This is a genomic window from Sphingobacterium siyangense, assembly GCF_023277505.1.
GTDB classification, from domain to species: Bacteria; Bacteroidota; Bacteroidia; order Sphingobacteriales; family Sphingobacteriaceae; genus Sphingobacterium; species Sphingobacterium siyangense.
Genome location: NZ_CP080574.1, coordinates 518,863 through 749,548 on the forward strand (window position 1 = coordinate 518,863; position 230,686 = coordinate 749,548).

A 230,686-nucleotide genomic window follows, 5' to 3' on the forward strand; every position below is an offset into this window, starting at 1 on the left:
CGCAGTTCAGTCGACTGGATGATAAACATGCTAAAGTTGAACTCGAGCTGGCTCAAGGGAAAACGACGACTTTTGAAGGGATTGCGGATCTGCAAGATTGGTGGATCGATCCAGATTTCTTTACCAAAGCGGCCGATGGAACCCTATCGTTTAAAGGATCAACTGGAAAATACCGTGTTACCGCAGACTTTAACTTAAAATACTTTGTAGTTGAGGCGATGACAGGCAATGATTTGGCAAAACTCCAAGATGATGGATCTGGGGCTGTCTGGATTATTGGTGAGGGAATTGGAAAGCCTAAAGTATCCAGTAACCAAGTGGGCTGGAATACGGATAAAGCACTTTGTTTGGTGCCGCTAGGTAACAAGAAATACCAGATAACTGTTAAGGCAGGAGAGTCCATAAATTCTGATAACATCAACTTCAAATTTTTCCATCAAAAAGGATGGGGCGGTGAATTTGGGGGTACAGATGTGACAACCTCAAATGATATCGTCTTTGTGGGGGATGGCAAGAATGGTCGTGATTCAGGCAATCTGGGTATCAAAACGGGCAAAGTTTTAGAGGCAGGTAAAACCTATGTTTTTACATTGGATTTAACTGCCGGCAATAAGAAAGCTGTTTTGACAATTGCATCAAAATAATTAAAATTGAGTTTTATAAGTCCTAGGTAGTAGTCTGCCTAGGACTTTTTCTTTTAAATAGCATTTGTTTATTCCAAGATTCATTTGTTATATTTGCCCAAACTCAAAACGAATTAGCATGAGCTCGATTTGGTAAGTTTACAAGATAAAGAAGTAATCTTAAGGATGTAAGCTGCTATTGAGAATAAAATATTCGAATGAAAATCAGACTGTTTATATGGATTCTATTACCCTTGATGCTCCTGCAGAGCTTCTCAACGGTATGGCTATGGACCGTCTTCGAGTTGAATCGAGATTATATCGCACGTTACGAATGTATCAATCGTTTTAACGATAATGCGCTTGCCTGTCGAGGCCAGTGTATTTTGATGAAGAAAATGCGCGAGCATGAGGAAAAGGAACAAAAAAATCTTGAATTACGTATTATTGATGTTGTTTTTATAAATAATACGCAAGATTTTACTTTTAAAAACACGGCTCTTTATGAAGACACTGTGGAGCGCCTGCTTCCAGTATATAAAGAAGATTATTCCTATAATCCCATCTTTACAATATTTCACCCCCCTTTGGTTTAAATCCAGTTAATATTTTATTTGATTAAGTAGTCGATCACTTAAGATGGATTACAAGGTATGCTAAGATTTCCTTCGCGTTATAATTTCGCTGTGAAACTGCTTTTAGTGATGCTTTGTCCATAAAATCGATCTTTCGGTTAAGCTATTTATTCAATAACGATTTATTTCAATGAAACCTTCTTAATTATTTGGGCTACATCGCGGTGTGGATCCGAATCATTTGAATATTGATAATAGCTAATAATCTGTTTAATATCAGTATGATGGTTTCATTTCGCTAGAAGTTGAATGGAGCGCATCTATTACGATGAAATATATCCGTTCGTCACAATAGGATATCATTTTGATTTATTGCCTGAGTTCCGGAGCTCACGCAATAAATCGGATAGCTTCCTAACAAATGAAAAATTATAGATGAGAGATTTATTTATAAAAAAAGTGGTTTTTTATAGCGCGATTATATCCTTTCTCCTAATCGCTTGTACAAAGGAGAAAACAGACTATGAGGCAGAACGTGGAAATACTGTAGCGGAGAATACGGAGTTTAAAGAGGTTACAAGCCTTGTTTCGTCAGGGTATAGTATTCGTATTGAGGCTCTAGGTGGGGTATTGTATCGCGGTTATAATGATATCCGCGTAATAATCAATAAGCAGCAAAATAACGAACCTGTCGCCGTTTCCTCAGTCAAATTGCTTCCAGTCCAAACCAATGTGCAAGGAATGAAAATTGTTTGTCCGCACCAGTCCGAAATGGACTACACGTTGGATGGTCGCTACTTTTCGGGTTACAGTGTGTTTACAGATGAAAGTTCTGCAGCAGTAAACTGGAGTTTGGAAATCGATTTTACAATTGGTGGTCAGACCTTCACCGCTACACAACATGTAACTGTGAAGCCGCAGGTAAATAAAAATCGTAACCTAACCACTTTCACTGGGAAAGATGGCGAACAGTATTTAATCGCCTTGATTGCTCCTTGGAAACCAACTGTTTCTGAAAATAAACTGGTCGCCGGGATTTATAAGTTGGACGCTGCACAATTGTCTTATACGGCGGTCAATGAATATACCTTACAATTGGATCCGCGTATGCCAGAACCTTCGATGGGGAACCATTCTTCGCCCAATAATAAGGACTTGGTACAACAGGCCGACGGATTGTACCATGGTGTTGTGAATTACACAATGACAGGTAACTGGACATTGAATTTTATTTTGGTCAACCAAAATGGAAGGGTAATAGCAGGAACAGAGGTGCCCAAGGACTTTACACCGGGTGTAGAAGGTCGTAAAAGTGAGTTATACATTGATATTCTATTCTAGAGGCTATGAGGAAGATAAGTATTATTCTCTTTATGTTGTCTTTGGGATGGAACGTACACGGACAAAACAATCCTGTTACCCGCGATACAACGAGACGTCTAGCCGAGGTTACAGTCAATGCAGCTGCCAAAAAGAGGATTGAAAACGATCTGAAGATGACAGTTTCTGTGGATGAATATTTGGCTTCTGCAAGTAATATCAGCTTCATAAAACGTGGTGCCTATGCTTGGGAACCCCTGCTCAATAATATGAGTAGCGAGCGTTCGACAATTACGATCGATGGGATGCATGTCTTTGGAGCATGTACGGATAAAATGGACCCGATAACCTCGTATGTAGAAAGTAATAACCTTGCTGCAATAGATATTAAATCGGGGCAGGAAGGTAATCTGCATGGTGCTACGGTCGCTGGCAGTATAGATCTGAAAAGAAGGAATACTGCGTTTGGTCTGCAGAAAAAAATTGGCGGAGCCTATCAGACAGGTTTTGAATTCAATAATAAGCAGACTTTCAATCTTGGGAATTTATATTACTCAAGTGACAAATTTGTGGCAGATGGAAGTATTGCCTTTCGGAAGGCTGGAAATTATTATGATGGAAATGACGATGAAGTACGGCATTCGCAATATAATAAATTCAATGCGTCGTTGGGTTTGGCCTATAAAACGAGTCCGCTTTCTGCTGTTCGGGTAGATGCTATTTTTGATCGTGCAAAAGATGTGGGATTTCCTGCTTTGCCAATGGACTTATCCTTATCTAGAGCGATTATCACTTCCGCTGCATACAAACAGTTGTTTGAAGAGGGTTTGGTAAAGGTATGGGACACCAAAGTTTATTTTAATGCAGTTGAGCACTATATGGATGATACGACCCGTCCGGAAAATTTGGTCCATATGGATATGCCGGGCTGGAGTACGACCTACGGTCTTTTATCTAAAATTAATCTGCAGAAAGATCGCTATTCTTCGGAGATACAGGTAAATGCTTACGATAATCTCTCGATAGCTGAGATGCGGATGTACCCGCAGGATCGATCCAAACAGACCATGTTTGCCTATAGCTGGCCATGGGTGACCACCCGTTTCGCGAGTGTAGCCATGAATAACGCGTTAGATCTTTCTGATATCAGTAGACTTGTCTTTGGAGGTTCATTGGGTTTGAACTATAACTATTCGAAATACGTTGAATTCAACTGGATCTTCCATCCTGGTTCTCCACAGAAGAAAAATAGATTTCTGCCGAGCCTACATGCTAGCTATCAGTTAAATATTGGTCAGTTTGACTTTTCCTTAGGAACAGGGTTTGGGCATCGTGCTCCCTCTGTTTCGGAGGCTTATGGTTATTACATTTACAACAGTTTCGATCGTTATGACTATATCGGAAATCCGGATTTAAAAAATGAAGTTTCTTATGAAGCCAATGCCAGTGCCGGGTTTAAGACCGGAAGGTTAAGCATTGGGGCCAAGGCCAATTATTTCTTTATCCAAGACTACATTATTGGCCGGATTTTGAGTTTGGGTAGCCCGATGAACTATCAATCGGTAGGCGTGAAAGGCTATACCTCTTTAGATCATGCGACTCTGTTTAATCTGGCACTCAATGCGCAATATCAAATTTTGCCAGGTCTAGATTGGAAAGCCGTACTTACCTACGCCAGAGGGCAAGACAATATGGGCGGAAACCTGCCTTTTATACGTCCCTTAAGTTATCAAACATCATTGCATTACCGATACAAAATGATCGGTGTGCAAACTTCAATGAACGGGGACTTTAGCCAGGTCAATTTTAGCCCTGAATACGGAGAGGACCAAACCGCATCCTATAAGATATGGAATGTTTCGGCAGACTATACCTTCACTATTGGAAAATTAAATGCCGTGTTTCAGGTCGGTGCGGAGAACCTCTTCAATGAATACTATAGTACCTATGCAGATTGGGGAAATATACCTCGCATGGGTAGGAATATTTTTACATCCTTAAAAATCAATTTTTAAATACCTTAAAACTTAGAATAAAATGAAAAAAAATGCAATTAAACTCCTGATGATTTCTTTGGTTATGGTTTCTTGTAGCAAAAGTGAAGATGTCGCCAACAGTGTTAACTTACATTTCAACAATACATTTAAAAATACAACAATTGTGCTGGGTAATGCAGATTCACCAGCTGCCTCGACAAATACATCAGCCAGTGGACAACTGCATCAGTTTTCTGAACTGAAGTATGTAATTAGCAATATCAGGCTTATTAAAGCCGATGGATCTGAAATCCCTTATAATGTAAATGATCTGGATAAAGGGGCTGCAGTGATTGATCAGGCGAAAGCGGCAACTTTAAATTATGTGCTGAGTAATATACCTGTTGGAGATTATAAACAGATCAAATTCGGTTTGGGGGTAAAACAGGAAATAAATACGTTGGATCAACTGAGATTCCCAGTTTTCTATGCAACAGCAGGGGCTAATGACACCAAAATGCACTGGGAATGGGGGACAGGTTACCGATTTACGAAATTGGAAGGCTTTTATGGTGCTGATCATAAAGAGTTGTCTATTCACACAGGAAGTACGATCAACGGAACAAATGGTGATGAATCCACTTATAAACAGGGGGTAGATGCTTATCGGGATATTACGTTGAATTTACCTTCCTTAGTTACTGTTGGAAAAAGTGTACCACAGATTAATATCAAGGCGGATTTCGATAAGCTCTTAAGCGGGAAAACGAATACCATTACATTGGGTGCCAACAATGCTGTGCCTAGTATTCATTCTGCAGTGGAAATGGTGAAGTTTGTTGATAATCTCGGTGGTAACGGTAGCAGTGATACAGCTGGGATGTTCACTGTTGAGAGTGTTTCTAACTAAATTTTACGTAAATGGCTATGATCTTGAATGAGGTTGTAGCCATTTGCTGAAAATACGTTGTGCATAAAAAAAAGAACGCCGTCTGATTGTACCATGATTTTCGAATGTGCATTCTGAATATTCATCAGCCATTGATAAAAATAAAAGGATGAAAAAAGTCATCTTAATCCTGACAGTTATAGTGATTGCTTTATCCTGTAGTAGGGATGATATCGTTGAATCTACGCAGGAAGACAACCCAACAGTCACGTTCAGTATTCCTGCGGATTTTCCGAGTCTGAATAATACATTTAATAGCAATAAGCCAACAAAGTATGGTGTTGAATTGGGTGAAAAGCTATTTCATGAAAAAAGATTCAGTGGAAATAATACGATATCATGTGCCAGTTGCCATAATCCCTCATTGGCTTTTTCCGATGGAAAGATGCAGGCAGTGGGTATAGATGATCGTGTCGGATTTCGGAACACTCCACCTTTGCAGAATTTGGCTTTTATGAAATTTTATAATTGGGATGGCAATATACTCGAACTGGAAAAGCAACCTTTAGTGCCAATTATCACGCATGAGGAGATGAACTCCTCTATTCTGGAGGTTATCGGTAAAATTAATGGGGATTTTGACTACAAAGTATTGTTCAAGAAGGCTTTTGGCGATGAGAATATTACACCTGAACGAATTTATAAAAGTATTGCGCAATATGAGTATACCTTAATTTCGGCCGACAGTAAATATGATAAGGTAAAACGAGGTGAAGGGGAGCAATTCACGATTGAGGAAGAACGGGGGTATCAGCTGTTTAAGTTGAAATGTGAAAGCTGCCATGCAACAGAATTATTTACCGATCAGAGTTTTAGAAATGTAGGGTTTCCTTTAAATAAACATCCAGATGAGGCCGGGCGAGCACGTATCACAGGTATTGAAACGGACTATATGGCTTTTCGGGTACCTTCTTTAAGAAATGCGGAATATACAGCGTCTTATGGAAGTTTTGGGCAGTTCCCAACGTTGAAATCTGTCCTGGATTATTTTGACAAAGGTGTTTTGGATGCAGCTAACCTTGATCCGATTCTTAAAGAAAATGGCAAAAGAATTCCGATGACAGAAGACGAAAAAGAAGCTATCATAGCTTTTATTAAAACATTAAGTGATCCCAAATTTGTAGGCAAATAATGCTGATTTATGAATAGAAGAGATCAAGCAATTGTTTCGCTTCTTTCACATCATGTACGCGGAGAATTTGTACCCCTCTTTCGAGAAGTAAGGTATTTAAAGCGGTGGTGCCATTTAAAGCTTCTTGGGCGGTGATTCCGATTTTTTTATAAATCATAGATTTACGGGATATTCCGCCCAAAATTGGTAATTCGAAGTAGTGAAGTTCATTGACACGATAGAGCAACTCATAGTTCTGTTCGACTGTCTTTGCAAAACCAAATCCTGGATCAAGAATAATGTCTTTCACCCCCATACTTCTTAGTGTCGCAATGCGGTCACCTAAAAAGGTGGCTACGTCAGTTACAATATCTGTATAATCTGTTTTTTCCTGCATATTTTCGGGAATACCGCGCATATGCATGAGAATATAAGGAACTTGATATTTTGCTACCGTGGCGAACATGTTATCATCGAGTGTACCTCCCGAAACATCATTTATGATGTGCACTCCCGCATCGATTGCAGCAGCAGCAACGTCTGCCCTAAAGGTATCTATTGATAAAATAGCGTCAGGAAATGCAGTTTTAATTGCTCGAATAGCGGGAAGAGCTCGATCCATTTCCTCCTGAGATGAAATTAATGGAGCGCCCGGACGTGAGGAATATGCGCCAATATCAAGAATTTGAGCACCTTCAAGCAATAGCTTCTTTGCTTTCTCTACCGCAAGTTCGACGGTTGTATTGTCACCTCCGTCATAAAAAGAATCTGGAGTCACATTGAGTATCCCCATAATAATGGGCTTTTCGAAGGTCATTAAGGTACCATCGACCAGTATGGAGTGACAGGGTGAAATGTGGAATCTTTTCATCAGAACAATGCTAGGTTTGGTGTGAGAACGCCTTATTTGACAACCAAAACACCGTCAGCAATAATGCTAATATCTTTTTTAGGTTGTGTAATCTGGTCTATTTCAGACTGTGATTTACCAAGATCCTTTGCCGCATGTTGTAACGATGCTACAGAAACTTCCTTTTTCTTTGCGATACCCTCGACAACAACCGTTTTGCCGACAATGTCTGCTGGCATGAAGAAACCATAGTCTTTAAAACGGACGGTAATCGGCTCTTCGCCTTCCCGTTGCAGGGTCATGAAACAGCCTTTTTTCTTACATACCTCAACGACCTTGCCTGTCACCTTTCCGTTGAATGCGTTCTTTTGCGTGAGTTCTTTTTCAAGCTTTGCCACTGAAATCGCATTGGATGCAGAGATTTCTTTGCCATATTTTACACCAGGCTTGGCGGCGGGAATATCCTTTTGCTGTGCGAAAGATAAATTGGTAACAGCAAATGCTAATGCAAAAAATAAAACGATCTTTTTCATGCTATTTTCTAATAAATTCAAATTTACCACTTGGGTCCAGCTTCATGACAGTAGATGATTTCCCATCTGTTGTTACGTCTCTGTCATAGGCGACAATATAATCTACCCCATCTTTGATGGCATCAGCTATTTCATCAAAATCTTTCGCCGTTGGTTCACCACTGATATTTGCTGAAGTTGAAATTATCGGTTTGCGAAACCGTTGTAAAAGTTGTTCACAAAAAGGGTGCTTGACAATTCGAATGCCAATTGAACCGTCCTCAGCAATCGCATTGGGCGCAAGATTTTTGGCATTCGAATAGACAATTGTCAAGGGTTTTTCGGTGTATTCAATAAGTTGATAAGCCACATCCGGGATTTCATTTACATAACTTGCCAATTGATTGTCGTTGTGTAAAAGGACGATCAGACTTTTGGATTTATCTCTTCCTTTCAGCTGGAAAACTTTCTCCACGGCATCAGGATTGGTGGCATCACAACCGATCCCCCAAATGGTGTCGGTGGGGTATAGAATTAATCCGCCGTTTTTTAACGTCTCCAAGGCCTTATTCAAATCCTCACGATCTACGAATGCACTCATCTTATCTTTATACTAGTTTTAACTTTATACAGCTACATTATGATCACGTAGTGCATCATTTAATGAAGTCTTTTTGTCTGTAGACTCTTTACGTTGACCAATGATCAAAGCGCAAGGAACTTGATATTCCCCTGCCGCAAATTTTTTGGTGTAAGAACCCGGGATAACAACAGAGCGGGCAGGTACATAACCTTTATATTCTACTGGTTGAGGTCCCGTAACGTCGATAATTTTTGTTGACGCTGTCAATACCACATTAGCACCCAATACAGCTTCTTTCTCTACACGAATACCTTCTACTACAATCGCTCTTGAACCAATAAAAACATTGTCCTCAATAATCACTGGAGCTGCTTGTACAGGCTCTAATACGCCACCAATTCCGACACCGCCACTTAAATGTACATGTTTACCAATTTGTGCACAAGATCCAACAGTTGCCCAAGTATCCACCATGGTACCTTCGTCTACATAAGCACCGATGTTAACGTAAGAAGGCATCATAATCACTCCTTTAGCCAAATATGCACCTAAACGAGCAGAAGCCCCTGGCACAACACGTACTCCAGTGTGTTTGTAGTCTGTCTTTAATTTCATTTTATCATGAAATACAAAAGGACCTGCAGTCATTTCGCGCATATCATTGATTGGAAAATATAAAATAACAGCTTTCTTGATCCAGTCATTGACGTGCCATCTTGTACCGATCATTTCAGCGACGCGGATTTCACCGCTATCTAATTTCATGATAACAGCGCGGATGGCTTCTGTATATTCTTTATATTCTAATAATTGCCTATCTTCCCAAGCTTCCTCAATCAGTTTTTTAAGTGGCTCTACCATATTATTTATTTTCTTATTTGAATTAGTTTATTTTGATGTACAAACTTAGATAAAGTTGGACTTAAAAACAACTTTATCCATTGTTCCTTGCAATAGACTTTCCTGATAACAACAGCCTACCAAATTATGATCAACTTCTGACTCCAACCACAGTGTGTGCACAGTGAGTCCACGTTGAGTCCACCTTTTTAAGGTGCATTCACGCTACAGACATTGTTTTCACAACCCGCTTGCAGTCAGGAGTTGGTATGGATTTGATGACAACTTGTCCGCAATTAGCTATTAGACTCTTCCGGCGAACGGATGAAAGACGTTTTAAGTAAGTGAACTCAGTTTAATCGGAATTTTCCATAATTGCTTTTGGTTATAATGGTTCTAAAAATATAATTATTTTTGTATTATGGCTGGAACATCAGAAAAATTGAGAATTGATAAATATTTGTGGTCAATTCGCTTATTTAAGACAAGAACTTTGGCAACAGAGGCCTGTAAGGCAGGTCGGGTGAAACTAAAAGGCCAAAATATAAAACCCTCTTATGAAGTTAAGATCGGAGATGTATACCATGTCCAAAAGGGAATTGAGAAAAAAGTGGTGATGGTGACAGGTCTTTTGGAACGTCGTGTTGACGCCAAGACTGCTGTTCAATTCTACGAGGATCAAACACCTGTTGAAGAAACTGTAGGGTTTAAATCCGTATTTCATGCTCCTGTCCTAAAACGCGACCGCGGTACAGGGCGCCCTACTAAAAAAGACCGTCGTGAGATAGATGATTTACAATCTTCAGAATGGTGGGAGAAGGAAGATGAATAACCTCAAGATATGCGCCATGATAATTGTGGGAAGCCTGTTGGCAATTTCCTGTAAATCGTATCAAAAACCTGTGGCCATGACGGAGGGTGAATTTGTTTTGGCGATCCATGGTGGAGCGGGGACGATCTTGAAAAAGAATATGACAGATTCGATGGAGCAAGCTTATAGGATCGTCTTGGAGCAAGCGCTTCGTATCGGCTATCAAAAGTTGCAAGAAGGTAAATCCAGTTTGGAAGCCGTCGAATCTGCTATCCATGTTATGGAAGACTCACCCCTGTTTAATGCAGGGAAAGGAGCGGTTTTTACACATGACGGACGCAACGAACTGGATGCCTCCATCATGGAAGGTAAATCCTTGGCCGCAGGCGCCGTTGCAGGAGTGACGACGATCAGAAATCCAATCTCGGCAGCCAAGGCGGTGATGGAAAAATCTGAGCATGTTATGATGGTGGGTAAAGGTGCCGAAGAGTTTGCGAAGCAAGTGGGATTGACCATTGTAGACCCTTCTTATTTTTGGACGGAAGCACGTTGGGAAGCTCTGCAGAAAGTGAGCAAGGATGACAGTACACGAACACAACTAGATCACGATCAAAAACAAAGCTCACGCTTAGGCATCATCAATAAAGATGCTAAATTCGGTACAGTAGGGGGTGTTGCATTAGATAAGGCAGGTAACTTGGCAGCGGGCACGTCCACGGGAGGGATGACAAACAAGAAGTTTGGGCGGGTCGGAGATTCGCCAATTATTGGAGCTGGAACGTATGCGAACAATAATACCTGTGCTGTTTCCTGCACTGGATGGGGTGAATATTACATCCGCACCGTGGCGGCATATTCGGTGTCGGCTTTAATGGAATATAAAGGTGAACGTGTTGATCAAGCGAGCAGGCAAGTAATCGATCGGATTGGTGAAATGGGCGGTAATGGCGGCATGATCGCATTGGATAAAAATGGACATGTTGCTATGCCTTTTAATACCGCCGGCATGTATCGGGGTACGGTGACTAAAGACGGTAAAATAACAGTAGAAATTTATAAGTAGCCAATTCAGCTGTTTTCAGCTTCATAAAATATCCCAAGTGATCAATACAATACATGTTGAAGATCGCTTGGGATATTTTATGCTAACTATTTTTATTGAATAGCAGTTATGGCCTATTATGTCAAATTGCCGTTAGGTATTGTTCTATCTCATCAAATTGGATATCACCATGTGAAGCGTCATATAAACTGTCTTTTCCTTCAACAATCAGTATTTGAGGTGATTGATGTTCTACATTCCAACGTTGGGCAATCTCATTCGATAGTGGGCGGTAACGCAAAAGGTCTAAAAGATAAATCGCATAATCATGGTCTGAAGTAGCAGACATACGCTCAAGACTACGCTTAGCCATATTGCTAATACCACAAGTCGTGCTATGTTTAAAGATGGCTACAACTTTATCGGATTGATAAAGCTCCTGTAGCTGTTCTTCTGTATTTAATTCTATCCAATTAATCATATTATAGTTCTGTAAATTTTTTCTGTTCTACCTGTACAAAAGATGAAATAGAGGAGAATATACAACTCTTTTGGTCATTGCTTGTGGAATTGAAGAAACTGGGTAAACGTATCCCGTCGCCAATCTCCTTATATTTGCTCACTTCATAAGTGTTTTTTTCGCCCTTATCTGTGTATTCGTAACGCACAATCTCACCAGTATTTTGATCAATATAAAGCAAACCATCAATCTTTGAACCAAAGATAGGGGCTGACGAGCTGATATTTGCTATCGTTAATTTCTGTCCAGCACTGAAACTTTCCTTCTGGCTTTTCAGCTGCACATTCTTCTGTCCGATCAAGGTAGGCAAAAGTAGCAGATTGAGATCCGAAAATAGCTGATTTTTAATTGATTTCTTTAGCTCTGGCCCATCTGTAGATAAATTCCCTCCAATAAAGAGTTTGTCTGACCCTGGGTTTTTAAAATTAAACAGGTAGGTCACCTGATCCGTTCCCTTATAGCCATCAAATCGACATGCTCCAGTTGTTCTATTGAACAGGAACTTTCGTTCGTCGTTTGACAACTGGTCTGAGATGGTATTTCCCTTTGCTGAGAAAGCCAAAAACTGCAAAGAATCCCATTTTTCCTGGCCACCGATACTTTGCCAAATCTGCTTGTTTAGACTATCGTCTTGTGCCACTAGATCCAACTGACAAAATAACGTCAGTATAACGACCAAGAGTACATTCGATAATGTTTTCATAATCCTATTTTTTAAAGAAACAATCATCAAGTAATTCGTATCAAAATTGATCCTATGCAACTTCATCATTGCGTCATTGTCTATAAAACTACCGACTGTTGTATAACTGATTTACACTACAATCAAGACAATTCAATAACAATTTATTCTAGTGAAAAAATAAAAATCGATTAATAAGATAACTGAATATTTTATTAATCGATTTGTTTAAAATATAAGTACCTGAGTAATAAATCGTGCTCAGTAATACTTTTCATCATTGAATGGTAGGCAAAATTAATACCAAACTAGAATTTTTTGGCAATATGAGCCATTTGTATTGCTGTAATAGCAGCTTCTTCACCTTTATTACCATGTTTCCCTCCGGCACGATCCAATGCTTGCTGAAGGTTGTCCGTTGTTAATACGCCAAAAACAGCTGGTTTATTATATTTGAGCCCTACATTGGCAATACCATTTGCAACTGCATCGCAGATAAAATCGAAGTGTCTGGTCTCCCCCTGAATGACGCAACCTAAACAGATAACAGCGTCAAAACCCTGGTTTCTGAATGCGAGGTCTGCTCCTGAAATTAATTCGAAACTTCCAGGAACCTCTATGACTTGGATGTTGTTTTCCTTAGCGCCATGCTCTTCCAAGCCCTTTATTGCACCATTCAATAATGCACCTGTAATTTCTGCATTCCATTGTGCAACAACGATTGCAAATTTGAATGGACTTGCATCCGCAACCTGGATGTGCGAAAAGTCGGATAAATTTTTAATGCTACTTGCCATAATAGTAACAAAGATAGTGATTTTAGATGGTCACAAAAAAAGAGGCTATCAAATGGCCTCTTTTTATTATACTTTTACAATTATTCTCTTATAAATGTGCTTGTACACGACCCAATAAACCATCAATTGTTGAAGCTTCTTGGCTCTCTGGAAAATCTGTTTTAATCTTCTTGTAAGCAGTCTCTGCACTTTTATAGTCATTTTGTGCTTCATATACAAGTCCTAGTTTTTTCAAAAAGAGTGGAGTTGTATACGAGTTACTTGATTTTTCAGAAGCTTGCTTGTAATAGTCAGCTGCTTTTTTGTAGTCTTTTAGCTCTGAATAAGCATCACCTGTTAAACCAATTACGAGTGGGTCTAGAATTTGGCTTCCTGTTGGAGCATATTTTTCAAGCGCTTTCGCAGCTTCATCGAATTTACCTTGACGCAAATATAAACCTCCTAAATAGGCGTTTGCAATATTTGCAGATTTTGTATTGGAATACTCGTCCGCAATTTGTTTAAATCCAAGAAACGCACCATCGCCCATGATTGCTTTACTTTGTAAAGAATCAATTGTAGCAAGCTGTTCTGCTTTGTACATACGGTTCGAAGCTTCTTCTGCTCTTGGATCTAGATAAAGCTTTTGATATCCAAAATAAAGTAAGATCAATACAACGATACCACCTAAAATGAACACTACACTTTTTTGGTTATCTTGAAAAAAAGATCCTTTTGAAGGTTTGAAACCTTGATTTGTATTATTTGTGTTTTTAGACATTACTAATCAGTAAAATATGGATTGCAAAAATACACTTTTCGAGCAAATTTGCAAGTGTTTTGCAAATTTTAAAGTGAATTAACTTTGGTTTTCCGACTCATTCGATAGTTCAATTTCCTTGTCTAGCTGTTCGTAGATGGAATTTTTACTTTTGAATTCAGGTACAATAATTTTCATTTGATACACCACTTCGTTTTTGTTTTGTGTCGCTAAACGCTGTTGTAATTCTTCGATTTTTATACTTACAATATCATAATTATTTTCTCTGACTTTGGCGATCATGATCTTTTCGTGGTGCGTCGGCAAGGTATTCTCCAAATCATTTAATAACTCCTCATATAGTTTTTCACCAGGTCTTAATCCAGTGAATTTTATTTCAATATCTTCATTCGGTTTAAATCCTGAAAGACGAATCATTTTTTTAGCTAACTCAACTATTTTTACAGATTTACCCATATCAAATACAAAAATTTCGCCACCTTGTCCCATTGTTCCAGCTTCAAGGACTAGTCGACATGCTTCGGGAATGGTCATAAAATACCGCGTAATTTCTGGATGCGTAACTGTTACAGGACCACCTTTTTGAATCTGATCTCTGAATCGAGGGATAACTGATCCATTGGAGCCTAAGACATTGCCAAAGCGGGTTGTGATAAATTTGGTGTGCACAGTTGCCCCTAAGGAATTTTCCAAATGATTGTTTAACGATTGTACATAGATTTCTGCGATACGCTTTGTCGCTCCCATGATATTAGTGGGGTTGACAGCTTTATCGGTAGAGACAAAAACAAATTTTTCAACTTGAAATTCCACGGCTAAATCAGCTAGATTCTTAGTCCCCATGACATTGGTCTGTACCGCTTCCAAAGGATGGTTTTCCATCATTGGCACATGTTTGTATGCTGCCGCATGATATACATAATGCGGCTTGAAAGTATCAAAAAGTAATTGCATCCTTTTTGTACTTCGGACGTCTGCTATATAAGTATGATAAACTTGATTTGGAAATTCATCTTGAAGGTCAAGTTGGAGATTGTGTAACGGGGACTCCGCTTGGTCACAAAGGATAATCATCTGAGGCTCGTATTTTCCCAATTGGGATGCAATCTCACTACCTATGGAGCCTGCTGCCCCAGTAACTAAGATTCTTTTACCTCTCGTTTGGCTTAGGATGTGATCGTCGTTAATCTTAATCGGCTCCCTTTCTAGTAAATCTTCAATTTTTATTTTTTGGATCTGATTGGGGTTAAGATCACCATTCATGATCTTTTTAACAGGAGGGAGCGTTAATATGTTGACATTTTTTTCGAGCGCAACATCTGTAATTTCATTTTTACGGTCCGAAGGAATGTTGTGCGAAGCGATGATAACCTCCTCAACATTTAATGTATTGATCAGATGGCTGAACTTCTGCGAGGAATATATTTTGGTCCCATCAATTACCTTGTTGATTTTTTGTTCATTATCATCTAAGAATCCAACAATAGCATTTTTGGATCGTACATCATGGTCTAAAGTTCTTTTTACAGCAATTCCCAAGTCACCGGCACCGTAGATCAGTGTCTTTTTTCTGGATCCATTGACTTTTTTGGTGTATAGAAAGAAAATTTTAATAATTGTTCTATATACGGTTAAAATAAGAAAGGAGAAGAGTGCAAAGAAGATAATGAGTGCAGTTGGAATGTTTCGCTCTATCTCGTTTGCTTGGATCACTAATTTTATAACCAGGAGAACGAAAACACTAAATGTTATCGTTGATAATATACGTATTGAATCGATAGCGCTCGTGTAACGAACTATCCCAGTATACATCTTGAAGAGATAGAATGATAAAGAACATATGGCTATAAATAAAATGTAACGAATGCTAAAATCAATGTCGAGCAGAAAATCGAAGTTAAAATCATAGTAAATAACATTTGCGAGGAGATAAGCGATGGAAACACTAAAGATGTCCAATAAAAAAATGATCCACCGTGGCACTATATTGACTTTACTGAGCATGGTACTATATCTGATTAGTTTAAACAAATGTAGATAAATTTGTTTCATTCCAAAGCCGTGCCAAACCAAATTTATCTTCGTTTGATAAGATTGATTTTTTATTGTAATTTTAGCTAACTATCAATTTTACAAGATGAATGAGTTAGGAAAGCTTGCGAGTCAGGCTATGATTTCTCCAAAAGAGATGCTGTTTGAGAAGAAAAAGAATGCAAAAAGTTTATTTATAGGCATTCCAAAGGAAATCTCGCTTCAGGAAAAGCGGATCTGCTTGACGCCATTAGCGGTTGCATTATTGGTAGAAAATGGACACGAAGTCATCATTGAGACTGGAGCAGGTGCTGGAGCCAATTTTTTAGATCATCATTATAGTGAGCAGGGGGCTCGTATCGTTTCATCTCGGGAAGAGGTGTACCAAGCAGATCTGATCATTAAAGTTGGTAGCCCCATCCTTAGTGAAGTGAAGTTGATGAAAGAAAGGCAGCTTTTATTATCTTCTCAACAACCTTCACTCATGAACCTGGATGTACTAAAGGCGTTAATGCATAAAAAAATCACTGCAATTTCTTATGAATATTTAAGAGATGAGGGCGGTTGCCTAGCAGTGGTGCGTGCGATGAGCGAAATCGTAGGGGCAACGGCAACCTTAATTGCGGGAGAGTATCTGAGCAATGCATTTGGAGGGAAGGGACTGATGCTCGGTGGTGTGACAGGCGTAGCTTCCACAGAAGTCGTTATTATTGGCGCGGGCACCGTTGGTGAACAGGCTGCCCGAACGGCTTTGGCGTTAGGAGCAGAGGTAAAGGTGTTTGATAATTCGATTTATAAACTTAGACGCCTACAAAATAATCTTGGTAGTCGTGTTTTTACCTCCGTTATACAACCGATTATTTTAAACAAGGCCGTGATCAGTTCGGATGTTGTTATTGGTGCTTTACGAGCGCGTAATGGACGTTCCGCTTGTGTGATTTCGGAAGAAACTGTTTCTAAAATGAAACCCAATTCCGTTATTATAGATGTAAGCATTGATCAAGGAGGTAATTTTGAAACATCGGAGGTGACCTCTCACGATAAACCTATCTTTCGTAAATTTGATGTTATTCACTATTGTGTTCCCAATATAGCGTCTCGGGTAGCGCGAACAGCTACTTATGCAATGAGCAATATCTTCACTTCTATTTTGCTTGATTTTGCTGAACTTGGGGGACTGAAAAATGCAATTTGGAAGAATCCCGGTATTCGGAGTTCAATTTATTTATACCAAGGAAACCTTACAAATGTTGACATGGCCTCAAGATTTAATATGACGGCGAAAGATTTAGATCTTTTAGTTGTTTCTTCCTTATAAACCATGGATATCCAGCTCATGTTTGATTCGTTTTTTCTAGTATATGTAGTCTGGAGCTATCTTTTAAAATATCATTTTAATGAAAAGAATTTTTATGATTTTATGTTCGTTGATTTCTCTCGTTAAGGCGCAGGAAACAATCAACCTTTATGCTGATTCCATTCCAAACTCGACTGATAAGGGGCAAGTAAATTTAGAAAAAAATGTACCGAAGTTATTTGCATATATGGCAGATAAAAGTATTGATAAAAATATCGCCGTACTGGTTATTCCGGGAGGTGGGTATTCTCATATAGCAATGGATCATGAAGGTCATGCTGTTGCTAAAGAGTTGATAAAAAATGGTTATTCAGCATTTGTTTTACAATACCGATTGCCTTCGCCGAACATTATGCGTGACAAATCAATAGGACCTCTTCAAGATGCCCAGCGAGCAATGCAATTGATCCGAACCTTGCATCCTGAACTTCGAAAAGTTGGGGTGATAGGGTTTTCCGCTGGCGGGCACCTGGCTTCCACTTTAATTACGAAGTTTAAGAAAGATTACATAGCGAATCCTTCCCATGTATCCCTAAGACCTGATTTTGCAGGATTGATTTATCCAGTAATCTCTATGGAAAACGATATAACACATAAAGGTTCGCGTATAAATCTCATTGGAGAAAACCCTTCGGAAGACCAAATCAAGCTGTTTTCTTCCAATTTGCAGGTATCTTCTGAGGTTTGTCCGGTTTTCTTTGTGCATGCCAAAGACGATATGGCTGTGCCAATAGAAAATAGCTATAGAATGATGGCAGCTTTGGACAAGTCAAAAGTGCCCAACAAGCTTTATACCTTTGAGCAAGGGGGGCACGGCTTTGGGTTAATTAACAAAACCTCAGACAAGTTATGGTTTGACGCATTTTTATCTTGGCTAGACACACAAGACTAGGATATACAATTAATGGTCAAAATGTATCCAGTGAGATATTGTTAGATCGACAGCCTGTAGTTTCTGTGGAATTATCTGCGATGTTATAATCGCATGTAAGTTAATCTCATTATTACTGACGACGATTTCATAATAAAAACCTCTGAATCGCACATCTTTTACAAAAAAAGTAGACTGCTCAGAAGGACTTATTGAAATCCATTCTTGATGTATCGCGACTGGTTTTTCGCTTGTTATGCCTAAATTTTGAGCTTGCTCAACTTGTAATATATTGCTTTTTGCCAGTAATTGCGCCGTATAAGGGTGCGATGGATTGCTATACAATACATGTGGATTGTTTTGATCTAGGATTTTACCAGATTTCATCACGATGAGGTTATCTGCTAAAGCAAGTACTTCCGTAGGATCGTGTGAAACTAAAATGACGGTCAGCCCAGTTTCTTTAACAATATCTTTTATGTCCTGTTGCAAGGTATCCCTAAAAGAGGCATCAACCTGATTGAAGGGTTCATCCATTAGTAAAACTTCAGGCTCGTTGATCAAAGCACGACAGATGGCGACACGTTGTTTTTCTCCGCCACTGATGTCTGCTACTCTTTTTTTAGCGAGGTGATCTATCCGTAGACGTTGTAATATTTCCGCAGTTTTGTCTTGTTTGCGTTTGATATCTGTGTTTGGCAACTGCGAAGCAACATTATCCCATACATTGGCATAAGTATTCAAATCGTCAAAGCCTTGCGAGACTAATTTCATGGCATCATGTCCGGGGATTAACTTGTCCTTGCGCGTTGGAACCTGCCAACCTTTATAGCGCACAATGCCCCCAGTTGGTTCCAAAAGACCGTAGATAAGTCGCAGTAATGTACTTTTTCCACTGCCAGATTCACCAATGATTGCTGTTATTTTTCCTTCATCGATATCGAAAGAACTATTTTCAACAGCAAACTGCATATTGTTCTCATGAAAGGAAAAGCTAAGGTGCTCGGCGTGTATAGCCGCTAGTCCAGGAACATGGATATCAGATGGAATATATTGACAAGATGATAAATGAGCCATAGTAAGGAGTCGAAAAAAGGAGGTTAACGAATAGAAATTTTACGTGTTGTTGCATCTATGATGCTAATATGTATCTCTTTTGCTTCTTCAGGAAGTAAATTGGGGATTTTCTCCGGCCATTCAACAAAGCAATATGCACCTGAATAGAAATATTCCTCATAGCCAAAATCGAAAGCCTCCTGCTCATCTTTAATGCGATAAAAATCAAAGTGATATATGGGGCCAGCGGCAGACTCATATTCATTAACAATGGAGAATGTTGGACTAGAGGTACTATCTTGTACGTTCAATTGTTTACACAGGTATTTTACAAAAGTTGTCTTTCCTGCTCCCATTGAACCATATAATAGAAAAATCCGGTCCTTTGGAAAACTATTTAAAAGTGTCTGAGCCGCTTGAGATAGATCTGCTGTCGTATTTACAATAATTTCCATGTTGCAAAATTACTATTTCGGTAAGTATGTCGCAAAGGGGATAATCATTTCTTCCAAAGAGATTCCACCATGTTGGAATGTTCCATTAAAGTAATTGACAAATTGATTGTAGTTGTTGGGGTAAACAAAATACGAATCTTCTTTGGCAAAGACGTATGTTGAACTAACATGAAGTTTAGGCAACTGTGCCTCGTGGGGATTTTTGATAGCAAAAACATCTTTGTCAATATAGTTCAGATTTTTCCCTTGCTTATATCTCAAATTTGTATTTGTATTTCGATCACCAACAATTTTACTTGGCTTTTTTACACGGATCGTGCCATGGTCGGTTGTAATAATCACACGAACTTTCTTTTGTGAGAGCCATTTTAAAGCCTCCAATAGAGGTGAGTGTTCAAACCATGACAAAGTGAGGGAGCGATAAGCCGCTTCATCGTTTGCTAATTCACGAATCATAGAGCTGTCCGTACGTGCGTGCGAAAGCATGTCAACAAAGTTATACACCAATACATTCAGTTGATTGTGCATCAAATTGCCGAGATTGTCTAATACGTCTTTTCCTTGTTCCAGGGTCAAAATTTTCGTGTAGGAATGTTTTATGGACTTGCGATAAAGTCGCTTGATCTGATCTTCCAAAAATTTATCCTCATATAAATTCTTGCCGCCTTCATCTTCATCGTTTTGCCATAATTTCGGGAAGCGTTTTTCCATTTCCAGTGGAGTTAATCCACTAAAGATGGCATTTCTAGCATATTGTGTTGCTGTTGGTAAAATACTGTAATAGTTTATCTCCTCCTCAAGTCTAAAATAGTCGGTGATTACCTCATTGATAATTTTCCATTGATCGAAACGCAAATTGTCTATTAAAAAGAAAAATGTCGGTATATCATCTTCTATGGTCGGAAATACCTTCTTCTTAAATAGCTGGTGTGATAGAATGGGCGCGTTTTCGGGGCGATTAATCCACTGGATATAGTTGTTTTCTATAAATTTGGAGAATTGCATGTTTGCTTCGGATTTTTGCATCGTCAGAATTTCATGCATATTGTTATCTTCAAGCTTTTCGAGGGACAATTCCCAGTAGACAAGTTTTTTGTAAACTTCTGACCATTGGTTGAAATCCAGATTGTCATTCAGGATCATCCCCAAATTGCGGAAGTCTTGTTGATAAGCCATGGATGTTTTCTCATTGACAAGACGTTTGTTTTCCGTTAATTTTTTTATTGTCATCAAGATCTGCTTGGGGTTGACCGGCTTGATAAGATAATCATCTATTTTGGAGCCGATGGCATCTTCCATGACATGTTCTTCTTCATTTTTTGTGACCAGAACAACGGGGACAGTAGGGTTGATCGATTTGAGTATGGCAAGTGTTTCGAGCCCGGTTAGCCCAGGCATATTTTCGTCTAAGAAAACGAGGTGGAAAAAACCATTTTTAAAGGCTTCAACGGCATCATTTCCATTGTTGACTGTGTCAACTTTGTAACCTTTGCTTTCTAAAAATAAAATGTGTGGTTTTAGAAAGTCAATTTCATCGTCAGCCCAAAGAATATGTGTTTTTTGCATCTTGTTATTATATGTCTATTAGTAGTAGAGGGGAGGATCGGATTTGCGATCTCATGCTAACATAAGCAAATATCGTGCTTCAGATTTTATTTTTAACATTTCTTAACGATGAACTAACTATCTTTGTTTTAAGTTTATACTAGTGTTAACCAGGAGTTCACGATTAAAGGGCTCGGTTTCATATTTATAGTGTTGATGATCGTATTAATTTGTCTCCACATTGAACAAAAATAAAATTATTAATGATCCGGTATATGGATTTGTCGCTATTCCTACAGGATTGGTCTTTGACCTAGTGCAACATCCTTATTTCCAAAGGCTCCGCTATATCAAGCAGGTGAGCATGACACATCTCGTCTATCCCGGAGCTTTGCATACTCGTTTTCAGCATGCCATAGGAGCGATGCATTTGATGTCGATGGCATTGGAAACTTTGAGGAGTAAAGGTGTTATAATTTCAGGGGATGAAGAGGAGGCTGTTCTGTCGGCAATATTGTTGCATGATATAGGTCACGGCCCTTTTTCACATTCCTTGGAGCATAGTTTGATTGAGGGTGTTTCTCATGAGCTATTGTCTTCCCTTTTAATGGATCGAATCAACAATGATCTGGGTGGAAGACTAAGTCTTGCAATTACAATCTTTAATAATAAATACGAACGTAAATTTCTTCATCAATTGGTGTCGAGCCAATTGGATGTTGATCGAATGGACTACCTCAATAGAGATAGTTTTTTTACAGGCGTATCGGAAGGCGTCATCTCATTTGACCGGATTATAAAAATGCTCAATGTGGTGGAGGATGAAATAGTGGTGGAGTATAAAGCACTTTATTCTGTAGAGAAATTTCTGATTGCGCGGCGGTTGATGTATTGGCAAGTCTATTTACACAAGACCGTTATCGGTGCGGAACAGTTATTGATTAAAATTCTGCAGCGGGCAAAATATTTGACGGCTGCTGGCCATAAGCTCTTTTCTACTCCGGCGTTTCATTGGTTTTTAAGCCAGCAGGTCAACAAAACTAACTTTTTGGATGACCCGTTACATTTGGATTGGTTTACTCGTTTAGATGATACGGATATTATGTCTGCCATAAAAACATGGGAACGTCATGAGGATCCTATTTTAAGTACAATGTGCCAACGTGTTATGAAACGTAATTTATATCGATCTGTCATGAGTGATAAGCCATTCTTGCCAGAATATGTTGATTTAGTAAAGGCGAAAGTACAAGCTGAGATGGGGGTGGCTCAAGAGGATATCCATTATTATGTATTTATGCAAGAAATTCAAAACCGGGCCTATAATTCTTCCAGGGATCAAATTAAAATACTATTGAAATCGGGCGAGCTCGTCGATATAACGGAGGCTTCTGATCTAGGTAATTTGGAAGCACTGTCGAAAAATGTAGCTAAATACGCCTTATGTTATCCAAAAGAGGTGGGATATGTTGCAATTACTTCCATCAAGTAGTTATTTTTTAATAAAAAAACATAGATTTGTACCATGCAATTTACTGCGCAACAAATAGGGACATTATTAGAAGGACGGATTGAAGGAAATCCAGAAGTTACTGTAGGTAACCTTGCCAAAATTGAGGAAGGTAAAAAAGGCGATCTTTCTTTTTTGTCAAATCCAAAATATGAGCATTTTATTTATACTACTGATGCCTCGATTGTAATTGTTAATGAAGATTTACAATTGACGCAGGCAACTAAGCCAACATTGACGATCATAAGGGTTAAGAATGCATATGCTGCTTTCTCTACTATTTTGAATATGTATAATGAGTTTCGTCTTGACAAAAGCGGACGTGAGGAACCACATTTTATACATGCTGAAGCGGAGATCGGCCAAGGAGGTTATATTGGTGCATTCGTATATATTGGGCGTGGGGCTTCCATTGGAGATAACGTGAAAATCTACCCACAAGTCTATATTGGCGATAAAGTTACGATTGGCGATAATACAACACTCTACCCGGGCGTAAAGATTTATCATGATTGTAAGATTGGGAAAAATGTGGTAGTACATTCTGGTGTTGTGATTGGATCGGATGGATTTGGATTTGCTCCACAAGAAGACGGAACATATAAAAAAGTACCTCAGATTGGTTATGTGCAAGTGGAGGATAATGTCGAGATTGGCGCCAATACTGTAATCGATAGGGCAACAATGGGCGCTACAATAGTGCGCGATGGTGTTAAGTTGGATAATTTGATTCAAATTGCACATAATGTTGATATTGGAAAGAATACCGTAATCGCAGCGCAAACAGGTATTTCTGGTAGTTCAAAAATTGGAGAACATGTGGTTTTAGGAGGTCAGGTTGGTGTCGTTGGACATATTGTTGTTGCAAAGGGATCTCAAATCCAAGCCCAATCAGGAGTGAATAGATCGATTAAAGAAGAAGGTAAAAAGTGGGGCGGTACGCCAGTGATGCCTTACCAGCCGCAGTTGCGCTCCAATGTAATTTTTGCACGTCTTCCTGAGTTGGAAAAACGAATCCAAGAGTTAGAAAAGTTAGTAGAAAAAAAATTGAAATAATTATTTTTCATTGAAAATAAACTGTTCTTTAATTGTGATGAAATAATCATTCCTAGCAAGGCGATGGCGAACATCGATATAGCTTAAAGGATAAATGTTTTGTCAAAAGAAGTTTTGATTTAAAAATATGTTATTAGAAATGAATGTAAAACAGAGAACCATCAAAAACGAGGTTGAAATTTCGGGGGTAGGTCTTCATACAGGAAAAATTGTATCGATGACTATTAAACCCGCTCCGGAAAATCACTGGTTTAAGTTCAGACGTGTAGATTTAGAGGGGCAACCAGAAATTTTGGTTGATGCGGATAATGTTACGGATACCTCCAGGGGGACGACAATAACGCAGAATGGAGCAAGTGTGAGTACAATTGAACATTTGATGGCATCGTTAATTGGTTTACAAATTGATAATGTGCTGATTGATATTGATGGTCCTGAAATACCAATTCTAGACGGTAGTTCAGCTATTTTTGTGAAGTTGTTAGAGGAAGCGGGATTTGAAGAACAAGATGCTGATCGGGATTATTATGAGATTTCGAATAATATTCATTATGCAGAGCCAGATCGCAAAGTCGAGATACTGGGCATGCCAATGGATGGTTATCGTTTGACTTGTATGATCGATTTTAATTCGCCTGTGTTGGGAAGTCAACATGCAGCAATAACATCGATTGAGGATTTTAAATCTGAAATAGCCTCTTCGCGTACGTTTTGTTTTTTACACGAATTGGAAATGTTGGTTGATCATGGCCTTATTAAAGGTGGTGATTTAAGTAATGCAATCGTTATTGTGGACAAGGAGACTTCTCCTGAGGAATTGCAAAAATTAGCGCATCTTTTTCATAAAGAAACCGTTGCAGTTGCTAAGGAAGGAATATTAAACAATAATCAATTGCGTTACCAAAATGAACCTGCTCGACATAAATTGTTGGACATGGTTGGAGATTTAGCGCTAGTCGGAAGACCTTTGAAAGGGCATATTATGGCTGCACGGCCTGGTCATGCAGCGAATGTGGCTTTTGCAAAAAAGATAAAGGAGCAGATCAAGAAAGATAAAACACGTAAAAAAATTAAAGTTTACGATCCCAATATGCCGGCATTATACGATACGGTAGAAATCATGAAGATTTTACCTCATCGTCAACCCATGCTTATGGTCGATAAAATTCTTGAGTTGACAGAAACACATGTTGTGGGTTTGAAGAATGTTACCATGAACGAAGATTTATTTATGGGACATTTTCCTGGTGCACCATTATTCCCTGGTGTTTTGCAAGTAGAGGCTATGGCACAAACAGGGGGAATTTTAGTACTGAAGACGGTCCCTGATCCAGAGAATTGGTTGACCTTATTCCTTAAAATTGAAAATGCACGTTTTAAAGCGCAGGTAACTCCAGGGGATTCTGTTATTTTTAGATGTGACTTGATGGAGCCGATCCGAAGAGGTATCGCAAAAATGAAAGGTGTGGCTATGGTAGGAGAGAAAATCGTGTGTGAAGCGGAGCTTATGGCACAGATCGTAAGAGTAAATAACAACTAAAGTAGTATAGATGATACAGCCATTAGCTTATATTCATCCGGAGGCAAAAATTGCTAAAAATGTGGTCATCGAGCCATTTGTAACCATTTATAAAGATGTCGTCATTGGTGAAGGCACTTGGATAGGATCAAATGTGACGATCATGGATGGAGCTCGAATTGGAAAAAACTGTAAAATATATCCCGGTGCAGTAATCTCTGGGGAACCTCAAGATTTAAAATTTGATGGTGAGATTACCACAGCTGAAATTGGAGACAATACAACCATTCGTGAGTGTGTAACAATCAATAGAGGAACCAAGGATAGGTATAAAACGGTCATTGGAAAAAACTGTTTGATCCAAGCTTATAGTCATGTTGCACATGATTGTGAAGTAGGTGATAATTGTGTTTTTTCGAACAACAGTACACTTGCTGGACATATTACAGTAGGTGATTATGTTGTACTTGCTGGAATGGTTGCTGTTCACCAATTTGTCAAAATTGGTTCGCATGCATTTGTTACCGGTGGTTCATTGGTGCGTAAGGATATTCCTCCTTTTGTTAAGGCCGCACGTGAACCGATTTCTTATGCTGGTATTAATTCTGTTGGATTGAGAAGAAGAGGATTTTCGGAAGAGCAAATTGCCGAGATTCAGAATCTTTATCGAATTCTTTTTGTCCAAAACAGAAACCTGGCTAAAGCAATAGAAATTATAGAAGCTGAATATCAGGCAACGGAAATCCGTGATGAAATTTTGGATTTTATTCGGAACTCCGGCCGGGGTATCATGAAAGGATTCAATAATAGAGCGATGTAGTCGCGTTGTCGATTCTAGTGAATTTGAAAATTACATTAAAAGATATTGGTAGGAGGTATAACAATGAATGGATTTTTAGGCATATAAACTATACCTTCGAGTCCGGCAAGAGTTATGCCATCCTTGGCCATAATGGTTCTGGGAAGTCCACTTTCCTAAAAGTGCTTTCAAGTAGTTTGACACCCTCATCGGGTGAATTGATCTACACGCATGGAGACCAAGTCCTAGGTGTGGAAACTATATATCAGCAGCTGTCTCTCGCAGCTCCTTATGTTGAACTGATCGAGGAGTTTACCTTAAACGAGCTGATTGATTTTCATTTTAAATTTAAAAATTATCTTCCTTCTTTTGATAAAGAAACTGTTGTAAACGTATTGGGATTGGAACATGCGCTTGACAGAGAGATCCGGTTTTTTTCATCAGGCATGCGTCAACGTGTAAAGCTAGCGCTAGCTTGTTGTTCTGCATCTGCCTTGGTTTTGTTGGATGAGCCTACAAGTAATTTGGATAGTGCGGGTGAACAATGGTATCTTCGTTTAATTGAGCGCACAAAAGTGGAATCTAGATTGTTTATCGTCTGTTCCAACCAAAAAAAAGAGTATGAATTCTGCGATGAAAGTATTTCTATCGTCGATTTCAAGTCTTAGGGGATCAACAATTGTTTCTGCCCTATTAAAAATAGGAGAAAAGTTTTTTGTCCTGTATCAAAAATGATTATTTCCCATAAACCATCAAGATTGCATAACCATTAACAGCTACGAAAGTGAACTGAAGGTTCTCTCCGGCCAATAAAAACAAACACTTTCAGAAAAAAAAGTAGCGAATGAAATTTTAATAACACAATTAGTTTTTGTACTTTTGACGACTCAATAATGAGATAACCGTTTAAAGTTCAATTCAAAGAATGGCTAAGGCATCAGAGGTAAAATCAGGAAATATCTTAAGATTTAATGGAGAATTAGTATCCGTAGAAGAATATATACACCGTACACCAGGCAATTTACGTGCGTTTTATCAAGCGAGAATGCGTAATGTTAAAACTGGTAAGTTAGTTGAATACCGTTTTAGAGTTGACGAATCTGTAGAAATTGCACGTGTAGAAACTAGCGATTATCAGTATTTGTATGAGGATGGAGATTTCTTCGTGGTAATGGATAACAATACATACGAGCAATTCAATATTCCTAAATTTTTGTTCGGTGATTCAGCTCGTTTCTTGAAAGAGGGAATGACTGTAATTATTGCTTTTGAAAGTGATGAGCCTATCATGGCAGAAGCTCCAAAAAGTGTTGAGTTAGAAATTACATATACTGAACCAGCTGTAAAAGGAGATACTTCTACAAATGCGTTGAAAAAAGCAACTGTAGAGACTGGTGTTGAAATTATGGTACCGTTGTTCATTAATCAAGGTGAGAAAGTAAGAGTCGATACGCAAACAGGTAATTATATCGAGCGCGTAAAATAATAGAAAGATTTTAGGTTTAGGTTGATTATTCGGTCTTGTTAGCGCTCGCTACAAGGCCGTTTTTTTTATGACTAGACTGCGTTTAACACCTGGTTTTTCTATTCTGAACCAGAATTTCTATTTGCTTTTGAAGCTTAAATAAAAATTGAATTGGAAGGAATGCTATTTTTGATTGATCTTGGCATAAGTGATGGAATTTAATGGGGATTTTGGTAAGAAAGGGAAATAAATTTTAGGAATAACTATTCTACAAATGAAATCGAAACAAGAATTACGACTTGAATATAAAACTAAGCGATGTCAATTGTCTTTAGAGAGAGAAACTGCGCTCAATGAACGATTACTTTCGCAATTTACAAAGCTTGATCTCTCAAGGGTCGAATTTTTGCATATTTTCCTTCCCATAGGGAAATACCACGAACCCAATACATATTTAATAATAAATTATATTCAAGCGTTTTTTCCACAGATAAAGATCGTTGTTTCGCGATCTAATTTTGATGATTACTCGATGCAACATTTCATATTGGATGAACATACACTATTTGAGACGAACAACTGGGGTATTCCAGAGCCAATATCCGGCATTAAGGTCGCTTCATCGGTTATTGATATGATTATAGTGCCGTTGTTAATTTTTGATCTTTCCGGATACAGGGTAGGTTATGGGAAGGGGTTTTATGACCGTTTTTTCTCGTCCTGTAAAGTTGGTGTACAGCGTGTCGGACTATCTTTTTTTAATCCAATTGATGTTATTGCAGATAAAAATGAATATGATGTCCAATTAACGAAAGCTATTACACCAGATCATATTTATCATTTTTTTGATGACAAGTAATACTATTGGTCAGAAAAAGAATCTCACCGCTTTTTGTGAATAGTCACAAGGCTTTTTAAAAAGTGGCTGCTTTGTTTAATTCGCGAACAATAGTAGCGTATTATTTAATACACTATTGTTATTTTTAATTGAAGAATGTAAGGCATGATTACGGTCTAAATCTTAACTGTGTTTGTGGTTGGTTGATTTTGTCTCATGATGATTTAATTAAAATTATTTTTTATTTTTATTGCGAAATTCAATGCCTGTGCCGATATGTTTCGATGTTTTCTATTTTTTCTTTTCCTAACAATCATACCTTGTCGTGTTGTCTATGGGATGGATTTAATGGATTCCAATTCCTCGATAGAAGAGAAGAACTTTTACGAAACAATTATAAAAGAATCAGCGCAATATCATTCCTCTAGTATGTCGTTGAGCAGGTATCTTGCGCCATATTTTAGCCAAGCGGTACGAAAAAATGATAAGGCACTTTTGGCAATCTATTATTGTTTACTGGCGGATCAGTCGTTTAATGACGAGGGTGCAAGAAATAACTTTAGTGATAAATACTATTTAAAAGCGCTGGACCTTGAAGAAGGTTATAGCTATCAAAACGTACGCGTTTGGGTAAAGGTAATGTATGGCTTTTACCTATATCGATGTCTGAAAGCCTCTGAGGCATTACCTTTTATCTTGGAAGGAGAGAAAGGGCTCGAAGATATACCGAAAGAACTTGTTTTAGACCTAACACAAACTTACAAGAAGCTTGGCTATTTTTTTGGAACTTTAGGTGATTACACTTCTGGAATTAAATATCTGGATTTAGGGCAACGACAACAACAAATTTCACCGAAATTGAAAGCTGAAATCTTGGACAATTTAGGTTTACTGACATTGAAAAGTGGTGGTGATACCTTGCAGGCAATGAAAATTTTTGAATTGGCTCAAACTTTAGCCCTTTCAGAAAATGACTCATTACGTTACGCGAAGATTTTAGGGAATCAGGCGGCTGTGTTCGAAGGTATGAAGGATTACCATAAGGCTTTATTGCTCCTCGATAAAGATCTTGAGATTTCCAGATCTCTTGGGAATGACCGAAATACAATCTTTGCCTTAATGATGCGGATTCGACTAGATATAGCGAATAGGGAAACGAAGAATGTTCGTCATATGATTGCGGAAGCTGAATCCCTTTTGTTGGGCTCGGATGATAAGAAGACAATACTTGAACTTGAGATTCACAAGCTGAATTTGGCGATGCAAAGTAACGATATAGGTCGTGAGCTGAATGCACGAAGAAGAATAGAACGTCTCCAAGACTCACTACGCTTTTTAGATGGTGATCCGGTATTGTCCCAGTTGAAGTTTATGGCCGACAAGCAAAAGTATGCCGATAAATTATCGCTGGCACAAGCTGTTATTAAGAAAAAGCAAGCTGAGAGGCGATTATGGCTAATATTAAGCTTATTGGTATTGGTGTTATTCTTTTTTATTTATAATGCTGTTCGATCCCGTGCTAGAAAACGGATACGTGACTATGAATATCAGCTTCTTAATTTAAAGTATACAAAAGCAGAATTAGACAGGGAACTGGTGAGCTCTAAAAGCCAAGTGGAAGAGTACGTCGCTTATCTTAAGCGCAATAATGAACAGATAAATGTACTTTCTGCGATGCTTGAAGAAAAAGGAAATGTTGTTGAAAAAGATCGCGAGGAGCTAAAAATATTGTTGCAGTCACATCTCATCACTGAAGAGAAATGGCAGGAATTTAAATTATTGATTGTAAAAGAGTTTCCCAATTTACTCCAGGATATACAATCTAGATTTCCCGATATAACGGAATCTAATCTGAGGGTAATTGTGCTTATGAAACTGGGGCTAAATAATAAGGAAGTAGCCAACGTATTGGGGGTTACTCCAGACGCGATAAAAAAATCTATGCAGCGCTTGAAAAAGAAGCTCGGAGATCAGGCCGGGATGCTCATGGAATATATTTCCGACAAGGAGTTTGTTTAATGTCGACCTTCAGTTGGCAGAAGGACACTTTGGGCCTAGTTCTGGCCAAATATACTCAACGAAAAGGATTTTAATCCAGTTTCGATTCTAACTGCTTTTCAGCTTGAATGATAAGTGGGAAGTAATTTGATGGGAATTATTGGAAAGAAAGGACGTGGAAGGACTCGTACAGCTAAAAGTATGACCGCCTCAGTTTTTAAGACGGTCATATACAGTTAAGCTAAATACAATGCGTTGTTGCTGCCGCAGAGGCTACTGTTTAATCCAATGGATTTTCCTTCAGATTTTTTTCCCATGCCCAGGCAGAAGCCATCATTTCATCAATACCAAGTGCTGCTTTCCAATGCAACTGATTGGCCGATTTAGTGACGTCCCCGTAAACCTTGATGATATCTCCGTCGCGACGTGGACCAAATTCGTAATTTAGTTTTTGTCCTGAAGCTTTCTCAAAAGCCTTGATCGCTTCAAGGACAGAATATCCATTTCCTGTTCCCACATTAAAGACATCGTATTTTCCGTTCGGGTTGCCTTTTTCCAATAATCTGATTGCTGCAACGTGAGCTTTTGCTAAATCAACAACGTGGATATAGTCACGGATGCAAGATCCGTCCGGTGTGTCGTAATCAGAGCCAAATACCGTTAATTTTTCTCTTTTTCCAATGGCTGTTTGTGTGATAAAAGGAAGCAGGTTCTGTGGAACACCGTTTGGTAATTCACCGATCAATGCCGACTCATGTGCACCTACAGGGTTGAAATAACGGAGCGCAATAATATTGTAGTTGTCATATGCAGCAGCAGTTTCCTGCAGAATTTCTTCAGCAATTTGTTTTGTATTTCCATAAGGAGAGGTTGCCTTTTTTACGGGAGCACTCTCGTCTACAGGTAAGTAGTCTGGCTCACCATATACAGTACAGCTTGAAGAAAAGACAAAATTAATAGGCTTATTTTGATATGCCTCTAATAAGTTAATTAACGAGAAGAAATTGTTGTGGTAATATTTCAAAGGCTTCTGTACAGATTCACCTACAGCTTTAGAGGCCGCAAAATGGATAATTCCTGAGATATCGGTATTGTTTTTTACAAATTCATTCACGCGTTCTGTGTCACAAAGGTCAAATTGGTGAAATTCAGGTCTAACGCCGATGATCTTTTCAACCTGATCCAAAATTTTGATGTTTGAATTGGACAGATCATCCACGATGACAGGTACATATCCTGCTTTATGTAGTTCGACTACTGTGTGCGAACCGATATAACCTGTTCCTCCTGTGACTAGTATTTTTTTGTTCATTATTGTTGATTATAGTAAGTAAAGTCTTTATGTGATAAGTTATCCAAAGGGATCTTTTTGTAAAATGCTATGGTTTTTTTCAATCCTGTTTTTCGGTCTATTTGAGGTTCCCAGGCTAATTTTGATTTGGCCAAGCCAATATCGGGTTTTCGTTGTTTGGGATCATCAACCGGTAATGGTTCGTAGACGATTTTACTCGAGCTGTCTGTCAATTCGACGATTTCATGGGCCAATTGTAGCAAGCTGATTTCGTCTGGATTACCAATATTTATAGGTGTTGCACATGCCGAATGCAACAAGCGAAAGATGCCTTCGACCTGGTCGTCAATATAACAGAATGATCGTGTTTGTGAACCATCCCCAAAAATCGTGATGTCTTCGCCACGTATCGCTTGTGCGATAAAGGTGGGAATAGCTCGGCCGTCATTGAGACGCATTCTGGAACCAAAGGTGTTAAATATCCTGACAATACGGGTCTCCAGACCATGTGCATTGTGATAGGCCATCGTTATCGCCTCTTGGAAGCGCTTCGCTTCATCGTATACACCACGAGGTCCCACGGGATTTACATTGCCCCAGTAGTCCTCGGATTGTGGTGAAACCAGTGGGTCACCATAAACCTCAGAGGTGGAGGCTACCAAAATGCGTGCTTGTTTAGCACGCGCTAGGCCCAAGAGATTATGCGTGCCCAAAGATCCTACCTTCAATGTTTGTATCGGAATTTTAAGGTAGTCAACGGGACTGGCTGGTGAAGCGAAATGCAGGATATAATCCAAGTGCCCGGGAACGTGGACAAATTTTGAGACATCGTGATGATAGAAGTCAAAATTTTCCAACTTAAATAAATGTGCTATATTCTGTAGATCTCCGGTTATCAGGTTGTCCATTCCAATGACATCGTAATCTTCCGCAATAAAGCGATCGCAAAGGTGAGAACCGAGGAAGCCAGCTGCTCCTGTTATCAAAATCCGTTTACGATGTTTATTTTCCACTCAATGGTTCCGTTTAATGAAATGGGTTTAATATCTTTGACTAAGATAAACATTATTTTAAAAACATGCGTTTGCTTTATTCAATTGGAATCTTTCTTTATGGACTCTTACTGCGTATTTTGGCTCCTTTTCATGCCAAAGCCAAGCTCATGGTAGCGGGACGAAAAGACTGGTATTCGAGGATGAAACAAACGGTTGATTCTTCCCAAAAACATATTTGGTTTCACTTTGCTTCATTGGGGGAATTTGAGCAAGGAAGACCTGTCCTGGAAGCGGTGAAAAATAATTATTTGGATCATAAAATAATTGTAACATTTTACTCTCCCTCTGGCTATGAAATCAGAAAAAACACTGCTTTGGCCGATTATGTTTTTTATCTCCCCTACGATACTGCGCAGCACGCACGGCTTTTTCTCGACTTGATCAATCCAAGTTTCGCTGTGTTTACGAAATATGAATATTGGTATTATTTTTTTGAGGGCCTGCATAGACGGGGTATTCCCTTGTTTTTGATCTCAGCAATATTTAGACCCGATCAGATTTTCTTTCAGGCCTATGGTACTTTTTTTCTGAAAATTTTAAGTTATGTGACTTACTTCTTTGTGCAAAATGAAGAAAGTGTACGTCTTTTGAAAGAATTTGGGATACGGAATGCAGGGTTAGCCGGAGATACACGTTTTGATCGTGTAGTAGACATTCCTAAAAGCAGAAAAATGATTCCCGAGATCAGCCAATTTATTGGTGAAAATCCGGCCTTGGTTGCAGGAAGTACCTGGCCCGAGGATGAGCAGGCGCTACAGGAATTGCTTCTGGATAATACAGACTATAAGCTGATCTTGGCTCCGCATGAAATTAATGAATCACATTTAGCGAGCATTTTTAACCTTTGGCCGAAGGCACTCCGCTTTTCGGACATGACTACCTACGATGCCGCAATAATAGCGGATTCAAAGGTACTGGTTATCGATAACATTGGTATGCTTTCGTCTTTGTATGGGTATGGCCAACTGGCCTATATTGGTGGTGGTTTTGGCATGGGGATACATAACACACTCGAAGCCGCAACTTATGGCATACCGGTTCTATTTGGACCAAATTTCAAGAAGTTTCAGGAGGCGAAAGATCTTGTGAAAAATGGATCAGGTTTCGCCATTGCCAGTGCTAAAGAATTAAAGAAAGTCTTTGCTGTTTTGCAAGATCAGACTGTCCGTCAAAAGGCCGGAAAACTGGCCCGTGAATATGTTCTGCAGAAAGCAGGAGCAACACCGATCATTATGAAATACCTCAAAAGCAATCCTGTAAAAATATAAGCGGTAGCTGTACTGCCGCCGCCTATATTCCACCGGTTCCGCGTGATTTATTTATTCTTGTTCTTCTTGATGCTTTATACTGGTACCTAATAATAGGTATACCTTCTTACGCCGGTAATATGACGAGATAAACGCATTACCTGATGGGAATATCCGTATTCATTGTCGTACCAGACATATAGAATGACATTCCTGCCATCTGCCGAGACTATCGTCGCTGGAGCATCCACGATCGCAGCGGCAGTGGAGCCTATGATATCTGAAGAAACGAGTTCATTGTCTTTAGAAAATTTAATCTGTTCGACAAGGTCACCCTGTAGTGATGCCTCTTTTAAAAGTGCATTGATTTCTTCGACGGTAGTTTTAGATTTAATTTCGAGATTTAAAATTGCCAATGATCCATTTGGTACGGGAACGCGAATGGCATTGGAGGTCAGTTTGCCCTTCAGTGAAGGCAATACTTTTGAAACGGCAGCCCCCGCTCCAGTTTCTGTGATCACCATATTGAGCGCTGCGGCACGGCCCCGTCTGGACTTCTTGTGCATATTGTCGACAAGATTCTGGTCGTTAGTATAGGAATGTATGGTTTCGATATGCCCTTTTTCAATGCCTATGCTATTTTCAAGGACCGCCAAAATAGGAGAGATTGCGTTGGTCGTACAGGAAGCAGCGGAAAATATCGCATGCTGTTGCACGTCAATATCATTTTCGTTGACTGCATATACGATATTTGGAACACCTTTTCCGGGTGCTGTTAATAAAACTTGGGCGGTACCTCTGGATTTCAGGTGGCGACTCAGTTCGTGCTCATCTCGAAAAGCACCCGTATTGTCGACGACTAAAGCATGCTGTATTCCATAATAGGTATAATCGATGTCCTCTGGCTGTTTGGCAGAGATAAGGTGGACAGTGATGCCGTTGATAATAAGTGCCTGATTTGGAATGTCGACCTGTACGTCGCCTTCGAACGCACCATGTATGGAATCTGTTTTTAATAGTGTCGCTCTTTTCAATATGGACTTGCTATCATTGGCGTCTCGCGTTACAATGGCACGAAGGCGAAGCTGCTGTCCAGCACCGGCTTTATGCATAAGTTCTCGGGCGAGTAAACGGCCGATACGGCCAAATCCATAAAGCACAACATCGCGTGGTTTTAATTCCGCTTGTTGATTGATATCTTTTAATTCATTTGTAATAAAACTAGGCAGATCGTTGTTGTCAATAGTCTGTTTCTTGACCTGTAAGGTAAGTTTTCCGATATCGATACGCGCAGGTGATAGCGTGAGTTTTTCCAATGCCTGTGCCACGTGGAGGGTGTCAAAAATATGGAATGGCTCGTCGGTAAGGAGGACGCTTTCCTTGATCAGGTTGAGAATTGAACTCGATTTTACATCAATGAGTTGATTTCGAAAAAAGACAAGTTCAATAGCGTGGTTATACCACAGGTTACTGACAATTTGAATTAAGCTTACGGCAGCGTTTTGTTGCTCTCTGTAACTTTTGATCTCTAAATCAAAAGATGGCTTGTGTGACATCATAATTTTATAATAGATTATGTTGCAAACATAGTACAAACCGCCTAGAAAATAGATTTATATTTTTATTTTCGTAATTTTTTAAATGTAAACACTCTTAATATTATTATTTTAATAAAATATTAGTGATTTATTTGTTAATCCTCTATTATGAATAATTCAGACATGATATGATCAGCCATTAATTTACCGGGATCCGTCAAGCGTAATTTGTTTTCTTCCAAAACGAGATTTTTCTCTCCTAAAAATGGTTCAGCATCCTTTAGGACTCGGTTTTTGACAGATTGCCCGAATTTGCTTTCCAGCGCAATCAAATCCAGTCCCCACATGGTTCTTAGCGAAGTCATGATACTTTCGTTGATCTGGTCCAGCGTAGAAAGCTCCTCAATTTCCAGGGGAAGTTGGTTTGAATTGATTGAGGTCATATATTTCGCGTTGTTGGAAACATTCCAAGCTCTGGAAGTTCCATTGAACGAATGTGCTGAAGGGCCTATGCCAAGGTAATGTTTGCCTTTCCAATAATTTGTGTTATGACGGGCATATAGGCCATTTTTTGCAAAATTGGAAATTTCATATTGTTCATATCCCGCGGCTTTCAATGTATGGATAAGAAGACTCATCTGATCCGCCGCCTGATCAGAATCTATAGCTGGACTTAAGCCTTTTTTAATGAAGTGATCCAATGCTGTCTTATTTTCTACAGTCATGGAATACGAAGAAATATGGGGAATTTCAAAGTCAATCAGCTGTTGCATATTGTGGCGCCATTTCTCATCAGTCAACAGTGGGTAGCCATAAATAAGATCACAGGTAATATTTTCAAAGCCCGCGTCTTGCACCCGCATGATAGAAGCCAGTGCTTCCTGCTGATTATGTGCTCTGTTCATCCATTTAAGATCCTCTTCAAAGAAAGACTGTATGCCTATGCTGAATCGATTGATTGCTGTATTCCGCAGACTGTTTACTTTGGCCGCATTTAGATCGTCGGGGTTTGCTTCCAGCGTAATTTCAGCGTGATTTACGATGTCAAAATGCATTGCTATCGTATCGATGATCCGCGCGATCTCTTCAGCTTCCAATAAGGATGGCGTGCCACCACCAAAATAGATCGATTCGACCTTTTTGTCTTCCAAATAGGCTGCTCTGAGTTCGATTTCCCGTCGTATGGCATTGATCATCTCACTTTTGTATTGAAGTGACGTGCTAAAATGGAAGTCACAGTAATGACAAGCCTGTTTACAGAAGGGGATATGGACATAAATCATGGGGACAAATATACCAAGACCTGACCAACTTCGCTTCTTATTCGTATTATTTCTTCTTTCTCGACGATGTATCTAGAAATATTCGTCGGACTCTTCCGCCCGCACACGAAGTGATTTAAAAAGAAAGTGTTATAGGATGAAAGAATTATCTAAAAGAAGATTGACAACAAGCTAGTTATTCTTTATCTTGTTGTCAATATTTGTTAGTAGAAAGCACCAATATACCACCTAATGTCAGATGAAGGAGGAGTGAATTCAAAAGTCTCCTTCTAAAAATAAAAAAGCTATCGGTACGAGTCGTGTGTAAATTATTTCATGGGAGCCTATCAAATAGATTAAAAAACGAATTATTTTCTTCTAATAAATGTAAAACGTATGACAACCTCTCGTCGAGACTTTCTGAAAAATGTAGCTGGTGTTTCTGGCTTCTTCCTGTTTTCAAACCATGGATATGCTTTGGGGGACAGTCTTGAAGACTCCTTTATAGATAAGTTATTACCGGCGCCAAAAGGGGGAGGATTTGCGATGAAAGATTATTGGATTTGGGATCCATCGGTCATAAAAGGAGAAGATGGACGATATCATATGTTTGCTTCGCGTTGGAGCAAACAATATGGGTTTGGTAATTGGGTGACAAATTCCGAAGTCGTCAGGGCTATTTCAGATACCGCTGAAGGGCCATACGAATTTGTTGAAGTTGTACTGCCTGCTCGGGGGAAGCAATATTTTGATGGCTGTACGACACACAATCCTCGAATTGTAAAAAATGGTGACTATTATGTGCTTTATTACTTTGGCAATAATTATGATGAACCAAATCCCTCTTTTACAGAAAATGTATGGGAGTCGGGCTTAGGTCAGAAAGCCTGGATGCATAAACGTATTGGGATGGCCTATTCCAAGTCAATTGCAGGGCCATGGAAAAGAGTTAATCAACCGATTTTGAATCCCCGAAAAGGGGAATGGGATGCCTCCATTACATCAAATCCTTCGCCAGTTGTCTTACCGAACGGAAAGGTTTATTTAGTTTATAAATCTTCCCCAGTAAATTATAATCCACCACTTTTATTGGGAGCCGCGCAAGCGGATTCTTTCCTCGGACCTTATCGCCGTTTATCGGACAAGCCCATTTTTTCATTTCATACAGACCAAAATCATGAAAACGATGTAGAAGATCCATTTGTCTGGTATAACGGTCAGCAGTTTGAACTTATTATGAAGGACCGTTACGGAAAGATCTGCGGTGAAGAGGGGGGCGGGATACATGCTTATTCGAAGGATGGCATAGATTGGCATCTTTCGAAGTCTGTAAAAGCTTATTCTAAAACAATTCAATGGGATGATTGCACGACGAGTCATCAGGCCAATTTTGAACGACCATTTTTACTATTTGAAAATGGGAAGCCTACTCATTTGTTTGCTGCTACGGGAGATGGTTCAGAGCCCTATCAATTTGAACGTACATGGAATATGGTTATTCCGCTTAAGGGTATCTAATCCATGGAATTAAAAAAACAGCTTCCACACCGCGTCGTATATATTGGGTTTGGAAGCTGCCTTGATTTTCCCATCTATTCGGATAATGGGAAGTATATGTAGTTACTTACTAAAACTGTTGTTTGCCGATTCTACATCCGCTAATCGCAATGAAGGATCAATTGTTACCGTTTTTGGTGTTTTCGACACATGGATAGTATAGTCGGGTTTGGTCCAGAACCAATCCTCAAGCACGGTTCTTTTAACACCTTTGTAAATGTCAAAATGCTCTTCCGGTTTTTCTCCACGCATTTCACGCAAAGGGATATAAAATAATTCTTTGCTTCCATCGGTGTATTCTACCAGAACATCCAGTGGCATGGCAAAATTGGACTTATTGGCCAATAGGATTTCTGTATCTGTTACTTTTTCAATGGCGTAATCGATTTGACGTGTCGTATTGATAAACAGGTTGAAATACCATTTTAAGTTGATACCGGAAACATCTTCAGCCACGCGTTTGAAATCATTTGGTGTCGGATGTTTAAACTTCCAGATATCATAGAATTTCAAGAAGGTTTTTTCTAAATTTTCCTGACCAATAATATAACCCAACTGTTCTGCAAGCACGGCACCTTTGTTGTATGCTTCGTTGCTGTAGCCATAGTTGGTGTTATAATAATCTGCCAGTAAACTCATCGGTTCTTCTTTACCTGAAAGGGCCAATTTATAATATCCACGGTAGGCTGCAATTTGCGGGTTAGATGCTATGGCACCTCTTTTTTCAAAGATATGCTGCATAGCCAACTCTTCGACATAGGATGTGAAGCCTTCATCAAACCATTCATCTACGGTTTCGTTGATCCCAAACAATTGTTGGTACCAAGAGTGCGCCGATTCATGGAATATTACACCGACAAGGCTCTTTAAATTGCGACCACCAGTGATAAGCGTAGCTGTACCATATTCCATTCCGCCATCTCCACCTTGAATGATGGTATAAGTTGGCCATGGATATTTACCAAACTTCGCACTACAGAAGTCAAAGAATTCGGTAGAAAGGCCTATTGCTGTTTTCCAATTCGAGATCACTTCTTTGTCTGTTGGCAAGAACACGGTATACACTCTTATGCCATTTTTACTTGAGGCGGAATCCACGACAAACTTGGGGTCTGCAGCCCATACAAAATCGTGGATATTTTGGGCCTTATAGTGCCAGGTTGCTTTATTGTCGACGGCTTTTACTTTTGCTTTTGGTTGATAGCCTTTAACATCTGATGGATTTTGGAGAACACCTGAGGCACCAACGACATAATTTTTATTGAGGTGTATGGTAACGTCAAAGTTGCCAAAAGGGGCAATAAATTCACGGCCCGTATATTCATCCAAATGCCAGCCGAATTCATCGAATTGAGCCATCTTCGGATACCATTGCGCCATAGATAGTGCTACACCTTCGGCTGAATTTCGACCAGTTCTTCTGATTTGTTCCGGAACTTGTGCGGTCCATTCCATATCAAAACGCGCTGTTTCGCCATCTTGGATTGCAACTGGTAAAGTTACCTCCAAAATAGTTCCATCAATTTTAAATGTTGTGTTGGCACCATTGACTGTTAGGGTTTTAATTTTCTGATAACCAGTTTGATCGGCTTTCAGCTCTCCGATACGGCTTTGATATATCGGTTTTTCTTTTGTACCCAAGTTAGTGACCATTCGCTTGTCGGGATCACTGATGTTTTTTAAGCGGTAATCCATCATCGATCCTGGTTGAAACGCATTAAAATATAAATGGAAATATACCTTTTTTAGTGACTGCCCTGAATTATTGCTGTACTTCAAGGTCATTTTTCCATCGTACTGATATGCTTTTTCATCCACGTTGACATCCATGTTGTAGTCAACTTTCTGTTGCCAGAATCCTTTTCTTTGGGCCTTCGCTACTGCCCCCCAAATATTTAATACACATGCAAGTGTAAAAAAGGATATTATTTTGATTTTCATGCCCCAAACTTACAAAATTGTCTCAATAAATGGCACTTAAACGAATGTAACGAAGTTAATGTCATCAAATCTTGACGAAAATTGACTGGTCTTTGGAGAATTGGCTTGGTTTTGGTTAGGGGATTTATCTGTTAAGTTAAAAATCAATTTTACTGTTTTTATGGAAAATCTATATTATAAGCCCTCGGGAAAGGCTCCTGCTTTGGCATTAATTGGCTCTCTTGTGCTAGGTACAGTGGGTGCCGTTGTCCTGGCAATTGTTTACATCGCTTTGCAGTGGTTTATTCCTATTATTTATTTTAATGTATTTATTACATTGGGATTTGGTGCTGGAATATTCTATGTTCTTAACTTCTGTTTCAAACAATGGAAATTAAGAAATAGGGGCATTGCAATATTGATTACTTTGCTGATTGCAATTTTAGGTTTTTATGCCCAGTGGGCTCTTTTTGTGTCGCTGATGTACAATGCGGAGGGGACAATGGGCGGAGATACCTGGGTAAAATCGTCTTTTAATCTAGAGGGATTCAAGGCATTTTTCTTACACCCTTCATTTATTTGGGAAGCGATGCAGGGTTTAAATGAAGTCGGCACTTTTACCTTGAAAAAGAGTCCGGTTTCGGGCGGTATGTTGTGGGCCGTGTGGGCCATTGAAATGGGTATTATTCTGATTACCCCAATTATTATGGCATTCCGGGGTATTACTATTTATCCTTTTTCTGAAAAAGACGAAACATGGATGAATAAACGGACATTACCCGGAAGGTTAAAATTCGTGGCGGATAAAGATGCTGTAGTAAGCTCCTTGGGTAATCATGATTTTGCCTATGTGTATGACCATCTTTCGGATGAAGAAGAGCATTTCTCTTTTGCCACTGCCGAAGTATATGAATCTGAAACGGACGACCATCAGTACCTGACCATCTATAATCACCAATTTACGGAAAAGAAAGGCAAGTTGGAAGAGAAGAAGGACGAGGTTATCGAATTTCTGCGGATCAATAGAAATAGTCTATAAACGCATACTGACGAGTTGAATTGCTCTTTATTGTATGTAATGGCAGCTAAAGTTCGATCGTATAGCTTGGTTCTTTAAAAAAAGATCCCAGGATAAATATCCCGGGATCTTTTTTACATGTTATTGTACCAATGTTCCACCCTTTAATTTCCATTCATTGATGGAAGGACTATAAATTTTGACGTCCTTAATACCGTTTTTCGCCAATATGGATGCCGCTATGGTTGCGCGGTCTCCAGACTGACAATGCAGGTACAGCTGTTTACTTCGATCAATTTGGTTAAGATTGTCTGCAATTGTACCAACAAAGATATGAGTCGCATGCGGTAAATGGCCCTCTGAAAACTCAGCGGCATTACGCACATCAAGTATTTGGATGTCGGATTTGCCCAATACACTATTCATCTCTTCGAAACCGATGAGTTGCTGATGCTCCAATGGAATCCCCAAATGAGGAATCGTATCAGACGTAATATATCCAGCGACATGATCCAATCCAATGCGCATAAGCTTGCGGGCAATGTCGTCCAATTGGCTTTCCTCTACAATGAGTATAAAAGGATCCGTGTAATTAAGTATCCAACCAGCCCAGGTATTAAACGTTTTGTTATTCTGAATATTGATGCTATTGGGGAGATATCCTTTGGCAAACTCAAACTTATGGCGTGTATCAATGACAGTTGTTCCTTTGTGGTATAAACTCAGAAAAGCTTCGTTCGTTAACTTGTTATACTGAGGAACTGCTGTTTGCAAAGGCCGTGCTATTTTGTTGAGTTTTTTCATCATGGCAAAATAGCGTGGCGGTTCAGGCTGTCCTGATAATAGCTCTTCCACGAAGGCTGTTTCGTTCTTTTGGTATTGAAGCGCCCAGTTTCGTATTTTTTCATAACCAACTGTTGAACTCGGAACGGCGCCTAGGGCCTTTCCACACGCGGATCCGGCCCCATGTGCGGGCCATACTTGAATATGATCAGGTAGAGCCAAGAAATGTTGCAACGATCGGTACATTTGGTGGGCTCCAATTTCCTTGGTTCCGATCATTCCCGCCGCATTTTCTAACAGATCTGGGCGTCCGATATCTCCAACAAATACAAAATCACCTGTAAATATCATGACTGGCTCCATGGTTGCAGGCGTATCAATCAATATAAAACTGATACTCTCGGGCGTATGTCCAGGGGTATGGATAACTTGGAAAATCAGATTTCCAACTTGAAATTGATCTCCATGTTTTAATCCAATATGTGGAAATTCATATTGCCAATCTTCTCCACCTTCATCGGAAAGATAAGGTTGGGCGCCTGTCAATGCGGCTAATTCTAGCGTACCTGAAAGGTAGTCGGCATGTATATGCGTTTCCGCAATATGGGTTATGGTCAGATTATTCTTTTGTGCAATCTCAAGATAGCTGTCTACATCTCTTTTAGGGTCAATGACTAGCGCTACACCCTTGGCTTGACAACCAATGATATAACTCGAATGTGCTAAAGATGACTCAAAAATGTGTTGAAAAAACATAACGTGTGATTTTAATAATTTACAAATTGAATGAATTCGAAAGCAAAGATTAGTATGCCGATACTAATTAAAAAGTACCCAAAAATACCTTTCAATTTTGCCGCATCTAATTTGTCTTTCCATTTGGAACCAATTTGGAGGCCTATTAAAGTGATTAACGTAAAGGTAACCAATATAAACCAATTCATATGTTCCAGGAACTGATAATTCGCGATCAAACCGAATGAGGCGTTTAAACCGATGATAAACAACGAAGTTGCAATGGCCTGCTTAAGTGGAATTCCTAAGAGTAATACGAGGGCCGGCACAATGATAAAGCCTCCTCCTGCCCCCACCAGGCCGGTCATGATACCGACGAGCAATCCGACGAGGACAACGTTGAAAATCTGGCCAATTCCACCCCTGAATCGATCGTGCTGAACCTGTTTACGTCTTCGTACCATTGCTGTCGCAGAAATCAAAATCACAATCGAGAAAAGCAGCATGATGATATGGTTTCTGGAGATTGCTATTTCGCCCAGGTGGAATGACTCTGGTATGGCTACAAGGAGATAACGCTTGGTCAAATAGACCGAAATTAGCGATGGAAAGAGAAAAATGGCCGTAGTTTTCAGGTCAATTTCTCTTTTTTTCAACGGAGAAATTGATCCGACCAAGGCTAATATTCCTATAGAAAACAACGAATAGTCCAATGCATATTGAGGTTCTATATGAAAAATATAAACAAATATTGGCAATGTTAGAATGCTTCCGCCACTACCCATCAAACCCATTGACAGGCCGACCAGAACAGCTAATATAAAACCAGCTATAAATATTAATTCCATTTTCTCTTTCTAAAATTTTAACCCGTGGTACAGGCGTCAGATTGCGCGTATCGGTATAAAGTAGTTTGTTAAAACTAATGCGGCAACTTATTGCGCAAGACACCATAAAGCCAAGTACCCAACAAAGCGAAAAGCAAGACGATCCCTATAGTCCAATAACCAGCACCGATTAGGGCAAACATTGGTCCCGGACAAGCGCCTGTCAATGCCCAGCCTAAGCCAAAGATTGTTCCCCCGAGCAGGTATCGTGTAATACTTTTGTCTTTATCATGGAATGCTATTTGCATCCCGTTACTATCTTTGATTTGCTTTCTCTTGATGATTTGTACGATTATAATTGCTGTGGTCAGTGCTGTACCGATAATCCCATACATATGAAAGGAACGAAATTGAAACATTTCGTAGATTCTATACCATGATGCGGCTTCTGATTTGTATAAGATGATTCCAAACAATATACCGATGAAAATAAATTTTAGTGCTTTCATTTATGCGAAAATTAGCGGGAATAAAAAATGAACCATGATGATCCCACCTAGGAAGAAACCTATAACGGCGATCAAAGAAGGAAGCTGAAAATTGCTAAGTCCAGAAATAGCATGGCCAGATGAACATCCACCAGCATAGCGGGTTCCAAACCCAATCAATAGACCGCCAATACTTAAAAGTAGAAACTGAAACAAAGATCCGTCGAAAATGAAAATGGATTCAGGAAGGTAGCCTTGTAGATGGTCGATAATACCCAGCTCTTTTAAGTCGGCAACACTTTTGGAATTAATCTGGCTTGCAGTGCCGTCGCTCAGAAAATGATGTGCAATAAAACCGCCAATAGCTGTCCCGAGTACCATCAATAAATTCCATGACTGGGTCTTCCAATCAAATCTGAAAAAAGAGGAAGTTTTTCCGGCCCCCAATACAGTACACATGGTGCGCAGATTATTGGACATGCCAAAATCCTTTCCCTGTTTGAGCAGCAGGTACATGACCAGTGCAATTAAAGGTCCTGAAATATACCAGGGCCATGGTTGTTTGATGTATTCCAATAGCATAACATTGTTCTTAAGTGATGTTACAAAGGTACATACTGCCTTTGCAAAAGCCTGTAACAAATGTTACCGAAGGAAGAAAGAATTTATAGGTCGTAATATTCGATGTCGGCGTCCTTTAGGGCTTCCGTTAGCAGGGGAAGATCATCTTCCTTTTGAAATAATTTGTTGCGCCAGGTACGGAAGGCTGGCCCTTTGTTTTGGTTGATAATGATCAGGTTGCCGCCGGAACGTTTGAGATTCCTGATATGAGAAATATTATTCAAAGGGAAAACGATTGTTTTTTTAGCGTTGCTTATCTGAAGTGTATTTTCATCCAAGACCCAAGTCGATGACAAAGTCGAAGACTTTATGGCCAGATACAGTGCTAAAGGAATCATTAAAAGAGCAATAATAATCTTGAGAATTTCCTGTATGGGAACTTTAGACATTCCCATTCCGATCAAAAAGATTGAAATCAGCAAGATTAACATGTATTTTCCACGATGCAATGTCGACAAGTGGAACGTCTGTGGATTACTCTTCATATTTCTTGATAAACTTCCCTTTTGCGTCAATATAGTAAAAATTCTCTAGATCCTCCGTTACAAGCGCCAGCCCGTTTTCAAAAGCTTGGGCATTTTGTAATTTAAATGGAACAACGACTTTTCCTGTGTAATCAATGTACCCATATTTATTGTCATTAAATGCCAGTAGAAGTCTTTCACCCGCAAAAGATAGAAACTCATAATCCGTTTTAAGTTGATTATGCCCCGTTTTATTAATAAGCTGGTAAGATTGGTTGACTAGAATTAACGCGAGATTATCGCGATAATCCGAAATGGTTTCATATTTGGCAGGAAGTAAAACAGCGCCTTTTTGATCCATGATACCCGTATGTTCTCCTTCCGTAAAAAGTGCATATTCTGGGCTAGGAACTGAAATAAAGTCATATTTGGGCTGCAGCAATATTTTACCGTTTGTATCCAACAGTCCATACTTAAGATCTCTCATATAAACTACTGGACCGCCTTCGGTTTCTAAACTGAGCGATTCATATTGACATGGAATAACTTCTTTGCCGTGTATGTCTATTAAGCCAAACATTTGTGCTGCATCATTTACGATGGCATAGTCTCCTACATAGCTATATATTGCCGTATACTTTGCTGGTGTTAATTTGTTTCCTAAGCTGTCCTGTACACCAAAATATGCTGTATTGGAATCTTGATACCAAGATAGCTGATCGTTTAGCGTGGAATCTATAGCTTCCTCAATAGGTTCACCTTCTTCATAATCCGCTGGAATTTCAAAGAGTGATTTGTCGAATGTTATTTCTTCCACATTGGTCGCTTGAATTCCGAGCCCGGCCGATCCGATATAGAGCGCTGCCCCGGGCACTTTTTCGAGATAATCGTAAGTGCCCCAGTATAACTTTGGCAATTTTGGTGCATACCAAACGGTAATTTCCGTTTGTGGATCTTGGCTACCTGTTAGATTGAATGTTGCTTTTTCGCAGGTGATTCCTGCAATTATCTTCTTTTGATCGGGAACTAAGCTGATCTCAAAATCTCCCGAATAGGCATAATTATCACCCTCGTTTACGGCAGTCTCAATGAGTTTGCCGGTGGCCAGCTCTGTTGCAGTATAGGTTTTATTTATTTCATCCAGTAGAAAAGAGCTGCCTTCGTGGATATTGCTGATCTGTATCGATTTTCCGAATAATAAACTTTCAATTCGCATCTGGTCTTTGGTGATGAAGGCCTGCATTAATGCTTCATTATTTCCAGCCAATATTTTGATGAATTCTGAAGATGCAGTATCGGTTCCCGTTTCAGGATCAGCAAATTGATATGAAATTTTATATAGCTTTTGCTGGGCGTGTCCTTGTCCGATAAGGAGAAAAAACGCCAGCTGTAAACAAAGGATAAATTGTTTCATTGTGTGATTTTAAGCTGCAAAAATATTGAAATTCGATTGATTTTTGAAATAATCTTTCGTTGTTTGTGGAAATTCTTTCAAAAATAGATATTATTGTATTTGGTTGTTTAAAACCGATTTTTGGTCTGTACTTAGGGTTCAGGTGCTAGCGTCTTATTTTTTGAGTAAAGATCTTGCGTTGTGGACTATTTTTATGCCAAGTGAAATAAATGGTTGTAAGGGCGGCGGTTAAGATAGCGGTCTTGCGGGAGTGTATGTGTTTTTTACTTGTTTTATAGGTTATTATCATATAATCGTCAAGAAAAAGCGAAAATAATTAAGGAATGTAGCTTTTTGGAAAAAGGTGAAATGTTAATTTTGTATTTTACAAACCTCGAATTTTTTACTGTTTAAAAAAGATACCTGTGGAACTATTACTAATAGAGGATGAACCATCCGTCATATCATTGATCGAAAGAGGCTTAAAAGAAGAAGGCTATCATATTAGTATTGCTATGGATGGTTATACTGGTCTAAAAATGGCGGGATTGAACCGTTATGACTTGATCCTATTGGATGTGATGTTGCCTGGTATGAATGGCTTAGATGTCTGTAAAAACATTCGGATGTCTAACAACGAAGTCCCAATTATTATCTTAACAGCTTTAAATCAAACAGAGGACATTGTTGAGGCCTTTGACAGGGATGCGGATGATTACTTGACGAAGCCGTTCCGTTTAGAGGAATTAAAGGCTCGAATCAGTCGCTACAGCCGCAAATCCAAAACAGTTACCGAGCAGAAAAATATATTGGTATTTGACGATCTTCAATTGGATAGAGACAGTAAGTCGGTTCAACGTGCCAATTCTCCTATTATTCTCACGGCTACTGAATTTCGTTTACTTGAATTTTTAATGCTCAACCGAAATAAGGTATTGAGCCGGATCGATATCCTGGAAGAAGTATGGGGTATGGATGTTGACTTAAGTACTAATGTTGTTGATGTGTATGTAAACTACTTGCGGAAAAAGATCGATAAACAATTTTCACGTAAACTTATCCATACAGTGATCGGTATGGGCTATGTAATCCGTCATGAAAATTAGGACCAAAATAGTTCTCCTATTTTCTATCATCAGCACCCTGCTGCTTGTTGTTTTTGCCATTTATGTGTCTTATTTTACGTACGACAGTCTACAGACCAAATTTTTTCATCGGTTAGAAGAGAACGCCGTGATTGTCGGAGATCATATCGTTCATCAGAAGGATGAAAACAGGGCACTCTATATTCAGGTAAAACGTAAATACCTGAAACAATTATCTGAAGGAACAGACCATCTCATTCGTGTAGTTAAGGGAAGTGATCGAATTCAATTGAGGCCTGAGCTGCCCATGCCACAAACATTCTATGCCGATGTAATTCGTCATGGAAAGGGAAGATACATGCATGGTAAGACTGCCTTTGTAGCGGTATTCTTTCAGGATCATCTTCACCAGGAAAATTTGATTGTTGTATCGGAAGGGATTGATGATTACGGTCATGATGAGCAGCGTCAATTGGATCGTACCCTGATCACAGGTGGGATTTTGGCGATTTTTTTAATCGTACTGATGTCTTTTTATTTTGCTGACCGATTATTGAAACCCATTAAGGATATCAACAATGATTTAGACAAAGTTGATATCGCACATTTAGACCATCGCCTGTTTAGTAAATTTAGCAATAGCAAAGATGAATTGGGTGTTTTGATTGCGAACTTAAATTCAATGCTTAGCCGATTGGATATTTCGGTTCAGTCGCAACAGAGTTTTATCGGAAATGCCTCTCATTCGCTAAAGACCCCGCTTACAATTATCGGGGGAGAAGCCGAATTGGCACAACAGCTCCTGTCTAAAGAGCATGAAGCTTATTATTCACTGGAGACGATCGCGAAATATGCGGATAAAATGGAGTTGATTATCAACAATCTTTTGCAACTATCTCGCATGGGCTTCAAGGGGGAAGTGGACAATAAAGAAATTATTCGAATTGACGAATTACTCTATGAAATTTATAAAGCGGAAAAAAGTATTCATAAGGACCTCAAGCTTTCTTTTGATCTAACAGAAATTCCAGAAGATAGTGATGAGCTTACGGTTTTGGCTAACCCGGATCTGTTTTTTATTGCCTTTAGCAATATTATTTCAAATGCATTTAAATACGGCAATGGACTGCAGGTTGGCGTAGCCATAAGTAGCGATAGCAAAAATATTACGATAAAAGTGTTTGACCAAGGGATAGGTATTCCTAAAAAAGACCAGCCACATATTTTTACCTCTTTTTACCGCGCTTCTAATGTCGGTGATATCTATGGCAATGGTTTGGGGCTTGTTTTAGCCAAAAATATCTTTGACCTTCATGGTGCTGAATTGTTCCTCAATTCAACGGAAGGTCAAGGCACTCTGGTCGTTGTTACAATCCCAAAAACTCCTTTCTAATTTCATTTTAATCTCATCCTTATTCCATTTTTAGGTGGCTGTGATATACTTGTACCAGAGATAAGTATAACTCATGGATCTATCTTGTTGTTTCGAATCGGATTATGTTTTGAAACCGCGGGATTGCTTCGTTACCATAAAGGAACAAAATATAAGGATGAAAAAAACACTTTCACTTTTTACAACACTGGGGATTAGTATAGCATCATTGCATGCGCAGGAGCAGATCCAAACGGACTCTGTTCAGGCGCAAAGAAGCAGCTTGTTACTGAAAGAACCCGCGCGAGCAAAATCATTTCAATTGGATGTCCTGTTAAGAGCAGGTCTGCAAACGGACAATGGGGAGGGGGAGTCTCAAGCAAAAGCAAACCTTGATGATGCCCGTATTTTGATGAGCGGGGAATACAATGATAGACTGTCGTATAAAGTGCGTTTTCGCTTGAATAGGTCATTTGCTCCAACGAGTCAGGATAATGGCTCGCGTGCATTGGACATGGCATTGATCAAGTACAAGTTTGGAAAGGATCTCAAATGGTCCGTTACGGCCGGTAAGCAAAGTGCGATGGTCGGGAGTTATGAATTTGAAAATAACCCAATTTACGAATATAAGTTCACAGACTATGTCGACCGTATACTGAATCTCTTTGTTGTCGGTGGAATGTTATCTTATGAAGTCAACCCGAATCATTCGTTACATGCCCAAGTTTACAACACGACCAATGATAGTTTTATGGAGCTTCATGCAAAAAATGGTTTTGCTGTAGGTGATTTGGAACGCTCTAGTGTACCAATGGGCGCCTATTTCACTTGGGTGGGTGCATTTATGGATAAGCGTTTTAATACGAAATGGTCTTACAACATCGCTCAGTTTGCAAAGGGACATACTAATCATGCCGTTTCATTAGCGAATAAATTCAAAACAGCAAAACAGATGCTATATCTTGATTTACAGTACTCTTATCTTGCTGTCGATCATGCGATGATTGCATCTTCGGCGATCAACGAATTTTATGGTAGAACTGGCGAGAACCGTGTATTGGCCAAAGATGTGAACTACAGCTCTGCCATATTGCGCTATGATCAATTTTTGAGTAAAAAATGGGAGGTGGCTTTGAAAGGTGGGTATGAGATCGCGGGATCGAGAGATGATAACCAACTCGGTAAGAATTTTCGCCAAAACTGGACCTATTTTGCGGCTTTGCAACATAAGCCGTTTCACAACCAGGATCTTCGGTTTTATTTAGGTTACGTTGGTAACACCGTAAACTATAAGGGCTATATGGATATGGCCGAGAGTCAGTACAACCGCTTAGCCTTTGGGGCATATTTTACCATTCCAGTTTTATAATAATTCCTTTAACAAATTAACAAATAATTATTTTTTTATGCGTTTAACACCGAGAGAAACAGAAAAGCTGTTGTTGCATTTGGCCGGCGAATTGGCGGCTAAGCGATTGAAACGCGGGGTAAAATTAAATTATCCAGAGTGTATCGCTTACATCAGTGCCCAGATTATGGAGGAGGCTAGGGACGGAAGGTCTGTGGCGGACTTAATGTCTTATGGTACTACCTTATTGAAAAGGAGCCAAGTCATGGAAGGAGTCCCCGAGATGATCCATGATGTACAGATCGAAGTTACTTTTCCGGACGGAACTAAATTGGTGACTGTCCATGATCCTATTCGTTAATAAATATTGAATGATATGATTCCAGGAGAATACATTTTAAAAAAAGAGGAAATCAAAGCTAATGTTGGGCACAGAACCACAAGCATTGTTGTGAAAAATGAAGGTGATCGACCGATTCAGGTAGGTTCACACTATCATTTCTTTGAAGCGAACAAGTTGCTTTCCTTCGACAGGGAGAAAGCGTTTGGGATGCGCTTGAATATTCCAGCCAGTACCGCTGTTCGTTTTGAACCAGGGGAACAAAAATCAGTTGTTCTGGTTGAATTTGGCGGAAGTAAGGAAATCCACGGTTTTAATGGATTGACAAATGGGAAGTATACAGATCAATCGGTGAAGACCAAAGCCATTGATAAAATGAAAAAATTGAAATTCAGACAATCTAAATAAATATGGGAGGATGGAATAGACGCGAATGGATTAAAGTTGTAGGGCTCACTACTTTGGGTACTACTGTTGGTCTACATGCGCTTGGTTTAGATAAACTAGGTTTAGATAAATCATCTGTAAAATATGTTGATGGGGAACTTTATATCCCGAGAGACAAATATGCGGCTCTTTTTGGACCGACCACTGGAGATAAGGTTCGTCTGGCAGATACAGAGCTTTTTATTGAAATTGAAAAAGATTTCAATGTTTATGGAGAAGAGAACAAATTTGGTGGCGGTAAAACTATTCGCGATGGTATGGGGCAATCGGCTCGTGCCTTGCGTGATGAGGGGGTGTTGGATTTTTGCATCACTAATGTCATTATCATTGACCACTGGGGTATTGTAAAAGGCGATATCGGTATTAAGGATGGTAAAATTGTAGGTATTGGTAAAGCTGGAAACCCAGATGTACAGGATGGTGTAACCGAGGGCATGATCATCGGTGCTTCTACGGAAGTGCATGGGGGAGCGGGCTATATCCTAACTGCAGGCGGTATTGATACGCATATTCACTTTATCTCGCCGCAACAGATTGAAACAGCGCTATATTCTGGTGTAACTACTTTTATTGGTGGCGGTGCGGGACCAGCAGATGGAACACTGGCAACGACAGTGACCTCAGGAAAGTGGTATATCGAGCGTATGTTTGAAGCTTTTGAAAACCTTCCTATCAATGTTGGTTTTTTCGGAAAAGGTAACGTGTCGACCACTAAACCTATCGAAGAACAAATTGAAGCTGGTGCACTGGGCGTGAAAATCCATGAAGATTGGGGAGCGACTCCGGCAACAATTGATGCGGCATTGAAAGTTGCTGATAAATACGATGTACAAGTTGCGATCCATACCGACACACTGAATGAGGCCGGTTTCTTGGAAGATACTGTTGCTGCGATAGATGGTCGTGTAATCCATACTTTTCACACGGAAGGAGCCGGAGGTGGACACGCTCCGGATATTATTAAGATCGCCATGTATCCCAATATCCTCCCTGCATCTACCAATCCAACAAAACCTTTTACGGTAAATACTGCTGAAGAACACTTGGACATGCTGATGGTCTGCCATCACTTGGATAAAAATGTGAAAGAAGATGTGGCATTTGCTGATTCACGTATCCGTCCACAGACAATCGCTGCCGAGGATATTTTGCAAGACATGGGCGTATTTTCAATTATGAGTTCGGATAGCCAAGCGATGGGGCGTGTCGGAGAGGTCATTTCCCGTACATTCCAAACGGCCCATAAGATGAAAATCCAACGCGGCCCTTTAGCTGAAGATCAAGGCAAAGAAAATGATAACTTCCGTGTCAAACGTTACGTGTCTAAATTTACAATCAACCCTGCTAAAGCACATGGTATTGACCAATATATTGGTTCGATTGAAAAAGGAAAGTATGCAGATTTGATCCTTTGGAAACCAGAATTATTTGGTGTAAAACCCGAGTTGATCATCAAAGGCGGTATGATTTTGGGCGCTAAAATGGGGGATGCCAATGCGTCAATTCCGACACCACAACCAATCATTTATAGGCCAATGTTTGGGAATTATGGTAAAGCGGTTTCAAAACTATGCTTCAATTTCGTTTCGAAAATTTCTTTGGAGAACGGAAATATTCAAAAATTGAATTTGTCGCGTAAATGTCTGCCTGTGGAGGGATGTCGTACGGTGATGAAAAAAGATATGGTCCATAATCATGCAACACCAAATATCGTCGTTAATCCAGAAACCTATGAAGTAACAGTCGATGGTGTGTTGGCGACCTGTGAACCATTGAAGGAACTTCCAATGGCCCAACGGTACTTCTTATTCTAATTGGTTATTTATGTTGTTAGCAAGAGACATTAAGGGGAATATTTGGGCCGATAGCACAGATCAGAACAGTGTTGAACTTGATTTTTTGGAACTCGAATGGTTTGATACGGAAAGACGTATTATCCGAGGGTTCACTGTTGAAGGCCGAGAAATAGGCTTTAAAAATTTAGGAACGGAATCCTTGTTTGACGGTGATATTTTGTTCGAAACAAAGGAACTGCGCATTGTTGTTCGAATATTACCCTGTCCTTGCCTTGTCGTACGTCCTAAAAACCGCTTGGATATGGCTCGGATATGTCTCGAAATTGGCAACAAACATATCCCTGTTTTCATCAACGCTGCACATGAAATTATTGCAGCCTATGAAAATCCCCTTTGGGAAACCTTAGAAAGGGCGGGTTTTACACCGACGAAAGAACTACGGGTGATTGAAAGAACCCATACGTTACGCATACATCAGTATGCCGTAGTCCAGCACAAAATTACCTTGGCCAATGGGCTCTAATACTTAATTAATAACGATTACATATGAATCCATTGTTGACATTAATGCAGATTAACGACTCTGTATTTCCGATTGGAGGCTTCACACATTCCTATGGCTTGGAAACTTATATCAATAAAGATATTGTACATGATGCTAAAACTGCAAAAGAATATGCCCAAACTTTATTGGAGCATAGTTTCTATTACAACGATGCCGCTTTTTTTCATAAAGCTTGGCAATTATGTGAATCAAGGGCAACCAGGAAAAAGATCGCTGAACTGGATGCATTGATAACCGCTTTCAAAGCTCCTTATGAGATTCGGGATGCCAGTAAGAAATTGGGAATACGGTTTTTAAAATTGACAGAAAAGTTAAAACCGGTCAAGCGTTGTTCGGCTTATCTAAAGGCGATAAATGCGCAAGAACTGCATGGTCACTATGCGATGGCATTTGCCATGTTTGCCCATGCGCAGGAAATTAGTTATGCAGACGCACTGAGTGCTTTTTATTATAATTCTTTGAATGGTATTATGACGAATTGTGCCAAACTGGTTCCAATTAGCCAAATGGATGCACAGCAGATTTTGTTTAAACTACAGCCCTTGATTAATAAATTGGTCGGATTACAGCCCGAACTGGATGATGATCTGGTCGGAAATTGTTGTATCGCTCAGGATATTCGATGCATGCAACATGAAAAATTATACACGAGAATTTACATTTCGTAAAAATAACTGAAATAAAAGATGTCTAAGAGAAATTACGTGAAAATTGGTGTTGCTGGTCCTGTAGGCTCTGGCAAGACGGCACTTATTGAACGGTTGACACGTTCGATGTCGGCAGATTATAGTATCTGTGTTGTAACAAATGATATTTATACGCGTGAGGACGCTATGTATCTACAACAGAATTCGGCCCTGCCCGCTGAACGTATTATTGGTGTTGAAACTGGAGGCTGTCCGCATACGGCAATCCGTGAAGATGCTTCGATGAATATTGAAGCTGTAGAAGAATTAGCGAATCGTTTTGCGGATGTGGAACTGATTTTTGTTGAAAGTGGAGGTGATAACCTGACGGCGACTTTTAGTCCGGATCTAGCCGATTTGACCATATTTGTTCTCGATGTTGCTGAAGGCGAGAAAATGCCACGTAAGGGTGGGCCAGGTATTACGCGCTCGGATTTGTTGTTGATCAATAAAATAGACCTTGCCCCTTATGTAAATGCCGACTTGGAAGTTATGCGCCAGGATACAATCCGCATGCGCGGTGAAAGACCATTTATTTTTACAAACTTAATGACTTTAGAAGGTTTAGAAGATGTGAAATCATGGATCAAAAAGTATGCTTTGTTGGAGCCCGTAGGTTAAAATTTATCGTATATGGATAGCAAAATCGTATTAAATGTTGCCAAAGAGGACGGCAGAAGTAGATTGAAGGAGAGTTATCATAATGCACCTTATAAACTAACGCATTATGGCGCGGCAGGATTGACCAATCATTTGGAAATGATCATCATGAGTGCATCGCCTGGTATTATGGATACGGATTATTTGCACATTGATGTTCATGTGAAAAAAGATGCACAATTGAAACTTTTTACACAGTCCTTCAATAAGCTTCATCCTATGAAAACCGGCGCAAGACAACATACGGACGTGCATGTGGGTGCCGGTGGCTTGTTTCATTACATTCCACATCCGGTAACGCCGTTTAAGGATTCTATTTTTAAGGCAAGCAATCATATTCACTTGGCTGACGATGCAGTTTTGATGTGGGGTGACATTATTAGTGTTGGAAGAATTCACATGAAAGAAGCATTTGAGTTTGATAGTCTCCATACGCAAACCAAGATTTTTAGACAAGGTAAACTATCCTTTATTGACAATCAGCTTTTGCGCCCCAAAAGTCAACCGATACAGAAGATGTTATTTTTTGAGGGATATACCCATCAGGCAACTTTTGTGTTCTCGGCTCTTTTTGCGCAAGAATTAAAATATGAATTGGATGAAATCTTAACTGTTGAATACAATGATATCTCTTATGGCTTTACGCAGGCTTCAAAAGATGTGGTTATCCTACGTGCTTTGGGTACTGATGGAGAGTTGCTTTACGACTTTTTACATATGTTGGGGCAATTGTGTTGGGATTTTACACAACATAAGCTTTCTGAAAGGAAGGAAGATACAGTCGTTGAAGCGATAACGGAAGATGAGAAATCGAAGGCGGGGGAAATTACCGTCATTGAACACAGAAAACCTCTTCGAAAAGGTAAGCGGGAGTTGGTGGATGCTGTAGTGGTGGAAGGAACTAACTATGCATAAGGGGAGCCAGCATGACGAGATATGGATTGATGTTATCCCTGATTTTGACAAATTGAAGCTGGGCCGCGATTCAGATATTTTGGATCTTTCCTATTATGAAGTAAATAAGCGCGTTATCCAGCGGAAAACAAGAAAGGGTAATCTGGTGCGCATACAGCGTGATGATGGCAGCGCACTGCGTTCAGGACAGTGTATTTATCATTGTGGTGATTTATTCATCCAGGTCAACATTTTACCTTGTCTTTGTGTATTGTTGGATAGTCAGAATCTATCTGTTGTGGGCGAGTTCTGCTTCGACGTGGGCAATCGACATTTGCCGGTTTATCTCAAAGCAGATGGGCGATTTGCTGTTTCTTATGATGGACGTCTCTATCAGGCGCTAAAAGAAAAATATAAAGGCTTTATCACATTGGAAAATACGATTTTAGAACCTGATGAACAGATTACCTACATTCGTAGACCTATCCTCGAATGATGGAATGCTGGTATTAGCGAAAAATTGCGCATTTTTGTCGCTATGAAATTTGGCGAGGAATTGCAAGCATGGTATCGACAGCATAAGCGAGATCTACCATGGCGAGAAACAAAAGATGCCTACAAAATATGGCTTTCTGAAATTATTCTGCAACAGACTCGTGTCGAACAAGGCTTGCCCTATTATGTACGTTTTGTCGAGCGATTTAAGAATGTTGTGGAATTTGCGAATGCAGAAGAAGATGATATTCTCCATCTTTGGCAAGGTCTGGGTTACTATTCTAGAGGACGGAATATGCATAAGGCCGCGCGAATAGTTCGCGATCGGTATCAGGGTGTTTTTCCGGTAGATTATCAAACATTAATAACGCTTCCTGGAATAGGAGAGTATACTGCTGCGGCGATATCCTCTTTTGCGAACGATGAAGCCCAGGCAGTATTGGATGGAAATGTGTTTCGTGTACTAGCGCGATACTATGGCATAGAAACACCTATCAATTCTACGGAAGGAAAGAAGATTTTTACAGCTATAGCCAAAGAAAATCTTGATCATAAACACCCGGCATTGTATAATCAGGCGATTATGGATTTTGGTGCTACCCATTGTAAGCCCAAGCTGCCTTTATGTGAATTCTGTATGTTTCGTCCTTCCTGTTATGCGTTATCTAAAGGCCAGGTAGATCAATTGCCCGTAAAGCTTAAAGCCAAGGCAAGCAAAAATAGATACTTTAATTATTTTATCTTGAAGGACAACGATCGGATACTGATGTCTAAACGCGGTGAAGGTGACGTTTGGCAGAATCTATATGAGTTTCCACTTTTGGAGTCTAATTACAGCTTGTCAATTCCGGATGTTGTTAGCGATGAGTGGTTTATTTCCTGTTTCGGTTCCGATGCAGAACTACATGTTTTACAGCAGCAGACAAAACATATCTTGAGTCATCAAAATATTTATGCGACATTTTTTGAGGTGCGGTTAAAAGGCGATCTAATTCAAAAAAAATCCAATTGGGATTATGTATTTCTAAAAGATTTAGATAAATTAGCTAAACACAAGTTGATCTTTACCTTTTTGGAAAGATCAAATTTTTAACCATTTATGCTTTTAAATTATGTCAGGAGTTAACAAAGTCATTTTAGTGGGACATCTTGGAAAAGATCCCGAAATTCGCTATTTAGAAGGCAATGTCTCTGTTGCCAGTTTTCCATTGGCAACATCAGAAACGTATAACAAAGACGGAAAAAGAGTAGAACAAACCGAATGGCACAATATTGTTATGTGGCGAGGTCTTGCTGACGTGGCTGTAAAATATCTAACAAAGGGGAAGTTAGTTTATATTGAAGGTCGACTGCGGACTCGTACTTATGAGGATAAGGAAGGTATTAGACGATATGCTACCGAGGTTGTCGCTGAAACCTTTACGCTTTTAGGCCGTAAATCGGATTTTGAGCCGAATGCAGGTGCAAGTGCTGGTAATACAGCAAACACGCAGGCGCAAAAAGTCGAAGATAAGGAAGTGGAGGTCGATTTTACGGAGAATGATCAGGAGGATAACCCATTACCATTTTAAGCTGAAGAATTTGAGATTATGTAAAAACTTTACATGTATAGTAAATATAGTAAAATCATCGAAAAACAAAAGAGCAGGCAACTAAGCCTGCTCTTTTGTTTTATTCGTGTTTTGGGGGGAAATTCTGATTGCCTTCTCCTAAGCGAGGACGCTGTTTCTGTTATGTGTTCTTTTATGATGCTCAGTCGAAGTTCAAAATTTCTTTTTAGCGGAAATTTTGGCTATGTTTGCTCTAATTATGTTGCAAGATAGAATTACGCAGTATACTGAAGAGATTAAGGCATTTGCGCCAACTTCTTCAGCCGATGTAGAAAATTTCAGATTGAAGTTTTTGGTTTCCAAAGGGATTGTGAAAAATCTTTTTGATGAATTCAAAACAGTTACGCCTGAAGAGAAACGTACTTTGGGGAAAGTGTTGAATGAATTTAAGCAGTTAGCAGAGAATACATTCAAAGAAGCACAAGAAAAGTTCGGGTCTGGTGAGAAGCAAAAATCCCAGGAATTTGCGAGTGATTTAACATTGCCTGGTCAAGGTTTTCAGCTGGGGTCTAGACATCCAATCTCTTTAGTTCGTAAAGAAATTGTTGAAATTTTCAAGAAATTAGGCTTTATTGTGTCAGAGGGACCGGAAATTGAAGATGACTGGCATAATTTTTCTGCGTTGAATTTTCCGCCGGAACATCCTGCGCGTGATATGCAAGATACTTTCTTTATCAAAAAACAGGAAGGTAATGACATTACATTGAGAACGCATACCTCTTCGGTTCAGGTGCGTTTAATGGAAGCCGGTAAACCACCGTTTCGTGCGATAATGCCTGGACGTGTTTATAGAAATGAAGCTATATCAGCCCGTGCACACTGTTTCTTTCATCAAGTAGAAGGTTTATATGTAGATGAGAATGTTTCTTTTGCCGATTTGAAACAAACTTTATATCATTTTGTTCAAGAGATGTATGGCGAAGGTACCAAAGTACGTTTCCGCCCATCCTATTTTCCTTTCACTGAACCTTCGGCAGAAATGGATATCTCCTGTACAATCTGTAAAGGGGCGGGGTGTAACTTGTGTAAGTACTCTGGCTGGGTAGAGATTTTAGGTTGCGGTATGGTCGATCCAAATGTGCTTGATAACTGTGGTATCGATAGTAAAAAATACTCAGGTTTTGCTTTTGGTATGGGAATAGAACGTATCACAAACCTTAAATATGTGATTAAAGACCTACGTCTTTTCTCAGAAAATGACACACGTTTCTTGTCTCAATTTGAGACTGAATTAATATAAATTAATCATTGTAAAGATTGTGGCATCACATTATTCTCTACGATAACTAGGCAAGAGAACAATGTGATGCTTTTTGGTCTTTAAGCTTTGTAGATGACTTTCAACATTCGTACGATCTAACGTATATGGAACCAGATTATATTATTGAATCCATAAAAAGAACAGCACGTGAGCTCTTTCGTCAAAATGGCTACCATAAAACCAGTGTAAACACATTGGCAAAAAAAGCTAGGATTGCGAAGGCGACGGTGTACAAGTATTTTGATAGTAAAGAGATGATCTTGCATGCCATTCTCATGGATTATCTTCGTGCGAGTCTGCAGGATATTTTGAAAACAACCAAATATGAAGATGATATGGCTTCGTTTTTGGCTTCAACAATTTTGCGGGTAAGCCGACTGACTTATACGGCTTGCAATGAATTGATCGGTTGGGAGTTTATCCGGGAATCTGCGAATGCACAAGAATATTTAAAAACGCTTTCTGAAGATTTGGAGTTTCTGCTCCTAAGCACATTCATTCAGAATGAAAAAATAAATGAAGCGATTAGCGAAGAAAAGCTGACCTTTTTGATCAAGTCCAGTAAAAGTATTGTGTTTTCTTTTGCTTTTACGGCCGTCTCAGATGCCGATGTGCGAAAAAACTTTATTTCGTTTCAGAAAGAGATCCTTCCTTATCTTGTTCAGGCAACAGTTCAGTAACATTATTATAACGCGCTCATCCCTTTCTAATTCACGACGTTATCTTTTTTTGCATGTTCACTTTTTTATGATGCTCAGCAACGTTAATGGTATTGTCGGGTTGTCTTCGTATTATGTTCGTACCACCTTCGGAGATGAACAGTCTTGCAACTATTATTGACCAGACCCTGAACAGATAATTCCTGTTCAGCGTTTGGTCGGAATCTGATCAGCAACGGTACACGATCTGTATCGCATCCGAACAAGGTACGAACAATGTCCGAATCTGATCCCGGTATTCTATTCGTTCGAAACTTATCATACCTGTCAGGTACTCGTTTATGCCAGTGATAATCAATGGCTATAAATCATTTATGCAGATGAAAAATCGGTATAAATTTGTATTTTTGCACCCTATGAGTAGAAGAATTCCGCAAGAGAAAAAGTTCTTGAAAGATATTGCCATCATTGATATTGCCGAAGAGGGTAGAGGTGTTGGAAAAACCGAAGATTTGGTTTTGTTTGTAGAAAAAGCTGTTCCTGGTGATGTTGTTGACGTGGAGCTTATGCGCAAGAAAAAGAATTTTGCGGAGGCTCGGGTGACCAGTTTAAAAGAGGCTTCATCTTATCGTGTAGATCCGTTTTGTGAACATTTCGGAGTGTGTGGCGGATGTAAGTGGCAGCATATGACCTATGATGCTCAGCTAAAATTTAAGCAACAATCTGTCGATAATGCCCTTTCGCGTATTGGGAAAGTAGATACTTCGGCGATAGAAAGTATTTTAGGCTCTGCGCAAACAGAATATTACAGAAATAAATTAGAATATACTTTTTCAAACAAAAAATGGTTGACTTCTGTTGATGAAGATTCGTCCCAATTAGAAATGAATGCACTGGGTTTTCACGTGCCTGGACGTTTTGATAAGATTTTAGATATCGATCATTGTTTTTTGCAAGAAGATCCTTCAAATGAAGTTCGTAATAGTATCCGTGATTTTGCTCTTAGTCAAGGTATGACGTTCTACGATTTGCGTGAACACACAGGTGTATTGCGTAATTTGATTATCCGCATTTCTTCAACCGGGGAGATGATGGTGATCGTTGTGTTTGCATATCCGGAAGAAGGACAGGTTGAGTTGTTGATGGAATTTGTGAAAGAAAAGTTTCCTCAAGTCGCTTCCCTGTTATATATCGTAAACCAGAAACGCAATGATACAATCTTCGACCAGGATATTCATGTATATGCCGGTCGTGATTTTATCTATGAGGAGATGGAGGGATTGCGTTACAAAGTTGGGCCTAAGTCGTTCTATCAAACAAACTCTGCACAAGCGTATGAGCTGTATAAAATCACACGTGACTTTGCCGATTTAAAGGGGGATGAGTTGGTGTATGACTTGTATACAGGAGCGGGTACAATTGCAAACTTTGTCGCTAAGAGGGCGAGAGAAGTTGTTGGTGTAGAGTATGTTCCTACTGCCATTGAGGACGCTAAAGTCAATTCGTCGATCAATGATATTACGAATACAAAGTTCTACGCTGGAGATATGAAAGATGTGTTGACCCCTTCCTTCATAGCTGAACACGGAAAACCAGATGTGGTGATTACAGATCCACCACGTGCAGGAATGCACGCTGACGTTGTAGCTCGTTTGTTAGAAATGGAATCACCGCGTATTGTATATGTCAGTTGTAATGCTGCTACACAGGCACGCGATTTGGTGTTGTTGGGCGAAAAATATGAGGTGAAGCGGATCAAGCCAGTAGATATGTTTCCGCATACCCAACACGTTGAGAATGTGGTTTTATTGGAATTAAAGAAGTAATAGCATACAGTATGGAAGTAGAAGATTTATTTGCAGGATCTGCAAGAGAAGAAAATACACCGTCTACAGAGCAAAGTCCATTAAAAAGTCTGCAGGTAGATCTCGATTTTTATAGTGAATCAATCCGCGAAGTAGCGCTTGAGATTGTTGAAGAAGGTTATTCTGACTACCCAATTTTTGTCGCACATCAGCATGAAGTTTCTGTTGGCGAAGTGATATTAGATCGTAAGGAACTGGAGACGAAATGGAGCATAAACGCCTCGACACTGGAAGAGTTTGTAGAAATGGATATTATTCAAGAAGATCGTAAAGCGTCTTTTATTCAGAACTACAAGCCTGCGAAAGACTATATGTGTTTGTTTGTTGTAGTGACTGAAGGGGCTAATTTTGTTTTTTATCCATACAAGTGATAAACAAAGAATATTTAAACTTTTTTAACAGTACAAGTGTCAAACTATTACTACTTTTAGCAAAGTAGGTTAGGTGCAACAGGGAATTAATAAGATCGAAATAAATTATAAACTGTTCCTTACGGAAATGAATGTTTGGCCCAATGAAAATGGTGAGAATTACAATCGCACTGAAACCAATTGGGGTAATTGAAGAGAGATAATAGGATGAAAATAATACATATACATATATTAGGGCTTTTTTTGCTGTTATTCACCTATTTTGGAGCTACTGCGCAACAACAGCAGAAGGTTTCGGGAATGGTGCTGCAAAAGGGGAACGGTAATCGCATTGGAGATGCTGTGGTGCTTAATATGCGCACGCACAGATCAACGTTGAGTAACTCTTTTGGTGTTTTTACGATTGATGCATCGGTAGGAGATTCCCTGTCTTTTACCAAAGTCGGGTATTCACCTGTTAAAACCGTGCTGACCAACCTGAATGAGTTTTATGTGGAATTGCAAGAAGGGATACGATTGGAGACCGTCATCGTTGAGCGAAAAACGAAAGAGGCCGAATTAAATGATGCCATGAATAATTACGCTAAAAAGGGTGTTTATAATGGGGGTAAAAATAAGTTCGGAACCTATTTGGGTAGTCCTGCCACCGCTCTTTATAATCTTTTTGGAAGGGAAGCCAAAAATGCGAAACGCTTTGGGCGATTTATGGATAGGGAGAAGGAAGAGTTACAAGTTGATCGTATTTTCTCTCGTGAAGCTGTTAAAAATCTGACGAAGCTGGATAGTACAGAATTAGATGCTTTTATGATACGTTACCGTCCATCTTTTGATCTGGCTGAGCATTGGGGACAGTATGATTTAATGCATTACGTACAACAATCTATGGACGACTTTAATGCAAAGGGAAGGCCTAAAGGAGCTCTTTTACCTGATATTGAAGTAAAGACCCAAGAAAAATAAAAACATTTTGCTTTTGTTACTGTTAGCTGTTTGTACGAGTAGGAAAAGGTGATTTAAAATTATGTAGCGTATCGACGTCATTTTTGGAAGTTTTAACGGCCTTTTTCAGTGTTTTGTAACAAAAAAGTTGATAAAAATGTCTTTTGGCACTTTGTTTGATTTTAGTAGAACGGTATTTAATTTGAATATTAAAAGTCTTAGATAGCATACATATGAAAATGAATAGAAAATTAGCTGTATTAGGTTTGACAGTTGCAACCTCAGCTATGTTATTTGGAAGTTGTTCTACCATCCAAAATACAAATAATACGACTAAAGGTGGCGTAATCGGTGGTGTTGCTGGAGGTGCTTTAGGTGCATTGATCGGTGGCAAAGCTGGTAATACGGCTATCGGTACATTAGCAGGTGCTGCAATTGGTGGAGCTGCCGGTGTATTGATTGGTAAAAAAATGGATAAACAAGCTGCTGAGATTTCTAAAACTGTTGAAGGAGCTGAAGTTACGCAATCTGCGGAAGGTATCGTGGTTAAGTTTGATTCAGGTATTTTATTTGATTTCAATAAATCAGATTTGAAAGCGTCCGCTAAAGATAATATCGCAAATTTGGTAACAACCTTGAACAAAGAACAAGGTACTGAAATCTTAGTTATCGGACATACGGATAATGTAGGTACGTTGGCTGCGAATGAAAAAGTATCTTTAGACCGCGCAAATTCTGTACGTGCATTTGCGGTATCTAAAGGCTTAGCGTCTTCGCGTATTAGAACTGAAGGTAGAAACTTCTCTGAACCAATTGCAAGTAACGATACGGAAGCAGGACGTGCTCAAAATCGTCGTGTTGAAATCGTTATTGTTGCAGGTGATCAAATGAAGAAAGAAGCGAAACAACAAGCAGGTCAGTAAGCATTCTCAGGAATATTCTCCTGAAACAAATCTATTGATCTTGAATTATAAGAAAGCGTTGATTTAATCAACGCTTTTTTTGTGAAATACAGCGTGTCAGAATTTTATATAGTCCATTTGCTCCTAAAATTTGACAAAGGATAAACCATATTTCTGTCTGACAAACTGTCATTATATGGATTTAAATTTCTAACTTTGTAGTCTTTGAAATAACTAAGGGCATAAAATCAGATCAGCAAAAGATCGGTCATTGCATTGGTTATGTCATCGAAAATAATAAAAATTATATTCTATTGAATATCGAGCTATGCTAGATTTAACACATACCACTAAGGAACACGACGAATCTCGTCAGGGTGAGGCATTATTATTAGAAAAGGATCCGACGTTAAGTAATGGACGCAAACTGTATATTGAAAGTTACGGTTGCCAGATGAATTTTTCGGATAGTGAGATTGTTGCTTCTATTTTGTTGGATAAGGGATTTGAAACAACCAAGAATTATCAGGAAGCGGATGTGGTTTTTATTAATACCTGTTCAATCCGCGAAAATGCAGAACAGCGTGTGCGCAATCGTCTAAAGGAATTTGAAGCTGCTAAAGCAAAAAATCCTGGAATGATCGTTGGTGTGCTGGGGTGTATGGCGGAGCGTTTGAAATCGAAATTCTTAGAGGAAGAGAAGTTGGTTGATGTCGTTGTAGGGCCAGATGCTTATCGCGATCTACCAAATTTGATTGATAAGGTTGACGATGGAGCTAAAGCTGTAAACGTTTTGTTATCTAGAGAGGAAACGTATGCCGATATTAATCCAGTCCGTTTGAATTCAAATGGTGTAACAGCTTTTATTTCGATTATGCGTGGCTGCGACAACATGTGTTCTTTCTGTGTTGTTCCTTTTACACGTGGACGTGAACGTAGCCGTGATCCACAATCTATCGTGAAGGAGGCCCAAGATCTCTTTAATGCAGGTTATAAGGAGGTTACGTTGTTGGGACAAAATGTGGATTCCTACAAATATACTGCTCCAGTAGCTGAAGGGGAGGAACCGGGTGAAACTATAACATTTGCTCGTTTGCTTACGATGGTTGCTGAAATCAGCCCGCTTTTACGTATTCGCTTCTCTACTTCCCATCCAAAAGATATTACAGATGAAGTTTTATATGCAATAGCTTCGCATGAAAACATCTGTAATTATATTCACTTGCCAGTTCAATCTGGAAATTCCCGGGTATTGGAATTGATGAATCGTACCTATGACCGTGAATGGTATATGGAACGTGTGGATGCCATCCGCCGTATTATTCCTGAATGTGCTATTTCTACCGATGTTATTACAGGTTTCTGTACTGAAACAGAAGAGGAGCATCAGGAAACATTATCTATGATGGATTATGTCAAATACGATTTCGCCTATATGTTTGCTTACTCGGAAAGGCCAGGTACTTTGGCTGCAAAAAGATACGCAGATGATATTCCAGAGGATGTAAAAAAACGTCGTTTAACAGAAGTTATCAATAAACAGCGCGATCATAGCTTATATCGTTATCAACATTTTGTTGGCAAAGTATGTAAAGTGCTTGTCGAGGGATTTTCAAAAAGGTCTGAGTTCGATTTTTGCGGTCGTAATGATCAAAATGCATTGGTGGTATTTCCAATTGATCCTCGATTTAAACAAGGTGATTATGTGAATGTACTTATCGAGTCATGTACTTCTGCGACATTATTGGGAAAGATTGTTGATTAAGAAAACTTAGATTGTTTTATTTCCAACTGGAAATTTATGGATAACCAAGATATAAAGAATAGATTTGGAATTATCGGTAATTCGCCTTTGTTGAACCGTGCTATCGATATTGCACGACAAGTGGCTCCAACTGATATCTCCGTATTAATACAGGGTGAAAGTGGGAGTGGTAAAGAAGTTTTTTCGCATATTATCCATCAATTAAGCTCCCGTAAGCATGGCCCTTTTATTGCGGTCAATTGTGGAGCTATACCAGAGGGGACCATTGACTCCGAGTTGTTTGGTCACGAAAAAGGTTCTTTTACGGGTGCCCATGAAGCCAGGAAGGGATATTTTGAAGTTGTTGATGGTGGAACAATCTTTCTGGATGAAGTGGGTGAGTTGCCTTTGGGGACACAAGCGAGATTATTACGCGTATTGGAATCAGGGGAATATATACGGGTAGGGTCATCCAAGGTACAGAAGACAAATGTGCGGGTGGTTGCTGCGACAAATGTGAATGTGTTTGAAGCCGTACAAAAAGGTAAATTTCGTGAAGATCTTTATTATCGCTTAAATACTGTGCCCTTGCGTGTGCCGTCTTTACGTGAAAGACCTGAAGATATCAACTTATTATTTCGCAAGTTTATTGTGGACTTTTCTGAGAAATACCGTACACCTGGCGTTCAATTGACAGAAGATGCACAGAATATGCTACGCAACTATAGCTGGCCCGGAAACGTGCGTCAACTGAAAAATGTTGCGGAACAAATCGCTGTTTTGGAGAAAGAACGCATTGTTGATGCATATACACTTCAAAATTATCTACCCAATGAATCCCGAACGAGTTTGCCAGCGGTCGTTCCTTCAAATAATGGTGGAAAAGAGGATTTTTCAGAAAGAGATTTGCTGTATAAAGTCTTATTTGATATGAAGAAGGATATGGTTGATCTGAAAAAACTGGTGGTTGAATTAATTCAGAAAGGTGTCGATTCTAACACATTTGATCAAAATTCTCCCTACATTAATCAATTGTATCAGGAGATTGAACCACAATTGAAAGCAGATCCAGAAAATTATAATACAACCCCAACGCTAACGATACATTCTCCGGCAAATCCGACCAATGTATTAAAAAATCCTGTTGCACAGGATGAATATCTTCAGGATGCTCAAGAAGTTGAGGAATCTTTATCGCTTGTCGATAAAGAGTCTGATCTGATCAAGAAAGCACTGAAAAAGCACCGTGGTAAACGTAAAGCTGCTGCGCAGGAGTTGGGAATTTCTGAAAGAACTTTGTACAGAAAAATTAAAGACTTAAATTTAGATTAAGGTTTACAGATGTTGTCAAGAAAAATTTTATATGCTTTTCTCACCACAATCTTTTTGTTTGTAATGAATAGTTGTGGGGTAAAATATGGATTTACTGGTGGATCCATTCCTGAGGGAATGAAAACAGTCAATATTCAATATTTCGAAAATATAGCTCCTTTGGTTTATCCGACGTTAAGTCAGAATTTTACGGAGGCACTGAAAGAGCGTATCCGTAACCAATCTCGATTGAGTCAGGTGAATCAAGACGGTGATGCTACCTTTGAAGGATTTATTACAGAGTATTCGATAAGTCCGGCAGCTGTTGAAGCCGGGACAGATCGTGCAGCTATGAATAGATTGACTATTACAATCAAGGTTGCCTATCATAATAAAATTAATCCGAAGGATGATTTTGAACAGCCTTTTACGCGATTTAAAGAGTTTGCAGGAAATCTTCAAAGTGCACAAGAAGAGACCTTGGGTAAAGAAATTATTCAAATGTTAACTGAGGATATATACAATAAAGCGTTTGCTAATTGGTAATTCTATTTCCAAGATGAATCTTAATATATCATTATCCAATAACGAGCTTTTTTTTCAAGCAATCAATCATCCGGACACTGTGGCGGAAGATGTTGTTTTAGCATTGATTGAGAAATATCCGTACGCCCAAAGCCTGCGATTTGTTTATGAACGTAAAGTTTTTGGCAAGCATAGTTCAGTTCAGAATTTATCGTCTACTCTGCTCTATGCATCTTCTCCGAGTTGGTTGTATGAATTTATGCATTGTAAATCGGCGGCAGAGCCTGATGCAATAATGCCTTCAGATGAATTTCTAGTGGATGGAGCACTTCGCGACGATGATGGGATTGTCGAAATTGAAGCTGAAAGCGAAATTGTTGCTGAACCAGTTTTATCCAAGGTGGAAGTTGATGAATTGGATCGTTTGATTCAAGCGGGGGTTGCAAAAGATTATTTTCGGTCAAGCGATCAGCAGCAAGAAATTATTGCCGATTCAGAGGAGTCTGCACTAGTAGCACCTGTTCTATCGGAATCTGTTGCCGAAATAATGGATGATGGTCAAGAACGTGTTTCGGTCTATGATGATGATACCATGCCATACAGTTTCTTATGGTGGTTGCATAAGACGAGATTAGAATATGCTGATACCTATCAGCCCTATGTTAAATCCCCATTAGGGCCAATGAAGCCCTCCAATGACGATATTGCTAAAATTCATGAGAAACTAGAAACTCAGCTACTCGATCAACAGATCCGGGAGAATATTTTTCATTTACAATCGCCTGAAGCAAAGTTGAGTGATGAGGTTAAAACGACAATCTCTTTTCAAATACCGCGTAAAACTGATGAGGTGATCGAAAAGTTTATTCGTGAGGAGCCTATGATTCAGCCTTTACAAGCGGAAAAATTAGACTTGGAGAATAAAGCTAGGAAAAGTTCGGAAGATCAACATACACTTGTTACCGAAACGCTCGCAAAGATCTATGTGGAACAAGGCTTATATCCAAAAGCAATAGAGGTTTACAAAAAATTAGTTTTGAAATATCCAGAAAAAAATGCTTACTTTGCGGCACGCATAACAGAATTAGAAAAGAAATTAAATTAATAACATAAAGAGATGCAAGGATTATTAATCGGTCTAATCATATTAGCTAGTATTATTTTAGCGTTTTTGGTTTTAATCCAAAATCCAAAAGGAGGTGGTTTGTCATCTGGTTTTTCAGGTGGAACAAATCTTATGGGAGTAAAACGTACAGGTGACTTTTTGGAAAAAGGTACTTGGATCATGGTTATTGCCATTATGGTATTTAGCTTAGGTGTAAATATTATTGGCACATCACCAAGTACATCTAAAGGTGGATTGGGCGGTCAAATTGAAGCGCCTAAACAACAAGGTCCATTGAATTTGGGTACTGGACAACAACCTACTGGTACTCCTGCGGGACAAGGGCAAGCTGCTCCGGCTCAATCGCAAGAAAAGGCCCCAGTGACTACACCGGCAACAAAACCAGCAGAAGAAGCTAAGAAATAGTTATCAATAAAGAATTATGAGCCCCGTTTGTTTCACAGACGGGGCTTTTTTATGTTGTGTATTTTGTCTAACGCCGACCTGTACCGTTAAATTTATCTGGATGTCGGTCGACGGAAGTAAGACTGGCAGGCCAGGAATGACAGTGTGACAGCAAAATGAATTTTTGTCGATGGGGATATTAACTTTTCTGTGAAAAATTGTCTTATAAGCTGCTTTATTTACAATTGGCATAAAAGATGATGGGTTTATAACGATTATAACATAAAAATAAATTCAATAACAGATAAAAAGTAAATTAATTATGGCATTAAGTATCAAACCTATCGGAGACAGAGTAGTAGTAGAAGCTGCTCCAGCAGAAGAAAAAACAGCTTCAGGGTTGTATATCCCCGATACAGCAAAAGAAAAACCATCTCAAGGTACAGTAGTTGCTGTAGGTACAGGTAAAGTTGACGAACCGTTAACTGTGAAAGTTGGTGACAAAGTATTATACGGAAAATACGCAGGTACTGAAATTACTTACGAAGGAAAAGAGTACTTAATTATGCGTGAGTCTGATATTTACGCGGTTATCTAATTAATAAGAAGAGATTATTTAAAAAGAGCTTACTGGCTCAATTAAGAATTCAATAGGTTATTTTAATGAAGCTTTAAAATTAGACGGATTAAAGATAGAATTTATTTGCAGTTCAATACTAACGTCTGATTATGCTTCTTGGAAATACTAAATACTCATAAAAAAATGGCAAAACAAGTAAAATATAACGTTGAGGCTCGCGAGGCCCTTAAAAAAGGTGTAGATACTTTAGCGAATGCAGTTAAAGTAACATTAGGTCCTAAAGGACGTAACGTAATTATTGAGAAAAAATTTGGTGCTCCAGTAATTACTAAAGATGGTGTTTCGGTAGCGAAAGAAATCGAATTGAAAGACGCTTTAGAAAATATGGGTGCACAAATGGTAAAAGAAGTAGCTTCCAAAACGGCTGATCAAGCTGGTGATGGTACTACAACTGCTACTGTATTAGCACAAGCAATCGTTGCTCCAGGTATCAAATCTGTTGCGGCTGGAGCTAATCCAATGGATCTAAAACGTGGTATTGACAAAGCTGTTGCAACTGTTGTTGCTAACTTGAAATCTCAATCTCAAGAAGTTGGTCAAGACAATAATAAAATTAAACAAGTTGCTACTATTTCAGCGAACAATGACGAAGTAATTGGTGCTTTGATCGCTCAAGCAATGGAAAAAGTAGGTAACGACGGTGTTATCACTGTTGAAGAGGCAAAAGGTACTGAAACAGAAGTAAAAACTGTGGAAGGTATGCAATTTGACCGTGGTTATTTATCGCCATATTTTGTGACAAATTCTGACAAAATGGAAGCGGAACTAGATAACCCATACATCTTGATCTACGACAAGAAAATCAGTAACATGAAAGAATTGTTGCCTATCTTGGAGAAACAAGTTCAAACTGGTAAACCATTATTGATCATTGCTGAAGACTTAGATGGTGAGGCACTTGCAACATTAGTTGTTAATAAAATCCGTGGTTCGTTGAAAGTTGCAGCTGTTAAAGCTCCAGGTTTCGGTGACCGTCGTAAAGCAATGTTAGAAGATATCGCTATCTTAACTGGTGGTACTGTTATCTCTGAAGAAAGAGGTTTCAAATTAGAGAATGCTGAGTTATCTTACTTGGGTCAAGCTGAAAAAGTTCAAGTTGACAAAGATAACACAACTATTATCAATGGTTCTGGTAATGTAGAGGATATCAAAGCACGCGTTGCTCAAATCCGTTCACAAATCGAAACAACAACTTCTGATTACGATCGTGAAAAACTACAAGAACGTCTGGCAAAATTGTCAGGTGGTGTAGCTGTGTTATATGTAGGTGCGACTACTGAGGTTGAAATGAAAGAGAAAAAAGACCGTGTTGATGATGCTTTACATGCAACTCGTGCAGCTGTTGAAGAAGGTATTATCGCTGGTGGTGGTGTTGCATTCATTCGCTCAACTGAAGCCTTGGTAAACCTTAAAGGTGACAACGAAGATGAGCAAATCGGTATTGACATCATTAAACGCGCTATCGAAGAGCCATTACGTCAGATCTGTAATAACGCTGGTATTGAAGGTGCAGTAATCGTTCAAAAAGTGAAAGAAGGAACTGCAGATTTCGGTTACAACGCACGTACAGACCGTTACGAGAACTTAATCGCTGCTGGTGTAATTGATCCAACTAAAGTATCTCGTGTAGCATTGGAAAATGCAGCTTCAGTTGCTTCAATGTTATTGACTACCGAGTGTGTCTTAGCTGACGAAGCTGAAGAAAACCCTGTAGGTGCTGGTGCTCCTCCAATGGGTGGCGGTATGGGTGGAATGATGTAAGATTCATCCTTATAAAAAAAACCTGTTATCTTAGATAACAGGTTTTTTTATGCCTTGTACTTAATGACGCCTTCTGTATTTCTCGTAATAATGATCGTATTCTCGAGGTGAATAATTACGTTTAGTACCCCATTCCTGCAGCTCGTCATTAAAAAAATGTAACCAATATTGACGAAATCCTGAGGCTGAATCTACTGGATTTTCAAGTTGAGGAGTATTATATTCGTATATTTCTAAGATGCCTTCCTGATACTTCTTAGCAGCCACAATAGCGTCTGGTTTTCCAAGTTTTTGAATAACTTGTGCTTTGGTCATACCAACTTGTATCTTTGTAAGATCAGGCCCTTGAAGTATTTTGCAGTTTGAAAATAAAATCAACGTAAATATGGTCGCTAATGTTGCTCTGAAAATCCTGTTGTAGTTCCTTTGAATCATAATATGTTGTTTCTTGTAAGATAGGGATTGCATCAAATAGTTTAATCATTTTTAATCTAATAACCTTTCGCTGTATCGTCTCCACGTGGGTCGGCTCCTGTCTGTAATTTACCATTTGGTAATACAAGTATATTCTCCACACGGCCGATTGCCCCTCTCGGATTTATCGTATAGCCATCTTTTGTCAATTGGCCACGTAAATTGGAATTGATAGCGTTATTTTCGACATCAATGCGATCAGGAAGCCATTGATGATGAAATCTTGGCAGGCTCACAGCAGATTGTGCATTTTGTCGGAAGTCAATAACGTTGAGGATAGTCTGAAAAACAGAGGTAATGATGGTTGATCCCCCCGGGGTTCCCACAACCATGAATAGTTTGCCATCTTTTTCTACAATAGTGGGTGTCATTGAGCTGAGCATTCTTTTGCCGGGCTGAATCTCGTTCGCTTTTTCCCCTGTAAGCCCATACATGTTTGGGACACCGGTCTTCACAGAGAAATCATCCATTTCATTGTTTAGGAGAAAACCTGCGCCGGCCACAAATACTCCCGAGCCATAAGAATCATTGAGTGTTGTTGTAATGGATACTGCATTCCCTTGCTCGTCTACGATATTGAAATGTGTCGTTTGTTCACTTTCATAGCCAGGAATGACATCTGCATTGACATCTTTGCTTAATGTCGCTTTACGGAAATTGAATGAATTGAGTTTATGTGCATTTGAGCTGGAGTCAATAAGCTGTTGGACGGGTACCCTAATAAAATCAGGATCTCCTAAATATTTGGCCCGATTGGCATATACATAGCGTTCAGCTTCGACCATGACACGAATGGTTGAATCGGTTTGAAAGCCCCAGCGTTGAAGTGGAAACTGTTCGACTGATTTGAGCAAGGCCAAAAGAGATGTTCCCCCACTCGAAGGCGGCGGCATGGAAATAACTTTGTGCCCCCTGTAATTTGTGGAAATTGGGGTACGCCAAATTGCCTGATAATCCAGTAAATCTTGATGATTGATAATGCCTTTCCCTTTGTCCATTTCGGCAACAATTAAGTCGGCCGTTTTACCTTTATAGAAGCCGTCTCGCCCTTCTATTGCGATTCTTTCCAGCGTTTTCGCGAGTTCCTCCTGGATAAATGGGTCAGCTGTTTTCCAAGCTGTGGTTTTGATAATTGCAGCACCAGAGGGATTCAGCTTGACAAAACGATCTTTATGGCTTTCAAACTCATTGGCTTGTCGTTGACTGATTTTAAAACCTGTTCTGGCGAGCTGTATTGCTGGGAGTACGAGATCTTTCCATTGCAACTTGCCATACTTTCTGTGTGCTTCCCACATACCGGCAACAGACCCAGGGATGCCTGAGGCCAATTGACTGTAAAGACTCAACTCAGGAATAACATTACCTTGGGCATCGAGATACATATCCCGGGATGCTTTTTGAGGAGCTTTCTCACGAAAATCTAGGGCATCTAAATTACCCCGATGATCGCGATAGAGCATAAAGCCGCCGCCGCCAATATTTCCTGCATTTGGATAAACAACTGCCAAAGCAAATTGCACGGCAACTGCAGCATCTATTGCATTTCCACCTTGTTTTAAAATCTTTACGCCGACTTCTGAAGCCAAAGGATACGCTGTGACTACGGCAGCCTTATTAAAAGTACTGGCCTGCTCGACCTTAGAATTTAGCTGTTGTTTTGTCGCACAAGAGGCAAGGCATATGCTCGCTATGAGCGAATAGGTTATGAATTTATACATCGTATTCGATTTAAAACTTTAAATATTATCTCAAAGAGTTGTACAAACAATACTATCTCCAATTATTTAAGTTTTTCGTTGTTTTTATGGCGGTCGGCATCCCGAATTGATTTCTTTTGAAGATTTTGTTCCAGAGCTTCTGTTAGATCAATTCCCGTTTGATTGGCAAGACACATCAAAACGAATAATACATCGGCCATTTCATCTGCTAAATTGACTTCTTTGTCTGATTTTTTGAAAGATTGCTCTCCGTATTGTCGAGCCATTATTCGGGCAACCTCACCGACTTCTTCCATGAGTATGGCGGTGTTTGTCAGTTCGTTGAAATAACGTACTCCGGTACTATTGATCCATTTGTCAATAACCTCTTGTGCTTCTTTAATTGTCATCTTTTTCAATAAAAAATTAAAAGTTGTCCTTATCTTTTGTATCCATGACGATGGTAACTGGACCATCATTCAGTAGGTCGATTTTCATATCTGCTCCGAATATGCCAAGTTGAACCTCTTTTTGGAGCAATTGACTTAACAATAAAGCCATCTCTTCATACATTGGTTTGGCTTTATCCGGTCTTGCTGCTCTGATAAAAGAAGGTCTGTTTCCTTTTTTTGTTTGAGCAAAGAGGGTGAATTGTGAGATGAGTAAGATATTTCCGTCTATGTCCTGTATCGATTTATTCATCAGGCCCTGTTCATCCTCGAAGATGCGTAAGTTGATGAATTTCTGTCCTAACCATTTCAGATCTTCTGTTGTGTCAGCTTCTTCAACTCCTAATAAAATCATTAAACCCTTCTGGATCTTGCCTGTAATCTGATTATCTACCGTACAAGAGGCGTTTTTCACTCGTTGTATAACTGCGCGCATAATGAAAAGTATAAAACCAAAGGTAAAAATTCCGATTGTTAAACACGATGTAATGTGCAATTTATCCGCCATATTAAATAAAAAACGTCTCTTGCTTCCTCAGGAAAAAAGAGACGTTTTTTTATTTAAATAAATTGTTTCTAAAATTTGAAATTCAAGCCCAATAGGAAATTTGTTGGTGCTTGTGGGAAATAGAAATTATAATATTTTCTGGTATCACCTTCCATCCAACCGAAGGTGTAGCCATTGGCTTCGTACTTTTCGTTTAAGATGTTGTTGACCTGTAAAGTTGCACTGATGTTTTTGATACCTAATGCTGTAAAGCTATAGTTTGCTAACAGATTGTTGACAAAATAAGAAGAAATGCTCCTCTCTTTCGCCGATGAATTATCTAGATATTGTGTTCCTACAAATTTGGATAGAAGAGAGAATGTAAGTGACGTTATCGGACTATAAGAAAAATTACTTGACAAAATCGTTCCCGGAGATAAAGCAATGTTTGTTTTTGAATAAAATATCCTTGTATCACCGATTACCTCTTCAAAGTCTTTAATTTTATTTTGGCTGAAACTAGCTGTTGCTTTCCAGTTGAACTGTTTGCTGATGTTCCATGATCCATCGAATTCAAGCCCCATTCTATAGCTATCTTTGACATTTTGTCGAATTGGAGAGCCAGTATCACTGATTTCGCCTGTTGGGATCAACTGATCTTTGTAAAACATGCCATATCCATTCAATCCGATGTTGAATTTTTCATTTGTAAAACGATAGCCAAATTCGATGTCCTGCATTTTTTCCGGGGTAGGGTCTGGTAAGGCGCTATTTTTCTCTATAAAATCCTTGCGAACAGGTTCTTTTTGTGCAAAGGCATAAGAAGCGTATACATTTGAATGGTCATTTAGCAAATAAGTTGCACCAGCTTTAGGGTTCAAGAAATTAAACTTAGGATGATAATTATAATTTTTCACCTTATCATCATCACCATACATGTGGTAATCTACATTCCGATATTGAATATCGGCCATTAATATCCACTTGTCTAGTTTGTAATCGACCTTTAAGAAATTACTGAAATCATTTTTTTGTGATTTCCCGAAGTAATATTTGTCGTCAAGAAAACCGGTTGATGCATATTGTGCCCAAATCACCTGGCCATAATGTTTTCCTTTGTATTGATTATAAGCTCCACCCCAAGTAATTTCAAGCTGATCATTCGGTCTGTAATTTAGGGCATAGGTCACGCCATAAAAATAATTATCAAGCCATCTCCTACGGACGAGATCTGTTTTTTGTATGGTATCTTTACCAATGATGACGTTAGGCAAACCGTATTTACTTAGTTTATCTCCCGGTCTCATTTCTTCATAGTAACCATAACCTCTTGTATAGTGTAAGGCTGTATTGAGTGTCAATTTGTCGTTCAGGATATTGGTATAATGAAGTTGATGATGTTTCTGCGTATAATTATCTGTTTGATTTTGATACGTATATAGATTATAATTCCGGCCAGCGTTCATGAAACGATCCTTCTCTGCGTCCGAGATTTCGAGTGCATTATCAGCATAGTCATCCATGCGCGATCGATCGCCAGTAATCAATGGTTCAGGAACGCCATTCCAGGCTTGATATGTCTTTTCTTTTCCCCAGAATACAATTCCTTTTAAAATATGTTTCTTGCCATAATAGCCTCCGTCCACATAGAAAGACTGTAAGTCTGAACTACCTCTCTCGATATAACCATCGCTACTGATTCGAGATAATCTGGCATTGAAGGCAAATTTGTCGTTAATTAGTCCGGTACCTACCTTGACTGTATTTTTCCAGGTATTGTAGGAGCCAAATGAATTGTTGAGTTCTGCGTAAGGGGGTTCGACTAAAGTATTGGACTGAATATTTAATGAGGCTCCAAATGATCCGGCACCATTCGTCGAAGTCCCAATACCACGCTGAACTTGGATGCTCTCAGTAGAAGAGGCAAAGTCGGGAAGGTTTACAAAAAATGAACCCATGCTCTCCGCATCATTTAAAGGGATTCCATTTAATGTTACGTTGATTCGTTGATTATCCGATCCCCTGATTGTCATTCCGGTATAACCTATGCCTGCACCGGCATCGGAATTGACCTGCACGGATGGAGTCTGATTTAAAAGGAATGGGATATCCTGGCCGAGGTTGTTACGCGTTATTTCTTCTTTGGAGATGTTTTTAAAGGTTGTAGGAGCATTTCTTTTGGCACGGGTAGATTGAACAAGCACCTCTTCCATTTGAATTGTACTAGGTTCTAACGCTACCGTAAGCTCCAAATTGTCTTTAACATCCACATTTTGGCTCCATGTTTTATATCCAAGAGAAGATACCTGGATCTGGTGCTTACCTGTATTGATACGATATAGTTTAATCAGCCCATTTTTGTCCGATTGGCCAGCAAAGGATGCTTGTCCATCTATAGATATGGAAACATACTGTAAGGGGGTCTGATTGGTATTGTCTACAGCTTTAATTGTCAGATTTTGTTGCGCAATGGCAATTTGGCTTGAAATAGTAGCTAAGGAGCTACAAATCAAAAATTTGATCATGGTAATGTATTTTGTTTGAGTTAAACAAATCATAGCAAGGGGTTACTACGACCGCACTATTTAACTAACCTCTCCCTACGCCAGCATTATCTGGATCAGGTGTACAGAATTTAATCTGTTGGGTATAATCTCAGCCTTTATTTGTGTTCCTGACAAAACAAGGCACCCCTATTCGATGCTGCGAATATATAAATTTAAAATTGAAATGAAGTATAAAGAAGTAATTTATGACAAATGAAAAAGAGCGGATTTGCGGTATTATTTCTTTTTGGTTAAAAATTTGTGCAAATTGTTGTTTTTGGTATTTATTGTTCTTTTTAGGTACCTTGGCATGAATTTTTCTACTAAAGGTATGTATTCATACAGGTCAAAAAAATTTAGTTACTAAATTGATAGTGAGGAGATAAAATGTTAAAATATTTAAGCGCTAATTATATTCTGCCGATTACTTCAATGCCAATAAAAGACGGTATTGTTTCGGTAGATGAGGAGGGGGTAATTCAAGGTATCTATGACCCAACTTCATTTACACCTTCAGATAAAACGAAGGTTGAGAGATATGAAGGAGTGATAATTCCAGGTTTTATCAATGCACATTGCCACATTGAATTGTCGCATATGAAAGGTATTGTTCCTAAAGGTACGGGGCTTCCGAGCTTTCTCAGTAAGGTGATGACAACGCGGTCGGCATCGATGAAAAAAATAGATGACGCTATGGCCAAAGCCGATCGAGATATGTACGAAAATGGTATTGTCGCAGTCGGAGATCACGCCAACACTGATAATTCTTCAAAATTGAAGGAAGATTCACAGATATTATATCACACATTTGTGGAGGTGCTCGGAATTGAACCTGAAGAAGCTGACTTTAAGTTAAAGGAGGCTAAATCGTTGACCCAAGAGTTTAGGAATGGGCATGTATCCATTACTCCGCACGCTCCCTATTCTTGTTCGAAGGTCCTTTTTAAAAAATTCAAGAAGATGGTTCCGGAAACAAATATTATCAGTATTCACAATCAAGAAAGTGAAGAGGAGAATAAACTGTTCCGTTATAAAATGGGTGAGTTCTTGGACTTTTATAAAAGTATAGGAAAAAATGCTGATGCGATTAAGGCGCAGGCAAGAAATTCGATTCAGTCTTATCTTCCTTATTTGCCTTATCCAAATAAATTATTGTTGGTTCATAACACCTATACCTCTCTTAAAGATTTGGATTTCGTAGAACGTATGGATCGTGATGTGATGTGGTGTCTCTGTCCAAAGGCCAACCTTTATATTGAGGGAACATTGCCAAAGGTTCAGAATTTTATGAATGCCGGACAGCGTTTAGTAATCGGAACGGACAGTTTAGCTTCAAACGATACATTGTCCATTTTGGAGGAGCTAAAGGTATTGCATGCGCACTTTGAGGATCTGGATTTCTTGCAGACTATTCAATGGGCTACAATCAATGGTGCTATCGCGTTGAACATTGAGGATGAATTTGGCTCCCTTGAAGTGGGTAAAAAACCTGGGATTGTGTTGTTGCAAGGTATGGAACACATGCGCCTAAATGAAGATGTTAAGGTAAAACGTTTAGCGTAGTATTTAATTCCCCAAAACTTCTGTACTTTTGCTCTTATTGAACCGTCCATGACTATAATAACGAAACTATAGTCATGGTAAGTTCCATCTGACCGATGGAAGAAAAAATAAGTTACAGATGAAACATTTGAATATTTCAATAAGAGGTAAAGTACAGGGTGTCTTTTTTAGATTGACAACCAAGGCGGTTGCAGATCAAGTCGGTGTTAGAGGCTTTGTTGTCAATTTAAAAGATGGTTCTGTCTATATAGAGGGCGAGGGCGACGATTTTGCGCTAGATTCACTATTGGAGTTCTGCCAAGAAGGACCCGAGGGTGCAATCGTTGAAAGTGTTGAGGTAAAGGAAGGCGAAATGAAGGGCTTCTCCAATTTTGAAGTAGTTAAAAGAGTTCAATCTTAAGTCTTTTCCGCCTTGTCAGTACTTAAAAAATTCGCCGGACAGACCATGATTTATGGCCTGAGTACGATTATAGCCCGTATGCTGTATTTCGTCATGACGCCATTGTATGTCCTCAAATATCCACCTGCGTCCTACGGAATATTTACTCATATGTACGCCTGGGCATCCATGATCAATGCCGTTTTGGCATTTGGTATGGAAACAACTTTTTTTAGGTTTCTCCAAAAAGTCGAAGAAAAGGATAAAAAGCAGGTTTTCAATAACAGTTTTATCGTCATTGCCTCTTTGGCAACATTATTTTTTATTACGGCCATAGTCTTTGCTGGCACTATTGGTAGCTGGTTGAATAAGGGAACTTACAATGCCAATTACGAGAGCTATGTGAAGTATTTCGCCCTCATATTGGCATTGGATGCTTTAGCTATTGTTCCTTTTGCGAAATTGAGATCGGAGGGAAGGCCTATTCGATTTGGTGCTATTAAATTGGCCAACATCGGTATTATGGTTATGCTTAACCTATTCTTTATTGCGCTAGTTCCCTATCTGATAAAAGATGGTGGTGCTTTGGGCACTTGGTGTTCCGGTTGGTATAGAAATGAATGGATAGGTTATATATTTATTTCTAATATTGTGGCAAGTGCAGCAACCTTTCTATTGCTCCTGCCTGAAATGAAAGGGTTTTATTTTAAACCCGAAAAGCAGCTAATCTTAAAGATGCTATCGTATAGCTTTCCGATTTTAATTGCCAATATTTCTTATATCATCAACGAAAATTTAGATAAAATTGTGTTGCCAATCTACCTGCCTAAGGATATTGGTGATCGCGATTTGGGGATCTATGGAGCCGTTGGAAAATTAGCGATGTTTCTGAGCATTTTTGTTCAGGCTTTTCGATTGGGTGCCGAACCATTTTTCTTTTCTTATGCAAAAAATGCTAATGCAAAGAAGACCTATGCGTTGATTATGGAATATTTCGTAATTGCCATGATGTTAGTTATGCTGGGGATTACAGCGAATATTGACTGGCTGAAGTATTTTATTAAAGGAAATGTGGAAACTCGTGACTTATATTGGTCTGGACTTTTCATCGTTCCGCTATTACTATTCAATTATGTGCTGCTGGGAATCTATATGAATCTTTCGGTATGGTATAAGCTTTCTGACCAAACGCGGTACGCTTTGTATATTTCATTGGTAGGCGCAGGAATAACTGTCGTTGCGAATTATTATCTGATTCCTAGATACAGTTATGTTGGAGCATCAATAGTCACATTTTTAGCCTACTTTTCTATGGTGGTGCTATCTTATGTATGGGGACAAAAACATTATCCTATACCTTATAAATTGGGCAAGATCCTGATATATATAATTGTAGGAATATGTTTCTCCTATCTATCCTATTTTGTATTTAATCATAATACCTTCGTTGGTAATGGGCTTTTGATTGCTTACATTGGAGGTGTATTTCTGATGGAAAGAAATCACCTCAAGCGATTCATAAAGAAAGACGCTTAAACGAAAAAAGGTCGTGCTAATGTTAACTTAGCACGACCTTTTTCTTTATAAATCGTAGACTTCAGGATTATACCATTTCTGCCGAGAAATTGTGTTCAATTTCATGAAGTACCTCAAGAATCTCTGCCTGGCTTTGAAGGCTAACCAATTTCATTCGGTGTTCTTTAAAGTTGGGGATTCCTTTGAAGTAATTCGCATAATGCCTGCGCATTTCAAAAATACCCAATTTGTCACCTTTCCATTCAATGGATTTGTTCAGATGTGTTCTGCAAACCTCGACACGTTCGGCAATAGTTGGTCCTTCTAAACGCTCACCAGTATTGAAAAAATGTTTTATTTCTCTAAAGATCCAGGGGTATCCGATTGCTGCACGGCCAATCATAATGCCATCCACTTCAAACTCCTGCCGCCATGCCGCAGCTTTTTCGACAGAGTCTACATCGCCATTGCCAAAAATTGGAATCTTGATGCGCGGATTGCGTTTGATATCACGAATCATAGACCAGTCCGCCTGACCTTTATACAGCTGCGCGCGCGTACGTCCATGAATCGCAAGTGCTTTGATCCCCACATCTTGTAACCTTTCGGCAACTTCGTATACATTTTTTGTGTTGTCATCCCAGCCAAGACGTGTTTTCACCGTTACGGGTAGATCCGTAGCCTCAACGACAGCTTTTGTCATTGCAACCATTTTATCGATGTCCTGTAGCAGGGATGAACCAGCTCCTTTACAGACTACTTTTTTAACTGGACAGCCGTAATTGATGTCGATTAAATTAGGCCCTGCTTTTGTGCAGATCTCAGCAGATTGACGCATACTTTCAATATCTCCACCAAAGATCTGAATGCCAATAGGACGTTCATATTCAAAAATATCAAGTTTTTGAATTGACTTTGCAGCATCCCGAATTAAGCCTTCCGAGGAAATAAATTCAGTATACATTAAATCAACACCATTCTGTTTGCACACATAGCGAAACGGAGGATCACTTACATCCTCCATCGGAGCTAATAACAATGGGAATTTACCCAAATCAATATTTTCACCAATCTTGACCGACATCTTCGATAATTTTTTACAAAGGTACAAAATTTGGCATTAGTATAAAGTTAGCTAACTGTCACGAGTTTAGAGCCGATTTTTGATCTCTTCAGATCCTGTCGAACGTTGACCGTTCGAATCGCTAACCCCGCCAAATTCAGAGTTAAGTGAAAGTATAGTCTTCCTAACGTCAGGGTTTGATTTCCTTATATTTCTTTTACAAATTCTTTGATAGCTTGTCCAGGATCGGCTGTCTTCATGAAATTTTCACCAATTAAAAATCCTTGGAATCCAGCTCTTTTTAGAGCTTTAATTGTCGAAGGATCAGATATACCGCTCTCAGACACTTTAATATATTCTGTTGGTATTTTGTTCAGGAGATCATAAGAATGCTGAATGTCGACAGAAAAATCTTTAAGGTTTCTATTATTGACACCAATTGCGTCAATGTCATCGAAAAGATTATCCAACAGTTCCTGTTCGTTGTGCACCTCAAGTAAAACATTTAAACCCAATTGGTGTGCATAGGCTGCAAATTCCTGTATTTCCTCCTTTTTCAGACATGCTGCAATTAAGAGGATGATATCTGCTCCATAAGCTTTCGCTTCGGTGATCTGATATTTATCCACGATGAATTCTTTTCTTAAGATAGGAATGCTAATAGCCTCGCGTGCTTTCGATAGATCTTCTAAATTGCCTTTGAAAAATTCGCTATCAGTAAGAACCGAGACTGCCGAAGCACCTGCCTCCTCGTATGCCTTTACAACATCTTCCACTGCTGAAGTACTATTGATGTCTCCTTTTGATGGCGATGCTCTTTTGTATTCCGCTATAATTCCTGTTTTTTCAGGATCAAGAATAGATTCTCTCAACGATAGACAAGCCACACTGAAATAGGGATAGTTTAATAGTTCCTCAAAAGGAACTAAAGCTTTTGCTTTTTCTACTTCTATTTTTTTTCGTTCAATGATTTTATCAAGTATAGTCATTTTTTTAGATGTTAGATTCCCAACCAGTTTTCAATTAATTTTTTACCATTTGTGGTCAATACCGACTCTGGGTGGAACTGCATTCCCCTTACATCGTATTCGGTATGGGTTAAGGCCATAATGATGCCATTCTCGTCGGTTGCCGTTACCTTGAGGCTAGCTGGTAGGGTGTCTTTGTTTACAGCCCAAGAATGGTAGCGTCCAATTTTGGAATCTTTTGGGAAGTCCCGAAACAATTTCTCTGACTCATCAACAACAGAAATATTTGTTGCTACGCCATGCAAAGGTTTTTCCATATTGAATAGTGTACCACCAAAGACTTCTGCAATAGCCTGTTGGCCTAAGCAAATACCCAATATACTTTTATGTGGAGCGTAGGTACGGATAACATCAAGTAATAATCCAGCTTCTTCTGGAATACCTGGGCCCGGCGAAAGAAGTATTTTATCGAAAGCATCAATATCTTCCAGTTTAAATTTATCATTTCTCCATACAACATATTCTTGATCTAATTCCTGTAACAAATGGACCAAGTTGTAGGTGAACGAATCGTAGTTGTCTATAACGACTATTTTATTGTTGCTCATAACCTTTTGCTATAAAATCTTGATTAATATAATTTTCAATTTCCTGGAATATGGACTGAATAAATTCGATTGGCAAATGAAATCTTTTTGCCAGTAGGACATAATTACTGTCCAGGTTCCGAATGATATTCTGCTCTTCGTTTTGCTCATCCTCGAAGGACTTGCCTTTGCCGATATAGGTTTTTCGTAATGCCAATAGCTCAACGATGCGGTTGTCAATGGTGTCTACCGAATCATGGATATGTTGCTTGTTGACACAGTATTCCAATGGTCTGATCATAATGTTTCTGCTAATTGTAATGCTTTTCGTAGCGCAGCAATTTTGTTATTTACTTCTTGTAGCTCCATTTCGGGGTCTGAATCTAATACGATACCGCCACCGGCCTGATAATGTAAGGTGTTTTGCTTACTTAGGAAGGACCGGATCATAATGGCATGATTAAAGTCTCCGTTAAAACCCATGAATCCGATTGCACCCGAATAAAATGAGCGTTGTAATCCTTCATAACGATCAATCAATGTCAACGCCATATGTTTTGGAGCACCTGAAAGCGTACCCGCAGGATATGTATCACCTACGATGTCAAATGGGTTGATATTATCTTTTAATGTGCCCGTTACTTTGGAGACCAAGTGGATAATATGCGAGTAATATTGTGGTTCCATGTAGGACTCAACTTTAACTTGGGTGCAATGTCTACTTAAGTCATTGCGGGCAAGATCGACGAGCATAACATGTTCGGAAGTCTCTTTTGGGTCTTCTTTGAGCTTGGTGGCTATCTTTTGATCTTCCTCCATGTTACCTGTCCGTTTGAATGTTCCTGCGATAGGGAAAATCGTCGCTTGTTTCCCGTGGATACGCAGTTGAGCCTCAGGCGATGATCCGAAAAGTTTAAAGTCACCATAATCAAAATAGAAAAGATAGGGCGAAGGGTTGATGGAGCGGAGCGCACGATAGACATTGAATTCATCACCGGAGAACGGTGTCTTAAAGCCTCTGGATGGAACGATCTGGAATACATCACCACGTTGGATATGCTCTTTCATCTTCTTAACCAACTGACGGTGTTCTTCATCGGTACGATTGGAGCTTTCCTCGCCAGCTAGTTTGAAGGTATATTCAGGGAAGTTTTTGTTCTGAATAAGGAACTGCATTCTTTCAAGTTCTGATTCTTCGTCATCCAGCAGATGTTCAAAAATATAGAGTTGATTACGGAAGTGGTCGATGGCAATGACATATTTGTAAACATGATATTGCATAAACGGTATTTTCCGTGCCGGATCTACCGTTGTTGTTAGTTTGATGTCCTCAAAGTGTTCAATACAATCGAAGGTGAAGTAACCAAATAGGCCATTGGAGATCAAGTTAAGTTCAGCAATTGTATGATCTTCGAAGGAATTCCTAAAATCGGAAACTTCTTGACGTAATTCGATTTCGTGCGCATTTTTTACGATACGTTCTCTACCCGGATAAGTGAGCGTCAGCTCTTTCTCATCGAGCTGGATTCCGGCAATTGGTTGACAACAGATGTAACTGATGTTGTTGTCGCGACTATGGTAGTCGGAGCTTTCCAGTAACAATGAGTTTGGAAAGATATCTCTTAGGCGAAGATAGATGCTCACTGGTGTAGTTGTATCCGCGAGCAACTTTCTGGTTTTTGTTTTGAATGTATACTTCATTTTTTGTGTCTTATCTTCTTGTTGTAAACTATGCATAAAAAAACCCCGATACTGGTCAGCATCGGGGTTGGAATTTCCATAAATGGTTTTGGTTGATTATGAAATATTATGACAATACCAATTAGTTCCCGATGCTTATTGCTTCAGGCCACCACCAATTTGTATTTGTATATCTTCGTGTCATTATTACACAAATTTATAAAAAAAAATAAATAAGCAAACTTTTTGTGACAAAAAAACAAAAATTCACCTTATTTCTTAATCATTTAATAAATCAGGACGTCTTTCTTGCGTTCTTTTTAACTGTTGTTCATCTTTCCATGCAGCGATTTTTGCCTCATGACCACTAAGGAGAATATCAGGTACTTTGTGGCCTTTCCAGTCTGCAGGGCGTGTATAGATAGGCGCATCTAGTAATCCATCCTGAAAAGAATCTGAAAGCGCGGATGTCTCATCCGACAAAACTCCGGGAATCAGACGGATAACAGCATCTGTAACAATCGCCGCTGGAAGCTCACCTCCGGACAGTACATAATCACCGACTGAGATCTCTTTTGTTACATAAATATCACGGATACGTTGATCTATTCCCTTGTAATGCCCACAGAGAATCATCATATTTCTTTTTGTAGATAATCCATTCGCAATATCCTGATTGAATGTTTCACCGTCGGGAGTCATGTAAATGATCTCATCGTATTCCCGTTCAGCTTGCAATTGCTCTATACACTTGGCAAAGGGTTCTATTTGAAGGACCATGCCCGATCCGCCCCCGTACGGATAATCATCGACACTTTTGTGTTTATTTGTTGAATAGTCTCTTAAATTGTGGACATATATTTCAGCCAAGCCTTTGTTCTTTGCTCGTTGCAAAATAGAGTGTGCAAATGGACTTTCCAAGAGGTCAGGTAAGACCGTAATAATATCAAAACGCATGGGGCAAAGATACACAAAAATGCACCATTGTCTATTTATAAGATTGATTCGCTTATCTTTGTGCCAAAATTAAGTGTATATACAGTGATTGACGTAAATAATATTTCTGTTTCCTTTGGGGGAACAACTCTTTTTTCAGATGTATCTTTCTCCATCAATGAGAATGATAAAATCGCATTGATGGGTAAAAATGGTGCCGGTAAATCCACCTTACTGAAAATTATCGCTGGAGTGGGTAAACCTACTACAGGTAATGTTGCTGGTCCGAAAGATGCCATTATAGCCTATTTACCGCAACATTTGTTAACAGAGGATAACGTGACTGTTTTTGAAGAAACATCAAAGGCTTTCGAAGAAGTCTATGGTATGCGTGATGAGTTGGAAAACCTGAATGAGCAATTAAATATCCGTACAGACTATGAGTCTGACGATTATATGCAATTGATCGAACGTGTATCCGAATTAAGTGAAAAGTTCTATTCGATTGAGGAAGTTAACTATGATGCAGAAGTTGAAAAGGTCCTGAAGGGGCTCGGTTTTGAGCGTTCGGATTTTACAAGACAGACTTCTGAGTTTTCCGGTGGTTGGCGGATGCGTATCGAATTAGCTAAAATATTATTGAAAAAGCCCGATTTGATTTTATTGGATGAGCCAACCAACCACATGGATATCGAGAGTATCCAATGGCTGGAAGATTTCTTGGTCAATTCGGCTAAAGCAGTTATCGTTATTTCGCACGACAGAGCATTTGTCGACAATATCACCAATCGGACCATCGAGGTGACGATGGGAAGGATTTATGATTATCGTGCCAAGTATAGTCATTACTTGGAATTACGTCAGGAGCGTCGCCAGCATCAGCTAAAAGCGTATGAAGAGCAGCAACGCTTTATTGCGGACAATCAGGAGTTTATCGATCGTTTCAGAGGTACCTATTCTAAAACATTGCAGGTGCAATCACGTGTAAAGATGCTGGAGAAATTGGAAATCATTGAGATAGACGAGGTAGATACTTCTGCACTGCGTCTTAAATTCCCACCATCCCCGCGCTCAGGTCAATATCCTGTTATCGTTGAGGATCTAACCAAGGTTTATGATGAACACGTCGTATTTCAAAAAGCAAATATGGTCATCGAACGTGGTGAAAAGGTCGCTTTTGTCGGGAAGAACGGTGAGGGTAAATCGACCATGATCAAAGCAATTATGGGGGAAATCGATTTCGAAGGTACGCTGAAAGTAGGGCACAATGCAAAAATTGGGTACTTTGCACAAAATCAGGCCGCATTACTTGATGGAGAGATGACCGTTTTTGATACCATTGATCAAATCGCTGTAGGTGAAGTGCGTGTTAAAATGAAAGATCTCTTGGGTGCTTTTATGTTTAGTGGTGATGACACGACGAAAAAGGTGAAGGTATTATCTGGAGGAGAGCGAACTCGTCTGGCCATGATAAAACTTCTTTTGGAGCCAGTGAATGTATTGATTCTCGATGAGCCTACCAACCATTTGGACATGAAGACCAAAGATATTATCAAAGATGCCTTAAAGGATTTTGATGGTACGTTGATCCTTGTTTCACACGACCGTGACTTTTTGGACGGCTTGGCTGAGAAAGTCTTTGAATTCGGAAATAAACGCGTACGGGAGCATTTTGAAGATATTAAAGGTTTCTTGGAATACAAGAAGATGAGTAGCTTGAAGGATATTGAACGTTAGCATCTAAATAAACGTAGTATAAAACCCGGTAGGGGACTCAGTTTTAAAAAGCGGCTTTTATATCAAAAAGCCGCTTTTTTGCGTTTTAAACAATGATTAAATCGAATCTTCAAGCTTTTGTCCCTTAATCCCAAAGCGTGTGAAAGATACCTTCCCGATCAATACCACTACTCCGAGTCCAACTATTCCAAAATCGTAGTTATTCTTTTTATCTATGCTTATCGTTTAATACCGTTTTTCTAAGTTGATATTTACCGTTTATGTTGATACTATGAAAGACAATTATCAGCAGATCGGTATGCGGCGCTTTTCTCGCTCCAATTAGTTTGCTGGTATTGAGCCTTTTGTTGTAAACCAACAGATAATCCGTATATTGAGCTCTCCTAAACATCAATTTTATTTATGATCATTGGATTAGACATTGGGACATCATCTGCGAAAGCTGTTGCATTTGACTACGAAGGTAACATCTTGTCGCAGCATAGCATATCTTATCCTATATTAAACCCGTCGGAAGGCTGGTACGAGCAAGATCCGGAGATTGTTTATGCGGCATGTATTGAGTCTGTTCGGTATGTAATGATTAGCTTAAGGCAATCTCGTGCTGAGATACCGAAACCCGTATGTATTTCGGTGAGCAGTGCTATGCACGGACTGATCGCTGTTGACTCGGCGGGGCAGCCACTTAGCAATTGCATTATATGGGCAGATCGCAGAAGTGAGCATATTGCGGTTGCCTTGGAGGCAAGTGAGGCGGGCAGGCTGCTTTATCAGCAGACGGGTACACCAATACATCCCATGTCTTTGCTTTGCAAATTAATGTGGATAAAGTCCAACGATCAAAAATTATTTGCGCAGTCGCACAAGTTTATCGGTATCAAAGAATTTCTTTTTTACCGGCTCTTTGGAGTTTACGTAGTCGATCATTCCATCGCATCTGCAACTGGGCTTTTCGACATACATCACCTAACATGGTCTGATCAGGCGTTAAGCTTGGCAGGTATATCGGAAGAGCAACTAGCATCTCCAGTTCCGGTCGATTATATTTTAAATATGCCTAGCCAAAAAATTGCGGCCTTGATGCAGATCCCTGAAGATACCCCTTTTGTTATAGGTGGTAGCGATGGCTGTTTGGCTAATCTCGGGGTAGGGGCTATAAGTCCCGGAGTGGCTTCGGTAACAATCGGTACCAGTGGGGCTATTCGCGTAGCAAGTTCGCAGGCAAATCAAGAAAAAAAACAGAGACTATTTACATATCTACTTAGACCAAATGAATATATAATTGGTGGTGCGGTTAACAATGGCGGTGTATTACGCAACTGGTTTCGAGACAACTTTTTGTGCGAATTTACCCAAATGGAAGCAGATGGAGATCCTTCTGCGTCGTTAAATGCTTTGGTCGACTCCGTCGTTCCCGGGGCGGAAGGCTTGATATTCTTGCCCTATCTAACTGGTGAACGGGCACCACATTGGAATTCCAATGCAAAAGGCGTTTATTTTGGAATACAGTTGCATCATGGCAGGGCGCACTTTGCACGTGCCATGATGGAAGGGATGTTGTTTGCAATTTACAGTGTAGGACTCGCCTTAGAGGAGAACACCGGTCCCATTCATACGATCTTTGCAAGCGGCGGCTTAGCGCGTTCATCGTTGTTGGTGCAGATGCTTGCAGACATTTTCAATAAACCTGTATTTACCAAAAATACAGTAGAAAGCTCTGCTTGGGGAGCAGCATTGATAGGCTTGGAAGCCTTGGGTATACAGGGAGGTGGTCCTACTATAAAAATCAAACAAACGGAAGGAAAGCAAGATACCGAGCACTGTTATAAACCGAGTGCGGAGAATCACGCTGTATATGTTAGAAACTTCCAAAAATTTGAACGCCTGTACCATTTATTGGAAGCGGAGTTTTAACTAGATATAAATCATTATGCCTCTAATCATCGTTATTTTGGGAGTAGCTTTACTACTTCTTTTAGTCACTGTCGTCAGGTTAAACACGATCTTTTCATTACTGATAACCTCCGTTGCGGTCGGTTTTGCGATGAATATGAGTGCCGTCGATATCCTTAAATCTGTTGAAACTGGAGTGAGTACCACTATGGGCCAGTTGGCACTATTGTTGGCTTTCGGGGCTCTACTGGGGAAATTGATGGCGGAAGGTGGTGCTGCAGAAAAGATTACAACGGTGCTAACTGCTGTATTTGGCAAAAAGAACTTACCTTGGGCAATGGTTCTCACGGGCTTTTTAGTAGGAATTCCCTTATTCTACAATGTCGGTTTTATCGTCTTAGTACCATTCGTTTTCATGGTATGTGCTTCCAATAAAATGCCATTGCTTTACGTCGCCATTCCGTTGCTGGCAGCGCTGTCCGTGACACACGGTTATTTGCCTCCACATCCGGGAGCTACGGCCATAGCGCTTACCTACAAAGCGGATATAGGTTTAACAATGGTGTATGGCATTATTGTGGCAATTCCTGCCATAATTATCGGTGGACCGCTCTTTGGCAGGATGCTTAAGCGTATTCCGACCAACCCACCCACTGAGTTTTTTCCTGAACACAATCAAGCAGATCGAAAAGAGCTTCCCGGATTTGCAATTAGTATATTTACGGGGCTTTTTCCAATAATTTTAATTGCTTTTGGTTCATTTTCCCATCTAATATTTCCAGAAGGCTCCTCTTGGCTGAAGGCACTACGTTTCTTGGGTGACCCGGTGGTGGCTTTAATGATTGCATCGCTAATGGCGATGTACACAATGGGTATCCGCCAAGGCAAAAGTTTGCGGCAGCAGTCAGCAAGTGTGGAAGAAGCAATCCGCGGGATAATGATGATCCTTTTTATCATTGCAGCATCAGGCGCTTTCAAGCAAATTTTGGTAGATAGTGGTGTAGCGAATTACATCGCTGACCTAACCGCAGACCTGAGCTTGTCGCCTCTTGTGCTTGCATGGTTAATAGCCGGTATCATTCGCCTAGTTATCGGTTCGGCTAGTGTTGCTGGGCTCACGGCAGCGGGCATTATGCTTCCCATTGTGCAGGGAGGAGAGGTTACTCCTGAATTAATGGTGCTAGCGACGGGAGCGGGTAGTCTCATGTTCTCACACGTCAACGATCCGGGGTTTTGGATGTTTAAATCTTATTTTGGAGTGAGCATGAAGGATACGTTTCGCTCATGGACGGTGATGGAAACGCTCGTTTCTGTTATTGGGTTGATCGGTGTCTTGATTTTACACTGGCTTGGTCATTGACAGCGAATGGGAAAGTTTCATATTGCTAGGATACATTAATAGGACAGAGCGTCTTAAACGAATATTAAATTATATAGGCCCATAATCGGTTGATTATGGGCTTTTTTTTGATGAAAACCTTTGTTTGGTTTTTTTTTCTTAATATCGTGACAATGAGCCAAATTTTGTTGTTCTAAAACTATGCAGAGATTACATCGTTTTTATATTTTTTTATTGATTTGGGTAGGAAGCTGCCTCCCCGGGCTGTCAGCTTTCGGGCAAATTATCGCCTATACCGTCGACAATTTGCCAAGCCCCAAATTACAGGGACAGGATTATTTTGTCTCCAATCCTGATGGGATTCTATCCTCGGGTACAGTGGCCGAATTAGATGGCTTATCGACGCAGATTGAGGCTGCTACAAAAGGTGAATTTGCAATCGTTGTTGTGAATGATTATGTTGGCGACAGTGATTTCGAATTTGCCTTAAAATTATTCAATACCTGGGGTATCGGTAAGAAGGAAAGTAACAATGGGCTTTTGTTGTTTATTGCTAAAGACCGACATGAATACCGTTTTATTACAGGGTATGGTATGGAAAGTATTTTGCCCGATGCCTATTTAAAACGTATTGGAGAAAAATATCTCGTACCCAATTTTAGGAATGAAGATTACGACCGCGGTGTTAAGGAGGCCGCAGAATTTATTAAGACAATACTTACCTCACCGGATAGTAAAGCCGAGCTGGAACGCTTAATGCCAGAGGCAACGCCGGTCTGGAGCTTTAAAAGTCCTATCCTGCGAAATTCACTTTTGGTTTTAGGCTTGTTTGCGCTCTGTTATATCTGGTTGGGTGAGGTGACCCGTGCGATCAAAGGGAAGTTGACCAAAAAAAGTAAATATTTCCCGCCTTTAATCAGTGGATGCGGCTGCATGGGGATTTTAATGTTTATCTCGGTGTTTATCTGTGCATTTGCCCTCAAGAATTTTGAGGAGGTCTATCAGTGGAAAAATCTACCTTATTTTATAGTTGTTTTTGGTAGTATTACCCTTGCCATGAAATACAATGCAAGCCGCACGCAAATTGTTAATTCCTATCAGGATGAGGAAAATATTCAAAAGGCCCTACGTAAATTTCGTGTCTGGGGCTTAGTTCCTTTATTACTGAGTCCATTGGCACTATTTGATCTCATTGGATTAAACAAGCGCATCCGGAAGAATCAACTTCGATTGGTTCCTCCAGATCAATCCGGACGTTGGTTGCGCATGAATAAGGATGATGTGTCCACCCGTGAAAGTGCTTACCTGGATAAGGGGCAGCTTTTGGAGGAAAAAATCGGTAGCCGTTCGTACGAAATCTGGATTGATCAGGCGACCAACGAAACAAAGCTGGTCCCCTGGGACGAGAATGTTGGATTCAGTGAATGTCCTGCATGTCATTATAGAACTTTTGAGACTGGACGTACCAAGACGATACGTGCAGCAACTTATAGTTCGCAGGGATTAGAGGAACGCTTTGACTTATGTAAGAATTGTGGACATCGGGTATCTCATGGTGAACACTCGACTCCAATTAAAGTGCGCTCAACATCGAGTAGCTCTGGCGGAGGATCTAGTAGTAGTGGTGGCGGTGGAAGCTTTGGTGGCGGATCTTCTGGTGGGGGTGGTGCCGGTGGAAGATGGTAGTCGGTAATTTAGGGCAAAAAAAAAGGTTTCCAAACGGGGAGAATGAAAACCTTAAATAACCAATTATAAACCTAAATTATGATGACACAAATATAGTGTATATATTACACTATGCAAATTTTTTTTTAAAAAAAATGAAAAAATAAATTACAGCTAGCGCGAGATGATTTCTGTTTATAAATTAAAACCAAAATTTCAGCAGTTGCTGATGCCAATCTTGAACTTTTTACATAGAAAAAAGGTAACGGCAAACCAGATCACGATCGGATCTATTGTATTGTCTTTGATCATTGCTTTACTGTTTTGGTATGCTGATCGTTTCCCGATTTTCTTTTTGGCCCTGCCAATCGGATTGTTATTACGAATGGCCTTGAATGCCTTAGATGGCATGATGGCACGACTTTTTAATCAGACTAGCAAGACGGGCGAAGTCTTGAACGAAGTCGGAGATATTGTTTCGGATGTCGTGCTATTTTTTCCTTTGCTGAAGTTTCATCCAGAAAGCATATATCTTATCGTCGCTTTTATCGTATTAAGTGTTGTGAATGAATTTTGTGGATTGATCGGGAAGGTGATTGCCAATGATCGTCGTTACGATGGGCCGATGGGTAAAAGTGATCGTGCTTTGCTGTTGGGGGTATATGGAATTTTAGCATTATTGCATATTTCAATGGTTACTGTTTCAGGTTATATTTTTGGTGTTTTGTGCTTACTCTTACTTTTGAGTTCGGTAACTCGATTGAGAAAGGCTTTGGCGCATGGCTGATGCCAATAGCAAGTTCGCAGATGTTCCTGTTCGTGTTAGAAGCTGGGGTTATATTGTCTTGGTGTTGGCGGTTGCCTTCGTTCCACCAACAATATCACCCTTGTTTGTGGCCTGGATAACCTTTCAAGGGATGCGCGAGTTTGCTCGTATGTTTATCCCTGAATGTAAGACGCAACCATTGGTTTTTCTTTGCATGGCATTGTTGCAAGCGTTGCTCCTATACTTTTGTTCCTATCGAGAATATCTATTGTTGGCTAGCTTCTTGTGTTTGGTGACTGCTTTGTTTTTCAAATATGGTTTAAAGGTTAAGAAGGGAGCAGTATTTGGACTATTTTTGGGCGCGGTAGCTTGTTTGCTTGCATTTAGCCATTTAGCTTTTATCCGATCCATTAAAGTGGATGGCAACCCGTTCCTAGGACTAAAATTAATCGGATATATTGTTGTGTTAACGGAACTGAATGACGTCTTTCAATACCTGATGGGTAAGTTTTTTGGCAAACGTAAAATCGTTCCGCGTATTAGTCCAAATAAGACAATTGCGGGATGTGTGGGCGGTATCAGCTTAACAATTATATTGAGTAATTTATTGGGCTATTTTTTACTGCCATTTCAGAATTTTCTATACTTTTCGTTGTTCGGTTTGTTTTTCGGTATTTTGGGATTCTGGGGAGATGTCCTTTTTTCCTATCTGAAAAGAAAGACAGGAGTTAAAGATACTGGAACATTGATTCCTGGGCATGGTGGTTTATTGGATCGTATCGATAGTCTGATCTTCAATGCGCCCCTGTTTTATGCTTTGATTATCCTGTTGTTGGGGAATTAATAGGATTTGATGAATGTGGTAGTGAGAAGGCTAACTAAAATTTCAATCTGATGGCTTATCAACGTGCTGTTTTATTTTCGGGGGGTGGAACTCGGTTCAGTCTATATCTTGGTATGTACGCTGCGCTGGATGAGCTGGGCTTAAAGCCAGATCTGCTTATCGCGAGCTGCGGTGGTTCAATGGCAGTGGCTGTTATACAGGCCTTTGCTACACATGAAGCTCGCAAGTCCTATCTGCAATCAGACGAGTTTTATCAGTTTTTCCTGCATCATCGGCTTACAGAACAGCGTCGTTTGGGGAGGCTGGGCGTGTATGTTTTGAAAAAACAGTTTAATAAGAAACGGGCACCCTTTATTGAGGACGTTTTTAATCGCTATCTCGTCCATATGGAACAGGATCTTTCCTTACTATTGCCTACATTGGATAGACCATTCTCAACAGCAATTCCAGCACTTGTGGTCGGCGCTAAAGTGCTGTTCAGTCCGTCTGAAGTAGGGCAGCGGCGTGGGGACCGAAAACTCTATCAAAAGATATTGATGGGAACTCAAGATGTATTGGAAAACGTGCCCGTTGAGGCAATAGGAATTTCGGATAGTAATTACGAGCATAGTGCCGTGGCTAAAGCGGTTCATTTGAATGCTGAGTTTTCTATGCTACAGGCGGCCCGTATTTCGATGTCCGATATGTTTTATATTGAACCTGTATGCTCCAATAAAACCTATTACGCGGGTGGAGCAATTGATCTTGTTCCAATGGAGCTAGCAAAGTCGCTTGCTCAAAACATCATATGTGAGCGAAAACAACCTTATAAACCACAAGAAGAAGCGCTGGTTCGGGCGGTATTAGGCTTTAGCGGAAATAAACGATTAACGGATTTGGAACAGCAGTTTCCTTATGCACATTGGATTGATACACAGAATGCCGCGGAACAATTAGCTGGGAAATACTGTAAAAAAGGAATTGATTGGTCTAAATTTGAAGTTACGCTGTCTTTCCCGATTGATCAACAAGAATTTGCTGAAGCGATGGAAGCGCAATGGAACTATGGCTATGAGGTGACATTAAATTCATTGAAATGAAAGTATTTATTGCCGGTGGTACAAGTGGAATAGGCCTTGCTTTGGCCAAGCGTTATCTTGAGGAAGGAGCAGAGGTAGCGGTATGTGGACGTGATCTGACGAAAATGTCAGCCTATCCTTGGGGACATAGCATCAGAAGTTTTGAAGTCGATGTATGTCAATTGAGCAGCCTGCAAAATGCCGTCAGTTCATTTTGTGCACGTATGCCTTTAGACCTCTTTATCAATTGTACAGGGAGTTACGCGGATGACGTTGCTCAACAAATAAGCTATCAGGAGGCGGTGGCTATGCTCCAGGTCAATATGATGGGTACTTTAAATTGTTTTGAAGCGGCGAGAACTGCTATGCAAGGTCAGTCGGAAGGACAAATTGCAATCGTTGCATCAGTTTCGGGAACGCTCCATTTTCCCAATTCAAGCCTATATAGTAAGACAAAGCGTGCTGCAATCCAAGTGGCTGATGCGTATCGTAGGGCACTTTGTCCGTATGGAATTTCGGTTACTGTTATTGCTCCGGGCTATGTTGATACGGATAAACTGCGAGCCCTCAATAAGCAAGATTTGTCTAAAAAACCATTCTTAATCCCTGTAGACGATGCAGCACAGCGTATAATGACAGCTATCGAACAGAAGAAGAAGCAAGTCGTTTTTCCGAAGCGTATGAAGTGGTTGATGGCATCTCTGGGACTACTTCCAAATATTGTGTTGAATAAAATTATGTCAAGGAAGGCCAAATGGATGAAAAACGACTGAAAAATAGGGGGCTGCAATTTGCTGTCTTCCTTTATTGTGCGCTATTTTTCCAGTTGACTTATTCTGCTGCTGCGGTCCATGCTGCAAATCAGACTACTGTATCTTCGTTTGTGTTTCCTTTTGAACACTTTATGCCTTTCGTTTCTTGGATGATTATCCCCTACATGAGTAGCGGTTTGTTCTTCGCTTTGGTTCCTTTCTGTTGTCGAAGTCGAGAAGAGCTTTGGGTCTATACGAAGCGTTTCAGTTTCATTACCATCGTCTCTATTTGTTGTTTTTTTATTTTTCCCTTGCGATTTTCCTTTGATAGGCCTAGTGTTGAGAATCCAATTTTTAAACTTTTCTTCGCTTTTTTAAGTAAGCATGACTCTCCATTTAATCAAGCCCCTTCGCTGCATGTGGCGTATGCATGTCTGTTTTGGTCTGTGCTCGGTAGGCAGCTAAAAGGCTGGACACGCTGGATAGTGGGGATTTGGTTGCTATTCATGGGAATTGCTACACTCACTGTTTATCAGCACCATCTGGTGGATGTGTTGACCGCGATGATTCTGGCTCATGTCGGATTTGTCCTATTCCCATCTCCATCGGTATTGCTTCATGACAGCGCATCATCTACACTAAAGGCGGGGGAGTTGCCCTTTTTGCCCGGGACCGAAAAGATGAAATTAGACGAAAGGGCGAAATTAGACTTGGAGGCCGAAGTTTGTCGTAGAAACCAAGGAATTGGCTACGTTTACTACGCCATCGGCTGGTGTTTGCTGTTACTGGCATTGTGGGGCGGGACTCATGCATTTGGATTATATCTTTTGTGTTGGCCATCCTTAGTCTGTATTGCGGTAGGAAGAAATTATGTTATCAATAATCCAACGTTTCTGAAAAATGAAGAAGGTTGGATACCCGGCTTTAAGAAATTGTTTTATAGCCCATACCAATGGATTTATTGGTTGTTGTGGCGATTCGTAAGACGTCGTAATAAATCATCATTGCTTGAGATTTTACCACGTTGTTATGTAGGCCCGAGGACGACAGCAGAAGATATCCGTGTGCTTGGTCTGAATAAGCATCTGGTTGTTTTTGACCTGGCTGCAGAATTGGAAGAAATAGCGATCCTACATGTACAGGAAAACTATCATTCATTTCCATTGTTGGATATAGCGGCAATTACGCTGGCTGATGCCGAAAGGATATTGGCTGCGCTCGTCATCCGTTATCAGCAATTGAAGCGAGGTGAAAATATGATTATACATTGCACAATGGGCTACAACAGGAGTATGATTTTTGCTGTTCTATTGTCACAAAAAATATTATCTTTAGATTTAATGGATGCTATAGATTTGGTTAAATCTCATAATAAGCATCTTGTGTTGCATAAACATACACTTCAGTTGATGGAGGTGCTAGTCGAGAGAAATAGCTAGACAGTCATTTGCATGATCTTTGTTGTTAAATATGCTATTTGATATTAGTCAATAAAATTATACATGAAATCAGGTTACTTCAAGAGTTTTGATCAAGGGGAGTTATTATATCGCGTTTGGAATTATCAGGCCGGACAGCGGGCATTGATCGTACTGCACCGTGGGCATGAGCATTCGGAACGTCTGCAGGAGATGGCTACGGATCCACAGTTTGCCGATCATTCAATCTTTGCATTTGATTTGCGCGGACATGGTTATACGAAAGAACCAGTTTCACCAATCTTTATGGATTATGTACGGGATTTAGATAGTTTCGTTCATTATATAGGCCGTGAATATTTGGTTGATCCGAAAGACATTTTCGTTATCGCCAATAGTATTGCAGGAGTTGTTGTCAGTGCCTGGGTACATGATTTTGCTCCTAAAGTCGCAGGTATTGCATTGTTGGCACCTGCATTTGAAATTAAATTATATGTGCCCTTGGCAAATCAGATGATTGCTTTGGGAACAAAGCTAAAAAAAGATCTGATTATCCAGAGTTATGTCAAATCTAACGTGTTGACTCACGATATAGACCAGCAGAAGGCTTACGATGCCGATCCTTTGATTTCCAAATCTATCAATGGCGCTTTGTTGGTTGATCTATTAAAAGCTGGCGAGCGTATCGTTGAAGACGCTGCGGCGATTGATATTCCTGTGATTGTCCTTTCTGCTGAAAAAGATTATGTGGTCAAAAATTCGATACAGAAAAAATTCTTTGTGACAATTGCTTCAAAGTTGAAGACCTTTATTACATTACGTAATTTCTACCATGGGATTCTATTTGAAACAAACCGGCAGAAGGTGTACCAGTATCTGCGAAATTTTATCGACAAGGCCTATGCCCGACAAAGTCCTGAGCTGACGCTTGAACCCGATGAGTTTTCGGTGAAAGAGTATGAACAATTATACCATAAGTTACTTCCTGCGGGTGAAAAATTGAATTATGCGGTCCAGAAATGGGCATTGGGTAAAATAGGTTCCTTAAGTAAAGGAATGAATTTAGGCCTGCAGTTTGGATTTGATTCTGGGATATCGCTGGATTACGTCTATCGCAATGAATCGCAGGGTAAAAACCGCTTTGGCCGCATCCTCGACCGTGGTTATCTGGAGGCCATCGGCTGGAAAGGAATTCGCATTCGAAAACAACACTTGTTACAGTTGCTGGAAGAGCATATAACAAAAGTTAAAGCTGCTGGGAAAACCGTTAAGATATTGGACATTGCGGGTGGAACCGGAAATTACTTATTTGATATTAAAGAAAAATATCCCGAGGCCGAAATCGTGATTAATGAATTCCTGTTGTCAAATATTGCCGTAGGAGAGAAGATTATCCGTAGAAACGGATTGCAGGGAATACGATTTACCAACTATGATTGTTTTGATCCAGCTACCTATTCCAAACTGGAATTTGAGCCTAACATTGTTATTATCTCAGGTATTTTTGAACTTTTTGGTGACAATGAAATGGCAAGTAGGGCTGTAAAAGGTGCAACTTCGATTTGTGAAGAAAGCAGTCATTTGGTTTATACTGGACAGCCATGGCATCCACAGTTAAAGATGATTGCTTACGTGTTAAACAGTCATCAGAAAAAAGACTGGGTGATGCGCCGCCGTTCGCAGAAAGAATTAGACCGTCTGATGGCCTACAATGGAGTCGTTAAGGAGCGTATGCTAATCGACGACTTTGGCATATTTACAGTCTCTTCGGGGGCTGTGAAGGGCGGGTAATCGTAAAAGATTGAAAAGCTCATAGCTTAGTAGTATTTTCTTTAATCTTACTCTCAATATTTTTTAATCTTATAACAAACTCAATAAAAAGTTCCCATTTCGGGAACTTTTTATTGAAATAGCTTTGATTTTGCTTATCTCAGTTTTTTTTAAATGGAGGTAAGTAAAATGGATATCTGATTCTTATATTCTCTGATCTCCTGGATAATATGTTCCAAATTTCCATTGAAGTCTAGTAGCTGTCCGAATACCTTATCGTCTTTGGCCAATCCACCATGCTTATTGTCCTTACTGAATATTTCTTTTATAAAATATTTTATTTAAAAATTTTATAATTGTATAGAATATCTTTACATTTGTTTTAGATATAAAATAATTTTGAGTCTCGTGCTTCGGGTCGGTCTAGTAACATTTCGAATGCGTGAGAAAATTATAAACCAATATAAATTTTTATGATTATGAATAATGTTGTGAATGGTAGTGGTGGATTAAGAATTGAAAATAATGGGCCAGTTACCAAAAATGAAAATCAGAAAACAACGAACCATATCTATCTCCATCCTGGAGAGCGGAGCGGTGAATTTGAACGATGGATGCGTGAAATTGGCGGATTGCTCCAAATAGATCGAGAGTATTCTGCTTTAAAACCACTTTTAGATCTCATTGTCGCAGTTTTGGAGCCAAATCGGATTTTCCTGATACCACACCCTGCTATAGAAAAATACCAAGTTAAACCTTATGTAGAGATTATTTTGGTATTGGATGGCTGGGAATATGATTTAGATCGGAATGAACCGATCGTAAAAAGTGTTCTTGAGTTGGTGTGCTTGAAGCAGAGTACCCTCGTGTTTAATATCTTTTCGGGAGATCGATGGGAAGCAGAAATGGAAGACGGGTGCTATTACAATATTGCCCATTGTCGATCTAAATTTCTAGTGTTTTCGGGAAGTCCCTATCGTTTGGTAGAACCCGATGGGGAGTCTCTGGAAAATTTTAAAGATAATTTCTGGTCTAAGTTCAATAACAGGGTTAAGATAATCGAGCATTTTTTAGAAAAATGTAACACCCTGCTTTGTGATGAAGAAATTGTTGCGGATCTTGCCCATACCCTTTTATCGTCTTGTTTAAAACAGATTTACCGTTTGGTAATCGATACTTTTTCATTAAATGTTCCGAATTTAAATCGCCCATGTAAGGAACTTGAAGAAATGGCAGCGAGAGTACTACCACAATTACGGGGGCAGATCAAGAAAGATATTGATGCTTATATAAATTGGCGTGTAGCCGATTTTGAAGATTTAGATGAAGATACATTGCGTATGAAACGTCACATTCCGGATATGGTGGAACTTGAACGTTTATTGGACATTGCTAAAATAGCCTTCGCGCAGAAGATGGTCGTATTATTTGGTTCTAATGAAATAGTACAATAGAGTGCAAAACAATTATAGAAACGAAATATCATACTAAATATCCTGAGAAGGGTGATCATATCATCGAATGTCAGCAAGAAGAACTAAATGTATAGCCGAATGTTAAATATAGATTTGCTGTTTTCATTATATGTTCCTCAGTTAACGTGTTACCTTCGATTTCTAAAGACGATTGAATCGTTTTTATACGGTTCTTTTTTCGTAGCTCCGTACTGGGTTTATATAAATGAGCAGCATTAATTTCTCCTATTCTTTCTGAAATAGAACTAACTAATTTTAAAGTTTCACTTGTAATAATATACGGTGGTTTCATTATGATGATACTATCATTTGATACTATCAAAGATAATCATTGATCAACCTAAAAATAGCTAATGCTTAAAAAATATTTGACAGTACTCGTATCAGAAATACTGCTATTCCAGCTGAATAGATAGGTAAAGTCCACTGGAATAGCAATGTTAAATATTAGTTCTTATAAGCACGAATGGCCTGTATGATACCCTCTAGGTTTTCATTAAAGTCCTGCATTTGTGCAAACACCTTATCATCTTTGGCCAAACCACCATGTTTATTGTTCTTGCGGAAGATTTGTTTGATGTGTTCCCAGCGTTCTTGTTCCACATTGTTTATCAATCCAGCGAGTTCTTTCAATTTTAGAAGATTACTTTCTGTATCGGCAGTAAGGGTTTGTGACTCGCTTTCATAATGTGCGAGGAGAACCTGATCAATCTCCTCATCGTTCATCATGGGCACAACTTGCGCAACGAGCTTGCTCATATTCCGGTAGGATCCTTGCATTTTGAACGGCGGTTCTGTTCGGTAATTGTCCTGCATGGCCGCACTTTGAATATAATTTTGATTGACCTTGATAACAATATTTCGGATCTTTAAAACATGTTTTAATACCGTTATAAAATCATCGATATCTTGCTTCAGGTAATTGCCTTCTAAATCGGGAAGTTGATCTGCCACCGATTGCGCATAGTTCACTAAAGCATAGAAGTCGTTGAAGGATTTGCTTGCTATTTTCTCTAGGTAGCTGTTTTCAATCGCCGCATTTTCGATCAAGCTTAGATTGAATAGTGCTTCGGTATCACCGATCACATCCCCTAGATTGTAGACATCGGCACGGTTGGCAAGCATATCTGGAATCTGAAATTTGGACCCGCTTTCTGTATAGGGGTTTCCAGCCATTACGATGCAGAATCTTTTCCCGCGCAAATCATATGTTTTACTCTCGCCTTCAAAAATACCATCGATCTTACGTTGCCCGTCAGCCAATGAAATAAATTTCTGTAGAAATTCCGGATTCAAATGTTGGATATCATCGAGGTAGAGCATCACATTGTCGGCCATTTCGAAAGCAAGATTAATCTTCTTAAGTTCCTCACGTTCCCCGGAAGTTTTGGCCTCCACAGGATCAATCGAAGTAATGGAATGTCCAATTGTAGGTCCGTTGATTTTCACAAAATGTAATCCCATTGTTTTCGCGAGGTATTCCATCAATGTTGTCTTTCCGTAACCTGGTGGAGAAATGAGGAGAAGCATACCCATTCTGGCGGTACGTTTATTGTCGCCAGCTGCCCCAAGTTGTTTAGCCAGGTTATTTCCGATCAATGGAAAGTAAACCTCGTTGATCAACTTATTTCGGACAAAAGATGTTAAGACTTTTGGTTCAAATTCTCCGATTTTCAGCTCCTTGGCATATGTTTTTCCAAGCTGCTCCTTCAAAGAAGCGAATTCTTGAAAACGAGGGGCATTCAATTCGGTAAATGTCTTCAACCTACGCAGAAATTGATGGTATTGAATCTGTTCTTCTCCATTGTTCAAGATCGGATGATTTCCCTTTAATCCCTGGATGAGGGCATTGTCTTTGGCGATGATCAATTGGTATTCATCTTTTGGATAAAGAAGTGTGACTGCAGTTTCCTCAATGTACTTGTGGAAAGCCTGGTAGTCACTGTTCTCGTCGATAAAAGAATTTAGCCAATTTAAAGTCAAATAGAAACGGTCTACGAGGCTAAATTGTGTATGCTGAATATCTGCTTCAAAGAGTTTGAAACTCTTTTTGTTTTCCAATAGCCTGATGAAAGCCTTCTTCAGTTCATCCGATTGCTCACTGACGACAAACTTGCTGTAGCTTGTGAAAGTCTGGAAAAGATAGCTCGCGATCTCCTCTCCATTAATTGTCGAGCGATCCAAATGAGTGTCCCAATTGTTAAATAATTTTGTGAGTTCCTCAACGACAGATTGGTAGCGTGTGGAATTTGGAAATGCTTTTAATACGGCGTGTGTAGACTGAATCAACGCTTTCTGTTTTTCCTGTTGGTCTTGGGCCAGTGAATGCCAAAACAACTGCGCCATAGCACGCAAATGAGGATCGTAACGTAAAAGATCAAGCTTGCTGTCTAGCTGTTTGATGGTATCATAGATTACCAGGGCATCAAAATTATGCACTCCTTTGACATAACCTTCCGAATAACTTTGCTCGACAGTCTGATTGATAAACAGGTTGGCATCAAAATCGTGCTGTCCTTTAGAAGCAAGGAATGTTTTATAAGCGAGATATTCAGCTCGGTATACATCTTTGTTTTCGGAAATCAGTTCCTGATCCCAAATATCTCTAAAGTTTTCAATTTCGGAACCTTTGACTTTTTGATAGAAGCTCGTTCCGGTAAGATGGAAGTATATTTCGTCATTTTTGCGCAAGAGCGTTAAACTGAGTGACTGATTATTGACGGCAAATTTATGCTTACCAAGAGCAATAATGTTCTCTCCATCTACAAAAAGATCATTCTTGTCACGTAAAACGCGTAATGCATCCTCTTGAGATTTTTTGAGTAGGTTTTCAAGATTTTCAGCTTTTGAAACATCACTGAGCGTTTTCAGTTCTTGCACAAGTTGTCTGATTTTGTCAATCATCAAATCTGAAGCAAAGAAACTTAGGATTTCCTCACGCGTTGCAAATGTCTTTGACTTGTTTTCGATATTCTTTAATACACGAAGGCCAATTTGTTCGAGTGAAGAGCTTCGTTTGTTGATCTGTTCAACGATTTGCTCTCTGCGGGAATTAAATGCTTTGATGATTTCATCGCGCTTATCTGCTATCTTCAGGGCGAAGTCCTCAAATTCTGAGAACTTACTTTCAAGTTCTTCCAGTTGAACAATGACCTTGGTATAATACTCGTCTACTTTTTCTGTTGTCGTAGAGAGTTCAAGGTAGTTGGTGACAGACTGCTCCAGTAACGTAAGTTGGGCAGAAAATTCTGCAATGGCTTCCGTACTTTTTAATGAATTGAGTTTGCGTGTAAGCTGCGACCGGACTTCATTCAAGGAAGAGAAAATAACAGCTATCTTTTCGATGATTTTGGTGGTTTGAGTGGAGTCGTCGATTTTTAAACTGTTTAGAATATCGATCAACAGCTCCAGCTCGCTCGATATAGCCGAATTGGCTTCCTCGATCGCCTTGGCGTCATAGACTTTGATAATTGCAGCAACATTGTTTTTCTGTTGCTCCACTTTCTGCTCATAGGGGTGTAAAGCCTCGTCGCGAAGCAAGAAGGCAATTGTCTTTTCGGCGAGTTCGGTGGTGATTGACTGTAGTTTATCGAGTAAAGCATCGATGCGGACTACATCAATATATTTGACATTTTTGAGGTCAATGATTTCGCCCTGTAAACGACGTGAATCTGCCAGTTGATGAACAAGTTGATCAAGCTTCTCGACTACTGTACTATTGATGGAAAAGGTAAGCTCCTCCATTTTCTTCTCGGCACTGCTATTGAGCTCTGTGGCGTATTTACGTTGGGCTTGGACCTTAACAAATTCATCAATTGCTGTATTGGCGACCTCCTTGATCTGTGCGAGTGGCTGCCCAAGATTTGACAAGGCTTCATCCTTTATCCAAAAATAGGAGTCAAGTAGGACAGTCGATTTTTTGAGTATATCCTCGTAAAGACCTTCATAACTGTCTTCTTTGTTGATGAGCTGTATGACTTCTTGTGCCTCGGCCATGACTTGTACGATCTGTTTATTACCGACCTTATAAAGCGGATCTTCTTTTTTTAGCTCATTTTCTTTGAGTACCGCCATGTAAGGGGTTTCCCAGATCTGAACCTGATGATGTCGTGTTGCTTCAGCCTCTGTGCGGAAGTAAATTAAACTACCGTCTTTGAAAAGGGTGAAGCCATTGCAGATGATCGGAGTTTCGACATGCTGCTGAATGATGTTATAAGACAGTAAGATGTAGGTATTCGTTTCCTCCTGACAAAAGATATAGAGAAAGTCTTCGCCGTTTGGTGATGCTATGCGCCTAAGAAAACTAACCTGGTCAAACTGGACGTCAAAGATTTTATGGGTGCCATTCTGCAGGTAGTATCCGTTAGAAAAAATGATTCCTTGATTATCGGGCAGTAGAATGGCCGATTCATTCAGCGATTTAAGGTTTACTACTTCCTTTGTCCGCTGGTTAAAGACAAATGCACGGAAATCTTCTTGATACGGTTTAATACGAACGGCAATCAAATTGCCAAGGTCTGCATAGTAGTAATCCGCATCATCCAGTTGTTGGTCTGCGTTTGAAACTTTTTCGGAGAAGATTCCTTTTCCCGTATCGGTATTGTTTTCAATTTTAAAAGTAATATCGCCATTGATCGCTTCTATAAAGATCTTGTCCTTAATGGAAATGTGCGGGTGTTTTCCGAGGCGACGGTCTTCCAAGGTTGTTTTTGTCCAGTCAAACTCAAACTGATTAGGCAATTTAACCTCATGAATGCTGCGGTCGTCCTGATATTGGAGCGTTCCGTCTTTAATCAACCACTTGAATGCCTTCAGGTCAGCAGGATTTTTGCTGGTCTGAAAGACCATATAAAGATAGTTTTCCGTACGTCGAAACTTGGAAAAGATCGAGTCGCGATAGTATTTATATAAATTTTGATAATCGCCAATGAAATTAGGATCATTGATCAGATCGAGCGATTGTGGGATAAATTGATTGTTTTCGAACGTATATACACTGAAAACATCTTCGAGTTTAATTTCGGTACGTAACCCAAAATGGACGTTATAACCGAATATACATAGATTGTCCAGGGCTAAAATACCGCGAGCAACACAGTTATTTTCTGTGGTGATCCGTTGGTTGGCCTTGAGTATAAAACTTGTCGCATTAAAGACTTCCTTGCGGGCATTATTTAGTTGCTGGAGTTTGATAGAAAGCTCTTCTTTTTGTGTAAGAAGTCGCTTCCGAATAATCTCGTATGCACCTTGATCAAGGGAGTCGTTCTGATTTGTTACGTTTTCTTCTGGCATAAAACTGAGCTTTATCGACTTTGTATATGTGGTAGAATCATTATTTATTACCTGCAGTGATTATGAACATTATCTGCAGGTAATAATGGGTATTAATTACGACAGCTTTTTATTGGATATTCCCAAGTTTTTCGCTAATCCGAATAAAGAATTGATAAAGCTTTTGTCTTCGCCATTTTCAGCGTCAGTCGCCGCTTGTTGAAGTTTAATCAACGCTGCTGAAACTGTGAGGTTCTTTATATCGTTTGTGGAAATTCCATATTTATCGGCTAATCCACGCACCTTCTCTGCAAGGTCTCCTTGTCCATCTGGACCTATCAGTGAATTCTTAATAGCTGTGGCATGTTTAGAGTTGTCAATCAAGTGATCAAAACCTTTGGAATTGGAAACTTGACGGACGATATTCTCAAAGAACATGGTTTCGCCACCAACGATATCTATTTTTGCCGTTTTAAGTGCTTCCGACAATACGCCAGCTTGTGCTTGAGCAATGTCTTTTTGGATATTGATGTGTGCGAGTTCAATATCACGTTCTTTTTGCAATTGCAATTTGAATTCTTCGTGATCTCTGCCCACACCATCCAATTTCTTCATCGCCTCAGCTTTCTCTTCGATACCTTTTGCTTCGGCAAGCGCTTTCTCACGAACAACTTCCGCTTGTGCTAAGCCCTCCTTACGCATTGCTTCCGCTTTCTTCTCGATCACATTAGCTTCAACGGTACCTTGTTTTTCTTCGGCTTCGGCTTTTGCAACCATTACTTCAGCTTCGGATAAGCCAAGCGCGGCTTCCTCTTTGGCTTGTGCTTCAGCAATAATCTTACGACTTTCGGCTTCCTTCAGCGATGCTTCTTTTTTCGCTTCAGCATCTATCAATAATTCCTGAGCACGTTTTTCGGCAATTTTACGAGCGGCTTCGGCATCGATTACTTTTTTCTCCGCTTCCTGCTCTGCAGCAATTTTTGCAGCTTCGGCCGCCTTAACAGTGGATATTAATTTTTCTTCTGCTTCTTGTGATGCCGCAATAACACCAGCTTGTTTCTTTCGTTCTACTTCACGGAATACTTCGATGTCTCGGACGCCTTGTTGCTCTTCAATAACCCCTTTCTCCAATTGTACGCGTTCCTTGATAACACCTTGGATACTTTTCTTCTCCGTCTCGATTGAGCGTTCTTTGTCGATTTGGGCTAAGGTAACAATCCGTTCACGTTCAGTTTGTTCCAAAGCACGGTCTTTCTCTACGCGTTCTGCTTCCACTGCGTCCGTGCGCTGTTTGTTTTTCTCAGCAATGATAATCTGACGCAGCTTATTTTCTTCCTGTACTGCCAGTTGCTCTTCGGTAGAAATCCGGACACTTTCGTACTTGAGACGTTCTTCTTCACGGACCTTTGCTATTTCTGCTTCTTCGCGTGCTCTGATGTTATCAATTTCCCGTTTTTGTTTTTCTTCTTTTTCAGCAAGTTGACGATCAAGTTCCAAAATCGCTTCACGAGCTTCCACGTTTTGCTTTCTAATCAACTTCTCTTCGTCACGACGGATAAAATTTGCATTGATATTTTGCTTGGCTGTTAGCTCCGTTATTTTTTTAATGCCTTCACTGTCTAAGATATTGTTTGGATTGAGATGCTCAATATCTGTCTGCTCAAGATAGTCGATTGCACAGTCATCTAGAATATAACCGTTCAGGTCAGTTCCGATGATATCCAAAATTTCGTCACGAAATTCCCGACGGGCTTCATACAATTCGATGAAATCAAATTTCTTACCGACTGTTTTTAGGGCCTCGGAGAATTTAGATTCAAAAATGCTTTTTAATGTTTCCGGCTCACTTGCACGATCACAACCTAAATTTTGGGCAACATTGATCACATCATCCACACTTTTATTGACGCGAACGAAGAAAGCAACTTTGATATCTGCACGAATGTTGTCCTTGCAGATCAAACCTTCACCTTGCATACGGGCAATCTCAATTTTTTTGATTGAGATGTCCATGATCTCCATCTTGTGAAATACGGGTACAACATACATTCCTTTGTTGAATGCTACTTTTGTACCACCAACACCAGTACGGACAATTGCTTTCCCTTGTGGAATTTTCTTATAGAATGCACTCAATACAACAAAGAATGCAAAAATTAAAAAGACAGCCAATCCGACAATTAAAAGTATAATTCCGTTTAAGCCACTTAAAAATAAAAGAGGTTGATATAGCATATGATTTGTATTTATTTAGATTTTAATAGTTGGGTTTACGATTAGGATGTAAAGGAATAAAAACCCGTTCTTTTAGAACAGTTGTTTAGGTGTCGAGTCCTTTCTTCTTTTTTCATTAAATATTGTCTATCGTGATTTCTTTGGTCACATAATAATATTTCTTGTCCTTGGATTCGTCAACAATAATGACATCGTCTCCGTAGCCTATTTTCTCCCCATTGTGGCTGACAACATTGAGGCGAATAGGGTCCTGTTGGATGATAAATTCGGCAGAACCTATTTTCTTGCCTTCAATACTGGCTCTCATTTTACCCATGCGACCAAGAAAATCGTGACTTTCTTCGCCATTGTAACCTATAGTTTTAAACATTTTAGCTAAGGGTTTGGTCAGAAAATGCATTAATATAAATGTAACAATGAAAACGGGGATTAGGATTAATACAGACTTTATTCCCCAAGAAGCAACATCGATAAAGAGCGAAGAAACAATGGTAATTATCCAGCCTATAAATTTGAATAGTGTTACAATAAGCATGATGGGTACTTTGCCAACATTTATGTAATCCATTGCTTTTGCAAAAAAGCCGGTTTCTGTATTAGCGTCGGTATCCGAATGATGATGGTGCGCATGATCGCCCCCCTCAGATGCGATATCATGTGAGCCATCGACGTCCGTGACATCAGGCGTAGGATGCAGGTCTATATCTGCATCGGCATCAAAGAGATGTACTCCATCACCCATCAGAAACATAAATAACCAATACACTACAGACATGCCAGTTAAGACTGTCATAATTCCATTGGATAATGGATTAAATAAGATATTGATCAGTTCCGTCATCGTGTTATTGTTTAAATTTTCTCCCTTTTGAATGTGTAATGGAACGACCAGGAACTGCCATTGACCTCAACGTCCTGCATGGTTACCAATTCCCAGCCTTGATTTCCAAGATCATTTAAGATTTCATCAATTTTTTCGGAGTCCAACTTTGTTCCCCAGAAACCCTTAGGTTCAATTTTTAGCGTTTTATACTCAAATCTTTTCATCATTATTTAATTTTCTTTTTAGTTCTTCTAATTCGTTGTTGACGGCTTCAGACCCGCCGATGGTCTCGTTAATCTCATCAACTTTACTTTTGTTGCCTAGTGCAATCTCACCATAGGCCTTCGCTAGTGCCTCGTCTTCCTCGACTTTCTCTTTCATGCGTTCTAACATGGAAATCGTACTATTTGAATCGATATTCGCGAGCTGCCGATTGACCATTTTAGCTGCGTTAGAGACCTTCACACGTGCCTTTAATGTGGAGAGTTCACCTTCCCATTTCGATATATTGAATTTGAGAATGTCTACATTTTTGTGCAGCTCATCGGCTGAACTTTGATGAATCACAGCTTGTTTCTCCAGTTCACTAACTTCGATTAATAACTGTTTTTTCAACAACAGCGCTTCCTTTGCCAGACCTTCGGCCTTTTCTGCCGTCAGCTCCCCCTTTTGTGCCTTTTGGAGTAATAGAATAGCTTTGTTCTCAAATTCATTGGCTTCTTCTTTTTTCTTTTCACAATTGTTTTGGGTACGTATGGCTAAGGCCTTCACTTTAGCATAAGCTTCCAACGATTGTTCCAGGTCCTCTTTCATCTCACGGATACCTTGTTCCGTCATTTTGATGGGGTCTTCCATTTTGTCCACGACTGCGTGGATCTCTGCTTGACCGATTCTGAAAATTCTCTTAAAAATATTCATTATTCTATAATTTTGAAAAACTTATTAACTGATTATAATATTCACTCATCAACAGACTCAGCGAGTTGATGGCTGCATCAAATTCGTTCTGGTCGAGATTATGTATTTGTAATGTATACCGAAATATAACTTTGGTACCATCTTCCGTTAACGCAAATCCGCCGTGGATAATATCTCTATTTTTTATCAATAGTGATTTGAACATATCCATGCTGTCATTGCTGATTGTAAAAAGGTATTGCTCAAAAATCAAGATGGGTTGGGCAATGCCTACAATGAGGTTACGAATTCCGTCGTCTTCATTTTCGATGACAAAGATTCCTTCTTTTGTATCCTTATGGGTAATGGTGTAACCGATGTTGGCGATATAATTTTCAATTTTTGAGAAGTACATAATCAAGTTTTTTATATATTGCACATATTCTTTGCATAAAGGTAATAAAAATGCAAAAATATTTTGCAATAAAAATTCAATTTTTTTTAAAATGAGTAACGTAGGGAACAATATTAAGAAATTAAGAAAAGTGAAAGGAATGAGCCAACAGGCATTTGGGGATGTTTTTAATCTTACTAGAGGTAATATTTCGTCTTACGAAGAAATGCGTGCGGAACCAAAAATTGAGATTGTTCTTAAGATTGCAAATTATTTTGGCATTCCTGTGCAGCATCTTATTGAAAAAAATCTATCTGTCAATGAAATTCTTAATTTCAATGATTATTTTGAACCAAATGTTTCTATTATTGGACGTAAAAGATTGTTACAAATCCCGCTACTGGAACGGGATGCTATTTTTGAAGCGAGTACTCATTTTTCGAAATTAGATGAGCTTCCGATAATTGAATTTCCTTTGCAAAGTAGGAGCCGTCTCATCGCAATCGAATATGCTGACGCTATTCCGGTACCGAGCGATTTTTTGGCTAGCCCTCAATCCATTTTGTTTTTTGAAGAAGTTGATGTTCAAAGCTTACATACTTTGGATAAGGCCTTTGGTTTGTATTTTTCCGAGGAAGAGTTCTTTATTGGAAAATACAGTTTGCAGGAAAAGGAGATTAGTTTAGCCTTAAATGTCTGGAAGAAGGTTGATTTCACTTTGGGAGAGAAAGCATATTTCTGGAAATTGTATGCCAAGTTTGAGCGAATATAATTGCGTGGAACTTTTCCCTGCTGTTTATTTGGTATTGCCGGTATCGAGCGTATTTACATATTGTTACCATATTCTAGGTTAATGGTGTTGTTGTACTATACTTATAGGGGGTTAACAAGGGGTTTGCAGGGATTTACCCCTGCTATACCCCTGTTAACCCCCTGTTAACCCCTTGTAACACCCCTGCTAAAAGCGGCCTTGAGGTTGATCTGATGCCGACTTTCCCGCAAGAAAAGAAGACTACAAAATCAGGACTGCAGATGTTAATGCTCACAAAAAATTTTGTGAAGTCGGGCATTGTAATTAAATTAGTTCGATAACAACGTAAAACTTTTGCGCTGGTGATTCACGTTTTTGGTTCATGAGAGCTTATTCTAAGCTGTTATCTCACAATAAAAATGGAAATTTGTGCAGGATTCGATCCAAGATCAGGAGTCAACATCTGGATAGTACGATAATGTATCATCAACAGCGAGTTGGCTTTTATGGGTAAGAATGAATCTCAAGGATGGTAATGTTATAAATCGGTAATCTTATAAGTAAGATAGATAATGATGAACTTGTTGATCCGCTAAAAGTAGTGTGATTTATTTAGTTTCAGTACAACATGCATAAACGGCTAAATTACCATGGATAAAAAACTAAATTTAAATAGATGAAGAAAGTAACCTTATTAGCATTAATTGCTGGATTTTATGTTATTTCCTGTAATAATTCCACGACTAAAAAAGTCGAAGTAAAAGATACGACTGCCGCTATTGACATAAAAAAAGATACGGCCAAAACGCTGTTGGAAAATAGAGGCGGCGAAGTGCCAATACCTAAATTTAGTTCTGTTGAGACACAAAAATTGGCGGAGGATTACACAAAATATATTAAGGAATTTATCGCTGTTGCCAAGAGTGGCGATGTTGTTAAGCTCAAGGAGCTTGCGTCCAAGCGTCAGGAATGGGCGACCAAAGAAACTGAAGCTGTTTCTAAGTTTACACCGGAAGATGCCAAATTATGGAAGGCTTATGCTGAGAACCTAGGAAGAGCGTTGACAGCAAGCCTAACAAAATAAGTTGTGAACAATCGACGAGGTAGAGGCTTGAAAAATCTACCTCGCCGACCCTACTAGAAGGGGAGGTCATCTTCATTTTCGTCCGGAAGTGTTGGGCTGTCTTCTTTGGCACCGTTTGACTCTGATAAAACCAAGAAATTATCTACTTTAATTTCTGTGACATATTGTTTTACCCCATCTGCATTCTCATAATTACGATAGGTGAGTTTGCCCTCAACCATGAGTTTGGTCCCACGTTGGCATTTCTTTTCAATGGTATTGTTTTGATTACCCCAAACCACGAGTGTATGCCATTGAACTTCTTCAACCCACTCGCCGGCTTTGTTCTTGAAGAGATCATTGGTGGCGAGACGTAATACGGAATAATTGGTGCCGGTGGAAGTTGTTTTGATTAATGGATCGTTTCCTAAATGACCAACCAATTGTACTTTGTTGCGTAATGTGCTCATGCGTCTAATTTTTAAATGTTTTTAATAATTCTTATTTTAGTTGACGGTCATTGGCTATTGATGCCAGATGATCTTAAGCAAAGGTGGGGCGGAGAAAAGACTATAGTCGTCTATTTACCATTTGTATTCGACTATAGTCGATTGTAACCGTTTGTTGTCGTTTAATCTTCCGTTATGAGTTCTGTCGAGAAAGTTTGCCTTGAATGTGGCAAGGGTATATATGGTCGTTCTGACAAGCGATTTTGTGATGATGCTTGCCGGAACGCCTATAACAATAAATTAAATAGCGACCAGACCAATATGGTGCGCAATGTGAATAATATCCTACGAAAAAACCGTCGTATTTTATTGGAAGCGTTGAGTGGGGAGGGTATGGTCAAGATACAGCGGGAAAAGTTAAAGCGGTTGGGATTTGATTTTAAGTTCCATACACATACTTTTTCCAATAACAAGGGACAGACCTATAACTTTATTTATGAAACAGGCTATCTGTTGCTGGAGAATGACTGGGTATTGATCGTTCAAAAGAAACCGCTATGATTTTGAACGCAACAAATTCATTTGTATTGGTTTAGTTTGCAGCACTGAGCTTGGCCTTCCTTATTGTGATATAATTAAAAATAGTGAAGGTTAGAATCAATATGTAGTAGCATACTGGGATGAGTAAAAAATAGGCGCTATTAAAGATATCGCTTAAAAAAGACGGTAGTGAAATCTTAAAAAAATCTGCAATAATAATATAGCCTATGAAACTTCCGAGAAAAAATAGTCCAACAGCATGTATTACAATTATTTTTTTTAGGTGCTTACTGTATAAGGCGTCTTTATTTTGCTTCGTATAGCCCATAATCGCTGGGACCAATAATCCTAATAATGGATTGACCAAAAAGGTGAGCGATGCTAAATATAGCGCTTTAATACTTCCTGTTTGATTGTTGTCGATACTGATTTGATTTACATTTGGCATAATGAGTTGTTCTAAAGGTATTTCCAAGATTTGACTGATCTGTTTGAGACTAAATCCACTGATTTCTTCAGTGCCTTTTTCGATGCGTTGCACTGTTCTTAGCGATACACCCGCCTGATCGGCGAGTTCCTGCTGCGTTAGTCCCTTACGTTTTCTTGATAGTTTGATTAATTGATTAGCTGATTGACTTTCCATAGTCTAAAGATGGGGAAATAGTCATTGAATTTCAGCAAAATTGATGCGACAATAATATGCCAATATCGTGCTTTAAGATATAACAGATTAATAATCAAAAGTTTTGGGAATTTGGTAAATATTTTGAATCTTTGCAATTTAACAGAGTAATTAATAAAAACGGAAGAATATGTTTGCAATATTAGAAAATCCCGCTTCGTCCACAGAGAAGATTCTCGGGAATATTCTTCGGAATACGGCCCTTTCCTAATCTTCTTTTTTAATACGTTAAGTAACCTACGTTGATATTGGCTAAAAATTGGCTCTCTAAATGGTGGCCCACGGTTCCAATATGCTTAGCTTATTATGGAGTTTTAGAAATCCAGTTACTTTCAAGATGATTGTGAAAGCTGGATATGAATGTTATGTTTTAGAAAATTTTATGAATTCAGTAAATAAATATGTCCTTCAGGCACTGGATAACTATCCAATGTATTTGGAGGAGACCATGGAATCCTTATCCTATGCGCTGTCTTATGATGAGTCCAATACAATGGCGCTGTGTTTGATGGGAAGAGTTCATGCCGAACAGCTATTGGACTATGAGCAGGCAAAAAGGTATTTCCAGGAAGCTTTGGTGCATAATGTGCAGGCACTGGAGGTATATCCTTATTTCATTCAGACACTGATTGATATGGGGGAGTATGAAGCTGCAAAAAAGACGATTAAATTTGCTTTGACACTTCCGGCGATGCCCTTGACAGGGATATGGATCAAGAAAGCACTTTTATTTGAAAAATTGAGAAAATACAAAAAGGCATTGAAGGCGTTAAAAATGGCACAACTTGAGAATGTTGATCTTGATTTTTCGTCAAGCCTGAAGTCGATTGAAGATCGGATTAAGGGGAAACAGGAAATTAAGAACGGGAAAGAAAAGGAAAACAAGAAAGAAAGGAAGAACACTCGAAAATAGTCTCACATTATCCGAATGACGGTTTTTGTTTTGAACCAAGGTCCAATAAAGAAGCCCTAGATGAAATTTCATCTAGGGCTTTATCAATATAGTTTAAGAATTATTCTGCTCTTAAGATTTTCGCAGCCTCAACCATCGACTCTAAAGCCGCTTTGGTTTCTGGCCAAGCACGAGTTTTCAAACCACAGTCAGGGTTAACCCAAAGTTGTTCTGCTGGAACTACTGCTTTTGCTTTACGCAATAGATCTACCATCTCATCTTTGCTTGGAACACGTGGTGAGTGAATGTCATAAACACCTGGACCAATATCGTTTGGATATTTGAAATCACCAGCGAAAGCATTCAACAATTTCATTTGAGAACGTGAAGTCTCAATTGTGATGACGTCAGCATCCATTGCAGCGATATCTTCGATTACATTATTGAACTCAGAGTAACACATGTGTGTGTGAATCTGTGTATCGTCTTCTACATTTGATGAAGAAACACGGAAAGCACGTACTGCCCAGTTCAAGTAATCTTTTTGATCAGCTTTACGTAGCGGTAATCCTTCACGGATTGCTGGTTCATCGATTTGTATAATTTTGATACCTGCTTTTTCCAACGCTTGTACTTCGTCTAAGATCGCCAATGCAATTTGGTAAGTCGTTGTTGAACGCGGTTGGTCATTACGTACGAAAGACCATTGTAAGATGGTAACCGGACCAGTCAACATACCTTTAACCGGACGGTTAGTCAATGATTGAGCGTATGAAGACCAACGGACAGTCATATCTTCAGGACGGTATACATCACCATAGATAATCGGAGGTTTTACACAACGTGAACCATAGGATTGTACCCAACCGTTTTGTGTAAATGCATATCCAGCTAGTTGCTCACCGAAGTATTCAACCATGTCATTACGTTCGAACTCACCGTGAACCAATACATCGATATCCAGTTGCTCTTGAAGACGGATTGTATTTTCAGTTTCTTCAGCAATTGCTTTATCGTACTCTTCCTGTGTGATCGATCCCTTTTTCAGATCAGCTCTCCATTTACGCACATCTTTTGTTTGTGGGAAAGAACCGATTGTTGTCGTAGGGAATGCTGGCAAGTTGAACTTCGCTTGTTGCGCTGCTTTACGGTCAGCAAATGCTGAAGTACGTTTCGCATCGTCATCAGTGATATTGCTTGTACGTGTTTTAACCTCTGGTTTGTGGATCAGTGGAGAAGTACGACGGCTTTCAGCTGCAGCTTTGTTCGCTTCGAAGCGTTTTGCTGTTTCAGCATCAACTTCACCTTCTGCTAATACGGCTAAGTCTTTTACCTCAGCTAATTTTTGTTTAGCAAATGCTAACCAGTTTTTTACTTCAGCTGGTAGCGATTGCTCATTGTGTTCATTGTCTAAGTCAAAAGGAACGTGCAACAATGATGAAGAAGGAGCTACCCAAACACGGTCTTTTCCTAATGCATCAACAGCTTGTTTGATTTTAACCAATGATTTTTCGTAATCATTTTTCCAGATGTTACGGCCTTCAACAATACCCAAAGATAATGTTAATGAAGCAGGAACTTTAGCTAGTACCGTATCCAATTGGTTTTCACCGCGTACCAAATCCAAATGTAAAGCATGGATAGGTAGGTTAACTGCGATATCTTCGTTATCTTTTAAAGCTTCGAAGTAAGTCGTCGCGATTAATTTGATATTTTTTGCAGCTGCAGCTAATTTTTCGAAAGTGGGTTGATATAAAGCTTTTACTTTAGCATCTAAATCCAATGCTAAGAAAGGCTCGTCAATCTGAACATATTGCGCACCGGCCTCAGCTAGTTTAGCTAATATTTGCTCATATACTGGAACAAGTTTATCCAATAAATCGATGCGGTCGAAGCCAGCTTCTTTTTCTTTACCGATCAAAAGGTAAGTGATAGGACCTAATAGAACTGGTTTAGTATCGATGCCCAATGATTTTGCTTCGTTATATTCATTTAAGAACTTTTCGGACGTCAATTTGAATTCTTGATCTTTTGTGAATTCTGGCACCATATAGTGGTAGTTGGTATCCAACCACTTGGTCATTTCCATTGCAGTCACGTCGATTCCTTCTTGTTGGAAACCACGCGCCATGGCAAAATATAGATCTAAGCTGTAATTGTTGTCTACTTTATTCAATAAAGAATGGTAACGAGCAGGAATTGCACCAACAGTAAGGGTTAAATCCAATACTTGATCGTAAAAAGAGAAATCATTGGAAGGGATCAAATCTATTCCAGCATCTTTTTGTGTTTTCCAATTGCCTTCACGAATTTTTTTTGCTGTGTCCAATAATTCCTCAACAGAAGATTTTTTAGCCCAATAGGCCTCATTGGCTTTTTTCAATTCGCGGAACGCGCCCACACGAGGGTAACCTAAATTGTTAGTCAATAACATAATGAATGTTTTTAATATTTCTTTTTCAACTATATTTCTTGCTAGAGAGAGAAGGACACACTAGAATTCGGTGACTTCGGCTTATCATTCCCATATCAAGTAGGGTAGAATTTAGCACCTTGTCAAGGGACAGGTTGCTAAGGCTTCATCGGGTCTATTCCCTCTGCCTTTCTCTATAAGCGACGCTAAGTTAGAACATTTCTTTTTGAAATGCAAATTTTTTATAAAAGTGCGTCAATTTTTTATATTCTACTAAGGATAAAATTGTTTTGTTCTTTTCTTTTCATCCATGATTTAGTGTATGCCATGTTTCAATACGCCGTGTAGCATAAAAAATGGGGAATGACTGTTTCTCATTCCCCATTCTTTTAGCTCACCAAAAGTTTGTAACCTTTTCCGTGCACATTGACAATTTCAACTTTACTATCTTCTTTTAGATATTTACGAAGTTTACTGAGAAATACATCCATACTTCTACCTGTAAAGTAGTTGTCATCATGCCATATTTTTAATAAAGCTTCTTCCCGGGTCAGCACATCATTTTTCTTTAAACAAAGCAAGCGTAGTAGTTCCGCTTCTTTGGTGGATAGTTTTTGCATCTGTCCTTTGTAAGAAATTTGCTGACTTGTATAATCAAAGAAATAATCACCAATTTCAAATTTATCAGCAACCACTTCCTCTTCTTTGTCTCGAACACTGCGTTTCAGCAAAGCATTGATGCGGAGCAATAATTCCTCCACTCGAAAAGGCTTTGTGATATAATCATCTCCCCCTAATTCAAAGGCTTCGGTTTTATCTTCCATCATCCCCTTTGCTGTGGCAAAGATAATAGGAACAGTATTGTTTGTTTTTCTGATTTCACGTCCAACTGTAAATCCGTCCTTTTTTGGCATCATGACATCGAAAATACAGAGGTCGTAGTTATTTTTTTTGAATTGAGAAATCGCTTCATCTCCATCTGTGCATAATGTGACGTCAAATTTTCCCTTTAATTCGAGATAGTCTTTTAAAAGATCCCCCAAATTAGGATCATCTTCTGCTAATAATATCTTTTGCATAATGATTATATTAATTTTCACCAATGTCCCTTGATGCTGATAAATCAGCTTTCCTCAACCTTTGAAATTTTTTAAAGAGGAAATATACAAAAAAGGAACGTTTTATTTTTTAATAGGCAAAATTACTTCAAAGGTCGTGCCCTTATCTTTTTCACTTTTAACTGTAATTTTTCCGTTCAGCCTTCTCAGGATGTCCTGGACATAACTTAAGCCAAGACCAAATCCTTTGACATTATGAACATTTCCAGTTGGAATACGGTAGAACTGGTCGAAAATCTTTTGCAGGTGATCCCGACTCATCCCAATACCGTTGTCGGCAATGGTGATAACAATGGTATCACCAACATTTTTGGATTGAATATTCACATGCAGATCTCCTTTGTTGTACTTAATTGCATTATCCAGTAGATTATAAAATACATTTGAAAAATGCAGCTCGTCACCAACAACAACATCTTTCGCCGCCGCTAGATCTATGGAAAATTTTCCGCCGATATTTTGCATCCTTAACTGCATACTGTCGGTAACTGCTGAGACAAGATCATTAATATGCACATCCACCTGGTCTAACTTTAATGTTTCCTTTTCCAATCGGGCTAGGTCAAGCACACGTTCGATGTGATTTCCGAGTCTAACATTTTCGTCGTAGATGATATTAGCCAATTTCTGAACGCGCTTATGGTCGGCATTGATGTCTGGATCTTTAAGTGACTCGCTGGCAATCATAATTGTTGCAACAGGTGTTTTAAACTCATGCGTCATGTTGTTGATGAAATCTGTTTTCATTTCCGAAACTTTCTTTTGTCTGAAGATGATAATCAGTGTATAAGCAAAACAACCCACCAACAAGAAAAGTAGTGCCAGCATAGGTAGTAACAGATAGCCCATATTATCTGCGATTATCGCCTTTTTATTGGGAAAATAGATTGTTAATTTCCCTGGCGCAGCACCGATATCACCTTTAAAAAGTGCGGTCGAGTATTTTGTTGTATTTGTCGGGTTATTTAGAGCGGCTTCGTTTAAAATATTATTTAGTAATATATTGTTTGTACTCCATATTTCAATATTAAAAGGAGCTTTAATATCGCGTTGAGCCAACTCATCTTTGATCAGTTCCTGGACAATGATGACATTCAACCGATCCTTTAACGGACGCTTTGCTAGCTCCATTCCAATAGCAACATCTTCGATGTAATCTGCCTTTTTACCACCGAGCATAGCAACGGAGTCGTAAACGTTGAAACCGGACCAAGAATTCTTTCTGTTTAGCACATCGAGCCTTTTTTCCAAATCAGAGATGGTTTTTGCAAGTTTTGCATTCTCTCTCGGAGGTAAGGTGGCTACCCTGAATTTTGTCTGTTGATTGACCAATGGGTCCATTAGTGGGATAACAAACCGCGTGCTGTCATCTTTCCCATTCACCTGATCATCTACTTTGGACGCATTTAACATGATAAAAGCTTGTACCAGATTATCGTCGGTAAGCTCATTTGAAACAGAAAATTTGATAAATTTCTGGTATTCCGGTCTTTTGATGTATGTTTCGTAAAAAGAATTTTTGATTTCAATTACATTTGGGTATAAAGCACGCAATTGGTCTTCTTGCTCTTTAAAGTTTGAGAAAACAACATGTTGTTTGTTTTTTAATTCTTCAATTCTATACTGTATTTCGAGTTGCTCGGCCAACAGACGTTGTTTGGCCTGTTCCTGCTTGGATTTTTCAATGTTACGTTCCTGTTGAACTTTAGCAAAGTCGACCACCTCCCGTCGTTCAAGCTTTCCGGCAACAGCTGTAATCGCAGCATTGACGGACTCATCAAATAATTGGGATTTTTGACGATATGAATCTCTCAGAAAATAGAATTGCATAGCCAATACCCCAATTAGAGCTAGAGACATCAGTCCAATGATTAATACAATGCTATTTTTCTTCATTAGGGTTGGGTGTTAAATAAATGTATTTTGAATATATCACAAAGTTTATAGCACTCAGTTTATTTACCTTTTGCGTATCCATCCCTTATACCATGTGAGTGGCCATTTAAGGTCCGGTAGCTCATATTTTCTTAAATTGTTACAAATATAAAGATGCTAATGTGTTTTGAAGCTGTTTTAACAATGTTTAACAGCAATCTGTTTAAATATAGGTGCTGTTGTTTGTAAATTAGTGAATAGAAATAAATTATATGCTGAATTGGCCTATTGATAAATTAAATCTACGCAGTTGAGTCTGCTGCTGTAGAAGTGAATAAGCCGAGTATAACGTGTTCATTGGTGAAAATGAGTGCAAATACTCTTTAACAACTATATAAAAATGAAAAGCTACGTATTATTATTGGTATTATCTTCGCTAGGCACGATTGCTTTGGGGCAGGTAAAGGTAAAGCCGCAGATTCCTTTGATGGAGGAAAAAGAATCAAAGATGCCTGTCTTTAAATTGGATTCTTCAGATGAAAAGTATCATATGCCCATTAAGAAGCCAAATCGTGTGGACGGTCTAGCCCCAATGCCGGGAACGGAAAAAATGCCCAAAGGTGATGAGAAAGAAAACAATCTTCCTTTTAGCCGCTTGAATGATTCGCTAAAGGTGAAGGACTTTAAATTAAAAATCGACTCCTTGTATCCAAACAAGCAAAAAAAATAGCGTTCTATCTAGAACGCTATTTTTTTTTGCTTTAATCCTTATTGTCCATTATAGCTGGGAAACACGGATTGTATTTGTTTTGCCTTTTTCGATTAACGGTGTCGAAGCTGTATTGATAATGATAGATCCAGGTTTAACGTAGTTATTTTTTACAATAAATTTGTTAACATCATGGATAGATCCATCCGTGCTTTCGAACTTGTCGTAGATAAAAGTTTTTACTCCCCAAAGTAGGCTGAGTTGTTTCAGCAATTTTTGTGTTCCTGTGAAAACTAAGATATCTACATTTGGTCTATAACTTGTAATTTCAAACGCTGTTGCACCAGATGATGTCAATACCGCAATTGCAGATGCATTTGTTTTTTGAGCAAGGTAAACCGAAGAAGCGCAAATCGCATCCGGAATAAGTGTTCCGTCGTGGATTTCACTAACTTTCTCATTATAATAAGGATAAGAAGTTTGTTCCACGTGGATAATGATTTTGCTCATTGTTTCGATAACGATTTCAGGGAATTCACCGACTGAAGTCTCGCCACTTAACATCACAGCATCCGCTCCATCCAATACGGAGTTGGCTACGTCATTTACTTCAGCACGTGTAGGACGTGGTGTAGTGATCATACTTTCCAACATCTGTGTCGCAATGATCACTGGTTTTGAAAGATCTCTACATTTCTGTACGATGATCTTTTGAAGTCCTGGTACCTCTTCCATTGGAAGCTCAACACCCAAATCTCCACGAGCAACCATAACAGCATCTGTAGCTTCGATAATTGCATCAATATTTTCAATCGCTTCTGGTTTTTCAACTTTTGCGATTACACGTGCATGGCTTCCTTTTGCCTCAATGATTTTTTTACATTGAAAAATATCTTCTGCCGAACGGACGAAAGACATAGCGATCCAGTCTGCACCATGATCCAAGGCAAAATTCAAGTTGTCTAAATCTTCTTCGGTCAACGAAGGGATCGATACTTTAGTATTTGGTAAGTTAACGCCTTTACGTGAAGTAAGGACACCTCCGTGTACAACTTCACAGGTAACAGTGTCTTTATGATTGGTCTCTAAAACACGAAGTTGAAGTTTTCCGTCATCAAGTAAAATGATTTCGTTGGCTTCAACATCGTTAGGAAAGTTTTCGTATGTAATGTAGATTCTGTTTTCGTCTCCGATAAGTTCGTGTGTTGTGATTTCAACTTTTGAACCATTCACGAGAACAGCGCCACCTTCTTTCATTTTTCCGATCCTAATTTTTGGACCTTGTAAATCGGCTAAGATGGCAACATTGAATCCTGTTTCATTATTTATTGCATTTATAGTTTCGATTACCTTAAGGTGATCTTCCTGGCTGCCATGAGAGAAATTCAACCGGCACACATCAACCCCTTTGGCAATCATGTTGGTCAAAACTTGTTTGTCTGCCGAGGCAGGGCCTAATGTTGCGACAATTTTAGTCCTTTTTTGAACTTTTTCCATCTGTTATTTTGTATTTTAAATGTTCTTCATTAATCACAACAAATAGCTAACTATATTGTTGTGTTTTGTCAAAACTAAATCGAATTAATTTAGATCTAAACTGGGGTGTATTTGCTACACTAACCTACAGTTTGCTAAAATATGAGATTTTCTTTAGATTTCAATATTTTTGGCGATATTTCTTTTGCAATGACGACTTCGGGTAATTTGCTGATCCTTTTGATAATATGTTCCACGTCATCCTCACAGATGTAGTTTTTGATAATGATAAAAAAATCAAAGTGGGGGTTTTCGGGAATTAAATAAGTTCCTTCGATGCTCTTATTGTTGATAAGAAAATATTCCGTATCAGCATCGGGGATAAGGTAATGAAAAGCAGTGAAGTGGTAGCTTATTTTTTTCTTTGTGTCAAAGATAATATGATATTCAAGTTCTTCTTCGGGTTTGTTTTTTTGTCGACCATCATGGTCGTATTTACTTTCTTTTCCTCTGGAAAAATTCAGATTAGTCTCCTTGTTGATAAAATGGCAGAGTCGGTAATCTTTCAGAGGACAGGTGATGGCGAGTAGGGTAAAATCCAACTCTTCGTCCATATCCATATCTAATCTTGCTACTAACTTATTGACCACTTTAATGCTTAAATATATGCTCCTCTGCTAACGAAGGTACTAATAAATTTAAGGTTGGAATATACTTTTTGTGTAAAATTTGAGTTAATTAGCTGAGCGTTTGGAATACAAAATATTTTTTGTTATACTTGAACTAAGTTAATATAGAGTGGGTTAGCTAGTATAAGACGCGAATAAGTTCGGTCGCCTAACGTGGTGACTTTCATCTAAATATCAATTTAGGTTTGAATTTTGATGAAATTTATTTTTCTTTGCACAGATTTATTAAACAATTAAACTATAAAATCATGTCAGATATCGCTTCAAGAGTAAAAGCAATTATCGTTGAAAAATTAGGTGTTGACGAAAACGAAGTAACACCAGAAGCTTCATTCACTAATGATTTAGGTGCTGATTCACTTGACACTGTTGAGTTGATCATGGAGTTTGAAAAAGAATTCAACGTTGCTATTCCTGATGATCAAGCAGAGACTATTGGTACTGTTGGTCAAGCAATCGCTTATTTAGAAAAAAACGTTAACTAACTAATTTAATTAGGCTAATCGTAATAAATGGAGCTTAAAAGAGTAGTAGTAACAGGATTAGGCGCCCTTACACCAATTGGAAATACCGTCTCAGCTTACTGGGAGGCGTTAATAAATGGTGTAAGCGGAGCTGCTCCTATTACGCATTTTGATGCGTCAAAATTCAAGACTCAGTTTGCATGTGAGGTAAAGGGGTTTGATCCGCATGAATTTATGGATCGTAAGGAAGCTCGTAAAGTCGATCCTTTTGTCCAGTATGCAATTGCGTCAACAGATGAGGCAATTAAAGATGCTGGCTTAGATTTTGAAAAATTAGATACAAATCGTATCGGAGTAATTTGGGGCTCAGGAATAGGGGGGTTAACAACTTTCACTGAAGAAGTTGCAAACTTTGCAAAAGGAGATGGAACACCTCGTTTCAATCCTTTCTTCATTCCTAAGATGCTCGTTGATATTGCTCCAGGACATATTTCAATGCGTCATGGTCTTCGTGGCCCTAACTTTTCTGCCGTATCGGCTTGTGCCTCGGCTACCAATGCAATGATAGATGCTTTTAACTATATTCGTATGGGCAAAGCTGATGTGATTGTTACGGGTGGATCAGAAGCTACAGTCAATGAGGCTGGAATTGGAGGGTTCAATGCTATGCATGCTTTGTCAACCAGAAATGACGACCCTAAAACAGCCTCACGTCCTTTTGATAAAGATAGAGATGGTTTTGTTTCGGGAGAGGGTTCAGGTGCCTTGATCTTAGAAAGTTTGGAGCATGCCTTAGCACGTGGAGCAAAAATCTATGCAGAGATTGCAGGGGGTGGAATGAGTGCTGATGCGCATCATATCACAGCATCGCATCCTGAAGGATTGGGCGCAAAACTGGCTATGACAATGGCTGTAAATGATGCAGAGATGGATTTTTCAGATATTGATTATATCAATGTTCATGGGACTTCTACACCGGTCGGTGATATTAGTGAAACGAAGGCTATTGTTGACCTGTTTGGTGAACACGCCTATAAATTGAATATCAGTTCAACTAAATCAATGACAGGGCACCTTTTGGGTGCTGCAGGAGCTATAGAAACTATCGCTTCTATATTGGCTGTTCAAAATGATATTGTCCCTCCGACAATCAATCACTTTACAGACGATCCGGAAATTGATAATAACTTGAATTTTACATTCAACAAAGCGCAAAAACGTATAGTTAATGCGGCGTTGAGCAACACATTCGGTTTCGGTGGCCACAATGCTACTGTTATTGTGAAAAAATATAAAGCTTAATGTTTGATCCTTCAAACATGGTTTGATAATATGAGCTAGCGACAGGTTCTTTAACTAGGACTTGTCGCCTTATTTTTAGAAGAGATGCCTTTTGCAAGGATATATAAATTATATTTTTCGCCAGATCGGGAATACGTTAGAAAACTAAAAAACCTGCTTGGATTTGTCCCCGGAAATGTACATCTGTACAAGATGGCTTTTAGACACAAGTCTGTTGCCGTTACAATTAAAGAGGGCGCAAAGAATAGCAACGAACGTTTAGAATTCTTGGGTGATGCTGTTTTGGGTTCGGTTGTGGCTGAGCTGTTATTTAAGAAGTATCCTTATAAAGATGAAGGGTTCCTGACTGAAATGCGCTCAAAAATTGTCAGTAGAGCGAACCTAAATCAACTTTCCAGAAAGTTGGGTTTTAATGAGCTTATCCAGTTTGATGCGCGAATGATCAGTTTTCCGAATAAACAGGGATCCTTATTGGGTGATGCTTTTGAGGCATTGGTAGGGGCAGTCTATCTGGATAGGGGCTATGTTTTTACAAAGAGCTTTTTGTTGAATCGAATTATTAAACCGCACGTCGATATTCATCTATTGGAACAGACGGAAACAAACTTTAAGAGTCGATTGATTGAGTGGTGTCAACATACGGGCAAAGAGATCGTATTTCGGCAAACAGACAACCCAGAAGGGGAGTCTTCTAAAATGTTTAGTATTGAGGCGGTCGTTGATGGCGTTGTTTGTGGACTTGGCCGTGATTTTAATAAGAAATCAGCAGAGAAATCTGCTGCGGAAAAAGCCTGTGAATTCCTTAAAATTCTGGAAGTAGAATAAAGGATTTTGTTAACTTTGCCAAATATGGCAGTAGTAAAACCTTCTTTGGCAAAGGGAACGCGTGATTTTTCGCCTTCCGAAATGATCAAACGTAACTATATTTTCGATACACTGAAAACGGTATTCAGAAAATATGGCTATAATGAAATACAGACCCCTTCATTTGAAAATTTGACAACCCTTACCGGTAAATACGGTGACGAGGGTGATAAATTGATCTTTAAGATTCTTAATTCGGGTGATTACTTGGCGAAAGCGCCAGATAACCTGCTTCACGATAAAAATTCCAATAAGCTCATTCCTCATATATCAGAGAAAGCATTAAGATATGATCTTACGGTGCCGTTTGCACGCTATGTTGTGATGCACCAAAATGATATTACCTTACCATTTAAGCGTTTTCAGGTGCAACCTGTGTGGCGTGCAGATCGTCCGCAGCGCGGAAGATACCGTGAGTTTTATCAATGTGATGTCGACGTGGTCGGGTCAGAAAGTCTATTGAATGAAGCTGAGTTTATTTTGATTTATCAAGAAGCCTTCGAACGTTTTGGACTGAAAGATTTTGATATCAAAATCAACAACCGGAAAATTCTTTCAGGTATTGCTGAAATCATCGGAAAACCGGAACTGATTGTGGATATGACCGTCGCGATCGATAAATTGGATAAAATCGGGTTAGAAGGTGTCAACAAAGAGTTGTTGGAAAGAGGTTTCACCGAGGCAGATCTTGCCATTTTGAAACCTATAATTTTATTGGAAGGCTCGAATGATGAGAAACTGTCTTCCTTAAAAACGATTTTAGCAACTTCTGCTGTCGGTTTAAATGGTATCGCTGAGATTGAGGAAGTGTTTGACTATGTCGGCAAATTAGGTGCTGAAGAAAAATTGCTTAATCAAATCATAGATCTGGATATTACATTGGCTCGAGGCCTCAATTATTATACAGGTTGTATTTTTGAGGTCAAGACGAATGAGGTTGCCATGGGAAGTATCGGTGGCGGTGGTCGCTACGATGATCTCACGGGTATGTTTGGTCTGAAGGGGCTGACCGGAGTCGGTGTTTCCTTTGGTGCGGATCGTATCTATGATGTGTTGGAAGAGCTGGACTTATTTCCTATCGGTAAGGCCGATTCTACCAAACTCCTGATTATAAATTTTGATAAACAACTGGAAAGTTACACCCTGAATTTACTCAATAAGCTTCGGAAGGAAAATATCGCTTCGGAACTCTATGCTTCTCCTGTAAAATTGAAGAAACAAATGGGTTATGCGGATGGGAAAGGAATCCCCTACGTATTATTAGTGGGTGACGAAGAGGCTACTTCAGGGCAATTGTCATTAAAGGACATGGAAAGCGGGGAACAGGTAAAGGTAACTGAAAGTGAGCTGATACAAAAACTTCGATAGCAAACAGTTTGCATAAAATAGATTAAGCCAAATGATTATTAAGTCCTTTGGCTTTTTTATTTTCATAAGTTTTTGATTTATTTGATTGTGCCGTTCATTTATTTGTAATCAAATGCTATATACTTTAAATCAAATGTCTTAGAAGTGTCTTAAAGTATAAATAAAATTGATTTTTGGGCAAGGAAATTCGTCCAAAATTATTAGATTTGTAGTCTAGAATAGTAAGAAAATCAAAACTTTGAAATGAGTTCAACACCTATAACAAAAGAGACATATTTGGAGTGGTATAAGTCTATGTTACTTATGCGTAAGTTTGAAGAAAAAGCAGGTCAACTTTACGGACAGCAAAAGATTCGTGGTTTCTGTCACTTGTACATAGGACAAGAGGCTGTAGTCGCTGGAACGATGTCAGTAATCAAACCGGAAGATTCTTTAATCACTGCTTATCGTGATCACGCCCACGCTTTGGCTAAAGGCGTTTCTGCAAATGCTTGTATGGCTGAATTATATGGAAAGATCACGGGTTGTTCAAAAGGTAAGGGAGGTTCTATGCACTTCTTCTCCAAAGAACACAAATTCATGGGTGGCCATGGTATTGTTGGTGGTCAGATTCCTTTAGGTGCTGGTATCGCATTTGCTGAAAAATATCTTGGTACAGATAATGTAAATATCTGTTATATGGGTGATGGAGCTGTGCGTCAAGGTGCATTCAATGAGACATTGAACATGGCGATGTTGTGGAAACTCCCTGTTATCTTCGTGTGTGAAAACAACGGTTATGCAATGGGTACTTCTGTACAACGTACAACGAACATGCAGGATATTTACAAAATGGGCTTAGGTTTCGATATGCCTTCTGCTCCGGTTGATGGAATGGATGTTGTTGCTGTACACAATGCGATGGACGAAGCTGTTCAACGTGCTCGTGCAGGTGAAGGTCCAACATTCCTAGAAATTCGTACATACCGTTACAAAGGACACTCAATGTCTGATCCAGCTAAATATCGTACGAAAGAAGAACTAGAAGCGTATAAAGACCGTGACCCATTGTTGTCGACTAAACATGCTATTTTAGAAAACAACTATGCAGATGACGCTTGGTTTGCAGAAGTTGAGGCTGATGTGAAAAAGGTCGTTGAGGAGTCGGTGAAATTTGCAGAGGAATCTCCTTATCCAACTGCAGATGAATTGTACAAAGATGTATATGTACAACAAGACTATCCATTTATTTTAGATTAATACTCTTTAACTTGATAATATAATAAAGAATGGCTGAAGTAGTAAGAATGCCGAAAATGAGCGATACAATGACCGAAGGGGTCATCGCGAAATGGCACAAAAAAGTTGGTGATAAAGTAAATTCTGGTGATTTAGTAGCTGAGATTGAAACAGATAAAGCTACGATGGACTTTGAGTCTTACCAAGAAGGAACTCTTTTATATATTGGTCCCAAAGAAGGCGAAGCAGTAGCTATTGATGCTGTTATTGCTGTTTTAGGAGAACCGGGTGAAGATTTTCAAGCATTGTTGAGTGGTGATGCACCTGCTGCTGAAAAAGCACCAGAAAAAACCGAAGAAAAAAAAGCAGAAGAAGTTTCTGGTCCAGAATCTTCGGCTAGTACTGTAACTCCTGAAGAATTGGGATGTACTGTTATTACAATGCCTTTGTTAAGTGATACCATGAAAGAGGGGGTCATTGCGCAATGGAACTTCAAAGTTGGTGATACGATAAAATCTGACGATGCTATTGCTGATGTAGAAACTGATAAAGCGACTATGGAGGTTACAGCTTATGCTGATGGCACCTTGTTATATGTTGGTCTCGAAGCTGGACAAGCTGCAAAGGTAAACGACATCATCGCGATTGTTGGTCCTGCTGGAACTGATATCACACCTTTGTTAAATCAAAAATCTGCACCTGCAAAGGCGGAAACTGCTGAAGCTCCTAAAGCTGATTCAGCTGCTGCTGTAACTGCTGCACCGGTAGCATCGTCTTCAAGTGATGATTCTCGTGTGAAAGCTTCTCCTTTAGCACGTAAAATTGCACAAGAAAAAGGTATCAATTTAAGTGATATCAAAGGTTCTGCAGATGGTGGCCGTATTGTGAAGAAAGATGTTGAATCGTTTGTTCCTGTTGCTGCACAACCTGCGGAGACAAAAGCTGTAGCTGCTCCTGCAACAGAAGCAAAAGCAATCACTTTGCCTACATTTGTTGGTGAAGAGCGCTATACTGAAAAACCAGTTAACCAAATGCGTAAAACTATTGCGCGTCGTCTAGCAGAGTCATTGTTTACAGCTCCACACTTCTATTTGACTGTATCAATTGACATGGACAATGCAATGGCTGCTCGTGCGCAGATCAATGAGGTTGCTCCAGTAAAAGTTTCTTTCAATGATATCGTTGTAAAAGCTGTTGCTGTTGCTTTGAAAAAACATCCTGCTGTAAACTCTTCATGGCAAGGCGATAAAATCCGTTTCAATGAGCATACCAACATTGGTGTTGCAATGGCTGTTGAAGATGGTTTATTAGTTCCTGTTGTGCGTTTTGCAGATGGTAAATCATTGTCACATATCTCTGCAGAGGTGAAAGACTTCGCCCAAAAGGCGAAAGCTAAAAAATTACAGCCTGCGGATTGGGAAGGATCTACATTTACAGTTTCCAACTTAGGTATGTTTGGAATAGACGAATTTACATCCATTATCAACTCACCAGATGGAGCTATTCTTTCTGTTGGTGCTATTCAAGCAGTTCCTGTTGTTAAAAACGGTGCTGTAGTTCCTGGGAATGTAATGAAAGTGACTTTGGGTTGTGATCACCGCGTGGTTGATGGCGCAACTGGAGCTGCATTTTTGCAAACATTGAAATCTTTGGTTGAAAATCCAGTAAGATTATTAGCATAATCCTTTAATAGAGGAATTAAAAGCCACTTTAGTAATAAAGTGGCTTTTTTTATGGCCTTAATTGATTAAGCTCATTCCACAGGAAAGCTTTTTTTACCGATAATTTCTATCGTTATCCGTTTGGTTGAAGGAAGTACAGGTTGTTCAACTCTATAGTGAAAGAGACGCTGTGCGTAAAAAAGGTAACATATACGATGAATAACAATTATTGTAGGGAAAAATTCGTTTTTTTATACTAAAATCTTCATTTTAGCATTATTATCAGTATGCTGGTCCTTCTATTACGAGCTTCAATAATTTGATATTATTTAGGACACAGGAAATAGGGGGTATTTATTGATATACAATACAGAAAACACAAAAATCCGGGAGACTTAGTATAGTGAAATTATTTTTTTTAAAGGGAATGGTCGCTCTTTTGTTTGTATCTACAGTGGCTTGTAGTTCAAAAGAGAAAAAACAGAAGGAAGCAGCGATAGCGCAGGCAAAAGTGGATAGCACAAGGCTCGTCTATAATCCAAATAATGCAGATCAGAAGATCGATGCTTTTATGAAAAATCTTCATTCAAAAGCTGCATTCAATGGGAATGTTCTTGTTGCGAAAGATGGTAAAATCTTATATCAGAATACATTCGGCTGGGCAAATTACTTAAAACGGGATAGTCTAAAAATTGATGACAAATTTGAACTCGCTTCCGTTTCTAAACCGCTTACAGCTGTCGGAATTTTAAAGTTAGTAGAGGCAGGAAAGTTACGTCTCGATCAAACGATCAATGACTTCTATCCGGATTTTCCTTATCCTGGTATTACCATAAAAATGTTATTGACACACCGTTCGGGATTACCTAATTATGTTTATTTTTCCGAGGAACATTGGCCTGATCGTAAGAAAGGAATGACGAATCAGGATGTGATGAAAATGCTGACTGAATTTAAACCCAATCGCTATGGTGCGCCAGGAGGGCGTTTCTTTTACAATAACTCCAACTTTATGGTCTTAGGGGCCATTATTGAAAAGATATCAAAGCAAGATTACGCTACGTATATGAAAGACAGCGTATTTAATGTTGCAGGAATGACAAATACAGCTGCACTTTCTAAGGCAGTGTATGATAAAATTCCGACTAACGTTATTGGACATGACAAGGTATGGCGAAGATCGGTCGTGCAAAATTTTCAGGATGGACCGCTTGGTGACAAAGGAATTTATAGTACGGTGCGTGACCTTTATCGTTTTGATCTTGCTTTGAGAGATGGACGATTGTTAAAGCAGTCAACATTGGATTCGGCATACCGAGGATATCCGGATGCCAAAAAGGGAATTTTTAGCTATGGTTATGGTTGGCGTACGTTTGAGCATGGTAATGATCATATCGTATACCATACAGGTTGGTGGCACGGTTTTAGACATATTTATGTAAGAGATTTAAAGAGAAACATAGTTATTGTTTTACTTTCTAATATGACAAATGGAAGCTTGGTCAAATTGGACGAGCTTTATAAAATCATGGGAATGCCAGTATTGCGTAAAAATGCGTATAGCAACCATGGTGATTTTATCATCGATGAGTAATTTTTGAGCGATGCTACTTTGAGAATTTAGATTATCTTCTTTATCCTATTGTAACGAGAAGGCAAAGAAGATAATCTACATGCCCTGAGTATGCATGCAACAGGTAAACACAAAAGATATAAAAAGGGATGAAAAAAACATTGATTTTAGGTGCTAGTACCAATCCTTCACGTTATTCGAATAAAGCTGCAAATATGTTGCATAAACATGGGCATGCTATCGTTAATATTGGCTTGAATGGAGGGGAAGCCGCCGGAGTTCCTATTGAAAAGAAAGGTGATATCCATACAGATATTGATACTGTGACAATGTATCTTAGTGAGCCTAATCAGAAAGAATATTACGATTATATATTAGCGACGAAGCCAAAACGAATAATATTTAATCCTGGTGCGGAGAATGCAGAATTGGAACAGCTCGCTATGGAGCACGGTATTAAGACAGAAAGAGCCTGTACTCTTGTCTTGTTGAGTACAGGGCAGTTTTAGATTTTGGATTTATGAAGCAATTCAACCGATAGGTACTTCGTGATAAAATAATTTGTCAGACCCACGGTATTGCTGTCGAGATTTAGACTTGACACTTTGATGTCACAATGTTCCTTCAAAATGGCCATGGTATAGGAATTTATGGCTTGTTGTATCGGAATCGTGATCAATTCATTTGCTTTTGCAATTTTTCCACCCAACACGATCAATTCGGGATTGAGTAGCTGTATTAAAGATGCAAATGCTTTTCCTAGGTTTGTTCCTAGTTTTGAAATCTGATTTATTGCAAATTGATCACCCTTGTTTGCCGCTTCAATAATATGTGTCGGTGTTAAATGTTGTAATTCATCGGGTTGTAATTCATTTAATTTAGTCAGCTCTCCTTTTTGGATTTCCTGTTTAGCATTGTTGACCAAAGCAATTCCGGAAGCTACGGTTTCCAAACAGCCTCTTTTCCCACAATAGCAAAGTTCACCGTTGTCGATAAATGGCATATGTCCTACTTCGCCGGAGTAGCCATCACGGCCTAGGTAGACTTCGCCATTGGACACGATTCCTAAACCTATCCCCCAATCCATTAGGATAATTAAACTGTTTTTTGTGTTTTTTGCCAATCCAAATTTCAATTCAGCATAAGCTGCGCCTTTGACGTCATTCAGAATGAAGACCGGTTTTTTATATATGCGCTCAAAATAGTTTGTTATGGATTGATTGTCGTCATGTAAAAAAGTCTCGTTAGTACCTTCTTCAGCATTGATTAGTCCTGGCATGCCAATAATAATCCCTGTTAGGTTCTCAGTATCAACTGATTTATCGATAAGATATTGATCAACGATTTGTGTGATAGCGGCTAGATTTTCTCCATTTCGAGATAATTCATTATCCAGCTCAACAGTTTCAGCAATAATGTTCTGGTTGTTGTCCATTATGCTCAGTGTGATGGAGAAACGTTGGAGTTCAATCGATAGCACCTGAAACAATCCATCACATAGCTTATATAAATTGGGTTTACGTCCACCAATAGATTCTCCTTTGTCAAATTGACGGATAAAATCATCTTCCAGCAATTCTGCAATAAGGCTATTTACCGTAGGCAGGCTTAAATAGAGGTTTTTTACAATGTCATTTACCGATACAGATCCTAATTCGGCTATTAATTTTATAATGGAGATTTTGTTGAACAGATTTTTCTTTTCAGGTTTACTCTCCAATTTTTTGTTAATCAGTAAGTTTACGGCTTTAGTCATAAAACGTCAAATTTTGAAATAGAATCCTCAGGGCTTTAATTTAGCAAAAGTTTTGGAATCATTTGGTTATTTTTCTCACTTGACAAGCAAGTGGGCTAATTAGCAAAAAGGGGATAAGATTCCTTATCCCCTCTCTACGTATAAGTTTAGACTATTTGAGTTTTTTTACTCGAATATCTTTAAAGAATACTTCGGTACCGTGTCCTAGAAACCCGATATGACCAGAGGTTCGTTTAAGCCCAGGATGTTGTTTGCCATCCAGGGTTCCATTTTTGCTTGCCTCGGCGATATCCGCATCCACGATAACCGCGCCATTCAGTGTAACTTTGATGCGATTTCCTTTCACCACGATTTCCTCGGAGTTCCATTCACCTACGGGTTTTAAATGACCTTTTTTGGCAGGAACAACTCCATAAATTGAACCGTGATATTGGTATTGCTTTAAGTCTTTATAAACATCTGCACCATCATCAAGTACCTGGATTTCCATGGCCTCATATGCGGCATCTCCCTCCAGAGGAGCGCGTATTCCCACACCATTGTTGGCACCAGGCGTTAATTTGAAGTCGAAGCGATAAATGAAGTCTGCATATTCTTCTTTTGTGTAAAGGTTTCCACCAAATTTTGCATTTGGATACACCCAGATATAACCTTCGTCGTTGACAACATAAGCTTGGTTTTCTGTCCACTTGTCGAGGTTTGTTCCATCAAAAAGTACTTCAAAACCTTCTTTTTTCTCTTGATCGCTCAATTTAAAGATTTGTTTTCTTGGGAATTCCTTGATAAAAAGATCTCTATAATAAACAACTGAACCATGCGCTTGTAACTCAATTTGTTCGGTAGGGAAAATTGATTGGTTTCTATCCCAATAGTTTTCAAGAGGAATATTATCGGTTACTAACTGTCCATTTAACCAAACTGTGACTTTATCGTCTACCATTTTGATTTTAAATGTATTCCATTCGCCAGTAGCATTGTCGGCAACCTTCAACGGTTTGCTTTCATTTTTCTGGTTGTTATATAATCCGCCAGAGCCAACTTGGGCGCCGACTCTTGTATTCGCAATATCCCAAATTTGTACTTGGGGAGTACCTCTCAAGTAGATACCGGCATCACCTTCTATACCGCCATAGTTTTCCAATTTCCAGTCTACCAGCATTTCAAAATCGCCATATTTCTTTACGGTCGCCAGATTATCGCCTTTACCACTGAAGGCAATTTCACCATTGGATGCTGTCCAACCTTTGCGCATGATATCGTCGGCTTTAGCTTGTTCTGCTGCTAAAGTTTTCTCGTTCATTTTACTGCGTTTGATCGGATCTGCTACCAAACCTTTCCAGCCACTTAGGTCTTTACCATTGAACATCGAAACATAACCTTCTTTGATCGGCATTTCAGCGAGATAGCGAACAACAGCTTCCTTAAGGTATCCACTTTCACTACCCGACAATTTACCGATTACCTGTTCAAGAACCTCTCTAACCTTTTTGCCATAGAACTTGTTGTCCATCGCAATGTTCATCGCTACATTGGCCGCAGTTCCGCCAAGTTGCGCGTCGCTCATTAAATCAGCGGCAAAAACTAAAGACTGGTATGTTCCTGTAGGTTGTAACGCAGATAATGCTGCTTTTTTCTGATCTGTGGTTTTGGCGACGTTGAATGCATCTCTTAATAACAAAGTTTTCTGTTCAGGCGTATTCGAAGAAGAAGAAATTGATTTAATTAATCCTCTGTATACCGTATTGAAAAGATTATCGTCTTTTTCTGTTCGGGAAAGAGATACCAATTCTGGCAGTGCGTTGGAGGTAGACCAGCTAGCCAAAGACTCAATTGCTGCGGACCGTAGACCTGTATTATTGTTGTTAAGGTATGCAGTTACAGCTTTCAATGACTGGGCGTCACCAAGCCCAGCAAAAACAGGGAAATACTTAGCGGTATTAGGCGCTGCAGACTTCGATATATTAGCTGCTAGTTTTTCTGTTAATCCCTTTGAATTTGTGCTTGACTGAACCACATTGACAATGGCACGTTGCAATAGCACGGCAGATTTATTGTCTGTTGTATTGTTTAACCTACCGAATAGTTCTTCTAAGTCCGATTCCTGAGCGACATTTGGGAGTGCTTTGTTGATCGCTTCTTCGACAGCAGGGTTTGCACTCTTTATGGCTAATACAGCTTTGGATGATGCATTGTTGGAACGTTTACTTAAAATATCCAGCAATTGAATCTTTTTGTCGTCGTCTACAGTGGCAAGTGCATTGTTGACATCAGTAACGACATTTGCATCTTTCGATGAAAGGATCAATGCTTTTACCGAATTGTTAAATTGTTGATCAGCGTTGAGCGCCTGGATTAAGGTATTGGTTTCTTTACCCTGAGATAGTGTATTTAGTGCACTTAATCCAGCTAATTTAGTTACGGGAGACTGTGTTTTATTTACTAATGCCTGGATTAGTTTTAAGCTGCTTGCCGAACCATTGTGGGCTAAGTAGTTCAATACACTTTCTTGCACTTCAGGAGTACCCTTGCTTGCTAAAGCAAGCAAGCTTTTTGCGTCGGCGCCTTTTCCGTATTTTCCGAGTAATTGTAATGCAATGTTACGGTAAGCACCATTATCGCTCTTAACAGCTGCTAACAAGTTCTTTTGTTGTTTCGCTGGGTCGATGGTTGTCAATAATTTAAGCGATGCAATTTGGCCGTTGATCGATTTTACTTTTTGAGATTCCTGAAAAAACTTGTTTAGGAACTTAACCGCATCTTGGTCGTGTTTATTGTCGATCAATGCTTGAGCATAGTCAATACCAAGTCCTACTGCATCCAATTTGTCATAGCTATAACCGGCAGCATTTAGTTTTTCCTGGAATAGCGATTCTGAGGCTGTGCCCCCGATTTTGCTCAGCGCGATTAATGCTGTTCGTTGGAAACCATCCGAATTATATTTTTGCGTTAATCCTAAAATGGCACTTTCAGCATTTTTATCTTTTAGATCTCCGAGTGCTGTAACCAGGGCAATGGCAGTTTTCTCTGTTGTGGATGCTGCTAAAGCTTTTTCTAAGGCTGCTGTCGATTCAGGGGTGCGAATAGATACTAGGGTTCTCGCTGCTGCATCGGCAAGATAATCGTTTGTCAAACAATTAGCGACAGCTGGTATAACTGTATTATCGGCGCATTGACGTAACAGGCGTAGAGCAAAGACCTGATTAGTTGGTTCACTCAATTGCGTTATGGATTTTGCCAATCCTTCAACAAACACTCTTTTCTGCTGTTCTTTGCCTGGTTGGTTTACGTAAAACGAATAGCTGTTTGCCGCAAATTCTATCGGAGCATTGTTGCTACCTGGTGCTTTAAGTCCTTTGAGGAAGGTAACGACGTCATCAGAAGAAAAACCTTCCAGCTCATGCATGGCAAGTAAAAACTTTTCTTTTTCTTCGGCAGGCTGTTGTGCCAATACGTCTGCTATTTTAGTTGCAGTCGTTCTATTTTGTGGTTGCTGAGCGTAGGTTGCACTAGATATAAGAAGCAATACGGTCAGCGAATTGAATATTCTTTTCATTAGGATATCTTTTTAAATAGACCAAGGGCCTCTCATTGGTTGGTGAATTAATCTATTTGCGGCGTCGTCATTAATAAATAGCTCATTTTGGGAGTCATATTTTAGTGATCTGTTCAGTCGCAATGCTGCTAATCCCATGTTGACCAAGGTACAAGAACGGTGTCCATTGATTTCATTCAGCGCAAACTTTTCTCTTGTGCGAACGGATTCCAAGAAGTCAGTAATCTGTGGTGCCGGTTCAGGGTACTGTGCAAGTTTTCTTTCCAAATCCGGTATATCTGATTGGAATCCTCGATATAATTTACCTTTTGGACCTTCAATATAGGCTGCCTTTTCATCTTTCGCCTCACCGTCTAAAATGATCTGACAACCATCGGCATAGGTAAATGTAATTCGTCTCCATGTGCCCACTGCATCCGGATGTTGCTGCGGAGCATCAACGTCGACGGAAATCGGGCTTTCGTTGTCTTTACCTAAGAAGTATTGAACAGGATCCATATAATGTTGCCCCATATCTCCTAGACCGCCACCATCATAATCCCAATATCCTCTAAAAGTAGTATGTACGCGGTGTTTATTGTAAGGCTTGTATGGCGCCGGACCTAACCAAAAATCGTAGTCAAGTTCAGCCGGTACTTTCTCCTCTGGTAAATTTTCTTTTCCTACCCAATAGAACTTCCAGTCAAAGCCGGTATGTTTGCTTATCGTAACTTTCAAAGGCCAACCTAACATGCCAGTATCAACTAATTTTTTGATTTTGCTTACTGGAACATTCATTCCATAAAAGTCATCCTTGAAACGAAACCAGGTATTTAAACGGAAGATATTGCCATGTTGTGCAATGGCTTCTTTCACTTTTTTACCTTCACCGATAGTACGTGTCATTGGTTTTTCACACCAGATATCTTTTCCTGCTTTTGCCGCTTCAATGGACATCAGTCCATGCCAATGTGGCGGAGTAGCAATATGCACAATATCTACTTCCGGAGATTTAATCAACTCCCTAAAGTCATGGTATTCCTTCACACCACCGCCTAAGTCTTCTTGTGCTGCCGCTAGATGGGTTTTGTCTACATCACAAATGGCTACTGTTTTAGTTCCGGCGTAGCCAAAGTGTCCACGGCCCATATTGCCGACACCAATTACACCTTTGGTTAGATGGTCGCTCGGAGCAAGATAGCCCTGTCCTCCGAGTACAAAGCGTGGTACAATAGAAAATGCCGCAGCACCGACCACGGATTTTTTTATGAAATCACGCCTTGATGAATTCTGTTCTTTCATTTTGGTTGGATTAGTTGTTTTATAATTGATCCACTATTAGGCTGTTAAAAATAACGGCATTGGATATTTAATCTTAAAAATAGATAAAAAACTGATAAATGTAAACTGATAACTAAAATTTTACGTATTGTTTATTTGTGTTTTGTTAAAAAATAACAAAAGAATACTGCTGAATTCATTTCTTTCATATATAGCTACCCCATTATTGCGTATGCTGTGTTGTTTTGTCTACTAAATTGTTACATTTCAGAGAGGTAGCTATTCGATGTGATGGACAGAGAAGAGCTTGAATCTAGGTTTTCCTCAATCGTTTTCGTAAAAGAGGCTTGATTTCAGGAGAATAATCCAGCATCTTTATGGTCGCTCTGATAGCATTAAATCCTAATGATGAATCTAAGAATACTGTTTTTACTCGTTTGTATCCTATGCCAGCCATTTGGAGGATCAGCTCAATTTAGAATTCCAGTGTTGGGCCATACGATTTATGAAGGTGTGTTTACTGGCAATGGTCTCCTGGGAACGATGACTTACTTAGCCGGTAAGAATTCGATGCGTGTGGATATTGGAAGAACTGATATTTATGATCATCGAGCGAATTCGGCCGATAAATTGTTTGATCAGGCGCGTATGTCGTTAGGTCATTTTGAAATAGAATTTGAAAGCCCTATTGTGCAGGCACAAGGAGAAATTCATTTAAAAGATGCCTATGCTGAGGCGAAAGTCGGCACAGACCAAGGGATGGTGAGAATTCGGACGACCACCTTATCAAATGACAACATTATTTTGCTAGAGGTATTTAAAAAAGATTTTAACGGGAATTACCATCTTACATGGAAACCCGACGAAGCCATCAGTCCAAGGATGGGATTCAGCTATACGCAAAAACCGAAAAACTATCCGACAAATCCAAAAGGAAGTTTTGGCGCGCAAGGCGAAACAAAATATTTTGATCAGCCTCTCCTAGCCGGGGGAGGGTATGTGACGGCTTATTGTGGTAGATCCGGCAAAGAAGTGGATACCTATTTAATTACCGTAGATTATAACCAGCAGGGAACCGCTTATGTCAAAAAGGCGATCAATTATGTTCAGAATTTTAATGAACAAAAGTTAACGAAGGGACTGGCATCCCATCGCAAGTGGTGGACAGACTATTTTGCAGCATCTACACTGGAGCTGCCAGATACGGTTTACCAGCAGTTTTATGATATGCAATTGTATAAACTTGCCAGTGCAACAAGGTCAGATAAGCCCGCTATGGATTTACAGGGGCCCTGGACAAGTCCAACTCCGTGGCCAGCGTACTGGCTTAATCTTAATATGCAACTTGCTTATTCCCCTGTTTTCAAAGCGAACCAGCTCGGTATTGCAAGCTCGTTGATCCAGATGATTGATCGGAATAAAGATAATTTAAGACAAAATGTTCCCGAGCCTTATCGCTATAACAGTTTGGCTGTAGGTCGCTCCTCGGGGCCAAGTTTATGGAGTCCTGTTCTTCTGGCAAAAAATGTCACACTTGATGGGGCATCCGATGGTGAAAAAGAATTGGGAAATCTTGTATGGCTGTTGCATAGTTATTATCAATATTATCGAGCGACACTGTCGCAGGAAATATATGATCGCTTATTTCCGCTACTGAAGGAAGCGATAAATTATCATTTGCACTTATTGGAAAAAAATCAAGCAGGAAAATACCATATCGGTGTGAAAACCTATTCGCCAGAATATTCAAAAGGGTATGCTTATGATACAAATTATGATCTTTCTATTTTCAAATGGGGGCTCAAGACGCTTATAGAGCTGGATCAAGAAAGAGGCGGCAAAGATAAACTTCATGCTGTCTGGACAGATGTATTGGCCAACATGATTGATTATCCACAAGATGTCGATGGCTTTATGATCGCAAAAGACCTTCCCTATGGCGAGTCGCATCGTCACTATTCGCATCTAATGATGATTTATCCTTTTTACGATATAAATTGGGATCAGGTAAATAATCAAGCTCTTATTGAGCGCTCTATTGCACATTGGCAGAGCAAAAAGCAATGGTTGCAGGGCTATTCATTTACAGGTGCTGCCTCTATGTATGCCATGATGGGGAGAGGAGATTCGGCTTTGGCTTCGCTGGATGTGCTATTGCAGAAATATATTAAAGCCAATACGCTATATGCTGAAAGCGGTCCGGTGATAGAAACCCCACTGGCAGCGATGGCCAGTATTCAAGAATTGTGTATGCAGTATTGGAATGGTGTATTACGCGTGTTTCCTGCTATTCCTCATAAATGGAAGGATGTTTCCTTTACCAATTTTTTGACAGATGGTGGAAATCTCGTATCAGCAGAGCGAAAAAATGGAAAAACGGCCAACATCCGGATCAAAAGTCAATATGGAGGTCGTCTACGTTTAAAATCCGATATCGGAATACCAGAAATAAAGATACAGGGAAAAGGTACGTTTGATATAAGGAGAGATGGAACAATTGATCTGAAGCTTGATAAGGGAGCAATCGCTTTGATTAATGTACATTGATAAAAGGTAAGTTAAAGAAATTACGTTGAAACTGGATATTCAAGCTCCTTGAGCCAATTGCTTAAAATTCCTCAATCAATTGAAATAAAGAAAGCATATTATTTAGGTATAAAATTGAAGCGCTAATGCGCTGATCAAATAAAAATATAAGAATAGAAAATAATGAAATTAAAACAACTTTCCGTGTTATTATTGACCGTTTTGGGTACTTCGACTGTCGTTCAGGCGCAAACGGCAAAACCGAATCTATCCAAGGCGTTTATTCAGCAGCAGCTAGATGCTGCAGCGAAGCAAATAAAAGTCCTGGCGAGCGAAACTCCGGCAGAAAAGTTTCCAAAAACTTTCGAAAATGGCAAAGAGGTATTTTCTTCGTCGAGCTGGTGGTGTTCGGGGTTTTATCCAGGGACATTGTTGTATTTATATGAAGGTACCAAAGATGAAGGGCTGTTAAAGAAAGCAACCGAGAAATTGACCTATCTAGAAAAAGAAAAGAACAACAAGGGTACACATGATTTAGGGTTTATGTTATTCTGTAGTTTTGGAAACGCATTGCGTCTCACGGGTGATAACCAAAAGTATGGACCAGTACTCAGCACCGGCGCCAATTCCTTAGCATCTCGCTATAGTCCAACTACCAAAACGATTCGTTCTTGGGATCACGGATCATGGCAGTATCCGGTTATAATCGATAATATGATGAACCTGGAGTTTTTGACACAGGTGTCTAAAATGACTGGAGATAAAAAATTTTATGATATTGCGGTATCTCATGCTGAAACAACCTTGAAAAATCACTTCAGAAAAGATTATAGCTCATACCATGTGATCGATTATGATAAAAACACAGGTAAGGCGATTGGTAAAAAGACCCATCAGGGCGCATTTGATGAATCGGCATGGTCAAGAGGACAAGGATGGGCGCTGTATGGTTATACCATGATGTACCGCGAGACAAAGAAGAAAGAATTTTTGAAGCAGGCCCAGCAAATCGCAAATTATATCCTAAGCAATCCGAATTTGCCTGCTGATCTGGTTCCTTACTGGGATTTTGATAAAGATAAAATTGCGCAGTCAGATAAAATGTATCCGAATAAGGATCTGCGGGATGTATCTGCGGCGGCATTATATGCGTCTGCTTTGTTAGAGCTCTCACAATACACAAAGGGAAGTGAAGCTTTGAATTATTTTGATAAAGCAGAAACGATTCTTAAGAACCTGTCGAAGGCACCTTATCTGGCACCTTATGGTCAAAATGGTGGGTATATCTTACAACACAGTGTTGGAGCGCTGCCATTAAATTCGGAAATCGATGTGCCGTTGACCTATGCCGATTACTATTATGTGGAGGCCTTGGTTCGTTATCAGCGCCTATTGTCCGGAGAACCTATGATCAAAGAGATCGCTAAATAAGGTTGTCAACAGTTAAAAGCTTATTTTAGTGGGATCGGATCGTTTAAAAAATGATTTGTTTTAAGTAAGGCTCAAACTTGATTAAAAACGTAGTTAAAGCTAAAAGACAGAGGTGGCATAGCCACCTCTGTCTTTTTGTTGGGAATTACAGCGTTTATTGAGCATTACGGGGACCACGGTTCGATATAACAGGGTTTAGCTATTCTGGTTGGTCGTAGCGGTTTGTTCCGACGGATTGTATCCAAACTGTTTTTTAAATTCCTTACTAAAGTACTTCCTGTCCGAAAACCCCACAGCATAGGCGATCTCACTGATGTTCATGTCAGAATTCAGTAGTTCTTTCGCTTTGTTTAGCCTATACGTTTTAACATAATTATTGAGCGATAAATTGGATATTGCCTTCAGTTTACGATAGAGAATTGGAGCGCTCATTCCCATTTTACGTGATATAAAATTAACATCAAAGCCATCTGACTGGATATTTTCTTCGATCAACTCATTTAGGGATGAGATGAATTGCGCATCAAGTTCATTGTCGAATGAAGCTGTTTTGACCTGAAATTCTTTACTCTTTTTGTGGCTGATAGCCATGAGATTCTGAGCGGAGAGAAATAGTTGTTTATTGTCGAAGGGCTTTGTTAAATAGATATTTGCACCCTGCTCCAGGGCTAAGGTTTGTGAATGGCTGTCTGTTACGGCTGTCAACAAAATGAACGGAATATGGCTTGTCACCATATTTGTTTTAACGGCCTGACACAGTTGGGCTCCATCCATATAAGGCATCATCAAGTCTGAAATAATCAGGTCAGGGATATATTCCAATGCTTTGGAAAGAGCTTCTTCGCCATGATCAGCCGTAATGATTGTGTAGGTGTCCTGAAACAGACTGACTACCGTTGCTAATAATTCTTTGTTGTCTTCTACAATTAAAATAGTTTGTTGCAAGGAAGTATCAAGCGTGCTTGGTACCAGTATGCTAACGTCCTCTGTTTCCTTTGCAAGGAGGCCTATTGCTTGCGGCTCTACTTTCTCGCCAGCTTGTTTCAGTAAGGTTACCGTAAATACCGTCCATTTTCCTTTTTCATCCTCCTTCGAAAAACAACGAATCTCTCCCTTGTGTTGCTGCACAATTTGTTTGGTAAGTGCCAATCCAATGCCTGTGCCGATTGCATCATTAGCTTGTTCTTCACGATAGTATTCTTCAAATATTTTGAACTGATTGTCTGTGGCAATACCAATGCCACTATCAACTATGTTTATGGAAAATGAGTCATCGCTTTCGATCAGCTCAAGGTAAACGGTACCATATTCGGGTGTATATTTGATGGCATTGGATAGTAGATTAAACATCACTTTGTCAAACTGCAGGGTATCAATGGATTGTAATCCTACTGCATCCAACTGACGTATATAATAGTTGAGATGTTTTGTTTTGGCAAGGTCATTCAGTAAGTAGAACGTATCTTCTATGTATTCTCTAAAAGAGATGTCGGTTTTCTTCAGTACAAAGTGTTTGTCATCGAATTTTTTAAAGTCCAGCAGCTCGTTGATAACACCAAGGAGTTTACTGGCATTCTTTTTTATCCGTTTTACTTTGTTTTGGGTAGCGGTAAGATTGGCCGTTTCGGAAATAATTTCGTCTAATGGAGCGGTAATCAAAGTCAACGGTGTGCGAATTTCGTGCGATATCTGTGTAAAGAATTTTATTTTCTTTTCCTGTTCCCGTTCTGAATTGATCAACATCTCACGTTCGACAACAAACTTGATGACAAAATGTACACCCAAGATAAACAAGCCGGCATACAACAGATAAGCCCACCAGGTTCTCCAAAAGGGAGGTTTAATATCGATATTGATCCGTAGGGGGATACTGCTCCAAATGCCATCGTTGTTACTGGCGAATATGGTCAAAGTATGCATTCCGACCGGAATGTTGGTATATCGTATTGATGGAGTACTTGTTTCAACCCAATCCTTGTCAAAACCATCGAGCTTGTATCGGTATCTATTTTTTAGTGGTTTGATGAAATTAGAACCTGAGAAATTAATCGTAACAAAGTTTTCATCATGTCGGAGTTTGAGCTGATAGCTATTGGGATCTGTCGTTTTCTGAATCCGTCCGTAGTTCAATGGTGTCTCTTCGAGAAAGATATTTCGGAAGAGTACCTCGGGTATAGTCTGATTGAAGATTATTTTTCGGGTATCCAGGGCAACTACACCATTGAGTGTTGTGACGAATAATGTTCCTGTTTTGCTGGCAAAGACTTTGGCTCCAAGTAGATTTTTGACCGGTAGGCCGTCATATTGATTCAGGAGGTAACTATCTTTTGTTTTGGGATTATAGCATATTAGTCCATTTTTACTGGTAAGCCATACCTGATTGTTCACAAAGATGGGCCAGCCTAATGAGTTGTTTGGAAAGCGAGATACCTTGGTTAAGTGATCGCGCTGGTCAAAATGATATAAATACTCTTTGGATGTCAGCCAGATGTCCCCGTTCGGATGAACATAAAATCCACCTAGCGTCAATGTATCCAGCTGTTTTATTGGTTTTATGTTTGATTCATTCGGTTTTTTGCGAAAAAGTGCACCTCCTCTGAGAAAATAAGTCTGCTGTCTATTGTCCGCTTGGATATCATCAATTGTACCTGTTTTTAATGCAGCGTTATATGCTGCAGGTTTTCCAGGATCTACGATGTAAAGCCCTTTATTGGTTCCGAGGTAAATGCGATGTACGGGATCGACGTAAATGCTATAAATATTGTTTTTGAGGTTTAGGAGATCTTTTTCCAGGTAAAAGTGTTGTGTGTTTCCAGATTGTGCATCGATAATGGAATAACCGCCGCCGTACTGTGCTGCATAAATTTTGTTATCTCTAACGTATAGATCCTTGATCAGGTTTGACTGGGTTAATTTAGACAAAGGAGAGGTGGTTTCTGTTCTTTTGTCAATTTTGTTGATTCCTTCTTCTTCTGTTCCAATCCAAAACGCATTTTCTGACTCTGCGAAACTGCCGGTGATATCGCTATTGAGGCTGAGACCTGGACGCGAACGTGTTGAATAATGCTGTATGGGGATCAGATCGGGGTAGATGGCATTGATTCCTCCAAAATAAGTTCCTATCCAGGTGATCTGTTGTCGATCAATAAAGATATCATAGATAGAGTTTTGACTCAATGAGTTTTTGACGGAGGTATTATGTTTATAGTTTAAGAAATGTGGTGTCCCGTTAAAGATGGAGAGTCCTTTTAGTGTTCCAATCAGTAGTTCTCCTTGTTTAGTTGGGACAATTTTCCGGATGTTATTGCTGAGCAGATTGCTATTTGTTTCTGTTAGGTTATTCCATTTTTTATCAACGAAGTTGTATTGGAATATTCCATGCAATTTTGTACCAACCCACAGGATGTTTTTATGAAGATACATTGTGCTGAAAATCTGCTCTTTTAACGGCAGGGGAGATGCTATAAGATTCTGGTTCGTAGAAATTTGATTATTTTTCAAAGAAAAAGACGTTATGCCATTCATGCTCGCCATGATATAGGTTTCTGGTCCTGTCTGAATAATCGATTGTACTCGGGATTGGTTAATGAGTTTTTTGAGATTGTAGGTACCTGCTGTGGGGATAGCCTGATAGAGACCTTTGTCGGTGCACAGAAATATTTTGTCTGAAAGGAGCTGTATGTCGGCGACAGTAATTTTTTCTTGAAAAGGTTTTCCTTGTTTAAATACCGCTTTGCGTTTGTCGATATCGAAAATAAATAACTGCGTTGCTGTAGCAATGAAAAGGTCATTATTTGCGTTGATGGCAATCTTGTTAATGTAATCTACCTTTTTAAATACGGTATCCTGTACGAGAATATTAGTGATATTCTGGGAGTCGTATACAAAAAGGTTGGCTCCGCCGCCGAACCAAAGTTTACCTTGTTTATCTTGAGCAATTGTTAATACCGCCTGTTTATCCAATACGTTCTCCTGGCTTAGTGTCTCAAATTTTAAATTCTGTGCATGACAAAGGGAAATGATGGATATCAACAGCAGAAATTGTCGCGATAAAATAGGTAGTATGCTCATGGTTATGGGGTATTTGTGTCAAATTTAAGATTTTACCCCCAAATATTTATGAATTTTACCCCTCTTAATTTGCTCATAAACCCATCTTTGGCCTATTAAACAACCAATTTTTATTATAAAACTAATTTCCTAAAGTATGGCAAAGTTTTACAAAGTTGGACTGTCTGCTATGATGATGTTTACTGTGGGTGCGAGTATGGCACAACAGAAAATTTCAATTACGGGGCGGATTACAGACAGTCAAGGAGCACCTTTATCGGGTGTAACGATTCGAGAAAAGGGTGGAAGTGTTTCTACTTCTACAAATGCAAACGGTACCTATTCATTGTCAGTTGGCTCCAATGCAACCATCTTAGTTTCCTATATCGGTTATCAAAATCAAGAGGTTGTTGTCAATGGTCGCAATGTCGTCAATGTAACTATGGACGGTGCAAGTGCTGCCATTGATGAAGTTGTAGTCGTGGGGTACGGACAACAGAAGAAGGCGAAATTGTTAGGGTCGGTTGCGACGATTGATGGCAAGAAGCTTGAAAGTAGAGCGGTAACGAACGTATCTTCGGCACTTTCGGGGCTTGCAGCCGGTGTCCAAGTCAAAGTCGGTAATGGTAAGCCTGGTAGTGATGGAGCAACCATTCGCGTACGCGGTACAGGTACCATGAACAATAATGATGCTCTTGTCATTATTGACGGTATTCAGGGGGTAATGGATGCAGTAAATCCGGAAGATATTGAAACAATATCAGTATTAAAAGACGCGTCTTCGGCAGCTATCTATGGTGCGCGGGCTGCGAATGGAGTTATTGTCATTACAACGAAGAAAGGAAAAGGCGGACAAGCGCCGCAAATAAAATATTCAGGTTTGTTTTCGAGAACAACGCCAAGCGCAAAGCCTGAATTTGTAAGCGATTATTTGAGACATATGAGCTTGTTTCAAGAGGCCGCAGAAAATATCGGCGAGAAAGGCCCATATACGCAAAGTGCTATTGATACCTGGACGGCGGCAAATGCTGATCCAAATGGTTTGACTGCTCAGGGCATACCAAATTATGTCGCATATCCCAATACAAACTGGGGCGATTGGATTTATGAGAATGCCTGGTTAAAAAGTCATAATGTCAGTGTTTTGGGGGGGAGTGAAAATATCCGCTACAATCTATCTGGAAGAATACAGGATAACCCTGGCATTATGCACAATACAGGGATGAAACGCTATGAAGGGCGGGTGAATCTGGAGACAGATGTTACCAACTTCCTGACCGTGGGTACACAGACATTTGTTGTTAAAGAAGAACGTTCTATGGCTTCAGATGCCAATCTGTATAATTTTTTGCGGCAAACTACACCAGGTATTTACCCAATGTATGACAGTAAGTTTGGAAGCGCTGTGCTCAGCTCCGGAGAATCATCTCAGCTGAACAATTTATTGACCTACCTTTACGATAATAAAGGAAGTAATGAACGTACACGGCTCAACGCAACCTTATTTGCAAATGTTAAACTTTGGAAGGGTTTGACGTTTGAAACGAAATTTAATTACCAGAGCCGATTTGATGAAGTGAAAACCTGGTCTGATCCGTCACCACGGTATGACTTTTCAACCATGACGATTACGTCGACTCCTGTTAACCTTGCGACCTCGACGACTGGACAGTCCTATAATAAAATTTACAGAAAATCTTTTGATAACGTATTGCGTTATAACACGACGATTGGTAAACATACGATTGGTGCATTAGTTGGTCATAATGAATTTTATTACAACGATTCTGGATTTAGTGCTTCTACAAAAGGATTGATAGATGCTACCATTACTAATATCGGTACAGGAACCGAGATGAATAGCATCTCCGGCGCAGAATCTGATAACTCCATGCGTTCTTTTTTCGGTCGCTTTAGCTACGATTATGATGGGAAATATTTAGCCGAATTTAGTTTACGCCGAGATGGTTCATCAAAATTTGGTCTTGGCAAGAAATATGGTACTTTCCCTTCTGTTTCGTTAGGATATATATTGTCTAAGGAATCATTTATGAAGGCGGTAGATCCTTATTTGCAAGATATTAAAATTCGTGGATCGTGGGGTAAATTAGGGAATGATGGCGGAGACGATCTGAACGTATATGGATGGCATGGTGTGTATGGCCAGGTAGGTTATTCTTTCAACGGCGCGCAGGCTAATGGTCTTAGATTGTCACGTTTTGGCAATAACTTGTTGCAATGGGAAGATTCCGAAAATAAGGAGCTTGGATTGGAATTTGCAACATTAAACCGACGCGCATCCGTGGAACTAAGTTTATACGATCGTAAAACTTCAAATATTATTCGTACAGCGCAGATGCCAATTACTGCGGGTACTGCTAGTGCTCCCTTTTATAACCAGGCCGCTATGCGTAATAAAGGAATTGAGCTTAACCTGAACTGGCGGGATAAGATCGGGGATTTCAGTTATAACATTGGTGGTAATTTCTCGTATAATAAAAATAAAGTTACGGAATACGAGGGTAAGCTGGTTCAAGGTATGGTTGATGACGGAACGGGAAAAATGGTATGGCAGACTAATTTAGGTGATGTATCTACAGGTGGTGTAAACCGAAGACTTGAGGGATACCAGTTGGATGAATTCTATTTACGTCAAGTATATAGAGGAAATGGTAGTTATTTTAATTCCGACGGATCCGTCAATGTTAACGGTGGACCTACTACAGGGATGATCCGTACGGATCAGGATTACGAGTGGGCAAAAGCGATGAAAGCTGCTGGTTATTCTTTTGTAACCTCATCCCAAGCCATTGCGGATAGCTATGGTTCGAATGCACGGATGTATTATGGAGACTTGATCTATGCCGATCTGAACGGAGATGGTATTTATGGAAATAATGCCGACCAGTACTTTACCGGAACGTCGACAAGTCCTAAATATATCTATGGATTTAATCTCGGATTCTCTTATAAAGGTCTTGATATGTCTATGATTTGGGCAGGAGAGGCTGGAGGACAGTATTATTGGACAGATGCTGGTTATAATAACAATGTGTTGATCCTTGGTAACCAGGTAACCACTCGTATTGCAGATGACCATTATTTCTATAACCCGGCGGCACCAAATGATCCACGTACCAATCAAAATGGATATTTCCCTAGATTGAAATACGGAACTTCTGCAGAAAATATCAATAATCAGGCAAGCGATTATTGGTTGTATAATGCAAATTTTTTAAAGCTTAGAAATTTGCAAATAGGTTATACGTTTGATAAGAAACTAACTGAAAAAGTTAAAGTACGTAGTTTAAGGGTATTTTTCTCTGGAGAGAACCTATTGATGTTTACTGATTTTCCGGGGTTAGATCCAGAAGTTGGTGCAGGAGCAGAATATCCAACAATGAAACAGTTTGCTTTTGGTTTGAATATTGGATTCTAAAAAGAGAAAGATTATGAAAAATAATATAAAAAAATATAATTTGTGGAGTAAAAAAATATTGCTTAGCGTGACTCTCGGTTCAGCAACATTGTTTTCTGCTTGTCAGAAGGATTTATTGGATACAGTACCTAAAACACAGGTATTGACCAATAATATGTGGCTAACTGAAAACCTTACGGACCAAGGTGTAAATGGTGTATATCAAGGTTTGCGCCTCGGTCAGATGCTTTATGTATATGATTCCTATGTTACTCTCCAAGGCCGGGATAATTCAACCTTGATGAATGCAACTGCCACAAGTTCATCCGGGATTTTTTCATCCACTTGGCAAAATTTATATGAAGGTGTTCATCGGAGCAATAATGCGATCTATGGGATAGCCAATGTGTCACCAGTGGGAGCAGAGAAAAAGGCTAAATTAACTGCAGAAGTAAAATTCTTACGCGCCTATTACTATTATCGATTGAATCAGTTGTATAAAGGAGTGCCTATTTATACCGATCCAATCGAATGGGACAAAGTTGATAAACCAAGGAATACTGAACAGGAAGTTTGGAGCTTTATCATTAAAGATCTCACGGATTGTATCAACGAAGCTCAGTTACCAAATCGCTATGATAAAGGAAATGCAAACTTTGGCCGGGTGACAAAATCTGCCGCTTATGCGCTCCGTGGTAAGGTTTATATGTATACGCAAGAATGGGCAAAAGCAATCGCTGATTTCGAACAAGTCAAAAGCCTGGGACACAGTTTATTTAGCGATTATGCATCTCTATTTAAAGGAGATAATGAACAAAGTCCCGAAATTATATTTAGCATCCAAAATATGGCTTTGGCAGGATATGGCTCCGATTACCAATTTAGATTCGGATCACGTTCAGCATTTGGGTCCAATTGGAATACTTATTTAGTACACCCTGATGCTGCAGACCGCTATCAACGCAAAGATGGATCTAAGTTTAATTGGGACGATTACTTGCCAGGCTATAATCAGATGTCACCGGGCCAAAGGGAGGTGTTTTTCTTGCGGAATAATTTGACCGCTACTGAAATATCTAATATTGACAAACGGACTACAAACAAGCTTGATATGTCTTTGTATTTGCCTACCGGTAATGAAGAACGCCTGAAGAAAGCCTATGAAGATCGTGATCCTAGACTAGCAAGTAATGTGATTTTACCTTACTCTACATTTGTGGGAGCCAATGGTGCAACAGATCAAACCTTTACGTCAAGATGGCCATATAGACAGGAGTTTGGTGGCGTATTTGATTTGAGAACGGATATCGTCCCTAATTTTTACTACTACCCACGTAAGTTTGTTTACGAAGGTGCTAATCCAGGTATACCAAATAGAGAAGCTGGAGCATATGATTATATCGTCATGCGTTATGCAGATATCCTTTTGCTATGGGCGGAGGCATTGAATGAGTCAACAAAGCCTAGCGAGGCAGTATTAAAGGTAAATGAGGTCAGAAAGCGTGCAGGAGTTGGAGAATTACCCTTAGGAATTGGTGAGCAGGATCTCCGAAAAGAAATTCGTGAAGAACGCCGTCGTGAGTTGATGTGTGAAGGTGTTATTTATTTTGACGAGTTGCGTTGGAAAACATTGAAAGAGACTTCTTTTTATACAGGAAATGGTATTAAACAAGCATGGGGAGGAGTCGTTTCTCCGTATGACTGGAGAGGTGATCAGCTCTATACATGGCCAATTCCACAAGTGGAACGGGAACGAAACACAGCCTTGACACAAAATAGTGGCTGGGACGATTAAGAAATAGGAGAAGATTTTTCTGTCTCCTGTAAAGAAGTTGTTATCAATCGCTCATGCAATCGTTTGCTCGAGCGATTGATTTCTTTTTGTTTGTTTTTTTTAGTTAAAATAAAGATTTTTAATGTTTTGTGTAACACTTCGATTGTGTTCGTTATAAACCAATGTCAATGAAAAGAAGACTCTTATTAAAACTATTGGGCGGTGCCGGAATGGGCGCACTGGCGACATCTTTTGCTGGTGAAGCGAATGCCAATGTTGCCGCGTCGGAAAGAAATAATTACAGCGAGAACGATCGTGCCTATTGGGTATCTATTTTACATAAGATGGCTGCTCCAATATTAAGCAATATCAGTAAGCAACAATGGCGTAAAAATATGCCGATGGAAGTGAGTCCTACTTTCGATAGTAGGGATCCTGGAGTCGGATACCTGGAAGCTTTCGGTCGTTTGTTGGCAGGTATGGCTCCTTGGTTGGCCTTACCGGATGACGCAACTGAAGAAGGTCAATTGCGTAAAAAATTACGTGACCAAGCATTATTGGGTATACAATATGGTGTAGATCCAAAATCTCCGGATTATTTTACTTGGCGAGGACCTTCATCTCAGACCCTTGTGGATGCAGCGCATCTTGCACTGGCTTTTCTGAGGGCCCCAAAAGCTTTATGGCAGCCTTTGGACCAGGCCACTAAGCAAAGAGTCGTCGAAGAGTTTAAACTGCTACGGAAGATCAAGCCCAATGAAAGTAATTGGCTGCTTTTTGCGGCAATGACAGAAACATTTCTTTACAGCATAGGAGAGGAATGTGCACGGGAAAAGATCGATTATGCGGTCAATAAATTTGATCAGGAATGGTATGTGGGGGATGGCTGGTATAGTGATGGTGCCCATTTTAGTTTTGACCACTACAATGGTTATGTGATCCATTGTATGCAGGTGGAGTCACTGCGTCATAACATTTCAGCGGGAGGAAAATACAAGGAAATGTATGATAGAGCCTATAAACGAATGCAGCGTTATGCGCATCACCTGGAACGCATGATCTCTCCGGAAGGTCATTATGTCGTTGTTGGACGCTCCTCAACTTATAAAAATGCCGCATTCCAGCCTCTAGCGACTGTTGCCTTAGAAAATAAGCTACCCGAAGATATCTCAAAGGGACAGGTTAGGGCTGCATTGACCACGATACTTCGACATATTTATATTGATAAGACATTTGCACCCTCAGGATGGCTGCGTATGGGAGTGGTAGGTGACAAACAATCCAATCTCGCAGATTACTATACAAACGCAGGTTCGATGTATGTGGCCTCCCTGTCATTCTTGCCATTGGGGTTACCGGCAGACGATGAGTTCTGGACCTGTGCTCCACAACCCTGGACTTCCCAAAAATGCTGGAATGCTGAGCAATTTCCCAAAGACTATTATGTAAGTTATTAAACAAAAAAGAATAAAAAAGCAAAAGATTAAGGACTGGATAAAATGAAGATACAACACTATATTACGGGGGCTTTAATGATCGGATTAGGAATGCAGGGAATTTCCTGTTCCAGTCAGCGAAACTTAGGGACAGTGAAATTGGGGCTTGACAAAGAATTTGTCCGTACCAATTTAGAAGATGCACACAAACAAATCGCTTACCTCGCAGCATCGATCGGTGAATCGGATATGCCTACAACCTATAAAGATGGTAAATATGTGAATTGGGGTTCAAGCTGGTGGTGTTCGGGGTTTTATCCCGGTACAGTGCTCTATCTCTATGAATATACCAAAGATGAGAAGCTATTAACGGAAGCAAAAAGTAAGCTGAAGGAACTCGAGAAGGAAAAGAACAACAAGGGGACACATGATTTGGGTTTTATGTTGTACTGCAGCTTTGGTAATGCATTACGCTTGACGGGAGATTCGGCTGCTTATAAGGAAATTTTAAGTACCGGAGCAGCCTCATTGGCGACCCGTTTCCACGAAGCACCCAAAACTATCCGTTCATGGGATGGGGGCAAAAACTGGGATGGCCAGCCTTGGACTTACCCAGTGATTATTGACAACATGATGAACCTGGAGTTTCTGACGGAAGTTTCCAAAATGACAGGTGATAAGCGTTATCGTGATATTGCGGTGCAACATGCCAATACAACGATGGTCAATCACTACCGAAAAGATTACAGTTCCTACCATGTCGTGGATTACAATCCAAAGGATGGAAGCATTATTTCGAGAAAGACTGCTCAAGGTGCGTTTGATGAGTCTGCATGGGCTAGGGGACAGTCTTGGGGACTGTATGGTTATACGATGATGTACCGCGAGACCGGCGACAAGAAATATTTGGAGCAAGCTCGACATATTGCACAGTTTTATCTGAATCATCCCAATCTTCCAAAAGATCTGATACCTTATTGGGATATGGACCAGAACAAGCTTACTCCGGATAGTAAATATTATAGCCAGAAAGATCTTCGTGATGTGTCGACCGCTTCGGTGACCGCTTCGGCTTTGCTGGAACTGGCGCAATACACAACAGGTGGTGAAAGCCAGCTGTATATCTCAAAGGCTGAGCAGATGTTGCGGTCTTTATCATCTAAACCCTACAAAGCAGATTATAAAGAAGCCGGTGGCTATATTTTAAAACATAGTGTTGGTTCGATTCCACATAAAACAGAGGTTGATGTTCCTTTAACCTATGCTGATTACTATTATGTAGAGGCATTGGTTCGGTATGATCGGTTGCTTCGCGGAGAAAAGGTCATCAAGCCATAGAAACTATCATAAGTGCCTAGTCTTTGAAACAATGTTTGATTTATTGTTTCAAAGACATGATAATAATTCTATTGAATACTACAATTTTTAGAGCGAATTTTTTATTAGGTCACAATAGATCATGAACCATAAACATATATCAAATCCTGCTCCTTTGATATGGAAAGATGGTTCAGTTCTTATCGTTTTTAAAGGACGTAGCCGTGGAAAGAACTATCCATTTCAGAGCGAGCTAAAAAGAGGTAAATAGCCAAGAGAAATTTTCATTGGGAGGATCTCTTGTTCAGGGCTGTTCCATTAGTAGCAATAGATAAACAATATGATCTACATCTCCCGGATGTATTAGAGGCATATTGTTCCAATTATAAACTACCAATATCATAAATCTAACAAAGAATGAGAACAACAAACAGTAAACTCAGATTCATTGCAGTCGCACTGATGAGCACACTTTCGGCAATGATGGCCTGTCATAAGGATATGCTGAAGCCCGAAAGCTCTATTGCTCAGCTGCAAAAAAAAGCAGCTACTTTTGATTCCGCAAATGAGGTCAGCCTTTTGCCCGTCGCAGATGCGTATGTTCAGGATGGGACTAACGCCAGTACCAATTATGGTGATAATAGTTGGCTGATTGCCAAAGATGATGCTCCAGGTTATCGAAGGGATATCTATCTGCGTTTTGATCTGACCGCATTGCCCAGCAATGTTGCTAGTGTACAGTCAGCACGTGTTGAATTGGCTGGTGGGGTTTCCAGTGCTGCGGATACAGCAAATGCCAAGTGGCTGTACTACACAACGCTTGAAAAAGATTGGGGTGAGAAAACGATCAATTGGAATAATGCGCCAGCGACAGGGACAAAGCTTGGAGAAGTCAATGGAAAACTAAAAGTTACAAATGGAATTGTCTATCTCGATATTCCCTCCTCAGTGATTCAAGAAGCTTTGGATTCGGACAGAAAATTGTCTATTAAGATTGTCGCACAGCGAAAAACCTCCGGTTCTACTTCATTTTATTCCGACTTTCAGTCTAAAGAAGCACAGGATGTGGGACTTCGACCAAAATTGAAAATTGATTATACAGCATCGGGGCCAAACTTTTATAGCAACCTAGTCATGGATAAAGTAACCTTTGACTCCATTCAGCTTGATCTAGCAACATTATCCGCCGCCCAAACGCTAATAAACAATCAAGTTACTGTTAAAGCAAATGATGCATTGAATACAGTTCCTGTTCCGGTTGCAAAAATTTCAGATCCCGATGGCAAGAATAAAGTGCAGACTGATGCAGCTAAGGTGTATTCGTTGGCGCTACAATATTTTTTGTTTCAGGAGCAGGCAAATGCAGGGCAATATGTTGATAAGGCGAAGGAATTTCTTCTTTATTGGGCAGCCGTTAACGCAGCAACAAGCCAAACTCCCGATGAAAGTATATATCTTCCATTTCTTACAGGATATTCACTTATTCGTGCAAAAATTGATGCTAACAGCAGGATGACGATCGACAATTGGTTACGGACAAGATATAACTTTTACAAAACTCAATCGGTCAGAACCAATAATTGGGAAACTATCCGTAATCTGTTGATGATTGATATCGCTTATATACTGAATGATGGAGCGCTTATCAACCAAGCGACGTCAGATTTTAGTACTCATCATAATAAAAATTATCGTGCGGATGGGGCTAGCATAGATTTTCTTGGCAGGGATGCCTTTGCCTATCATGTGTATGATCTAGAGTTTATCGGACAGATTGGTCGCACTTTTTATATCAAACGAGGCCGGCATATGCTTGATAGTTTGGTAAATCACCGTGCTACAAAATGGGTTAATTTAAGAATTAATCCCAATGATACGCCAGTCTTGGGTGGATCTATCAGGGATGCGGTCTCTTTTATGGCCCCTTATGTCTTGGATCCTGACAATAATATTCATCTTGAATTTGTCAACACCGAATGGGCTCCTGACAAAACTAGAGCTGATTATAATAAATCGTTTAATGCGGCAGGATCCAGCTATGCTTTTGTCCAGATGGCATCCATTATGAAGGGCGAGATGTTCGGTTTCCTGAAAAAGTTAAATCCTAGTTTCAACAGATATACTGATTTGCGTTACTATATTAACTCTTATGGGCCATCTTTAAGTACTTCGCCTATGACCAATGTGACATTGTATGGTGATACTCCTTTCCGTGGCTGGTATAAACAGCTTGGCATTGGAAGTTACAGTCTTACTGATTTGCAAGGACTGGGTGTTACGAACGACCAACTGAGCAGTATTAGTATTCCAAAAGGTTTTAAGGTTACACTCTATGAAAATGGAGATTTTACAGGAGATTCTGTGCTATTAACTGGACATACCATTGATTTGTCAATCTTAAACTTTAACGATAAGACATCTTCGCTGTTGATTGAATATCTTTAGTCAATTTATCTAAATGAAAAGGTGTTTTTTGTAATTATAGTGTGTGCTTGACCTATGTCCATTTCTTCTATGTAGAAACATTGGTGCGATATGACCGGTTGCCCCTTGGAGAAAAGGTAATCAAGCAATAAGAGCTATTTTTTTGAGTTTTCAACAAAGTTATTAACACGATGTGGAAAAGTGAAGTATATTACATACTTCACTTTTTTGTTTTATTAGATTTAATCCGCTCTATTAGAACCAAGTTTCTTTATGCTGTTCTCTGTCAAATACAGCGTCTCTCATTTATTGCACATTGGTATAACAAGTTTACATCAATTTTTATATTAGCAGGGGTTTAACAGGGGTATTATCCCTGTTAAACCCCTGCTAACCCCTAATAAAAATAGTGTTACTCCTTTTTTAATTCGGAATCTGATGTTAACTTGTTAATTATTTACTCCTGAAGAAGCAAGTTACAGGTAGGTTTTATATTTGATACATGTCCGATAAAGATAGGCGAGCAGAATTAAATACGTTTATGCAATGTATCTGTCGTGTTCATAATTTAAAATGATACCTTTTTTGTGACTAAAATTCATTACTAAATCATTTGGTCTTTTCGTACTTTTATCCCAATGACCGATATTCAAAAGAGATTCGACCGCATACTTGCTATTTATATGCATCTACAGGCTAAACCTGTGGTCACTGCTGCTGCTTTGGCAGAACGCTATGAAGTAAGTCCGCGTACGATTTATCGTGATATCAGATCCCTGATGCAAGCAGGGATTCCGATTTACGGTGAAGCGGGAAGCGGTTATTCTTTGGTGGAGGGATATAAAATGCCACCTCTGCAATTTACCCGAGAGGAGGCATTGAGTTTTGTGGCAGCGGAGAAACTGGTGGAAAAGTATACAGATCGGAATCTTGCGCATCATTTTACAACAGCATTGCTAAAAATGAAAGCCATATTACGGGGTAACGAAAAAGAACAGGTAGCCTTAGTTGGGGATAACTTTCTGGTGCGCGGTGGGCGTCATCAATTCAATGAGAAGCTAACCCATGGCACCAATATACTGATCGAAAGCATCGCTGCTAAAAAATGTGTGGAAATCTATTATTCCAAACCTTCGGATAAAACTCCAGAAAGGCGTGAAATCGAAGCTGTGGGTATTTTTGTGGAGAGCAAGTTTTGGTATGTCCTCGCTTTTTGTAGATTACGACAAGATTACAGGCAATTCCGTTTGGACAGAATAAACAATATTAGAATACTTGCCGAAGATTTTGGAAAAGAGCATCCCGAGTTATCTTTCTTTCTGAATAAACGTCATGACGTTCCCACGACAAAAGTCGTTGTGCAAGTAGATAAGGATATGGCCCGCTATATGGAATGGGATCGTCACTATTTTGGTTTCCAAAAGGAAACTGTCACCGATAATTATGTAGAGATGCATTTCGAATGCATTAATATGGAGAACGGCTTTGCGCGCTGGTATCTGATGTTTGCTGATAAAGGAACAATTATTGAACCCGAATCGTTAAAAGAGGTCGTAAAGCGTCTGCTTTCATCGGCTTTGGAACAAATCTAAAAGATACTATCCATAACCTAATTTACAGTAGTTTTTTGAGCAACTGCGGATGCAGAGATTCGATATGCCTTCGGTATCTGTTCGAGCCTGCTTCGTGTCAGAGTCAGCTTGTATCCGTGGTGAGTCTGACATGAGTCCGTGGTGACTCCGAGTTAAACTCGGAGTCACCACGGTTGTACTTCTTTCTCACCCCGCATTTATGTGCGATAGGGCACGAATCAGACCAGAAAGAGGGGCGAATAGAAATCGAAGGATGCTCAAATAGTGGGAATAACACGGACTCAAGATCGGCGCAATGGATAATCGGTGCGAGTATGAGTTTTTGAGGAGGTGACTAACTACCCTCTTTCCCAAAAAAATGGAGGTTCTATACCAAGTAATCTTAGATAAACAAATCCTTGGCCACGGTGGTGGATTTCATTATCGATAAAATAAAGGATGCTGTGAATGACTGGCGATTTGTACTGGCCGAATAGGTTGAATTCTTCGGCAAAGCGTTCTTCTGGAATTTGATTGAACAATTCACTGATCTGAGGAGTAGCTTCATCCCAGGCCTGAAGCAATTGTGCTTTGGTCGAATAACTGAGATTCTCATTGAGTTCGCCGCTCTTGTTGGTGACAATTTCTTGGAGACCTGGCGCAGCAATACCTAATAGCTCCTTAATCATATCTGCAAAAGTGCGCATGCCTTCTACTTTGTAATTGAACAATCCTTCTTCTGGAAATTTTTCAATAGTCTGTCTTGTCAGGTTTCTGTGGCCTAACCAATGCTGAAGTAGCTCGTTTTTGGAAATGATTTCTGTTTTCATGATTCTCGTATTTTAAAGTTTTTATAGTAAGCAATACATCGCCTTCTGCGTTGTACGATAGTTCAAAATTAGGGTGATCTGTGACAACTGTATGGCAGCAGAAATAAATGCAAGTAATTTTATTTTTCTGGAGGTGATTTAATCGGAGCGGAGAGCTGGATAGGTATTATTCGGAAATTTGACGCGGATAAAGAAAAGATCTAGAAAATAAAAAAAATAATTCACTAATTATTTGACAGTTATAAAAATGTTTGTAACTTTGCAGTCCCTTAATGGGAATAGTATGTCTTGAGCGAAGCCCTACTGCTTCGAAGGACTTTTAATTAATTAATTTACAACATGTCAGGTATTATTGGAAAAAAAGTAGGAATGACGAGCCTGTTTAACGCTGATGGGAAAAATATTCCTTGTACAGTGATTCAGGCCGGGCCGTGCGTGGTTACGCAGATACGTACGGAAGAAAAGGATGGCTACTCGGCAATTCAACTTGGTTTCGACGAAGCTAAGGAGAAAAACACGACAGCTCCTTTGAAAGGGCACTTTGCGAAAGCAAACACAACGCCTAAGCGTAAGTTGGTAGAGTTTAAAACTTTCCCAGATGCAAAACAACTTGGTGACGTAGTTGACGTTACTCTTTTTGAAGAAGGTGAGTACGTAGATGTAGTCGGTACTTCAAAAGGTAAAGGTTTCCAAGGTGTAATGAAACGTCATGGATTTGGTGGTGTAGGTGGTGCGACTCACGGTCAGCACAACAGATTACGTGCTCCAGGTTCATTAGGTGCTTCATCATGGCCTTCACGCGTATTCAAAGGTATGCGCATGGCTGGTCGTACAGGTGGTGACAGAGTTAAAGTTCAAAACTTACAGGTGTTGAAAGTTTACGCTGAGCAAAACCTTATCGTTGTTAGTGGTTCCATTCCAGGAGCTAAAGGTTCTTATGTAATCGTAGACAAATAGTAGAGATGGAAGTTAAAGTTTTAAATTTATCAGGTAAAGAAACAGGTGCCAAGGTGCAACTTCCTGAGTCGGTATTTGGGTTAGAGCCTAACGATCATGCGATCTATTTGGATGTGAAACAATACTTAGCGAACCAACGCCAAGGAACTCACAAATCTAAACAACGTAACGAAATCGCGGGTTCTACTCGTAAATTACACAAACAAAAAGGTACTGGTGGTGCTCGTGCGGGTTCTATCAAATCTCCATTGTTTAATGGTGGTGGTCGTGTATTCGGTCCTCAACCTCGTGACTACTCGTTCAAATTGAACAAAAAATTGAAACAAGTAGCACGTAAATCAGCATTGTCTTACAAAGCAAAAGATAATAACATTGTGGTATTGGATGAAGTAAAATTCGATGCTATCAAAACTAAAAACTATGTTGCTTTAATCAATGCGTTGAATGTAGCTGATGAGAAAACATTGTTGGTATTGCCAGCTTACGATGAAATTGTTTATAAATCAAGCAGAAACTTGAAAAAAGCAAAAGTTATTGTTGCATCTGATTTAAATACATATGATGTATTGAACGCAACAAAATTATTGTTGACTACAGATTCTGTTAAATCTTTGGAGGAAGCATTAGCTAAGTAATATGGAAATTATCAAAAAACCTATCTTGACTGAGAAAGCTTCTATGTTAACGGAGAAATTAAACCGTTACGCTTTCAAAGTAGATCACAGAGCAAACAAAATCCAGATTAAAGCAGCTGTTGAGGCTATGTTTGGTGTTACAGTTCTTGCTGTAAACACTGCAGTAGTAGCTGGTAAAGCAAAAAGCCGTTACACAAAAGCAGGTTTCGTATCTGGTAGAGCTCCTAAGTATAAAAAGGCTGTCATTACTATTAAAGACGGCGAAACTATTGACTTTTACAGTACTATATAATAAAAAATGGCAGTTAAAAGATTCAAACCGGTAACCCCTGGTACTCGTTTTAGAGTAGGCGCTGACTACTCTGATGTTACTACAAACGTTCCTGAAAAATCGTTAGTAGTAAAAATCAACAAGAAATCAGGCGGTCGTAATAACTCCGGTAAAATGACTATGCGTTATCTCGGTGGGGGACATAAAAAAGTATACCGATTAATTGATTTCAAACGCGATAAAAAAGATATCCCTGCAAAAGTAGCTACTATCGAGTACGATCCAAACCGTACTGCTCGTATTGCCTTGTTGCATTACGCTGATGGTGAAAAACGTTACATCCTTGCTCCAGCTGGTTTAGTAGTTGGTCAAACTGTAATCGCAGGTGATAAAGTTGCCCCAGAAGTTGGTAATACATTACCATTAGCAAACATTCCATTGGGTTCTATCATCCACAACATTGAATTAAATCCTGGTCAAGGTGGTTCAATTGCTCGTTCGGCTGGTACTTATGCTCAATTGTCTGCTCGTGATGGTAAATATGCCATCATCAAATTGCCTTCGAGCGAAACACGTATGATCTTATTGACTTGTGTTGCTACAATTGGTTCAGTATCGAACCATGAAAGATCTAACCAAGTGTTAGGTAAAGCAGGTCGCAAACGTTGGTTAGGTCGTCGTCCAAGAGTTCGTGGTGTTGCGATGAACCCAGTAGATCACCCTATGGGTGGTGGTGAAGGCCGTACTTCAGGAGGTCACCCACGCTCACGTACAGGTGTATTAGCTAAAGGCTTCAAAACACGTTACAAGAAGAAAACATCGAATCGTTACATCATTGAGAGAAGGAAAAAATAATGGCTCGTTCAATTAAAAAAGGTCCTTATATCGATCACAACTTAGAAAGAAAAGTTCTTTCTATGAATGAAACTAACAAAAAGTCAGTTATCAAAACATGGTCTCGTAGATCAATGATTTCACCTGATTTTGTTGGCCATACCTTCGCAGTGCACAACGGGAATAAATTTATCCCTGTTTATGTAACAGAGAATATGGTAGGTCACAAGCTTGGTGAATTCGCGCCTACGCGTACATTCAGAGGCCACGCAGAAAAGAAAAAATAATAGGTAATGGAAGCAACAAAAAAACTTAAAAAGTCTGTCTTAATTAGACAACGCAAAGAGCAAGAGAAAGCTCAAAAAGGAGGAGCTTCGGATGCCAAATTATTGAACTGCCCTACTTCGCCTCGTAAGATGCGTTTAGTGGTAGACTTAATTCGCGGTCAACGTGTTGAAAATGCATTATACATTTTGAAACACTCAAGTAAAGAAGCTGCTGCTCGTGTAGAAAAATTATTATTATCTGCAATCAAAAACTGGGAAGCCAAAAACGAAGGTAAATCAGTGGAAGAAAGCGAACTAATTGTAAAAGAAGTATCAGTAGGTGGCGGTCGTCAATTGAAAAGATTGCGTCCAGCTCCTCAAGGTCGCGGATACAGAGTTCGTAAACGTTCAAATCACGTTACGTTGGTAGTTGATAGCAAATTAAACGTTGAACAAAACTAATTTATTGAGAAATGGGACAAAAAGCAAATCCAATAGGTAGCAGATTAGGAATCATCAAAGGTTGGGATTCTAACTGGTTCGGAGGTAAAAACTATTCCGATAAATTAGTTGAAGACGAAAAAATCAGAAAATATCTTTCTGTTCGTATTGCAAAAGGTGGTGTAGCTAAAGTTGTTATCGAAAGAACTTTAAAACGTATCACTGTTACAATTCACACTGCTCGTCCAGGTATCGTTATCGGTAAAGGTGGTCAAGAAGTTGACAAGATCAAAGAAGAGTTGAAAAAACTGACTAAAAAGGATGTTCAAATCAACATTTTCGAGATCAAACGCCCTGAGTTAGATGCTAAGTTAGTAGCTGAAGGTGTCGCTAAACAATTAGAGGCACGTATTTCATTCCGTCGTGCAATGAAAACTTCAATCGCTTCTACCATGCGTATGGGTGCAGAAGGTATCAAAATCATGTGTTCTGGTCGTTTAGGTGGTGCTGAAATGGCGCGTACTGAACAATACAAAGAAGGAAGAACTCCTTTACACACATTGCGTGCTGATATCGACTACGCTTTAGCTGAAGCATTGACTACATACGGTAAAATCGGTATCAAAGTTTGGATCTGTAAAGGTGAGGTTTACGGTAAACGTGACTTATCTCCAAACATTGGTCAAGCATCTGGTGTAAAATCACGTGGCAACCACGAAGGTGGTGGCGAGCGTCGTGACAACCGTAACAACAAAGGTGGTCGCGGTGGAAACAACCGTGGTGGAAACCGTGGTGGAAACAACCGTGGTCCGAAAAAAGATTAATAGTTATTTAGATTACAACAAAAACCTGCTGAAAAAGCAGATTTAAAAAGTATACGAACATGTTACAGCCAAAAAGAACGAAGTTCAGAAAGATGCAGAAAGGCCGCATGAAAGGTAACGCTTCTCGTGGAGCGGAGTTAGCTTTCGGTTCTTTCGGTATCAAAACAATGGAGCAAGCATGGATCACTAGTCGTCAAATCGAGGCAGCTCGTATTGCGGTTACACGTTATATGAAACGTGAAGGTCAAGTTTGGATTCGTATTTTCCCTGACAAACCTGTTACGAAAAAACCTGCAGAGGTACGTATGGGTAAAGGTAAGGGTGCTCCAGAATACTGGGTAGCAGTAGTACGCCCAGGCCGTATGTTATTTGAAGCAGAAGGTGTGCCTTTGGAAATTGCCAAAGAAGCTTTACGCCTTGCAGCGCAAAAACTTCCGGTTCAAACTAAGTTTGTGATTCGTAGAGACTACGTTGAAGCATAAAAATCTTGGTAATGTCATCATTTAAGCGTTAGGGCCGTTACCCCTAACGCTATATATAAAGCGATGATAACCCAAATAACAACTGAAAAAACATGAAAAATTCAGAAATTTTAGAATTATCTAATGAGGACTTAAAAGCTCGTCTTGTAGAAGAGAAAACAGCCCTTACAAAATTGAAATTTGCACATGCTGTTTCAGCTATTGAGAACCCTAACGTGATCAAAGCAGCACGCAAAACTATCGCTCGTATCAGTACAGAGATCAGTGCACGCAAAGCTGCAGCTAAAAATGAAACAGCCTCTGAGGCGTAAAATTTAAAGTCGAAATGGAAAGAAATTTAAGAAAAACAAGAATCGGCTTAGTAGTTAGCAACAAGATGGACAAATCTATCGTGGTATCAGTGGAACGTAAAGTGAAACACCCGATCTATGGTAAGTTCGTTAAAAAAACTACTAAATTTAAAGCTCATGACGAAACTAATACCTGCGGTATCGGCGATACGGTATTAATCATGGAAACTCGTCCGCTGAGTAAAACAAAAAACTGGAGATTAGTAGAAATTATAGAAAGAGCTAAATAACATGGTACAACAAGAATCAAGACTTAATGTAGCTGACAATAGCGGTGCTAAACAAGTTTTAGTAATCCGTGTATTGGGCGGTACGCGCAAGCGTTATGCATCAATCGGAGATAAGATTGTTGTATCGGTGAAAAGCGCTATGCCTTCAGGAAACGTGAAAAAAGGTTCCGTTTCTAAAGCAGTAGTCGTTAGAACGAAAAAGGAAATCCGTCGTAAAGATGGTTCATATATCCGTTTCGATGACAACGCCGCTGTATTATTAAATAATAATGATGAACCACGTGGTACACGTATCTTTGGCCCTGTTGCTAGAGAGTTGCGTGAGAAACAGTTCATGAAAATTGTATCATTAGCACCGGAGGTTTTATAATTATGGCACAGAAAACAAAAACAACTACGCACAAAATCAAAATTAAAAAAGGTGATTTAGTGAAAGTTATCGCTGGTAACTCTAAAGGTGTTCAAGGAAAAGTATTAACTGTTTTAGTGGATAAAAATAGAGCTATCGTTGAGGGCGCTAACATCGTAAAAAAACACACTAAACCAAGTGCAGCTAATCCTAATGGTGGTATCATTGAGAAAGAAGCTGGTATTCACATCTCTAATTTAGCTGTTATCGATCCTAAAACAGGTGCAACTACACGTGTAGGTCGTAAGTTAAATGCAGATGGTAAATTAGTTCGTTACGCTAAAAAATCAGGGGAGGAAATTAAATAATGACTTACGTACCAAGATTAAAAGTGAAATATGCGGAAGAAATCCGTAAAGCACTTCAAGAAAAATTTCAGTATAAAAGTATTATGCAGGTTCCTAAACTTGAGAAAATCGTTGTTTCACAAGGCGTAGGAGCTGCAACAGCTGACAAAAAATTAATCGATAACGCTATCGCTGAGTTGACTTTAATCACAGGTCAACAAGCCGTTGCTACAAAATCGAAAAAAGATATTTCAAACTTTAAATTACGTAAAGGTATGCCTGTAGGGGCACGTGTTACTTTACGTGACAACAATATGTTTGAATTCTTGGATCGTTTGGTAGCAGTATCGCTTCCACGTATTCGTGACTTCCGCGGTATCAACGATAAAGGTTTCGACGGACGTGGTAACTATAACTTAGGTATCACTGAGCAAATCATTTTCCCTGAGATCAACATTGATAAAATCAACAAGATCCAAGGTATGGATATCACTTTCGTGACTTCTGCTCAAAATGATGTTGAGGCTTTAGAATTGTTGAAACAATTCGGTTTACCATTTAAAAATCAAAATACTAATAACAATGGCTAAAGAAGGATTAAAAGCACGCGAAGTAAAACGCGCTAAATTGGTAGCTAAATATGCGGCAAAACGTGCAGAATTAAAAGCTGCTGGCGATTACGTTGCATTAGATAAATTACCTAAAAATGCTTCTCCAGTACGTTTACACAATCGTTGTAAATTGACTGGCCGTCCTAAAGGATATATGCGTCAATTCGGTATCTCTCGTGTAACTTTCCGTGAGATGGCTTTAGATGGCAAAATCCCAGGGGTGAAAAAAGCTTCTTGGTAATTAAAAAAAAATACTTAATTTTGCCCGGGCAATTCAATTTAGGATTGCCGGGGTTTTTGCATTTTAAAATTGTTTAACAGATAGAAGGTCCCATACCAATGGTTGGGAGGGAAACCGCTGTCACAAATTTTCATATATAATGACTACAGATCCAATTGCGGATTACCTTACACGAGTAAGGAATGCCATCAAGGCCAACCACAGGGTTGTTGAAATTCCTGCATCGAACCTTAAAAAAGAGATCACGAAAGTTCTTTTTGACAAAGGTTACATTGCTAATTACAAATTCGATGAGAATGGCGTACAGGGTACGATCAAAATCGCATTGAAATATAATCCAATTAGCAAAATTCCGGCTATTCGTACGTTGACACGTGTGAGTAAACCTGGTTTAAGAAAGTATGCAAGCGTTGATACTATGCCTCGTGTTTTGAACGGTTTAGGTATTGCTATCTTGTCAACATCGAAAGGTGTAATGACAGATAAAGAAGCTAGACTTCAAAATGTTGGTGGTGAAGTTTTATGTTACGTTTATTAATCTAGGTAAAAGCACAAAGAAATGTCAAGAATTGGAAAAGCGCCTATCGCTATCCCTGCTGGGGTAACTGTTACTATTTCGGACAAAAACTTAGTTTCAGTAAAAGGTCCTAAAGGCGAATTAACACAACAAGTTGACCGTGACATCACGATTGCTCAAGAAGAGGGCAATATCGTTGTAACACGTCCAACTGATCAAAAGAAACACAAAGCATTACACGGTCTATACCGCTCCCTGTTGGCTAACATGGTTCACGGTGTGACTGAAGGTTACAAAACTACGCAAGAGTTAGTCGGTGTAGGTTACCGTGCTTCAAGTACTGGTAATGTATTAGAGTTAACTTTAGGTTTCTCTCACCAGATTGTTTTTGTATTGCCAAAAGAGGTTAAAGTATCAACTACTGCTGATAAAGGTAAAAACCCTACAATCACTTTAGAGTGTGCTGACAAACAATTGATCGGACAGGTAGCGGCAAAAATCCGTGGCTTCCGTAAACCAGAACCTTACAAAGGAAAAGGTGTTAAGTTTGCAGGTGAAGTATTGAGAAGAAAAGCAGGTAAATCAGCTAAAAAATAATAATCATGGCAGGACAAAAAGCATCTCGTAGAGAGAGAATCAAAAAAGGAATCAGAAAAAACCTTGCTGGAACGTCTGAACGTCCACGTTTATCGGTTTTTAGAAGTAACAAAGGTATCTATGCGCAAATCATTGACGACAATGCAGGTAAAACATTAGTTGCTGCATCTAGCTTGTCAAAAGAGTTTGTTGCATCTGGTAACAAGGTTGATCAATCTAAAGCTGTAGGTAAATTGGTGGCTGAAAAAGCATTAGCAGCAGGTATTAATAAAGTAGTTTTTGACCGTAATGGGTACTTATACCATGGCCGTATCAAATCTTTGGCTGAAGGTGCTCGCGAAGGCGGTTTAGACTTTTAATCATAGAAAGAAATGGCATTAAGCAATATAAAAAGAGTAAAATCAAGCGAAATTGAATTAAAAGATCGCTTAGTAAGTATCCAACGTGTAGCTAAAGTTACTAAAGGTGGTCGTACTTTCAGCTTCTCTGCAATTGTTGTAGTAGGTGATGAAAACGGTATCGTAGGTTACGGTTTAGGTAAAGCTAAAGAGGTAACTGAAGCAATCACGAAAGGTATCGATGACGCAAAGAAAAATTTGGTAAAAGTTCCTATTATCAAAGGTACTGTTCCTCACGCGCAATATGGTAAATATTCTGGTGGTTCAGTTTTGATTAAACCAGCTGTAGGTGGTACAGGAGTTTTAGCCGGTGGTGCAATGCGTGCAGTATTGGAGTCTGCTGGTATCAAAGATGTATTGGCTAAATCATTAGGTTCTTCTAACCCACACAACGTGGTAAAAGCAACTGTAACTGCTTTAGCAGAAATGCGTGATGCGTATACAGTAGCACAACACCGCGGTGTCGATTTGAATAAAGTATTTAACGGTTAATTATCATGGCAAAAATCAAAATCACCCAGATAAAGAGCGTTATCGACAGAAGCGAGCGCCAAAAGAAAACTATTGAGGCATTGGGTTTGAAAAGAATCAACCACTCAGTAGAAGTTGAAGCTACTCCATCAATTATTGGAATGGTACGTAAAGTAAACCATTTAGTAGCTATCGAAACTATTTAATATTAGCATATGGAAGAGGTCTTTGGGCTTCTTCCATTACTTGTTATTAATAATCATTATTTTTTAATCGCTAGTACCTGTTTAGTGAGAGCGAAGGGCTAGCACAATTTAGTTTAAAAATGAACTTAAGTAATTTAAAACCTGCAAAAGGTGCAGTAAAAAGTAGCAAACGTATTGGCCGTGGTACTGGTTCTGGTCGTGGTGGTACTTCAACGCGTGGTCACAAAGGTGCTGGTTCTCGTTCAGGTCACTCTACGAAAATCGGTTTCGAAGGTGGTCAAATGCCTTTGCAACGTCGTGTGCCTAAATTTGGTTTCAAAAACATCAACCGTGTTGAGTACAATGGTGTGAACCTAGATACTTTACAAGCGTTGATCGAGAAACACAATTTAACAGCTGTAGATTTCGATGCATTGAAAGCTCATGGTTTAGTGTCTAAAAATGACAAAGTTAAAATCTTGGGTCGCGGTGAATTGAAAGCTAAAGTTGAAGTAACAGCGCACGCGTTTACTGCTTCTGCTCAAAAAGCTATTGAAGCTGCAGGCGGTTCTATCGTTAAAATTTAATAAATGAAGAAACTAATCACAACCTTAACCAATATTTGGAAAATCGATGATTTACGTACGCGTATTCTAAATACCTTACTTTTTCTTTTGATTTACCGTATTGGATGTCACGTGGTATTACCAGGTGTAAATCCTCATGCTTTGGCTTCTGGTCAAAAAGAGGGTTTATTGGGCTTACTGGATATGTTTGCGGGGGGATCTTTCTCTCGTTCGGCTATCTTTGCTTTAGGGGTAATGCCATATATTTCGGCATCCATTGTTGTTCAATTGCTGGGCATCGCGGTTCCTTACTTCCAAAAGATGCAGAAGGAAGGGGAAAGTGGTCGTCAAAAAATGAATCAAATTACTCGCTATTTAACTTTAGGGATTACTTTGCTTCAGGCTTTTGCTTATGTACGTACTCAAATCGAGCCAAGTGCTAAGACAATAGCTGACCCATTATTCACTATTCTAACTGCTATAGTTTTGACAGGCGGTACTTTATTTGTGATGTGGTTAGGGGAAAAAATTACTGATAAAGGTATCGGTAATGGTATTTCTTTGATCATCATGACTGGTATTATCGCTCAATTGCCAAGTGGTATCACTGCGGAATGGGTTTCTAGAATGGCGAAAGGTGGTGGTGGTCCAATTCCATTGTTGCTTGAATTTGTAGCTTTGTTCTTTGTTGTGATCTTTACGATCTTGATCGTACAAGGTGTTCGTAAGATCCCTGTACAATACGCGAAGAAAATCGTTGGAAACAAGCAAGTCGGTGGAGTACGGCAGTATATACCTTTAAAGGTAAATGCTGCAGGTGTAATGCCTATCATTTTTGCGCAGGCAATCATGTTTGTGCCAATGAGTTTAGGACAGTTCTTCCCAAATCTTCAATCGGAATTTTTGACTTCGTTGAGTAACTATACTTCTGTAGCATATAACGTGACATTTGCGGTGTTAATTATCGCATTTACGTTTTTCTATACAGCGATTATGGTGAACCCACAACAGATGTCGGACGACATGAAGAAGAACGGAGGTTTTGTACCGGGTATTAAACCGGGATTGGAAACTAGTAATTTTATAGACCGCGTAATATCAAATATTACATTTCCAGGTGCAATTTTCTTAGCGATCATTGCTATTCTACCTGCTATTGCAAGTTTGTTTGGTATTAATAATCAATTTGCGCACTTCTACGGTGGTACGTCATTATTGATTTTAGTAGGTGTGGTGTTGGATACTTTGCAACAGATCGAATCTCATTTATTGATGCGTCATTACGATGGATTAATGAAAACAGGTCGTATTAAAGGTCGTTCGGCCGCGTCTGTTGAGGGAATGGATCATTCGGCAATTTAATTTCTTTAGATGTCTAAAGTATTTTATAAGTCAGCAGAAGATATAGAGCAATTGCGGAAGTCAGCAGATGTGCTTTCGCAATTGCTTGGTGAAATCGCAAAAGTGATTAAACCTGGGGTAAAGACTATATCTCTTGATAAATTAGCTTATGAGTATATTCATGATAACGGCGGGACGCCTGCGTTCTTAAATTATCAGGGATTTCCATATTCTTTGTGTATATCTGTCAACGATCAAATTGTACACGGCTTTCCAAGTGATTATGAAATTAAAGATGGAGATCTTGTTTCGGTCGATGGTGGTGTCAATCTGAACGGCTTTATCAGTGATTCAGCATATACCTTTGGTGTAGGTGAAATATCTGAGGAGGCACAGTTGTTATTGGATGTAACAAAGGAATCATTGTACAAAGGTGTTGAACAGGCGGTGGCTGGTAAACGTGTTGGGGATATCTCTTCAGCTGTTCAGGAGTATGTGAGCAAATTCGGATTCGGAATTGTTCGCGAGCTGGTTGGACACGGAGTTGGTTATCACTTACATGAAAAACCTGAGGTTCCTAATTATGGAAAACGAGGTGCTGGTCCTAAATTGGAAGAAGGTTTGGTTATTTGTATCGAGCCGATGATCAATGCGGGGCGTGCAGGTGTTCGTTTTTGGGATGATGGTTGGACAGTAAGTACAGTGGATGGGAAATTATCGGCGCACTTCGAACAGATGGTTGCAATCCGAAAAGGAGAACCAGATGTGTTGCTGACATTCGAACATGTAGAGAAAGTTTTGAACAAAAAGTAGTTGGTTTTCAATTATTTTTATTTATCTTTGCACTCCTGTTCGCAGGCTTTTAAATTAAATTTAATCGAGAATATATGGCTAAACAAGCCTCAATAGAACAAGACGGTATAATTAGAGAGGCACTTTCTAATGCTATGTTTAGGGTAGAGTTGGAAAATGGACATGAAATCATTGCCCATATTTCTGGTAAAATGCGCATGCACTATATCAAAATTTTACCTGGTGATAAAGTTAAATTGGAAATGTCTCCGTATGATTTGACTAAAGGAAGGATTACTTATCGCTATAAATAGCCGTAAGCCCTTGTATTAGCGCAAGCTTTTGAAAAAATAAATATCATGAAAGTAAGAGCATCAATAAAAAAACGTAGCGCGGACTGTAAGATCATCCGTCGTAAAGGTAAAGTTTTTGTAATCAACAAAAAGAACCCAAAGTTTAAACAACGTCAGGGTTAATTCATTAAAAAAATAATAGCTTAATATTATATGGCAAGGATAGCAGGTATTGATTTACCTAAAAACAAAAGAGGTGTGATCGGCCTTACCTATATTTTTGGTATCGGTCGTACAAGAGCTGAATATATCTTGGAAAAAGCTGGTATCAGCGAAGATGTGAAGGTACAAGAGTGGAATGATGAGCAATTGGCAGCAATTCGTACCATCATTAACGACGAATTGAAAGTTGAAGGTGCATTGCGTTCTGAAATTCAATTAAACATCAAACGTTTAATGGATATCGGTTGTTACCGTGGATTGCGTCACCGTAAACACTTACCAGTTCGTGGTCAACGTACTAAAAACAACTCACGTACTCGTAAAGGTAAACGTAAGACAGTTGCAAACAAGAAAAAAGCTACTAAATAATAAATAAGAAATGGCTAAAACTAAAAAAGCTGCAAAAAAGCGTATCGTTGTTATCGAACCTGTAGGTCAGGCTCACATTAACGCAACGTTTAACAATATCATTGTAACTTTGACAAATAATCAAGGTCAAACTATTTCTTGGTCTAGTGCTGGTAAAATGGGTTTCCGTGGTTCTAAAAAGAACACTCCATACGCTGCTGGTCAAGCTGCACAAGACTGTGGAAAAGTTGCTCACGACTTGGGTTTACGTAAAGTTGAAGTGTTTGTTAAAGGACCTGGTGCTGGTCGTGAATCGGCAATCAGAACATTACAAACAGTAGGAATTGATGTGACTACTATCAAAGATATCACTCCACTTCCTCACAACGGTTGTCGTCCTCCAAAACGCAGAAGAGTTTAATTAATTTAAAGATAAGATTCATCGGCTATAGGCTGATAGATACTTTAATTGTAAAAGAAAATGGCTAGATATACAGGACCTAAGTCCAAAATTGCCCGTAAATTTAGAGAGCCGATCTTCGGCCCAGATAAAGCGTTAGAAAAGAAAAATTACCCTCCTGGACAACATGGAGCTTCTAAACGCAGAGGTAAACAATCTGAATATGCTATTCAGTTGTTAGAAAAACAAAAAGCAAAATACACTTACGGTGTATTGGAGCGTCAGTTCTCAAACTTATTTGTTAAAGCTGCCTCTAAACAAGGTATTACAGGTGAGATCTTCTTGAAATTGTTAGAAGCTCGCTTGGATAACGTAGTTTACCGTTTAGGTATCGCTACTTCTCGCGCCGCTGCTCGTCAGTTGGTATCCCATAAACACGTTACTGTTAACGGCGAAGTTGTTAACATTCCATCATATAGCTTGCGTCCAGGTGACGTTGTAGCAGTTCGTGAACGTTCTCAAACACTTGAAGCCATCACAAATTCAGTTGCAGGTCGTACTGTAAACAAATTTTCTTGGTTAGAGTGGAATGCGAAAGAATTGACAGGTACTTTCTTAAGCTATCCAGAAAGAGCTGACATTCCTGAAAACATCAAAGAGAACTTAATCGTTGAGTTATACTCTAAATAATAAATAAAATAGAAGAATGCATAGTCCAATTTTTGGGGTATGCATCTTCTATTGTATTACAATTATTATTACAAATAAAACATTAAAAGAAAATAAATGGCAATTTTAGCATTTCAAAGACCGGATAAAGTTATCATGCAAAAATCTACGGATTTTGATGGTACGTTTGAATTTCGTCCATTGGAGCCTGGTTTTGGTGTAACCATTGGTAATGCTTTGCGCCGTATTCTATTGTCCTCTTTAGAAGGATATGCAATTACGTCGATAAGGTTTTCTGGCGTTTCGCACGAATTTTCAACGATCAAAGGTGTTGTTGAAGACGTAACTGAAATTATCTTGAACTTGAAACAAATTCGTTTCAAAAAAACAGGTGAGATTGGTGACAACGAAAAGGTATTTGTAGTAATCAATGGTCAAGAGCAGTTCTTAGCTGGTGATATCACAAAATTCTCTAATAACTTTACGGTCTTAAACCCAGACATGGTAATCTGTAACATGGATAATTCAGTGACAATTGAATTGGAATTGAGTATTGCCAAAGGTCGTGGATACGTAAATGCTGATGAGAATAAAGTTGTTGATGCTCCAGTAGGTGTTATCGCAATCGATTCGATCTTTACTCCGATCAAGAATGTTAAATATACCATTGAGAATTACCGTGTAGAGCAAAAAACTGACTACGAGAAATTGTTGTTGGATATCTCTACTGATGGCTCAATTCACCCCGAAGAAGCTTTGAAAGAAGCTGCTAAGATCTTAATTCAACACTTTATTTTATTCTCTGATGAGAATATGCTTCTTGAGTCTCAAACGAAAGAAGAAACTAAAGTTGTTGACGAAGAAATCTTACATATGCGTAAGATCTTGAAAACAGAATTAGTAGATCTTGATCTTTCAGTTCGTGCATTGAACTGTTTGAAAGCTGCGGATATTCGCACATTGGCTGAGTTGGTAACTTATGACGTAGCTGATATGTTGAAATTCAGAAACTTCGGTAAAAAATCGTTAAGCGAAATCCAAGAGTTGGTTAAATCGAAAGGTTTATCATTCGGAATGAACTTGGCAAAATACAAATTAGACGAAGAATAATAATTTATTAAGCGACCACTAGTCGTAATTCCTTTTGGCTGTCTGGATATGTGATGTTCACATAAATGACATATACAAAAACGGTACGATTAGTATAATAAAATCAAAATGAGACACGGAAAAAAAGTAAATCACTTAGGCCGTACGGATAGCCATAGAAAAGCAATGTTGGCTAACATGGCAACATCATTAATCCTACACAAACGTATTACAACTACTTTGGCTAAAGCTAAAGCATTACGTACGTATGTTGAGCCTTTGATTACTAAATCTAAAAACGACACAACACACTCTCGTCGTACAGTATTCGCTTATTTGAAAGATAAAGACGCTGTTTCTATCTTATTCCGCGAAATTTCTGAAAAAGTAGCTAACCGTCCAGGTGGTTACACTCGTATCATCAAAATGGAAAACCGTTTAGGTGATAACGCGGAAATGGCTTTCATCGAACTAGTTGATTACAACGAAATCTACGGTAAAAAAGCTGCTGCTGCTGAGAAAAAAGCTACTCGTCGTCGTGGTGGTGCTAAAAAAGCTACTACTACTGCTGAAACTGAAGCTCCTGCAGAAGTTAAAGCTGAAGTAGAAGGTGAAGAAAAAGTAGACGGAGAATAGTCTTCTTCTGATCTAGCATAAAAAAGTCCTCTTTTTAAGGGGACTTTTTTTATTTTATGACCATTCCTACCGTTATAACTAATATATTTGTAATGCTAAAATCTGATAGTTTTTTCTATTACTAGCTATTTCGTTTATCAATCTATAATTCATTAAGATGAAACCATTTGATGTTTATCCCATTAATCCCATTAACATAGTAAAGGCTAATGGATCAACGGTGTGGGATGCCGAAGGAAATGCTTACTTGGACTTGTATGGTGGCCATGCTGTGATATCGATCGGACACACGCACCCACATTATGTACAACGCATCACAGAACAATTGAACCGTGTTGGGTTCTATTCCAACTCTGTCGAGATTCCAATTCAGCGTGAACTTGCCCGATTGTTAGGGGAAGTTTCGGGAAAGGTTGATTATGATTTATTTCTTTGCAATTCCGGCGCGGAAGCAAATGAAAATGCATTGAAGCTGGCTTCTTTTTACAATAAGCGTAAGAAAGTCATAGCGTTTTCAAAAGCTTTTCATGGAAGGACTTCATTGGCCGTAGCGGCAACAGATAACCCGAGTATCGTGGCTCCCGTCAACGAGACCGATAATATTGTATTTCTTCCTTTCAATGATGAGGATGCACTAAAGGAAGCATTTTCAGCTTATGGTGAGGAAATATCTTCTGTTATTATCGAAAGTATTCAAGGTGTTGGTGGAATTAGGGAAGCATCCGTTGCCTTTCTTCAATTGATCCGCTCACTTTGTGATCAATATAATGCCGTGTTTATTGCAGATGAAGTACAATGTGGGTATGGAAGGACAGGTTCCTTCTATGCACAGGATTATTCTGGAGTAGATGCGGATATTTACACGATGGCGAAAGGAATGGGGAATGGTTTTCCTATTGGTGCAATCAGTATATCGTCCAAATTTAAAGCGACTTACGGGAGTTTGGGAACGACATTTGGTGGCAATCATCTCGCATGTGCTGCCGCACTGGCTGTATTGGAGGTTATCCAACAAGACAAACTGATGGAGAATGCGGCTCAAGTCGGACAATATCTTATTGATGAGCTTAAGCAAATTGAGGAAATTGTAGAGGTGAGAGGCCGAGGATTAATGATCGGTATAGAACTACCTGAATCTTTGGCCCATGTGAAGAAAGATCTCTTGTTAAAGAACCGTATCTTTACAGGGGAGGCTAAGCCTTTTGTGATTCGCTTGTTGCCTGCTTTGAATATTACGAAAGATCATGCTGATCAGTTTTTATCGGCATTGAAAGCACATATCAAAGCAGTAACGGTTGCATAGAACCTTAAAGCTGTCGATCAAATTATCCAATAGCCACACATTGGCTCATGTAAATTTGATTGCGCTGTAGTAGTTAGAATATATACTGAGTGTGACGGGCCTATTGATTGCTCGTTGAAAATGCACTCGAATAAATAAATATAGATGAAAAAGTTTTTCTCTGTTAAGGATGTGTCTAGTGTAGCGGACGTTGTTCAAGAAGCGTTAGCTTTGAAAGCGGCACCATATGACAATCAGGACCTTGGTCAACATAAAACGTTGGGACTTGTATTTTTGAATCCGAGTTTGCGTACGCGTCTGAGCACACAAAAAGCGGCAATGAATTTGGGCATGAATGTGATGGTCATGAATATGGATAAAGATGGTTGGGCGCTTGAAACACAGGATGGTGTTGTGATGAACGGGACAACTGTTGAACATATTCGCGAGGCCGCTGCTGTTATGGGCGAGTATTGTGATATTTTGGGACTTCGTTCCTTTCCAAAATTGAAAGATCGTGAAGAGGATTATAGTGAAGACCTGTTCAACAAATTCATTAAGTACTGTGGTGTTCCTGTTGTTTCCTTAGAGAGTGCAACACGCCATCCACTGCAGAGTTTGACAGATATGATTACCATCACTGAGTACAAGAAGACTGAAAAGCCGAAAGTGGTATTGGCTTGGGCTCCGCATGTTAAGGCATTACCTCAAGCGGTACCTAATTCTTTCGCAGAATGGATGTGCAAAGCACAAGAAGAGGGATTGGTCGATTTTACGATAGCTCAACCTATGGGCTATGAGTTAAGTGAAGAATTTACCGCTGGAGCAACCATATCTAATAATCTTGAAGAAAGTTTAAAGAATGCTGATTTTGTCTATGTGAAAAACTGGTCTTCTTATCAAGAATATGGCGAGGTATATGGTGTTGATGAAGATTGGATGATGGATAACAAGAAGCTCAATTTGACGAATGATGCCAAAGTAATGCATTGTTTGCCAGTAAGAAGAGATCTTGAATTGTCTTCTGAGATTTTAGATGGACCAAATTCACTCGTGATTAAAGAGGCTAGCAACCGTGTATGGGCTGCTCAGGTTGTTTTGAAACGTATGTTAGAGGATTTGGCATAGTCCAATCCTATAGATTATTGAAAAACTATTTTTATTGGGAAAAGTTGCGTAATGGCTAATAGTGTATTAAATATAATTAAAATTGGCGGGAATATTATTGATGATGAACGCCAATTGGATTCTTTTTTGGAAAAGTTCTCTGCATTGTCAGGGAAAAAGATTCTTGTACATGGCGGTGGTAAAATAGCGACTCGCCTGGCTAGTGAACTTGGAATTGAAGCCCAAATGATAGAAGGGCGTCGTGTGACAAATGAGGAAATGTTACGCATTGTAACAATGGTATACGCTGGATTGACAAACAAGACAATCGTTGCTAAGTTGCAAAATTTGAAATGCGATGCCGTCGGATTAACCGGAGCTGATGGGGATGTCATAAAAGCTATAAAGCGTCCTGTAAAAGATATCGATTATGGCTTTGTAGGTGATTTGTTGCATGACTCTGTAAATACCCTGGCCATCAAGAAGTTTTTGGAAGCAGGGTTTGTTCCTGTGTTTTCAGCTATTACACACAATGGCCTTGGACAATTGCTCAATACCAACGCGGATACTATAGCTTCTTCATTGGCGGTGTCTTTGGCTTCATTATATGAAACTTCTCTGGTTTATTGTTTTGAGAAGAACGGCGTTTTACGCGATGTAACAGATGAGAATTCAGTAATCCCAACGATTAAGTCAGAAGAGTTTGAACATCTTAAGGAATCCGGCGTGGTGAATGACGGGATGATTCCTAAGTTGCAAAATGCATTCAATGCTATAAATAAAGGTGTTCAAGAGGTCTATATTGGAAATGCTAATAATTTGCATTTGTTTCAACAAGGACAATTTGGCACTTGCTTGACATTAAAATAAAAATCTAACCTAAACCCAACGATCGCTATGAAAAAGGTCACCATTATCGGAAGCGGTAATATCGGTCTTTCTTTGGCAAAAGGACTTGTAAAAAGTGAATTTGCCAATGCTGCCGATATTACATTGACGAGGAGAAATTTGAATGCACTGGCCGAAGAAGCGAGCCAGGGCTTCTCAGTAAGTAATGATAATAGGCTCGCTGTAAAGGGGGCTGATATTGTTGTTTTCGCAATACTACCTCAACAACTAAAAAAGGTATTGGTGGAAGTCGCTCCAGTCATTGACAAGACAAATCAGATTTTTGTCTCTATTGTGTCAGGAGTCTCTTGTGCTGATTTGAAAGCAGAGTTGGGTGCAGATGCCACAGTTATACGGGCAATGCCCAACACAGCAATAGCAATAGCTCAATCAATGACTTGTATCGCCAGCGACAATGCTTCGGACGATAGTTTGAAGGAGGTTGAGAAGATGTTTGAAACTGTTGGTTCAGTGGTTGTCATTAATGAAGACCTGATGACATCGGCAACGGCATTGTGTGCCTGCGGTATTGCGTTCTTCCTGCGTGCTATTCGCGCGGCTTCACAAGGTGGAGTTGAAATCGGATTTCATGCGCATGACGCATTAAAAATGGCAGTTCAAACTGCAAAAGGCGCTGCTGATTTGCTATTGCATACCAATGCTCATCCAGAAGGAGAGATTGATAAGGTTACGTCACCAAAGGGATGTACAATAGCGGGATTGAACGAAATGGAACATAACGGTTTTAGTTCTGCTTTTATAAAGGGAATTAAACTGTCTGCGGATAAAGCAGGAGGACTATACCATGAAGGATAAACAGCGCCTATTTGAAGATGCGCTGTCCCTTTTAAAACAATTAATTGGACTGTCGTCTTTAAGTAAAGAGGAAGAGTTCACGGCAGATTTAATTGATCGCTTCTTTCAGGAGCGTGATATAAAAACACATCGGAAAGGCAATAATGTCTGGGTATATAACGCCCATTATGATATCACTAAACCTACGATATTGCTTAATTCGCATCACGATACAGTTAAACCAAATACGGGTTATACGAGAGATCCTTTGGCAGCAACTGTAGAGGAAGGTAAATTGTTCGGATTGGGAAGCAATGATGCTGGGGGCTGTTTGGTATCATTGATAGCTACATTTTTGTATTTTTACCAGCAGACGGAGTTGAAGTATAACTTCTGTCTGGTCGCCAGTGCTGAAGAAGAGATCTCAGGTAAGAACGGTGTAGAATCTGTTTTGGATGATATCGGTCCAATTGATTTTGCAATTGTGGGTGAACCTACCTTATTGGATTTGGCAATTGCAGAAAAGGGGCTGATGGTGTTGGATTGTACCGCTTTAGGAACTGCTGGACATGCCGCACGTAATGAGGGCGATAATGCTATCTATAAAGCGATCAAGGATATTGAATGGTTTCAAAATTATACATTTGAAAGGACTTCTTCAACTTTAGGCCCAATTAAGATGTCGGTAACCGTGATTCAGGCGGGATCACAGCACAATGTGGTACCGGCTACTTGTAACTTTGTTGTCGATGTCAGAACCACAGATGCTTATTCGAATGAAGAGACGTTGGATATTATCAAGTCTCATGTAAAATCAGAGGTCACAGCGAGATCGACGCGCCTGAAGTCTTCTTCTATTCCTGAAACGCATCCAATCGTCAAAGCAGGCATTCTACTGGGACGTAAAGTATATGGTTCACCGACGATGAGCGATCAGGCTCTTATTCCTGTCCCTTCTCTGAAGCTGGGACCTGGCAATAGCGCGCGGTCGCATATGGCAGATGAGTTTATCTATATCGATGAAATTAGAGCAGGGATCGATCTCTATATCGCAATGTTAGAAAAGATAGTATAAAAAAAGCTTCCATTTTTATGGAAGCTTTTTTTATACTAGACTAAGCTGATTTGACGTTTGATACTCTCCTCAAGAGAGATGATCGTCTCGGTACGTTGAATCCCTGGTACGGATTGAATATCTTCATTCAATACTTTTCTCAGGTGAACTGTATCTCTACAGATAATTTTTGCAAAAATACTGTATTGGCCAGTACAATAGTGTAATTCGACCACTTCTTTGATTTCTTTCAATTTATCTACCGCATCTGCATATTGTGAACCTTTTTCAAGATAGATACCCAAAAAGGCCGTGATATCAAATCCGACTTTTTGAGGATTGATAATTAGATTTGACCCTCTAATGATACCTAGTTCTTCCATCTTCTTCATTCTAACGTGAATTGTACCACCTGATACAATTAGCTTTTTTGCTATTTCTGTATAAGGAATAGAGGCATCGTTCATTAGAATAGACAAGATTTGGATATCCAAATTGTCTAGATCATAGTTTGCATATTGATTTTCCATTAACAATGGTTTTTGTGTTCATTAATTGGTCGTTGCATCAAGATCTGACCAATAGCTAAAATAATTAAATTTATTTCAAAATTACTAAGAATTTTCGGTTTATAGATGTAAATTTAATAAAAAATACTTATTCATATTGATAATGTTATATGTTTTTGATTGAAAGTGATTATAATTGTTTCATGATGATCTTATTATAGGTTAAGTGATTGTTTTCATGTTTAATATCAAGATTATGATAAATTAATTTAGTATTGCCTTTTTTAGAAGTAGGAAAAACAGTTGGCATATTGAAAATCTAATCAGTTCGAATTTAGCATATGATGGGGCAAAATGTAGCAGACTGTGTGATGTTTGAGTAAACGAAAAATAAAATACGGAATAGAGATGGAAGAAGTTCAAGATGTAAAGATTTCGAAAAAGAAACCAATTTTTGAAGTAGGGGAAGGACTTCATAAATACCTTAAGCTGTATCAGCGAGACGAAAAGTTGCCGATAGGATATAAAGATCTACTGAATTTTACGGAGACAGTACCTGTCATGGATAAATTTGGCAACGATACTTTTTGGGAGACTCCACTGTATCCGCAATATCTTATCGATCAATTGTATGACGGATTGAAGGTGATTTATGCTAAACTGAAAGCATCAGGTAATACGCGAATCGTCCAGCATAAGTATATTGATCGTGTAGAGTACTGTGGCTTTGGCAATACTAAACCATTTCGTATTCGTATCGTAAACCGTTTAAATGATGTGTACGATTATTTTTACATCAAGCAAGCCGATGCGTCGCGAATATATGGATTGGAGTTAGAAGAAATATTGTCGCCAAATCAGGTGAATTATATGGTAGACCATGATACTTTGGTTGAAGAACATATTGTTGGAATCCCCGGGGACACTTTTTCGAAAACACGTATGTTCTCGCCTGATTATAATCTGACCCGGATTTCCAAAGAATTTGTCAAGTTTAATGAACGATGTATTATTACCTTGTTGGGGGATATGAGGGCCTACAATTTTGTGATGCAGATTACACCAGATTTTGATGATTTCCAGTTTCGAATTCGGGCAATAGATTTTGACCAGCAGTTTTATGAAGGAAATCCGAAAGTATATATGCCTCAATTTTTTAAGGAGAATCTTCCCTATGTCAAATTAGCGATGGAACATCTAAATGAAAAAACTGTGCTGCAATACCAGCAGGAGGAGCGTTCTTCCATTGTGCATAGAGTCCGGAGTGAAAGACATCGGATCGCTGATCTGAGGGATGCTTCGCAAACGCAGGTCCTTTCTACGCAGGAGAATATCAAACAGTTACGTGAGGGCTACGCTGAATTTTATCAAAATAACTCTTACCTCAAGTGTAAGACGATGACGGATATTGTTGAGTTGAATGTGAAGAATGTGATTCGTCAGGTACAAATGTAATTACTTGATCCGATCTTTGTTGTCTTTGATAAAGGCGGACCATCCAGTGTACGACTTGCTGCTGCCTGATGCTGCATTTTTCTGAAAGGAGTGGCAGACAGCGATTGCCAATCCGTCGGTGGCATCTAAAAATTGTGGTGTTTCCTCAAATTTTAATAGATTTTTTAGCATAGCGGAAACCTGCTCCTTTGTAGCATTTCCATTTCCTGTAACGGATTGTTTTATCTTTCTTGGAGAATATTCAAAGATTGGGATATCTTGCGCCAGCGCCGCCGCCATGGCAACACCTTGCGCTCGCCCTAATTTGAGCATGACCTGTATGTTTTTTCCATAAAATGGTGATTCAAGAGCTACGCAGTCGGGATTGTATTCCTGCATTAGAGCAGAAGTTTTTTTGAATATACGTTGTAGTTTTAGGGCATGGTCATCTAAATGTCCCATTTTGATGACCCCCATTGAGACCAAGGATATGTTATTGCCGACTTCTTTGATGATACCATACCCAAGTATTACTGTTCCGGGGTCTATACCTAAAATTATTCTTTCTTTCGCCTTTTCCTTCTGCATATACAATAATACAAATTTTGCGTTTTATTCGCGGATTGCGTTCGACAAAACTTAATCATTTGGCTAAAATTTAGTAACATTGCTCTCTAATTATCAAAAGTTGACTGGAAGACAAAAAAAATACATCAGTCTTTTATTGAAGATACTGGTTTTCGCCCTAGCAACCTGGTATATCGTTGTGAAGGTATCCGATAGAAGCAATATTGAGAAGTTCAAAACCCTAATTGCCGGTTTGGAGCAGCATTCGGTTGTTTGGACCCTTATTTTAATTGTGGTTTTAATGCTTGTCAACTGGTTGCTTGAAGTTGTGAAATGGCGGTATCTTGCATCTAAACTGGAGCATATTTCATTTTGGAAGGCTTTCCAATCCGTTTTCTGCGGGCTTACCTGGGCTATTTTTACACCCAATAGGATTGGCGAATATGGCGGGCGGGTACTTTTTCTACAGCCCCAACATCGAGCAAAAGGAGCCGTAGCGATGGGCGTTGGATTATTTGCGCAATTGGTGCTCACAAGCGTTGCGGGGTCACTAAGTATCGCTTGGTTTATCTGTAAATTTCTTTCTACTCCTTTAACAGTACAATTTGGGGTATGGCTACTTGCTATTATCTATGCTGGAGGATTTGTCATCTTATATTTCAATGTAAAATGGATCGATTTATTGGTCGGGAAAATTAAGTTTTTGACGCGAATTAAGCCCTTCTTTGAAGTATTAGAGCATTATTCAATGCGTGAGCTCAGTATTGTTCTTTTAAATTCTTTGGCGCGATTTGTTATTTTTACTTCGCAGTATATCATCTTGATGAAGCTAACTTTGCCTGAGTTACCACTTTTATCCATGATTCTGATGATTTTTATCCTGTTTTTTGTTCAGGCAGCTCTGCCTACATTGGATATTTTTGATTTCAGTGTGAGAAGTTTTGTTGCTAGCAATCTATATAGCTATATTACCACACAAGAGATTGCTGTAATGGCTATTGTTTCCTGTATTTGGTTCGTTAATTTGATTCTTCCAGCTATATTTGGTTCTATTTTTGTTTTTAAGATTAATTTTTTCGGTGATACAAATTCTTAACTATTTATTGATCATTTTTGCCTGCGTATATGCAATTCTAGTTTTATGGATGCGCAGAGGCTGGTCCTTGATTTCAGAACCTAACCGTTCTATTAGGCCAACAATGACCGTATCTGTGATTATTGCTGCGCGGAATGAGGAGTTAAATATTAGACGCACCATTGAATCCATACTCGGGCAGAATTATCCTAATGAGCTCCTGGAGCTCATTATTATCGATGACCATTCAGACGACAACACGTCTTTGATTGTGAAAGAATATGAAGAGAAAGGTGTCAAGCTGATTCAATTGAATGAAAATGGCCGTTTGAATTCGTACAAGAAGTTGGCAATTTCAAGAGCAATAGAATGTTGTCATGGTGAAATTATTATTACCACTGATGCAGATTGCCGCATGGGATCGAACTGGTTAGCAACGGTTATCAGCACATTTGAGAAAGAAGGTGCTTATTTACAATCTTCTCCAGTGGTGTATTCAGAAGAAAAGAGTTTTTTTGAACGACTGCAGACCCTGGAATTTTTGTATTTGATAGGTCTGGGCGCTGCAGGTATTGGTAACAAAAAACCAACGACCTGTAATGGTGCTAATTTGGCCTATCGAAAGGATATTTTTAAACAAATGGGCGGATTTAAAGGGATCGACGAGCTTGCATCCGGTGATGATGAACTTTTTTTACATAAGGTGGCAGAACAATATCCCGAGCGAATAACGTTTTGTAAATCAAAAGATGCTGTTGTTTATACGGATGCCAAACCGGATTTGAAGTCATTCATTAGTCAGCGTAGACGCTGGGCTTCAAAAAGTACCAAATATAAAAATAAAGGTGTCATCGCATTAGGGATTTCCATTTGGTTCTTTAATTTATTGATTTTGTTAGCTTCGGTTCTTGCTCTTTTCGGTGTGAAATTCGTTGCTTGGGTTGTGCTTTTTGCATTGCTATTAAAGATGGTCGTCGAATTTATTTTTATTGAACCTTTGACAAGGTTTGCAAGCAGAAAGGAACTCTTATGGTATCTTCCTTTATTGAGCTTGGCTCATATCCTTTATCTGGCTTATATAGGCATATTGGGTAATGTAGGGAAGTACGACTGGAAAGGAAGGCAGGTCAAGTAGCTTATTCCTATTTTTCGACCTTTAGTTTTATTGCTTCCTCAGCTAATTTAACGATCTCCTCAATATTCTTACCCTCCGTATCCAAAGGATCTAGCACTTCCCAGGTCATATGAAGAAATGGGGTTAATGGATACATGCCATATTGTACCATTTCATATGATCCTCTAATGGCAATAGGAACAACGAGTGCATTCGGATTTTTCTTTAGTAAAGTGGCAATTCCACCAACATGAAAGGCCTTCATTTTTCCGGTTTTCGATCTTGTTCCCTCTGGAAAAATAAACGCGGACCAGTTTTTGGTTTTCATATTATTGGCAAGTTTCAATATTTCAGCAATAGATTGTTTGGGGTCATTGCGATCTATATTTGCGGCACCACCATGTTTTAAGTTGAAGGAGATGCTAGGTATGCCACTGGCAAGTTCTATTTTAGAAATAAATTTCCCATGAAATCTACGCAAGAAATAGATCATTGGAGGAATATCAAAAGTACTTTGATGATTTGCTACAAAGACAATGGGTTGTCCTGTTGGAATATTTTTATTGTCGATAAATGTCACCCGATTAAATAGCGTGTAATAGCAGGCAACGAGGCAGGCATTTAATATATCTACACTCTTTTTATGTGCATTGTATCCACCCAGCTTTAAACATAACCACTGTATGGGGTGGAAAATAATTAGGGATAAACCAAAACAAAACCAAAATATAATAGATAGGAAATAGCCTAAAAACTTCTTCATAAACGTTATTTAATGATACAAATATATCATTAAGCAATGATTTTTGAAAAATATTGATTTTATAATCTTTTGTTTTAACATTATTAATATTATCTTTAATAATGTTAATGATGTTATTATTTAATGAAAAAAATACCGGTTGATTGCCCTTGTTGTGAAGCGAAGTTAAAAGTCGCTAAATTGGTGTGTGACTCCTGTGAAACCGAAGTTGTAGGTAAGTTTTCTTTACCTGTGTTGATGCAGCTTACTGTAGAGGAGCAAGAATTTGTTTTGAATTTTTTGATGCACTCAGGGAGTTTAAAAGAAATGGCAAATCAGATGGGCAAATCCTATCCGACGGTCCGTAATATTCTCGATGATCTGATTCGCAAATTGAAATCGCTTGATCATACAAACAATGGAAGCAGGAATAGAAGTATTTAGCAGTCTGGGCAATCGAATGATTGATAAACAAAGAATTATATCAAGATGAAAAATAATACGCTTTATACCGAAAGCCAATCTTTTTTTAGCTGGTGGCTCTGTCTGATCCTTTTATCTGTCAGTGTGGCCAGTTTTTCTGTGCATTGGCATGAGCTCTTGCGGTTGAATTTTGCTCCATTATTTCAATTACCGGGGTTTTGGATCAATTTGGTATTATGGGGATTGTTTGGCGTTCTACAATTAAGAACTACTATTCGTGAAGATGGAATTGAAGTCTATTTTTTTCCGTTTAATTTCTATCGTAAAAGGATGGGTTGGACAGATATTCGTGCTGTTGAAGTACGAAAATATAACCCGATTGGTGAGTTTGGTGGATGGGGTTTTCGGAGAGGGAAGAAAGGGCTGGCTTTTTCAGCTCGTGGTAATATGGGCTTACAACTTACATTGGAAACTGGTAAGGTATTACTTATTGGGACCCAAAATCCAGTAGAAATCGAAAAGTTGAGCTTATCTCAATTCTTAAAAAATGAAAGTTAAACAGATTTTTCAGAATCCATTTGCGGAATTGCCGGAGTGGAAACTATTCTTTGCTGGTGTTATCGGATTTTTGTTATCAAGCTATGTTATTTATTTATCGGGCCAGCAGTTTAATGGATTTATGCATTTCTATCAACCAGATATAGGGGTTTCCATATGGGCTGTCTTGGGCGTTCATGCCTGTATGGTTTTGGCTCCTTTTACATTTCTTTACGGTGCAGGGTTGTTATTAAACAGAAAGACCAGAATCATTGATGTCATGAATGTCGTTTTGATTATACCATTTCCGCTCTATCTTGCCTTATTTTTAGGGAAATTGTTAAACCAGGATAAATTCACGGATCAAGTATTAAAAGCAGTGCAAAACGGCGATCATACATTGGCCGGAGTTGATAAAACTGAGCTATTTTTATTTGGTATGTTTGGAATAATCAGTTTGTTATTGCTATTCTACCAATTCTATTTATTGGTTAAGGGTATGAATGTAGCCGTTAATAATAAGAAGATTGAAATCAGTATAGTATTTGTGGCATTATATTTTATATTGGATTTATGCATACAGTTTAATTTCTAGTAAAAAACGACAATGAGAAAATTTTTATATCTATTTATCATTTGTTTTCATTTTTCATGTACCCTCGCGCAGACATTTGATGGCTCATGGAAGGGCGAGGTTGAGGTTTCGGGGCAGAAGCTGCTGCTGGTGTTCAACATTCAAAAAGATAGCACAGGGAAGTGGAATGGAACCTTTGAGAGTCCGATGCAAACAGCGCAGAAATTTGCAATCACTCAAATACGTATAGAGCACGATTCCATTTGGATGGACGTTAGGAATATAGGTCTTCTGTATGCTGGCTTTTTAGACCGGGATAAAGATGTTATGAAAGGAGTGATGAAACAAGGTCCTTTTGAATCTGCTATGATTTTGGTACGAAGCGAGAACGAACAGAGTGGGCTTTCTCGTAAGCAGGATGTTTTCCCCCCTTATAGCTATATGGAAGAGGAAGTTTCGTTTAGAAATAGTGCAGGCAATGCATTTCTGACGGGCTCTCTGACTTATCCTAAAAATGGAGGGCCATTTCCTGCGGTGGTATTAGTCAATGGTAGTGGTCAACAAAATAGAGATTCTGAGGTGTTTGGTCACAGGCCATTTAAGGTGCTTGCTGATCATCTTACGAAAAACGGTTTTGCCGTATTACGTTACGATGACAGGGGAGTAGGTGGCTCCAAAGGAGAAGTTAATTTAGCGACAACGATTGACTTCGCTTCTGATGCTAACGCTGCAGTTGATTTTCTAAGCAAAAAAGCTGTAGTTGATGTCGATAAAATCGGGATGATTGGCCATAGTGAGGGAGCGCTAATTGCCGAAATCGTGGCATCCGAGAATAGTAAAGTAAACTATATTGCACTCCTGTCTGGACCTGTGATCAAAGGAGATTCTTTGCTGATTTTACAAAGCGATGCTTTAGGAAAAGCGGGCGGATTATCTGAAGCTGCATTGCAGACCAATAAAGCAAATAATCGAAAATTGTATACTATTCTATTGAAAGACGAGCCACCAAAGGCGTTGGCCGAATCGTTGGAAAAAGAACTTATTCAGCAAAATAACGGGAATCCACTGTCTCCTGATATGAAAATTAAACTTAGTCCAATGATGAGCCCCTGGTTTAGAACGTTTCTTCGCATCGATCCAGCTTATTATCTGAAGCAGGTGAAAGTACCGATTTTCGCTTCCTTCGGCGGAAAGGATGTTCAAGTCCCGGCGAATGAAAACATCTATTGTCTGCAACACCTGCATTTAAACACCACCGACGTCATCATTAAGGATTATCCTAATTTGAATCACCTTTTTCAAAATGCGCAAACAGGAAAAATTGAAGAATATTTTGAAAACTCAGAGAGCTTTAATGAACAATTGATGGATGACCTTACGAAATGGCTTAAACTGAAGACAAATTGATTTAATCAACTGAATGCCGCGAATCTTAATATTTTTTCCGGATCAAATAAGCTTAAAGAAATCGGGACCATTTAATCGTACATTAAATGGTCCTGACTATATTAGATCAACCTGACTGTATTAGAACAAGGGATATCTCTTTGAAGTGCGCTATTCCAGTTAGGGTGTTGTATTGGCGACAGGAAGTATTTTCCCATTGAAATAGTGATGCCCATTTTGAGCGAAATCTGCAATATAGCGTCCCATTTCAAAGGCTAAAGTACCCGCTTCAACGCCTGGAAAAGCAGCTTCGAACATTTCAGTCTGTGCAGATCCTAAGGCTAGACAGTTCACTTTAATTCCCTTTTCCTTAAATTCCTCTGCTAAGCATTCTGTAAGCACTGCTAATGCAGCTTTGCTGGTTGAATATGCCGAAAGTCCGGGAAACTTCATGGATCCCTGAAATCCGCCCATACTGCTAATATTGACAATATGTGAGCCTGATTGCATCATGGGAACAACGTGTTGGATCATATTGACGTGTCCCATCACATTGGTTTGTAGCATTTCAGCAAAATCCTTTCCATCAGTTTCCATAAATGGCTTATTGATGAGTGCTCCAGCATTGTTAATCAAGATATCAACCTTATCAAATTTTGATTGGATGAAGGGAACAAGAGTAGCATAGTCATCGTAGACAATATCAAATTGGGCCGGATATAAAGTGCCACCATCATAATTTAGCTGACCGGCAATTTCATGAAGTTTTCTCAGTTTGTCCGCTGATCTAGCCAATGCAATTACTTTATTGTCCTTTTTAGAGGTCAAATCCAGTACGGCTTCAAATCCAACACCACTGCTTGCGCCTGTAATAATAATATTTGCCATGTTTATTCTTCTAGTTTTTGACTTTGTTCAACTTCTTCTGCTGAAGGTAATTTGTCCTCTCCAATTGCCTGCGGATGAAAGATAAAATAAATTCCCGAAAGAGCAACGAGAGCGGAAATAATATAAAATAATAAGGTGATCAAAACCGCATTGTGAGAGTCTACCTGGAATATGCCAGCTCCCCACATAATCACAAGTTCACGCATGCCCAATCCCCCAACAGAAAACGGAATGATTGAAACCAAAGAAGATGCAAGGAATAAAAATAGGTACGGAGAGAACTTACCGCTAAAACCTAAGGCATAAAGAATGAGAATTGCTGCGAGAACCTGCATTGATTGTACACCAATAGCCTTTAAATGTGCTCTTAGAAATGTTGCCTTGTATTCCTTAAAGAACTTGGTTACGATAAAGTAATAGAGAACGCTCCCTATAATAAATAATATGATGGTCAGATAGTTTGGAATCCCTAGCTGTGGCATATAGGTAACCAGCGCTGCAATGATTAGGCATAGTGCCCATAGTCCGCTTAATCTATCTAAAAATAAGGCTGTAAATAATTTTCGTCCTTTAATATTGAATCGTTTCCTGAGGAAGAATATCTTATAACCATCTCCCCCAACGCCACCTGGTAAAATGAGGTTGTAAAATAAGCCAAGTTGGTATAGTTTTAAATTATATTTTTCCGTAACATCCAGACCGATTGCCTTTAAAAAGGTCAATAAGCGCGAAGAGGAAATAAAAATAGAGATACTATAAGCAACTAGAGCAAAGAATAGATAGAGCGGATTGGAGTTGATTACCGCTTCTTTCAGATCCTTTAGAGATACCTTGCTGAATACCCAGTATAAGGCGCCCACAGTAACGACAATCTTTGCTATATTTTTGGCTATTTTTAGCCCTTTTTTTTTATCCATATAAATTATACATCCAATCTTGTTCGGCTGTAATTAGCTTTTTGGAGAATCCAAAGTTAGAAACTTTGGCGAATTGTGCAATTACACTTAAGCAATCGTTGGGTAAATTCTTGAATACAATAATATCAAATATAAAATACCAAAGATAGTAGCAAGAGAAAATAGCCAATTTAGGTCAATTCTGTTATATTTGTGCTTGAGCACAGCGATCATTAATCCAATGATGAAGCAAAATAACAAGATAGGAGCGATGAGAGCTATCTTGTTCGTAAAAGCAAGGCTGATTTGATTCAATTTGCTTTTTGCTTCCTGTCCTAAAAAAAGCGGATAAGAAGCAAAGGCCAATAAAATGATAAATAACCTTAACAGCGTTTTTGCGATTATTTTGCTTATGGTATGATTTTTGGCTGTAATTTTCATGTTTTGTGGATTAATTTACCCCAAAAATACAATTTGAAATTAAAATTTATAGATATGAATCGATTCGTTTTATCATTAGCAACTATTTTTGCTACGGTGACCTTATTTTCTTGTGGAGCACAAAAGCAAGGTACATCAACTGGAAATCTTTCTTCCAACACGAGTGCAGCTTCTGGTCCAAGCGCTTCGGATTGGAAATCCGCTGTAAAAGGTACATGGACGTTGAATACAATCGATAGAGAGAATTTACCTTCTTCATTCACGATTAAAAGTGTATTTGAAGAAGCTCCTGCAGAATGTTTCGTAGGTAGTACATGGAATTTTATTGGAAATGGTAAAGGATCTATTACTTTTAATGCGCAAGGAACTTTATGTGCTCCGGGTGCATCACGTGAGATCTTTTGGTCTATCTATAATCCTGGAAAAGGCTTAGGAGAACCTCAGTTTCAATTTAAAAAGATTTATGCAGGCGATAAAGCGAAGAACGTAACAACAGGTTACCGTTTGGATTTATCTTATTCGGATGGGAATAAATTAGTTATGCGTATGCCATTGACTGTTGCTAACGGAGAAGCCTATTTAGTGTTTAATTTTACGCGTTCGAACTAAACGTAAACGATAAAAGAAGAATAACAGAAAGCTATAGGAATTCCTATGGCTTTTTTTGTTTAAAATTTAATACTTTTACACTCCCAATTCATTATGATTTATTTGTGTCATAGGCTGCGGAATTTACCGATACAGTGAAAAAGCCAACTATGCATGATAATCTTATGAGCGTATAAGCTTATTTTAAGTATGAAAATGGGATATATACCTAACGATTTCGTCAGGTATTGCTTAATCTAGAGAGAAACATGGCTGAACAAAACACGAAAACTGCTTTAATAACAGGTATAACAGGACAAGATGGTGCCTATCTAGCAGAATTCCTATTGAAGAAAGGTTACAAAGTACACGGTTTAAAGCGTCGCAGTTCTTTATTCAATACAGATCGTATTGATCATCTTTATCAAGATCCCCATCTTGACAATAGAAATTTCACATTGCATTTTGGTGATTTGACGGATTCAACCAACTTAATCCGTATTATACAGGAAACACAGCCTGACGAAATTTACAATCTTGCGGCGCAATCTCACGTAAAAGTTAGTTTTGATACGCCGGAATATACTGCAAATGCCGATGGTATCGGTACATTGCGGATTCTTGAAGCAGTCAGATTATTGGGATTGATTGAGAAAACCCGTATCTATCAGGCTTCTACTTCCGAACTGTATGGATTGGTGCAAGCGGTTCCACAAAGTGAAACAACACCTTTTTATCCGCGAAGTCCTTATGCTGTAGCAAAAATGTACGGTTATTGGATTACTGTCAATTATCGTGAAGCCTATAAGATGTATGCTTGTAATGGAATTTTATTCAATCATGAGAGCCCTGTAAGGGGAGAGACTTTTGTGACACGTAAAATTACAAGGGCTGTAGCAAAAATTGCGCTAGGGCTGCAGGATAAATTATATCTTGGTAATTTGTCGGCACAACGCGACTGGGGGCATGCCAAAGATTATGTAGAAGCAATGTGGTTGATTCTACAACAAGAAACCGCAGAAGATTTTGTTATTGCTACAGGTGTGACAACAACTGTAAGGGACTTTGTTCGCATGGCTTTTGCAGAATTGGGAATCGAGATTGAGTTCAGTGGAAAGGGAGAGCAGGAGAAGGGGGTAATTATCGATATTGACGAGGAGCGCCTAGCCCAGTTAAATATTGATAAGTCGCTGATTAAATTCGGTCAGACTGTTGTCAAAGTTGATCCAGCATATTATAGGCCAACTGAAGTCGATTTACTAATTGGTGATCCGACTAAAGCAAATACAAAACTTGGATGGACGCCAAAATATGATCTTCAGATGCTGGTAACAGATATGGTACAATCCGATCTTCACCTGATGAGAAAGGAAGAATACTTAAAACAAGGCGGATTTGAGACCTTGAATTATTTTGAATAATTCATAATTGGTAATAAAAAATAAAACTGGAATAATTTTTGTTTAAACATTCAATAGTATAAATTTATAGATTTATACCTATGAATATGACAGTATATTATGATAAATTCAGAAGTTGTTTCGAGTAAGAAAGAAGAAGAGAAGAAGAAAGATTCTTCGAAGATTTACTTCTTTATCATTGCGATAGCAGCATTACTTGCAACGAATATATATTTTTATGTCAAGTTTAAGACCAATGGTGAAAAGGTCTATACACTTACAGTAGAAAAAGAAAATTTGCAGGTACAAATCGATCGTATTGAAGCTGAATTGGATAAAATTGATGTAGAAAATGTTCAATTGACTCCAGAGATGTCCGTGCAGAAGGATGATTCTAGAGCTGAGATCGCAGAGCTTCGTAAAAAACTTGAAAATAAGAGTATTACTGCGAAAGATATCGATGAAGCACAGCACAAGATCAATCAGCTTAAGAAGCAGGTGGATACTTATCGTGTAAATGTGCAACGGCTGATTCAGGAAAATCAGATTTTATCGAAGCAAAACTCCAACTTGAGCGAATCTGTTGTCGAAAAAGAAAAACAGATTACTTCATTAGTTACATCAAATTCGGATCTGAAAGAGAAGGTCGCGACTGCTTCAGCATTAAAGGTTTCAAGCATCAGTATAAATGGCCTTGAAGTCAAAAAGAATGGAAAGGAATTTGTAGAAGAACGTGCTAAAAAAATCGATAAGTTAAAAATCAACTTTACCATTGCTGATAATCCGTTGGCTAAAAGTGGAGAACGTGATATATATGTTAGAATTATCGATCCACAGGGAAATCTGGTCGTGCAAGGCGATAATATTTTCTATGTACATGGCGAGAAATTACAATATACTTTTAAACACAATATTTTATTTACCAACAAAGGTGAAGATTATATCGTCTATTGGGCAGCAGAAGAAGGATTCTCTAAAGGGGCCTATACGGTTTTGTTATATGAAGATAATGCAATCATGGGACGATCTACTGTTGTATTGCGTTAAAAATAGATACACTATAAACAAAAAAGCTCTTTGCGGTCATGCAAAGAGCTTTTTTGTTTATAGTATACTGTTCTTGTTATACTGATCCTTAAAGCAAAATAATAAGGCTATCCATTAACTGGTTAGTTTTATAGCTATCAGTGTTTGAGTTATACCCTAATTGAACGCTATATTTTTATCTACATCAGTTGGTGTGACAGCTTCTTCTTTACACAAATGGAGTGGTAGGTCCTTATTTAGAGACACTGGAGATAGAGCGCATATAAGCTTTCCTCGATGTCTTATTTTTGTTGATTGCTATCTACACATATTAAGACTCTATCTGTTGCAAAGGAAGCAGTATATGGAAGGTTGTACCTTCGCCTTCTACAGTCTCAAAATAAATTTGCCCATTACTGGCTTCAATTGTTTTTTTGACAAGAACTAGCCCTAAACCATTTCCTGAACTCTTTGTCGTGAAATTAATCTGGAAAATTCTATCCTGCATCTCTTTGGGAATTCCATAACCATTGTCTTTGATGTCTATCTTGACAAATTTGTCTGAGTAGCGTTCAATGAAAATCTCGATCTTCATGTTTTTTCGCCCATAACCGCCTTCAATCGCATTTTTTATTAAGTTATTGAAGGTTCTCAATAATTCATTACCATCAGCCTTAACAATTAGGGTTTTGTGATCGGCATTGTTAATGAGACGAATACTTACATTTGGTGTATTGTTGTACAAGGAAATGGACTTTGTTACTTTTTCTACAATATTGATGTTTTCCATTACCGTATTTGGGAATTTTGCGAAGTGCGAAAATTCTGAGGCAATATGCGTCAATGCATCGATTTGTTCGATAAATGAAGTGGAGAATTTATTGAAGCGATCTGGAAATTTAGGGTCTTCATCTTTGTACGATCTACGGAGTTGCTGAATGCCTAATTTCATTGGGGTCAGCGGATTTTTGATTTCATGGGCTATTTGTTGAGCCATCTCGCGCCAAGTGGATTCTCGCTCAGTATCTTTGATTTTATTGGCATAGTCCTCAAGTTTTATGATCATGAGATTATATTCTTTGATCAATGTACCTATTTCATCATTTCGTTGCCAAAACAGAGGTTCGTTGGGTTGTCCCAGGCGTAGTTGTGAGATCTTCTTACTGATGATGCTCAATGGATTGGTGACACTGTTGGCCACAAATGTCGCATAAAAACCAAAGCCTATGATGATCAGCGAATAAATGTTCACTATTGTATTTAAAAGAAGATTCTTATTAATATTTTCTTCCTTCTGAAGCGAGAAGTTTGGTATACCTATATAAGCGAGTGTATTATAGTTTTTGTCCCTAATGGTTGCATAACTGGTCTCAAATTGAAAAGTTCCTATACGCTCATCTTCAATCGTCTCCGATTTTTTTAAGATAGAAAGATTCTTCAGTGCAGCTGGATTAATGAAAGTAGAGAAAAGTTCCAGATCGTAGATTCTACGTTGCGAGCTATAAAGCAACCTGCCTGATTTGGAATAAAGATTGAAGTCTTTGGAAATTGTTTCAGATAATGTCTTGAGCATGCTGATAAGCTGCGTCTCGGTGGATGTTTCATCTGTGTAGGTCAACATATTTTCCATCCGTTTGCCCAATTCGATAATAAAACGTTCCTTACTTGCTTTATTGTTATTATAAAGTTGCTTGTTGATACTTATATACGAAATTACTGCAGATATGAGGATAGCTAGTATTACCGATGAGATAATGGAGGTTTGAATACGTGTAGAGTACTGTATTTTATTTACTATTTTGTAGAACTGATATTTTAAATTACGGAAAGTTAGCTTGGTATTCTTAAGAAAGATATAGAATGATTTTATGAAATGGAAAAACATGAAAATCATAAAAAATACCAGGAACAAAAATGAAGTAGTCGCTAGATAGTCCCAAAAAGAAGGTTTTTGTTTACTGATAACATATGTTGAGAATTTATTGGCAACATAAGCCATATGTAGGTATGCATCACGGTCCAGTACTTGAATATATTCTCCTGGAACACCTTTCAGCCCCCTTAAATTGTTCTCGTAGGTATATTTCCCAAACTGTGTTATTAAAGAACCTCCTTTATAGAGGGCTATCGAATAATCCCCTTTATTATAATATTGCGAATTGTTGATCCGCATATCGGTGAGGATTTCGGGATAGGGAACCGTATAACTAAAATCTTTATTGGAAAGATTGATGATGACATTGACAATCCTATTTTGGTCAATGGTGACAGGAATAATGGAGAAGTATTCATGCGTACCTAATTCCGCACTGGCACGGTAGAAGTTCTGCGTGACTTTTATCGACTTGTTGATTACCTTTTCTCGATATTCATTGATCTTATTCTGACTGGCTGGATTGAGCGGAATATTATTCTGATCATAATAATATGCTTTGAACTCGTACTTGGAAAGATAGCCACTAAAGTATTTTTTCTTGATAAAATCGTTGATCCCCTCGGTATTGGTATAGGGAAGGCTGATATTAAATAAGTGTTTTAATTCTTGATCGTTTGCTAAGCTACTTTCAATATCAGAGAATAATGAGACAGCATTGACATCATCTTCTGATTGTAGATTACTCAACAAGATTTTCATGTCGATTAAGTTCCGTTCCTGATAGAAACGTGCGTGCGTGATCGCACTTATGATTGCCCAAAGTATCAGTACAGCAATATAATTTGTTAATATATGTCTATCGAAATACTTCTCGCCAAATGATTTAATAAGGATGATCAGCGCGAGTAGCAAATTGACCAGGCTATTTTTCTCTATATAAAAGGAAATGATCAGGATGACAAAAATGACACATGCCAGTTGAATATTGAGCAGCTGCGTCGGTTTTAATTCTAATTTTTTAAGAAAAAATAGTACAAGATCAATGTAGATACTTAAAGCCAAAATACCCATGCCAACAATGCCTAGATCTACCCAACTTAAAAAATGTAAATCGACAAGTTTTGTGAAATCAAAATAGATGTTGTTGGAGTGTGTAATCAATGTACCAGCGATGTCATACAATAGACCGAACGATAGATATATACTTAGAATAAATCCGATTGCGATAGGAATTCTAAAGAGCCGGATGTTTTTTATTTTGTCAAAGTTGAGCTCTTTGCGAATTGAATAGATAAATAGAACCAACCATAGCACCAATATGGTGGTGGACATCACGGACCATATATTAGGGAAGAAGCGATTATAGGCGTAATTCCGTGAGTCGAAAATTGAAAATGTCGCATTTTCGGACAGCAGGTTCCACTTAAGATCGGCAAATTTGACAAGGCTAAATATCGACAATAGCAGTATCGCAGACCACCAGGCCCTTCCTGTCTTGGCCATATGTAAGCAGAGGCTATTGAAGAAGATCAGTAACGCGATCCAGGCAAGGAGCCAGCAGAAGAATTGCAAAATTGTATAGGCATTTTCATGCTCTCCATCTTTTAGCTTAACGGAGAACAGATAAGACCCCTCATTGCTATAGATATTTTTAATGGTGACCGTGTCTGTATAGGAGGCGATGTCAATATTTCTGGAGTCGAAGAAGTTTCTCCGCAAAGAGCTATTTAAATAGGGGTTGTTGTTATTTGTATAGCCTTTTACAATAATATAGGCGAGTATACTGATATTGCCAATTGTTTTTTTTCGAACAACGTAAGAACGGTTATCATCCTGAATAAAATTGGATTTTTCTGGAAATCCCTGATCTGTGATAGGCACGAATAGATGTGTGCTCCACATCTTCGGTTCATGGTCCTTAAAAAGAAATAGAAAAACCTTCTCGTTGGTTTTAAATTTTTCAAAAGCCTGATAAACTGCTATCGGATACTGATCGTAGTTTTTAAATGTTTTGAGCAGGAGTGAATCATTGAAAATACGATCGACTTTTTTTTCTTGTTGCGCGATGTAGTCATTGAGTGATTTTGTATCAATGTCTAGTATTTCCTTATTGGTAACAGATTCTTTAATGGTGATAGCTGTTCCTATAAAGCATAAAGTCAAGATAAGTAAGAGTAGTCGAATTTTTATACCAGAATTCACGTTCATCAATTTACATTATTGTAAATATAAAAAAAAGTCCTTGCTTTCTTAGGGCAAGGACTTTTATATTATTTTTCTGGATTGCTTATTTTCATGGGCCAGAAAGAATCTTCATTAGGTTTTCGTAGCTGTTGATGCTAGCGAAAACATGAAGGATTTACTATGCTAATTAAACGTGTGGCTCTTCTTGACGGAAGATTTTAGCAGTCAAATACTCACGGTTTAGACGAGCAATGTTTGTTAACTTGATACCAACAGGACATTCTGCTTCGCAAGCTCCCGTGTTGGTACAGTTACCGAAGCCTTCTGCATCCATTTGATCAACCATTGCCTGCGCACGTTCGTAACGCTCAGTTTGACCTTGAGGTAATAAGGCAAATTGAGAGACTTTTGCAGATACAAATAACATTGCAGAAGCATTTTTACATGCAGCAACACAAGCACCACAACCGATACATGTAGCCGATTCGAAAGCTTCATCAGCAATACGTTTGGGGATAGGAATCGTGTTGGCGTCAGGAACACCTCCTGTATTGATATTAACATATCCACCTGCTTGTTGAATGCGGTCAAAAGCCGTACGGTCTGTTGCAAGGTCTTTCAATACCGGGAATGCAGCAGCTCTCCAAGGTTCGATGACGATTGTCTGTCCATCGTGGAAGCTACGCATGTGCAATTGACATGTTGTGGTACCTTCTTTAGGACCGTGAGGGCGACCGTTGATTACTAATGAACACATCCCGCAGATACCTTCACGACAGTCGTGATCGAAATATACAGGATCTTCTCCTTTACGAGTCAATTCTTCATTGACAATATCAAGCATCTCTAAGAAAGACATATCATCAGCGATATCGTTTGCCTGATAAGTTACAAATTGACCTTTATCTTTATCATTTTTTTGACGCCAAACTTTCAGCGTTAAATTCATATGTTGTGCCATGATAATTTTCCTTCTTATTTATAACTTCTTTGTGTTAACTGAACGTTCTCGAATACCAAGTCTTCCTTGTGTAATTCCTCAGGTACATTGTCTCCTTTATATTCCCAGGCAGATACATAGGCGAATTCATCATCGTTACGTTTTGCTTCACCTTCTTCAGTTTGGCTTTCTAAACGGAAGTGACCACCACAAGACTCAGCGCGTTGCAATGCGTCAACAACCATTAACTCTCCTAACTCTAAGAAGTCAGCTACGCGACCAGCTTTTTCTAAAGAAAGATTTAATTCTTCGTTCTCTCCAAGTACTCTAACGTTTGTCCAGAATTCTTTTTTCAACTCTTGGATCAAACCTTGTGCTTTTTGTAATCCTTCAGCTGTACGAGCCATACCACAATATTCCCACATGATGAGACCTAGTTTTTTGTGGATATCATCAACAGTTTCTGTACCGTTTAAAGACAACAATTTGTTGATTTTGTCTTCAACTTCCTTACGTGTAGCTTCGAACGCTGGGTGGCTGTGATCTACTGGTGCGAATGAACCTAATTTAGCTAAGTAATCACCCACAGTGTAAGGGATCACGAAATAACCATCAGCAAGACCTTGCATCAATGCAGATGCACCTAAACGGTTTGCACCGTGGTCAGAGAAGTTACACTCACCTAAAGCATACAAACCTGGGATTGTAGTCATCAAGTTGTAGTCAACCCATACACCACCCATTGTATAGTGAACAGCAGGGTAGATACGCATTGGTTGTTTGTAAGGGTTTTCGTCAGTGATTTGGTAGTACATGTCAAATAAGTTACCATATTTAGCACGTACAGCGTCTTCGCCTAGACGACCGATCGCTTCTTTGAAATCCAAGAATACGGCGAAACCAGTTTTTCCAACACCGCGACCATCATCAACAGCTTCTTTTGCATTACGTGATGCTACGTCACGTGGTACCAAGTTACCGAATGAAGGGTATTTACGCTCCAAGAAATAGTCTCTGTCGTCTTCTTTGATATCATTGGCTTTGATCTCACCTTTACGTAATCTTTCTGCCATTTCTTGAGTTTTAGGAACCCATACACGGCCGTCATTACGTAAAGACTCTGACATCAATGTCAATTTAGATTGGTGATCTCCTGTTACCGGGATACACGTTGGGTGAATTTGAGTATAACAAGGGTTAGCAAAGTAAGCACCACGTTTGTGTGCTCTCCAAGCTGCTGTAACGTTACATCCCATTGCATTTGTAGACAAGAAGAATACGTTACCGTAACCACCAGTACACATCAATACTGCATGTGCAGCATGAGTTTCGATTTTACCGGAAACCAAGTCACGAGTTACGATACCTTTAGCATGACCATCGATCATAACCAAGTCTAACATCTCATGACGCGTATAAGATTTTACTTTTCCTTTTTTGATTTGACGGTTTAACGCTGAATAAGCGCCCAACAACAATTGTTGTCCCGTTTGACCGCGTGCATAGAAGGTACGGCTTACCTGAGCACCACCGAAAGAACGGTTGTCCAATAAACCACCATATTCACGTGCAAAAGGAACACCTTGCGCAACACATTGGTCGATGATGTTGACAGATACTTCTGCCAAACGGTAAACGTTTGCCTCACGTGAGCGGTAGTCACCACCTTTGATTGTATCGTAGAATAAACGGAAAACAGAGTCTCCGTCGTTTTGGTAGCTTTTTGCTGCGTTAATACCACCTTGTGCCGCAATAGAGTGCGCACGACGAGGTGAATCTTGGTAACAGAAGGTAATTACATTATATCCTAATTCGGCTAAAGATGCCGCTGCAGATGCACCAGCAAGACCTGTACCAACAACAATAACAGTAAATTTACGTTTGTTAGCAGGGTTAACCAACTTAAGATTAAATTTATGATTTGACCACTTTTGGGCTAATGGGCCCGCTGGTACTTTTGAATCTAACATATCTCTTAATTTTATATTGATCGATAAAGCCTGAGCTTTATCTTAAAAGATTCTGAATTATTTAAAGAAGAAAAACAATGGCATTATTGCAAAGCCAATTGGAATTAATACCCCAAATACCCAAACACCGATTGCTCTGATGATTCCAATATATCTTCTGTGGTTAAAACCTAAAGTTTGGAATGCAGATTGGAAACCATGAATTAAGTGGAATGCCAAAGCTGCCATCGCAATAACATACAAAGCTACCAATGCAACATTTTTGAATGCAAAGTCAACTTGCTTGTACAAATCTCTCGCTTTTAAGATTTGAACATTGTTTTCTACCGTTTCTTGGTAGTCGTGGAATTCAGAAGCTTGAAGTTCTCTCGCTGTGGTTTGTCCAGTTGCCAAATCAGTACGGTATTCGATGTACGGCACTTCATCATTGTGAAACTTCCACCAAAAATTAGACATGTGCGTAGCTAAGAATACTAAAATGACAGTACCTAAGATACCCATGTTGCGTGAATTCCACTTGCTGTTTGCTTGACCATCATATTTGGCATAACCAATAGGACGAGCGGCCTTGTTTTTCATCGACAATGTAATAGCGTAGATGACGTGAACAATTACCGAAGCATACAATAAGTAAGAAACAACTTTGATTGGTGTAAAGTGAGTCATAAAATAGGCGTACTTGTTGAACGCTAGACCCGCATCATCTTTAAATAATTGCAAGTTACCAACCAAGTGAACAACTAGGAATAAACATAGGAAGATTCCTGTTAAGCTCATGATTAGCTTCTTCCCAATCGAAGAACTGAAAACTGGCTTTGATTTACTCATTATCCTTGTAATTTAATTTGAATTAGGCAAATCTACTATTTGCTATTAAATATGATACCATTTTGACAAGAAAAAGCAATAATTTAGAACGGTTCTAAAGTTTATTGAAATAAAAAGTCCGTTTTGAATAAAAACGGACTTTTAAACAGTATATGAACAAGCTTTAAAGAACTATAGGATACTGAATAATCTATAGCCTAAACCGATACTCCACATGTTGATTTTGGGATTTGCCTGGCTCTCGTTGTTGACTTTGTTTAAGCCCATTTCATATCTTACATCGACACGTAAGCTTGAAATGTCAGCACCTACACCAAATGCCCAAGACGTACCACTTTTTTTGTAGTTATTTGGGTTCAATTGGTCAATGACTTTATCTTGCTTGTCATCGACTTTAAATGAAAATATTGGGCCAGTTTGAATCCTTGCTCCAATCGGACCTAAACCAAAGCGTTTGCCTAATAATACCGGAACATCGACCGTTGTAAATTTTACATCTGTCGATTCGCCATTTTCTGCTTTCACTGTCGTGTTTTTACCTGTTAAGTAAACCTCAGGCTGAATATGGAATCCCAATACACCAACACGTCCATAAAGACCTGCTTGGTAGCCTGCTTTCGTGTCAGAATTGAAATATTTTCCATCGCTTTTAAGTTTAGAGAAGTTCAAGCCTCCTTTTACACCCACCTCAAACCCTGGCAAAAGCTGCGCCTGTGCCGTTGCTACGCTACCACAAATCAAAAGTAATGCTGGTAAAATCTTTTTCATAATCTTTTATTTATGTATATATTGTATCTTTAAACAAACTTTTACAGTTCAGTAAAGATATACAAATTTTATACCTAAATCTGAGTTATGCTGAAAATTAACGAAGAACAGTGGCAAGTAGCCAAAGAAAAACTCCGTCGCAAGTACAACCACTTAAGTGATGAAGATTTAGCTTTTCAAGCAGGAGAGGAAGATAAACTGATCAATAGATTGTCTTTACGTTTGGGACGGAAGCCTTCCTATGTTTTATTTACGATAGGTAAAGAGATTCAGGATATTAGTAGCAACCGATTATGAGTGATGCCATTAGTTGGAGCGATTTTGAGAAAGTGGATTTACGGGTAGGAACTATTTTAGAAGCAAAAGACTTTCCAAGAGCTAAAAAGCCAGCATATCAATTGAAACTTGATTTCGGCGATGAAATTGGTGTATTACAGAGTAGTGCCCAGATTACAGTACACTACAACAAAGAGGAGTTGATTGGGAAGCAAGTTGTCGCAGTTGTGAACTTTCCCAAAAAGCAGATCGCTAATTTCTTTTCTGAGTGTCTAGTGACCGGATTTCCGGACGAAAATGGAGATATTATTTTGACATCTGTCGACAAAAAATTACCAAATGGATCTAAACTTAGCTAAGTTTGTACCATGACATTTATAGATTTTGAAGGAACACAACTCATCGATAGTGACGAGTCGTTCATGCGTATGGCATTGAATGAAGCTAAGGTCGCTTACGAAGAGGGAGAGGTGCCGATTGGAGCGGTTATTGTTCATCGAGGACGTGTTATAGGGAAAGGTCATAATTTGACGCAGCGATTGAATGATGTAACAGCTCACGCGGAGATGCAGGCTTTTACAGCAGCAGCAAATTACCTTGGGGGCAAATACCTGGATGAATGTACATTATATGTTACTATTGAGCCTTGTATTATGTGTGCCGGTGCAGCCTATTGGACACATATTGGTAAAATAGTCTATGGAGCCAAAGATGAAAAACGTGGCTATTCTCATTTTCACGATAAAATATTACACCCCAAAACTGTCATTACACATGGCGTTTTGCAGGACGAATGTGCGGATTTGGTAAAATCATTTTTTCGTCAAAAACGGTAGAGAAATATTGGATTTATTGTAACACATAAAAACATAACGGTGTATATTGTGTTATATTTGTATGTATAAACGAAGTAATAAACATTTAAATTAAAATAGATATGGCATTTGAATTAGAAGCGTTACCATACGCAGCCGACGCATTGGAACCACATATTGACAAAACTACAATGGAAATCCACCACGACAGACACCATCAGGCATATGTGGATAACTTAAATAAAGCAATCGCAGGAACAGACGCAGAAAACTTATCCCTATTGGATATTGTTAAAAATGTAAGTAAATACAGCGCAGCAGTACGTAACAATGGTGGTGGTCACTATAACCACTCTTTGTTTTGGAAGGTTTTAGGCCCAAATGCAGGTGGAGCTCCAACAGGTGAATTAGCCGAAGCAATCAATGCTACATTTGGTTCATTTGATGAGTTGAAAAAACAACTTCAAGCTGCTGGTGCAACTCGTTTTGGCTCAGGATGGGCTTGGTTAATCGTTGGTGCTGATGGTAAATTGGCCGTAACTTCTACACCAAACCAAGACAATCCATTGATGGATGTTGCTGAAGTAAAAGGAACTCCTATTTTAGGTATCGACGTTTGGGAGCACGCTTATTACTTGAAATTCCAAAATAAACGTCCGGCGTATTTAGAAGAAATTTTTAATGTTATCAATTGGGATGCCGTAGCTGAAAATTATGCTGCAGCAAAATAATTGATCATTTGATAGCGCAATAGAAAAGCGACAATAATAATTTATTGTCGCTTTTCTATTTTATAAACAAAATCTAGTGGGTATTTGTTTATAGGGCATGAATTTAACTCCAATAGTTCAGGGAAGATAAACGGAAAGAAGAAGGGTAATTATTTATGAGAAATATTCTGATACTTTTAACAGCACTTTTTGTATTGAACTCCTGCCAGGGGCAGCAGCAAGGGCTTCGGGTAAAGAAACCTGATTTCACCAAATTGCCTGAAAAAAATACGGCGAGTTTGGATACCGCAACATTTGCTGCAGGATGTTTTTGGTGTACTGAGGCACAATTTAAAGAGTTAAAGGGTGTTGTACATGTTATTTCAGGATATACTGGCGGATGGGTAGCAAATCCAAGTTATGCACAGGTTTGTACCGGAAGTACAGGGCACGCGGAAGCAACCAATATTATTTTTGATCCAAAAGTGATCAGCTACGACAAACTATTGGAGGCCTTTTTTGTAGCGCACGATCCAACGGAGCTCAATCGTCAAGGGAATGATGTTGGCACCCAATATCGTTCAGCTATTTTTGTGCACAATAAAGAGCAGCTTGATAAGACGCAATATTATCTTTCGGCGTTAGAGAAGGAGCATGTTTTCAATAAACCTATTGTAACAGAAGTAGTTCCGGCAACAGTATTTTATCCGGCAGAAGACTATCATCAAGATTATTATAGATTAAATGGAAAAGAGCCATACTGCCAATTGGTGATTAAACCGAAATTGGAAAAATTTAAACGTATCTTTTCCAAGGTGCTCAAAGAGGGACAGTAACTTTGGGTATTCATAAAATTTGAGGTAATTTTACTTCTATTAACGCTATTTAGTGTCATGCTAACAAGTTGAAACCATGGTTTCTGATGCAAATAATGGAATGAACGAACTTGATCGCTTCATGATTCCTAAATAGTATTTTTTGGATGAATAATTAATAATTGTAATATGTCTAAAGGATTTTTTACAGTTCCTGTTCCTACCAATGAACCGGTGTACACATACGCTGTCGGAACGAAAGAACGTAAATTGTTGAAAGCAGCAATTGATGAGGCACGTTCGAAACAAATCGATATCCCAATGTATATTGGTGGTAAAGAAATCACTACTTCTAAAAAAGTAAACCTAGCTCCTCCACATGACCACCAACATATTTTAGGTCAATACAATCAAGGCGATAAATCTCACGTAACAGATGCAATCAATGCAGCTTTAGCGGCAAAAAAGGATTGGGAAAACCTTACTTGGGAAGATCGTGCTGCGATATTCTTAAAAGCTGCTGAATTGATTTCGGGAAAATACCGTTATGAATTGAATGCTGCTACGATGTTGGGGCAATCGAAAAACCCATATCAGGCAGAAATTGATTCGGCATGTGAGATTGTGGATTTCTTGCGTTTCAATGTACAATACATGAGCGAAATCTATAAACAACAACCCCCTATATCGGGTAAAGGTGTTTGGAACCGTGTAGAACAACGTCCTCTTGAAGGTTTTGTATTTGCATTGACTCCATTCAATTTTACAGCTATTGCGGGTAATCTACCTTCCTGTGTTGCAATGATGGGTAATGTTGTGGTATGGAAACCATCCAATACCCAAATTTATTCAGCAAATGTATTGATGAAAATTTTCCGTGAAGCGGGTCTTCCCGATGGTGTAATCAACTTGGTGTATGTTTCAGGTCCTGATGCAGGTGACGTAATTTTCCAACACCCAGATTTCGCAGGTATCCACTTCACTGGTTCAACAGGAGTATTTCAGGATATCTGGAAGACGATCGGTAACAATATCCACCGTTATAAAACGTATCCACGTATCGTCGGTGAGACTGGTGGTAAGGATTTTATCGTTGTACACCCTTCGGCCGATTTAAAAGCTGCAAATACAGCTTTGGTTCGTGGTGCTTTCGAATACCAAGGTCAAAAATGTTCTGCGGCATCGCGTGCATACATTCCTAAATCCTTGTGGCCTGCATTGAAAGAATCTATGACGACTGACGTAAAATCTTTTACAATCGGTGGAACAGAAGATTTTACAAACTTTTTCAATGCTGTAATTGATGAGAAGTCATTTGATAAATTAGCGAAGTATATCGACAGAGCTAAAGAATCTAATGACGCAGAAATTGTAGTTGGTGGTACATACGATAAATCTAAAGGATATTTCATTCATCCAACAATCATTGAGGCTTCAAAACCGGATTACGAGACAATGGTTGAGGAATTGTTTGGACCTGTCTTGACCGTATATGTTTACGAGGATGCTAAGTTTGAAGAAACCTTAGATATTGTTGATACAACATCTATTTATGCCTTGACTGGATCAATCATTGCGCAAGATCGCTATGCCATTAATTTAGCAACAGATAAATTAAGACATGCCGCTGGTAACTTCTACGTGAATGATAAGTGTACAGGTGCTGTCGTAGGTCAACAACCGTTTGGTGGTGCTAGAGGCTCGGGTACAAACGACAAAGCGGGATCAATGATCAATTTGCTTCGTTGGGTGTCTCCTCGTACAATCAAAGAAACATTTAATCCAGATACAGATTATAGATACCCTTTCTTGGAAAAGGGAGAATAAGGAAGCTCGCATAGCAGCTTTCTTCAATCAAAATAGAAAAGGGCGCTTATTAAGCGCCCTTTTCTATTTCTTAAATAATCCCAGTTCTGTGCCATCGTCTCTAGTCATCCGTATGTTCAATGACTTGTTGTTCCCGGCTACATCGATGATAGTTCTTTTCCCAACTTTTGGACCTCCCCCTATAAATACAGGATAATTGTGGTCTTTATCTGCAGGGTAGTAGCCATATTGATGTGTATGACCAGAGATCATGGCATCAATTTTATATTTCTGAAACAAGGGATGGAAACATGCTCTGTTATTCAAGGTACCATGCCAGTCATCCGAATGAAAAATCGGTATATGGCTAATGACAACAGTGTGCTGTGCACTCTTTCTTTCCTTGGATTGTAGAACCTTTTCCAGCCATTGAGCCTGTTCTTTTCTGTAGTTATCATAATCGACTGTTCCGGCGTATACCTCATGATTGTCAGGCTTGTCTTCGCCACTGTCCAGCATGATCCAAAAAATAGGACCTCTTTTAAAGGCTTGGTAATACTTGTTGTCAGGATAACCAAAATATCTTTTGAAATTACGTGCGAAGGATCCCCTTGTCTCATGGTTTCCCCGATTCATAATGAATGGTTTTCCTGTCGCAAAAAATTCAATTGGCTTTAGTAGTTTCTCCGTAATATCTTGCTGATTGGTGACATAATGAAAGGAATCACCATTCAGTACAAAAAAATCGTAGGGTGAAATATCCTGATGCGGAATAAGGTCACGATAACTGCTTTTTTCCTCATGTACATCGTTATAGACAAGACAGCGAATCTGTTCTTGATTGTTCTTGGCTAATTTGGCCTCGAAAATAGGGGTTTCTATTTCTTGGCCGTATACGATTTTATAAGGATCGAATTTTTGCACTTCCTTCGCTTTGATGCGATAACGAAATGAACGCGGTGCGTCTTCAATTGTAAAATGAAAAAAATCAGTATTGGCATTGATCATCCCATCTTCGGATTGGTAGATCTTTTTTTGGACATTCCCTCCATTGTCCAGTATCTCGAGCCAAGCAAAGGCATCTTTGCTCAAAATCGTAAAAATACTGATTCCTGTTTCGGTTTGATTTTGTAGATAGGCAGGTACGACAAAACTGAACTCGCTTTCTGCCTCATTTGCGTCTTTTTCTTGCGCGACGCTTATATTAGGTAATGTAATCCCGGCCAGAGCCAGGGATTCTAAGAATCTTCTTCTGTTAAAATTCATATTTAAGATCACAAGTGGTTATTTAATGTTTATCTCGACATATAATGGCCGATGATCACTCGCATATTGTTCGTTCAGAATACGGTGGTTGGAGAACTTTGCGGCAGATGGTGTATTGATCATGATATAGTCGATTTCAGTAGTGGGTTTATCTTGAGGAAACGTAAATCCGTTAGCAATGCTGCTTTTTGTGAATATTTTGCTAAGTTCAGTAATCGCTGGATCATTGGGTTCTGAGTTTAAATCACCGACAAGGATAGTGGGTAACTTTTCGTTTTTGAAACGCTTGGTGATGAATTTTGCCTGTTCGATTTTGTTTTTGTCTTTCAGGTCAAGGTGTGTATTTGCAAATAAGATTTTCCTTTTGTGTATCGTGACTTCTATTACAGATAAACTACGTGTTTCGCTTTGCACAGGGGAAGGTAGAAAGTGTTTCTCTACACGTTCAATTGGATTTTTTGATAAGATGGCGGTACCATATTCACCTTTATCCAGGTCTATCCCTTTGGAAAAGATATAGTGCATGCCTGTTAATTCGGCTAATTTTTTGGCTTGATTTTCAAAGTATGATCTACCGAGATTGACATCGATTTCCTGAAGACCTACGAGGTCAGCTTTTGAATTTTTAATAATTTTGGCAATTGTGTCAAGGTTGACAACTGATTCTTTTTCGGTGGGTGGGTTTCCGTGGTGGATATTAAAGGAGAGTATGCGTATCGTTTGTGCATGTAGATGAAATACTGAGCCTAGCAGTATTAAAAGAAATAGAATTAGTTTACGATTCATTGTTTATATTAAGTTTAGCATTGGATGTCAGGCGTTTTTGGCTCGACCTGCTAAAATTAATAAAATCTATTAGTACAAATTGAAAACTTTGGACATGTAACAAAATAATCATCTAAGCACTTGAATTTTCGCAAAAAAAATAGCCATCCTAAACAGGATGGCTACCTACATTATACTAATTTTTACAGCAACTAGTCTTCGTTTTCCTCGATGTTAAGCATTGGATCTTCTCCTGTCACTTCAGCTCGGATTTTAGCTTCAAGTTCGTCCATTAAATCCGGATTGTCGAATAATAAGGCTTTAACAGCATCTCGACCTTGTCCTAATTTGGTCTCACCATAGCTAAACCAAGAGCCTGCTTTTTTAATAATACCATATTCAACACCTAGATCAATGATTTCACCTACTTTAGAGATACCTTCACCAAAGATGATATCAAATTCCGCTATGCGGAACGGAGGTGCAACTTTATTTTTTACAATCTTCACTTTTACGCGGTTACCCGATACTTCATCAGAATCTTTGATTTGTGATGTGCGACGGATATCTAAACGTACAGAAGCGTAGAATTTTAATGCATTACCACCAGTTGTTGTTTCTGGGTTGCCAAACATCACACCAATTTTTTCACGCAATTGGTTGATGAAAATACAACAACAGTTTGTTTTTGAAATTGTACCTGTCAACTTACGTAAAGCTTGTGACATCAAACGAGCTTGAAGCCCCATTTTAGAATCACCCATTTCGCCTTCGATCTCACCTTTTGGCACCAAAGCGGCAACGGAGTCAATAACAATAACGTCGATTGCACCAGAACGGATTAGGTTATCAGCAATTTCTAAACCTTGCTCACCATTATCTGGTTGAGAAATCAATAAATTTTCTACATCTACGCCTAATTTTTGAGCGTAATATTTATCAAAAGCATGCTCAGCATCAATGATTGCTGCAATACCGCCTTTTTTTTGTGCTTCGGCAACAATGTGAGTTGCTAAGGTAGTTTTACCTGAAGATTCAGGTCCATATATTTCAATGATACGGCCTTTTGGTACACCGCCAATTCCTAAGGCGATATCCAAGCCTAGAGATCCTGTAGAAATAGCTTCGATCGGCTCAACAGCAGTATCACCTAATTTCATAATTGAACCTTTTCCAAAGTTCTTTTCCAATTTATCTAACGTCAGCTGTAAAGCTTTTAGTTTATCTGTGTTGCTCATATTTTTAGTATATATTTCTCAAAATTAAAAATTAAAAATCATAAACCAAATATTTTCACTAAAAAAATTAGTTTTTTGTCTCTGGTATAGCTGAGACACTTTTTATATGGTGATTTTTTTCAAAGTATTTGCACATATAAGTGATAGGGCATTTCTCACACAGTGGTTTTCGGGCCAGGCATATATAACGCCCGTGTAAGATAAGCCAATGATGGGCAATGGCAATCGTGTCTTTAGGTAGATTTTTTACCAATTGTTTTTCCACAGCTAATGGTGTTGTTGCACGATAAGTTAGCCCAAGACGGTTTGCAACACGAAAAACATGGGTATCTACGGCCATAGCGGGATTATGATAAACAACAGAGGAAATGACATTAGCTGTTTTTCGACCTACACCTGGAAGTTTCACAAGATCCTCAATTTTTTCGGGTACAATATTGTCGAACTTTTCAATCAGTAGCTGAGCCATCCCCACAAGGTGTTTGGCCTTGTTATTCGGATAGCTTACAGATCGTATATAGCTAAACACCTCGTCTACGCTGGAAGCTGCCAAGCTGTGTGCATCTGGGTAGCGTGCAAACAACTTGGGCGTGACTTGGTTGATCCTTTTATCTGTACACTGTGCAGATAAAATAACGGCAACCAGTAATTCAAAGGGATTACTATAGTTGAGTTCTGTCTGTGCGTCAGGACTATTTTTGGAGAAATAATCTACGAAAGCCTTGTATCGTTCTTGTTTTAACATCGGTTCAAAACTAGCCAAAATTTCCATCAAAAAAGAAATTTTGAAACCTAGTAGAAGGAGAATAATCTGATTTTAGTTTGTGGAAGGTAAGGCGAGTCACAGCAGTTTTACACTATAGCTGATCATGGATGTCGTAAGGTGAAAAAGAAAGGCCTAATCTCCAGATTAGGCCTTTCTTTTTTCTAGTTGTTTAGAATATGCAAGGATATTCTCAACACATCTTCTGCTTGGATGAAGCAACATTTTTGGTAATTGAAGTTTCAATTCATTTTCTATGTCCTCGTCTGTCATTACCTTTTCGTTTTGGGTTAGCAAATTTTGAACTTCGTTTTCTGATTGGGTAAAGTTTTCTACCATAAGCATCTGTTGTTTTGTTTCTGTAAGTTAATTAATTAAACGGACAAATGATAGTTTTGGTATAAAAAACGAGAAAATATTTATTTTTTCTTTCTGTTAGTATATTCCTCCGCTTTTATGATAGCGTTATATGCATTAACGATTCCTCCAGTGACCGAAATGTCTGCTAATCGAACCGTTTTGCTGGCATCTTCACCAACTTTTACCTGTACCAGTTGATTCGGCTTTTCTACCGATTCCATAATAATTTGTTTCGTTTCCACAGCGCTCAAATTAGGGTAATAAGAACGAATCATGGCGGCCAGACCAGCGACAACGGGAGCAGCCATACTTGTGCCCTGTTCTTCTTTATACTTGGAATCTGGTACCGTTGAGTTGATGTGGACGCCAGGCGCGAAAACATCGACAGTTTTTTTACCATAATTGGAAAAATCGGCTAATAGTTCATTGTCCAAATAAAGGCCGGTTGCACCCACTGTGATCCAAGCATTAGCAATCCCGGTTGTATCACCTTTTACATCCGTATAATACTTCATCGGAAAATTAGGCTCTATATCGTTATCTTCACTGTCATTCCCTGCGGCATGTACCATCAGGACATCTTTGGATTCAGCATATTTGATGGCATCGTCTACGGCCTGTTTATTATAGGCATAACTTTTTCCAAAGCTCATGTTAAGTACTTTAGCGCCATTGTCTGCTGCATAACGAATGGCATTTGCGACGTCTTTATCACGCTCATCACCATCAGGGACAAGTCTAACTGTGAGTATTTTAACATTGTCCGCTACGCCGTTGATACCAACATTATTATTACGTTTTGCACCAATGATTCCAGCGACATGGCTACCATGTAATGCGTCCGGTCCTTTTACATCTGCATTTCCGTAGTATCGCTCTGAAGCATCTTCATAATTATCTCCAACAATAGGTCGAGAATCGTATGCTTTGTTTAAATGATAATCAACTTGATTGTTGAAATATTTTGCACCTTCGGTGATATCATCAAAAAATTTGGCGAAGCCGCCGTTGTTGATTTCATCCTTTGCATAGCCAAGTGCGATACGTTGCGTGTTTGTGGTTGCTTTGAAATTGTCTATATCCTCCTGTGTGATATCTTCGGGCTTTTTACCTATTTCACGTACCACAGCGTCTATGTTGCGTTTGAGCGCATCGTAGGAAAATTGGCCCATCTTAGCTTCTTCTAGCTTGTTTTTATATTTGGCAAGCATCTTTTGATAACTAGCGAAAGCTTTTCGATCAGTTTCATTGAGTTCTGTTGCTGCTGTGATGTTTGCAAACTTTTTGTCCAGAACCCTAAGCTGTCTTGTCAATTCTAGGTTATCGAACTGAACATCCTTTCCATCGGCGTTTCCAATAAAATTCCAGCCATATTTATCATTGATATAACCATTGCCATCATTATCTATACCGTTTGCAAGACTATCCTTCACATTGATCCATACAACATCTTTGAGATCCTCGTGATAAACATCAACACCTCCATCCAATACCCCAACAATGACTGGAGTGGATTTTCTTCCTTTCAATAAAGTTTTATACGTTTTTTCGGTACTGATTCCCATGACCCCATCTGTTTTATAATCCAAATTGAACCAATTTGCTGGAATGGTATCGGATTGTCCGAAAGAGATAAGGGGCAATGCGCCCAAAGTAAGTAGATATAGTGATTTTCTTAAATTCATATGTACAAAATTCTTGATAGGTGTTCCGCTTTCATTTGTATCAAAGAACGCGTTCCACCTGATTATTCTCTCCTGTTTATTTAAATTTTCTTCATGAGCGTGTAAGCTCGCATATTCCTGCCTATAGCAGAATAGCAAAGATAATGCTAATGCCTCTTCTGAACTGTTAATTTTTATTAAAAGTATTTATAATCCATATCTCTTAGCAAATTGTTGACGAAATATCTTAAATTCAAACCATTTCAAGGAGTTTCCTGTGTTAGTTGATTGATCCAGGTAGCAGAATAAGAAAGTATGTATATTGAGTAGCATATAAGAAAACGAATGCAACAAAATAAGAAAATAGTTTGGCCTAATGTGATGGCCCCAGTGGCAGCAATTTACCCTCATGTCAGAAAGATACATGATGATACTGTGCAAGATGATTATTACTGGATGATTGATTACTTTAAAAAAGGAGAAAAATCGCAAGAAGTTATTGACTACCTGGAAGAGGAAAACAATTATACCAATTTAATGCTTCAAGATACCGAAGATTTACAGGAAAGTCTTTTTCATGAATTGAAATCCCGGATTAAGGAAAAGGACGAGTCTGTGCCTTATTACAAAAATGGCTACTTTTATTATAGCCGGACGGAAGAGGGAAAACAATATTTTAAATTCTGTCGGAAAAAGGGGACACTGGAATGCGAAGAGGAAGTGCTGTTGGATGTAGATCAGCTTGCCGAAGGGCATGCATATTATACGGCAAAAGGATTTTCTGTGAGTCCGGATAATCGTTTGCTAGCCTTTAGTGTGGATACTGTCTCTCGGAGAGAATATACCATATTTATCAAAAATATCGAGACCGGAGAAATCTATCCCGACCAGATAAAGAATACAGAGGGAGCCGCTATTTGGGGAAATGATAATCGAACCTTGTTCTATACGGCCAAGAATCCTGTTACCTTGCTTAGTGAAAAGATTATGCGGCATACACTGGGGGGCGATCCTGCAGCAGATGTGCTTGTGTATGAAGAAAAAGATAACACAAATTATATCGGAGTTGGTAAATCCAAAAATGGAAAATATGTTATGATCAATTCTGAAGGGACATTATCCTCAGAAATTTGGTTATTAAATGCTGACTCACCGCAATCGGAATTTCGTATTTTTCAGCCTAGGATACAGGATGTTCTCTATTCGGTTGTTGCATTGGAAGATCGGTTCTTAATACTTACCAATGATGGAGCTATTAATTTCCGAATCATGCAATGTCCCTTAGATCGTACAGATCGCAGCCACTGGCAGCCATTCATAGACCATCGACCGGATGTATTGGTCAGCGATATTGAAGAGTTTAAGGATTTTCTGGCGATTGCTGAAAGGAAAAATGGATTGACCCAATTGGCAATTTATAATTTAAAGAGTCAGCATCAGCACTATTTGGATTTCGGAGAAGTTGCCTATACGGTATACCCGGGTATTAATGTTGAATACAACAGTGATAAGTTACGATATGGCTATACTTCTTTAGTGACACCAAGCTCAGTCTATGAATATGATATGGCTAAGCAGAAGAAAATATTGTTAAAGCAACAGGAGATTTTGGGAGGGTATGACCAAACCGCGTATATCACCGAACGTGTTTTTGCAACAGCAAGAGATGGTGTTCAAGTGCCCATCTCTATTGTTTATAAAAAGGGAACCAAACTTGATGGTTCAGCTCCATTATTGCAATATGCCTACGGATCTTATGGTGCGTCGATGGATCCCACTTTTTCGAGCAATCGACTAAGTCTGTTGGATCGTGGATTTATCTATGCCTTGGCACATATCAGAGGCGGTGAGGAAATGGGGCGCCAATGGTATGAAGATGGAAAAATGATGCACAAGATGAATACCTTTTATGATTTTGTGGATTGTGGTAAATACCTGATTGATCAACATTATTGTATGCCCGAACATCTCTATGCGCAAGGGGGAAGTGCCGGAGGTTTGCTGATGGGTGTAATCGCTAATATTGCGCCTGAGCAATATCATGGCATAATAGCTCAGGTACCATTTGTAGATGTGGTGAATACCATGTTGGATGATACAATACCGTTGACTACAAATGAGTATGATGAATGGGGTAACCCCAATGAGAAGGAAGCCTATTATTATATGAAGGCCTATTCTCCATATGAAAACATTGAAGCAAAAGAATACCCTAATTTATTGGTCACAACCGGGCTGCACGATAGTCAGGTGCAGTATTTTGAACCAGCAAAATGGGTAGCAAAACTGAGAGCTACTAAAATAGGAGATGCGGTTTTACTGTTAAAAACAGATATGGATTATGGTCATGGTGGGGCATCGGGTCGATTTGACTATTTAAAGGAAATTGCATTGGAATATGCTTTTCTCTTTAAATTGGAAGGGATTATTCCAATTTATACAAATGAATAATAAAAAAGCGGCTAATGCCGCTTTTTTATTGTTGAGCATGATTAATGCTATCCTGTTGTTTTTGTAAACGCTCTTCCCGCTCGATCTCTCTAGAGTCGATCTGATGCTGTTGATAATTGTCCATGGCCACTTTACTGGCTTTCTGCGATACGTAGATCGCTAATAGGGCAACAATAGTAATGATTGCTATTCCCCAGGCATATTTATGTTTGTCCTGTTTGACGAGCCAATACATAAAGATAATGTAAGGGACGGCAAAAATAATATAGAAAATTAAACTCGGTGACATACTATTCTCCATTAAATGATCCCTACAAAAGTATCGTTTTTGACTAAAAATAACGAACCGATAGAAAAAACAACAATTTCAATTGATAAAGCCTTAAACCTTTATCCGTTTTATTGTCAAATTAATATCGCTAATGTGATGGTTCTATTGCCGACTTGTTGTGGATTAATTGCTTGAAAATGAAGCTTACAGGAAGGTTTTGACGGTGGATTGTAAATTTTTAATTTTTGCAAAAAATCAATGAGAATATTGTGGAAAAGAAAAAAATATTTTTATACATTTGCATCGTCAGAAACAATTGACAGAGCATAAAAAAATGAAACAGAACAAAAAGAACGATTATTCTTATATTCAAACTTTTGAGAAGTTTATGAAGAAGGTCTTTTGTGCTTTCATTTTTGTAGAAATACCTGTTTTACGCCTCCGACGACCTATACTACCTCGGGCTTGATTTGAGGTAGTGAATCTTTCCAAGCAAGACCATGATTGTCCGATGGTTTTGAATCCATTATTTTAATTTATTTAGTAACAAAACACGACAGTAGTTGTTGTTTTATTATTAGGGTCGTAAGTCAATGACTATATCAGATTTTTTAATTATCCCGGCTAAACCTGAGCATGCGCACTATGCAGAGGTTATTTGCGACGAAATGTTCGAGTCTGCAAAGGCTCGTGGTACTGGTATTGCGCGTCGTAAACCAGAATACGTTGCCAACAAGATGAATGAAGGTAAAGCAGTGATTGCTTTACATAGAGATGGCCGATGGGCAGGTTTTTGTTATATAGAAACTTGGGGGCATGGTGATTATGTCGCTAACTCAGGTTTGATTGTCAATCCCGAATTCAGAAAAGTCGGTTTGGCAAAAGCAATCAAAAAAAGAGTCTTTGAGCTTTCACGTGAGAAATACCCTAAAGCGAAGATCTTTGGTTTGACAACCGGATTCGCCGTGATGAAAATCAATTCAGAACTGGGCTATGAACCGGTTCCCTATTCCGAATTGACTTCCGATGATGAATTCTGGAAAGGCTGTCAAAGCTGCGTGAATTATGAGATCCTGATGAGTAAAGACCGTAAAAACTGTATGTGTACCGCCATGCTTTGGGATCCCGAAGAGAAAGAACGTGAATTGCGGGAGAAGATCCAGCGCAAGCATGAAGCGAAAGAACGTTTGGAAAGAATTACACAAAAACAGTCTCTGCTAAAGCGTATACAGGCGAAGTTTTGGAAATCGGCCAATAAATTTATTGCTGTCAATTTTCCGAAGCATAACAAAGTCGCAAAAGGATATTAAGCTAAGGCTGAGCGATTATATTGAAAATAGATGTAACAGGTAACTGAAGATGTTCATAATAACAAGATCAGTTCAAGGTTCTCTCAACATAATAATAAAAAACCGAGTGAGACGAGCTTAAATCAGCCGTTGAAAACAAACACTCATAAAATAACATTCTAATGAAAAAAGTAGTTTTAGCATTTAGTGGCGGATTAGATACTTCATTCTGTTGTATTTATCTTACACAAGATTTAGGTTTAGAAGTTCATTCCGTAGTTGTAAATACAGGTGGTTTTTCGGATGAAGAATTAAAAAATATTGAAGAACGTGCTTATGCTTTAGGTGTGAAATCACATACAGCTATAGACGAAACGGCAGACTATTACCGCGAAACTATTAAATTTTTGATTTTTGGCAATGTGTTAAAAAATGCGACTTATCCATTGTCAGTATCTGCTGAGCGTGTATGCCAAGCAACCGCAATTGCAAACTACGCAAAGAAAATTGGCGCTGAATGTGTTGCTCATGGATCTACAGGTGCAGGAAACGACCAAGTACGTTTCGATATGATTTTCCAGACCCTGATTCCAGGAGTGGAAATTATCACCCCAATCCGTGATCTACAATTGTCGCGTGAAGCCGAAATAGAATATTTGAATAAGCATGGTGTAGAGTATTCTGCTGAAAAAGCAAAATACTCCATCAATAAAGGTCTTTGGGGTACTTCTGTTGGTGGAGCAGAAACATTGACATCCAACCAATACTTACCAGAGTCGGCATGGCCAACTCCAGTGACTTCTTCAGAGCCGCAACAAATTACAATCGATTTTGAAAAAGGAGAGCCTATTGCATTAAATGGTGAGAAAATGGCTTCCGTTAAAGTGATTCAAGAATTACAGACAATAGCTCAACCATACGGTATTGGCCGTGATATCCACGTTGGTGATACAATCATTGGTATCAAAGGCCGTGTGGGTTTTGAAGCCGCTGCTTCTGTCATTTTAATCAAGGCACATCATGCCTTAGAAAAACATACCTTAACTAAATGGCAATTGTCCTGGAAAGATCAAATCGCTGCTTTCTACGGAAATTATATGCACGAAGGCCAAATGCACGATCCCGTTATGCGTGATATCGAAGCATTCTTGCAATCCTCACAGGAAACAGTGACTGGCCGAGTGATTGTTGAACTTCACCCATACCGTTTTGTCGTCATTGGTGTCGAGTCTGAACACGATTTGATGTCCAATAAATTCGGCAGCTATGGTGAAATGAATAAGGGCTATACAGGTGACGATGTGAAAGGTTTCTCCAAAATTTTTGGAAATCAAACCATCATTTGGCACAAAGTGAATAAAAAATAAACCGTGTTTTATGCCATGTATTTTTTTCTTAAAGTAAACTTGATAAGAAAAAGTACATGGCATGATAGGTGATAACGCATACCTAAATTCTAAATTCAAAAAAATGATAAGAGTAGGAATAATTGGTTCGGCAGGATATACTGGTGGTGAATTATTACGTGTATTGATTTATCATCCTGAGGTGGAAATCGTATTTGCTAATAGCGCTTCCAATGCAGGAAATAAGTTATATGAAGTTCACAATGATCTATTTGGTGATACTGAATTGACCTTCTCTTCGGACTTTCACTCAGCTATTGATGTATTGTTCTTATGTGTTGGTCATGGTGATGCACGCAAATTTTTAGATGCAAATCCAATCGATGCATCCGTGAAGATTATTGATCTCTCACAAGATTATCGTCTTCGTGCGAATACAGCTTTCCAAGGTCAACAATTCGTGTATGGGCTTCCGGAACTAAACAAAGAGGCAATCAAAACGGCTCAGTATATTGCTAATCCAGGATGCTTTGCAACAAATATCCAATTGGCTTTATTGCCATTAGCGAGTAAAGGCTTATTACCTGATCAAATCCATGTTAATGCAACGACTGGATCAACAGGGGCAGGACAAAAACCAGGTGCAACAACGCATTTCTCCTGGCGTAACAATAACCTTTCTGCTTACAAATCTTTTGAACACCAGCATTTGCAGGAAATTTCAGAGTCCTTGGATCAGCTACAAGCGGGATTTTTGCCGGTGTCAGACGGATCATTGTTGGAACGTGCTGCTGCAAAAATTAATTTTGTTCCTCAACGTGGCGATTTTGCCCGCGGAATTTTTTCGGCAATTTATGTAGACACCGATTTGTCTGAAGAGCAGGCCTACGCATTGTATGACAGCTATTATGCCGCTCACCCTTTTACACATGTCAGTCCTAAAAATATTGACCTCAAACAGGTCGTTAATACAAATAAAAGTATTATCCACCTCGAAAAGCACGGAAATAAGCTCCTTATTTTAAATGCGACCGATAATTTGCTGAAAGGAGCATCTGGTCAAGCTGTACAAAATATGAACTTAATGTTCGGTTTAGACGAGCGTACAGGATTAAACTTGAAAAGCGTTGGTTTTTAGCCATTTTTAAAATATTAAACAGCAATATCAACAAGTTGTGAGTAACTTGAGGGATCACCTTAAAAGCGAAATGAGGTTTTCAACATTTTATTAACATCGTGTGGAAAAGTGAAGGGTAGACCCTTCACTTTTTTATGTTTATCGTGGTCGTTATTTTGGAAATCATCGTTTTTTAAATCTATTCCGTTAGAAACACAAAACCACCAAAAGGCCAGTTGCCGATAAGCATTCGATGTCTAAATTTTTTGAATCTGGTAGATAAAGACCATCAGATGGATAAAGAATACGTTCTTCAACTTCAAAATTACCATCTAATGCAAATGCAAATGCGCTTTTTTGGTCTTGGCCAATCTGTAATTCAAAATCATGTTTTCCGGCAAATGCACCGAAGTAGAACTGAAAATCAGTAGCTAAGTCGGTGCCTACAGGATACATCTTGTTTTTCTCAAACGAAGATGAAAGTGGAAGATTCGCAATATGAGGTAGTGTAGGAGTGTTTATTGCCGAATTAAGCACAAATTCTTGAAAGATCGCAGGCTCCCCAACTTCGGATGATGCCTTTATGTGAATTGCCGTATTATTTTCAAAATTGTGTACTAAGATTGTTCCGACAGGAACGGTATAGGTTTGGCCATCCATCGTCACGAGTAGATCCCCAACCAAAGGAATCAAAAATGAGACTGTATCCTGATTGGTCGGGAGTTCCAAAGTCTCTTGAAGCGCGACTTGCCAGCTATTGACTTGTTGCAACCGGCCAATAGCCTCCCGGTGAGGAGCAGCAAAGGAGCCATAATTGAGTGTGCTCCTGACTAAATGTGTTCCGATTGATGTTTCCCCTCGCTGTTCCGCGATATAGATTCTAATATCCTGCATGATCAGGCTGTTAAGCATTAACATGAATCGTCATTTTCATTTGGAAACCTTCAGATAAGGATCCTGTGACCGTAGACATTTCTTTGGTAACACCATCGCTGAATACGTTGTCATTGGCATTATAGGTATATCCTGAAACACCTTTTTTGTAACCATAAGAAGAACCTGTGTTATTGACTTCAAGACACAGACTATCTTGAAAGGCGATTTGCGTCACTAATAGCGATTTACCTGTAGCATCATATACATGAACGTGAATATGTGTTGCTCGACCTTGATACCAGCCCGGAAAGATGGTTTGGAAAGAAACAAGTCCATTGGCATTCGTAACTTGTCTACCGCGGTACCAATTGACAGACTGGTAGTTGCTGGATTGCATCTGTGTTCCGCCATATTGGGAATAGTTACCTTCCACATCACAATGCCAAATATCCACTAAAGCTCCTTCTAGTGCCGCACAGCTATTGTTTGTATTAACAATGGTAATTAAACCGAGCATATTCGCCCCAATACCATCACCTTTGCGTATATCTGATCGGACATAACTTGAAGGTGTTTTTGTCGGAAAAGGCCCTTCGGTTTCCGAAGGTGTTACACTGCAGCTTGAATCGACATTTACGTCAGTGCCCTCATCCGTAATTGATGTGGTATCGTCTTTCTTGCAAGCTGCCCAGACCATTGGCCCTGAAAATGCGAGCAATGATAGGGTTTTTATAAAATTTTTGCGTTCCATATCTCTTCTTTTTTATTTATGGAAGCAAGGTAATAGACGGAGATGTAAAATAATGTTAAGTAACGATAAAGAGGCTTATTGCATCGACGAATCACGTAGACATTGGATAACCTCATTATAGTAACCATCGCCGACTTTCAATGTGAAGTTGGGTAATTGTACTTTACGCTGTGAAAATGTAATGATGTGTTTGACTGCGATAACAAAGCTGCGGTGGATACGGATAAACTGATTTTTTGGCAAACGCTCGAGCATGGCTTTCATTGTCGATAGAGTCAATATTGTTTTTCCGTGTATAAGGTGTATTTTGATATAATCTTGCATGCTTTCCAAGCACTCAATTTCGTCAAGATAGATCTTGATTCGTTGATATTCTACACTCACGATTAAAAAGGGGCGATGGCTCTGTGTAGCTGAACGTGTCATCGCTTTATCGATGGCCCGTTCAAAACGGACGAAGTCAAATGGTTTGAGAAGATAGTCTACTGAATCAAGTTCAAATCCATCTATCGCATACTCCTTATGTGCTGTGGTGAAAATCAATAAAGGTCTTGGTTTTAAGTTCTTTGCAAAATCAATACCATTGATCTCGAGCATATCAATATCCAAAAAAATCAAATCAACACTGTTATTGGCGAGATATAGCTTCGCTTCATGGGGGTTACTGAAGGTTGCAGCAAGCTGTATAGCAGGATGCTTTGCTGTGAACGTCGAAATAATACGAAGAGCCAGGGGTTCATCGTCAAGAGCTATGCAAGTTAACATCGATTAAATTAAGATAAACTGCTTTTGTATATATAATCGTATAGCCTAATATAGAAACAATTTATGAAGAAATGTAAAGGATAAGCTGAACGAAAAAAGAATGATCCTCCTGCTGGATCGTCAGGCGATGTTTGTTGGCATAAAAATGTTCCAATAGACGTTTAACATTTTTAAGACCTGTTCCTGTTCGGTGTTGTTCGGTTGACTGTGTAGCTATGCTATTCTTTACATTTAATACACAGGATGTTGGCGTTAGAATGACTTCAAAACTTAATTGGGAGGGCTCTATTGTGCTTAATCCATATTTGAACGCATTTTCAACAAAAGGAAGCAACACAAATGCGTGTATCGTTTTAGGGTGTTCTAGCCCCGCATAGTGTTCACTGATAGAACAATTTGGGCCAGTGCGTAGCTTTTGGAGATTGATAAAATCTTGTATAGCCTGTATTTCAATCTTGATGTCAATCGTATCACTATGCCGTTCATCCATATAATAACGCATTAATTGTGAAAGACGATGAATACTACTCGCGACGGCATCATCGTTGGTCAATGCTAATGCATAAATATTATTTAAGGTGTTGAACAAAAAGTGGGGGTGGACCTGGGCTTTTAAGAAGGAAAGTTCGGCCTTCATCCGGTCTTGTTCGACCAATTGCATCTTTTGCTGAGTTTCCATCCAGTAGGTTACGATTCTATAGAGTGCGGCAAGGCTAATGGTTAACAGGAAAATATACACGGAAGCAATATCGATGGGTTGTGGCCGTTGTCCCAAGGTCTGCCCCGGACCTCGGTCTGGGGAATGCCTAGCAGATGGCGGCGGTGGAAAATCAGGGTGATGCCTAGACGAAAATTCTCTTTCTCCAGGGGTAGGTAATTGCTGACGTCCAATATGCATCAAGCGATCGAAGGGCTGAAGATAACAGGCTAATAACAAGCCTGTCAAAATAATGGAGATTCCGTAACTGATAAATTTTCGTTTTCTTATCGCATAAGGAATTAGCAGGTAAGCATTGACATAGAATAGGATTAAAAAACAGCCTGTGAAAATCCAAAATGCCGGCGCAAAAAGTATTTCCTTAATTTCCAATTGACCGTTGTTAAAAAATAATACTGGAAAGGATAAGAAAATAAGCCAGGCGAGTCCATGGATCAATATGGAGATTTGTTTTTGTCCTAAGATACGTTTTGATGTGCTATCAGCAGATTTGTCCATGGAGCTTGCTATTTTAGCTTTTATAAAAGGGGACTCTGATCCTAAAAATACACAAAAAGATTAGATCGTATTTTTAAAATGTTAAAATATACATCTCATTTTATAATAGTTCATTTAAATGGAAAGGAATGGTGGTCAATTATTGCTGTTTTTTTACACAATCGATTGATATACATTTCCTTTCTTTTTCTGTAAATCTAAGCCTTATCTTCATCAAATAATCCAGTTTCACAAACCGATACCATCTTTATTCAATAGTAAAGTGCAACAGAAAGATAGCTGATAAACTGAGTTTCAGAATAGCTAAAGGAGTTTGGTTTCGTGAAGTATTCGAGTTTAGCAGCATCTCGAATTCATGGCAAGCATTAATAACCGCAGGTAGTATAACTAGCCTAGGTTTGATATATAAATTGATAAAAAAAATAAAGTATGAAAAGAAAACACTTTATCCAGTATCTCTTTATGGGAGCTTTATCCTGTCTTTCGATAAGCAGTATAGCGCAAACAGTAGGGAAGACTTATGCCGTACCACTTGCCGGGAATGCTTTCATTACCGCAGGACAAGTTGGTGAAGCGGAAATTTCCGGTCGTAATGGCCTTGTAAAATGGTCAAGCGATCAGGAAGTGGTATCGGTTTATTTTAGGGCTCAAAAGGCGGGGAAATTGACTTTGAAACTGAAGGCAAAAAACGATGCTGGAAAATCCAAAATAGCAGTAGACGCTTTAGGAAAAAAGGCGATCGTGAATGTGGAAAGTACTGAGCTGTCGGAAACAGCGCCTCTGTCCATTGATGTAAAATCGCCCGGTTACGTTCAGGTTAATTTAAAAGGCTTAAGTAAATCGGGAAGCAATTTTGCCAATGTAACCGAATTGCTTGTGAGCGGCGAAGCGGCTTCGGGAGGTCTTCTGTTTTCCAATGATCCTGAGTATTACTATTGGTCCAGAAGAGGCCCTTCTTGTCATCTAAATTATACTGTTCCTACGGAGGGTAACGTTAGTTACTATTATAACGAAGTAACCGTCCCTCAAGGAGAAGATAAAGTTGGTTCCTATTTTATGGCGAATGGTTTTGGCGAAGGCTACTTTGGTATACAGGTTAATTCAGAAACCGAGCGACGTATCTTATTTTCCGTCTGGAGTCCATTCCACACAGATGATCCGAAAAGTATTCCAGATGAGCAAAAAATCCATCTACTAAAAAAAGGAAAGGATGTGCATTCGGGTGAGTTTGGAAATGAAGGGTCAGGCGGACAGAGTTACCGTAAGTACTTTTGGAAAGCAGGGGTAACCTATAAGTTTCTCTTGAAAGGCGTGCCCGATGGAAAAGGAAATACTGATTATACGGCTTGGTTTTTTGTACCCGAAGAGCATGCATGGAATGTGATCGCAAGCTTCAAACGTCCGCAGACAAACACCTACCTGAAACGATTCCATAGTTTCTTAGAGAACTTTAGTCCTAATCAAGGCTACCTGGGTAGAAAGGTTGAGTTTGGCAATCAATGGGTCTATGATGGACAATGGAAAGCTGTACAGGAGGCTTCTTTCAGTGTCGATAATACCTATCGTGCAAATCAACGCATTGATGCAATCGGCGGCATTACCAAAAACGGATACTTCCTTAGAAATGGTGGTTTCTTTAATGACGTTGTTAAGCCAGGAAGTAAGTTTGAATTCCGGAATAAAAATAATGCACCGAAAATTGATTTTGACAAACTGCCTTAATCAAAAAGGAATAAAGACAATGTCTTTTTGTCGCTCAAAGTTTGTCCTAAACACAAAAGAGACGCATTTTAATGCGACTCTTTTGTATTTAGGACAGCCCTCAATTTATTTTTCAGACAGTTTGATATCACGTTCTACCGAAACATTATCTCCGGTAACAGCATTACCATCCTTATCCACTAGAGTCAATTTTACTTTATTGTTGCCCATTGGCAGCCCTTTTATCTCATATGGCCCCCATTTGTCCAATGTAAATGTCTGGCCATTGATATCTGCAATTATCTTGTTGCCGTCTGGAGCAAGTTTGGTATTGACTACGTAAAAATCTAACAGGAGATTTTTTGTTTCATCTCCTTTATACTCACCTTTAGGTCGAGAATAGAAAAGTGATGGTTCCTTTGGTGTTGCATCTGTCGTCAATTTACCCGTTGCATCAATCTTAAATTTTACCAATTTAGAAGCTTCAGTGGTTTTTATGGATTCATGATAGGATCTTGATAAAAATGAGAGCAGGTAATGTTCCGAATTTAACGGTACTGTTACGGAGTTCTCGGGCTTGTAAAGAGCCGTGTAAGGTTTATTGTCTAAAATAAAATGGATATGTTGTCCATCATGCGAATTTGCCATATGGGCAGCATGGGCATCATCGGTCATCTCAGTCAATTTGAAATTCTTGATCGCATATTTTACAGTTACTTTTGCGGAGTCTGTTCCTACCTTTTCTGCAGTGATCGAGGCGATCTGCAGATCAGCTCCAGGAAATTCTTTCGAGTCTGCAATAGGACTGACGGTGATTGAGTCCATTTTTTGTGCAGTATTTGTGTCGATACTGCTGCTTGAGTCAGCTCCACCTGTACTTTTCGTAGAAGAGTTGTTACACCCAACAGCGCCTACTAGGAGTGCTACTGCAGCAGTAATACCTGTAATTCTGTAATACTTCATAATTTTTTTTGTTTAATTTTTTAATCATTCAGCATCTTAAGTAACAGTCTATGTTCCTATTTTGTTTGTAATAAGGTTAAAAATAGGCTGTTTGGGCTACTTATTGAAGTTTAATACACAGTGAATTAAATATTTTTAAAAAAATAGTCATATTAGATGTAATAAATCGATCTGCTGAAATGTCTTGATTATATAAAAGGCACGGGTGATATTGAGATGGAGCATAAGCCGATTAAAAATTAAAATAGAGTAAGTCTCAATATTGACGATAACATGAATCAAGAGCAATTTAAAAATACCGTTTTCATCCATAAGGATAAGCTATTTCGCTTTGCGAAACGGATCTTGATTGATGATGACGAGGCTTTCGATGCGGTACAAAATGTGATGATGCGGTTGTGGCAATTAAAAGATCAGTTGCTTCAATACAAAAATATGGAAGCTTTCTGCATGCAGAGTGTGAAAAATGAAGCACTCAATCGTTTAAAAAGAGATAAGGTCCGGGCGGATTTTGTTGAACAGCATCAGGTTGTTGCGATGACGGAACATACCGTTGGGAATACGAAAGAAATTATTCTGGAGATGATCAATTCTCTTCCCGAAAAACAAAGGCTTGTTATGCATCTGCGCGATGTTGAGGATTATGATATCGATGAAATCGGTGAAGTATTGGAGATGGGGGAGTCAGCAGTCAGAGTTAATCTGATGCGTGCAAGACAGAAGGTAAAAGAACAATTGACAAAATTATTCGATTATGAAACCACGCGGATTTATTCAGGTAAAAAATAAACCCGATTGTTTCATCTTCTTTGAAAATAAGATATACAGTGATGAAAGATAAGAAATTAAAAGAATTGGAAGAGAAGTACTTTAATGGCCAGTCGTCATTAGAGGAAGAAAGAGTATTGAAAAACTCGGATAATGCTTTTTTTCAATCATTAAATCAGGAAAAAAATAAGACAATGGACTGGTCCTTTGAGGACTTCCAAAGTGAGATCAATGATGATAAGAAACGTATTGTGTGGTGGAATAATAGCTGGATAAAATATGCAGCAGCAGCCATGTTGGTAATGGCTATTGGAATTGCACTATTCCTAAATCAGGAATCAGCAATACAAGGACCTGTGCTCGCCAAAAAAGAAATGAGTGAGTCGAAGCCTGCCGATAAGAAGCTGCTTGACGATCAAAATATAGAAATAACAGCTCCCAAACTTAATGATGAGGTAAGTGCGGAGGACAGTGGAAAGGCGATGCGAACAGCAGAAACTTTTAAACGTCCAAAAGTAAAAAAACAGGCCAAAAATTGGATAGTGAAGAAAGAAGTCGTGACTGAAAGTTCGGAATTGACAACAGAAGAGTCCTACCGGGCAGATTATGTTGTTTTGAATGGGAAGCCTGTCGCGAATGAACAGGAAGCTGTTGAACTGACCCTAAAATCTTTGGGCTTACTGGCAAATAATCTGGAAAATGGTGTAGATAAAGCAATGAATATAAAACAAATGTCAATAACGATTAACTAAAATAAAATGAAAGGTTTTTTAATAGCTTGCCTTCTACTTGTAGCAAGTATGGCAAATGCACAAATTTCAAAATTGGATAAACTTTTTGAACAATATCAAGGAAAGAAAGGTGTAACGACACTCAAGATTGGGGCGCCGATGTTCAAACTATTGGGTAATTTGAAAATAGACGATGAGGATATGCAGACAATTACACCACTGCTTAAGAATGTTAAATCGTTGCGGATGCTGATTGTTGAGGATGGAGAAGATAAAGCTTTAACAGGTATTATTCGGGGGGCGGTGTCTAATTTAAAATATGAAGAGCTTATGTCACTCAACAGTGATGGGCAAGATATCCGATTCATGGTAGAAAATATGTCCGCAAATGCCGATATCCTAAACAATCTGTTACTTACAATCAATGGAGATGGGCAAAACCTATTTATGATCCTGGACGGGGCTATACCGTTGAAAGATGTGACTAGCTTGGTAAACGACGGGAATAATAAAGTGAATAAGAACAAAGGAGATAACAACAAAAAGTAGAAAATTATGAAAAGATTACTAACCTTGTTGTGCCTAGTTGGCGTTCTTTTCTCCATGCAATCATGCATGATAAAAAAAGCGTCCAATATGGACTTCGTCAGTCGGTCCAATGTATCTGACGATGCTGAGATTGTTGCGATTAATTTACCGATGTGGTTAACAAAACCCTTTATGAAAAAAGCCTTAAAGGATGATAATGATGAAGATACTCGTGCAATGGCCGAAATTGTAAAGAAATTGAAGAAGTTCAGAATGCTGACACTGTCAAATAATGATAAAATAAAGAATGCGCGTATTTTGGACGATTACCATAAGTTTTTAAAGAAAAATAAATTTGAGGAACTTCTGGTTATTAACACCGATGGCCAGGAAATTTCGCTAAATGCTCGTATTGATAAGAACAATGTCATTCAGCGGGTTTCTTTATTGGTCCATGATGATGAAGATGAAAGTGTATTTATGGATATCAAAGGTAAGTTTTCGTTGGATGAGCTTATCGCCGGATTAAATAAGATGAAATCCAAAGATAAGAAGTTGGCAAACAAACTTTAATAAGTATGTTGATTTAAATCGAAACTTCCGCTAACCTCTAAAAAAAGCCCTCCAGTAATATACTGGAGGGCTTTTTTATAGTAGTTTGATTTTTATGCGCTAAAGACAATGTCCAACGCATCAAAAATATGTTTTTTTGCCTGGTCAAGATCCGCTGCTGTATGTGCATCAGAAACAAAACCTACTTCATAGCCTGAAGGGCCAAAATAAACGCCGCGATTTAACAACTCGCGGTGCATAATTTTATAAGATTCCATCGATTTAGGATCGATTTCACTCGCTTTTTTAATTTCTTGCTGTTCTGTAAATGCAAACCAAAAAATAGAAGCAACATGGAAAAGTTGAACTTTATATCCTTTCTCAGCAATATAAGCACGCATATCATTGACAAAAGCTTCTGTTTTGGCATTTAAATTTGTGTAGAAATCCTTTTGAGCCAAGATACCCAATGCAGCAATGCCGGCAGCCATAGCAACTGGATTTCCGGATAAAGTTCCTGCTTGGTAAACGGCACCATCAGGAGATATACAGGCCATCAATTCTTTTGAGGCTCCATAAGCACCGACAGGCATTCCGCCACCAATAATTTTACCGTAGGTAATAATATCAGGTTGTACATCATAGTAAGCTGAAGCACCTTCAAAACCAACACGGAATCCTGTGATCACTTCATCCATAATCAACATTGCACCATGTTCTTTGGTGATATTACGTAAGAAGTGAACATACTCCTTAGATTGCAACAATAAGCCATTGTTTGCAGGTATACCCTCAATGATAACTGCCGCAATCTGATCTTTAAACTCTGCAAAAGCAGCTTCTAAAGCTTGCTTATCGTTTAATTCGATAACAATGGTTTCGTCTGCAAATGCTTTAGGTACACCGGCCGAAGATGTTTCACCAAAGGTTACCAGGCCAGAACCAGCTTTCACCAAAAGAGAATCGGAGTGCCCATGATAACAGCCATCAAATTTGATGATCTTATCACGTTTCGTATAGCCTCTAGCCAAACGGATAGCAGACATTACAGCCTCGGTGCCAGAACTGACAAAGCGAATTTTCTCAATAAATCGATTGTTTTCGATAATCAACTCAGCTAGTTGGTTCTCCAACGCAGTAGGAGCGCCAAAACTTAAGCCTTTCCCGAGTTGTGCCGCTACTGCTTCACGAACTTGATCATTATTGTGCCCTAAAATTAGAGGACCCCATGAACAACAAAAATCGATGAATTCATTGCCGTCCGCATCCCAAAGATGCGCCTTATCGCCACGTTCAATAAATAATGGGGTACCATATACGGATTTGAAGGCCCGAACAGGAGAGTTTACGCCTCCAGGGAAATATTGTTTTGCTTTTTCAAATAGCTCAGCAGATTTTGCTCTTGAAATATCAGGTGCTTGCATAGTCTATGTATTTGAATGCGAAGTTATCTTTTTTTGAGAAGATAAGTCTCATAGAAACGTAAGGAATCCATAATAGCCTGATATTAGCTATTTAAATTGAGTAATAGTTTCCTTTTTTAGCAATTGTATTTCCTGTTTATTGACAAACAGGATAATCTCATTGGCTGACTTAATTTCGATCTCAAAAGCCGTCTTGTTATCATTATATTTTCCAAAAAGGTTTGGACTAAAAAAATACCCGCTGAATTTTTTGCTATCTAATATTGCAAAATTGCCCACTTTTTGATGAACTGAAGTTGGGGGACTTTGAGGGTTTGAATTCGAAAAGGTGAAAAGGGCGTCGCCATTTTTATTAAATGTGATTGATTTCAGTTTAGCGTTGGCCGCAATCCAATTGCCTTCTAAAAAGGAGTAAAATGTATGTTCATGTACGGAAGGAGCCGATAACAGGAAACTGCTGATTATAATACTTTTTAACATAATAAGGTGGATTATAATTTTCTGTTTGACCGCAATGTAATAAAAAGGTTTAAATAATATTTTAAAAAAAGCAGAAGCTCGGAAATGACTTCCCGAGCTTCTGTAAGTTATATTCCGATTATCGAAGATAATTTGGAAGTTATTAAATAAAACCTTTCTCCAATACTTCTTTGGAGTGGTAGGATAAGATTGCTGTAGCGCCAGCACGTCTGAAGCTCAATAACGTTTCTAGAATGACACGTTCGTCTAACCAGCCGTTTTGAATAGCCGCCTTTAACATCGCATATTCTCCGCTGACATTATACACCGCAATTGGCAGATCGAAGTTGTCTGCAAGAAGTTTAACGATATCTAAGTAGGGAAGTCCTGGTTTTACCATCAGAAAATCTGCTCCTTCCTGTGCATCGAGCTGTGCTTCGATCAGCGCTTCTTTTGCATTGGCAGGATTCATCTGGTAGGTCTTTTTATCGCCATGCTTGGGCGCCGAGCCTAAGGCATCTCTAAAAGGACCATAATAGGCCGAAGCATATTTTGCCGTATAGGACATCAAAGAAACGTTTGTAAAACCATTATGGTCCAATAGCTCACGGATGTAACCGATGCGGCCATCCATCATATCTGATGGAGCAATGATATCTGCACCTGATTGCGCATGTGCCAAAGCCATCTTGCCCAATACCTCTAATGTCTCATCGTTTAGGATCTCACCGTTTTCGACAATTCCATCGTGCCCATCACTGCTGTAAGGGTCCATAGCAACATCCGTTACGATACAAGCTTCCGGAAAATTTTTCTTTACAGCTGCAATCGCACGTAAGTATAAACTTCCATCACGGTAGCTTTCTGTAGCATATTTGTCTTTTAAGGACTCTTCAATGTTAGGGAAAAGATCAAATGAGCGTAAGCCCAACTTTAGGCAACTTTCCACTTCTTTCAATAGATTGTCTATTGAATAGCGATAGATGCCAGGCATCGATTTAACCTCAGTTTTTTGATTTTGCCCATCGACGATAAAAAGTGGGAAAATCAAATTTGACGCGTCTAAACGTGTCTCTTGAATCATGTCGCGAATCACGGCAGATTTACGATTTCTTCTCGGACGTTGTAACATTATATTAAGATTATTTATGATCTATGTTGTTTATTTCAACGTCAGTGGAATCGTTTACCGACGTTGAAATACAAACTACTTTATATGATTCTAATACTCCAATCCAAAAACGGCTTCAGAAAGACCTATTTCATCTGGAGAATAAGGAAGTGTATAAGGGACATTCATCTCATCAAACTTTGCACCGGTAGAGCGGCCAATACAGATTACTTTCTGGCCCGGTTCCAACAGATTGTCCGCAAAATAAGCTTCCACGTTGCTTGGACTGGTAAAGACCAATACCTCCGCATTGGATGGATCTACATTTTCTTCTAAGACCGTTTCGTATACCGGTATATTGATGATTTTCGTCTCTGGGCTTAACGCTTTTTGAATTGTTTCCAAAGATTCTTTCGCACGTGGAATAAGCACGGTACCACCATTGGCCAATTCAGCAAATTTCTTCGCAATTTCCTCCATATTGATGCCCTCACTGTCGCCAGAGAAATCAGCAACGCGGTCATATTTACGCAAAATCTCCTCCGAGCCGCGGCCAATGACACCGATCTTTGTCTTTTTGCTCAAACGAGGCTCTAAATTGAAAAAGTGCTCAATACCATTTTTGCTTGAAAATATAATCCAGTCAACATGTTTTAGGATAAAAG

Annotated in this window: 220 protein-coding genes and 1 riboswitch (2 of these 221 running past the window's edge); of the genes, 141 read left to right on the forward strand and 79 right to left on the reverse strand. The window is 39.1% G+C overall.

Annotation, left to right across the window (positions count from 1 at the left end; genetic code table 11):
* The 6 genes from K2F45_RS02000 to K2F45_RS02025 all read left to right on the forward strand — a co-directional run.
* A protein-coding gene (locus K2F45_RS02000) for a DUF5125 domain-containing protein (RefSeq protein WP_088159983.1) crosses the window boundary here: on the forward strand, nucleotides 1-644 show its 3' portion. Its footprint begins 694 nt before the window's first position; only the last 644 of its 1,338 coding nucleotides appear in the window; its start codon lies off the left edge, out of view; its stop codon occupies nucleotides 642-644.
* A 197-nt stretch (nucleotides 645-841) separates the two neighbouring features.
* Complete coding sequence (locus K2F45_RS02005) at nucleotides 842-1,219, forward strand: hypothetical protein (RefSeq protein WP_075990767.1); 378 nt, start codon at nucleotides 842-844, stop codon at nucleotides 1,217-1,219.
* Between the two features lie 414 nt (nucleotides 1,220-1,633).
* The gene (locus K2F45_RS02010) at nucleotides 1,634-2,539 is read left to right on the forward strand and encodes a hypothetical protein (protein ID WP_248932968.1); all 906 of its coding nucleotides are present in this window, start codon (nucleotides 1,634-1,636) and stop codon (nucleotides 2,537-2,539) included.
* Between the two features lie 5 nt (nucleotides 2,540-2,544).
* Nucleotides 2,545-4,533, forward strand: a complete 1,989-nt coding sequence (locus tag K2F45_RS02015; RefSeq protein ID WP_248932969.1) for a TonB-dependent receptor plug domain-containing protein — start codon at nucleotides 2,545-2,547, stop codon at nucleotides 4,531-4,533.
* 22 nt (nucleotides 4,534-4,555) lie between these two features.
* Complete coding sequence (locus tag K2F45_RS02020) at nucleotides 4,556-5,404, forward strand: MbnP family protein (protein WP_075990770.1); 849 nt, start codon at nucleotides 4,556-4,558, stop codon at nucleotides 5,402-5,404.
* Between the two features lie 148 nt (nucleotides 5,405-5,552).
* A complete protein-coding gene (locus K2F45_RS02025; RefSeq protein WP_248932970.1) occupies nucleotides 5,553-6,575 on the forward strand; it encodes a cytochrome-c peroxidase in 1,023 nt (340 codons plus the stop codon).
* Nucleotides 6,576-6,582: 7 nt separating this feature from the next.
* On the opposite strand, the gene folP is transcribed toward K2F45_RS02025, so the two are convergent.
* The 4 genes from folP to K2F45_RS02045 are packed head-to-tail and all read right to left on the reverse strand — an operon-like array spanning nucleotide 6,583 to nucleotide 9,360.
* A complete protein-coding gene (folP, locus tag K2F45_RS02030; RefSeq protein ID WP_248932971.1) occupies nucleotides 6,583-7,425 on the reverse strand; it encodes a dihydropteroate synthase in 843 nt (280 codons plus the stop codon).
* Between the two features lie 32 nt (nucleotides 7,426-7,457).
* Nucleotides 7,458-7,937 (reverse strand): DUF4920 domain-containing protein, encoded by a 480-nt coding sequence (locus tag K2F45_RS02035; RefSeq protein ID WP_145327265.1) that lies wholly within the window; start codon nucleotides 7,935-7,937, stop codon nucleotides 7,458-7,460.
* A 1-nt stretch (nucleotide 7,938) separates the two neighbouring features.
* Nucleotides 7,939-8,517, reverse strand: a complete 579-nt coding sequence (locus tag K2F45_RS02040) for an L-threonylcarbamoyladenylate synthase (protein WP_075990774.1) — start codon at nucleotides 8,515-8,517, stop codon at nucleotides 7,939-7,941.
* 24 nt (nucleotides 8,518-8,541) lie between these two features.
* On the reverse strand, nucleotides 8,542-9,360 hold the full coding sequence (locus K2F45_RS02045) for a 2,3,4,5-tetrahydropyridine-2,6-dicarboxylate N-succinyltransferase (RefSeq protein ID WP_075990775.1): 819 nt from the start codon (nucleotides 9,358-9,360) through the stop codon (nucleotides 8,542-8,544).
* 400 nt (nucleotides 9,361-9,760) lie between these two features.
* On the opposite strand from K2F45_RS02045, the gene K2F45_RS02050 reads away from it, so the two are divergent.
* Nucleotides 9,761-10,171, forward strand: a complete 411-nt coding sequence (locus tag K2F45_RS02050) for an RNA-binding S4 domain-containing protein (RefSeq protein WP_088159990.1) — start codon at nucleotides 9,761-9,763, stop codon at nucleotides 10,169-10,171.
* The gene (locus K2F45_RS02055; RefSeq protein WP_248932972.1) at nucleotides 10,128-11,213 is read left to right on the forward strand and encodes an isoaspartyl peptidase/L-asparaginase family protein; all 1,086 of its coding nucleotides are present in this window, start codon (nucleotides 10,128-10,130) and stop codon (nucleotides 11,211-11,213) included. The genes K2F45_RS02050 and K2F45_RS02055 overlap by 44 nt, the downstream gene beginning before the upstream one ends.
* Nucleotides 11,214-11,334: 121 nt before the next feature.
* Here the strand turns inward: K2F45_RS02055 and ytxJ are convergent, their stop codons facing one another.
* From ytxJ to K2F45_RS02080, 5 genes are all read right to left on the reverse strand, one after another.
* Nucleotides 11,335-11,673: a bacillithiol system redox-active protein YtxJ gene (gene ytxJ / locus K2F45_RS02060; RefSeq protein WP_201670052.1), complete on the reverse strand. Its 339-nt coding sequence runs from the start codon at nucleotides 11,671-11,673 to the stop codon at nucleotides 11,335-11,337.
* 1 nt (nucleotide 11,674) lies between these two features.
* Nucleotides 11,675-12,415 carry a hypothetical protein gene (locus tag K2F45_RS02065; RefSeq protein WP_145327259.1) on the reverse strand — a complete coding sequence of 247 codons (741 nt, stop codon included), beginning with the start codon at nucleotides 12,413-12,415 and terminating at the stop codon, nucleotides 11,675-11,677.
* Between the two features lie 287 nt (nucleotides 12,416-12,702).
* The gene (ribH, locus tag K2F45_RS02070; protein WP_075990779.1) at nucleotides 12,703-13,191 is read right to left on the reverse strand and encodes a 6,7-dimethyl-8-ribityllumazine synthase; all 489 of its coding nucleotides are present in this window, start codon (nucleotides 13,189-13,191) and stop codon (nucleotides 12,703-12,705) included.
* Nucleotides 13,192-13,279: 88 nt separating this feature from the next.
* Nucleotides 13,280-13,951: a tetratricopeptide repeat protein gene (locus K2F45_RS02075; RefSeq protein WP_046674761.1), complete on the reverse strand. Its 672-nt coding sequence runs from the start codon at nucleotides 13,949-13,951 to the stop codon at nucleotides 13,280-13,282.
* Nucleotides 13,952-14,029: 78 nt separating this feature from the next.
* Nucleotides 14,030-16,003: a polysaccharide biosynthesis protein gene (locus K2F45_RS02080; RefSeq protein ID WP_349681397.1), complete on the reverse strand. Its 1,974-nt coding sequence runs from the start codon at nucleotides 16,001-16,003 to the stop codon at nucleotides 14,030-14,032.
* A gap of 85 nt (nucleotides 16,004-16,088) precedes the next feature.
* On the opposite strand from K2F45_RS02080, the gene K2F45_RS02085 reads away from it, so the two are divergent.
* Both K2F45_RS02085 and K2F45_RS02090 read left to right on the forward strand, forming a co-directional pair.
* The gene (locus K2F45_RS02085) at nucleotides 16,089-17,300 is read left to right on the forward strand and encodes an alanine dehydrogenase (RefSeq protein WP_075990781.1); all 1,212 of its coding nucleotides are present in this window, start codon (nucleotides 16,089-16,091) and stop codon (nucleotides 17,298-17,300) included.
* Between the two features lie 79 nt (nucleotides 17,301-17,379).
* Nucleotides 17,380-18,231: an alpha/beta hydrolase gene (locus K2F45_RS02090; protein WP_075990782.1), complete on the forward strand. Its 852-nt coding sequence runs from the start codon at nucleotides 17,380-17,382 to the stop codon at nucleotides 18,229-18,231.
* Nucleotides 18,232-18,240: 9 nt separating this feature from the next.
* Here K2F45_RS02090 and K2F45_RS02095 read toward each other — a convergent pair whose 3' ends face one another.
* From K2F45_RS02095 to porX, 3 genes are read right to left on the reverse strand one after another with little or no spacing between them, the layout of a single operon-like run.
* Nucleotides 18,241-19,287: an ABC transporter ATP-binding protein gene (locus tag K2F45_RS02095; protein ID WP_075990783.1), complete on the reverse strand. Its 1,047-nt coding sequence runs from the start codon at nucleotides 19,285-19,287 to the stop codon at nucleotides 18,241-18,243.
* Nucleotides 19,288-19,310: 23 nt separating this feature from the next.
* The gene (gene tsaE / locus K2F45_RS02100; protein ID WP_088159996.1) at nucleotides 19,311-19,721 is read right to left on the reverse strand and encodes a tRNA (adenosine(37)-N6)-threonylcarbamoyltransferase complex ATPase subunit type 1 TsaE; all 411 of its coding nucleotides are present in this window, start codon (nucleotides 19,719-19,721) and stop codon (nucleotides 19,311-19,313) included.
* 12 nt (nucleotides 19,722-19,733) lie between these two features.
* A complete protein-coding gene (gene porX / locus K2F45_RS02105) occupies nucleotides 19,734-21,287 on the reverse strand; it encodes a T9SS response regulator signal transducer PorX (protein ID WP_075990785.1) in 1,554 nt (517 codons plus the stop codon).
* Nucleotides 21,288-21,507: 220 nt separating this feature from the next.
* Between porX and K2F45_RS02110 the strand changes: the two genes are divergently transcribed.
* The 8 genes from K2F45_RS02110 to K2F45_RS02145 all read left to right on the forward strand — a co-directional run bounded on the left by K2F45_RS02110 (nucleotide 21,508) and on the right by K2F45_RS02145 (nucleotide 30,472).
* Nucleotides 21,508-22,758, forward strand: a complete 1,251-nt coding sequence (locus tag K2F45_RS02110) for an HD domain-containing protein (protein ID WP_075990786.1) — start codon at nucleotides 21,508-21,510, stop codon at nucleotides 22,756-22,758.
* Nucleotides 22,759-22,791: 33 nt separating this feature from the next.
* Nucleotides 22,792-23,832 (forward strand): UDP-3-O-(3-hydroxymyristoyl)glucosamine N-acyltransferase, encoded by a 1,041-nt coding sequence (lpxD, locus tag K2F45_RS02115; RefSeq protein ID WP_075990787.1) that lies wholly within the window; start codon nucleotides 22,792-22,794, stop codon nucleotides 23,830-23,832.
* Nucleotides 23,833-23,971: 139 nt separating this feature from the next.
* Nucleotides 23,972-25,372, forward strand: coding sequence for a bifunctional UDP-3-O-[3-hydroxymyristoyl] N-acetylglucosamine deacetylase/3-hydroxyacyl-ACP dehydratase (locus K2F45_RS02120; RefSeq protein WP_172840641.1), 1,401 nt, complete (start codon nucleotides 23,972-23,974; stop codon nucleotides 25,370-25,372).
* A gap of 10 nt (nucleotides 25,373-25,382) precedes the next feature.
* A complete protein-coding gene (gene lpxA / locus K2F45_RS02125) occupies nucleotides 25,383-26,171 on the forward strand; it encodes an acyl-ACP--UDP-N-acetylglucosamine O-acyltransferase (protein WP_075990789.1) in 789 nt (262 codons plus the stop codon).
* Between the two features lie 17 nt (nucleotides 26,172-26,188).
* The gene (locus tag K2F45_RS02130) at nucleotides 26,189-26,818 is read left to right on the forward strand and encodes an ABC transporter ATP-binding protein (protein WP_338055420.1); all 630 of its coding nucleotides are present in this window, start codon (nucleotides 26,189-26,191) and stop codon (nucleotides 26,816-26,818) included.
* A 257-nt stretch (nucleotides 26,819-27,075) separates the two neighbouring features.
* Nucleotides 27,076-27,636, forward strand: a complete 561-nt coding sequence (gene efp / locus K2F45_RS02135; RefSeq protein WP_046674772.1) for an elongation factor P — start codon at nucleotides 27,076-27,078, stop codon at nucleotides 27,634-27,636.
* Nucleotides 27,637-27,889: 253 nt separating this feature from the next.
* On the forward strand, nucleotides 27,890-28,474 hold the full coding sequence (locus tag K2F45_RS02140; protein ID WP_075990790.1) for a 5-formyltetrahydrofolate cyclo-ligase: 585 nt from the start codon (nucleotides 27,890-27,892) through the stop codon (nucleotides 28,472-28,474).
* 327 nt (nucleotides 28,475-28,801) lie between these two features.
* Entirely contained in the window at nucleotides 28,802-30,472 is a 1,671-nt protein-coding gene (locus K2F45_RS02145) for a helix-turn-helix transcriptional regulator (protein ID WP_248932974.1), read from the forward strand.
* Nucleotides 30,473-30,731: 259 nt separating this feature from the next.
* Here the strand turns inward: K2F45_RS02145 and galE are convergent, their stop codons facing one another.
* Together galE and K2F45_RS02155 are read right to left on the reverse strand one after the other, a co-directional pair.
* The gene (galE, locus tag K2F45_RS02150; RefSeq protein ID WP_075990792.1) at nucleotides 30,732-31,763 is read right to left on the reverse strand and encodes a UDP-glucose 4-epimerase GalE; all 1,032 of its coding nucleotides are present in this window, start codon (nucleotides 31,761-31,763) and stop codon (nucleotides 30,732-30,734) included.
* Nucleotides 31,763-32,755 carry a UDP-glucuronic acid decarboxylase family protein gene (locus K2F45_RS02155; RefSeq protein ID WP_075990793.1) on the reverse strand — a complete coding sequence of 331 codons (993 nt, stop codon included), beginning with the start codon at nucleotides 32,753-32,755 and terminating at the stop codon, nucleotides 31,763-31,765. Before K2F45_RS02155 ends, galE begins: the two co-directional genes overlap by 1 nt.
* Before the next feature lie 65 nt (nucleotides 32,756-32,820).
* Here K2F45_RS02155 and K2F45_RS02160 point away from each other — a divergent pair, with 65 nt between their 5' ends.
* Complete coding sequence (locus tag K2F45_RS02160; RefSeq protein WP_075990794.1) at nucleotides 32,821-34,065, forward strand: 3-deoxy-D-manno-octulosonic acid transferase; 1,245 nt, start codon at nucleotides 32,821-32,823, stop codon at nucleotides 34,063-34,065.
* Between the two features lie 86 nt (nucleotides 34,066-34,151).
* On the opposite strand, the gene K2F45_RS02165 is transcribed toward K2F45_RS02160, so the two are convergent.
* Both K2F45_RS02165 and hemW read right to left on the reverse strand, forming a co-directional pair.
* Nucleotides 34,152-35,603: a glyceraldehyde-3-phosphate dehydrogenase gene (locus tag K2F45_RS02165; protein WP_237241942.1), complete on the reverse strand. Its 1,452-nt coding sequence runs from the start codon at nucleotides 35,601-35,603 to the stop codon at nucleotides 34,152-34,154.
* Nucleotides 35,604-35,737: 134 nt separating this feature from the next.
* Nucleotides 35,738-36,865 (reverse strand): radical SAM family heme chaperone HemW, encoded by a 1,128-nt coding sequence (gene hemW / locus K2F45_RS02170; protein ID WP_075990795.1) that lies wholly within the window; start codon nucleotides 36,863-36,865, stop codon nucleotides 35,738-35,740.
* A gap of 375 nt (nucleotides 36,866-37,240) precedes the next feature.
* Between hemW and K2F45_RS02175 the strand changes: the two genes are divergently transcribed.
* Nucleotides 37,241-38,362: a glycoside hydrolase family protein gene (locus K2F45_RS02175; RefSeq protein WP_248932975.1), complete on the forward strand. Its 1,122-nt coding sequence runs from the start codon at nucleotides 37,241-37,243 to the stop codon at nucleotides 38,360-38,362.
* Between the two features lie 102 nt (nucleotides 38,363-38,464).
* Here the strand turns inward: K2F45_RS02175 and K2F45_RS02180 are convergent, their stop codons facing one another.
* On the reverse strand, nucleotides 38,465-40,342 hold the full coding sequence (locus tag K2F45_RS02180) for a M1 family metallopeptidase (protein ID WP_248932976.1): 1,878 nt from the start codon (nucleotides 40,340-40,342) through the stop codon (nucleotides 38,465-38,467).
* A gap of 160 nt (nucleotides 40,343-40,502) precedes the next feature.
* Here K2F45_RS02180 and K2F45_RS02185 point away from each other — a divergent pair, with 160 nt between their 5' ends.
* Nucleotides 40,503-41,360, forward strand: a complete 858-nt coding sequence (locus K2F45_RS02185) for a hypothetical protein (RefSeq protein WP_075990797.1) — start codon at nucleotides 40,503-40,505, stop codon at nucleotides 41,358-41,360.
* A 120-nt stretch (nucleotides 41,361-41,480) separates the two neighbouring features.
* On the opposite strand, the gene K2F45_RS02190 is transcribed toward K2F45_RS02185, so the two are convergent.
* The 6 genes from K2F45_RS02190 to K2F45_RS02215 all read right to left on the reverse strand — a co-directional run bounded on the left by K2F45_RS02190 (nucleotide 41,481) and on the right by K2F45_RS02215 (nucleotide 46,671).
* The gene (locus K2F45_RS02190) at nucleotides 41,481-42,878 is read right to left on the reverse strand and encodes an MBL fold metallo-hydrolase (RefSeq protein WP_075990798.1); all 1,398 of its coding nucleotides are present in this window, start codon (nucleotides 42,876-42,878) and stop codon (nucleotides 41,481-41,483) included.
* An 11-nt stretch (nucleotides 42,879-42,889) separates the two neighbouring features.
* Entirely contained in the window at nucleotides 42,890-43,705 is an 816-nt protein-coding gene (locus tag K2F45_RS02195; RefSeq protein WP_075990799.1) for a sulfite exporter TauE/SafE family protein, read from the reverse strand.
* A 74-nt stretch (nucleotides 43,706-43,779) separates the two neighbouring features.
* The gene (locus K2F45_RS02200) at nucleotides 43,780-44,193 is read right to left on the reverse strand and encodes a DUF6691 family protein (RefSeq protein ID WP_075990800.1); all 414 of its coding nucleotides are present in this window, start codon (nucleotides 44,191-44,193) and stop codon (nucleotides 43,780-43,782) included.
* Complete coding sequence (locus tag K2F45_RS02205) at nucleotides 44,194-44,754, reverse strand: YeeE/YedE family protein (RefSeq protein WP_237241944.1); 561 nt, start codon at nucleotides 44,752-44,754, stop codon at nucleotides 44,194-44,196.
* A gap of 83 nt (nucleotides 44,755-44,837) precedes the next feature.
* Complete coding sequence (locus tag K2F45_RS02210) at nucleotides 44,838-45,278, reverse strand: hypothetical protein (RefSeq protein WP_083663466.1); 441 nt, start codon at nucleotides 45,276-45,278, stop codon at nucleotides 44,838-44,840.
* Entirely contained in the window at nucleotides 45,268-46,671 is a 1,404-nt protein-coding gene (locus K2F45_RS02215) for a WG repeat-containing protein (RefSeq protein WP_075990801.1), read from the reverse strand. Before K2F45_RS02215 ends, K2F45_RS02210 begins: the two co-directional genes overlap by 11 nt.
* Before the next feature lie 404 nt (nucleotides 46,672-47,075).
* Here K2F45_RS02215 and K2F45_RS02220 point away from each other — a divergent pair, with 404 nt between their 5' ends.
* The 26 genes from K2F45_RS02220 (at nucleotide 47,076) to groL (ending at nucleotide 71,436) form a co-directional block, all read left to right on the forward strand.
* Nucleotides 47,076-47,756: a response regulator transcription factor gene (locus K2F45_RS02220; RefSeq protein ID WP_075990802.1), complete on the forward strand. Its 681-nt coding sequence runs from the start codon at nucleotides 47,076-47,078 to the stop codon at nucleotides 47,754-47,756.
* Entirely contained in the window at nucleotides 47,746-49,128 is a 1,383-nt protein-coding gene (locus K2F45_RS02225) for a sensor histidine kinase (protein WP_075990803.1), read from the forward strand. Before K2F45_RS02220 ends, K2F45_RS02225 begins: the two co-directional genes overlap by 11 nt.
* Before the next feature lie 157 nt (nucleotides 49,129-49,285).
* Complete coding sequence (locus K2F45_RS02230; protein WP_083663467.1) at nucleotides 49,286-50,476, forward strand: porin; 1,191 nt, start codon at nucleotides 49,286-49,288, stop codon at nucleotides 50,474-50,476.
* 37 nt (nucleotides 50,477-50,513) lie between these two features.
* The gene (gene ureA / locus K2F45_RS02235; RefSeq protein WP_046674789.1) at nucleotides 50,514-50,816 is read left to right on the forward strand and encodes an urease subunit gamma; all 303 of its coding nucleotides are present in this window, start codon (nucleotides 50,514-50,516) and stop codon (nucleotides 50,814-50,816) included.
* Nucleotides 50,817-50,831: 15 nt separating this feature from the next.
* Nucleotides 50,832-51,203 carry an urease subunit beta gene (gene ureB / locus K2F45_RS02240; RefSeq protein ID WP_075990804.1) on the forward strand — a complete coding sequence of 124 codons (372 nt, stop codon included), beginning with the start codon at nucleotides 50,832-50,834 and terminating at the stop codon, nucleotides 51,201-51,203.
* A 2-nt stretch (nucleotides 51,204-51,205) separates the two neighbouring features.
* Nucleotides 51,206-53,056 carry an urease subunit alpha gene (gene ureC / locus K2F45_RS02245; protein ID WP_075990805.1) on the forward strand — a complete coding sequence of 617 codons (1,851 nt, stop codon included), beginning with the start codon at nucleotides 51,206-51,208 and terminating at the stop codon, nucleotides 53,054-53,056.
* Nucleotides 53,057-53,066: 10 nt separating this feature from the next.
* On the forward strand, nucleotides 53,067-53,561 hold the full coding sequence (locus tag K2F45_RS02250) for an urease accessory protein UreE (protein WP_075990806.1): 495 nt from the start codon (nucleotides 53,067-53,069) through the stop codon (nucleotides 53,559-53,561).
* A gap of 23 nt (nucleotides 53,562-53,584) precedes the next feature.
* Complete coding sequence (locus K2F45_RS02255) at nucleotides 53,585-54,271, forward strand: urease accessory protein UreF (protein ID WP_075990807.1); 687 nt, start codon at nucleotides 53,585-53,587, stop codon at nucleotides 54,269-54,271.
* 18 nt (nucleotides 54,272-54,289) lie between these two features.
* Complete coding sequence (gene ureG, locus K2F45_RS02260) at nucleotides 54,290-54,910, forward strand: urease accessory protein UreG (RefSeq protein WP_075990808.1); 621 nt, start codon at nucleotides 54,290-54,292, stop codon at nucleotides 54,908-54,910.
* Between the two features lie 12 nt (nucleotides 54,911-54,922).
* Nucleotides 54,923-55,864 carry an urease accessory protein UreD gene (locus tag K2F45_RS02265; protein ID WP_075990809.1) on the forward strand — a complete coding sequence of 314 codons (942 nt, stop codon included), beginning with the start codon at nucleotides 54,923-54,925 and terminating at the stop codon, nucleotides 55,862-55,864.
* On the forward strand, nucleotides 55,857-56,339 hold the full coding sequence (locus tag K2F45_RS02270; protein ID WP_083663468.1) for an urease accessory protein UreE: 483 nt from the start codon (nucleotides 55,857-55,859) through the stop codon (nucleotides 56,337-56,339). The genes K2F45_RS02265 and K2F45_RS02270 overlap by 8 nt, the downstream gene beginning before the upstream one ends.
* Before the next feature lie 42 nt (nucleotides 56,340-56,381).
* On the forward strand, nucleotides 56,382-57,431 hold the full coding sequence (gene mutY, locus K2F45_RS02275; RefSeq protein WP_075990810.1) for an A/G-specific adenine glycosylase: 1,050 nt from the start codon (nucleotides 56,382-56,384) through the stop codon (nucleotides 57,429-57,431).
* 19 nt (nucleotides 57,432-57,450) lie between these two features.
* Nucleotides 57,451-57,909: a single-stranded DNA-binding protein gene (locus tag K2F45_RS02280; protein ID WP_075990811.1), complete on the forward strand. Its 459-nt coding sequence runs from the start codon at nucleotides 57,451-57,453 to the stop codon at nucleotides 57,907-57,909.
* A gap of 238 nt (nucleotides 57,910-58,147) precedes the next feature.
* Complete coding sequence (pheS, locus tag K2F45_RS02285) at nucleotides 58,148-59,188, forward strand: phenylalanine--tRNA ligase subunit alpha (protein WP_075990812.1); 1,041 nt, start codon at nucleotides 58,148-58,150, stop codon at nucleotides 59,186-59,188.
* A 125-nt stretch (nucleotides 59,189-59,313) separates the two neighbouring features.
* On the forward strand, nucleotides 59,314-59,889 hold the full coding sequence (locus tag K2F45_RS02290; RefSeq protein ID WP_075990813.1) for a TetR/AcrR family transcriptional regulator: 576 nt from the start codon (nucleotides 59,314-59,316) through the stop codon (nucleotides 59,887-59,889).
* Between the two features lie 395 nt (nucleotides 59,890-60,284).
* Entirely contained in the window at nucleotides 60,285-61,694 is a 1,410-nt protein-coding gene (rlmD, locus tag K2F45_RS02295) for a 23S rRNA (uracil(1939)-C(5))-methyltransferase RlmD (protein WP_075994610.1), read from the forward strand.
* A gap of 11 nt (nucleotides 61,695-61,705) precedes the next feature.
* Nucleotides 61,706-62,104, forward strand: a complete 399-nt coding sequence (locus K2F45_RS02300; protein WP_075990814.1) for a hypothetical protein — start codon at nucleotides 61,706-61,708, stop codon at nucleotides 62,102-62,104.
* Nucleotides 62,105-62,311: 207 nt separating this feature from the next.
* Nucleotides 62,312-63,064: a hypothetical protein gene (locus K2F45_RS02305; protein WP_075990815.1), complete on the forward strand. Its 753-nt coding sequence runs from the start codon at nucleotides 62,312-62,314 to the stop codon at nucleotides 63,062-63,064.
* 212 nt (nucleotides 63,065-63,276) lie between these two features.
* On the forward strand, nucleotides 63,277-63,966 hold the full coding sequence (locus tag K2F45_RS02310; RefSeq protein WP_172462318.1) for a YiaD family glycine zipper/OmpA-like lipoprotein: 690 nt from the start codon (nucleotides 63,277-63,279) through the stop codon (nucleotides 63,964-63,966).
* 307 nt (nucleotides 63,967-64,273) lie between these two features.
* Entirely contained in the window at nucleotides 64,274-65,710 is a 1,437-nt protein-coding gene (miaB, locus tag K2F45_RS02315) for a tRNA (N6-isopentenyl adenosine(37)-C2)-methylthiotransferase MiaB (RefSeq protein ID WP_075990816.1), read from the forward strand.
* Nucleotides 65,711-65,746: 36 nt separating this feature from the next.
* A complete protein-coding gene (locus K2F45_RS02320; protein ID WP_075990817.1) occupies nucleotides 65,747-67,021 on the forward strand; it encodes a sigma-54 interaction domain-containing protein in 1,275 nt (424 codons plus the stop codon).
* Between the two features lie 9 nt (nucleotides 67,022-67,030).
* The gene (locus K2F45_RS02325; protein ID WP_075990818.1) at nucleotides 67,031-67,546 is read left to right on the forward strand and encodes an LptE family protein; all 516 of its coding nucleotides are present in this window, start codon (nucleotides 67,031-67,033) and stop codon (nucleotides 67,544-67,546) included.
* Nucleotides 67,547-67,559: 13 nt separating this feature from the next.
* Nucleotides 67,560-68,630: a hypothetical protein gene (locus tag K2F45_RS02330; RefSeq protein ID WP_075990819.1), complete on the forward strand. Its 1,071-nt coding sequence runs from the start codon at nucleotides 67,560-67,562 to the stop codon at nucleotides 68,628-68,630.
* Nucleotides 68,631-68,642: 12 nt separating this feature from the next.
* Nucleotides 68,643-69,056: a preprotein translocase subunit SecG gene (gene secG / locus K2F45_RS02335; protein WP_075990820.1), complete on the forward strand. Its 414-nt coding sequence runs from the start codon at nucleotides 68,643-68,645 to the stop codon at nucleotides 69,054-69,056.
* A 301-nt stretch (nucleotides 69,057-69,357) separates the two neighbouring features.
* Nucleotides 69,358-69,633, forward strand: coding sequence for a co-chaperone GroES (locus tag K2F45_RS02340; protein WP_028070710.1), 276 nt, complete (start codon nucleotides 69,358-69,360; stop codon nucleotides 69,631-69,633).
* 165 nt (nucleotides 69,634-69,798) lie between these two features.
* The gene (gene groL, locus K2F45_RS02345) at nucleotides 69,799-71,436 is read left to right on the forward strand and encodes a chaperonin GroEL (RefSeq protein ID WP_070561631.1); all 1,638 of its coding nucleotides are present in this window, start codon (nucleotides 69,799-69,801) and stop codon (nucleotides 71,434-71,436) included.
* A gap of 60 nt (nucleotides 71,437-71,496) precedes the next feature.
* On the opposite strand, the gene K2F45_RS02350 is transcribed toward groL, so the two are convergent.
* The 5 genes from K2F45_RS02350 to K2F45_RS02370 form a co-directional block, all read right to left on the reverse strand.
* Nucleotides 71,497-71,871, reverse strand: coding sequence for a hypothetical protein (locus K2F45_RS02350; protein ID WP_075990822.1), 375 nt, complete (start codon nucleotides 71,869-71,871; stop codon nucleotides 71,497-71,499).
* Between the two features lie 56 nt (nucleotides 71,872-71,927).
* Nucleotides 71,928-73,628 carry a gamma-glutamyltransferase gene (ggt, locus tag K2F45_RS02355; protein ID WP_075990823.1) on the reverse strand — a complete coding sequence of 567 codons (1,701 nt, stop codon included), beginning with the start codon at nucleotides 73,626-73,628 and terminating at the stop codon, nucleotides 71,928-71,930.
* A gap of 62 nt (nucleotides 73,629-73,690) precedes the next feature.
* Complete coding sequence (locus K2F45_RS02360) at nucleotides 73,691-74,017, reverse strand: nucleotide pyrophosphohydrolase (protein ID WP_075990824.1); 327 nt, start codon at nucleotides 74,015-74,017, stop codon at nucleotides 73,691-73,693.
* 16 nt (nucleotides 74,018-74,033) lie between these two features.
* A complete protein-coding gene (dtd, locus tag K2F45_RS02365; RefSeq protein WP_075994611.1) occupies nucleotides 74,034-74,492 on the reverse strand; it encodes a D-aminoacyl-tRNA deacylase in 459 nt (152 codons plus the stop codon).
* Between the two features lie 140 nt (nucleotides 74,493-74,632).
* Complete coding sequence (locus K2F45_RS02370; protein WP_075990825.1) at nucleotides 74,633-77,068, reverse strand: TonB-dependent receptor; 2,436 nt, start codon at nucleotides 77,066-77,068, stop codon at nucleotides 74,633-74,635.
* 408 nt (nucleotides 77,069-77,476) lie between these two features.
* Between K2F45_RS02370 and K2F45_RS02375 the strand changes: the two genes are divergently transcribed.
* The 3 genes from K2F45_RS02375 to K2F45_RS02385 all read left to right on the forward strand — a co-directional run bounded on the left by K2F45_RS02375 (nucleotide 77,477) and on the right by K2F45_RS02385 (nucleotide 80,567).
* The gene (locus K2F45_RS02375) at nucleotides 77,477-78,652 is read left to right on the forward strand and encodes an amidohydrolase family protein (protein WP_075990826.1); all 1,176 of its coding nucleotides are present in this window, start codon (nucleotides 77,477-77,479) and stop codon (nucleotides 78,650-78,652) included.
* A gap of 118 nt (nucleotides 78,653-78,770) precedes the next feature.
* Nucleotides 78,771-79,052 (forward strand): acylphosphatase, encoded by a 282-nt coding sequence (locus K2F45_RS02380; RefSeq protein ID WP_046674815.1) that lies wholly within the window; start codon nucleotides 78,771-78,773, stop codon nucleotides 79,050-79,052.
* 45 nt (nucleotides 79,053-79,097) lie between these two features.
* Nucleotides 79,098-80,567 carry a lipopolysaccharide biosynthesis protein gene (locus K2F45_RS02385; protein ID WP_276521463.1) on the forward strand — a complete coding sequence of 490 codons (1,470 nt, stop codon included), beginning with the start codon at nucleotides 79,098-79,100 and terminating at the stop codon, nucleotides 80,565-80,567.
* Nucleotides 80,568-80,634: 67 nt separating this feature from the next.
* Here the strand turns inward: K2F45_RS02385 and dusB are convergent, their stop codons facing one another.
* The 6 genes from dusB to trmD all read right to left on the reverse strand — a co-directional run bounded on the left by dusB (nucleotide 80,635) and on the right by trmD (nucleotide 85,801).
* Nucleotides 80,635-81,630, reverse strand: a complete 996-nt coding sequence (gene dusB, locus K2F45_RS02390) for a tRNA dihydrouridine synthase DusB (protein ID WP_046674816.1) — start codon at nucleotides 81,628-81,630, stop codon at nucleotides 80,635-80,637.
* Between the two features lie 185 nt (nucleotides 81,631-81,815).
* Nucleotides 81,816-82,598, reverse strand: coding sequence for an indole-3-glycerol phosphate synthase TrpC (trpC, locus tag K2F45_RS02395; protein WP_075990828.1), 783 nt, complete (start codon nucleotides 82,596-82,598; stop codon nucleotides 81,816-81,818).
* A gap of 11 nt (nucleotides 82,599-82,609) precedes the next feature.
* A complete protein-coding gene (locus K2F45_RS02400; RefSeq protein ID WP_075990829.1) occupies nucleotides 82,610-83,185 on the reverse strand; it encodes an anthranilate synthase component II in 576 nt (191 codons plus the stop codon).
* A complete protein-coding gene (locus K2F45_RS02405) occupies nucleotides 83,172-83,465 on the reverse strand; it encodes a chorismate mutase family protein (RefSeq protein ID WP_075990830.1) in 294 nt (97 codons plus the stop codon). The genes K2F45_RS02400 and K2F45_RS02405 overlap by 14 nt, the downstream gene beginning before the upstream one ends.
* Nucleotides 83,462-84,865, reverse strand: a complete 1,404-nt coding sequence (locus K2F45_RS02410) for an anthranilate synthase component I family protein (protein ID WP_075994612.1) — start codon at nucleotides 84,863-84,865, stop codon at nucleotides 83,462-83,464. Before K2F45_RS02410 ends, K2F45_RS02405 begins: the two co-directional genes overlap by 4 nt.
* Before the next feature lie 258 nt (nucleotides 84,866-85,123).
* Entirely contained in the window at nucleotides 85,124-85,801 is a 678-nt protein-coding gene (gene trmD / locus K2F45_RS02415; RefSeq protein WP_075990831.1) for a tRNA (guanosine(37)-N1)-methyltransferase TrmD, read from the reverse strand.
* A gap of 84 nt (nucleotides 85,802-85,885) precedes the next feature.
* Here trmD and K2F45_RS02420 point away from each other — a divergent pair, with 84 nt between their 5' ends.
* The 11 genes from K2F45_RS02420 (at nucleotide 85,886) to K2F45_RS02470 (ending at nucleotide 100,476) form a co-directional block, all read left to right on the forward strand.
* The gene (locus K2F45_RS02420) at nucleotides 85,886-87,517 is read left to right on the forward strand and encodes an ABC-F family ATP-binding cassette domain-containing protein (protein WP_075994613.1); all 1,632 of its coding nucleotides are present in this window, start codon (nucleotides 85,886-85,888) and stop codon (nucleotides 87,515-87,517) included.
* Nucleotides 87,518-87,919: 402 nt separating this feature from the next.
* Nucleotides 87,920-89,431 carry a gluconokinase gene (locus K2F45_RS02425; RefSeq protein WP_075990832.1) on the forward strand — a complete coding sequence of 504 codons (1,512 nt, stop codon included), beginning with the start codon at nucleotides 87,920-87,922 and terminating at the stop codon, nucleotides 89,429-89,431.
* Nucleotides 89,432-89,447: 16 nt separating this feature from the next.
* The gene (locus K2F45_RS02430; protein ID WP_075990833.1) at nucleotides 89,448-90,770 is read left to right on the forward strand and encodes a gluconate:H+ symporter; all 1,323 of its coding nucleotides are present in this window, start codon (nucleotides 89,448-89,450) and stop codon (nucleotides 90,768-90,770) included.
* A 180-nt stretch (nucleotides 90,771-90,950) separates the two neighbouring features.
* Nucleotides 90,951-92,435 (forward strand): TPM domain-containing protein, encoded by a 1,485-nt coding sequence (locus tag K2F45_RS02435; protein WP_248932977.1) that lies wholly within the window; start codon nucleotides 90,951-90,953, stop codon nucleotides 92,433-92,435.
* Between the two features lie 163 nt (nucleotides 92,436-92,598).
* Entirely contained in the window at nucleotides 92,599-93,201 is a 603-nt protein-coding gene (locus tag K2F45_RS02440; RefSeq protein WP_075990835.1) for a CDP-alcohol phosphatidyltransferase family protein, read from the forward strand.
* Nucleotides 93,194-94,024 (forward strand): phosphatidate cytidylyltransferase, encoded by an 831-nt coding sequence (locus tag K2F45_RS02445; protein ID WP_248932978.1) that lies wholly within the window; start codon nucleotides 93,194-93,196, stop codon nucleotides 94,022-94,024. Before K2F45_RS02440 ends, K2F45_RS02445 begins: the two co-directional genes overlap by 8 nt.
* Nucleotides 94,025-94,074: 50 nt before the next feature.
* A complete protein-coding gene (locus tag K2F45_RS02450; RefSeq protein ID WP_248932979.1) occupies nucleotides 94,075-95,103 on the forward strand; it encodes a patatin-like phospholipase family protein in 1,029 nt (342 codons plus the stop codon).
* Nucleotides 95,100-95,855 carry an SDR family NAD(P)-dependent oxidoreductase gene (locus K2F45_RS02455; RefSeq protein WP_075990838.1) on the forward strand — a complete coding sequence of 252 codons (756 nt, stop codon included), beginning with the start codon at nucleotides 95,100-95,102 and terminating at the stop codon, nucleotides 95,853-95,855. Before K2F45_RS02450 ends, K2F45_RS02455 begins: the two co-directional genes overlap by 4 nt.
* Nucleotides 95,837-97,273 carry a phosphatase PAP2 family protein gene (locus K2F45_RS02460; RefSeq protein WP_075990839.1) on the forward strand — a complete coding sequence of 479 codons (1,437 nt, stop codon included), beginning with the start codon at nucleotides 95,837-95,839 and terminating at the stop codon, nucleotides 97,271-97,273. Before K2F45_RS02455 ends, K2F45_RS02460 begins: the two co-directional genes overlap by 19 nt.
* 63 nt (nucleotides 97,274-97,336) lie before the next feature.
* Complete coding sequence (locus K2F45_RS02465; RefSeq protein WP_248932980.1) at nucleotides 97,337-99,043, forward strand: bifunctional alpha/beta hydrolase/class I SAM-dependent methyltransferase; 1,707 nt, start codon at nucleotides 97,337-97,339, stop codon at nucleotides 99,041-99,043.
* A gap of 458 nt (nucleotides 99,044-99,501) precedes the next feature.
* A complete protein-coding gene (locus tag K2F45_RS02470; protein ID WP_075990841.1) occupies nucleotides 99,502-100,476 on the forward strand; it encodes a hypothetical protein in 975 nt (324 codons plus the stop codon).
* A 468-nt stretch (nucleotides 100,477-100,944) separates the two neighbouring features.
* Here K2F45_RS02470 and K2F45_RS02475 read toward each other — a convergent pair whose 3' ends face one another.
* The 6 genes from K2F45_RS02475 to K2F45_RS02500 all read right to left on the reverse strand — a co-directional run bounded on the left by K2F45_RS02475 (nucleotide 100,945) and on the right by K2F45_RS02500 (nucleotide 110,138).
* Nucleotides 100,945-105,789, reverse strand: a complete 4,845-nt coding sequence (locus K2F45_RS02475) for a DNA repair ATPase (RefSeq protein ID WP_248932981.1) — start codon at nucleotides 105,787-105,789, stop codon at nucleotides 100,945-100,947.
* Nucleotides 105,790-105,885: 96 nt separating this feature from the next.
* Nucleotides 105,886-108,003 carry a flotillin family protein gene (locus tag K2F45_RS02480; protein ID WP_075990843.1) on the reverse strand — a complete coding sequence of 706 codons (2,118 nt, stop codon included), beginning with the start codon at nucleotides 108,001-108,003 and terminating at the stop codon, nucleotides 105,886-105,888.
* Between the two features lie 115 nt (nucleotides 108,004-108,118).
* A complete protein-coding gene (locus tag K2F45_RS02485) occupies nucleotides 108,119-108,844 on the reverse strand; it encodes an OB-fold-containig protein (protein ID WP_075990844.1) in 726 nt (241 codons plus the stop codon).
* An 11-nt stretch (nucleotides 108,845-108,855) separates the two neighbouring features.
* The gene (locus tag K2F45_RS02490) at nucleotides 108,856-109,053 is read right to left on the reverse strand and encodes a DUF4177 domain-containing protein (protein ID WP_083663469.1); all 198 of its coding nucleotides are present in this window, start codon (nucleotides 109,051-109,053) and stop codon (nucleotides 108,856-108,858) included.
* Nucleotides 109,037-109,744: a PspA/IM30 family protein gene (locus K2F45_RS02495; RefSeq protein WP_075990846.1), complete on the reverse strand. Its 708-nt coding sequence runs from the start codon at nucleotides 109,742-109,744 to the stop codon at nucleotides 109,037-109,039. Before K2F45_RS02495 ends, K2F45_RS02490 begins: the two co-directional genes overlap by 17 nt.
* A gap of 4 nt (nucleotides 109,745-109,748) precedes the next feature.
* Nucleotides 109,749-110,138 carry a YbjN domain-containing protein gene (locus tag K2F45_RS02500; protein ID WP_075994614.1) on the reverse strand — a complete coding sequence of 130 codons (390 nt, stop codon included), beginning with the start codon at nucleotides 110,136-110,138 and terminating at the stop codon, nucleotides 109,749-109,751.
* Nucleotides 110,139-110,229: 91 nt separating this feature from the next.
* On the opposite strand from K2F45_RS02500, the gene K2F45_RS02505 reads away from it, so the two are divergent.
* Both K2F45_RS02505 and K2F45_RS02510 read left to right on the forward strand, forming a co-directional pair.
* The gene (locus K2F45_RS02505; protein WP_075990847.1) at nucleotides 110,230-110,889 is read left to right on the forward strand and encodes a helix-turn-helix domain-containing protein; all 660 of its coding nucleotides are present in this window, start codon (nucleotides 110,230-110,232) and stop codon (nucleotides 110,887-110,889) included.
* A gap of 655 nt (nucleotides 110,890-111,544) precedes the next feature.
* Nucleotides 111,545-111,952: a hypothetical protein gene (locus tag K2F45_RS02510; RefSeq protein ID WP_075990848.1), complete on the forward strand. Its 408-nt coding sequence runs from the start codon at nucleotides 111,545-111,547 to the stop codon at nucleotides 111,950-111,952.
* 53 nt (nucleotides 111,953-112,005) lie between these two features.
* Here K2F45_RS02510 and K2F45_RS02515 read toward each other — a convergent pair whose 3' ends face one another.
* The gene (locus tag K2F45_RS02515; RefSeq protein WP_075990849.1) at nucleotides 112,006-112,401 is read right to left on the reverse strand and encodes a single-stranded DNA-binding protein; all 396 of its coding nucleotides are present in this window, start codon (nucleotides 112,399-112,401) and stop codon (nucleotides 112,006-112,008) included.
* Between the two features lie 174 nt (nucleotides 112,402-112,575).
* Here K2F45_RS02515 and K2F45_RS02520 point away from each other — a divergent pair, with 174 nt between their 5' ends.
* Nucleotides 112,576-112,941, forward strand: coding sequence for a hypothetical protein (locus K2F45_RS02520; RefSeq protein ID WP_075990850.1), 366 nt, complete (start codon nucleotides 112,576-112,578; stop codon nucleotides 112,939-112,941).
* A 31-nt stretch (nucleotides 112,942-112,972) separates the two neighbouring features.
* Here K2F45_RS02520 and K2F45_RS02525 read toward each other — a convergent pair whose 3' ends face one another.
* On the reverse strand, nucleotides 112,973-113,563 hold the full coding sequence (locus K2F45_RS02525) for a helix-turn-helix domain-containing protein (RefSeq protein WP_075990851.1): 591 nt from the start codon (nucleotides 113,561-113,563) through the stop codon (nucleotides 112,973-112,975).
* Between the two features lie 421 nt (nucleotides 113,564-113,984).
* On the opposite strand from K2F45_RS02525, the gene K2F45_RS02530 reads away from it, so the two are divergent.
* Complete coding sequence (locus tag K2F45_RS02530; protein ID WP_075994615.1) at nucleotides 113,985-114,515, forward strand: hypothetical protein; 531 nt, start codon at nucleotides 113,985-113,987, stop codon at nucleotides 114,513-114,515.
* Nucleotides 114,516-114,615: 100 nt separating this feature from the next.
* On the opposite strand, the gene metE is transcribed toward K2F45_RS02530, so the two are convergent.
* The 3 genes from metE to K2F45_RS02545 all read right to left on the reverse strand — a co-directional run bounded on the left by metE (nucleotide 114,616) and on the right by K2F45_RS02545 (nucleotide 119,921).
* Entirely contained in the window at nucleotides 114,616-116,928 is a 2,313-nt protein-coding gene (gene metE / locus K2F45_RS02535; RefSeq protein ID WP_075990852.1) for a 5-methyltetrahydropteroyltriglutamate--homocysteine S-methyltransferase, read from the reverse strand.
* 78 nt (nucleotides 116,929-117,006) lie between these two features.
* Nucleotides 117,007-117,110: riboswitch (SAM riboswitch) on the reverse strand.
* Between the two features lie 186 nt (nucleotides 117,111-117,296).
* A complete protein-coding gene (locus K2F45_RS02540; protein WP_172840643.1) occupies nucleotides 117,297-117,986 on the reverse strand; it encodes a response regulator transcription factor in 690 nt (229 codons plus the stop codon).
* Between the two features lie 102 nt (nucleotides 117,987-118,088).
* Nucleotides 118,089-119,921 (reverse strand): sensor histidine kinase, encoded by a 1,833-nt coding sequence (locus tag K2F45_RS02545; RefSeq protein WP_075990853.1) that lies wholly within the window; start codon nucleotides 119,919-119,921, stop codon nucleotides 118,089-118,091.
* A 379-nt stretch (nucleotides 119,922-120,300) separates the two neighbouring features.
* On the opposite strand from K2F45_RS02545, the gene K2F45_RS02550 reads away from it, so the two are divergent.
* Nucleotides 120,301-120,630 (forward strand): hypothetical protein, encoded by a 330-nt coding sequence (locus K2F45_RS02550; protein WP_075990854.1) that lies wholly within the window; start codon nucleotides 120,301-120,303, stop codon nucleotides 120,628-120,630.
* Nucleotides 120,631-120,678: 48 nt separating this feature from the next.
* On the opposite strand, the gene pyk is transcribed toward K2F45_RS02550, so the two are convergent.
* On the reverse strand, nucleotides 120,679-122,106 hold the full coding sequence (gene pyk / locus K2F45_RS02555) for a pyruvate kinase (RefSeq protein ID WP_075990855.1): 1,428 nt from the start codon (nucleotides 122,104-122,106) through the stop codon (nucleotides 120,679-120,681).
* 134 nt (nucleotides 122,107-122,240) lie between these two features.
* Nucleotides 122,241-122,735 carry an IPExxxVDY family protein gene (locus tag K2F45_RS02560; protein ID WP_236590175.1) on the reverse strand — a complete coding sequence of 165 codons (495 nt, stop codon included), beginning with the start codon at nucleotides 122,733-122,735 and terminating at the stop codon, nucleotides 122,241-122,243.
* 287 nt (nucleotides 122,736-123,022) lie between these two features.
* On the opposite strand from K2F45_RS02560, the gene K2F45_RS02565 reads away from it, so the two are divergent.
* From K2F45_RS02565 to K2F45_RS02600, 8 genes are all read left to right on the forward strand, one after another.
* Nucleotides 123,023-123,259 (forward strand): acyl carrier protein, encoded by a 237-nt coding sequence (locus K2F45_RS02565; RefSeq protein ID WP_028070665.1) that lies wholly within the window; start codon nucleotides 123,023-123,025, stop codon nucleotides 123,257-123,259.
* Nucleotides 123,260-123,286: 27 nt separating this feature from the next.
* Nucleotides 123,287-124,540, forward strand: coding sequence for a beta-ketoacyl-ACP synthase II (gene fabF / locus K2F45_RS02570; protein ID WP_046674847.1), 1,254 nt, complete (start codon nucleotides 123,287-123,289; stop codon nucleotides 124,538-124,540).
* A gap of 84 nt (nucleotides 124,541-124,624) precedes the next feature.
* Nucleotides 124,625-125,365, forward strand: a complete 741-nt coding sequence (gene rnc / locus K2F45_RS02575; protein ID WP_075990857.1) for a ribonuclease III — start codon at nucleotides 124,625-124,627, stop codon at nucleotides 125,363-125,365.
* 24 nt (nucleotides 125,366-125,389) lie between these two features.
* The gene (gene hisS, locus K2F45_RS02580; protein WP_248932982.1) at nucleotides 125,390-126,772 is read left to right on the forward strand and encodes a histidine--tRNA ligase; all 1,383 of its coding nucleotides are present in this window, start codon (nucleotides 125,390-125,392) and stop codon (nucleotides 126,770-126,772) included.
* A gap of 243 nt (nucleotides 126,773-127,015) precedes the next feature.
* A complete protein-coding gene (pdhA, locus tag K2F45_RS02585) occupies nucleotides 127,016-128,011 on the forward strand; it encodes a pyruvate dehydrogenase (acetyl-transferring) E1 component subunit alpha (RefSeq protein ID WP_046674850.1) in 996 nt (331 codons plus the stop codon).
* Between the two features lie 29 nt (nucleotides 128,012-128,040).
* Complete coding sequence (locus K2F45_RS02590; protein ID WP_088160075.1) at nucleotides 128,041-129,672, forward strand: pyruvate dehydrogenase complex dihydrolipoamide acetyltransferase; 1,632 nt, start codon at nucleotides 128,041-128,043, stop codon at nucleotides 129,670-129,672.
* A gap of 382 nt (nucleotides 129,673-130,054) precedes the next feature.
* A complete protein-coding gene (locus K2F45_RS02595) occupies nucleotides 130,055-131,245 on the forward strand; it encodes a serine hydrolase domain-containing protein (RefSeq protein WP_075990859.1) in 1,191 nt (396 codons plus the stop codon).
* 128 nt (nucleotides 131,246-131,373) lie between these two features.
* The gene (locus K2F45_RS02600) at nucleotides 131,374-131,733 is read left to right on the forward strand and encodes a CoA-binding protein (RefSeq protein ID WP_075990860.1); all 360 of its coding nucleotides are present in this window, start codon (nucleotides 131,374-131,376) and stop codon (nucleotides 131,731-131,733) included.
* Here the strand turns inward: K2F45_RS02600 and K2F45_RS02605 are convergent.
* The 3 genes from K2F45_RS02605 to K2F45_RS02615 all read right to left on the reverse strand — a co-directional run bounded on the left by K2F45_RS02605 (nucleotide 131,730) and on the right by K2F45_RS02615 (nucleotide 137,814).
* Nucleotides 131,730-132,980 carry an ROK family transcriptional regulator gene (locus K2F45_RS02605; RefSeq protein ID WP_075990861.1) on the reverse strand — a complete coding sequence of 417 codons (1,251 nt, stop codon included), beginning with the start codon at nucleotides 132,978-132,980 and terminating at the stop codon, nucleotides 131,730-131,732. The two genes, K2F45_RS02600 and K2F45_RS02605, sit on opposite strands and share 4 nt — an antisense overlap.
* A 151-nt stretch (nucleotides 132,981-133,131) precedes the next feature.
* Nucleotides 133,132-136,533 carry a DUF1080 domain-containing protein gene (locus tag K2F45_RS02610; RefSeq protein WP_075990862.1) on the reverse strand — a complete coding sequence of 1,134 codons (3,402 nt, stop codon included), beginning with the start codon at nucleotides 136,531-136,533 and terminating at the stop codon, nucleotides 133,132-133,134.
* 12 nt (nucleotides 136,534-136,545) lie between these two features.
* A complete protein-coding gene (locus K2F45_RS02615; RefSeq protein WP_075990863.1) occupies nucleotides 136,546-137,814 on the reverse strand; it encodes a Gfo/Idh/MocA family oxidoreductase in 1,269 nt (422 codons plus the stop codon).
* Between the two features lie 384 nt (nucleotides 137,815-138,198).
* Here K2F45_RS02615 and K2F45_RS02620 point away from each other — a divergent pair, with 384 nt between their 5' ends.
* Together K2F45_RS02620 and K2F45_RS02625 are read left to right on the forward strand one after the other, a co-directional pair.
* The gene (locus K2F45_RS02620; RefSeq protein WP_157625878.1) at nucleotides 138,199-140,340 is read left to right on the forward strand and encodes a glycosyl hydrolase family 95 catalytic domain-containing protein; all 2,142 of its coding nucleotides are present in this window, start codon (nucleotides 138,199-138,201) and stop codon (nucleotides 140,338-140,340) included.
* A 162-nt stretch (nucleotides 140,341-140,502) separates the two neighbouring features.
* Complete coding sequence (locus tag K2F45_RS02625; protein ID WP_075990865.1) at nucleotides 140,503-141,750, forward strand: glycoside hydrolase family 88 protein; 1,248 nt, start codon at nucleotides 140,503-140,505, stop codon at nucleotides 141,748-141,750.
* Between the two features lie 195 nt (nucleotides 141,751-141,945).
* Here K2F45_RS02625 and K2F45_RS02630 read toward each other — a convergent pair whose 3' ends face one another.
* Nucleotides 141,946-145,821 carry a hybrid sensor histidine kinase/response regulator transcription factor gene (locus tag K2F45_RS02630; protein WP_075990866.1) on the reverse strand — a complete coding sequence of 1,292 codons (3,876 nt, stop codon included), beginning with the start codon at nucleotides 145,819-145,821 and terminating at the stop codon, nucleotides 141,946-141,948.
* 136 nt (nucleotides 145,822-145,957) lie between these two features.
* Here K2F45_RS02630 and K2F45_RS02635 point away from each other — a divergent pair, with 136 nt between their 5' ends.
* The 6 genes from K2F45_RS02635 to K2F45_RS02660 all read left to right on the forward strand — a co-directional run bounded on the left by K2F45_RS02635 (nucleotide 145,958) and on the right by K2F45_RS02660 (nucleotide 157,761).
* Nucleotides 145,958-149,239 (forward strand): SusC/RagA family TonB-linked outer membrane protein, encoded by a 3,282-nt coding sequence (locus K2F45_RS02635; RefSeq protein WP_075990867.1) that lies wholly within the window; start codon nucleotides 145,958-145,960, stop codon nucleotides 149,237-149,239.
* Nucleotides 149,240-149,252: 13 nt separating this feature from the next.
* A complete protein-coding gene (locus K2F45_RS02640; protein ID WP_075990868.1) occupies nucleotides 149,253-151,013 on the forward strand; it encodes a RagB/SusD family nutrient uptake outer membrane protein in 1,761 nt (586 codons plus the stop codon).
* A 167-nt stretch (nucleotides 151,014-151,180) separates the two neighbouring features.
* Nucleotides 151,181-152,449 (forward strand): DUF2264 domain-containing protein, encoded by a 1,269-nt coding sequence (locus K2F45_RS02645; protein WP_075994617.1) that lies wholly within the window; start codon nucleotides 151,181-151,183, stop codon nucleotides 152,447-152,449.
* Between the two features lie 42 nt (nucleotides 152,450-152,491).
* Nucleotides 152,492-153,766, forward strand: a complete 1,275-nt coding sequence (locus K2F45_RS02650; protein WP_083663470.1) for a glycoside hydrolase family 88 protein — start codon at nucleotides 152,492-152,494, stop codon at nucleotides 153,764-153,766.
* A gap of 396 nt (nucleotides 153,767-154,162) precedes the next feature.
* On the forward strand, nucleotides 154,163-156,190 hold the full coding sequence (locus K2F45_RS02655) for a CBM96 family carbohydrate-binding protein (protein ID WP_248932983.1): 2,028 nt from the start codon (nucleotides 154,163-154,165) through the stop codon (nucleotides 156,188-156,190).
* Nucleotides 156,191-156,807: 617 nt separating this feature from the next.
* The gene (locus K2F45_RS02660; RefSeq protein WP_075990871.1) at nucleotides 156,808-157,761 is read left to right on the forward strand and encodes a helix-turn-helix transcriptional regulator; all 954 of its coding nucleotides are present in this window, start codon (nucleotides 156,808-156,810) and stop codon (nucleotides 157,759-157,761) included.
* Between the two features lie 338 nt (nucleotides 157,762-158,099).
* Here K2F45_RS02660 and K2F45_RS02665 read toward each other — a convergent pair whose 3' ends face one another.
* On the reverse strand, nucleotides 158,100-158,570 hold the full coding sequence (locus K2F45_RS02665; protein WP_075990872.1) for a DinB family protein: 471 nt from the start codon (nucleotides 158,568-158,570) through the stop codon (nucleotides 158,100-158,102).
* Nucleotides 158,571-158,909: 339 nt separating this feature from the next.
* On the opposite strand from K2F45_RS02665, the gene rplC reads away from it, so the two are divergent.
* The 34 genes from rplC (at nucleotide 158,910) to K2F45_RS02835 (ending at nucleotide 179,079) form a co-directional block, all read left to right on the forward strand.
* Nucleotides 158,910-159,527, forward strand: a complete 618-nt coding sequence (gene rplC, locus K2F45_RS02670; RefSeq protein WP_046674864.1) for a 50S ribosomal protein L3 — start codon at nucleotides 158,910-158,912, stop codon at nucleotides 159,525-159,527.
* Between the two features lie 5 nt (nucleotides 159,528-159,532).
* Complete coding sequence (rplD, locus tag K2F45_RS02675; protein WP_075990873.1) at nucleotides 159,533-160,162, forward strand: 50S ribosomal protein L4; 630 nt, start codon at nucleotides 159,533-159,535, stop codon at nucleotides 160,160-160,162.
* A 1-nt stretch (nucleotide 160,163) separates the two neighbouring features.
* A complete protein-coding gene (gene rplW, locus K2F45_RS02680; RefSeq protein ID WP_075990874.1) occupies nucleotides 160,164-160,454 on the forward strand; it encodes a 50S ribosomal protein L23 in 291 nt (96 codons plus the stop codon).
* A 6-nt stretch (nucleotides 160,455-160,460) separates the two neighbouring features.
* Nucleotides 160,461-161,288 carry a 50S ribosomal protein L2 gene (gene rplB, locus K2F45_RS02685; protein WP_046674867.1) on the forward strand — a complete coding sequence of 276 codons (828 nt, stop codon included), beginning with the start codon at nucleotides 160,461-160,463 and terminating at the stop codon, nucleotides 161,286-161,288.
* Entirely contained in the window at nucleotides 161,288-161,554 is a 267-nt protein-coding gene (rpsS, locus tag K2F45_RS02690) for a 30S ribosomal protein S19 (protein ID WP_002997495.1), read from the forward strand. Before rplB ends, rpsS begins: the two co-directional genes overlap by 1 nt.
* A gap of 6 nt (nucleotides 161,555-161,560) precedes the next feature.
* A complete protein-coding gene (rplV, locus tag K2F45_RS02695; protein WP_070570408.1) occupies nucleotides 161,561-161,995 on the forward strand; it encodes a 50S ribosomal protein L22 in 435 nt (144 codons plus the stop codon).
* An 11-nt stretch (nucleotides 161,996-162,006) separates the two neighbouring features.
* Complete coding sequence (gene rpsC, locus K2F45_RS02700) at nucleotides 162,007-162,798, forward strand: 30S ribosomal protein S3 (protein WP_075990875.1); 792 nt, start codon at nucleotides 162,007-162,009, stop codon at nucleotides 162,796-162,798.
* A gap of 59 nt (nucleotides 162,799-162,857) precedes the next feature.
* Entirely contained in the window at nucleotides 162,858-163,280 is a 423-nt protein-coding gene (rplP, locus tag K2F45_RS02705; RefSeq protein ID WP_046674870.1) for a 50S ribosomal protein L16, read from the forward strand.
* Nucleotides 163,281-163,372: 92 nt separating this feature from the next.
* The gene (rpmC, locus tag K2F45_RS02710) at nucleotides 163,373-163,591 is read left to right on the forward strand and encodes a 50S ribosomal protein L29 (RefSeq protein WP_046674871.1); all 219 of its coding nucleotides are present in this window, start codon (nucleotides 163,373-163,375) and stop codon (nucleotides 163,589-163,591) included.
* 14 nt (nucleotides 163,592-163,605) lie between these two features.
* Nucleotides 163,606-163,860, forward strand: a complete 255-nt coding sequence (rpsQ, locus tag K2F45_RS02715; RefSeq protein ID WP_046674872.1) for a 30S ribosomal protein S17 — start codon at nucleotides 163,606-163,608, stop codon at nucleotides 163,858-163,860.
* Between the two features lies 1 nt (nucleotide 163,861).
* Entirely contained in the window at nucleotides 163,862-164,230 is a 369-nt protein-coding gene (gene rplN / locus K2F45_RS02720) for a 50S ribosomal protein L14 (RefSeq protein ID WP_046674873.1), read from the forward strand.
* Between the two features lie 2 nt (nucleotides 164,231-164,232).
* Nucleotides 164,233-164,577, forward strand: coding sequence for a 50S ribosomal protein L24 (rplX, locus tag K2F45_RS02725; protein WP_070570406.1), 345 nt, complete (start codon nucleotides 164,233-164,235; stop codon nucleotides 164,575-164,577).
* On the forward strand, nucleotides 164,577-165,146 hold the full coding sequence (gene rplE / locus K2F45_RS02730) for a 50S ribosomal protein L5 (protein ID WP_046674875.1): 570 nt from the start codon (nucleotides 164,577-164,579) through the stop codon (nucleotides 165,144-165,146). The genes rplX and rplE overlap by 1 nt, the downstream gene beginning before the upstream one ends.
* A complete protein-coding gene (gene rpsN / locus K2F45_RS02735; protein ID WP_028071569.1) occupies nucleotides 165,139-165,408 on the forward strand; it encodes a 30S ribosomal protein S14 in 270 nt (89 codons plus the stop codon). The genes rplE and rpsN overlap by 8 nt, the downstream gene beginning before the upstream one ends.
* Nucleotides 165,409-165,547: 139 nt before the next feature.
* Nucleotides 165,548-165,946 (forward strand): 30S ribosomal protein S8, encoded by a 399-nt coding sequence (gene rpsH / locus K2F45_RS02740; RefSeq protein ID WP_046674876.1) that lies wholly within the window; start codon nucleotides 165,548-165,550, stop codon nucleotides 165,944-165,946.
* A gap of 21 nt (nucleotides 165,947-165,967) precedes the next feature.
* Nucleotides 165,968-166,522 carry a 50S ribosomal protein L6 gene (gene rplF / locus K2F45_RS02745; RefSeq protein ID WP_070570404.1) on the forward strand — a complete coding sequence of 185 codons (555 nt, stop codon included), beginning with the start codon at nucleotides 165,968-165,970 and terminating at the stop codon, nucleotides 166,520-166,522.
* A gap of 5 nt (nucleotides 166,523-166,527) precedes the next feature.
* On the forward strand, nucleotides 166,528-166,881 hold the full coding sequence (rplR, locus tag K2F45_RS02750) for a 50S ribosomal protein L18 (protein WP_046674878.1): 354 nt from the start codon (nucleotides 166,528-166,530) through the stop codon (nucleotides 166,879-166,881).
* Nucleotides 166,882-166,893: 12 nt separating this feature from the next.
* On the forward strand, nucleotides 166,894-167,412 hold the full coding sequence (rpsE, locus tag K2F45_RS02755; protein ID WP_075990876.1) for a 30S ribosomal protein S5: 519 nt from the start codon (nucleotides 166,894-166,896) through the stop codon (nucleotides 167,410-167,412).
* A gap of 5 nt (nucleotides 167,413-167,417) precedes the next feature.
* Entirely contained in the window at nucleotides 167,418-167,597 is a 180-nt protein-coding gene (rpmD, locus tag K2F45_RS02760; RefSeq protein WP_046674880.1) for a 50S ribosomal protein L30, read from the forward strand.
* 119 nt (nucleotides 167,598-167,716) lie between these two features.
* Nucleotides 167,717-168,163 carry a 50S ribosomal protein L15 gene (gene rplO, locus K2F45_RS02765; RefSeq protein WP_070570400.1) on the forward strand — a complete coding sequence of 149 codons (447 nt, stop codon included), beginning with the start codon at nucleotides 167,717-167,719 and terminating at the stop codon, nucleotides 168,161-168,163.
* 3 nt (nucleotides 168,164-168,166) lie between these two features.
* Nucleotides 168,167-169,504 (forward strand): preprotein translocase subunit SecY, encoded by a 1,338-nt coding sequence (secY, locus tag K2F45_RS02770; protein ID WP_046674882.1) that lies wholly within the window; start codon nucleotides 168,167-168,169, stop codon nucleotides 169,502-169,504.
* A gap of 9 nt (nucleotides 169,505-169,513) precedes the next feature.
* The gene (gene map / locus K2F45_RS02775; protein WP_046674883.1) at nucleotides 169,514-170,296 is read left to right on the forward strand and encodes a type I methionyl aminopeptidase; all 783 of its coding nucleotides are present in this window, start codon (nucleotides 169,514-169,516) and stop codon (nucleotides 170,294-170,296) included.
* Nucleotides 170,297-170,370: 74 nt separating this feature from the next.
* Entirely contained in the window at nucleotides 170,371-170,589 is a 219-nt protein-coding gene (gene infA / locus K2F45_RS02780) for a translation initiation factor IF-1 (RefSeq protein WP_002997456.1), read from the forward strand.
* A 45-nt stretch (nucleotides 170,590-170,634) separates the two neighbouring features.
* Nucleotides 170,635-170,751, forward strand: a complete 117-nt coding sequence (gene ykgO, locus K2F45_RS02785) for a type B 50S ribosomal protein L36 (protein WP_013665024.1) — start codon at nucleotides 170,635-170,637, stop codon at nucleotides 170,749-170,751.
* Nucleotides 170,752-170,781: 30 nt separating this feature from the next.
* Entirely contained in the window at nucleotides 170,782-171,159 is a 378-nt protein-coding gene (rpsM, locus tag K2F45_RS02790; RefSeq protein WP_046674884.1) for a 30S ribosomal protein S13, read from the forward strand.
* Nucleotides 171,160-171,169: 10 nt separating this feature from the next.
* Entirely contained in the window at nucleotides 171,170-171,559 is a 390-nt protein-coding gene (rpsK, locus tag K2F45_RS02795; protein ID WP_046674885.1) for a 30S ribosomal protein S11, read from the forward strand.
* A 60-nt stretch (nucleotides 171,560-171,619) separates the two neighbouring features.
* Nucleotides 171,620-172,228: a 30S ribosomal protein S4 gene (gene rpsD / locus K2F45_RS02800; protein WP_046674886.1), complete on the forward strand. Its 609-nt coding sequence runs from the start codon at nucleotides 171,620-171,622 to the stop codon at nucleotides 172,226-172,228.
* Between the two features lie 96 nt (nucleotides 172,229-172,324).
* Nucleotides 172,325-173,317, forward strand: coding sequence for a DNA-directed RNA polymerase subunit alpha (locus K2F45_RS02805; RefSeq protein ID WP_046674887.1), 993 nt, complete (start codon nucleotides 172,325-172,327; stop codon nucleotides 173,315-173,317).
* A 108-nt stretch (nucleotides 173,318-173,425) separates the two neighbouring features.
* Nucleotides 173,426-173,932, forward strand: coding sequence for a 50S ribosomal protein L17 (gene rplQ, locus K2F45_RS02810; RefSeq protein WP_075990877.1), 507 nt, complete (start codon nucleotides 173,426-173,428; stop codon nucleotides 173,930-173,932).
* 157 nt (nucleotides 173,933-174,089) lie between these two features.
* The gene (locus K2F45_RS02815) at nucleotides 174,090-175,235 is read left to right on the forward strand and encodes an aspartate aminotransferase family protein (RefSeq protein ID WP_248932984.1); all 1,146 of its coding nucleotides are present in this window, start codon (nucleotides 174,090-174,092) and stop codon (nucleotides 175,233-175,235) included.
* Between the two features lie 144 nt (nucleotides 175,236-175,379).
* Nucleotides 175,380-176,342, forward strand: a complete 963-nt coding sequence (locus tag K2F45_RS02820) for a Rossmann-fold NAD(P)-binding domain-containing protein (RefSeq protein ID WP_075990879.1) — start codon at nucleotides 175,380-175,382, stop codon at nucleotides 176,340-176,342.
* A 51-nt stretch (nucleotides 176,343-176,393) separates the two neighbouring features.
* Nucleotides 176,394-177,191 carry an acetylglutamate kinase gene (gene argB, locus K2F45_RS02825; RefSeq protein ID WP_075990880.1) on the forward strand — a complete coding sequence of 266 codons (798 nt, stop codon included), beginning with the start codon at nucleotides 176,394-176,396 and terminating at the stop codon, nucleotides 177,189-177,191.
* A 27-nt stretch (nucleotides 177,192-177,218) separates the two neighbouring features.
* Nucleotides 177,219-178,025 carry a pyrroline-5-carboxylate reductase gene (gene proC / locus K2F45_RS02830; RefSeq protein WP_075990881.1) on the forward strand — a complete coding sequence of 269 codons (807 nt, stop codon included), beginning with the start codon at nucleotides 177,219-177,221 and terminating at the stop codon, nucleotides 178,023-178,025.
* Nucleotides 178,015-179,079: a M20 family metallo-hydrolase gene (locus K2F45_RS02835; protein WP_248932985.1), complete on the forward strand. Its 1,065-nt coding sequence runs from the start codon at nucleotides 178,015-178,017 to the stop codon at nucleotides 179,077-179,079. Before proC ends, K2F45_RS02835 begins: the two co-directional genes overlap by 11 nt.
* A 35-nt stretch (nucleotides 179,080-179,114) precedes the next feature.
* Here K2F45_RS02835 and K2F45_RS02840 read toward each other — a convergent pair whose 3' ends face one another.
* Nucleotides 179,115-179,588, reverse strand: a complete 474-nt coding sequence (locus K2F45_RS02840; RefSeq protein WP_046674894.1) for an Lrp/AsnC ligand binding domain-containing protein — start codon at nucleotides 179,586-179,588, stop codon at nucleotides 179,115-179,117.
* Between the two features lie 387 nt (nucleotides 179,589-179,975).
* Between K2F45_RS02840 and K2F45_RS02845 the strand changes: the two genes are divergently transcribed.
* Nucleotides 179,976-181,022 carry a hypothetical protein gene (locus tag K2F45_RS02845; protein WP_046674895.1) on the forward strand — a complete coding sequence of 349 codons (1,047 nt, stop codon included), beginning with the start codon at nucleotides 179,976-179,978 and terminating at the stop codon, nucleotides 181,020-181,022.
* Here the strand turns inward: K2F45_RS02845 and ruvC are convergent, their stop codons facing one another.
* Nucleotides 181,023-181,589 carry a crossover junction endodeoxyribonuclease RuvC gene (gene ruvC, locus K2F45_RS02850; protein WP_075990883.1) on the reverse strand — a complete coding sequence of 189 codons (567 nt, stop codon included), beginning with the start codon at nucleotides 181,587-181,589 and terminating at the stop codon, nucleotides 181,023-181,025.
* 100 nt (nucleotides 181,590-181,689) lie between these two features.
* Between ruvC and K2F45_RS02855 the strand changes: the two genes are divergently transcribed.
* Together K2F45_RS02855 and K2F45_RS02860 are read left to right on the forward strand one after the other, a co-directional pair.
* Entirely contained in the window at nucleotides 181,690-182,664 is a 975-nt protein-coding gene (locus tag K2F45_RS02855; RefSeq protein ID WP_075994618.1) for a lysylphosphatidylglycerol synthase domain-containing protein, read from the forward strand.
* On the forward strand, nucleotides 182,648-183,778 hold the full coding sequence (locus K2F45_RS02860) for a glycosyltransferase (RefSeq protein WP_075990884.1): 1,131 nt from the start codon (nucleotides 182,648-182,650) through the stop codon (nucleotides 183,776-183,778). Before K2F45_RS02855 ends, K2F45_RS02860 begins: the two co-directional genes overlap by 17 nt.
* Before the next feature lie 7 nt (nucleotides 183,779-183,785).
* Here the strand turns inward: K2F45_RS02860 and K2F45_RS02865 are convergent, their stop codons facing one another.
* On the reverse strand, nucleotides 183,786-184,520 hold the full coding sequence (locus tag K2F45_RS02865) for a lysophospholipid acyltransferase family protein (protein WP_075990885.1): 735 nt from the start codon (nucleotides 184,518-184,520) through the stop codon (nucleotides 183,786-183,788).
* Nucleotides 184,521-184,643: 123 nt separating this feature from the next.
* On the opposite strand from K2F45_RS02865, the gene K2F45_RS02870 reads away from it, so the two are divergent.
* From K2F45_RS02870 to K2F45_RS02885, 4 genes are read left to right on the forward strand one after another with little or no spacing between them, the layout of a single operon-like run.
* Entirely contained in the window at nucleotides 184,644-184,943 is a 300-nt protein-coding gene (locus K2F45_RS02870; protein WP_075990886.1) for a DUF2089 family protein, read from the forward strand.
* 45 nt (nucleotides 184,944-184,988) lie between these two features.
* A complete protein-coding gene (locus K2F45_RS02875; RefSeq protein WP_075990887.1) occupies nucleotides 184,989-185,480 on the forward strand; it encodes a hypothetical protein in 492 nt (163 codons plus the stop codon).
* Nucleotides 185,470-186,054, forward strand: coding sequence for a hypothetical protein (locus tag K2F45_RS02880; RefSeq protein WP_075990888.1), 585 nt, complete (start codon nucleotides 185,470-185,472; stop codon nucleotides 186,052-186,054). Before K2F45_RS02875 ends, K2F45_RS02880 begins: the two co-directional genes overlap by 11 nt.
* Before the next feature lie 12 nt (nucleotides 186,055-186,066).
* Nucleotides 186,067-187,440 (forward strand): alpha/beta hydrolase family protein, encoded by a 1,374-nt coding sequence (locus tag K2F45_RS02885; RefSeq protein ID WP_248932986.1) that lies wholly within the window; start codon nucleotides 186,067-186,069, stop codon nucleotides 187,438-187,440.
* Between the two features lie 159 nt (nucleotides 187,441-187,599).
* Here K2F45_RS02885 and K2F45_RS02890 read toward each other — a convergent pair whose 3' ends face one another.
* The 3 genes from K2F45_RS02890 to K2F45_RS02900 form a co-directional block, all read right to left on the reverse strand.
* Nucleotides 187,600-188,307, reverse strand: coding sequence for an SDR family NAD(P)-dependent oxidoreductase (locus tag K2F45_RS02890; RefSeq protein ID WP_075990890.1), 708 nt, complete (start codon nucleotides 188,305-188,307; stop codon nucleotides 187,600-187,602).
* Between the two features lie 2 nt (nucleotides 188,308-188,309).
* Nucleotides 188,310-189,224, reverse strand: coding sequence for a lysylphosphatidylglycerol synthase transmembrane domain-containing protein (locus K2F45_RS02895; protein WP_075990891.1), 915 nt, complete (start codon nucleotides 189,222-189,224; stop codon nucleotides 188,310-188,312).
* A gap of 87 nt (nucleotides 189,225-189,311) precedes the next feature.
* Nucleotides 189,312-189,644 carry a hypothetical protein gene (locus K2F45_RS02900; protein WP_046674904.1) on the reverse strand — a complete coding sequence of 111 codons (333 nt, stop codon included), beginning with the start codon at nucleotides 189,642-189,644 and terminating at the stop codon, nucleotides 189,312-189,314.
* A gap of 54 nt (nucleotides 189,645-189,698) precedes the next feature.
* Between K2F45_RS02900 and K2F45_RS02905 the strand changes: the two genes are divergently transcribed.
* From K2F45_RS02905 to K2F45_RS02915, 3 genes are all read left to right on the forward strand, one after another.
* Nucleotides 189,699-190,253, forward strand: a complete 555-nt coding sequence (locus K2F45_RS02905; protein ID WP_248932987.1) for a lipocalin family protein — start codon at nucleotides 189,699-189,701, stop codon at nucleotides 190,251-190,253.
* 248 nt (nucleotides 190,254-190,501) lie between these two features.
* Complete coding sequence (gene gmd / locus K2F45_RS02910) at nucleotides 190,502-191,653, forward strand: GDP-mannose 4,6-dehydratase (RefSeq protein ID WP_075990892.1); 1,152 nt, start codon at nucleotides 190,502-190,504, stop codon at nucleotides 191,651-191,653.
* A gap of 99 nt (nucleotides 191,654-191,752) precedes the next feature.
* Nucleotides 191,753-192,679 carry a hypothetical protein gene (locus K2F45_RS02915; RefSeq protein WP_157625880.1) on the forward strand — a complete coding sequence of 309 codons (927 nt, stop codon included), beginning with the start codon at nucleotides 191,753-191,755 and terminating at the stop codon, nucleotides 192,677-192,679.
* Between the two features lie 310 nt (nucleotides 192,680-192,989).
* Here K2F45_RS02915 and K2F45_RS02920 read toward each other — a convergent pair whose 3' ends face one another.
* The 5 genes from K2F45_RS02920 to K2F45_RS02940 form a co-directional block, all read right to left on the reverse strand.
* Nucleotides 192,990-196,742, reverse strand: coding sequence for an ATP-binding protein (locus K2F45_RS02920; RefSeq protein WP_248932988.1), 3,753 nt, complete (start codon nucleotides 196,740-196,742; stop codon nucleotides 192,990-192,992).
* 163 nt (nucleotides 196,743-196,905) lie between these two features.
* On the reverse strand, nucleotides 196,906-197,679 hold the full coding sequence (locus K2F45_RS02925; RefSeq protein ID WP_172840644.1) for a succinate dehydrogenase/fumarate reductase iron-sulfur subunit: 774 nt from the start codon (nucleotides 197,677-197,679) through the stop codon (nucleotides 196,906-196,908).
* A gap of 14 nt (nucleotides 197,680-197,693) precedes the next feature.
* On the reverse strand, nucleotides 197,694-199,628 hold the full coding sequence (locus K2F45_RS02930; RefSeq protein ID WP_075990894.1) for a fumarate reductase/succinate dehydrogenase flavoprotein subunit: 1,935 nt from the start codon (nucleotides 199,626-199,628) through the stop codon (nucleotides 197,694-197,696).
* 57 nt (nucleotides 199,629-199,685) lie between these two features.
* On the reverse strand, nucleotides 199,686-200,456 hold the full coding sequence (locus tag K2F45_RS02935; protein WP_046674909.1) for a succinate dehydrogenase cytochrome b subunit: 771 nt from the start codon (nucleotides 200,454-200,456) through the stop codon (nucleotides 199,686-199,688).
* Nucleotides 200,457-200,627: 171 nt separating this feature from the next.
* A complete protein-coding gene (locus K2F45_RS02940; protein WP_075990895.1) occupies nucleotides 200,628-201,224 on the reverse strand; it encodes a porin family protein in 597 nt (198 codons plus the stop codon).
* A gap of 87 nt (nucleotides 201,225-201,311) precedes the next feature.
* On the opposite strand from K2F45_RS02940, the gene K2F45_RS02945 reads away from it, so the two are divergent.
* From K2F45_RS02945 to pruA, 6 genes are all read left to right on the forward strand, one after another.
* The gene (locus tag K2F45_RS02945) at nucleotides 201,312-201,521 is read left to right on the forward strand and encodes a hypothetical protein (protein WP_070561956.1); all 210 of its coding nucleotides are present in this window, start codon (nucleotides 201,312-201,314) and stop codon (nucleotides 201,519-201,521) included.
* On the forward strand, nucleotides 201,518-201,859 hold the full coding sequence (locus K2F45_RS02950) for a tRNA-binding protein (RefSeq protein ID WP_075990896.1): 342 nt from the start codon (nucleotides 201,518-201,520) through the stop codon (nucleotides 201,857-201,859). The genes K2F45_RS02945 and K2F45_RS02950 overlap by 4 nt, the downstream gene beginning before the upstream one ends.
* A 9-nt stretch (nucleotides 201,860-201,868) precedes the next feature.
* Nucleotides 201,869-202,336, forward strand: coding sequence for a nucleoside deaminase (locus tag K2F45_RS02955; RefSeq protein ID WP_075990897.1), 468 nt, complete (start codon nucleotides 201,869-201,871; stop codon nucleotides 202,334-202,336).
* 101 nt (nucleotides 202,337-202,437) lie between these two features.
* Nucleotides 202,438-203,046, forward strand: coding sequence for a superoxide dismutase (locus K2F45_RS02960; protein WP_075990898.1), 609 nt, complete (start codon nucleotides 202,438-202,440; stop codon nucleotides 203,044-203,046).
* A 155-nt stretch (nucleotides 203,047-203,201) separates the two neighbouring features.
* Entirely contained in the window at nucleotides 203,202-203,861 is a 660-nt protein-coding gene (gene msrA, locus K2F45_RS02965; RefSeq protein ID WP_075990899.1) for a peptide-methionine (S)-S-oxide reductase MsrA, read from the forward strand.
* 168 nt (nucleotides 203,862-204,029) lie between these two features.
* Nucleotides 204,030-205,667 carry an L-glutamate gamma-semialdehyde dehydrogenase gene (gene pruA / locus K2F45_RS02970; RefSeq protein ID WP_075990900.1) on the forward strand — a complete coding sequence of 546 codons (1,638 nt, stop codon included), beginning with the start codon at nucleotides 204,030-204,032 and terminating at the stop codon, nucleotides 205,665-205,667.
* Nucleotides 205,668-205,730: 63 nt separating this feature from the next.
* Here the strand turns inward: pruA and K2F45_RS02975 are convergent, their stop codons facing one another.
* From K2F45_RS02975 to K2F45_RS03000, 6 genes are all read right to left on the reverse strand, one after another.
* Nucleotides 205,731-206,912, reverse strand: a complete 1,182-nt coding sequence (locus K2F45_RS02975; RefSeq protein ID WP_083663473.1) for a metallophosphoesterase family protein — start codon at nucleotides 206,910-206,912, stop codon at nucleotides 205,731-205,733.
* An 18-nt stretch (nucleotides 206,913-206,930) separates the two neighbouring features.
* Nucleotides 206,931-207,698 carry an endonuclease/exonuclease/phosphatase family protein gene (locus K2F45_RS02980; protein WP_075990901.1) on the reverse strand — a complete coding sequence of 256 codons (768 nt, stop codon included), beginning with the start codon at nucleotides 207,696-207,698 and terminating at the stop codon, nucleotides 206,931-206,933.
* 191 nt (nucleotides 207,699-207,889) lie between these two features.
* Entirely contained in the window at nucleotides 207,890-208,915 is a 1,026-nt protein-coding gene (gene recA, locus K2F45_RS02985) for a recombinase RecA (RefSeq protein WP_046674918.1), read from the reverse strand.
* A gap of 67 nt (nucleotides 208,916-208,982) precedes the next feature.
* Nucleotides 208,983-209,660: an endonuclease III gene (gene nth / locus K2F45_RS02990; protein WP_075994622.1), complete on the reverse strand. Its 678-nt coding sequence runs from the start codon at nucleotides 209,658-209,660 to the stop codon at nucleotides 208,983-208,985.
* Nucleotides 209,661-209,825: 165 nt separating this feature from the next.
* Complete coding sequence (locus K2F45_RS02995; protein ID WP_145327159.1) at nucleotides 209,826-210,017, reverse strand: hypothetical protein; 192 nt, start codon at nucleotides 210,015-210,017, stop codon at nucleotides 209,826-209,828.
* 80 nt (nucleotides 210,018-210,097) lie between these two features.
* The gene (locus K2F45_RS03000) at nucleotides 210,098-211,723 is read right to left on the reverse strand and encodes a S8 family serine peptidase (protein WP_075990903.1); all 1,626 of its coding nucleotides are present in this window, start codon (nucleotides 211,721-211,723) and stop codon (nucleotides 210,098-210,100) included.
* Between the two features lie 324 nt (nucleotides 211,724-212,047).
* Between K2F45_RS03000 and K2F45_RS03005 the strand changes: the two genes are divergently transcribed.
* Nucleotides 212,048-214,153, forward strand: a complete 2,106-nt coding sequence (locus tag K2F45_RS03005; protein ID WP_248932989.1) for a S9 family peptidase — start codon at nucleotides 212,048-212,050, stop codon at nucleotides 214,151-214,153.
* A 25-nt stretch (nucleotides 214,154-214,178) separates the two neighbouring features.
* On the opposite strand, the gene K2F45_RS03010 is transcribed toward K2F45_RS03005, so the two are convergent.
* Entirely contained in the window at nucleotides 214,179-214,442 is a 264-nt protein-coding gene (locus tag K2F45_RS03010; RefSeq protein ID WP_075990905.1) for a hypothetical protein, read from the reverse strand.
* Between the two features lie 575 nt (nucleotides 214,443-215,017).
* Between K2F45_RS03010 and K2F45_RS03015 the strand changes: the two genes are divergently transcribed.
* The 3 genes from K2F45_RS03015 (at nucleotide 215,018) to argC (ending at nucleotide 218,197) form a co-directional block, all read left to right on the forward strand.
* On the forward strand, nucleotides 215,018-215,734 hold the full coding sequence (locus K2F45_RS03015; protein ID WP_070561978.1) for a GNAT family N-acetyltransferase: 717 nt from the start codon (nucleotides 215,018-215,020) through the stop codon (nucleotides 215,732-215,734).
* A 161-nt stretch (nucleotides 215,735-215,895) separates the two neighbouring features.
* Nucleotides 215,896-217,080: an argininosuccinate synthase gene (argG, locus tag K2F45_RS03020; RefSeq protein ID WP_075990906.1), complete on the forward strand. Its 1,185-nt coding sequence runs from the start codon at nucleotides 215,896-215,898 to the stop codon at nucleotides 217,078-217,080.
* A gap of 103 nt (nucleotides 217,081-217,183) precedes the next feature.
* Nucleotides 217,184-218,197, forward strand: a complete 1,014-nt coding sequence (argC, locus tag K2F45_RS03025) for an N-acetyl-gamma-glutamyl-phosphate reductase (RefSeq protein WP_145327158.1) — start codon at nucleotides 217,184-217,186, stop codon at nucleotides 218,195-218,197.
* A 186-nt stretch (nucleotides 218,198-218,383) separates the two neighbouring features.
* Here argC and K2F45_RS03030 read toward each other — a convergent pair whose 3' ends face one another.
* The 4 genes from K2F45_RS03030 to K2F45_RS03045 form a co-directional block, all read right to left on the reverse strand.
* A complete protein-coding gene (locus K2F45_RS03030; protein WP_157625882.1) occupies nucleotides 218,384-219,070 on the reverse strand; it encodes a pirin family protein in 687 nt (228 codons plus the stop codon).
* Between the two features lie 10 nt (nucleotides 219,071-219,080).
* Nucleotides 219,081-219,803, reverse strand: a complete 723-nt coding sequence (locus K2F45_RS03035; RefSeq protein WP_075990909.1) for a dioxygenase family protein — start codon at nucleotides 219,801-219,803, stop codon at nucleotides 219,081-219,083.
* 75 nt (nucleotides 219,804-219,878) lie between these two features.
* Nucleotides 219,879-220,568: a LytR/AlgR family response regulator transcription factor gene (locus K2F45_RS03040; RefSeq protein ID WP_075990910.1), complete on the reverse strand. Its 690-nt coding sequence runs from the start codon at nucleotides 220,566-220,568 to the stop codon at nucleotides 219,879-219,881.
* Between the two features lie 61 nt (nucleotides 220,569-220,629).
* Nucleotides 220,630-221,784, reverse strand: a complete 1,155-nt coding sequence (locus K2F45_RS03045; protein ID WP_075990911.1) for a sensor histidine kinase — start codon at nucleotides 221,782-221,784, stop codon at nucleotides 220,630-220,632.
* 429 nt (nucleotides 221,785-222,213) lie between these two features.
* On the opposite strand from K2F45_RS03045, the gene K2F45_RS03050 reads away from it, so the two are divergent.
* Entirely contained in the window at nucleotides 222,214-223,506 is a 1,293-nt protein-coding gene (locus K2F45_RS03050; RefSeq protein WP_075990912.1) for a DUF3472 domain-containing protein, read from the forward strand.
* A gap of 105 nt (nucleotides 223,507-223,611) precedes the next feature.
* On the opposite strand, the gene K2F45_RS03055 is transcribed toward K2F45_RS03050, so the two are convergent.
* A complete protein-coding gene (locus K2F45_RS03055) occupies nucleotides 223,612-224,448 on the reverse strand; it encodes a hypothetical protein (RefSeq protein WP_075990913.1) in 837 nt (278 codons plus the stop codon).
* 273 nt (nucleotides 224,449-224,721) lie between these two features.
* Here K2F45_RS03055 and K2F45_RS03060 point away from each other — a divergent pair, with 273 nt between their 5' ends.
* From K2F45_RS03060 to K2F45_RS03075, 4 genes are read left to right on the forward strand one after another with little or no spacing between them, the layout of a single operon-like run.
* Entirely contained in the window at nucleotides 224,722-225,237 is a 516-nt protein-coding gene (locus K2F45_RS03060; RefSeq protein ID WP_075990914.1) for an RNA polymerase sigma factor, read from the forward strand.
* A gap of 41 nt (nucleotides 225,238-225,278) precedes the next feature.
* Complete coding sequence (locus K2F45_RS03065; protein WP_075990915.1) at nucleotides 225,279-225,968, forward strand: hypothetical protein; 690 nt, start codon at nucleotides 225,279-225,281, stop codon at nucleotides 225,966-225,968.
* Nucleotides 225,969-225,974: 6 nt separating this feature from the next.
* Nucleotides 225,975-226,496 carry a DUF4252 domain-containing protein gene (locus K2F45_RS03070; RefSeq protein WP_075990916.1) on the forward strand — a complete coding sequence of 174 codons (522 nt, stop codon included), beginning with the start codon at nucleotides 225,975-225,977 and terminating at the stop codon, nucleotides 226,494-226,496.
* A gap of 6 nt (nucleotides 226,497-226,502) precedes the next feature.
* Nucleotides 226,503-227,048: a DUF4252 domain-containing protein gene (locus K2F45_RS03075; protein WP_075990917.1), complete on the forward strand. Its 546-nt coding sequence runs from the start codon at nucleotides 226,503-226,505 to the stop codon at nucleotides 227,046-227,048.
* A gap of 92 nt (nucleotides 227,049-227,140) precedes the next feature.
* Here K2F45_RS03075 and hemL read toward each other — a convergent pair whose 3' ends face one another.
* From hemL to hemC, 4 genes are all read right to left on the reverse strand, one after another.
* Nucleotides 227,141-228,451 carry a glutamate-1-semialdehyde 2,1-aminomutase gene (hemL, locus tag K2F45_RS03080; RefSeq protein ID WP_248932990.1) on the reverse strand — a complete coding sequence of 437 codons (1,311 nt, stop codon included), beginning with the start codon at nucleotides 228,449-228,451 and terminating at the stop codon, nucleotides 227,141-227,143.
* An 87-nt stretch (nucleotides 228,452-228,538) separates the two neighbouring features.
* Nucleotides 228,539-228,931, reverse strand: coding sequence for a hypothetical protein (locus K2F45_RS03085; RefSeq protein ID WP_248932991.1), 393 nt, complete (start codon nucleotides 228,929-228,931; stop codon nucleotides 228,539-228,541).
* Nucleotides 228,932-229,073: 142 nt separating this feature from the next.
* Nucleotides 229,074-230,042 carry a porphobilinogen synthase gene (hemB, locus tag K2F45_RS03090; RefSeq protein ID WP_070561999.1) on the reverse strand — a complete coding sequence of 323 codons (969 nt, stop codon included), beginning with the start codon at nucleotides 230,040-230,042 and terminating at the stop codon, nucleotides 229,074-229,076.
* A 90-nt stretch (nucleotides 230,043-230,132) separates the two neighbouring features.
* A protein-coding gene (gene hemC, locus K2F45_RS03095; protein ID WP_075990920.1) for a hydroxymethylbilane synthase crosses the window boundary here: on the reverse strand, nucleotides 230,133-230,686 show its final stretch. The gene runs 1,033 nt beyond the window's last position; only the last 554 of its 1,587 coding nucleotides appear in the window; the start codon falls outside the window, past its right edge; its stop codon occupies nucleotides 230,133-230,135.

What these genes read in the sequence shown, in the direction of transcription:
- gmd (WP_075990892.1), top strand. Translation starts at nt 190,502, where the DNA reads ATGGCTGAACAAAACACGAAAACTGCTTTAATAACAGGTATAACAGGA.
- K2F45_RS02665 (WP_075990872.1), bottom strand. Translation starts at nt 158,570, where the DNA reads ATGAAAACAGAAATCATTTCCAAAAACGAGCTACTTCAGCATTGGTTA.
- K2F45_RS03045 (WP_075990911.1), bottom strand. Translation starts at nt 221,784, where the DNA reads ATGGACAAATCTGCTGATAGCACATCAAAACGTATCTTAGGACAAAAA.
- K2F45_RS02655 (WP_248932983.1), top strand. Translation starts at nt 154,163, where the DNA reads ATGAGAACAACAAACAGTAAACTCAGATTCATTGCAGTCGCACTGATG.
- K2F45_RS02340 (WP_028070710.1), top strand. Translation starts at nt 69,358, where the DNA reads ATGGCATTAAGTATCAAACCTATCGGAGACAGAGTAGTAGTAGAAGCT.
- mutY (WP_075990810.1), top strand. Translation starts at nt 56,382, where the DNA reads ATGAAATTTGGCGAGGAATTGCAAGCATGGTATCGACAGCATAAGCGA.
- K2F45_RS02075 (WP_046674761.1), bottom strand. Translation starts at nt 13,951, where the DNA reads ATGTCTAAAAACACAAATAATACAAATCAAGGTTTCAAACCTTCAAAA.
- rplF (WP_070570404.1), top strand. Translation starts at nt 165,968, where the DNA reads ATGTCAAGAATTGGAAAAGCGCCTATCGCTATCCCTGCTGGGGTAACT.
- ureA (WP_046674789.1), top strand. Translation starts at nt 50,514, where the DNA reads ATGCGTTTAACACCGAGAGAAACAGAAAAGCTGTTGTTGCATTTGGCC.
- msrA (WP_075990899.1), top strand. Translation starts at nt 203,202, where the DNA reads ATGAGAAATATTCTGATACTTTTAACAGCACTTTTTGTATTGAACTCC.
- K2F45_RS02640 (WP_075990868.1), top strand. Translation starts at nt 149,253, where the DNA reads ATGAAAAATAATATAAAAAAATATAATTTGTGGAGTAAAAAAATATTG.
- K2F45_RS02455 (WP_075990838.1), top strand. Translation starts at nt 95,100, where the DNA reads ATGAAAGTATTTATTGCCGGTGGTACAAGTGGAATAGGCCTTGCTTTG.
- K2F45_RS02005 (WP_075990767.1), top strand. Translation starts at nt 842, where the DNA reads ATGAAAATCAGACTGTTTATATGGATTCTATTACCCTTGATGCTCCTG.
- K2F45_RS02510 (WP_075990848.1), top strand. Translation starts at nt 111,545, where the DNA reads ATGAAGAAAGTAACCTTATTAGCATTAATTGCTGGATTTTATGTTATT.
- rplD (WP_075990873.1), top strand. Translation starts at nt 159,533, where the DNA reads ATGGAAGTTAAAGTTTTAAATTTATCAGGTAAAGAAACAGGTGCCAAG.
- rplV (WP_070570408.1), top strand. Translation starts at nt 161,561, where the DNA reads ATGGAAGCAACAAAAAAACTTAAAAAGTCTGTCTTAATTAGACAACGC.
- K2F45_RS02525 (WP_075990851.1), bottom strand. Translation starts at nt 113,563, where the DNA reads ATGGAAAGTCAATCAGCTAATCAATTAATCAAACTATCAAGAAAACGT.
- K2F45_RS02875 (WP_075990887.1), top strand. Translation starts at nt 184,989, where the DNA reads ATGAAAAATAATACGCTTTATACCGAAAGCCAATCTTTTTTTAGCTGG.
- pyk (WP_075990855.1), bottom strand. Translation starts at nt 122,106, where the DNA reads ATGGAAAAAGTTCAAAAAAGGACTAAAATTGTCGCAACATTAGGCCCT.
- K2F45_RS02165 (WP_237241942.1), bottom strand. Translation starts at nt 35,603, where the DNA reads ATGATGTCACACAAGCCATCTTTTGATTTAGAGATCAAAAGTTACAGA.
- K2F45_RS02505 (WP_075990847.1), top strand. Translation starts at nt 110,230, where the DNA reads ATGAGTAACGTAGGGAACAATATTAAGAAATTAAGAAAAGTGAAAGGA.
- galE (WP_075990792.1), bottom strand. Translation starts at nt 31,763, where the DNA reads ATGAACAAAAAAATACTAGTCACAGGAGGAACAGGTTATATCGGTTCG.
- trmD (WP_075990831.1), bottom strand. Translation starts at nt 85,801, where the DNA reads ATGCGTTTTGATATTATTACGGTCTTACCTGACCTCTTGGAAAGTCCA.
- lpxD (WP_075990787.1), top strand. Translation starts at nt 22,792, where the DNA reads ATGCAATTTACTGCGCAACAAATAGGGACATTATTAGAAGGACGGATT.
- K2F45_RS02225 (WP_075990803.1), top strand. Translation starts at nt 47,746, where the DNA reads ATGAAAATTAGGACCAAAATAGTTCTCCTATTTTCTATCATCAGCACC.
- K2F45_RS02350 (WP_075990822.1), bottom strand. Translation starts at nt 71,871, where the DNA reads ATGATTCAAAGGAACTACAACAGGATTTTCAGAGCAACATTAGCGACC.
- fabF (WP_046674847.1), top strand. Translation starts at nt 123,287, where the DNA reads ATGGAGCTTAAAAGAGTAGTAGTAACAGGATTAGGCGCCCTTACACCA.
- recA (WP_046674918.1), bottom strand. Translation starts at nt 208,915, where the DNA reads ATGAGCAACACAGATAAACTAAAAGCTTTACAGCTGACGTTAGATAAA.
- rpmD (WP_046674880.1), top strand. Translation starts at nt 167,418, where the DNA reads ATGGCAAAAATCAAAATCACCCAGATAAAGAGCGTTATCGACAGAAGC.
- K2F45_RS02805 (WP_046674887.1), top strand. Translation starts at nt 172,325, where the DNA reads ATGGCAATTTTAGCATTTCAAAGACCGGATAAAGTTATCATGCAAAAA.
- K2F45_RS02425 (WP_075990832.1), top strand. Translation starts at nt 87,920, where the DNA reads ATGATCATTGGATTAGACATTGGGACATCATCTGCGAAAGCTGTTGCA.
- rlmD (WP_075994610.1), top strand. Translation starts at nt 60,285, where the DNA reads ATGAGTAGAAGAATTCCGCAAGAGAAAAAGTTCTTGAAAGATATTGCC.
- K2F45_RS02955 (WP_075990897.1), top strand. Translation starts at nt 201,869, where the DNA reads ATGACATTTATAGATTTTGAAGGAACACAACTCATCGATAGTGACGAG.
- K2F45_RS02460 (WP_075990839.1), top strand. Translation starts at nt 95,837, where the DNA reads ATGGATGAAAAACGACTGAAAAATAGGGGGCTGCAATTTGCTGTCTTC.
- K2F45_RS02080 (WP_349681397.1), bottom strand. Translation starts at nt 16,003, where the DNA reads ATGAAACAAATTTATCTACATTTGTTTAAACTAATCAGATATAGTACC.
- K2F45_RS02015 (WP_248932969.1), top strand. Translation starts at nt 2,545, where the DNA reads ATGAGGAAGATAAGTATTATTCTCTTTATGTTGTCTTTGGGATGGAAC.
- K2F45_RS02945 (WP_070561956.1), top strand. Translation starts at nt 201,312, where the DNA reads ATGCTGAAAATTAACGAAGAACAGTGGCAAGTAGCCAAAGAAAAACTC.
- K2F45_RS02815 (WP_248932984.1), top strand. Translation starts at nt 174,090, where the DNA reads ATGAAACCATTTGATGTTTATCCCATTAATCCCATTAACATAGTAAAG.
- K2F45_RS02045 (WP_075990775.1), bottom strand. Translation starts at nt 9,360, where the DNA reads ATGGTAGAGCCACTTAAAAAACTGATTGAGGAAGCTTGGGAAGATAGG.
- K2F45_RS02380 (WP_046674815.1), top strand. Translation starts at nt 78,771, where the DNA reads ATGAAACATTTGAATATTTCAATAAGAGGTAAAGTACAGGGTGTCTTT.
- dusB (WP_046674816.1), bottom strand. Translation starts at nt 81,630, where the DNA reads ATGTCGGTCAAGATTGGTGAAAATATTGATTTGGGTAAATTCCCATTG.
- K2F45_RS02620 (WP_157625878.1), top strand. Translation starts at nt 138,199, where the DNA reads ATGATGAATCTAAGAATACTGTTTTTACTCGTTTGTATCCTATGCCAG.
- K2F45_RS02895 (WP_075990891.1), bottom strand. Translation starts at nt 189,224, where the DNA reads ATGGATAAAAAAAAAGGGCTAAAAATAGCCAAAAATATAGCAAAGATT.
- K2F45_RS02920 (WP_248932988.1), bottom strand. Translation starts at nt 196,742, where the DNA reads ATGAACGTGAATTCTGGTATAAAAATTCGACTACTCTTACTTATCTTG.
- K2F45_RS02890 (WP_075990890.1), bottom strand. Translation starts at nt 188,307, where the DNA reads ATGGCAAATATTATTATTACAGGCGCAAGCAGTGGTGTTGGATTTGAA.
- K2F45_RS02385 (WP_276521463.1), top strand. Translation starts at nt 79,098, where the DNA reads ATGATTTATGGCCTGAGTACGATTATAGCCCGTATGCTGTATTTCGTC.
- rplR (WP_046674878.1), top strand. Translation starts at nt 166,528, where the DNA reads ATGGCAGGACAAAAAGCATCTCGTAGAGAGAGAATCAAAAAAGGAATC.
- pdhA (WP_046674850.1), top strand. Translation starts at nt 127,016, where the DNA reads ATGAGTTCAACACCTATAACAAAAGAGACATATTTGGAGTGGTATAAG.
- K2F45_RS02280 (WP_075990811.1), top strand. Translation starts at nt 57,451, where the DNA reads ATGTCAGGAGTTAACAAAGTCATTTTAGTGGGACATCTTGGAAAAGAT.
- K2F45_RS02185 (WP_075990797.1), top strand. Translation starts at nt 40,503, where the DNA reads ATGGAAAATCTATATTATAAGCCCTCGGGAAAGGCTCCTGCTTTGGCA.
- K2F45_RS02870 (WP_075990886.1), top strand. Translation starts at nt 184,644, where the DNA reads ATGAAAAAAATACCGGTTGATTGCCCTTGTTGTGAAGCGAAGTTAAAA.
- K2F45_RS02085 (WP_075990781.1), top strand. Translation starts at nt 16,089, where the DNA reads ATGAATGAGTTAGGAAAGCTTGCGAGTCAGGCTATGATTTCTCCAAAA.
- rplB (WP_046674867.1), top strand. Translation starts at nt 160,461, where the DNA reads ATGGCAGTTAAAAGATTCAAACCGGTAACCCCTGGTACTCGTTTTAGA.
- ureG (WP_075990808.1), top strand. Translation starts at nt 54,290, where the DNA reads ATGTCTAAGAGAAATTACGTGAAAATTGGTGTTGCTGGTCCTGTAGGC.
- K2F45_RS02615 (WP_075990863.1), bottom strand. Translation starts at nt 137,814, where the DNA reads ATGAAAGAACAGAATTCATCAAGGCGTGATTTCATAAAAAAATCCGTG.
- K2F45_RS02370 (WP_075990825.1), bottom strand. Translation starts at nt 77,068, where the DNA reads ATGATCAAATTTTTGATTTGTAGCTCCTTAGCTACTATTTCAAGCCAA.
- K2F45_RS02400 (WP_075990829.1), bottom strand. Translation starts at nt 83,185, where the DNA reads ATGAGCAACAATAAAATAGTCGTTATAGACAACTACGATTCGTTCACC.
- K2F45_RS02210 (WP_083663466.1), bottom strand. Translation starts at nt 45,278, where the DNA reads ATGAAGAGTAATCCACAGACGTTCCACTTGTCGACATTGCATCGTGGA.
- K2F45_RS02190 (WP_075990798.1), bottom strand. Translation starts at nt 42,878, where the DNA reads ATGTTTTTTCAACACATTTTTGAGTCATCTTTAGCACATTCGAGTTAT.
- K2F45_RS02065 (WP_145327259.1), bottom strand. Translation starts at nt 12,415, where the DNA reads ATGAAAACATTATCGAATGTACTCTTGGTCGTTATACTGACGTTATTT.
- rpsK (WP_046674885.1), top strand. Translation starts at nt 171,170, where the DNA reads ATGGCTAAAACTAAAAAAGCTGCAAAAAAGCGTATCGTTGTTATCGAA.
- hemW (WP_075990795.1), bottom strand. Translation starts at nt 36,865, where the DNA reads ATGATTTATGTCCATATCCCCTTCTGTAAACAGGCTTGTCATTACTGT.
- K2F45_RS02480 (WP_075990843.1), bottom strand. Translation starts at nt 108,003, where the DNA reads ATGCTATATCAACCTCTTTTATTTTTAAGTGGCTTAAACGGAATTATA.
- K2F45_RS02095 (WP_075990783.1), bottom strand. Translation starts at nt 19,287, where the DNA reads ATGGCTCATTTATCATCTTGTCAATATATTCCATCTGATATCCATGTT.
- K2F45_RS02145 (WP_248932974.1), top strand. Translation starts at nt 28,802, where the DNA reads ATGGATTCCAATTCCTCGATAGAAGAGAAGAACTTTTACGAAACAATT.
- K2F45_RS02635 (WP_075990867.1), top strand. Translation starts at nt 145,958, where the DNA reads ATGGCAAAGTTTTACAAAGTTGGACTGTCTGCTATGATGATGTTTACT.
- miaB (WP_075990816.1), top strand. Translation starts at nt 64,274, where the DNA reads ATGCTAGATTTAACACATACCACTAAGGAACACGACGAATCTCGTCAG.
- metE (WP_075990852.1), bottom strand. Translation starts at nt 116,928, where the DNA reads ATGTTATTGACTAACAATTTAGGTTACCCTCGTGTGGGCGCGTTCCGC.
- K2F45_RS02540 (WP_172840643.1), bottom strand. Translation starts at nt 117,986, where the DNA reads ATGCAAAAGATATTATTAGCAGAAGATGATCCTAATTTGGGGGATCTT.
- rplE (WP_046674875.1), top strand. Translation starts at nt 164,577, where the DNA reads ATGACTTACGTACCAAGATTAAAAGTGAAATATGCGGAAGAAATCCGT.
- K2F45_RS03015 (WP_070561978.1), top strand. Translation starts at nt 215,018, where the DNA reads ATGACTATATCAGATTTTTTAATTATCCCGGCTAAACCTGAGCATGCG.
- K2F45_RS02050 (WP_088159990.1), top strand. Translation starts at nt 9,761, where the DNA reads ATGGCTGGAACATCAGAAAAATTGAGAATTGATAAATATTTGTGGTCA.
- K2F45_RS02835 (WP_248932985.1), top strand. Translation starts at nt 178,015, where the DNA reads ATGAAGGATAAACAGCGCCTATTTGAAGATGCGCTGTCCCTTTTAAAA.
- K2F45_RS02250 (WP_075990806.1), top strand. Translation starts at nt 53,067, where the DNA reads ATGTTGTTAGCAAGAGACATTAAGGGGAATATTTGGGCCGATAGCACA.
- K2F45_RS02880 (WP_075990888.1), top strand. Translation starts at nt 185,470, where the DNA reads ATGAAAGTTAAACAGATTTTTCAGAATCCATTTGCGGAATTGCCGGAG.
- ykgO (WP_013665024.1), top strand. Translation starts at nt 170,635, where the DNA reads ATGAAAGTAAGAGCATCAATAAAAAAACGTAGCGCGGACTGTAAGATC.
- K2F45_RS02980 (WP_075990901.1), bottom strand. Translation starts at nt 207,698, where the DNA reads ATGAATCGTAAACTAATTCTATTTCTTTTAATACTGCTAGGCTCAGTA.
- folP (WP_248932971.1), bottom strand. Translation starts at nt 7,425, where the DNA reads ATGAAAAGATTCCACATTTCACCCTGTCACTCCATACTGGTCGATGGT.
- K2F45_RS02265 (WP_075990809.1), top strand. Translation starts at nt 54,923, where the DNA reads ATGGATAGCAAAATCGTATTAAATGTTGCCAAAGAGGACGGCAGAAGT.
- K2F45_RS02930 (WP_075990894.1), bottom strand. Translation starts at nt 199,628, where the DNA reads ATGTTAGATTCAAAAGTACCAGCGGGCCCATTAGCCCAAAAGTGGTCA.
- K2F45_RS02915 (WP_157625880.1), top strand. Translation starts at nt 191,753, where the DNA reads ATGATAAATTCAGAAGTTGTTTCGAGTAAGAAAGAAGAAGAGAAGAAG.
- K2F45_RS02500 (WP_075994614.1), bottom strand. Translation starts at nt 110,138, where the DNA reads ATGTACTTCTCAAAAATTGAAAATTATATCGCCAACATCGGTTACACC.
- K2F45_RS02175 (WP_248932975.1), top strand. Translation starts at nt 37,241, where the DNA reads ATGACAACCTCTCGTCGAGACTTTCTGAAAAATGTAGCTGGTGTTTCT.
- K2F45_RS02120 (WP_172840641.1), top strand. Translation starts at nt 23,972, where the DNA reads ATGAATGTAAAACAGAGAACCATCAAAAACGAGGTTGAAATTTCGGGG.
- K2F45_RS02180 (WP_248932976.1), bottom strand. Translation starts at nt 40,342, where the DNA reads ATGAAAATCAAAATAATATCCTTTTTTACACTTGCATGTGTATTAAAT.
- rpsQ (WP_046674872.1), top strand. Translation starts at nt 163,606, where the DNA reads ATGGAAAGAAATTTAAGAAAAACAAGAATCGGCTTAGTAGTTAGCAAC.
- proC (WP_075990881.1), top strand. Translation starts at nt 177,219, where the DNA reads ATGAAAAAGGTCACCATTATCGGAAGCGGTAATATCGGTCTTTCTTTG.
- secG (WP_075990820.1), top strand. Translation starts at nt 68,643, where the DNA reads ATGCAAGGATTATTAATCGGTCTAATCATATTAGCTAGTATTATTTTA.
- lpxA (WP_075990789.1), top strand. Translation starts at nt 25,383, where the DNA reads ATGATACAGCCATTAGCTTATATTCATCCGGAGGCAAAAATTGCTAAA.
- argB (WP_075990880.1), top strand. Translation starts at nt 176,394, where the DNA reads ATGGCTAATAGTGTATTAAATATAATTAAAATTGGCGGGAATATTATT.
- K2F45_RS03000 (WP_075990903.1), bottom strand. Translation starts at nt 211,723, where the DNA reads ATGAATTTAAGAAAATCACTATATCTACTTACTTTGGGCGCATTGCCC.
- rpsS (WP_002997495.1), top strand. Translation starts at nt 161,288, where the DNA reads ATGGCTCGTTCAATTAAAAAAGGTCCTTATATCGATCACAACTTAGAA.
- K2F45_RS02900 (WP_046674904.1), bottom strand. Translation starts at nt 189,644, where the DNA reads ATGAAAATTACAGCCAAAAATCATACCATAAGCAAAATAATCGCAAAA.
- argC (WP_145327158.1), top strand. Translation starts at nt 217,184, where the DNA reads ATGATAAGAGTAGGAATAATTGGTTCGGCAGGATATACTGGTGGTGAA.
- groL (WP_070561631.1), top strand. Translation starts at nt 69,799, where the DNA reads ATGGCAAAACAAGTAAAATATAACGTTGAGGCTCGCGAGGCCCTTAAA.
- K2F45_RS02270 (WP_083663468.1), top strand. Translation starts at nt 55,857, where the DNA reads ATGCATAAGGGGAGCCAGCATGACGAGATATGGATTGATGTTATCCCT.
- ribH (WP_075990779.1), bottom strand. Translation starts at nt 13,191, where the DNA reads ATGGCAAGTAGCATTAAAAATTTATCCGACTTTTCGCACATCCAGGTT.
- K2F45_RS02545 (WP_075990853.1), bottom strand. Translation starts at nt 119,921, where the DNA reads ATGAAGAAAAATAGCATTGTATTAATCATTGGACTGATGTCTCTAGCT.
- infA (WP_002997456.1), top strand. Translation starts at nt 170,371, where the DNA reads ATGGCTAAACAAGCCTCAATAGAACAAGACGGTATAATTAGAGAGGCA.
- K2F45_RS02905 (WP_248932987.1), top strand. Translation starts at nt 189,699, where the DNA reads ATGAATCGATTCGTTTTATCATTAGCAACTATTTTTGCTACGGTGACC.
- K2F45_RS02140 (WP_075990790.1), top strand. Translation starts at nt 27,890, where the DNA reads ATGAAATCGAAACAAGAATTACGACTTGAATATAAAACTAAGCGATGT.
- K2F45_RS02520 (WP_075990850.1), top strand. Translation starts at nt 112,576, where the DNA reads ATGAGTTCTGTCGAGAAAGTTTGCCTTGAATGTGGCAAGGGTATATAT.
- K2F45_RS02550 (WP_075990854.1), top strand. Translation starts at nt 120,301, where the DNA reads ATGAAAAGCTACGTATTATTATTGGTATTATCTTCGCTAGGCACGATT.
- K2F45_RS02025 (WP_248932970.1), top strand. Translation starts at nt 5,553, where the DNA reads ATGAAAAAAGTCATCTTAATCCTGACAGTTATAGTGATTGCTTTATCC.
- hisS (WP_248932982.1), top strand. Translation starts at nt 125,390, where the DNA reads ATGGCAGTAGTAAAACCTTCTTTGGCAAAGGGAACGCGTGATTTTTCG.
- K2F45_RS02300 (WP_075990814.1), top strand. Translation starts at nt 61,706, where the DNA reads ATGGAAGTAGAAGATTTATTTGCAGGATCTGCAAGAGAAGAAAATACA.
- K2F45_RS02630 (WP_075990866.1), bottom strand. Translation starts at nt 145,821, where the DNA reads ATGAGCATACTACCTATTTTATCGCGACAATTTCTGCTGTTGATATCC.
- rpsH (WP_046674876.1), top strand. Translation starts at nt 165,548, where the DNA reads ATGACTACAGATCCAATTGCGGATTACCTTACACGAGTAAGGAATGCC.
- rplQ (WP_075990877.1), top strand. Translation starts at nt 173,426, where the DNA reads ATGAGACACGGAAAAAAAGTAAATCACTTAGGCCGTACGGATAGCCAT.
- K2F45_RS02625 (WP_075990865.1), top strand. Translation starts at nt 140,503, where the DNA reads ATGAAATTAAAACAACTTTCCGTGTTATTATTGACCGTTTTGGGTACT.
- hemL (WP_248932990.1), bottom strand. Translation starts at nt 228,451, where the DNA reads ATGCAAGCACCTGATATTTCAAGAGCAAAATCTGCTGAGCTATTTGAA.
- hemB (WP_070561999.1), bottom strand. Translation starts at nt 230,042, where the DNA reads ATGTTACAACGTCCGAGAAGAAATCGTAAATCTGCCGTGATTCGCGAC.
- rplW (WP_075990874.1), top strand. Translation starts at nt 160,164, where the DNA reads ATGGAAATTATCAAAAAACCTATCTTGACTGAGAAAGCTTCTATGTTA.
- K2F45_RS02475 (WP_248932981.1), bottom strand. Translation starts at nt 105,789, where the DNA reads ATGCCAGAAGAAAACGTAACAAATCAGAACGACTCCCTTGATCAAGGT.
- ureB (WP_075990804.1), top strand. Translation starts at nt 50,832, where the DNA reads ATGATTCCAGGAGAATACATTTTAAAAAAAGAGGAAATCAAAGCTAAT.
- dtd (WP_075994611.1), bottom strand. Translation starts at nt 74,492, where the DNA reads ATGCGCGCAGTTATACAACGAGTGAAAAACGCCTCTTGTACGGTAGAT.
- K2F45_RS02305 (WP_075990815.1), top strand. Translation starts at nt 62,312, where the DNA reads ATGAAAATAATACATATACATATATTAGGGCTTTTTTTGCTGTTATTC.
- argG (WP_075990906.1), top strand. Translation starts at nt 215,896, where the DNA reads ATGAAAAAAGTAGTTTTAGCATTTAGTGGCGGATTAGATACTTCATTC.
- K2F45_RS02410 (WP_075994612.1), bottom strand. Translation starts at nt 84,865, where the DNA reads ATGAAGTATACATTCAAAACAAAAACCAGAAAGTTGCTCGCGGATACA.
- K2F45_RS02960 (WP_075990898.1), top strand. Translation starts at nt 202,438, where the DNA reads ATGGCATTTGAATTAGAAGCGTTACCATACGCAGCCGACGCATTGGAA.
- K2F45_RS02530 (WP_075994615.1), top strand. Translation starts at nt 113,985, where the DNA reads ATGAATTCAGTAAATAAATATGTCCTTCAGGCACTGGATAACTATCCA.
- K2F45_RS03005 (WP_248932989.1), top strand. Translation starts at nt 212,048, where the DNA reads ATGCAACAAAATAAGAAAATAGTTTGGCCTAATGTGATGGCCCCAGTG.
- K2F45_RS02090 (WP_075990782.1), top strand. Translation starts at nt 17,380, where the DNA reads ATGAAAAGAATTTTTATGATTTTATGTTCGTTGATTTCTCTCGTTAAG.
- K2F45_RS02205 (WP_237241944.1), bottom strand. Translation starts at nt 44,754, where the DNA reads ATGCTATTGGAATACATCAAACAACCATGGCCCTGGTATATTTCAGGA.
- K2F45_RS03060 (WP_075990914.1), top strand. Translation starts at nt 224,722, where the DNA reads ATGAATCAAGAGCAATTTAAAAATACCGTTTTCATCCATAAGGATAAG.
- rpsC (WP_075990875.1), top strand. Translation starts at nt 162,007, where the DNA reads ATGGGACAAAAAGCAAATCCAATAGGTAGCAGATTAGGAATCATCAAA.
- porX (WP_075990785.1), bottom strand. Translation starts at nt 21,287, where the DNA reads ATGCAAAAAACACATATTCTTTGGGCTGACGATGAAATTGACTTTCTA.
- K2F45_RS03085 (WP_248932991.1), bottom strand. Translation starts at nt 228,931, where the DNA reads ATGTTAAAAAGTATTATAATCAGCAGTTTCCTGTTATCGGCTCCTTCC.
- K2F45_RS02515 (WP_075990849.1), bottom strand. Translation starts at nt 112,401, where the DNA reads ATGAGCACATTACGCAACAAAGTACAATTGGTTGGTCATTTAGGAAAC.
- ggt (WP_075990823.1), bottom strand. Translation starts at nt 73,628, where the DNA reads ATGTATAAATTCATAACCTATTCGCTCATAGCGAGCATATGCCTTGCC.
- rplX (WP_070570406.1), top strand. Translation starts at nt 164,233, where the DNA reads ATGGCACAGAAAACAAAAACAACTACGCACAAAATCAAAATTAAAAAA.
- efp (WP_046674772.1), top strand. Translation starts at nt 27,076, where the DNA reads ATGGCTAAGGCATCAGAGGTAAAATCAGGAAATATCTTAAGATTTAAT.
- tsaE (WP_088159996.1), bottom strand. Translation starts at nt 19,721, where the DNA reads ATGGAAATTATTGTAAATACGACAGCAGATCTATCTCAAGCGGCTCAG.
- K2F45_RS02010 (WP_248932968.1), top strand. Translation starts at nt 1,634, where the DNA reads ATGAGAGATTTATTTATAAAAAAAGTGGTTTTTTATAGCGCGATTATA.
- K2F45_RS03065 (WP_075990915.1), top strand. Translation starts at nt 225,279, where the DNA reads ATGAAAGATAAGAAATTAAAAGAATTGGAAGAGAAGTACTTTAATGGC.
- K2F45_RS03070 (WP_075990916.1), top strand. Translation starts at nt 225,975, where the DNA reads ATGAAAGGTTTTTTAATAGCTTGCCTTCTACTTGTAGCAAGTATGGCA.
- K2F45_RS02255 (WP_075990807.1), top strand. Translation starts at nt 53,585, where the DNA reads ATGAATCCATTGTTGACATTAATGCAGATTAACGACTCTGTATTTCCG.
- K2F45_RS03050 (WP_075990912.1), top strand. Translation starts at nt 222,214, where the DNA reads ATGAAAAGAAAACACTTTATCCAGTATCTCTTTATGGGAGCTTTATCC.
- K2F45_RS02450 (WP_248932979.1), top strand. Translation starts at nt 94,075, where the DNA reads ATGGCTTATCAACGTGCTGTTTTATTTTCGGGGGGTGGAACTCGGTTC.
- rplN (WP_046674873.1), top strand. Translation starts at nt 163,862, where the DNA reads ATGGTACAACAAGAATCAAGACTTAATGTAGCTGACAATAGCGGTGCT.
- K2F45_RS02330 (WP_075990819.1), top strand. Translation starts at nt 67,560, where the DNA reads ATGAATCTTAATATATCATTATCCAATAACGAGCTTTTTTTTCAAGCA.
- K2F45_RS03040 (WP_075990910.1), bottom strand. Translation starts at nt 220,568, where the DNA reads ATGTTAACTTGCATAGCTCTTGACGATGAACCCCTGGCTCTTCGTATT.
- rpsN (WP_028071569.1), top strand. Translation starts at nt 165,139, where the DNA reads ATGGCTAAAGAAGGATTAAAAGCACGCGAAGTAAAACGCGCTAAATTG.
- K2F45_RS02925 (WP_172840644.1), bottom strand. Translation starts at nt 197,679, where the DNA reads ATGGCACAACATATGAATTTAACGCTGAAAGTTTGGCGTCAAAAAAAT.
- K2F45_RS02845 (WP_046674895.1), top strand. Translation starts at nt 179,976, where the DNA reads ATGGAAGAAGTTCAAGATGTAAAGATTTCGAAAAAGAAACCAATTTTT.
- K2F45_RS02360 (WP_075990824.1), bottom strand. Translation starts at nt 74,017, where the DNA reads ATGACAATTAAAGAAGCACAAGAGGTTATTGACAAATGGATCAATAGT.
- K2F45_RS03030 (WP_157625882.1), bottom strand. Translation starts at nt 219,070, where the DNA reads ATGCAGGATATTAGAATCTATATCGCGGAACAGCGAGGGGAAACATCA.
- ruvC (WP_075990883.1), bottom strand. Translation starts at nt 181,589, where the DNA reads ATGCAGAAGGAAAAGGCGAAAGAAAGAATAATTTTAGGTATAGACCCC.
- rplO (WP_070570400.1), top strand. Translation starts at nt 167,717, where the DNA reads ATGAACTTAAGTAATTTAAAACCTGCAAAAGGTGCAGTAAAAAGTAGC.
- K2F45_RS02650 (WP_083663470.1), top strand. Translation starts at nt 152,492, where the DNA reads ATGAAGATACAACACTATATTACGGGGGCTTTAATGATCGGATTAGGA.
- K2F45_RS02610 (WP_075990862.1), bottom strand. Translation starts at nt 136,533, where the DNA reads ATGAAAAGAATATTCAATTCGCTGACCGTATTGCTTCTTATATCTAGT.
- K2F45_RS02485 (WP_075990844.1), bottom strand. Translation starts at nt 108,844, where the DNA reads ATGACGGAACTGATCAATATCTTATTTAATCCATTATCCAATGGAATT.
- K2F45_RS02055 (WP_248932972.1), top strand. Translation starts at nt 10,128, where the DNA reads ATGATTTACAATCTTCAGAATGGTGGGAGAAGGAAGATGAATAACCTC.
- K2F45_RS02940 (WP_075990895.1), bottom strand. Translation starts at nt 201,224, where the DNA reads ATGAAAAAGATTTTACCAGCATTACTTTTGATTTGTGGTAGCGTAGCA.
- K2F45_RS02290 (WP_075990813.1), top strand. Translation starts at nt 59,314, where the DNA reads ATGGAACCAGATTATATTATTGAATCCATAAAAAGAACAGCACGTGAG.
- K2F45_RS02590 (WP_088160075.1), top strand. Translation starts at nt 128,041, where the DNA reads ATGGCTGAAGTAGTAAGAATGCCGAAAATGAGCGATACAATGACCGAA.
- K2F45_RS02660 (WP_075990871.1), top strand. Translation starts at nt 156,808, where the DNA reads ATGACCGATATTCAAAAGAGATTCGACCGCATACTTGCTATTTATATG.
- K2F45_RS02035 (WP_145327265.1), bottom strand. Translation starts at nt 7,937, where the DNA reads ATGAAAAAGATCGTTTTATTTTTTGCATTAGCATTTGCTGTTACCAAT.
- K2F45_RS02020 (WP_075990770.1), top strand. Translation starts at nt 4,556, where the DNA reads ATGAAAAAAAATGCAATTAAACTCCTGATGATTTCTTTGGTTATGGTT.
- pruA (WP_075990900.1), top strand. Translation starts at nt 204,030, where the DNA reads ATGTCTAAAGGATTTTTTACAGTTCCTGTTCCTACCAATGAACCGGTG.
- K2F45_RS02430 (WP_075990833.1), top strand. Translation starts at nt 89,448, where the DNA reads ATGCCTCTAATCATCGTTATTTTGGGAGTAGCTTTACTACTTCTTTTA.
- K2F45_RS02950 (WP_075990896.1), top strand. Translation starts at nt 201,518, where the DNA reads ATGAGTGATGCCATTAGTTGGAGCGATTTTGAGAAAGTGGATTTACGG.
- K2F45_RS02465 (WP_248932980.1), top strand. Translation starts at nt 97,337, where the DNA reads ATGAAATCAGGTTACTTCAAGAGTTTTGATCAAGGGGAGTTATTATAT.
- K2F45_RS02445 (WP_248932978.1), top strand. Translation starts at nt 93,194, where the DNA reads ATGGCTGATGCCAATAGCAAGTTCGCAGATGTTCCTGTTCGTGTTAGA.
- rnc (WP_075990857.1), top strand. Translation starts at nt 124,625, where the DNA reads ATGCCTTTTGCAAGGATATATAAATTATATTTTTCGCCAGATCGGGAA.
- map (WP_046674883.1), top strand. Translation starts at nt 169,514, where the DNA reads ATGTCTAAAGTATTTTATAAGTCAGCAGAAGATATAGAGCAATTGCGG.
- K2F45_RS02605 (WP_075990861.1), bottom strand. Translation starts at nt 132,980, where the DNA reads ATGACTAAAGCCGTAAACTTACTGATTAACAAAAAATTGGAGAGTAAA.
- rpmC (WP_046674871.1), top strand. Translation starts at nt 163,373, where the DNA reads ATGAAAAATTCAGAAATTTTAGAATTATCTAATGAGGACTTAAAAGCT.
- K2F45_RS02820 (WP_075990879.1), top strand. Translation starts at nt 175,380, where the DNA reads ATGAAAAAGTTTTTCTCTGTTAAGGATGTGTCTAGTGTAGCGGACGTT.
- K2F45_RS02995 (WP_145327159.1), bottom strand. Translation starts at nt 210,017, where the DNA reads ATGGTAGAAAACTTTACCCAATCAGAAAACGAAGTTCAAAATTTGCTA.
- K2F45_RS02325 (WP_075990818.1), top strand. Translation starts at nt 67,031, where the DNA reads ATGTTGTCAAGAAAAATTTTATATGCTTTTCTCACCACAATCTTTTTG.
- K2F45_RS02470 (WP_075990841.1), top strand. Translation starts at nt 99,502, where the DNA reads ATGAATAATGTTGTGAATGGTAGTGGTGGATTAAGAATTGAAAATAAT.
- K2F45_RS03035 (WP_075990909.1), bottom strand. Translation starts at nt 219,803, where the DNA reads ATGGAACGCAAAAATTTTATAAAAACCCTATCATTGCTCGCATTTTCA.
- rpsM (WP_046674884.1), top strand. Translation starts at nt 170,782, where the DNA reads ATGGCAAGGATAGCAGGTATTGATTTACCTAAAAACAAAAGAGGTGTG.
- K2F45_RS02375 (WP_075990826.1), top strand. Translation starts at nt 77,477, where the DNA reads ATGTTAAAATATTTAAGCGCTAATTATATTCTGCCGATTACTTCAATG.
- rpsD (WP_046674886.1), top strand. Translation starts at nt 171,620, where the DNA reads ATGGCTAGATATACAGGACCTAAGTCCAAAATTGCCCGTAAATTTAGA.
- K2F45_RS02440 (WP_075990835.1), top strand. Translation starts at nt 92,599, where the DNA reads ATGATTTCTGTTTATAAATTAAAACCAAAATTTCAGCAGTTGCTGATG.
- K2F45_RS02495 (WP_075990846.1), bottom strand. Translation starts at nt 109,744, where the DNA reads ATGAATATTTTTAAGAGAATTTTCAGAATCGGTCAAGCAGAGATCCAC.
- K2F45_RS02215 (WP_075990801.1), bottom strand. Translation starts at nt 46,671, where the DNA reads ATGAAACAATTTATCCTTTGTTTACAGCTGGCGTTTTTTCTCCTTATC.
- K2F45_RS02565 (WP_028070665.1), top strand. Translation starts at nt 123,023, where the DNA reads ATGTCAGATATCGCTTCAAGAGTAAAAGCAATTATCGTTGAAAAATTA.
- pheS (WP_075990812.1), top strand. Translation starts at nt 58,148, where the DNA reads ATGTTGCAAGATAGAATTACGCAGTATACTGAAGAGATTAAGGCATTT.
- K2F45_RS02840 (WP_046674894.1), bottom strand. Translation starts at nt 179,588, where the DNA reads ATGGAAAATCAATATGCAAACTATGATCTAGACAATTTGGATATCCAA.
- K2F45_RS02040 (WP_075990774.1), bottom strand. Translation starts at nt 8,517, where the DNA reads ATGAGTGCATTCGTAGATCGTGAGGATTTGAATAAGGCCTTGGAGACG.
- K2F45_RS02435 (WP_248932977.1), top strand. Translation starts at nt 90,951, where the DNA reads ATGCAGAGATTACATCGTTTTTATATTTTTTTATTGATTTGGGTAGGA.
- K2F45_RS02865 (WP_075990885.1), bottom strand. Translation starts at nt 184,520, where the DNA reads ATGAAGAAGTTTTTAGGCTATTTCCTATCTATTATATTTTGGTTTTGT.
- K2F45_RS02600 (WP_075990860.1), top strand. Translation starts at nt 131,374, where the DNA reads ATGAAAAAAACATTGATTTTAGGTGCTAGTACCAATCCTTCACGTTAT.
- K2F45_RS02160 (WP_075990794.1), top strand. Translation starts at nt 32,821, where the DNA reads ATGCGTTTGCTTTATTCAATTGGAATCTTTCTTTATGGACTCTTACTG.
- K2F45_RS02200 (WP_075990800.1), bottom strand. Translation starts at nt 44,193, where the DNA reads ATGAAAGCACTAAAATTTATTTTCATCGGTATATTGTTTGGAATCATC.
- ytxJ (WP_201670052.1), bottom strand. Translation starts at nt 11,673, where the DNA reads ATGATTAATTGGATAGAATTAAATACAGAAGAACAGCTACAGGAGCTT.
- K2F45_RS02645 (WP_075994617.1), top strand. Translation starts at nt 151,181, where the DNA reads ATGAAAAGAAGACTCTTATTAAAACTATTGGGCGGTGCCGGAATGGGC.
- K2F45_RS03055 (WP_075990913.1), bottom strand. Translation starts at nt 224,448, where the DNA reads ATGAAGTATTACAGAATTACAGGTATTACTGCTGCAGTAGCACTCCTA.
- trpC (WP_075990828.1), bottom strand. Translation starts at nt 82,598, where the DNA reads ATGACTATACTTGATAAAATCATTGAACGAAAAAAAATAGAAGTAGAA.
- K2F45_RS02195 (WP_075990799.1), bottom strand. Translation starts at nt 43,705, where the DNA reads ATGGAATTAATATTTATAGCTGGTTTTATATTAGCTGTTCTGGTCGGC.
- K2F45_RS03075 (WP_075990917.1), top strand. Translation starts at nt 226,503, where the DNA reads ATGAAAAGATTACTAACCTTGTTGTGCCTAGTTGGCGTTCTTTTCTCC.
- rplC (WP_046674864.1), top strand. Translation starts at nt 158,910, where the DNA reads ATGTCAGGTATTATTGGAAAAAAAGTAGGAATGACGAGCCTGTTTAAC.
- secY (WP_046674882.1), top strand. Translation starts at nt 168,167, where the DNA reads ATGAAGAAACTAATCACAACCTTAACCAATATTTGGAAAATCGATGAT.
- K2F45_RS02975 (WP_083663473.1), bottom strand. Translation starts at nt 206,912, where the DNA reads ATGAATTTTAACAGAAGAAGATTCTTAGAATCCCTGGCTCTGGCCGGG.
- K2F45_RS03010 (WP_075990905.1), bottom strand. Translation starts at nt 214,442, where the DNA reads ATGTCACCGAGTTTAATTTTCTATATTATTTTTGCCGTCCCTTACATT.
- K2F45_RS02935 (WP_046674909.1), bottom strand. Translation starts at nt 200,456, where the DNA reads ATGAGTAAATCAAAGCCAGTTTTCAGTTCTTCGATTGGGAAGAAGCTA.
- K2F45_RS02490 (WP_083663469.1), bottom strand. Translation starts at nt 109,053, where the DNA reads ATGATGAAAAGATTTGAGTATAAAACGCTAAAAATTGAACCTAAGGGT.
- K2F45_RS02310 (WP_172462318.1), top strand. Translation starts at nt 63,277, where the DNA reads ATGAAAATGAATAGAAAATTAGCTGTATTAGGTTTGACAGTTGCAACC.
- K2F45_RS02885 (WP_248932986.1), top strand. Translation starts at nt 186,067, where the DNA reads ATGAGAAAATTTTTATATCTATTTATCATTTGTTTTCATTTTTCATGT.
- ureC (WP_075990805.1), top strand. Translation starts at nt 51,206, where the DNA reads ATGGGAGGATGGAATAGACGCGAATGGATTAAAGTTGTAGGGCTCACT.
- K2F45_RS02320 (WP_075990817.1), top strand. Translation starts at nt 65,747, where the DNA reads ATGGATAACCAAGATATAAAGAATAGATTTGGAATTATCGGTAATTCG.
- rpsE (WP_075990876.1), top strand. Translation starts at nt 166,894, where the DNA reads ATGGCATTAAGCAATATAAAAAGAGTAAAATCAAGCGAAATTGAATTA.
- K2F45_RS02230 (WP_083663467.1), top strand. Translation starts at nt 49,286, where the DNA reads ATGAAAAAAACACTTTCACTTTTTACAACACTGGGGATTAGTATAGCA.
- rplP (WP_046674870.1), top strand. Translation starts at nt 162,858, where the DNA reads ATGTTACAGCCAAAAAGAACGAAGTTCAGAAAGATGCAGAAAGGCCGC.
- nth (WP_075994622.1), bottom strand. Translation starts at nt 209,660, where the DNA reads ATGTTAAAACAAGAACGATACAAGGCTTTCGTAGATTATTTCTCCAAA.
- K2F45_RS02405 (WP_075990830.1), bottom strand. Translation starts at nt 83,465, where the DNA reads ATGATCAGACCATTGGAATACTGTGTCAACAAGCAACATATCCATGAT.